Genomic DNA, 230,686 nt, shown 5'->3' with positions numbered 1-230,686 from the left:
GTGCAGCAACACGGCCCGACTCTGCTTTGGCTCAAGATCTATCGTGACCGGATCGGCACCGGCCATGGTCAGCTGCAGCGCCGGCCGCGGCCGGCTGGCATCGTTGTCCAGCCACAGCGGGAAGCCTGCATGCTGGCCGGCGAACACCGGCTCCGGCACGGTTTCGCGAAGCTTCAGCGCGTACAGGTTGCGAAAGGCGTGCAGCAGCGCGACCTGACCCAGGCCAGCCAGCATGAATACCAGTGCGAAGCCCAGGCTCAGCGTGTAGTTGATCGCGGTCAGCAGCATGGCAAGCAGCGCACAGCCGAAGGCCAGACCCGGCCCGGTCGGCAGCACGAAAATGCGGCGACGATCAAGGGTCAGCGGCAGCGCGGGCGAGCCGCCCAATGTGGCCAGCCAGCGGCGGATCGCTTCCCGCATCAGACCGGCAGCGCAACCGCCTGCAGCAGATGGCGGGCGGCATCGTCGTGACTGGCCGGCTGCTCGAGCATCGGCAGCCGGTGCAGCGCGACCGCCGGCATCACCGCCTGCACGTCTTCCGGCAGCACGTGGTTGCGTGCATCGAGCAGCGCGCGGGCGCGCGCCGCGGCCAGCAGCGCCAGCCCGGCACGCGGACTCAGACCGAGCCGGTAGGCGCCGCCGGTACGCGTGTAGGCGATCAGCGCCTGAACGTAATCGATCAGCGCATCGCTGACATGAATGCCTTCGGCCCGCGTGCGCCAGGCGGTCAGCGTCGCGGCGTCGGCCACCGGCGCCAGGTCGGCCAGCAGGCTGCGCCGGTCGCGGCCGGTCAGCAGTGCGCGTTCGGCCGCCGGATCGGGATAGCCCATGGTGATGCGCATCATGAAGCGGTCGAGCTGCGATTCAGGCAGCGGATAGGTGCCGATCTGGCTGGCCGGGTTCTGCGTGGCGATCACAAAGAAGGGTTCGGGCAGCGGGCGCGTTTCGCCTTCGACGCTGACCTGGTGTTCTTCCATCGCCTCGAGCAGCGCACTCTGCGTGCGCGGCGTGGCGCGGTTCACCTCGTCGGCAAGCAGCACCTGGGTGAATACCGGGCCGGGGTGGAAGCGGAAGGCGCCGGTTTCGCGTTCGAACACCGACACGCCGAGAATGTCCGCCGGCAAGAGGTCGCTGGTAAATTGCACGCGGCGGAAATCGAGCCCGAGCAGGCGCGCCATCACGTGGGCGAGGGTGGTCTTGCCGGTGCCGGGCACATCCTCGATCAGCAGGTGACCGCCCGCAATCAGGCAGGTCAGCGCCAGCTCGAGCCGGCTGCGCTTGCCGAGAATGAGGGTGGACGCGGCATCGACAACGGCACGGGGATCGGACATGGCTTGAGGTGGGTTAAGGTGTGGCGGGATAATGCAGGGCACGATTCAATTCACGCGGTGTGACACGGCACGCAGAGGCAGGGTTGCATTGCACACTGCAAAAATGGAGGAGGCGCGGTGACCACCGCATACATTACACATCCCGAGTGCGCGCTGCATGACATGGGCTCGCACCATCCCGAATGCCCGGATCGGCTGTGCGCGATTCAGGACCGTCTTATCGCCAGCGGACTCGACGTGTGCCTGGCGCACCACGATGCGCCGCTGGCCGGCGTCGAAGCCCTCGAGCGCGCGCATTCGGCCGCCCATGTCCGGCAGGTGTTCGATCAGGCACCCGCCAGCGGCATCGTGCACCTCGATCCGGACACCGCCATGTGCCCCGGCACGCTGCGTGCCGCGCTGCGTGCCGCCGGCGCCGGCGTCCACGCCACCGACCTGGTACTGTCGGGGCAGGCCAGCAACGCTTTCTGCGCCGTGCGCCCGCCCGGCCACCATGCCGAATTCGGCCGCGCGATGGGCTTCTGCTTCTTCAACAACATTGCCGTCGCCGCCCGCCATGCGCTTGAAGTGCACGGACTGGAGCGGGTCGCCATCATCGATTTCGACGTGCATCACGGCAACGGCACCGAAAACATCGTCGCCGGCGACGAACGCATGTTGATGGTAAGCATCTTCCAGCACCCGTTCTATCCCTACTCGGGCGACAAACCTCTCGCCGGCAATCTGTGCAACGTGCCGCTGCCCGCCGGCACCCGCGGCGAGGCCTTCCGCGAGGCGGTCAGTACGCGCTGGCTGCCGCGGCTGCAGGAATTCGCCCCGCAGATGTTGTTCATTTCGGCTGGCTTCGACGCGCACTACGAAGACGACATGGCTTCGCTTGGCCTGGTCGAGGCGGATTACGCGTGGGTGACCACGCAACTGCTGAAGTTCGCGCAGGTGCACTGCCAAGGCCGTGTCGTATCGATGCTCGAGGGGGGCTACGCGCTGTCGGCACTGGGCCGCAGCGTGACCGAGCACGTGAGGGCACTGGCCGAACTGTAGTCACGACCCAGATGTTGGGCATCGCCTGCGGCTCACCCCAGCCTACGGGCGGGCAAACCCGGGACTTGCACAATCCCGGCAGCGGATCGCGATCGCCTGCGGCTCACCCCAACCTACGGGCTGGCAACGCAAAAGTAACCCCCATCCGTAGGTTGGGGTGAGCCGCAGGCGATGCCCAACACCCTCGCGCCACGACCAGAGACGCCGCAGCGGGTCCCCCACCCCCGGCATCGCAAAAGAAATCGCCCTCCGTAGGTTGGGGTGAGCCGCAGGCGATGCCCAACAAGCCCGCGCCCTGAAGTCGCTCCCCGCCCCTGACCCGTCAGGCGGTGATGCGGAAGCGTTTCACCGCGCCAAGTACGTCTTCGGCGAGTTTTTCGATGCCCACGGCCGATTCGGCGACGCGTGAGGCGGCGGCGCTGTTGTGCTCCACCATGTCGGCCACGGTTTCGACGGCGCGCGATATTTCGGTGCTGGCGCGGCCCTGTTCGCCGAGCGAGGCCGAAATGTCGGCGATGCGCCGCACCACCTGGCCGGCATCGGTGGTGATCATCGTGATCGCCTGCTGCGCGTCGCCGGCCAGCCGGACGCCGGCTTCGACCTTGGCCGCCGCTTCGCGCATGGTGCCGACCGAAGCCGCGGTGCCCTGCTGGATACGCGCCACCACTGCGCCGATGCGGCCGGTCGCTTCGCGCGTGCATACCGACAGCTTGCGCACCGCGTCGGCCACCACGGCGAAGCCGCGGCCATGTTCGCCAGCGCGCGCCGCCTCGATTGCCGCGTTCAGCGACAGCAGGTTGGTCTGGTCGGCCAGCGCGTTGATCACCTTGGCGATGTCGGCCACGCTGGCCGAATGCGCCGCCAGCGCCTCGACCACGGACGAAGATTGCGTGACATGGCCGGCGATCGCCCGCATTTCCGCCGACGCTTCGTGGATCACCCCGGCACCGTGCTGCGCACTGGCGCCCGCCTGCCCGGAGAAGGCATTGGCGGCGCCGACGTTGTGACGGATTTCTTCCAGCCCGGTGTGCATCCGCTGCACCGAGGCGGCGATCGACGTCGATGCCTCGGCCTGCCGCCGCGCGCCTTCGCGACTCTGCGCCGCGGCGTCCGACAGCTGGTGTGCGCGCTGGCGCAGGGTTTGCGCATCGCGCGTGAGCGCGCCGACCAGATCGCCCAGGCCGCCGCGCATGTGCTCGACGGCGCCGAGCAGGCGGCCGATCTCGTCGCGCCGCGGCGAGTGCAGTGCCCGCGTCAGGTCGCCGCAGGCCACGGCGTCGATCGCCAACACCGCCTCGCCCAGTGGCCGCGACACTTCGCGACGGAACATCCACGCCATCATCGCCACCAGCAGCAGGCCGCTCACCGTCAGGCCGCACAGTACCTGCCAGATGAGGCGCGTCGTGCCGGCGTTCAGTTCGTCGGTGTGGCCGGCGGCGATCAGCACCTGCGACGAGTCGTCGAGGCGCCGATAGCGTGCGATCACCGCGCGGCCGTCGGCGCCGCGATAGTGAAGTTCGCCGTCGGCCGATTGCAGCGCCTGGCGCAAGCTGCCGCGCAGCGCTTCGTCGCCCACCTCGTCCAGCGTGTGGCCCTGCCATGCCGGGTGCAGCGCGACGCGCACCGGCCCGCCGCCGCCGGTATCGAGCAGCGCCAGGTAGCCGCTGTCGCCGATGCGGTGCCGGCCCAGCTGTGCGCGCGTCTGCGCGGTGGCTTGCGCGCTGCCCGCCGCTGACAACGCGGTGGCCGCGAGTGAGAGCCGGGCATCGAGCAGCTGCGGGATGTCGTGCCCGCCGGCGCGCTGCACGCTCCACAGCAGCCATGAGGTGTTGCTGACCGAAATTGCGCCCAGCGAAACGAACAGTACAGCCAGCAGGCGCGCCGACAGACTGGTGGAAAGCGGGTTGCGCATCGTTGTCTCCTCTTTTGTTGTGCGTGCAGCCGGACGCCATGGCGGTGCCGGTAGCTTCATATCGGAGTCGATGTGCGGCGCTTGATAATCAATTCTTATTAAATGTTTTTACTGCGCGAAGCGCTTGACTTATGAGTGCGTCGGCCAGCGCTGTTACAGACTGACGCACCGCGCGTGTTGGGCTTGCCGCTGCGCTCCGGTAGAATGCTGCGTTTCCTGCTGAAGCTGCTTCACTCATGATTACCGGATCGCTCGTCGCCATCGTCACGCCCATGCATGAAGATGGCAGTCTGGATTACCCGCGACTGCGCGGCCTGATCGACTTCCACATTGCAGAGGGCACCGACGGCATCGTGATTGTCGGCACCAGCGGCGAGTCGCCGACGGTGGATGTCGACGAACACTGCGAACTGATCCACGCCACCGTCGAGCAGGCTGCCGGCCGTATTCCGGTGATCGCCGGTACCGGTGCCAATTCGACCGCCGAGGCAATCGAACTTGCGCAGCGCGCGAAGGCAATGGGTGTGGATGCCTGCCTGACAGTCGTGCCCTACTACAACAAGCCGACGCAGGAAGGGTTGTACCGCCACTTCCGCGCCCAGGCCGAAGCGGTCGATGTGCCGTTCATCCTGTACAACGTGCCCGGTCGCACCGTGGCCGATCTGGCGAACGACACGACGCTGCGGTTGGCCGAAATCCCGAATATCGTCGGCATCAAGGACGCCACCGGCAACCTTGACCGCGGGGTCGAATTGATCAATCGCGCGCCGAAGGATTTTGCGCTGTACAGCGGTGATGACGCCTCGACCTGCGCCTTCATCCTGATGGGCGGTCACGGCTGCATTTCGGTCACCGCCAACGTGGCGCCGCGCCTGATGCACGAAATGAACGCCGCAGCCCTTGCGGCCGACGCCGTGAAGGCGCGCGCACTCAACGCGAAGCTCACCGGTCTGCATCGCCAGCTGTTCTGCGAAGCCAATCCGATCCCGGTGAAGTGGGCCGTACAACAACTCGGGCTGATCGGCCCGTCGCTTCGCCTTCCGCTGACCGAACTGGCACCGCAATTCCACCAGCAGGTTCGCGCCGCGATGCAGCAGGCCGGCGTGCTGAACTGAGGCTTTACCGATGATTCCCATGAAGTCTGGTGCCTTGCGCACCGTGCTGGTCCTCGTGCTGGCCGCCTTTGCGGCTTCGTGCTCGATGATCAGCGAATACACCGAATCGACCAAGGTCGATTACAAGGCGGCCGCGAAGAAACGCGGCCCGCGGCTTGACCTGCCGCCCGACCTCACGCTACCGGCCACCAGTGATCGCTACGCAGTGCCGGATTCCGCCGGCCGCGACGTGGCTACGCTGTCCGCCTACAACGCTGACCGTGCGGGGCCCGCGGCGCAGGCGCAGCAGCAGGGTGGTGCCGTGCTGCCGCAGGTCGACAAGATGCGTATCGAGCGCTCGGGCAATCAGCGCTGGCTGGTCGTGGCCGGGAGTCCGGAACAGATGTGGCCGCAGGTAAAGGAGTTCTGGCAGGAAACCGGTTTCCTGATCGACATCGAACAGCCCGAAGCGGGCGTCATGGAAACCGACTGGAACGAAAACCGCGCCAAGCTTCCGAATGACATCATCCGCAACACCATCGGCCGGGTGTTCGACAACCTGTACTCGACGCCGGAGCGCGACAAGTACCGCACCCGTCTCGAACCGGGCGCGGAACCGGGTACCACCGAAATCTACGTCAGCCATCGCGGCGTGATGGAGGTGTACATCAACGAACGTGGCGACAGCACCGTGTGGCAACCGCGTCCGGCCGACCCGGAACTGGAAGCCGAAATGCTGCGCCGGTTGATGGTGCGTCTGGGTGCCGACAACGAACGGGCCAAGACGCTGGTGGCGGCGCCCCCGGTGGCCGAGCGCGCGCAGCTGGTGACGGCCGACAAGGGCGGCACGCTGCAGATCTACGAAGGTTTTGACCGCGCCTGGCGCCGCGTTGGCCTCGCGCTCGACCGCGTCGGCTTTACCGTCGAGGACCGCGACCGTTCGCAGGGCGTGTATTTCGTGCGCTACGTCGATCCGGAAGTCGATGCCACCGCCGGCGAGGGCAAGAAGGGCGTGCTGTCCAAACTGCTCTTCTTCATGCCGGACGACAAACCGAACCCGAAAGCCGGTCAGAACCAGTACCGCATCCACGTCAAGGGTGAGGGCAAGCAGAGCAACGTACAGGTCCTGACGCCGGAAGGCGGCGTGGACGACAGCAAGACCGCCAAACGCATCCTGTCGCTGCTGCACGAACAGCTCAAGTAGGCAGCGGGCTTCGGCGCGTCAGCCAGCAAACCGGCGCTGCGCCAGGGATATCCGGGTGCGGGACTGGCCTCCAGGGGCAGCCCTGTGGGAGCAGCTCCCACAACCGCTCCCCACGGTTCACCTGCCGCCGGGCATTGTCGCGGGATGTGGATCGTCGATGGGTGGGATTCAGCCCGACATCCGCGCGCTTTCATGCAGCAGATCAAGTCCTGATGCGGCGTCGGCCAGGCTGACCACCTCGCCGATCACCACGATGGCGGGACTGCCCAGACCTGCGGCGGAAACTGCTGTCGCCAGCGTGGAGAGGGTCGCCACTACGCTGCGCTGATTCCCGCGCGTGCCGTTCTGGATGGCGCAGGCCGGCGTGTCAGCCGGCAGCCCACCATCGATCAGCGCCCGCGTGATGACGTCCAGCGTGCGCATACCCATGTAGATGACCAGTGTCGTTCCGCAGCGCGCCAGCGCCGGCCAATCCGCTTCGCGTCCGGGTTGGCCGTCGGCCCGTGCGTGGCCGGTCACGAAGGTGACGCCGCAGGCGAGGTCGCGATGCGTCACCGGTACGCCGAGCGAAGCCGGTACCGCGATACCGGCAGACAGGCCGTTGACCACCTCGCAGGAGACGCCGGCGCGCGCCATGGCCTGCATCTCCTCGCCGCCGCGGCCGAACACGAAGGGGTCACCGCCCTTGACCCGGCCGACCGTCAACCCGGCCCGCGCACAGCGCCGCATCAAGCGTTCGATGAAGGCCTGCGGCGTGCTGCGGCAGCCACCACGCTTGCCGACACGCACGATGCGCGCGACCGGCCGCGCATGCGCGAGCACTGCCCGATCGACCAGATCATCGACCAGCAGCACGTCGCACAGCCCAAGCACGCGCACTGCCTTGAGCGTGAGCAACTCCGGGTCGCCCGGCCCGGCGCCAATCAGATAGATCTTGCCGGCCGCGCGCGGGAAAATATCAGGGTGTTTGTTCATGTGCTGATACAAGCAAACGCGGGGCCATGTTGGTCGGGGCGGGCGCTGCGGCGCACAGCGTGCGCGCCGCCACGTCCAGGGTTGGCGGATGCACCACGGCTGTGCGTGCAGTGCTACATTCCGGGGCGGAAAAAAGAGGCGTAGGCATGCAATTCGACGACGACATCGAGCAAGGTGGGCGACCTGCAGGCAGACCGCGCGGAGACGCGAAGGAACGGATTTTCGAAGCGGCGGAAAAGCTGTTCACGGAGCAGGGATATGCCGCGACGTCCATGCGCATGATTGCGCATGCTGCCAGCGTGCCGCTTGCGTCCATCAATTACCACTTCAACTCCAAGCGCGACCTGATGGAAGCCATCTATCGGCGCGTGCTCGGTGCCGACGGCCGGCGCTCGGACTATCTCGACAAGCTCGAGCGCGAAGCGGGCGGCGCGCCGCTGACAGTGCCGCAGATCGTGCAGACCTTCATCGAATCCATCCTGCGCCTGTCGCGCAAGGACACGGTTTCGGGTGCGGTATTCAAGCAGCTGATCGGTCGCGCCTATTTCGAGCCCGGTGACGACTGCATTCCGCCCGAATACGTGCAGATCATGGACCGCTACCGCGTTGCGCTGCTGCGCGCGCTGCCCGATGTACCTGAAGACGAGGTGGCCAGGCGCATGTACTTCTTCGTCGGCATCGTGGCCTACGTGATGGCCGGCCGTGACGTGATGCAGCTGCTCGGTCACTGCGCACCTGCCACGCCGAATGACCCCGAATCACTGTTGCGCTCGCTGCTGCCCTTCATCGTCGGCGGCATGCAGGCACCCGCACCGGGCGTCTGAGTCCAGCGGGTCACGACATACGATCACGCTGCCGCCTCGCCATGACTCATCAGAACGAAGCGGGCCGGCCGTCGGTAGTCAGGCATGCGTGGATCGATGCCCAGGCGTTCGCCTCGACCGTTGCACCACCCTTCATTCCATCTCTGGCGTCAGCGTCTGGGGTGGTCTCCCCCCGGTGACCGGGACAGGGTCCCATTCTCCCTGTCTGATCGCGAGCTTCCCGTTCGTCGTGACCGGAATGAATATTTTTTTCATCCGGTGATTTAAACATACAAGGATGTATGTTTATAATTCGGGCCATAACAGGGCTGTCGCTTGCATGGCCCGACACTTTTACGCGGCACCGTCGCGTCAGCTTCCGGGATGGATCATGAATAAAGCGATGGATGTCGTTCAGCGCGTGGGCGTGCTGTCCGTGACGGTGCTTGCGCTCGCGCTGGGGGCGTGCGGTAGGGAAGAGGGCAAGCCGGCCAGTGGCGGCATGCCGCCGCCGGCAGTCAAGGTTGTCGAGGTGGCGCCGCGTGAAGTGCCGGTCCGTTTCGAGTACGTCGGCCAGGTGGCCGGCTCACGCGAAATCGAGGTGCGGGCGCGCGTGACCGGCATCGTCGAGAAGCGACTGTACGAAGAAGGCCAGCGCATCAAGGAAGGGCAGGTGATGTACCGGCTCGACGCTGCGCCCTACCGCGCCCGGGTCGCCGCCGCCGAAGCCCAGCTCGATCAGGCGAAGGCGCAACTGGCCCAGGCTGACCGTGAATTCGCACGGATCAAGCCGCTGGCCGATGCGGAAGCGGCCAGCCGCAGGGAATCGGACGACGCGCTGTCGCAGCGCGACCTGGCGCGTGCCGCCGTCAAGTCGGCCGAAGCGCAGGTACAAACCGCGCGCATCGATCTGGGCTACACCGACGTGCGTGCGCCGCTGGGCGGTCTGGCCGGCCGTGCGCTGAAGGTCGAAGGCAGTCTGGCCGTCGCCGGCTCCGACAGCCTGATGACCACGCTGGCCCAGATCGATCCGGCCTATGTCAATTTCGGCGTCGGCGAGGCGGAATACCTGCGCACCCGCGACGAAATCGCGCGCGGTCTGCTGCGTCTCGACAACGCGGGCTTCGTCGTGAAGATCCGCACCTCCGACGGCGTGGAATTCCCGCGCACCGGCCGGCTCGGTTTCGAGGACTACAAGGCCGACACCAGCACCGGCGCCTTTGCGCTGCGCGCCACGTTCGAAAACCGCGACGGCAAACTGTCTCCCGGCCAGTTCGTGCGCGTTGCGCTGTCCGGCGCCACGCGCCCCGATGCGCTGGCGGTGCCGCAGCGTGCGGTGCTCGACAGCCCGAACGGCAAGTTCGTCTATGTCATCGCGGAAGCCGACGGCAAGCTGCTCGCGCAGCCGCGTCCGGTCAAGCTGGGTGAATGGGCGCAACTCGACGGTGAGCTGGAAAATGCGTGGGTGATCCGCGAAGGTCTGCAGCCGGGCGAACGCATCATCGTCGACGGCATGGCGCGCATTTTCGTACCCGGTTCGCCGGTGCAGATCGACAACGGTCAGGCGCCGGCAGCAGCAGCCCCCGCCGCGCCGCAATAAGGAGCGCGCACATGTTTTCGCGCTTCTTCATCGACCGGCCGATCTTCGCCTTCGTCATTTCCATCCTGCTGGTGCTGGCCGGTCTGGCCGCGATGCGGGCTCTTCCGATTGCACAGTACCCGGAGATCGCGCCGCCGGTGGTCACCGTGCGGGCCATCTACCCGGGTGCGTCGGCCGAAACCATTGCGCAGACGGTTGCCGCACCGCTGGAAAACGTCATCACCGGCGTCGAAGGCATGATGTACATGCAGTCCACCTCGACCTCGAACGGCGTGGTGGAAATCCAGGTCACCTTCGAAATCGGTGCCGATCCGGACAAGGCGGCGGTGAACGTGAACAACCGGGTCAAGCAGGCCGATGCCCGGCTGCCGGAAGAGGTGCGCCGGCAGGGCGTGACGGTGGAGAAGGGCTCGTCTGCCTTCCTGCTGGTGCTGGCGTTCTATTCGCCGGACGACAAGTATGACGACCTGTACACGTCGAACTACGTAACGCTGAATGTGCTGGACAACATCAAGAAGATCCCCGGCACGACCAATGTGCAGATCTTCGGCGCCAAGGACTATGCGATGCGTATCTGGGTGCGCCCGGACCGCATGACCCAGCTCGGCGTCACGGTGACCGAAATCGCCGCCGCGCTGCGCGAGCAGAACGCCCAGTTCGCCGCCGGCAAGATCGGCCAGTCGCCGACCGGCGGCGGCCAGGACATGGTGTACACAATCACCACCAAGGGCCGGCTGTCCACGGTTGAGGAGTTCGAGGACATCATCCTGCGTTCGAACGCTGACGGCTCGAAGCTACGCCTGCGCGATGTCGCACGGATCGAACTCGGTTCGAAGGACAACGATTTCAACGGTACCTACAACGGCAAGGCTGCGGTTCTGATGGGTGTATTCCTGCAGCCGGGCGCCAATGCGCTCGACGTTGCCAAGGTGACCAAGGCGGCCATCACCGAAATGGCCGAGCGCTTCCCGCAGGGCATGACCTACGCCATTCCTTACGACACGACGCGCTTCGTCGAGGTGTCGATCACCGAAGTCGTGAAGACGCTGGGCGAGGCGATGATCCTGGTGTTCGTCGTCGTGTTCGTGTTCCTGCAGAACTGGCGCGCCACGCTGATTCCACTGCTGGCAGTGCCGGTGTCGCTGCTCGGCACCTTCGCCGGCCTGCACCTGCTCGGCTATTCCATCAACACGCTGACTCTGTTCGGCATGGTGCTGGCCATTGGCATCGTGGTGGACGACGCCATCGTGGTGCTGGAGAACGTCGAACGCATCATGCACGAGCAGCAGATGGTGGCGCGCGACGCGGCCATCCAGGCGATGCAGGAAGTGACCGGGCCGGTGGTGGCCATCGTGCTGGTGCTGACCGCGGTATTCGTGCCGATCGCCTTCCTGGGCGGCCTGACCGGCGAGTTGTACCGGCAGTTCGCGGTGACCATTTCGATCGCCGTCGTGCTGTCCGGCATCGTCGCGCTAACGATGACCCCGGCGCTGTGCGTGGCGCTGCTGAAGAACGAACACAAGAACCAGGCGCGCATCTTCCTGTGGTTCAACGACTGGTTCACCCGCGTGACGCACCGCTACACCGGCGCCGTCACGTGGATGATCAAGCGCTCGGCGGTCGGCGTGCTGCTGTTCGCCGGCATGGTCGCCATCACCATCGGGCTGTGGACCAAGACGCCCGGCTCGCTGGTGCCGGACGAAGACCAGGGCTACTTCATTGTCGCCGTGTTCCTGCCCGATGGCGCGACGCTGGAGCGCACCGACAAGGTGGTGGCCGAGGTGATGAAGGCCGTCCAGTCGAATGACGCGAACGAGCATGTGATGGCGTTCTCGGGCATGGACTTCATCGGCGGCGGCTTCAAGAACAGTGCGGCGACCATTTTCGTCAGCCAGAAGCACTGGAACGAACGCAAGATGAGTACCCAGCAGCTGGTCGGCGAGGTGTTCGCCAAGACGGGCGGCATCAAGGAGGCGCTGGTGCTGGCCTTCAATCCGCCCGCCATCTTCGGTCTGGGCAATACCGGCGGTTTCGAGTTCTATCTGCAGAACCGCGGCGACGGCGGCACGAAAAGACTGGTCGAGAACATGAACGCACTGATCGGCTCGTCACACCAGACGCCGGTGCTGGCCGGCGGGCTGCAGACGCTGTGGCGGCCCAATGCGCCGCAGCTCTTTGTCGACGTCGACCGCGAACGCGCCAAGGCGCTGGGCATTCCGCTGACCGAAGCGTTCAACACGCTGGCCGGCACATTGGGCACCTTCTACGTAAATGACTTCAACAAGTTCGGCCGCGTGTGGCAGGTGTTGATGTCGGCCGAAAGCCAGTACCGTCGTTCGCCGGAAGATATCGGCCGGCTGTACGTGAAGAACACCGCCGGCGACATGGTGCCGGTATCTGCCTTCGCCAAGGTCGAATACAGTTCGGGCCCGGATACGGTGAATCGCTACAACAACCTGCCTGCGGTGCGGCTGATGGGTCAGGCGGCACCCGGCTATTCGTCCGGTCAGGCGATCGCCGAGGTCGAACGGCTGGCGCGTTCGCTGCCGGGCGACACCAGCTTCGAATGGACCGGCGCCGCCTTCCAGGAAAAGCGCGTGTCGAGCGCGGCATCAATCGCGCTCATCATGGCCGCGGTGATGGTGTTCCTCATCCTGGCCGCGCTGTACGAGAAGTGGTCGCTGCCGTTTTCCGTGCTGCTGGCCATGCCGTTCGGAATATTCGGCGCGCTGACCGCGGTGTGGCTGCGCGACATGACCAATGACGTGTATTTCCAGATCGGTCTGGTGACGCTGCTCGGCCTGTCGGCCAAGAACGCCATCCTGATCGTCGAATACGCGGTGCTCAAGCATCAGGAAGGCTACGCGGTGGCCGCGGCGGCGATCGAGGCGGCGCGCCTGCGCCTGCGCCCCATCATCATGACCTCGCTCGCCTTCATCCTCGGCGTGCTGCCGCTGGCCATTTCGACCGGCGCCGGCGCGGGTGCGCGGGTGTCCGTCGGCACCGGCGTCATCGGCGGCATGATTGCGGCCACCTTTCTCGCGATCTTCTTCGTGCCGCTGTTCTACAAGATCATCGTCGACCGCCGGCTGGCCACCCCGCCGGAAGAAGTCGAACCCCCGAAGCCGGAGAATCCCTATGCGCCTCATTGATCCCGCACGTCGCGGCGCGCTGGGCGCGCTGCTCGCGGCGAGCCTGCTGTCCGCCTGCTCGCTGATGCCGAAACCGGCGCCCGAACTGGACCTGCCGTCGGTCAGCGCCACGACGCCGGTCGAGCTCGACCGCTGGTGGGAAAGCTTCCGCGATCCGGTGCTCGACGGCCTGATCGCCGAAGCGCTGGCGCGCAATGACGACATGGTGATTGCCGCCCAGCGCGTGCAGGCCTCCCAGGCCACGCTCGATCTGGTGCGCATCAACCGCCTGCCCGATGCGAACCTGTCGCTGTCCGGCTCGCGCCAGCAGTTCAGCACCGAGCGGCCGATTCCGAACCGGCCGCGCCAGTACAACACGGTCATCGGCGGCTTCAATGCCTCGTACGAACTCGATCTGTTCGGTCGCCTGTCTGGTCAGCGCGACGTCGCGCGTCAGCAGCTCGCTTCCAGTCGCTATGCACTGGAAGCGCTGCGTGCGTCGATCAGCGCCCAGGTGGCGCGTGCCTACTTCAATCTGCGCGCACTTGATGCCGACGAAGCGCTGCTGACGCAGACGCTGACCACGCGCGAATCGGCGCTGGGGCTGCGCGACAAGCAGTTTGCCGGTGGTGCGATCAGCCGCTATGACCTGGAATTGGCGCGCTCCGAACGGGCCGGTGTCGCCGCGTCGCTGGCGACCACGCGCAGTGCGCGCGAACAGGCTGAAACCGCGCTGTCGGTGCTGCTCGGCCGCTCGCCGCGCGAACTGGTCGAACGGATGCCGGATCGCGGTCTCGCGCTGTCCACGCTCGCCGTGCAGCCGGAGATCCCGTCCGGACTGACGTCCGATCTGTTGGCCCGCCGCGCCGACGTGCGCGCAGCTGAAGCCAATCTCGCAGCCGCCAGCCTGAGCGTCGAAGTGGCACGCACGCAGTGGATGCCGACCATTTCGCTGACCGCCGCACTGGGCGGCGAAAGCGCCACGCTGGGCAATCTGCTGTCGGCGTCAGCCCGCACCTGGAGTGTCGGCGCTGCGATCGCGCAGCCGCTGGTCGGCCTGCTCAGCACGCGTGCGCTGGTCGCGCAGTCGGAAGCCGAGCGCGCGCAGATCGCGCAGACCTACCAGCAGGCAGCGCGTCAGGCCTACGCCGATGCGCTCGGCGCGCTGTCCGCTGCACGCGGCGCCCGCGAAGCGATGGAGGAAACGGTGAAGCTGTCCGACGCCACGCGCGGTGCGCGCGATCTGGCCGAGTTGTCATTCAACGCCGGCAACGCCAGCCGCATCGTGCTGCTTGATGCCGAACGCGAGCGGCTGTCGGCCGAACGCCAGCTGATCGCCAGCCGCCTCGACCGGGTCACCGCGCTGGTCAATACCTATCAGGCACTCGGTGGCGGCTGGAGCGGCCGCATCGAAACCGGTGGCCCGGCCGAGACACTGGAAAACACACCGACCGCCGCGCGCTGAAAACGGCCCCTGTTGGAACAGCTCCCACGGGAACAGCGCCCGCGGCGGCGCTTCCAGCCGATCGGGCGGATTCGCGGCTCACGCCCTCTGCATTACCCGCGCAGGTGTGCCCACCGTTGCATCCACGGCCGCCAGAAATTCCTGCCCCCAGCGATGCACGTCGTTGTACTGCACGATGGCCAGCAGTTCGCGCAGCCGCGATTCGGCTTCGGCGCGGTGCATGTTCAGCGCGTAGTAGCACTTTTCGCGCAGGTCGTTGATGTCGTGCGGATTGGTCAGTACGGCGCCGTGCAGTTCGGCTGCGGCGCCGGCGAATTCGGACAGCACCAGCACGCCGCCGCCCTGCATCAGGCCCTGCACCGCGACAAATTCCTTGGCGACCAGATTGAGGCCGTCGCGCAGCGGTGTGATCCACATGACATCGGCCACCGCGTAATAGGCGATCAGTTCCTCGAACGGAATTGCGCGGAAGAAGAACTGCACCGGCGTCCAGCCCACTCGCGAATAGCGGCCGTTGATGCGCCCGACCGCCTGCTCGATCTGCGTCTGCAGCGAGCGGTAGATGGTCATTTCGCTCGCCGCCGGCACGCATACGGCGATCAGCGTGACCTTCTGGCGCATTTCCGGATAGCGCTCGAGCAACTGTTCGAAGGCGAGCAGCTTTTCCAGCGTGCCCTTCGTGTAGTCCAGCCGCTCGACCGACAAGATGGCCCGGCGGCCATCCAGTTCATGGCGCAGGCTGTCCATGCGCCGGGCGGTCGCCGGGTCGGCCATGAGGGCGCCGACACGCTGCACGTCCAGTCCGACCGGATGGGCGCCGATGCCGATGCGCCGGCCATGCACCTCGATCGCCGTCGTCATTTCGTCAAGTCCGACCGCACAGCCATAGGTCAGGAAGCGCGGTGCGCAGTTGCGCGATTCGAGCACTTTCAGCGGAGCCACGCCGCGTGCCACGTCGACGAAGTTCTCGGCCTGGCGCGGAATGTGGAAACCGATGTAATCGCATTGCAGCAGGCTGCCGATGATGTCGCGCCGCCACGGCATCACGTTGAACACGTCGGCCGACGGAAAGTAGGTGTGGTGGAAGAAGGCAATCTTCAGGTCGGGCCGCATTTCGCGCAGCGCCGCCGGCACCATCCACAGGTTGTAGTCGTGCAGCCACACCGTGGCACCCGGCGCCGCCTCGGCCGCGCTGCGTTCGGCGAACAGCCGGTTCACCTTGAGGAACACCTGCCAGTGGTCCTCGCGGAACTGCGCGCGCTCCCAGAAGGTGTGCAGCGTCGGCCAGAACGCTTCCTTCGAAAAGCGCTTGTAGAAGATGTCGACGTCGTTCTTGTCCAGCGCGACGCGGGCACAGGTCAGATTCGGATAGCGCTGGCGATCGACCGTCGTGTGCACCTCGAAATCGGTCGATCCGGCATTGGTTGTCGACCAGGCCACCCATGAGCCCCGCTGACCTTCAGCGAAGAAGCTCAGTAGCGTCGGAATGATGCCGTTGGGCGAAGTCGGGCGGCGCTGCTTGACGATGCCGTCTTCGATGAACTCCTCGTACGGCAGCCGGTGATAGACGATGACGAGCTCGGCGTCGCCGCCGTCGGTAACCGGGCTGACCGGATCGAAGCGCATCATGCGGAAGCTGCGCAGCGCGTCGATGATGCCGCCGCAGCCGATGCGCGAAGCATGCAGGATGCGCGAGCGGTCCATGGTCGCCGCCAGCAGTGCCGGTTCCGACTCCCCGACGCACACGCCGCGGAAACCTTGTTCGAACATCGACAGATCATTCAGCGTGTCGCCGGCGACCAGTACATGCTCGGGGTCGATGCCAAGATGGCGCACCAGCTTGCGCAGCGTGCTGCCCTTGTTCACGCCGGGCGGCAGGATGTCGAGGTAGCGGTCGGCCGAATACAGCACGTCGCAGCCCAGCGCCGCCGCCGCGGCGTGGATGTCGCCGGTCACCGCGTCGCCCTCGCAGAAGTAGGAACAGCGTCGTTGCTGCGGGACTTCCTGCCGCTGCAGCCGATCGAAGCCGGCCAGCGCCTCGGTCACTGCAAGTTCGCCCGGCCATACGACGTCGATCGCCGACTGCAGCGGCTGCACCGCCTGCCGTGTGGCGCCGTCGACGACGGTCGCGCCGACGTCGGCGATGATGTAATGCGGCACCGGGATCGTCGGGTCGGACAGGATCGGCAGTACGGCTTCGAGGCCGCGTCCGGTCACGAACACGAGTGTCACTTCGGGGTCGGCTGCAATGCGCTGGTACAGGCGCAGGCGCGCTTCGGGGTCGCCGGCGAGGAAGGTGCCGTCCAGATCGGTGGCGAGGAGCATGGTGAAGTCCTTTCGGGGCAGGTTGCGGGTTCGGGTCAGCGGGTCTCCGGGCTGGGTCGCGTGGATGGAAGGTCGTTCGGGTGCGCGCCGTCGACCATGTCAAAGGCGGTCGATGCGGTGCGCACCATGGGCTGGAAGCGGGTCTGATGAGCGACGTCGGGCGTCAGCCGGCGCAGCAGCGATGAGGCGGCGATCGCCAGGGCACCCTGGGTCGCCGCAAACCACAGCGGCAGCGCCGCGCCGCCGGCCAGCGCCATGGCGAAACCGGCGAGCAGCGGGCCGGCGGCGGCACCGGCGCCGTGTATCAGCAACAGGCTGCTGCTGCCCGACAGCACTTCGTGCGGCTGCAGGCGGTCGATCATGCGGGCCACGGCCATCGGATACAGCGCGAAAGCGAATCCGCCGTAGATGAAGCCGGCCAGGCTGATCGCCAGCGTGCCGCGGCTGGCGACTGCCATCAGTACGATGGCGCACATGGTGGCGCCGAACGACACGAAGGCGATCGCGCGCCCGCGGTCGATGCGGTCGGACAGCAGACCGATAGGCCACTGGAACAGCGCACCCCCGAGGATGGTGGCGGTCATGAAGGCCGCAATGCCCTGATGCCCGATGCCGTGGCCGTCGGCCCACACCGCGCCCAGGCCCCAGAAGGCGCCCATCGCGAGGCCTGACGCAAACGCCGCAGAGAGCGCGATCGGCGCCTTGGCATACAGGCTTTTCAGGTCGACCGAAGCATTCCGGTCGAGTACGGGCTGAACCAGCCGGGTCGCCGCCACCGGCATCACGGCTGCCGACACCAGCAGCGCCGCCAGGCCGAACAAAACGTGGCCGCTGGCTGGCCCCAGATGCAGCAATTGCTGCGACAGCGCCAGTGCGCCCAGATTCACGCCCATGTAAACCGAGAACACACGGGCGCGCTGTGCCGGTGCCGCCTGGCTGTTCAGCCAGCTTTCGACGATGGTGTACAGCCCGACCATGGAAATACCGGTCAGCAGGCGGACCAGCGCCCACACCCACGGCACGACCAGCAACTCATGCAGCAGCACGGCGCAGGCCACCGCTGACGTGAAGAAGGCGAACGCACGTACATGCCCGACACGGCGGATCATGCGCGGCGCGACATGGGTACCGATCAGGAAGCCGGCGAAAAACATCGACCCGAGCAGACCCATGAAGGGACTGCCGAAGCCTTCGATGCCGCCGCGCACGGCGAGCAGGGTGGTCAGCAGGCCGCTGCCCAACAGCAGCAGGGCAACGCCGGACAGCAGTGCCGCAAGGGGCAGCAGATGGACAAGCAAGGCTTCGCTCTCCCGAAAGACGGAGTGGAAGCGACCTGACGCAGGGTGTGAAACCGGACAGCGGGACAGGGTGTCCCGCGGAAAAACGCAGGGCCGCGCGGTGGAACTGCTGGCTGAGCCTGTAAACGACCCGAACAGTTTACCAGACGCAATGTTGATGCCTGCGGAACCCCGCGTACCGGGTGCCGCTCAACACCGCGTCGCGTCGCGTCGCGTCATCCGGCCCGGTCGTGCGACGCGGTGACGACCGCACATCGTCGTTCACAGTCCATTCACAAGTCCGCCCGGCGCGCCGCGACGTGATTAACATGCGCAGCCGACAATGGCACTGGCAATGAACGCAGGTTGCACCGCTGCGTGCGCTGACCGCCATGCCACTGATTTCACTTTGACCGATATTCCATGACGACGACGCCCCCCGTTATTCGCAAGCCACGCTGGCCCTGGATAGTGATGCTGCTGGTACTGGCCGGTCTGACGGCTGGCTGGTTTCTCGCGCGGGAGCGCACCGGCGCATCGGCCGAAGGTGGCGCACCGCCAGGCGCCCGCCCCGCCGGTGCGACATCCGGCGCACCCGGCGCACCAGGGCGCCGCTTCGGTGGCGAAGCACGGGTCGGTACCGCACTGGCCACCTTGGCGGATCTGCCGGTCACGGTCAGCGCGCTGGGAACGGTAACGCCGATCGAAAGTGTCGTGGTGCGCAGCCGGGTTGAAGGCGAACTGCGCTCACTGCATTTCACCGAAGGCCAGCGGGTGAAGAAGGGTGATCTTCTGGCACTGATCGATCCACGTGCCTTCGAGGTCGAACTGGCGCAGACGCAGGCGGCGAAGCTGCGCAATCAGGCGCTGCTGACCAACGCGCGCGAAGACCTGCACCGTTATGAAACGCTGCTCAAGCAGGATTCGATCGCGACCCAGCAGGTGACCAATCAGCAGGCGCTGGTGCGCGAGTACGAAGCGGCGATCAAGGCAGACGACGCGAGCGTCGCGGCCGCGCAGCTGTCGCTGAGCTATGCCCGCATCACGGCGCCGATCAGCGGCCGGGTCGGTTTGCGCCAGGCGACACCGGGCAACATGGTGCGCGCGTCGGATACCGAAGGTCTGCTGACCATCACGCAGGAGGCGCCGATTTCGGTCGTCTTCTCGCTGCCGGCGCCGGAACTGCCTGCCGTGCGCGCGGCCATCGCTCAGCGCGGCAGTCTGGCGGTGGAAGCGTGGGACCGGGAAAACCGCATCGTGCTGACTACCGGCACGCTGCGCATCCTGGACAATCAGATCGACGTCGCCACCGGCACCGTCAAGGCCAAGGCGATGTTCGAAAACCGGAATGACGTGCTGTTTCCGAACCAGTTCGTCAATGTGCGGGTGCGCGTCGATACAGTGGCCAGTGCCGTCGTGGTGCCGGTGACTGCGATACAGCGCAACGCCAGCGGCACCTTCGTGTATGTCGTCGGTGACGATCTGGCGGTGGCGATGCGGCCGGTGAAGACCGGCACGCTGGCCGGCGAAATGCAGCAGGTGACCGAAGGCGTGCAGCCCGGTGAGCGCGTCGTGACCGATGGCGTAGACCGCCTGCGCGAAGGCGACAAGGTGAAGATCGACGATGCGCCGGCGGCAGGTGCCCGCAACGGCAAGCCGGACGGAGCGCAGCCGGGGCGTCGCGACGCTGCGCCGGCGCGCTGACCGGCCACACCCATGAATCCGTCCAGACTGTTCATCCTGCGTCCGGTGGCGACTTCGCTGCTGATGATCGCGCTGCTGGTGACCGGTTTCATCGCCTACCGGCTGCTGCCGGTGTCGGCGCTGCCGCAGGTCGACTACCCGACGATGCAGGTGGTCACTTTCTACCCGGGTGCCAGCCCGGAGCTCACCACTTCGTTGATCACTTCGCCGCTGGAACGCCAGTTCGGCCAGATGCCGGGGCTGGTGCAGATGAATTCGGTCAGTTCGGCCGGCGCGTCGGTGGTCACGCTGCGCTTCGGTCTGAACATTTCGCTCGATACGGCACAGCAGGAGGTGCAGGCGGCGATCAATGCTGCGGCAACGCTGCTGCCGCAGGAGTTGCCGGCGCCGCCGGTCTACAGCAAGGTCAATCCGGCCGATGCGCCGGTCATGACGCTGGCCATCAGTTCCAATGCGCTGCCGCTGCATCTGCTGGAAGAGGCGGTCAGCACGCGGCTGGCGCAGAAGATTTCGCAGCAGTCGGGCGTCGGTCTGGTAAGCATTTCCGGCGGCCAGCGGCGCGCCGTTCGCGTACGGGTCAATCCGTCGGCGGTGGCGTCCTACGGGCTCAGCCTCGAACAGCTGCGCGCGGCCGTCGTCAGCACCAGTTCCAGCCAGGCCAAGGGCAGTTTCGACGGGCCGACCCGCGCCACGACGCTGGACGCCAACGACCAGCTGCGTTCCGCCGCCGAATACCGGAAAAGCGTCATCGCGTGGAAGAACGGCGCACCGATCCGGCTCGAGGACGTGGCCGAAGTGGTCGATGGTCCGGAAAACCGGCTGCTGGCCGCGTGGGCGAACCAGACGCCGTCGCTCATCCTGAACATCCAGCGCCAGCCGGGCGCCAACGTGATCGACGTGGTGTCGCGCATCCAGGCGCTGCTGCCCGAACTGCAGGCCTCGCTGCCCGACGCGGTCGATGTGGCCGTGCTGACCGACCGCACTGAATCGATCCGCACCTCGGTACGCGACGTGCAGATCGAACTGGTGATGGCCGTCGCGCTGGTCGTGCTGGTCATCTTCCTGTTCCTGCGCAATGTCCGCGCAACAGTCATTCCGGCGGTGGCCGTGCCGCTGTCGCTGATCGGCACCTTCGCCGTCATGTACATGGCCGGCTTTTCGGTGAACAACCTGACGCTGATGGCACTCACCATCGCGGCCGGCTTCGTGGTCGATGACGCCATCGTGATGACCGAAAACATCGCGCGCCACCTTGAACAGGGCAAGACGCCGATGCAGGCGGCGCTCGACGGCGCGAAGCAGATCGGCTTCACGATCATTTCGCTGACCGTGTCGCTGGTGGCGGTGCTGATTCCGCTGCTGTTCATGCAGGACGTGGTCGGCCGGCTGTTCCGCGAATTCGCGCTCACGCTGACCATCGCCATCCTGCTGTCGGCAGTGGTGTCGCTGACGCTGACGCCGATGATGGCAGCGCGCCTGCTGAAGGCGGAACCGGCGCATGAAGCCGATGAGGGCTGGTACGCCCGCCTGCTCGCCGGCTATGCGCGCACGCTGCGCTGGGTGCTCGAGCACCAGACGCTGACGCTGGTCGTCACCGTCGCCACCTTCGTGCTGACCGCGCTGCTCTACCTCGCCGTGCCCAAGGGCTTCTTTCCGGTGCAGGACACCGGGCTGATCCAGGGTATTTCGGAAGCCGAACCGACGGTGTCGTTCGCCGCGATGAGCGAGCGCCAGCAGGCGCTGGCCGAGGTGTTGCTGCGCGACCCGGACGTGGAGAACATCAGTTCCTTCATTGGCGTCGACGGCCAGAATCCGACGCTGAACACCGGCCGCATGCAGATCCGGCTGAAAGCCCTGGCTGACCGCGATGCCCGTGCGCCCGAAATCGCCCGCCGTCTCGAAGAGATGGCGCGCGAAGTGCCCGGCATCACGCTGCATCTGCAACCGGTGCAGGACCTGACGATCGAAGATCGGGTCAGTCGCGCTCAGTACCCCTTCGTCGTGCAGGCCACGAATCAGGACGACCTGCTCGAGTGGGTGCCCAGGCTCGTCGCAGCGCTGCAGCAGTCGGACAAGCTGTCCGCCGTCTCCACCGATCTGACGACCGGCGGTCTGCAGGCCTATGTGAATATCGACCGCGACGCCGCCGCCCGGGTCGGCGTGACCGTGGCCGACATCGATGCCGCGCTGTACAACGCCTTCGGCCAGCGCCTCATTTCGACCATCTTCACGCAGTCCAGCCAGTACCGCGTGGTGCTGGAAGTCCAGCCGCAGTTCCAGCAGGGGCCGGAAGCGATTTCGCAGATCCACGTGATGTCGTCCGCCGGCGAGCAGATTCCGCTGGGCAGTCTGGTGCGCATCGAAGAGCGGCCAGCCCGCCTGTCGATCGGCCGGCAGGGCCAGTTTCCGGCTGCCACGGTGTCGTTCAACCTGCCCGATGGGGTGTCGCTGGGCGAAGCGGTCGATGCCATCGACGACACGCGCCACGCGCTCGCCATGCCTGCCACATTGACCGTGACCTACGAAGGTTCGGCCGAAGCCTTCCGCGCCTCGCTGAGCGACACGCTGTGGCTCATTCTCGCCGCGGTGGCGGCCATGTACATCGTGCTGGGCGTGCTGTACGAAAGTTTCATCCATCCGCTGACCATCCTGAGCACGCTGCCGTCGGCGGCGATCGGCGCACTGCTGGCGCTGCTCGGCACCGGCCACGCGCTCGACATGATTGCGGTGATCGGCATCATCCTGCTGATCGGCATCGTCAAGAAGAACGCGATCATGATGATCGACTTCGCGCTCGACGCCGAACGCACGCAGGGCATGGCGCCGCGCGACGCGATCTACCAGGCCTGCCTGCTGCGCCTGCGCCCCATCCTGATGACCACGATGGCGGCACTGCTCGGCGCATTGCCGCTGATGCTGGGCGGTGGCATGGGGTCGGAACTGCGCCACCCGCTGGGACTGACGATGGTCGGCGGGCTGCTGGTGAGCCAGGTGCTGACGCTGTACACCACACCGGTCATCTATCTTGCATTCGGCCGGCTGTTCGCGGCGCGCGCGCCCGCGGCCCGGGAGCATCGGACGTGAGCGGCTGGGCCTGGTCGGTCTACCGGCCGGTTGCCACCACGCTGCTGACCGCAGCCATCGCGTTGTCCGGCGCACTGGCGTTCGTGCTGTTGCCGGTGGCCGCACTCCCGCAGGTCGACTTCCCGACCATATCGGTCAGTGCGTCGCTGCCCGGCGCCAGCCCGGAAGTGATGGCGGCGACCGTGGCCACACCGCTGGAACGCACCATGGGGCGCATCGCCGGCGTCACCGAAATGACGTCGAGCAGTTCGCAGGGCAATACCCGGGTGACGCTGCAGTTCGAGCTGGAGCGCGACGTCGAGGGCGCGGCGCGCGACGTGCAGGCGGCGATCAATGCCGCGCGCGCCAGCCTGCCGACCAGCCTCCCGTCCAACCCGAGCTATCGCAAGGTGAATCCGGCCGACGCGCCGATCATGATTCTCGCGCTGACCTCGGACACGGTGCCGATTCCGCGCCTGTACGACATCGCCTCGACCGTGCTGGCGCAGAAGATGGCGCAGATTCCGGGTATCGGCGAAGTCACCGTAGGGGGCGGGTCGCCGCCGGCGGTGCGTGTGCAGGTGAATCCGGACGCGCTGCACCAGCACGGCCTGACGCTGGAAGACGTGCGCACGCGGATCAGCGAAAGCAATGTCTATCGCCCCAAGGGTTTCGTCGAATCGGGCGACCGCTACTGGCAGATCGACGCCAATGACCAGGTGCGCCGCGCGGCCGACTACGTGCCGCTGATCCTGCGTCACACCTCGGGCGCCACGTTGCGCCTGGGCGATGTCGCGATGGTGACCGAATCGGTGCAGGACGTGCGCAACCTCGGTCTGACCAATGGCAAGCCGACGGTGCTGCTGGTGGTGACCAAGCGCCCGGGCAGCAACGTGATCGAAACCGTCGAACGGGTGCACGCGCTGCTGCCGGAACTGGCGGCCAGCCTCCCGGCCTCGGCGAAGCTCGAAGTGGTGTCGGACAGCTCGGTCACCATACGCAGCGCGCTGCACGAGGTGGAGATCGCGCTGGCCATCGCGGTCGGCATGGTCATCCTGGTGGTGTTCCTGTTCCTGCGCAATGCCCGCGCGACGCTGATCCCGGCCATCGTCGTGCCGGTGTCGCTGGCCGGCAGCCTGGCGGTGATGTACCTGCTGGGCTTCAGCCTGAACAACCTGTCGCTGATGGCGTTGACGATTGCCACCGGCTTCGTGGTCGACGATGCGGTGGTGGTGATCGAGAACATCGCGCGCCACATCGAGCGTGGCATGAAGCCCTTCGAAGCGGCGGTCAAGGGCGTGCGCGAGGTCGGCTTCACGGTGGTGGCGATCAGCCTGTCGCTGGTGGCGGTATTCATCCCCATCCTGCTGATGGGCGGCATCGTCGGCCGGCTGTTCCGCGAATTCGCGCTGACGCTGTCGGTCGCCGTACTGGTGTCCATGGTGGTGTCGTTGACGGCGGCGCCAATGCTGGCCGCGCGCCTGCTGCGCCATCAGCCGGTCGAGCAGGAAGCACGCTGGCAGCGCGCATTGGCGCGCGTGTTCGACGACATCCAGCTTGCCTACTCGCATAGTCTCGACTGGGCGTTGCGCCACACGCGCATCGTCATGCTCATCTTTGCAGGCGCCGTCGCGCTCAACCTCTGGCTGTTTGTCATCGTGCCCAAGGGTTTTTTTCCGAACCAGGACACCGGCCGCCTGTTCGGCAGCCTGCGCGGAGACCAGACCACGTCCTTCCAGGTGATGACGAAGAAGATGGAACAGGCAGTCGAGGTGGTGCGCGCCGATCCGGCGGTGGCCAATGTCAGCGCCTTCACAGGTGGCGGACGCGGTGGCGGGGCGAACAACGCCAGTTTCTTCGTCAATCTGAAGCCGCTGTCGGAGCGCAATGCAACGGCGGATCAGGTGATCGGCCGGCTGCGCGGCAAGCTGGGGCGCATCGAAGGCGTGTCGCTGTTTCTGGTGGCGGCGCAGGACCTGCGCATCGGCGGCCTGCGCTCGTCGTCGCAATACCAGTTCACGCTGACCGCCGACAGCCTCAGCGTGCTGCGCGAATGGGAGCCGAAGGTGCGCTTTGCGATGCGCGACCTGCCGCAACTGGTTGATGTATCGACCGACCAGGAAGACCGCGCCTCGCAAACCATGCTGATGTATGACCGCGATACGCTGGCGCGGCTGGGCATCACGCCGGGTGGCGTGAATCAGGTGCTCAACGACGCGTTCGCGCAGCGCCAGATCAGTACGCTGTATGAGCCTCTGAATCAGTACAAGGTGGTGCTGGAGGTCGATCCGGCGCGCGCGCAGGACATTTCGGCGCTCGACGCGGTGCGCGTCGCGGGCGCCGACGGCCAGCTGGTGCCGCTGGACAGTTTTGCCCGCGTGACCCAGGGCACCATGCCGCTGTCGATCTCGCATCTGGGCGGCAAGGTGTCGACCACCATTTCATTCGGCACCGCCGAGGGCGTGACGCTGGCGCAGGGCATGGAAAGCATCCGTATCGCCATGCGGGAGATCGGCGTGCCGGCCAGCGTCAATGCCGGCTTCCAGGGCTCGGCGCGCGCCTTCCAGGATTCGCTGTCGAACCAGCCACTGCTGGTACTGGGCGCCATCATTGCGGTTTATCTGGTGCTCGGCATCCTGTACGAAAGCCTGATTCATCCGCTGACCATCCTGAGCACGCTGCCATCGGCCGGCATCGGCGCCATCCTCGCACTGATGGCGTTCAACATCGAGTTCGGTCTGATTGCCATCATCGGCCTGCTGCTGCTTATCGGCGTCGTCATGAAGAACGCCATCATGATGATCGACTTCGCGCTCGACGCCGAACGCAACCGTGGCTGCGCGCCGCACGAGGCGATCCGCGAAGCCTGCCTGATGCGGCTGCGGCCCATCCTGATGACCACGCTGGCCGCCATGGTTGGCGCACTGCCGCTGGCCATCGGCTTCGGCGAAGGCTCGGAACTGCGCCAGCCGCTGGGCATTGCGGTGGTCGGCGGGCTGGTGGTGAGCCAGTTGCTGACGCTCTACACGACGCCGGTCACTTATCTCTATCTCGAACGTTTCAGCCGCTACAGCCGCCGGTGGTTTGCCGGCCGCGGCCGCACGGTGACGCCATGAACACGCTGCTCCTCCGTCCATCTCCCTTCCTGTGCGCACTTCTGCTGGCATTGTCTGCCGCAGGCTGCACCTCGATCGGTCCCGATCACCAGCGACCGGCGTTCGACATGCCCGCCGATTTCCGCGCTGCCGAAGGCTGGAAGCCGGCCGAGCCGGCCGACCATCTGCCGCGCGGTGAATGGTGGCGTGCCTACGGCGATCCGGTGCTCGATGACCTCATCGTCCGGCTCGACGCGGCCAACCCCGACCTGCAGTCCGCGCTCGGCAGTTTCCGTCAGGCGCGCGCCGCCGCACAGCTTGCGCGTGCCGGCTACACGCCCGAAATCGGCCTGACAGCGGCGGCCCGGCGCAGCCGTGGTGCGGCGATCGAAGGCCGCTCGGCGAACCAGTCCAACACCACCCAGCTCGGCCTGGATGCCAGTTGGGAGGCGGATCTGTGGGGGCGCATCGGGCGCGAGGTCGAGGCAGCCGGTGCCGAACTCGACGGCAGCGCCGGCGACCTGGCGTCGGTGCGGCTGAGCCTGCACGCCGAACTGGTGCAGAACTACTTCCAGTTGCGCGCAACCGACCATCAGCGCGACCTGTACCGGCGCACCGTCGCGTCCTTCGAGCGCGCGCTCGAACTGGCGCGCAACCGCGTCGCCGCGGGTGTTTCGACGCGCGGTGACGAGGTGCAGGCGCTGGCGCAGCTGCGCGCGGCCCAGGCGCAGGCAGTCGATCTCGATCTGACGCGGACCCAGTTGCAGAACGCCATCGCGGTGCTGATCGGCGCGCCGCCATCCGCGTTCGCACTGGAATTGGCCGATTGGCCCGCCGCACCACCGGCCACGCCGGTCGGTCTGCCGTCGACCCTGCTTGAGCGGCGCCCCGACGTTGCGGCGGCTGAACGTCGCGTGGCCGCCGCCAACGCGCGTATCGGCGTGGCGCAGGCGGCCTGGTTTCCGTCGCTGACGCTGAATGCCTCGACCGGCTATGCCGGCAACCAGTTCGCGCAGTGGTTCTCGGCGTCCAACCTCGTGTGGTCGTTCGGCCTCAGCGTGGCGCAGGCGGTGTACGACGGCGGTCGGCGTGATGCGCAGATCGAATCGGCGCGAGCGGCGCACGACATCACGGTCGCCCAGTACCGTCTGACCGTGCTGGGCGCGCTGCAGGAGGTGGAAGACAACCTGAGTGCGCTGCGCCTGCTGGAAGATGAAGCGGCGTTGCGCGCGCAGGCGCTCGAAGCGTCGCGCGAGGCGGAAACGCTGGCACTCAACCGCTACCGCGCGGGCATCGCCAACTACACCGAAGTGATCACTGCGCAGACCACCGCGCTCGACAACGAACGCAGCCTGGCCCAGCTGCGCGGCCGCCAGTTCTCGGCCAGCGCGCTGCTGAACAAGGCAGTCGGCGGCGGCTGGTAGGGGTTGGCGGCTTCACCCTGAGCGCCCGAGCAACCCCGTGACGGCTAGGCCGGACGACGGATGGCGGAGCGTCTGCGATGCGACTACGATCAAGGCATATGTTCGCCGCCGCCGCCCGCCCGAGGTTCCGATGCCCGTACGACCGTCGTCCGCCGGTTTACTGTTCCGCCTGCTTGCACTGTCGGTGTTGCCGGTGCTGGCCAGCCTGGCATCGTCCGCACAGGCGGCCGATTTCGCCTACATCGTCCGCGAGGGCGATAACCCGTGGAACCTCACCCAGCGCTATCTGAAGGATCTGTCTTACTGGCCGCGCATCCAGCGCTACAACCGGATCACCGAGCCGCGCCGCATGCAGCCCGGCACCCGGCTGCTGATTCCAGAAGGCTGGCTGAAACTGCGCACGCGCGAGGTGAGGCTCGACGCGGTTCAGGGCGACGTGGTAGTGATCGCCGCGGACGGGCGGCGCAGCGCAGCGGTGGCCGGCCAGTTGCTGGCCGTTGGCACGCGCGTGCTGACCGGCGAAGCAGGCAGTGCGGCACTCGGGTTCAGCGACGGCAGCCGCGTACAGCTGCGTCCGGGCAGCGAACTGGGCGTGCGCCAGTCCGCCGATTTCGCAGCCGGCGCGGGTACCTGGGTGCGGCTCGACCTGCTGCGCGGCTCGCTGGAAAGTCTGGTGGTACCGCGCAGCGGCACGGCGAGCCGGTTCGAGATCGATACGCCGGCCGCGATCGCCGCCGTGCGCGGCACGCGTTTTCGTGTGCATGCCGGTGATGCCGATACGCGCAACGAAGTCATCGAAGGTCGCGTCGCCTTCGGCAATGCGACCGGCGAACAGCAGGTGGCTGCCGGGCAGGGCGCTTCGGCCGTGCGCGGCGCGCCGATTGCGCCACCGCGCGCGCTGCTGCCCGCGCCCGCCGCGCAGATACTGTTCGCCGACCGTCTGCCGCTCAATCTGCCCTTTCCGGCGCTCGCCGACGCCACGGCCTACCGCGTGCAGGTCGCGCAGGATGCCCGCTTCGATACCGTACTGTCTGACCATACTTCGGCGCAGGCCGCCGTCGCAGTCGCCACGCTGCCCGACGGCGAGTACCGGGTTCGGGTTCGCGGCGTCGATGCGACCGGCCTTGAAGGCCGCGACGCGGAATGGCCGCTGACGCTGGACGCGCGGCCGGAACCGCCGGTACTTGTCAGCCCGGCGCCGAATGCCCGCATCAGCGACGACCGGCCGGCAATGAGCTGGAGCCGGGCGCGCGCAGACGAGCGCTGGCGCCTCCAGCTTTCCGCGAGTGAACGTTTCGACAGTCTGATCGTCGATCAGAAAGCGCTCACCGAGCCGGCGTATGTGTCCGATGCCACATTGCCACCCGGCAACTACTTCTGGCGCGTGGCCAGCAGCAACCCCGACGAGGGGGCTGGGCCGTTCAGTGATCCGCAGCCGTTCCGGCGCCCCGAACCCGGTCCGGCCATGGAAGCGCCGGACCCGTCGCCCGATGGGCTGGCATTGCGCTGGCGCAACTCGGGAGAGGGCGTGAGCTACCAACTGCAGATCGCGACGAGCGAAGACTTCGCGCAGCCGCTGGTCGATACCCGGCTAGACAGCGCCGGCTACCTGTTGCGCGATGCCGCGCCCGGACGCTACCTGCTGCGCGTGCGCAGCTTCGCCGCCGACGGTGTCGAAGGTGACTGGGCGCCAGTGCAGGCCATCACCGTGCCGGAGCCGCCGTTGTCCTTCCAACCCTGGTGGCTGTTGCCGCTGCTTTTGTTGTTCTGACAGGAGCCTCCATGAATGTCGTCGAGTCGATTGACTGCTGTGGCGGGTTGGCCGGAAGGTTTGCCGAAAGTGCTGCCAACGGGTCTGCCCGATGAAAGCAGCGCGGCGCTTCGCTGTCGCGTTGCTCGACCACCGTCGCTTGCCGTGGGTTGCCGCGATCGCCGTCCTGCTGGTACTGCATGCCCTGTCACCGCGCGCGCTTGAGCGGGCTGACCTGCTGGTACATGACCAGCTGGTGATGCAGGGCGTGACGGCCGACGCGCCGGCCAGCGCAGTCAGTGCGCCGCTGGTGATCGCCATCGACGAGGCCAGCCTGAAGGCACTGGGCGCATGGCCCTGGCCGCGCTCGCGTCATGCCGAACTGATCGACGCGCTGAGCCGGGCCGGTGTCGCAGGTATCGGCTATCCGGTCATGTTTGCCGAACCGTCGTCGGACCCGCGCGAAGACGGCCGTCTGGCCGAATCGATTGCACGCGCCGGCAATGTAGTGCTGCCTGTTGCACCGGTGGCGCGGCCGGGCGGCGGCATCGCCACGCTGCTGCCGCTGCCGGCACTGGCCTCGGCCGCGGCGCGGCTTGGCCATGTCGATGTCGAACTCGACGCCGATGCGCTCGCGCGTCGCCTGTTTCTGGAAGCCGGCGAACACCGTCCGCAATGGCCGGCATTTGCGTGGGCGTTGATGGATGTGTCGCAGCCGCCGCGCCCGCTGGCCGGTCTGGGCCGGCAGCATGATGGCGGGGCGACGGCCGCAGGGAGGTGGGTGCGCGACCACGAAGTCATCGTGCTGCCGTCATCGCATGACTGGCCGCTGCGTCACATTCCGGCCATTGATCTGCTGGCGGGGCGCGTGCCGCCGGAGACGCTGCGCGGGCGGACCGTGCTGGTCGGCGTCACGGCAGCGGGGCTGGGCGTGCCGCTGGCGACGCCGACGTCCGGCCACGGCGCACCCATGACATCGGTGGAGTTCCACGCGCGTGCCTACATGGCACTGAGCGATGGCGCGATCGTGACACCCCTTTCGCCGCGATGGAACCTGTGCGCCGGCCTGCTCCTGCTCGGTGCCGTCGCGTGGGTCGGGCCGAAACGCCGCTTGCGCGATGTTGCGTTGGTGGTCATGGGCGTGCTGCTGCCCTGGCTGGGTACGCTTGTGCTGCTCGACGGCCTGTCCCGCTGGCTCGGGATGATCAGCGTGTCGATCGCCGTCACACTGGGTGCGCTCGGCTGGCTGGCTACCCAGTCCCTGCGCCTCGGATTGCGCCTCAATCGCGTCAATGCGCGCGCGGATGCCACGCTACAGGCCATTTCAGATGCGGTATTCCGGCTCGACATGCAGTTGAACGTCCGCTATCTGAACCGGCAGGCGCTGCTGCTGGTCGGTTCGACGATCGATCACGTGCAAGGGCGTGCGCTCGGTGAACTGGTGGTACTCGGCCGCGATCTGCTGATCGAAACGACGGCGCTCGCCGAGCGCTGCCGCGATACGGCGCAGCCGGTGACGCGGCCGGGCCACGTGAGCATGCCGGCAGGTCGTGACGGCCCGGCGCGTGCGCTGCGTCTGTCGGTCAGCCCGTTGTTCGATGCATCCGGTCGGATAGAAGGCGTCGTTCTGGTGCTCAACGATGTCAGTGACACTGTCGACGCGGCCGAACGTCTGGCACATCAGGCGACGCACGACGCACTGACCGGCCTGCCCAACCGCCTGCTGCTGCGTGACCGGTTGCGTCAGGTGCTGGCGCAGCGTGACGCCGGCGTGGTGGCCGTGATGTTCGTCGACCTTGATCGTTTCAAGCGCATCAACGACAGCCTGGGCCATCAGCAGGGCGACGCCGTGCTCACCACGCTGGCCAGCCGGCTGCGCGCGGTTTGCCGCGCCAGCGACACCGTGGCGCGCTGGGGCGGCGACGAATTCATGATCATCCTGCAGGGGTTGGGCGATCGCGAAGCCGTGTCGCGTGTGGCGGCCAAGGTGATGCAGGCGGTCGGCCAGACGATCACGCTCGACGGTGTCGATTTCCGCTTTTCGTGCAGCATCGGTGTGGCCATCGCGCATGAAGACAGCAGCGACCCGGACGTGCTGTTCGCCATGGCCGATACAGCGATGTACCGCAGCAAGTCGCAGGCGGGTGCGGCCATCCACTTCTACGCGCACGACATGAGTGCCGGCGCGCGCGACTGGATCGAACTCGAATCGGATCTGCGCCGCGGGCTCGAACAGAATCGTTTCGAGGTGCATTACCAGCCTCAGTACGAACTGGCGAGCGGTCGTCTGTCGGCGCTAGAGGCGCTGCTGCGCTTCCGGCGTGAAGGCGGCACAGCGAGCGCAGGAAGCGAATTGCTGCAGCCGGTCGATTTCATCGCGGTCGCCGAAGAATCAGGCCTGATCGAGGAGATCGGCGACTGGGTACTGCAGGCCGTCACCCGGCAGATCGCCGAGTGGTCGCGTCAGGGGCTGAACGTCGTACCGGTCGCCGTGAATGTGTCGGCGCGCCAGTGCCTCGGACGTTCGCTGGTGCGTCGCGTTTCGGACGCGCTGACACGTTCCGGCATCGAACCGTCGCTGCTTCGACTGGAGCTGACTGAAACCACCGCGATGAGCGACGTCGATCACGTTGCGGCGCTGCTGGCCGATATTCACGCACTTGGTGTGTCGCTGTCGGTCGACGACTTCGGCACCGGCTACTCATCGTTGTCCTATCTGAAGCGCTTTCCGATCGATGAACTGAAGGTGGATCGGTCTTTCGTGCGCGACCTGGTGCACGATGTCGACGACGAAGCCATCGTGCGCGCGACAATCGCGCTGGCACACGGTCTGGGCATGCGGGTCGTGGCGGAAGGCGTCGAAAGCGAAGAACAGCTTTCGCGGCTGTCGGCGCAGGGCTGCGATGTCGTGCAGGGCTATCTGTTCTCGCGTCCGCTCAGTGCGGCCGACCTGCTGGCCAACAACATCCTGGGAAGCATGCAGCGCAGCGAACCGCGCGCCCTCAGACTGATCAAGTCTTGAACCGGGGGGGAAAGGGGCGGTAAAGTAACAGCATCAAAAAGAGATTGACATCCCGAACGGAAGGGGTAATCTACGTTCATTGTTGCACTGCAACATAACCAAAGGAGACACATCATGACGACAAAACCCGATTTTCAGAAGCCGATGGAAGCAGTTCAGACATTGATGGCAATCCAGGCGCAGACCATTGCCAAGTCGATCGAGCTGCAGAAGAAATCCGGCGAAGAACTGATGGCTTTCTTCCAGTCCGAAGCGCAGAAGGCCGCCAGCCTGAAGACCCCGGAAGAGCTGATCCGCTTCAACGTGGAAGCCAACACCGCGCTGTTCAAGCTGCTGCAGGCGCAAGGCCAGACTTTCACCGCGTTCGCGACCGAAGCCGGTCAGGCCGCAATGGCATCGTTCAAGGGCTTGGGCAAGTAATTCTGCCGGACCGGGTTTCCGGTCAATAGCCCTGGAAAGCAAAACGACCCGGGTGGCCTGAGCCACCCGGGTCGTTTTGCTTTCTGCTGACGCTGCGGCAGTGCCGATCAGTCGGCCTTCTTGCTGCGTGTCGCGGGTGCCGCTTTGGTCGCTTCTACTTTTGTCGATGCAGCCTTGGTCGGCGCTGTCTTGACCGGAGCAGTCGGCTTGGTCGCAGGTTTCACCGCAGGCCTGGTAGCTTTGGCGGCGGGTTTGACGACCGGGCTGGCGGCGGTTTTTCCAGCTGCCGGTTTTGCGGCGGCCCGTTTGCCCACCGGTTTCACGGCCGGCCGAGATGCCTGCTTTGCGGCAGGTGCAACCGGTACAGCGGCAACCCTCGGCGCCGTGGTCGGCGTCGCAACCTTTTCCGGCGCAGCGGGTTCCGGGGCCATTTTCGGCCGCGCCTGTGCGGCCGTCGCCCCGCCGGCAAACTGCTCGAACGCGCTGCGAGTGAGCGCGCTGATCTGTTCGAACGCTCCGCGCGCCTTGTCGATGGCTTCCTGCATCGAACCCATCGACTGCGTGCTCGTTATCGGCATGCCGACCAGCAGCTTGCGCAGGCTGTCCATCAGGTCGGAGCCGCCGCTGTTCAGCTGCTCGCCGACCAGCCGGCCGAATTCCGCCTGGGTTTCAGAGGTGATCTCGGCAATCTGGCGCGCGCAACCAAGCATCTTTTCGGTGGTGGATCGAGCCAGTTGCGAACGCAGTTCGACCTGATTCACCGGTTCTCGCACGTCGGCCAACGCTCGGGCGTTTGCCACACTTTCTTCGAACAGTGCGCGGGCGGTCGACACTTGCAGCTGCATGATGCGCTGCGAATTTTCCATCGACAGCTGCGCCAGACGCATCGCCGCCTCGATGTTCTTCTTCTGCAGTTCCGACATCTGCTCGGGATTGCTCATGGCACGACTCCTTGTGAGGTGAACGTCAGGGATTCTGCCGCCACTGCGCGTCAAGCGCCATGACGGTGTCGGCAAAGATGCCCGGATCCATCGTCCGCAACGACGATGATATGACGGGCACAAAGGCCATGCGGGCCAGCACATCGCGCTCGAGGTCGATGCCCGGTGCAATTTCGATCAGTTCGAGTCCGCCGTCGATCAGACGGAATACGCAGCGCTCGGTGACGTAGAGCACTTGCTGGCCACGGCGCAGCGCCTCGCGTCCGCTGAATGTACGGTGTTCGACTGCCTGCACGAACTTCATCCGGTCGCCATCGCGCCGGATGCGCAGCGCGCCTCGTTCGATCGCGATATTGTTGTCACCGGTCGTGAAGCTGCCGGCAAACACAAGTCTGCGCGCATTCTGCGAAATGTTGATGAAGCCACCGGCACCCGCGAGGCGCGAACCGAATCGGGATACGTTCAGATTGCCTTCGGCGTCCGCCTGCGCCAAGCCGAGTACTGCGATGTCCAGTCCGCCGCCGTCGTAGAAATCGAACTGATAAGGCTGATCGATCACCGCCTGGGTGTTCACCGCCGCCCCGAAGTCCAGACCGCCTGCAGGAATGCCGCCGATGACACCCGGTTCGGCGGTCAGCGTGACGGCATCGCTCAGGCCTTCTTCGGCCACCACCGACGCCACGCCTTCAGGCATGCCGATGCCCAGATTCGCCACGTCGCCGGGTCTCAGTTCCAGCGCGGCGCGGCGAGCGATCACCTTGCGTATATCCAGGGGCATCGCCGGGTGCGAGCCCGGCGGCAGCCGCACTTCGCCCGAATACGCCGGGTTGTAGTGCGACGCAAAGGTCTGCATGTGATGCTCGGGTGGCGCAACGACGACGCAATCGACCAGCACGCCGGGGATCTTCACCTGGCGCGGATGCAGCGAGCCGCGCGCGGCAACGCGTTCCACCTGCACGATGACCAGACCGCCCGCGTTGTGCGCCGCCATCGCGACCGCAAGCGCTTCCTGCGTCAGCGCCTCACGCTCCATCGTCACATTGCCGTCGGTGTCTGCAGTGGTGCCGCGCACGATGGCGACGGTCACGGGAAAAGCCTTGTAGAAGAGGAAGTCTTCATCGCCGATGCGCATGCGGGTGACCAGGTCTTCGGTCGTGATTGCATTGATCCGGCCGCCGCCGTGGATCGGGTCGACGAAGGTGTCGAGTCCGACGCGCGTAAGCTGGCCCGGCCGATGCGCCGCGATGTCGCGGAACAGCTGCGATATCACACCCTGCGGCAGATTCCAGGCTTCGATGCGGTTGGCCACGGCCAGCGCCTGCAGCCGCGGCACGAGCCCCCAGTGGCCGCCGATCACCCGCTTCACCAGGCCTTCGTGGCCGAAGTGATTCAGCCCGCGCGAGTGGCCGTCGCCCTGGCCCGCCGCATAGACAAGGGTGAGGTCGCGCGGATGCCGCGTGTCGATGAAGCGCTGTTCGACTGCGATCGCCACATGTTCGGCGAAGCCGATGCCGACGAAACCGGTGGTGGCCACGCTGGCGCCATCGGGAATGCGGGCAACCGCGTCGGCGGCACTCATGATCTTGCTGGCGGTCTTGGGCGTTGCGGTCATCGTGAATGGCACGTGTCGGACCGGCTTACTGTACCGGAGCCCGCGCGGCCTGTGCATCGCGAATTGATCCGCATCAAGCGCAGCCCGATTGAAAAGCGCAGTGTCTGCCCCAGATACCGTGCAGACCTTGATTCGGGAGACCCCCCAATGCGCTTCGACAAGCTGACCACCAAATTCCAGCAGGCCATCGCCGACGCCCAGAGCGTTGCGGTCGGCCGCGATCACCAGTACATCGAGCCGGCCCACCTGCTGCTCGCGTTGCTCAACCAGGACGACGGTGCCACCACGTCGCTGCTGCAGCGCGCAGGCGCCAATGTCGCACCGCTGAAGAAGTCGGTCGAGGAGGCGCTGTCGCGCATTGCGACCGTCGAGGGCCATGGCGGTGAAGTGCAGATCGGCCGCGACCTCACCAATCTGCTGAACCTCGCCGATCGCGAGGCGCAGAAGCGTGGTGACCAGTTCATCGCGTCCGAAATGTTCCTGCTCGCTGCCGCCAGCGACAAGGGCGATATCGGCCGTCTGCTGAAGCAGTCGGGACTGGACCGCACGACGCTGGAAAAGGCGATCGAACAGGTGCGCGGGGGGTCCTCGGTCGGCAGCGCGGAAGCAGAAGGCTCGCGCGAAGCCCTGAAGAAGTACTGCGTCGACCTGACCGAGCGCGCCGCCGCCGGCAAGCTCGACCCGGTGATCGGGCGCGACGACGAAATCCGCCGCGCGATACAGATCCTGCAGCGGCGCACCAAGAACAATCCGGTGCTGATCGGCGAGCCGGGCGTCGGCAAGACCGCCATCGTCGAAGGTCTGGCGCAGCGCATCGTCAATGAGGAGGTGCCGGAATCGCTGAAGGGCAAGCGCGTGCTGGTGCTCGACATGGCCGGTCTGCTGGCCGGTGCCAAATACCGCGGCGAATTCGAGGAGCGGCTGAAGAACGTGCTCAATGAGGTGGCCAAGGATGAGGGCCGCATCATCAAGTTCATCGACGAACTGCACACCATGGTCGGCGCCGGCAAGGGCGAAGGCGCGATGGACGCCGGCAACATGCTCAAGCCCGCGCTGGCGCGCGGCGAGCTGCACTGCATCGGCGCCACCACGCTGGACGAATACCGCAAATACATCGAGAAGGACGCCGCGCTCGAGCGCCGCTTCCAGAAGGTGCTGGTCGACGAGCCGAGCGTGGAAGCGACCATCGCCATCCTGCGAGGCCTGCAGGAGAAGTACGAACTGCACCACGGCGTGGAAATCACCGACCCGGCGATCGTCGCCGCGGCCGAACTGAGCCATCGCTACATCACCGACCGCTTCCTGCCGGACAAGGCCATCGATCTGATCGACGAAGCGGCCGCGCGCATCAAGATGGAAATCGATTCCAAGCCCGAGGTGATGGACAAACTCGATCGCCGGCTGATCCAGCTGAAGATCGAACGCGAAGCCATGCGACGCGAAACCGATGAGGCGTCGCAGCGCCGCTTCGGCTTGATCGAGGAAGAGATCACGCGGCTGGCGCGCGAATACAACGACCTCGAGGAAATCTGGAAGAGCGAAAAGGCGCAGGTCGCCGGCAGCAGCCACATCCGCGAAGAGATCGAAAGAGTGCGCGCACAGATGGCCGATCTGCAGCGCAAGGGCCAGTTCGACAAGCTGGCCGAACTGCAGTACGGCACGCTGCCGCAGCTCGAAGCGCAACTGAATCAGGCGGAAAAGACCGGGTCGGCGAAGCCCGCCAACAAGCTGCTGAGGACCGAAGTCGGTGCCGAGGAAATTGCCGAGGTGGTATCGCGCGCAACCGGCATCCCGGTCAGCAAGATGATGCAGGGCGAGCGCGAAAAGCTGCTGAAGATGGAAGACAAGCTGCACCGGCGCGTGATCGGTCAGGACGAGGCGGTGCGCCTGGTGTCCGACGCGATCCATCGTTCGCGCGCCGGGCTGTCGGACGAGAACCGTCCCTACGGCAGCTTCCTGTTCCTCGGCCCGACGGGTGTCGGCAAGACCGAACTGTGCAAGACGCTGGCCGAATTCCTGTTCGATTCGGAAGACCACCTCATCCGCATCGACATGAGCGAATTCATGGAAAAGCACTCGGTGAGCCGCCTGATCGGCGCGCCGCCGGGCTATGTCGGCTACGACGAAGGCGGCTACCTGACCGAGGCGGTGCGGCGCAAGCCCTACAGCGTCATCCTGTTCGACGAGGTCGAAAAGGCGCATCCGGACGTGTTCAACGTGCTGCTGCAGGTACTGGACGACGGTCGCATGACAGACGGTCAGGGACGCACGGTCGATTTCAAGAACACGGTCATCGTCATGACATCGAATCTGGGCAGCCAGATGATCCAGCAGATGTCGGGTTCGGATTACGGTGTGGTGAAGCTGGCGGTGATGGGCGAAGTGAAAACCTTCTTCCGTCCCGAGTTCATCAACCGCATCGATGAGGTGGTGGTGTTCCACGCACTGGACGAACGCAACATCCAGAGCATCGCAAAGATCCAGTTGGGTTACCTGGAAAAGCGGCTGGCCAAGCTCGACATGGGGTTGCAGGTGTCGGACGCCGCTCTGGCCGAACTGGGCAAGGCCGGCTTCGACCCGGTGTTCGGTGCCCGACCGCTGAAGCGCGCGATCCAGGAGCACATCGAGAACCCGCTTTCCAGGCGCATCCTGGAAGGCAGCTTCGGCCCGAAGGACGTGATCGTCGTCGATCTGGACGCCGGCGGACACTTCAGCTTCCGCAAGCCGAACTGACGCAGAGCCCGTCCGCGCGGAAGCGTCCCGCGGGAGGTTTTTGTGGGAGCGGCGTCCCCGCCGCGATGAGTGTGGCGATGGACACTTTGCAGCGACCGGATCGCGGCGGGGACGCCGCTCCCACAGCCCCCGGGCCAGTGGGTTCCGTGTTCGGCGAATCGGCGGTGCGATTGCCGGCGGCGCCATCGGCAACGAAATGGGCAAGAAGAAGCGCTGATCGCCGCCTCGCCGCCGGACATACGGTGGCACATCGGGGCACGGGATGGCGCAGACCGCTATGCTTGTGCCCCATGCTGATCGACACGCACTGCCATCTCGATGCATTCGAATTCGACGCTGACCGCGCTGGCGTCATCGAACGCGCTCGTGCGGCCGGCGTCGGCACCATCGTGCTGCCGGCGGTCGATCGCGCGGGCTTCGGTCGCGTCCGGGCGGTGTGCGCCGGCCAGCCCGATCTGCCCAGGCTTCGTTTCGCGCTCGGCATCCATCCGCTTTGTGTCCCCGCCGCACGACATTCAGATATCGACGCTTTGGCGCTCGAACTCGACGACCCGGAGGTGATCGCCGTCGGAGAAATCGGCCTCGACTTCTTCGTCGCCGATATCGACCCGGCGCTGCAGGAAAACTATTTCGTGCGCCAGCTCGAACTGGCGCGTGATTTCGGCCTGCCGGTGCTGCTGCATGTGCGGCGCAGTCAGGACCGCATCCTGAAGCATCTGCGCGCGGTGTTCGGCCGCACCGGCCCGGGCGGTATCGCGCATGCCTTCAATGGCAGTCGCCAGCAGGCGGACGAATTCATCAAGCTGGGTTTCGCGCTGGGCTTCGGCGGCGCCGTGACCTGGGCGCGTGCGCTCAACCTGCGTCGGCTGGTGACCGAACTCCCGCTCGACGCGCTGGTGCTCGAAACCGACTCACCCGACATCGCGCCCGAATTTGCCGCCGGACAACGCAACGAGCCGGCCAACCTCCCGCGCATCGCGCAGGTGATTGCCGGCATCCGTGGTGTCAGCGAGGAGGAACTGACTGAAGCCACCGGGGCGAACGCGCTGCGCGTCCTGCCCCGGTTGGCTGCACCGGTTTACAGCGCGTAGCTGGCGGAGACGCCGATCAGCCAGGTGCGCTCCGACGCCGGTGCGTAATAGCGGCCGGTCAGCGCATTGCCCGCGTTGATGTACACCGAACCGACGTATTCCTTGTCGAACAGGTTGTCGATGCGCGCGAATTCGTTCAGCTTCCAGCCGCCGACTTTTTGTGTGAAGCCGCCGCGGATCGATGCCACACCGTAACCGCCGACCCGCACGTCATTGGTGTCGTTGCCGAACATGCGGCCGCTGGCGCGGTACTCGACGCCACCGCTGAATCCCCAGGGATCGTGCTTGTAGGTCACTTCGCCGAAGAACGACTTGTTGGCAACCCCGGCAATCTTGTTGCCCGAATCGACCGTGGTTGCCTGATTGACCGCGCAGGGCGTGGTCAGGCAGGTCGCGAAGGCATCTTCAAATTCGGCCTTGATCAGCGTCAGCGACGCGTAGGCGCCAATGTCGCGAGTCAGCCTGGAATCAATCGCGAGTTCGAGGCCGCGACGCGAAGTGTCGCCGGCGTTCTGATAAACCGCGCGTCCGTTCTCGTTGCTGCGGATGACCACCTCATCGGACGAATCGATGTAGAAGGCTGCAACGTCGAGGCGGGTCGAATTGTTCAGGAAGGTTTTGAAACCCACTTCATAGTGGTCGCTGACCGACGGCTTCAGGTCGAAATTCAGGCCTGCGCCGCCATCCGGACGGTAGGCCAGTTCGATCAGCGTCGGGGCTTCGAAGCTGCGCCCTGCGTTCGCATAGAAGTTGCTGGTCTGGGTGACCTTCCATAGGGCACCGAGCGCATAGGTCCAGTCGCTGAACGAAGCCGAACCGCTGTCGTCCGGATTCACGCCTGCGGCATTCGTCGTACCGGAGCAACCGCCATTGCAGATGAAGTTGTCTTTCGATTTGAAGTCCATCTTCGTGTAGCGCAGGCCACCCGACAGCGACACGTCCTTCGTGACCGCCCATTCACCCTGGACGAAGGTGCCCGTCTGTTCGGCCACGTTGCGTTCGTCGCGCTTGAGGTCGCCGCGGAAGCCGAACACCGCGGCCAGCGCTTGCGCACCGCTGGACGTCGTACCGTTGCGGTAGCCCTTGCGCGCTTCGTCGGCGCGCTCGTACTCTGCGCCGACGCTGAACGTGAAAGTTTCGAGCTTGCGCGTCCAGCGCAGGCTGGTGCCCCAGTAGTCACGGTCGAACACTGAAACGCCACCGGATGCGGTGACGTTGTCCTGCGTACCTGCATTCAGCGCCAGGTACTGTTCGTTGTTGCGGTTGCCCAGGTAGAACATGGCGCGCAGGCTGTCGCGGTCGGACAGGGCGGTGTCGAACACTACGCCGCCCTGCGAGTTTTCGAGCGTGCGCCGCGTGCCGAAGAATTCGCCGGTACCGGGATTGCCGGCAAGGTTGCGGTTGGACGTGCCCTGCTGCCGGCGATCGCTGTTCAACTGGGTGAACGTGAGGCCGAGCGGATCCTGCCCCTGCTGATGCATGTAGTTGCCGACGAAGGTCAGCGACGACTTGTCGCCGAGCATCCAGCGCGCCTTGAAGTTGGCCTGCTGCTTGTCCGAGCGGCTGTAGTCGCGATAGCCGTCGGTGCGGAAGTCCGACACGCTGGCGGTGTAGTTGAAATTGCCGACGGTGTCGCCGAACTTCACGCCTGAGCGCTGCGTGCCATTGCTGCCGAACTGGAAGCTGGGCGTCACCGTGAAGCGGTCCGGGCCGTCTTCGGTGAAGATCTGGACGACGCCGCCGGAGTGGTTGCCGTACAGCGCAGAGAACGGGCCGCGCAGCACTTCGATGCGGCTGGCCGATGCCAGATCGAACAGACCGGTGCCGCCCTGACCATCCGGCGTGCTGGCCGGAATGCCGTCGGCGATCAGCTTCACGCCGCGTACGCCGAATGCCGAACGCGCGCCGAAGCCGCGGATGGTCAGCGATTGTTCCTGCGTGTAGTTTTCCTTGCCGGCCGAGGCCACGCCCGGCACGCGGTTGATCACTTCCGACAGATTCACCGTGCCGCGCTGTTCCTGGATGGTCGTCTTGTCGATCGAGTCGATCGCCATCGGCAGATCGAAGGAGTTCTGCTCGATCCGGGTACCGGTGATGACCACGGTCGGTGCAATCTTCAGTTCTTCGGCGCTGGCGTACTGGCCCATCAGGGCAAGTGCGAGCGCAAGCGGGGTATGACGGAGCGCGGGAATCATGCAAGGACCTCTCTCAGGGAATCTGCCGGCGAGGCGCGCGGGGTTGCGCGCTGCGCGTGGGTGGGTCGACGTGTCTGCGCACGTCTGTCGAAGCGGCCGGAGTATAGGCAGGGGCCACTTACAAAACCTCACGAAAAGCTTGAATCTGCGACCCGCGACGGAAGCCGGGAATTACTCACCGCCGGCGGCGGCGAACAGCGTCTGGATGGCGGGTGGTGCGAGGATGCGCAAGGTCGGCGGGCACAGACGGTGGCGCCCGAGCCGCAGCAGTGCGCGGTCGCGCGTCACCAGCAGGTCGGCGCCGGCGCGCACCCCGAGATCGAAAAACTTCTGGTCTTCGCGGTCGCGACAGCGCGGCTGGCTGGCGTCGGGGCTTTCGGGCACCGGCGACAATTCAAGCTTCGCGCAATAGGCTTCGTACAGCGCCGCCGCCTGCGTCTCGTCCAGCCCGAATTTCGGGTAACGCAGCACGGTGCGCAGTTCGCGCAGGCAGGCTTCGTCGCACACCAGTTGCGCACGGCCGGCCGCCTGCGCCTGTGCGACGCAGCCGAGTTCGGCGTTGTGCCACAGCAGCAGGTCGAGCACGGCGTTGGTGTCGAGGACGATGCGCATCGGGCAGGGCAGGGCGATGGAAGCCAAAAGAAGCGAAGCAGGCGAGGGGCGGCAAGTGTAGCCGGCGAACGAACCTGCGCGCGCGGCTGTCTTTCGCTGCGCGGGCGCGTGAAGACCCGACCAACGACCGACCGGAGCGCACATTCATGGTGAGCCAGGAACTGCTGTCCTTTCTGCTGACGCTGGCCGCCAAGTTGTCGGGCTATCCGGAAATTCCGCTTGCCGAACTGCCGCCGATCGAAATCATGAGCGAACAGGCCCTCGCGGACGCCGTGTGCCCCGAGACCGGCAACGGCTGCACGAATATCGTCGCCACCTTCGAAACCGAGCGTTACGTCATCTACGTGCGCGACACGCTCGATCTGGAAAGTGCCGCTGACAACTCCTTCCTGCTGCACGAACTGGTGCACGTGCTGCAGCACAAGGCACGCGGCGACGCCATCTTCGCCGACTGTCCGACCACGCTGAAGACCGAAACCGAGGCCTACCAGGCGCAAAACGCCTATCTGAAACGCGAAGGCCAGTTCCTGCGCTTCGGCGAAGCGCTCGGTTTCATGAGCTGCGCCGGCGAGCAAAACACATTTTTCACGCGCGACATCATGATCGACCCGCTCATCATGAAGTGAGCCGGTCCGGCCCGGTCAATCCAGCCACTCAGTCCAGCCACTCAGTCCAGCCACTGAGGTCGCGGTTCGAAGCTGAAAGGTAGCGTGGCGGCCGGATTTACATTCACCAGAGTCCAGCCCAGCCATGGGGAACCGTGCGTTTCCAGGCGCATCACGTTGTCGAGCACGGCGCCGCTGCGCGGGTCGTGCAGCGGCTGGTCCACCCGGTAACGGTGCGTGTCGCCATGGATCAGCAGCACCGGGCGCGCGTAGCGGGCCGCGCCGATGGCCAGGCGGTCGAGCAGCGAGCGGTAACGCGGGCGCGGCGATCCCTTCGCGTGATCGGCGAACGCCGGATTGCCATGGAAGGCGATCACCAGCGCCTGGGCGCCGCCCGTCTGCGCCTGCGTGAAGATGTCGTCCAGCCACTGCAGCGTTGCGGCTTCGAGCTGAGCGCTGCGTGGGCCAGGTGGCAGCGCGCTGCCGGACACATTGAGCGTGGCGAACAGCACGCCCTGATGCGACCAGCGCACGTTTTCCGCACAGCAGTCCTGCCGCGTCAGCGCGAGTCGGCGCTGGCCCAAGGATTCGCCGGTGGCGAAGAAGCGCGCGCGCAGCGCATCCAGCCGCTCGTGCGGCGCAAAGCCGCCGGCCGATGCGCGCGCGCAGTCGGTCCACTCGTTGTCGCCGGCCAGCAGGATGAGCGGGTGGGTCGAGCCGTCGAGCAAGGCCTGCCGGTCGGCGAACGTGGCGTCGTCGCACAGGCTGCTGCCGCTCTTGATGTCGCCGATGTGGATCGAAAAGGCCAGGGGCAGCGCGGCCTGTTCAGCCAGCATGTCGCGCGCCTTGTCGCGCTCGACCCGGCTGTACGGCACGTCGCCCCAGGCGGCGAAACTGAACGGCGCGGGGCCTGCCGGCTGCCCGCTCACCGGGCCGGTCAGCGTCAGCGCGAGCAGCAGGGCGATGACGCCGTCGCGCATCGTCATGCCTGCGTCAGCCGGCCAAGCGTCGGGCGGCGGCAATACCGCTGCGCACCGCCGATTCCAGCGTCGCCGGATAAAGCGGCAGCAGGTAGTCGCCGGCCAGCGCCAGCCGCGGGTCGGCCGGCTGCACGATGGCTGTGCGGCCCGGCGTGCAGCGGAAGGTGGCGCGGCGGTCGGTCAGCGTGCGCACGCGGCGCGGTTCGGGCAGCGACGCAAAGGCGCGACGCACCGCGTCGATGACGGCGCGCTCGGTGTCGTCGCGCGCCGCGTCGGCGGCCGATACCACGCAGGCCATCAGGCCGGGCGGCCCGCCCAGCGCGCCGCGGTCGAAAATCCAGTGTGGCACGCCGTCGGCAAAACCCATCATGGCCTGCGGCAGGCGAGCGCCTTCGCCGAAGTCGGCAAACACGGTGGTGACCTGTTCGTAGGCGAGGGAGGTGATTTCGGCCGCGATGCGCTCGGTGCCCGGCAGGGCGCCGATCAGCGCCGGCACATGGTGCGGGCTGGTGGCGACGACGACCTGTGCAAACACCTGCGTGGCGCCGGCGACATCGAGCGCGAAGCCCTCCGCATGCGGCGTGATCGCCCGCACCCGCTCGCCCACGCGCACCTGACCGCCTTGCCGTGTCAGCCAGGCAGCGGCCGGTGCGGGAAAAAGCTGTCCCAGATCGGTGCGCGGCAGCAGCACGTCGGACGCGCCCGCGCGCCCGAGCAGCGTGTCGCGCAGCACCTGGGCGAACACGCGCGCACTCGCGTCGTCGAGCCCGGTGTTCAGCGCGGCGATGCACAGCGGAGCCCACAGGTAGCGCACATTGGTGGCGGTCTGGCGTGTGCGCGCAAGCATCTGCGTCACGGTTTCGTCGGCGGGTGGCGCACGGCGGATCGCCGCCATCAGCCGCATCGCGGCCAGCCGGTCGCCCCAGGTCAGACCGGGGCAGGTCATGAAGGCGACCGCCTGCGCCCAGGGCGAGCCGGAGCGGGCACGCAGTTCGAAACCGTCGGTGAAGCGCAGCGACAGCGGCAGACGGTCGAACAGCACGTCCGGGTTGGCGCCGACGGTGCGCATCATCGCCAGCGTGTCGACATAGCCGCCGATCAGGATGTGCTGACCGTTGTCCAGCGCCAGACCGTCGAGCTCGACCGCGCGCGCGCGCCCACCGACCTGCGGCGCCGCCTCGAACACCACCGGGCGCACACCGCGCGCCACGCATTCGACCGCGCAGGCCAGCCCGGCCCAGCCGGCGCCGACGATGGCGACCGCTGGCCGGTCCGCGTTCAACTGCGCAGCCACGTTTTCCAGGCCAGCCACAGCTTGCGCACCGGCGTCAGGGCGATGCGCCGGTCGAGCACGCGGCAGCCGTCACGCTCGATCTCGTCAAGCAATGTGCGGTAGATCGCCGCCATCACCAGACCGGGCCGCTGCGATGCGCGGTCGACCGCCGGCAGGGCGGACATGGCCTGTTCGTAGTAGTGCCGGGCACGGCCGATCTGGAATTCCATCAGTTGCCGGAATTCGTCGCTGTAGCGTGCGTTCAGGATGTCGGCGGCGCGCACGTTGAAGCGCTGCAGTTCATCGACCGGCAGGTAGATGCGGCCGCGCCGCGCGTCTTCGCCGACGTCGCGGATGATGTTGGTGAGCTGGAAGGCGATACCCAGATCGTGCGCGTACTTCTGTGTTTCGCGCTGCGTGCTGCCGAAGATCTGCGCCGCCAGCAGCCCCACGACCGACGCGACGCGGTAGCAGTACAGCTGCAGGCCCTTGAAGTCGAGATAGCGCGACTGGTCGAGATCCATCTCCATGCCGTCGATGATTTCCAGCAGCTGCTCGCGCGGCAGGCTGAATTCGCGGATGGCCGGGATCAGCGCCAGGCAGACCGGATGTTCCGGCGTGCCGTCGAAGCAGGCGGCGACCTGGGTGCGCCACCAGGCGAGCTGGGTGCGCGCGAGGCTGATGTCACTGGTTTCGTCGACCACGTCGTCGATTTCGCGGCAGAAGGCGTACAGCGCGGTGATGGCGCGGCGGCGCGGCGGCGGCAGGAAGAGGAAGCTGTAGTAGAAGGACGAGCCGCTCTTTGCGGCGCGGTCCTGACAGTATTCGTCGGGTGTCATGGGTAATTCAGGGCTTTCCACCCGATCACGGGCCAGTCGGCACGGCCCAGTTTCGGGCGGTGCCGGAATACATCGTAATCGACCTGCTCGATGCGCTGCAAAATGCGCAGCCCGCCCTGCACGACCAGGCGCAGTTCCCAGCCGGTGCGCCCGGGCAGCGTGCGGGCCAGCGGCATACCGGAGCGCATCAGCGCGCGCGCGTCATCGACCAGGTGTTTCATCAATGCACGGAAGGCGGTGTCGCAGGTCGACTGCGCCAGATGCGCTTCGGTCACGCCGAAACGCGCCAGCGCGTCCTGCGGAATGTAGATGCGGCCGGGCGGGATGCCATCCGGATTCTTGCGCCAGTCGATCGCCACGTCCTGCCAGTGGTTGATCAGTTGCAGGGCACTGCAGATGGCGTCCGACTGCGCCAGGCTTGCGGCGTCGTCCACCTTGTACAGGCACAGCAGCAGACGGCCGATCGGGTTGGCCGAGCGGCGGCAGTAGTCGAGCAGTTCCGCATGGCTGGCGTAGCGCGTCTGCACCACGTCCTGTGCGAAGGCGTCGAGCAGGTCATGGAACAGCGGCAGTGGCAGCGACCACTGGCGCACCGTACGCGCGAGTCGGCGATGGATGACGTCGTCCGGCTCGCCACCGTGCTCGATGATGCGCAATTGTTCGCGGCACAGTTCGAGCGCGGCCAGCCTCGCTTCGGGCGCGGCGTCGCCTTCGTCCGCCAGATCGTCCGCATGGCGGGCGAACCAGTAGATCGCGGCGACCGGTTCGCGCAGCGCGGGCGGCATCAGCTTCGACGCGACCGGAAAGTTTTCGTAGTGTTCGACCGACATGGGTGGCGGAGTATACCGGGCGCGTGTCACCGGCCCCGCCTGATAGAATCCGTGCCGCCTGCCCAGGTGGCGAAATTGGTAGACGCACCAGATTTAGGTTCTGGCGCCGCGAGGCGTGGGGGTTCGAGTCCCTTCCTGGGCACCAGCCGGCCGGCCAGGCCGGCTGAGTTGTCATGGCTGGGTTGCCAGCCTTTTCTTCGCCACCATCCCGATCAGTGCCGAATGCCCGCGATGCGCGAGGCCTTCGTCCAGCTCCGATTCATACTCCTGCAGGCACTCCAGTTCGAAGTCGCCGAAGGCCTCGCGCAGCAGTGCGACGGTGTAGAGGTTTTCTACCGCCGAAGGTCCGCCGGTGCCGTAGTCGAGCTGCCTGGGCGTGTAGCCCTGCAGCACGATGTGCCCGCCCGGCCGGAGCGTCTTCTTCATGTTGTCGAACAGGGTGCGTCGCTCGTCCGGCGCGGCGAACTGGATGAAGACGCCGACCACCAGATCGAAAGCTTCGTCCGGATAGGTCCAGCAGAGCGCGTCGGCCAGCGCGAAATCGACGCTGACGCCGCGCGCCGCGGCGAGTGTTTGCGCCTTGTCGAGTGCGACCGGCGACAGTTCGGTCGCCGTCACGTCCAGCCCCCGTTCGGCCAGCCAGACGGCATTGCGGCCTTCGCCGTCGGCGATGCTCAGCGCGCGCTGACCGGGTACCAGCAGTGAGGACTGCGACTGCAGGAAGCGGTTCGGCGCGGTGCCGAAAAGATAGGCCTCGCCGGCGGCGCGGTACTTGTCTGACCAGAAGTCCTGCGCATCTATGTGGCTCATGAGGGCGGGTAGGTTGTCATCAATCCTGCAGGTGACCCATGCGTTGGGCCTTGGTGGACAGATAGCGGTGATTCATCGGATTGGCGCCGGCGTGCAGCGGAATGCGTTCGATCACTTCGACCTGCTGCGCTTCGAGCGCGCGCACTTTGAGCGGGTTGTTGGTCAGCAGGCGGGCCTGGCGGATGCCCAGGCTCTGCACGATGTGCGCGGCGAAACGGTAGTCGCGTGCGTCGTCGGCGAAGCCCAGCATGCGGTTGGCGTCTACGGTGTCGGCGCCAGTGTCCTGCAGCGCGTAGGCGCGGATCTTGTTGATCAGGCCGATGCCGCGGCCTTCCTGCCGCAGATACACGAGTGCGCCGCGCCCTTCGCTGGCGATGGCGCGCAGCGATGCTTCGAGTTGCGGGCCGCAGTCGCAGCGCAGGCTGAAAAGCGTGTCGCCGGTCAGGCACTCCGAGTGCAGGCGCAGCAGCACCGGAGCGCCGTCGGAAAAGTCGCCCAGCGTCAGCGCAACATGTTCCAGCCCGGTCGCCGGGTCGGCGTAGCCATGCAGGGCGAACTCGCCGTAGCGGGTCGGCAGGCGGCAGGTGATGCCCGAAACGGTGGTCGGACTGCTGCCTGCGGAGGCCTCGGCCGCACTCTGGCCGGCCGCGTCGGCCTGCGGCAACTGGCCGATGGCGCGGTACTTCTTTTCACTGGAATGCGAGTTCATCTGCTGCTTTGCTGAAAGTGGCCGGCTCAACGCCGGGGGCGGACGGGGGCGCCAGTCCGCGGGGCAACAAGTATGGCGCAAGTCGAGCGTGCTCAGGCAGACCCACGTCAAGCCAGGCCATGCACGAGAAGCGGCACCACGATGGATGTGACGACGCCGTTCAACCCCATTGCAAGCGCCGAAAAGGCGCCTGCCGTTTCACTGATCTGGAAGGCGCGCGCGGTGCCGATGCCGTGCGCACTGATGCCGATCGCGAAGCCGCGCATCGCATCGTCCTGCGTGCCGGTCGCCTTCAGCAGCGCCGGGCCGATGACCGCCCCGACGATGCCGGTCAGCATGATCAGCACCGCAGTCAGCGATGGCAGCCCGCCGATCTTTTCCGAAATGCCCATGCCGATCGGCGAGGTGACCGACTTCGGCGCCAGCGAACGCAGCACCTGATCGCTGGCGCCGAAGGCTTCGGCGATCAGCCACACCGACACGACCGACACCACCGACCCGGTGACGAGCGCCAGCATCGATGCGCCGAACAGCTTCTTCAGCCGCGGCCACTGCGCGTACAGCGGCACCGCCAGCGCTACGGTGGCCGGGCCGAGCAGGAAGTGCACGAACTGCGCGCCCTCGAAATAGATCGCATAGGGTGTGCCGGTGAAAGACAGGATGGCCACGATGAGCGCCACCGCAATGGCGACCGGATTGGCCAGCGGATGCGACCCCAGTTTCACGTAGATCGCGTACGCCAGCTGGTAGGCGAGCAGCGTCAGCGTCAGCCCGAGCAGCGGCGAGGTCGATAGATAGACCCACAGTTCGCGCAGTTCCGGGTTCATCGTTGACGGGCGGCGGCGCGCATGACGAAGGCGGTGACCAGAAGCGTGACGGCAGTGCTGAGCAGGATGGCGACGCTGATCGGCAGCCAGGCGGTCGCCAGCAGAGCCAGATGGGTCATGACGCCGACGCCAGCCGGCACGAACAGCAGCGACAGGTGCTGCAGCAGGCCATTGGCCGTGTCGCGCAGTGCCACGGGCACCTCGCCACGAAGCACCAGCGCGGCAAACAGCAGCAGCATGCCCAGCACCGGTCCGGGCACCGGCAGGCGCAGCCACTGCACGACGGTTTCGCCGATCAGCTGGAACACGAGCAACAGCGTGAGCGAGGCAAGCATGGGAAGGGCGCAGAGGGGTGACGTGGGGATTCTATCGGTGCGTGTCACACAAATGAAAAAGCCCCGCCGCTGGCGGGGCCTCGTACTGCGCGGACGTGTTCAGCGGTAGCCGGCGCGGTCGAACACTTTCTGTGCCTGGGCGGTCGTCTTCGCCAGTTCGCCGACGTTCAGCGTGTCGGCCTTGAAGCTGCCGAGCGACTTCAGTTCGGCATTCGAAACCTGCACCGACGGCACCACAGGCCATTCGTTGTTGCCGTCTGCGAAATAGGCCTGAGCTTCGTCCGAGGCAAGATACTCGAGGAATTTTACCGCGGCATCCTTGTTCGGTGCGGTCTTGAGCATGCCGCCACCGGACACGTTGATGTGCGTGCCGAACGACGACTGGTTCGGCCACACCACGCCAACCTTCTCCATCAACGCCTGGTCTTCGCGCTTGGTCGAGCGCAGCAGCCGCACGAGGTAGTAGGTGTTGGACACCGCCACATCGCATTCGCCGGCCGCCACCGCCTTGATCTGGTCAGTGTCGCCGCCCTTGGGCGAGCGGGCAAAATTGGCCACGACGCCGCGCGCCCATTCTTCGGTCTTTGCCTCGCCGATGTGCTGGATCAGCGCTGCGCCGAGCGAAATGTTGTACGGGTGCGCGCCGGAACGCGAGCACACCTTGCCCTTGAGCGCAGGCTTGGCCAGATCTTCGTAGTTGGCCACGTCGGCCGCCTTCAGCTTCAGCTTGTTGTAGACGATGACGCGCGCCCGGGTGGAGAAGGCGAACCAGTGCGACTCCGGGTCGCGCAGATGCGCAGGGATGCGGCTTTCGAGCACGGCCGACTTGACCGGCGCGAACAGGCCGAAGCCGTCGGCCTGGGCGAGACGTGATGCATCGACCGTGATGAACACGTCGGCCGGGCTGTTCGCGCCCTCGTTGCGGATGCGCTCCAGCAGTTCTTCTTCCTTGCCTTCGATGCGGTTGATCTTGATGCCGGTCTGGCGCGTGAAGTTTGCGTACAGCGCCTCGTCGGTCTGGTAATGACGAGCCGAGTAGAGGTTGAGCACCTTGTCCTGCGCGCCGGCGGGCGCAATCAGCAGGCTGGCACCCAGGGCAGTGGCCAGCCGGATCAGACGGGAAATCATCGAAAGCTCCAGTAAGTACGGGTCATGCACACGCGGAGGGTGGCGGGGAATCCGTCCCGTCCGATGGCGACGAAAACTTAACAGAAGTGATTCGCAATTGCAAAGAGTTCGCAATTGAACTATCTTGAATGAGAATTGTTCTCATAAAGGATATGCACATGGATGCCGTACTCGTGGGCGCCGACCGGCTCGGAAACATTCCGGACGTGCTGGCTGAATTCGGATTGAAGATCGGCCATCACATCACAGGGCGCGAACCCAAGCACCAGCGCTCCGCACCGCGCCTGCCGGGCGGAACACAGTTGGTCATCCTGTTTACGGATTTTCTCGGCCACAACGTGATGAAAGCGTTCCGCGAAGCGGCACGTGAGCAGGGTGTGCCTGTCGTGGCGTGCCGGCGGTCGGTGTGTGCGCTGAAGCAGGCACTCGAAGGGTGTGGGGCGGTGCGCTGCGCGCAGTGCCCGAAGGCTCAGCGCAGTGCCGTCGCGCCCTGACTGTCGACGTCGATGCGGCGCGCACCATTGAAGCGGCGCGCCCAATAGCGGCCGGTCATGTCGTCGATGCGCACGCCGCCACCGCGCGAATTGGCATGCAGGAACTTGTCGTCGCCCATGTAGATACCCACGTGGGAGAAAGTACGGCTGAGCGTGTTGAAGAACACCAGATCGCCCGGCTGCAGATCCTCGCGCCCGACGCGGGCACCGACGCGCGCCATTTCGACGGCGGTGCGCGGCAGCAGCACGCCCAGTGCATCGGAAAACACATGGCGCACGAAACCGCTGCAGTCGAAACCGGTTTGCGGGTTGTTGCCGCCGAAGCGATAGCGGATGCCGAGCAGGGCAAATCCGCTGTCGAGCAGATCGGTGACCGCGCCTGCGGCGGCCGCGGCATGTTCCGCCACCCGATCACCGGACAGATTGTCCAGCGAAAAGCCTGTCGGCTCCTGTTCGACCGGTTCGGCACGTGCGGCGAGGGGAAGAGCGATAGCCAGAGCGAGTAAGGCGCAAAGGCATATCCGGGTCAGGGGTATTCGACGCATGGGTCGCGAATATACGCATGCACGCCCGACCTGCCAAGTTTCACGGTCTGCAGGTGGCCGGTCGCGCACTGCGACGGGCTGCCGACAGGTCGGCGCGGCGGCGCAAAACCTCGCCGCCGCGCCGCCCGCTTCCCCTACAATCATGCGTTCGATCCCATTGCAAGCCGGTTACAGGGCCCATGAGTGACCGCAACACGAACGCTGACGTGACGCTGCCGGTAAAGGTGCTGATCGTGGATGACTCGCGCATGGTGCGGGCGTCCATCATCAAGCGCATTCGTGATCGCTTCGATTTTCGCGAAGAAGCCGACGGCGAAGCCGGCTGGCAGACGCTGCTGGTGGACGATTCGATCCAGGTCGTGCTGTCCGACCTGACGATGCCGAAGCTTGATGGCTACGGCCTGCTCGAACGGGTGCGCTCGTCGCGCGTGCAGCGCATTGCCGACATTCCGGTGATCATGATTTCGGGCGACGAAGACGACGCCGCCCGCGAACGCGCGCGGGAACTGGGCGCGACCGACTTCATCACCAAGGGCATCGGCACGGTCGAGCTGATTGCGCGGATCGAATCCGCCAGTCGCCTCAACACCACCCGTCGCCAGCTCGCCGACAGCCGCGAAGCACTGGCCGCCGCCTCACCGATCGACCCTGATTCCGGCATGGCGAGCCCGCAGTACATGGAAATACACGGCGCCCAGCTGATGTCAGCGGCGGTGCGTCAGCGCGGCGAAGTCAGCGTGCTGATCGTCGGCATCGACAATTTCGGCGACATCGTCAGCAGCTTCGGCCGCCACGTGACCGACCTCATCATGCGCAAGCTGGCCAAGGTGCTGGCGACCAAGGTGCGTCGCGAAGACACTTTTTCGCAGATCGGCGAGGGTCAGTTCGCCATCATCACGCCGGACATCAGCCTGGCCAGCGCCGAACAGTTCGCCAATCGCATGCGCACCGTGATCGCCGCAACTGCCATGCAGTACCGCGGCCAGACGCTGCGCATCAGCCTGAACATCGGTGTGGCGAACAGCCTGTCCGACAACGCCGATTCGGTGTCGCAGATGCTCGGGCTGGCGGTGGCGCGCGCCGACATCGCGCAGCGCGAGGGCGGCAATACGGTGCGAAGCAGTGGCGGCGAGCCGCAGAAATTCGCCTGGACAGCCGGCATCGTGAGCATCGAGCGCGCGCTGCTGCTGATCAAGTCCGGCGCGTCCGACGAAATCGATGCCCAGCTGCCGGCGCTGATCTACCGGCTGTTGCCGTTGCTCGAATTGATTAGCGTCAAATACGATTGCGACATCCCGCTCGACTGCTTGCGCCAGCACGCAAGCGAAGCTGATACTTCGATCGTTGATAAAAAATAATATCTGCAGGACGGCGCAGGTCAGAGGAGGAAGCATGTCAGCAAGCACGGATTTTCACGCGCGTTCGATTTCCCAGCGCGACACGTTCTGGGCCGAACAGGCCCGACTGATCGATTGGCAGGAGACCCCGCAGCAAACCTGCGATTTTTCCCGTCCACCGTTCGCCAGGTGGTTCGTCGGCGGTACCACCAATCTGTGTCACAACGCGGTCGACCGGCACGCGGCCACGCGGCCTGACGCCGCTGCGCTGATTTTCGTATCGACCGAAACCGGTATCGAAAAGACCTATTCGTTCGCCGAGCTGCAGCGCGAAGTCGAGCGCATGGCCGCGATGCTGCTGTCGCTCGGCGTCGAGCGCGGCGACCGCGTGCTGATCTACATGCCGATGATTGCCGAAGCGGCCTTCGCCATGCTCGCCTGCACGCGCATCGGCGCCATCCACTCGGTGGTGTTCGGCGGCTTTGCATCCGGTTCGCTGGCCACCCGCATCGATGACGCCAAGCCCAAGGTCATCGTGTCGGCCGAAGCCGGCATGCGCGGCGGCAAGGTCGTGCCTTACAAGCATCTGCTCGACGAAGCCTGTTCGCTGGCCGAATTCCCGCCCGCGCGCGTGCTGATGGTGAACCGCGGCCTGGACAAGGAATGTCCCGTGGTGGTGGGGCGCGACGTCGATTACGCGACGCTGCGCACCCATCACATGAATGCGGAAGTGCCTTGCGTGTGGCTCGAATCGAGCGAGCCGTCGTACATCCTGTACACCTCCGGCACCACCGGCAAGCCCAAGGGCGTGCAGCGCGATACGGGTGGCTATGCGGTCGCGCTGGCGGCGTCGATGCAGCACATCTACTGCGGCCACCCCGGCGAAACGATGTTCACCACGTCGGACATCGGCTGGGTGGTCGGTCACTCGTACATCATCTACGGCCCGCTGATCGCCGGCATGGCGACGCTGATGTACGAAGGCACGCCGCTGCGCCCCGATCCGGGCATCTGGTGGAGTCTGGTCGAGAAGTACAAGGTGTCGGTCATGTTCTCGGCGCCGACCGCCGCGCGCGTGCTGAAAAAGCAGGACCCGGCCTACCTGAAGAAGCACGATATTTCATCGCTGCGCCAGATTTTCCTGGCCGGCGAGCCGCTTGATGAGCCGACCCACGAATGGCTGATGAGCGCGCTCGACAAACCGGTCATCGACAACTACTGGCAGACCGAAACCGGCTGGCCCATCCTGTGCGAACTGCCGGGTGTCGAAAAAACGGAGATCCAGCTCGGTTCGCCCGGCCATCCGGTGTATGGCTACGACCTGCGCATCTTCCGCGAAGACGGTACCGAGTGCGGCCCGAATGAGAAGGGCATCGTCGGCATCGTGCCGCCGCTGCCGCCGGGCTGCCTGTCGACGATCTGGGGCGATGACGATCGCTTCGTTCGCACCTACTTTTCGCTCTTCAAATCGCCGCTGGTGTATTCGTCCTTCGACTGGGGCATCCGCGACGACGCCGGTTATCACAAGATCCTCGGCCGCACCGACGACGTGATCAACGTCGCCGGCCACCGGCTGGGCACGCGCGAAATCGAGGAAGCGATCCAGGCGCATGCCGGTGTGGCCGAAGTGGCCGTGGTCGGTGTGGCGGACAACCTGAAAGGCCAGCTGCCGATGGCGTTCGTCGTGGTCAAGGACGCCAACCGGGTCGCGACGCCGGAAGGTCGCGCCTCGATGGAAAAGGAAGTGATGCAGACGGTGGACAACCTGCTCGGCGCCATCGCGCGGCCGGGTCGGGTGCTGTTCGTCAATGGCCTGCCCAAGACGCGCTCCGGCAAGATGCTGCGCCGCTCGATCCAGGCCATCGCCGAAGGGCGCGATCCGGGTGACCTCACCACGCTGGACGACCCGACCACGCTCGACCAGATCCGCCAGTCGCTCGGCTGAGCGGCATGCCGGGCTGGCGCGCGCGCGTCAGCCCGGCATGCCGCTGATGCGGCTCATCAGCGCGGCGGCGTTATGCACGTCGTAGCGCTGCATGAGCTGGGCGCGGATCTTCTCCACGGTGCGCGGACTGATGCCCAGTTCGCGCGCGCACTCCTTCGACGTCAGACCGCGTGTCATCGCCGACAGCACCTCGCGCTGGCGCAGGCTCAGCGTATCCACCGTGCCGCTGACGCGCAGCGGTTCGAACAGCCAGCTGGCGCGCCGGTACGGGTCGCTGCGATCGAGCGCATGGCCCAGCACACGGAACCAGCGCAACCCGCCGTCGCGCAGCCGCATCAGCCGCTCGTCTTCATACGTTCCCGATTTGAACAGCGCCTGCCAACCGCGCTCGCCAACCCGTTCGAATTCGCTGGTCGTCGGGTACAGCAGAGCCATGCTCTGGCCGATCAGCGCGGTGCGCGGGTAGCCGAAACTGGCGGCGAAGCGGTCGTTGCACCACTCGATGCGGCGCTGAGAGGTCAGCACCATACCCAGCGGGCAGAGGTCGGCCGCCTGGTCGGCGTCGGTGGAATCGGGCATCAGGGAAGACATGTCTGGCTCGGCAGGGCGTAGTTCTGCGACTGGCGGAGGGGTTTGGGCGCGCCTAATGTATACCCGATCCGCCGGCCGCCCAATGGGGCCGGTTTTCGCCACCGAATTTCGCCACAGAAGGCCGCCGAGCGCGGCCGCGGGAGAAAGTTCATGATCGACCTGACCGGTTTCGCCCACACGCCCTTCGCCCGGCGCCCTGACGCAGATGTCGAAACCCTGATGGCGGAAGTCGCCGCCGAGGCGATTGCCGATGCCGGTCTCGAACCGGCCGACATCGATGCCGTGGTGGTCGGCCACTTCGGCGTCGGCATGGTGAAGCAGGGCTTCGTGGCCGGTCTGTCCGCCAATCTGCTGCCTGGCCTGCGCATGACGCCTGCGGTGCGGGTCGAGAACGCCTGCGCCAGCGGCAGCGCCGCGGTGCATCAGGGTGCGCTCGCCATCCGCGCCGGCACGGCCCGGCGCGTGCTGGTGATCGGTGTCGAGGTGATGTCGCAGCTGTCCACCCGCGACGTCGGCAACGCGCTGCTGCGTGCGTCCTATTTCAAGGACGAAGCCGAAACGCCGGCCGGCTTTGCCGGTATGTTCGGCGTGATCGCCGACCGCTATGCCGAACGCTTCGGCGACCCGCGCGATGCGATGGCGCGCATCGCATCGAAAAATCACGACAACGCGGCGCACAACCCGCTGGCGCAGTACCGCAACCCGCTCAGCATCGAATTCTGCGCGACCGAATCCGAGAAGAATCCGCGCGTCGTCGGCCGTTTGTTGCGCACCGATTGCTCGCCGATCTCCGATGGCGCAGCGGCCATCGTGCTGTGCGACAGCGACGCGCACGACGGCAGCCGGCCCTTCGTGCGCCTGCGCGCCACCGCGCAGGCCAACGACATCATGCCGACGTCGCAGCGCGACATGAGCGAGCTGGCCGGCGCGCGCGTCGCCTGGCAGCGCCTGCTCGATTCGGCAAAACTCACGCTGGATGATCTCGACAGCGTGGAAGTGCACGACTGCTTCACCATCGCCGAACTGATGATGTACGAAGCCATCGGCCTGACGCCGGCCGGCGGCGGCCACCGCGCGCTGGAAGAGGGCTGGGTGCATGCCGGCGGCAAGCTGCCGGTCAACCTGTCCGGCGGCCTGAAAACCAAGGGTCACCCGATCGGTGCCACCGGCGTATCGATGCATGTCATCAGCGCGTGGATGCTGCTCGGTCGCTTCCGCGCCGACGTGTTGCCCGACGCGCGCTTCGCCGGCATCCTGAACATGGGCGGCGCCAGCGTGGCCAACTACGGTTCCATCCTCGAACGCGTGCAGTAAGCGGTCCGGTCGTAGCCGCCCAAAAAAATCAAGATCAACGGAGAGAGAGCACCCATGAACATCGCCCTGTGGCTTCAGCGTACCGCGCAGCAATACCCCGATCGTCCCGCCATCGCCCTCGGTCGCGAGGTGCTGTGGAACTACCGCGGTTTTGCCGAAAGCGCGGCGCGCTTCGCGACCTGGCTGCGCACGCAGGGCCTCGCGCCGGGCGACCGGGTGGCGCTGTTCATGTACAACACGCCCGACTACCTGCCGCTGATGTGGGGCGCCTGGTGGGCCGGCGTCGCCGTGGTGCCGATCAATGCCAAGCTGCATGCCAAGGAAGCCGCCTTCATCTGCAGCCACAGCGGTTCGAAGATCGTGTTCTGTGGCGCCGACGCGCGCGACGAGCTCGAAGCCGTGCTGCGCGACGGCGGCAATGCGGTGCCGGTGCTGTCGTCGTTCGGATTCCTGCGCGATGCGTCGATCGCGCCGTCGGCCATCGAGCCGCGCAGCGACACCGATCCGGTGTGGATGTTCTACACCAGCGGCACCACCGGCCGGCCCAAGGGCGTGAACCTTTCGCTGCGCCAGCTGCGCTGGACCTGCATGGGCTATCTGTCCAGCGTGCAGGCGCTGGCACCGGGCGACGTGGCGCTGCATCCGGCGCCGATGTCGCATGGCGGCGGCCTGTTCCACCTGCCGTATGTCATGCAGGCCGGCCTCAACGTGGTGCCCGAATCGGGCGGTTTCGACGCGCAGGAATGCTTCGATCTCGCCGCCCACTGGACGGAAGCCTCTTTCTTCGCGGCGCCGACCATGGTGCGTCGCCTGATCGACGTGGTGAAGAAGACCGGCCAGCGTCCGACCGGGCTGGCCACCATCTGCTACGGCGGCGGCCCGATGTATCTGGCCGACCTCGAAGAGGCGCTGGAACTGATCGGCCCGCATTTCGCGCAGATCTACGGTCAGGGCGAGTGCCCGATGATGATTACGGTGATGCCGCGTGCCCTGATCAACGACCCGACGCAGCCGCGCTATCGCGAACGTCTGGCGTCGGTCGGGTTTGCGCAGTCCATGGTCGAAGTGGCGGTGGTCGACGCGCAGGGCCGCGATGTGCCGACCGGAGAAACCGGTGAAATCCGCGTGCGCGGCGAAGCGGTCATGAATGGCTACTGGGACAATCCGGACGCGACAGCGGCGTCCATCGTCGATGGCTGGCTGTATACCGGCGACGTCGGCCGGCTCGACGAAGACGGCTTCCTGACGCTGCTCGATCGCAGCAAGGACCTCATCATCAGCGGCGGCAGCAACATCTATCCGCGCGAAGTCGAAGAAGCGCTGCTGACCCACGATTCGGTCGCCGAAGTCGCCGTGATCGGCCGTCCCGACCCGGAATGGGGCGAGGTGGTGATTGCCTTCGTCGTCACCCGCCAGCCGATGACCTCGGCGGAGCTGGACGCGCACTGCCTGACCGAAATCGCGCGCTTCAAGCGGCCCAAGCACTACCGCTTCGTCGATGAGCTGCCGAAGAACAACTACGGCAAGGTGTTGAAGACTGCGTTGCGCGAGATGGATGCACAGCCGGATGCACAGTCGTAGGTAGTCAAGCCGGCCGTCTGAAGTCCTGAGGCGCTGCTCGCGTGGCGGCTTTTGTCAGCGCAACGACCGGTAGTGGTCGAGCACCTTCGGCACGTAGCGCAGGGTTTCCGCGAAAGGCGGCACCCGGCGGCCGTGCCGCTCGACCGCGCCTTCGCCGGCGTTGTAGGCGGCCAGTGCCAGTTCGAGCTGATTGTCGAAGCGCGCCATCAGGTCACGCAGGTAGAGCGCGCCGCCGAGCAGGTTCTGGTCCGGATCGAAGCGGTCGGTCACGCCGTACCGGCGTGCCGTGGCCGGCATCAGCTGCATCAGACCGGCTGCACCCTTGGGCGACAGCGCCTTCGGATTGTAGGCGGATTCGACCGCAATCACCGCATTGAGCAGTCCGGCTTCGACGCCGGTACGGTCCGCCACGCGCGCAATGCGCTGTTGATGCGCTGCAGCAGCAGCCGGCCGCGCGATGGCCCGGCCAGCACTTGCCTGGGCACCCGCCGAACGCGATTCCAGCAGCAGTTCATAGCCGTCGCCGACCGGCGCGTCGGTCAGATGCAGTGTGCCCTCACCGTCTTCGCGTGCGTAAATGTCCGCCTGTGCCGGCGCGGCACACAGCAGGCAGCAAAGCGACAGGATCAGTTTGGTGCGTCGATTCATCTGCAGGAAACACATGCCCGGTAAGGTGTCGAGTATTGCAATCTTGCTGCCGCAAGGTTTCGCCCATGTTGCAGTGCCCGCAACCGCTTGCTGCCGCAGGTCCGGCACAGCTAGACTGATTCAATGATGACACGTAACGAAACTCCGGATAGCCACCTTGCCGGCCCCACGCCAGGCCCCCTCGCGCAACGCGGCTTCACCTTGCTCGAGCTGCTGGTCGTGATGGTCATCATCGGTCTTCTGGCCGGTTATGTCGGTCCGCGCTACTTCAGCCAGATCGGCAAATCCGAAGTGAAGGCGGCGCGCGCCCAGATGGACGCGCTGGAAAAGTCGCTCGACCAGTACAGACTGGATAACGGCCGCTACCCGACGACGGAAGAGGGCCTGAAGGCGCTGGTCGAACGCCCGGCCACGGCGCCCAAGTGGGGCGGCCCCTATTTGAAGAAGGCGGTGCCGCCGGATCCGTGGGACCGCCCGTACATCTATCGCGCGCCGGGCGAACACGGCGAATACGATCTCAGTTCGCTGGGCAAGGACGGTCAACCGGGCGGCAGCGACGAAGCCGCCGACATCACGAACTGGTGACATGCTTTTCCGCATCCGTGCCCTCGACGTCACCAACCGCATCACTCAGCTTCAGATCGAGGCGTCGGACGAACTTTCCGCCCGCGCCCAGGTTCAGGCCGATGGCCTGACCGTTCTGTCGGCTGCGCGTGCGCGCACGCTCAGCTTCACGCGCCAGCGTTTTCCCGTGCTGCTGTTCTGTCAGGAACTGCTGGCACTGCTGCGCGCCGGCCTGTCGCTGGTCGAAGGGCTGGAAGTGATGGCCGACAAGGAAGGGCGCACGCTGTCGCGCACCGTTCTCACGGCGCTGATCGATGCGCTGCGCCAGGGCAAGACGCTGTCGATGGCGATGGCGGCGCAGACCTCGGTGTTTCCCGATCTGCTGGTGGCGATGATCCGCGCCTCGGAGCGCACCAGCGACCTCGATCAGGCGCTCGAGCGCTACGTCGCCTACAGCGAACAGCTTGAAAGCGTGCGCGGCAAGCTGGTCGCTGCGGCCACCTATCCGGTCATCCTGCTGGTGGTCGGCCTGCTGGTCGTCATGTTCCTGCTGGCCTTCGTCGTGCCGCAGTTTTCCAAGGTGTATGAAGACATTTCGACCGAACTGCCGCTGGCGTCGCAGTGGCTGCTCGCCTGGGGTCACTTCGTCAAGGCGCATTCCGGCGCACTGGGCATCGCGGTGATCGCCATTGTCGTCGGGCTTGGCTGGACGCTGCGCCAGCCGGCGTTCCGGCAGGGCTTCATGGCGCAACTCGAACGCCTGCCCGGCATCGGCGACCGCATGCGCATCTTCCGGCTGGCGCGCTTTTTCCGCACGGTCGGCATGCTGCTGCGCGGCGGCATTCCGGTCGTGCAGTCGCTCGAACTGGTGCGCGAACTGCTGCCGCTGCCGATGCAGCAGAGCCTGTCGCGCGCGCTGCTGTCGATCCGCGAAGGCCGCTCGGCGTCCGACGCCTTCACCGAAGTCGGCCTGAGCACCGCGGTGGCGTCGCGCATGCTGCGCGTCGGCGAGCGGGCCGGCAATCTGGGCGACATGATGGAACGCATCGCCGCCTTCCACGATGAGGAAATGACGCGCTGGCTCGACCGCGCCACCCGCCTGTTCGGTCCGCTGCTGATGCTGGGCATCGGCCTGGCGATCGGCGGCGTCGTCGTGCTGATGTACATGCCGATCTTCCAGCTCGCGGAAAGCCTGCAATGAACGCACCCCTGCCAGCCGGCGCGCCGCAGGGTGTGCCTGTCGACCTGATCGCCCGTGCCCGGTTGCGTGCCGGACGCGGCTCGATCATGCAGGCGCTGATCGATCTGTCGGGCGACACGCCCGATGCGATGTGCGTCCGCGTCGCCGCCCAGCTCGGCCTGCCGGCGATGAACAGCGCCGCGCTCAACGCGCTCACGCCTTCGCTCGAACGCATCCGCTTTTCCGAGGCGCTGGCGCGTGCTGTGCTGGTGGCTGTCGACGAATCCGGCCATCTGATCGCCGTCGTCGCCGACCCCTACGACGGCGCGCTGCAGGACTGGCTGGCCGCCACACTGCCCGCCAGTTTCGAACTGCGCGTGGCGACACGTGACGACATCACCGCCGCGCTGGCGCGCTACGAAGACAGCCAGCGCGCCTCGACCGGCCTGCTCGACGACAGCGACCGGGTCAGCGCCAGTTCGGCCGAAGTGCTGTCGCTGGCGCGCATCGCCGACGACGCCAGCCCGGTCGTGCGGGTGGTCAATTCCACGCTGTACGACGCGCTCAAGCAGGCGGCGTCCGACATCCACCTCGAATCGGTGCCTGCTGGCATGCAGGTCAAATATCGCATCGACGGCGTGATGGTACGGATCGGCCAGATCGCCGGCGCCGACACCGCCGAACAGGTGGTATCGCGCATCAAGGTGCTGGCCGAACTCGACATTGCCGAGCGGCGCGTGCCGCAGGACGGTCGCTTCAAGGTGGCCTACGCCGGTCGCGACATCGACCTGCGCGTGTCCATCATGCCCAGCGTGCACGGCGAAGACGCGGTGCTGCGCGTGCTCGACAAGGACCACCTGACGCAGGAACTGCAGGCGCTGTCGCTGGAAAGCCTGGGCTTCGACGACATCGCGCGCGCCGCCATGCGCAAGCTGGCGGCCGAACCCTACGGCATGCTGCTGGTGACCGGCCCGACCGGCTCCGGCAAGACAACCTCGCTGTACGCGACCATCGGCGAAATCAACCACGGTCTCGACAAGATCATCACCATCGAAGACCCGGTCGAATACCAGTTGCCCGGGGTGCTGCAGATTCCGGTCAACGAGAAGAAGGGCCTCACCTTCGCGCGCGGCTTGCGTTCGGTGCTGCGGCACGACCCGGACAAGATCATGGTGGGCGAAATCCGCGACGGAGAAACCGCCGAAATCGCGGTGCAGGCCGCGCTGACCGGTCACCTCGTGCTGACCACGGTGCACGCCAACAATGTGTTCGACGTGATCGGCCGCTTCCTGCACATGGGTGTCGACCCGTACAACCTGGTGTCGGCGCTCAATGGCATCGTCGCGCAGCGTCTGCTGCGCCTGAATTGCCGCCACTGTTCGGTCGCGCAGCAGCCTGACGCCGCGCTGCTGGCCGAGTCGGGTCTGGCCGACGCCGTCGGCTACGACTATCGCGCCGGGTCCGGCTGCGGTCATTGCCGCGGCACCGGCTACAAGGGGCGTCGCGCCATTGCCGAGTTGCTGGTGCTCGACGACGAACTGCGCGAACTGATCGTGACGCGTGCGCCGATGCGGCAATTGAAAGAGGCCGCGCGGGCGCGCGGCACGCGCACGCTGCGCGAAGCGGGTCTGGTGCTGGTGGCCAGTGGTGAAACCAGTCTGACGGAATTGAACCGTGTCACTTTTGTCGTCTAGGTCATTGCTGCTTGAGGTCGGTCCGCACGGCCTGTCGCTGGCGCGCGCGGGCGAACGTCTGCATGCCGATACGCAGCCGCTGGCGCACGACTCGCTGGCGGCCGCGCTGGCCCGCATTCCGGCCGCTGCCACGCCGCGCCGCGCGTCGGTCGAGGTGTCGATCGACAACGCCTGGACGCGCTGGCAGGTCGTCGACCTGCCGCCCGGCGTGGCCGGGCGCGACGAGGTGCAGGCGCTGGTGCGCGCCCGCATGATGGAAGTGTTCGGCACCGCCGCTCAGGGCTGGACCTTCGCCTGGGACGCCCAGCCCGCCGAGCGCGTGCTGGCCTGCGGTATGGACACGGCGCTGGTTCAGGCGCTTGTCGCCTGGGCGGCGGCAACCGGCGTGCGGCTGGCCAGCGTGCAGCCGGCCTGGTTGCGCGCCTATGCAGGCTTTGGCGGCAGCGCCGCACTGGGCGGTTTCGCGCAGCTTCAGCGCGGCTGGCTGTGCATGGGCCTGTGGTCGGGCGGGCGCTGGCTGCACATGCGCGGCGAGGCGTTGGGTGATTCGGCCGCGTTGCCGGCGCTGCTGGAACGCCGACTCAGCCTGTTCGACGGTGCGCTCGATGGCGGCCAGCTGTTCGTCCAGGGCGCGCCTTCGATGAACCTGCCGCGCGGCTGGCGCTGTGTCACCGGCGGGGTGGCCGCATGAAGCCGCTGTCGATCGCGCGGCCGGGCACCCGGCCACCGACCCCCGAACTTGATTTCGTACAACGGCGTCACGCGCCGGGCTGGCTGGGCTGGCTGCTGCTGGCTGTCGGCGCCGTCACCGCTTTCGCGTCGTTCGATCGCTGGCAGACCACCGAAGACGAAGTCGCTGCGTTGCGTGACGACAACCGGCGTGCGGCGCGCAAGGCCGAACAGGCGCGCGTGCTGGCGCGCCGCGAGCAGGATGATCCGGCGTTGCGCGCGCGCATCGACGTGGCGCGCAAGCTTTCGCTGCAGCGCGCACGCGAATGGCAGCCGCTGTTCGCCGAACTTGAAGCGCGCGGCAAGGATGACGTGGCGCTGCTGTCGGTCGAACCCGATGCCGCACGCGGCGTGCTGCGCGTGACCGGTGAGGCGCGCGACCTGAATGCGCTGTTCGCCTATGCCGAATCCTTCGCCGATGCACAGGCGGTCAGTGCGCCGCGCATCGAGGTGTTCGAACTGAAGGAGCGCGACGGCCTGCAGGTGGTCGCGTTTTCGCTGCGCCTGCAGTGGAGGGGCGCATGAACATGCTGCGCGCCCGTCTGATATACGCCGCGTCGCGTGCCGGCTGGGCGGGCGCGCTCGGCGCGGCGCTGCTCGCGTTTGCGCTGGCCATCCATCTTGGCGCCACGGCGCCGCTCGAAGCCGAACTGGGCCTGCTCGAAGGCGAGCGCAGCGCGCTGGCCGAGCGCCTGTCGCTGGGCCGCACGGTGGAATCGCCGCGCGAACAGCTCGACCGCTTCGACGCTTCTCTCGTGCCGCGCGCGCGCATGCCGTCGATACTCGAAGCGCTGTCGCTGGCGGCCGGGCGCAACAAGCTCGTGCTGGCGCGCGTCGAAAGCCGCGAGTCGCAGCCGGTAGGTGCCGGCTATGCGCGGCAGGAATATCTGTTTCCGCTGCGCGGCAGCTACCCGGCGCTGCGCACCTGGCTCGCGGAAATCGAGCAGGTGTCGCCGGCCGTGCTGGTGGAAGAGGTCGTGTTGCGCCGCGAAGACATCGCGCGCGGCAATGTCGATGCCAGCGTGCGCGTGTCCATCCTCATGAGGGACACCCTATGAACCGCGGTCTGATCGCGGCACTGGCCGCCACGCTGGCGGCCGTGTGGTATGTCGCCGGTCTGGGCGACGAAACCGGTGACGAAACCGGTGCCGAGCCGTCTGCGGCCGACACCCGTCGCCCGTCCAGTGCCGCGCGCGCCGTGGCGGCGGCAGGTGAGGCGCCCGGTGTGCTGATCGCCGACGCACCGCTGCGTGCCGCAGCCGAAGTCGGGCGCGACCTGTTCGCCACGCACAGCTTCCTGCCGCCCGCACCGTCGCCGGCAGCGCTTGCGGCGATCGCTGCGCGCAAGGGGCCGCCGCCGGCACCGGTCGCGCCGCCGCTGCCGTTCCGCTATCAGGGCAAGCTGATGGAGGAGGGCGGCATCACCGTGTTCCTCGCCCAGGGCGACCGCATTTTGCCGGCGCGCGCTGGCGACCTGCTGAACAACCAGTACCGTGTTGAATCGGTGACGGCTACGGCCGTCACCTTCATGTTCGAACCGCTCAAGCAGCGACAGACCCTGACCATCGGAAGCGCCCCATGATTGCATTCCAGCCGGCCCGCCTGCGCGCGCTCATTTTTGCGTTTCTCGCCGTCACCCTTGCCGGGTGTGCCGCCAATCAGGCATTCGAGGACGGCAAGAAGGCGCTGATCAGTGGCGAACAGGAACGTGCGCTCAGCCTGTTCGAACAGGCGACCAGGGAAGTGCCGGACAACCCCGAATTCCGCGCCACCTTTTTTCGCCAGCGCGAAGTCGCCGTATCCAAGTTGCTGGCGCAGGCGGAAAACGCCCGTCTGGCCGGCCGGCGCGACGAAGTCACCGCGGCGCTCGACAAGGCGCAGACGCTCGACCCGCGCAACCAGCGCGCCCAGTTCATCCGCGACCAGATGACGCGTGGCGTGCGACACGACGCGATGGTGCGCGAAGCGCGCACGCTGCTCGAACGCAAGGACATGGGTGGCGCCGAGGCGCGCCTGCGCAATGTGCTCGAACAGGACAACACGCACAGCGCCGCGCGCGAAATGCTGCGAGAAGTCGAACAGGCCCGCCCGAAGCAGACCGCGCCGGCCGAACTGGGCGGTCTGTTCCAGAAGCCGGTCACGCTGGAATTCCGCGACACCTCGCTGCGCAATGTATTCGAGGCAATCGCCCGCTCGACCGGCATCAACTTCGTGTTCGACAAGGACGTGCGGTCCGACCTGAAAGTGACGCTGTTCGTGCGCAACACGACGGTGGCCGAGGTGATGCGGCTCATCCTGATCACCAACCAGCTCGAACGCAGCGTGCTGTCGGACAACACCGTGCTGATCTACCCGAACACCGCAGCCAAGCAGCGCGAGTACAAGGAAATGGTCACGCGCACCTTCTTCCTCGTCAATGCAGAAGCCAAGCAGGTGCAGAACCTGATCAAGACGGTGGTCAAAACCAAGGACATCTATATAGATGAGCGCATCAATCTCATCGTGATGAAGGACACCGCCGACGCGGTGCGTCTGGCCGAACAACTGGTGGAATCGGTCGATGTGGCCGAACCCGAAGTGATGCTGGAGGTCGAGGTACTCGAAGTCAGCAGCAACAAGCTGAAGGAACTGGGGCTGGATTTCCCGGACCAGATCGGCTTCGGCGCGCTGCGTTCGCAGCAGCAGGTGATCCAGCAGTCGACCGCCGCCGGCGTGACCAGCAATGTGGTGCAGCTGCCCGGCCAGGAAATCGCGCCCGGCGTCGTGCCGCTCAGCGACATCAGCGACCTCACCGGCTACATTTCCAACCCGGGTCTCATCCTGAACCTGCGCAAGCAGGACGGCTCGGCCAATCTGCTGGCCAATCCGCGCATCCGCGTGAAGAACAAGGAAAAGGCCAAGGTGCACATCGGCGAAAAGCTGCCGGTGTTCACGACCACCTCGACCGCCAATGTCGGCGTGTCGGCATCGGTCACCTATCTTGATGTCGGTCTGAAGCTCGACGTCGAGCCGCTGATCCACCTTGAAGACGACGTCGACATCAAGATGACGCTCGAAGTGTCGAGCGTGGTGCGCGAAGTGCAGGGCCCGCAAAGTTCGCTTGCGTACCAGATCGGCACCCGGTCGACCGCGACCGCGCTGCGTCTGAAGGACGGCGAAACGCAGATCCTCGCCGGCCTGATTTCCGACGAAGAGCGTTCCAGCGCGTCGCGCCTGCCCGGGCTGGGCGATCTGCCCATCATCGGCAAGCTGTTTTCGAGCGAACGCAACAGCACCAACAAGACTGAAATCGTGCTGCTGATCACCCCGCGCATCGTGCGCAACCTGAATCGTCCGGCGCACATCATGCCGGCGCTCGCTGCCGGTACCGAAGCAGCGGTCGGTGCGCCGTCGCTGTCGGTGCGCAAGACCGGCAAGGATCAGGGCATGCGCCTGTCGAGTTCGAGTGGCGGAGGAGCGGCCGCCGCGGCTGCGCCGATCGCTCGTCCGGTGGTGCCCGAACCGCCGGATCCGGGTCCGGGCGACGAACCGGCGGACGCCTCTGCGCAGGTCGAGTTGCGCATGCAATCGACCGGTGATGCGGCGATTGGCGGCGAAGCCAGCGTGTCCGTGTCGATGACGGTACCGGTCGGCGCCCAGCCGGCGACGGTCGAGCTGGTGTATGACCCGAACGTGCTGACGGCGCAGGGCAACGTCACTGCGCCGGGCCGGACAACGGTCAGCATTGCCGGAAGCGACGGTCAGGAGGCGCGCAGCGAGGTGCGCTTCCGGGTCAGCCCGACGGCACCGATCGGCAGCACCAGCGTGCAGGTCGGCAGCGTCACCTTGCTCGGCGCCGACGGCAACCCGCTGCCGGTGTCGCCCCCGTCCGCAGCCGAGATCTCGATCAAGCCCTGACGGCACGCGTCGTGTCCCGGGGGCACCGCCATTGTGAGAGCGGCGATTCACGGTCGGCCCTGCATGGCCGACCGGTTCCGAACAAGAGATGTCGCTTGATCAATGCGCCTATCGCGGACGGGGTCCGCTCCTACGAAAAACGGCGTCAGTCATGAAGCCTTCGAGGTTTTCGTAGGAGCCTGCCCCGCAGGCGATCCCCGTCTTTGAAATGGCGACGTCGCTTGATCAACGCGCCTATCGCGGACGGGGTCCGCTCCTACGCAAGGCAACACCGTCGCGGTTTTCGTAGGAGCCTCCCACGGTCGGCCCTGCATGGCCGACCGGCTTCGCGGGCGGCGAGCAGTGCTCGCTGAGACCCCCGCGCTGCTCCCACAGTCCCTGCGCTTGAAGCCTCGCCGTGAACGAAAAAAAAGGAAGGCAGAGCCTTCCTCTTTTCTGTGCGGCTGATTGTGTATCAGCCAGCCTTGCGGTGCGCCCGGGCTTCCTTCTTCAGACGCTTGAAGTTTTCCGGATCGGTCGCGCGCAGATATTCGATGACATCCATGTCTTCGCGACGGATCTTGCTGATGTCGATCTGTTCGACGTGAACCAGACGCAGCAGAGCCTGAACAGGTTTGGGCATGTTGCGGCCGCTTTCGTAGCGGGAGCCGCCGCTTTGTGTTACGCCGAGGCGCGACCAGAATTGCGACTGGTTCATGCCAAGCTTCTTGCGAATCTCTCGTGCGTCGATGTTGTCAGTGGATTTCATGCTCGTTGTCCTTGAAAGAAGTGGATGACGACCCAGCCGCGCCTGCCTTGAAAGTCCGGTCCGGGCGACTTGCTGATTCGCATAAACAGGCCGCTAATCTCCTATCACTTAAGTCATAGGAGAAATTCAGTATAAATGATCACGTCGTCCTGCATCAAACAGATTTGCATAATTTTGCAACACGATTCGAGTCACGATAACGCTTTGCAGTGATCTGTGCAGTCGTGTCTGCGGTCATCCGTTGGCGGCGCAGCGCGGCATGCTGCCGGGGCGGATCGGTTACAATCGCCGGTTTTCGTATAACGCTGCGGAAGTACAGATGGCCCTCATAGTCCAGAAATACGGCGGTACGTCGGTCGGCAAGCCCGACCGCATCAAGAGCGTGGCGCGCCGCGTCGCGCGCTACGTTGCCCGCGGCGATCAGGTGATCGTCGTGGTGTCGGCAATGAGCGGCGAAACCAACCGCCTGCTCGGTCTCGCGAAAGAGGTGTCGCCGGCCCCCGATCCGCGCGAGCTCGACGTGCTCGCCTCGACCGGCGAACAGGTCACCATCGGTCTGCTGTCGATGGCGCTGAAGGATCTCGGTCTGAAGGCGCGCAGCTACACCGGCGGCCAGGTGCGCATCCTGACCGACAGCGCATTCACCAAGGCGCGCATCCTGTCCATCGACGAACGCAACATCAAGCGCGATCTCGATGAAGGCAACGTCGTCGTGGTGGCCGGTTTCCAGGGTGTGGATGCCGACGGCAACATCACCACGCTCGGCCGCGGCGGCTCCGACACCACCGGTGTCGCACTGGCGGCGGCACTGAAAGCCGACGAGTGCCAGATCTTCACCGACGTCGACGGGGTGTACACCACCGACCCGCGCATCGTTCCCGAAGCGCGCCGTCTCGACCGCATCACCTTCGAGGAAATGCTCTAAATGGCGAGTCTCGGCTCCAAGGTGCTGCAGATCCGCTCGGTCGAGTTCGCAGGCAAGTACAAGGTCAAGCTGCGCGTGCTGTCCAGTTTCGAGGACGAGGGCCACGAAGGTCCGGGCACGCTGATTACTGTCGAGGAAGAAGCCAATATGGAACAACCCATCATTTCCGGCATCGCGTTCAACCGCGACGAAGCCAAGATCACCGTACTGGGCGTGCCTGACCGCCCGGGCATCGCCTACCAGATACTCGGCCCGATCGCCGACGCCAACATCGACGTCGACATGATCATCCAGAACGTCGGTCACGACGGCTCGACCGACTTCTCGTTCACGGTCAACCGCGGCGAATTCGCCAAGGCAATGGAAATCGTCGAAGGCGTGCGCCAGCACATCGGCGCGCGCGAAATCAAGGGCGACAACAAGATCTGCAAGGTGTCGGCAGTCGGCGTCGGCATGCGTTCGCACCCGGGTGTCGCCAGCAAGATGTTCCGTACGCTGGCCGAAGAGGGCATCAACATCCAGATGATTTCGACCTCCGAAATCAAGGTGTCGGTGGTGCTCGACGAGAAGTATCTCGAACTCGCCGTGCGCGTGCTGCACCGCGCGTTCGAACTCGACCAGCCAGCGGCTTGATCCGCTCGGAAAGTGCGATGCGCGTTTGACCCGGGCAGGGTCAGGCGGTATGATTCGCGCGCTTTTGGAAGGACCGGAGGGGTGGCCGAGTGGTCGAAGGCACTCCCCTGCTAAGGGAGCATACGGGCCAAAACCTGTATCGAGGGTTCGAATCCCTCCTCCTCCGCCAGTTTCAGAGCTTGAACGGCAGTATGTTTGTGCTAATATATTGCCTCTTTGCAGCGCGCCCGTAGCTCAGCTGGATAGAGTACTTGGCTACGAACCAAGGGGTCGGGCGTTCGAATCGCTCCGGGCGCGCCAACAACGCAAAGACAGTCGCAAAGATGGGCCAGTCGTCAGACTGGCCTTTTTCTTTTGTGCGTCGTCTTTTGTGCGGTCGGGGACGAATGGCCCGGGGCTGCGATGTGCCCGAGGTGTGTCATGCGGCGATGCGCGCAACCGGCGCGCGGCCCTTCGCCCGTTGCGCCGCTGCCCACAGATCGCGCTGTGCCTGCAGGCGCAACCAGTAACCGGGCGTGGTTCCAAGGGCTTCCGACAGCCGCAGATCCATGTCTGCGCTCACTGCAGCGTGCCCATGCAGGATGCGCGACAACATCACGCGACTGATTTCCAGGTGCGCAGCGAACGCCGTCACACTCATGTTCAGGTCTTCAAGCCATCCAGCCAGAAGTTCGCCGGGCGGCGCGGGGTCATGCATGTCCATCGTTCAAGCCTCAGTGATAATCGACGTAATCCACCAGCTCGACGTTCGGGCCATCAAAGCGAAAAACCAGCCGCCAGTTCGCTTGAACTGTCACTGCGTGAAATCCAGCCCGATTTCCCGTCAGCGAGTGCAGTCGCCACGATGGTCGCGCCAGATCGTCCGCGCCGGCCGCTGCGTTCAGCGCTGTCAGCAATTCGCGTAGTCGCCTGGCGTGTATCGGTTGAATACCGGCCTGCTTTCCACTGCGGAAGAACGCCTCAAGCCCCTTGTGGCGAAACGAATTGATCATAAATCGTAAATCTACGCTTTACAACGAGGCGTTCGCCATCGATCCGGTGTTCATGGAAGAAAACGCTTGAAGCCGTACATCGAGCCCGCTCCGAAAAACCGAAGCGAGAATCGCGCAACGCCTGAACGACGTCAGCTTCATGTCTGACATCGCTGCAAGCGCTGCCAATTGAGCATGCCCCGCGATTCTACCTATGCAAATGTCGTTGATGGCGTGGTCCGGTCGATGAACGCAGCGGCATTGATCAAACGCAAGGCAGATTCGCACCCGGCATCCATGCTTGAAGTGTCGAAGGCACCCGCTTTCGTCTCACATGGAGATATGTCATGCCGAAGATCACCGATCTCATCACGCCGGGACTTCATCGCCCCACCCAACCGCAGGTGCGCCCGCCGCTGGAGTTCGCCAAGGCGACCGTGATCCTGTTCGACGATGTGCCCGAGGGCACCGTGGTCGATACCCAGTACACCGCGAAAGGGGTGACTTTCGCGTCCATCACCACCAGCCCGGCGAAGCGCTGGCACGCCTACGCGCGCTCGGCCTGGGGCATGGAATCGGCACCGAACGGCATTTCAGTGGTGGCGCCGCCCCAACTCTGCATGTTCGACGCGCGTCAGGGCGGCATCGAGGCCGTGTTTGCCAAGCCGCAGCGCTGGGTATCGATCGACGCCAAGCCGATGGAAGCGCCCGAAGGCATGACCCCGCCGACCGCCAAACCCTTCATCGAGGCCTATGACGCTGCAGGAAAGCTGCTCGGACGTGCCGAGTACCCGTTGCTTCACGGCGTGACGGGGTGGGGCTCGTGGCAGACTGTGCTGTATTCGTCGACCACCGCCAACATCGCAAAGGTCATCTTTTCGTGTTCGCGCGACGGCAACACGCCGGTCTATGCGCTGTTCGACCGCTTCGCGTTTGCGCCCGACCGTTCGCTGCTCGCCCGCCCGCTGGGCGGCTGAAGCGGCTTGTCACCCGAACCAACACAAAGGGCCGCCACCGGCCCGCGGAGGAAATCGTCATGACCCCGTCCCTGACCGCAGCACAGCGGCAGCGCCTCGAACACACCCTGCGTCAGGAACACGACGAGCTGAGCGCGCGTCGCAGCGCATATCTCGGCGGCCTCACGCGCGCCGAGCATGCCCGCGAAGTGCTGCTGCAGGATGGTGACGACGCGCCGCAACGCGCGTCGGATCGCGAGATCGATATGCAGCGGGTCGAAGAAGACATCGTGCGCCTCGCCGACATCGACGCCGCACTGCAGAGAATCGCCGAAGGCCGTTACGGCATCTGCGGCGAGTGTGGCGAAGACATCCCGGCCAAACGGCTCGAAGTCGCGCCGCATGCCCGGTACTGCGTCGCCTGCGAAGCGCAACGCGAACGGGGCCACAAACCCGCTGCCAGCCTCTGAAGTTCCCCGGCGCTCGAGAGAAGGGTCTTCGTCGGGGCGGCAATCCAGCGCTGGCCCTGCATGGCCGACCGGCTCCACGGGTGGCGAGCAATGCTCGCCGAAACCCCCGCTCCGCCCCTGCAGGCGATGCGGTCTCCGATCAAGCGATGTCGTGTGATTCACGCACGTATCGCGGACAGGGTCCGCTCCTACGAACGGCAACACCGTCGCAGTTTTTCGTAGGAGCCTGCCCTGCAGGCGATGCGGTCTTCGAACACGTGACGGTGCATGAGCAACGTGCGCATCGCGCACGGGGTCCGCTCCTGCGAAGGGCAAGCCTTGTGGCGGACGGGCGGGCTGTCGTGTCGCAACCCTGCGGCTGGTGCACTGCATGTTCGCTGATCGGCCTGGGTGAGGTAGGGTGCGCGGTGCCGTGAATGCACGGAACCAACCGAACTGAGGCGGAGCGTGTTGCATGAGGAAGACGTACTCACCCCGGGGCTTCATCGAGGCACTGTCGGCCTTTCTCATTCGCGGCTCGCTGAAGCTGGTGCTCAAGCCTGCGTTTTCACCGCGCTGGTCGATCGAGGCGCAGCGGCGCTGGCTGGCGCGGCTCGCCCGAACCACGCTGGTGCCGGCCGGGGTGTCGATCGAGCCGGCCACGGTCGGCGGGGTGGCGGGCGAGTGGCTGCGCCGGCACGAAACGCCGCCGGTGCGCCCGGGCGTCATCCTTTATCTGCACGGCGGTGCCTACTGCGTGGGCTCGGCGCATGGGCATCGGGCGCTGACGTCGCGCATCGCGCTGGCCAGCGGCCTGCCGGTGTTTTCGCTCGAATACCGGCTCGCGCCCGAGCACCGCTTTCCGGCCGCCATCGATGACGCCGTGGCGGCTTTCTGCGCGCTGAACGAGCAGGGTCCGGTTGTCATCGCGGGCGATTCGGCCGGCGGCGGTCTGGCACTGGCGGCTGCGCTCGCGTTGCGCGACGCCGACGCGCCGCGCCCGGCCGCACTCGTGCTGCTGTCGCCCTGGGTGGACATGACACCCGCCGGCATGCCCGACACGATTCCCGCCGGCGAAGCCATGCTCAGCACCGACTGGGCTTCAGCCTGCGCCGCGCACTACCTCGGAGATGCGCCGCCCGAATCGCCCCTTGCCTCGCCACTGCACACCGATCTGCGCAGCCTGCCGCCGACACTGATCCAGGCCGGCACCGACGAGCTGCTGCACGACCAGGCAGTGGCGCTGCACGACGCACTCGACGCTGCCGGTGTCGAGGTCGAGTGCGACATCACCGAGCGGCGCTGGCATGTGTTCCAGATGCATGGCGGCGCGCTGGCCAGCGCCGACGCAGCCATCGCCCGTATCGCGCGCTTCGCGCACGCGTCGCTCGCGCACGCCACGCCGCCTGTCACCACGCGGCACGAGGTGGTCATCCTCGGCGCCGGAATGTCAGGCCTGTGCATGGCCGTGCAGCTCAAGCGCGCCGGCATCCACGATTTCATCATCCTCGAAAAGCAGGCGGGGCTCGGCGGCACCTGGTGGGACAACACCTATCCCGGTGCGCATGTCGATGTGCCCGCGCCGGCCTATTCGTTCTCGTTCGCGCCCAACCCCGGCTGGTCGCGCCGCTTCGCCTCGGCGCCCGAAATTCAGGCCTACATGCAGAGGGTGGCCGAAAAGCACGGCCTGATCGGCCACATGCGGCTCGGCACCCGGCTCACCGAAGCCCGCTTCGACGAATCGAGCGGCCGCTGGCAGTTCGCCACCGAGCGTGGCGACGCGCTGAGCGCGCGCTTTTTCGTGTGCAGTACCGGCCCGCTGAGCCAGCTGCGCTGGCCCGACATCCCCGGGCTGGCCGATTTCCGCGGCAAGACGCTGCATTCCGCCCGCTGGGACCACGGCTACGCCATGGCCGGCAAGCGCGTCGCCGTCATCGGTACCGGCTCGACCGCGTCGCAACTGGTGCCGCCGGTCGCCGCCGAAGCCGGGCAACTGCACGTGTTCCAGCGCACCGCCAACTGGGTCATGCCGCGGCTCGACCGCCGCTACACCGTGCTCGACCGGGCACTCGCCCACCTCCCGCCCTATGCCGCCTTCGTGCGCGCCGCCTGGGTACAGGCGCTCGAACTGGGCCGGCGCGGCTTCGACGAAGGCACGCTCGCGCGCAAATCGATGCTGATGACCGCCGCGCGCCACCGCAAAAAGCAGGTGCCCGACGCCGCACTGCGCGAGCGGCTCACGCCGCCGTATCCGCTGGGCTGCAAGCGCATCATCTATTCCAATGATTTCTACCCCGCGCTGTGCCGGCCCAATGTCGAACTGGTGACCGACGCCATCACCCGCATCACCCCCACCGGCGTGGTCACGGCCGACGGTCGCGAGCGCGAGATCGACACCCTGGTGTGCGCCACCGGCTTCGACGCCGTGCAACTGCTGTCGTCGCTGCGCGTCACCGGTCGCGCCGGCCGCACGCTGGCCGAGGCCTGGTCCGACGGCCCGGCCGCCTACCAGGGCATCACCGTGGCCGGCTTTCCCAATATGTTCCTGATGCTCGGCCCCAACACCGCCACCGGTCACACCTCGACGCTGCTCTATATAGAACCCGAAGTGCAGCACGCCATCACCTGCATGCAGGCCGTGCGCACCGGCGGCCGGCGCTGGATCGACGTGCGCCCCGAAGTCGCCGACGCCTGGAACCGCGACCTGCAGCAGCGCCTCGGCACCTCGGTCTGGAGCCAGTGCCGCAGCTGGTACCGCATGGAAAACGGCCGCGTCATCGCCATCTTCCCCGGCTTCACCCGCGAATACGTGAAGGCCGTGAAGAAACCGGATCTGGCGGATTACACGCTGGCGTGAGTGGATGCGGGTTCCGTTCAGCGAAACACCTCCTCGGAGCGGTGTCTCACAGCTCGGCAGGGTTTTCGTAGGAGCCGTCCCACGGTCGGCCCTGCATGGCCGACCGGCTCCGCGGGCGGCGAGCAGTGCTCGCCGAAACCCCCGCTCCGTTCCACGGCTGGCCCTGCATGGCCAGCCGGCTTCGCGGGCGGCGAGCAGTGCTCGCCGAAACCCCCGCTCCGCCCCTGCAGGCGATGCGGTCTTCGGACACGCGACATCGCTTGCTCAACGCGCGCATCGCGGACAGGGTCCGCTCCTACGAACGGCAACACCGTCGCTGTTTCTCGTAGGAGCCTGCCCCCGCAGGCGATGCGGTCTTCGGACACGCGACATCGCTTGCTCGACGTACGCATCGCGGACAGGGTCCGCTCCTACGAAGGGCAACACCGTCGCTGTTTCTCGTAGGAGCCTGCCCCGCAGGCGATTCCAGTCTTTGAAAACGTGATGGTGCATGAGCAACGTACGTATCGCGGACAGGGTCCGCTCCTACGAACGGCAACACCGTCGCTGTTTTTCGTAGGAGCCTGCCCCCGCAGGCGATGCGGTCTTCGGACACGCGACATCGCTTGCTCAACGCGCGCATCGCGGACAGGGTCCGCTCCTGTGAACGGCGGCACCCTCACGGTTTTCGCAGGGGTCTGGCCACGTATGGTCATGTAAGGACAACTGTGGAACGACCCTGAGAAAACATCACTCCTGCGCTTCAGCGCGATATGTGTAAGGTACGCAGGCGAGGTACGACGCGTCGGCGCCGAGAACTGCGTCTGCTCCATGAGAATTGAAATGGCACTGTTGGAAGACGCCGGTGAACACTGCACCAACGCTTCGTGACGGCCGAACACCGCCTGCATACGCAAGGCGCTGGCGCAGCCGAGGCAGGATTCTCGTCAGGGACCCAAACAAAAATGAGCGATCAACCGGCAGCGATGTCACGCTATTCAGAATGAAGTCCTCGTCAAGCGTCCCTACATCCGTGTCGAATGGTGCCTGAGTGCGATACGGAGCCCTTTGTCGAAAGAGACTCAGCCCGATGGCCGGATTCGTCATTGGCTCTATATTGAAGAACTCGGCAAGTACCTTCGGGTTGTAACATTGCCCGACGGCGTCACCCTGCATAACGCCTTTCCAGGCAGGAGATTCAAGCGATGAGACTGTCCTACGATCCGCAGACCGATTCGCTCTATATTCATCTGGTGGATCGACCGAGCGCCGATAGCAACGAGGTCGCTCAAGACGTGGTACTCGACTTTGACGCGGCGGGTGGCATCGTCGGAATCGATGTACAACATGCCAGCCAGCATGCAGACATCACTCGACTGTTGGTAAGTCGCCTTCCATTCAATCAGCTTGAAGCAGCCTGAATTTCGATGCGCTTTTCCTTTGGGAGCGACGGCCCCACCACAGACTACGGCAAGGCCGAAAGCCCAGGGATTTTGGGAGCGGCGTCCCCGTCGCGATCGGTGCTGCGACCATCGAAGTGCAAAGTCCGTATCGCGGCGAGGGCGGAGCGGGGGGTTCGGCGAGCGCTGCTCGCCGCCCACGGAGCCGGTTGGCCATGCAGGGCCGGCCAAACTGGCTGGGTTCAAGGCCTGCGATCACTTCGAATAATCCTTGCATCACTTGCAGAGAACAGGAGCCCCCTCATGGAAGCAGTGCGCAAACTTGCAGAAGTCGTCGGTCACACGGTCACTGTTCGGCTTCCTGACACCTTTTCGGCCACCCGTGTAGAAGTCATCGTGCTACCCCTCGAAGACGTGGCCGACTCGTCGGTCAGTCCCAAAGGCCCCGCAAAGCGCCGCACTCCGCCGCCAGAGCTGGCTGGCACGATACTGCTCGATGACCTGATCGCGCCTGCTGTGCCGGCAGGCGAGTGGGATGCAACGCGTTGATCCTGCTCGATACACATATCTGGGTGCGGTGGCTGACGGCTGGAGACCCTCTGCCGGCGCTGATCGTTACGCAGATCGAAGAAGCCGACGCAGTTGCCGTTTCAGCCATCAGTTGCTGGGAGGTCGCTTACCTCGTCAAACGCGGACGCCTGAAACTGGCGCTTCCGATCCGGGACTGGATGGACAGCGGCTTGCGCCGTGCCGACGTTCAGTGCCTGGAGATCGACGAGCAGATTGCACTGCAAGCGGCGCAACTACCAGACCATCATCGTGATCCGGCCGATCGCATCATCATCGCGACCGCGCTGAAACGACGTCTGCCCCTCATTTCACTTGACCACGCATTTGCCAGCTATGCGGAACTCAACGGTTTGTTGATCGCACCTTCGCCATAAACCCCGATTCACGCATCCACATGGCAGGCCATCGCGAACACCGCAACCCAAACCGATTGATCAACAACCGGGGATCAATTCCTGATGTCGCCAGGGGGGGCAGTTTCTGATGTCGTTTGACACCCAAAGACCGCGGCAAGGCCTCAAGCGCAGGGCTGTGGGAGCTCCGCCCCCGCAGGCGATGCGGTCTTCGGACACGCGACATCGCTTGCTCGACGCGCGCATCGCGGACGGGGTCCGCTCCTACGAACGGCAAGATTGTCGCTGTTTCTCGTAGGAGCCGTCCCACGGTCGGCCCTGCATGGCCGACCGGCTCTGCGGGCGGCGAGCAATGCTCGCCGAAACCCCCGCTCCGCCCCCGCAGGCGATCCCGGTCTACAGGTAAAAAATCAACGATCCGCCGGTGCGCGGATGACCGGCAGATACGGCAACCTGAACTCGGCCGTGGTACCGATGTCAGGCGCGCTGCGCACGGCGATGTGGCCGCGCATCAGCTCGGCCATGCGTTTGCAGATCGCGAGCCCCAGCCCACTGCCGCCGAAACGTCGGGTGGTCGAGCCGTCACCCTGCTGGAATGGATTGAACAGCTGATCGAGTTGCGACGCGCTCATGCCGATGCCGGTATCGGTCACGACGAATGACAGTTGTCCATCGTGCAACGACGCCGACAGCTGGACGCTGCCGTGCTCGGTGTACTTGACCGCATTCGACAGCAGATTGAACAGCACCTGTCCGATGCGCATCGGGTCACCGAGGCAGGTGTCGGGCAGGTCGGCCGCGCGTTCGATCCGCAGCTCAAGCCCCTTTGCCTGCGCCAGCACCTGCACCAGATCGACCGCGTGTTCGATGACTTCCGGCAGTTCGACCGACGCCTGTTCCATCACCAGCTTGCCGGCTTCGATCTTCGAAAAGTCGAGCACATCTTCGATGACACCGAGCAGCCGGATGCCCGATGTCTGGATCTTTTCGAATGCCTCGCGCGCCTTGTCGCTGTTGCGATGGTTGCGCAGGCCGATTTCGGCAAAGCCGAGCACACCATTGAGTGGCGTGCGGATTTCATGGCTCATGTTGGCGAGGAATTCGCTGCGCATGCGCGCCAGTTGCTCGGCCGCTGCCAATGCGCGCTCGCCGGCCCGCGCCGCGGCGTATTGCGCGCTCATGTCCACGAAGCTGATGACGGCGCCGGTGATGTCACCGCGCTGCGCGATGGGGTGCACCTCGTACATGACCGGAATGGCGTGGCCATCGGCGTGCCAGTACACCTCGTCGTCTACGCGCAGTTTGCGGCCCGACGCCAGCGCGCTGTGACTCGGGCATTCTTCCAGCGGGTACGGCGAGCCGTCGGGTCGGCTGTGGTGGAACAGCTCATGGCCCGAGGTACCGATCAACTTCCCGGCCGGGTAGCCCAGCATGCTGCAGGCAGCCGGGTTGACGAAGGTGATGGTGCCGTGTGTATCCACGCCGAACAGGCCGGCCGCGCTCGACTGCACGATGTGCGTGGCGCGTGCCTCGGTGTCGATCAACTCGGCGGTGCGTTGCGCGACCAGATCTTCCAGGTTGCGGCGATGCTGCTGCAGCTCGATTTCGCTGCGCTTGCGTTCGCTGATGTCGCGCCCCACCTCGACCATGGCGCGCCGTTGCCGTGCGTCGTCAAACAGAGGTACGCGGATCACCTCGTGCCAGGTCGGCTGGCCGTCAGCGTCGGCGCCGTGTTCTTCGGTGCGGGACGGTCCACCGGCAGCCCACGCCGCGTCCTCGTAAGCACGGAGCTCTGCCAGCCGGTTGGCCAGCGCCGGGTGCCGGACAAGCAGTTCCGCATCGGTGTGCCCCTGCCAGTCATCGCCCTCAAGACCGAAACTTTTCAGGCAGACGCTGTTGGCCATCAGCCAGCGGCCGCTGGCATCCTTGAAGCGGATCGAATCGGGCACCACTTCGATCAGGGTCTGCAGTTGCGCCTTCCGCTCGGCGAGCGCCCGGCTGCTGCGTTCCGCAGCGCCGATCTGGCGCAGCAGGCTGCCGCCGAGCAGCGCCGACAGCAGCGCAAAACCGCCCGCAAACCCGAAAGCCACCCATTTTTCGCTTTCCCAGGACGCCAGATAATCGTCGCTCGCGGTGGCGGCCACCACCACCATCGGCACGCTTTCCATGCGCCGCAAGGACGCAATGCGTTCGTAACCGTCGGCGCCGACCGGCGTGTAGTACGTCTCGACGCGCGTCCCCTCGCTGTAGAGCTTCATCATTTCCGGCGAGACACCACGGTTTCCGATCCGGCCGGCCGGCGTGTCCGGAATGGGCGGATGGCGGGCGATCAGGCCAAGCTCGGCGTCACGCAGGATCAGCGAGCCGTGAGGGCCGAGGTCATAGCGGCTCATCACCTGAGCGAAATGATCGACTGTAATGGGGGCTGCAATCACACCCGCGAAGCGACCGTCCGGGTAGTTGTAGCGCAGCGTGAAAGCCACAATGTATTTTTGTGCAACGCGGCCGACGATCGGTTTCGTCACCCGTATCGCGTCATCGGCCTGTTCGCGGTGGTGCGCGAAATAGTCGCGGTCAGCCCAGCTCGCGCGCACGCCATCGCTGACACCCCTGCCCAGAATGACCACGCCGTCAGCGTCAGCCACGCGGAACGCATCCAGCTCTGGCAGGCGACCGGAATGGCGCTCGAGCATTTCGTTCATCCGCCGAGCGTCGATGATGCCGTGGCTCAGTTCGCGCTCGAGCTCGTCAGCCACAACGCGCAGCGCGAACTCAATCTTGCCGATGCTGTTCGTCAGCGTCTGGTCGAGCGCAATCGCGACGTTCTGGGTCAGCGTTTCCGCTTCAAGTTCGTGCTGCCTGCGACTTTGCAGTACCGAGTGCGCGGACAATACAAGCACCAGTACATTGAACACGACCAGTGCGCCGATCAGCCAGAGGCGCAGCGCCCGGGACGACGCTCCGGGACTGAGCGCGATGCCGGTCACCCTTCAACCTTTCGATGGCAAACGGCGGGGATCGGCCAGCCGATGAAAACACTGCGCTGAAAGCCGGGCACAAAAAAAACGATACGCCGCACCACACCAGAACCGGGAAGTTGTCACCGGCGCGAAGAATACGCCCTTGTGCATAGATTGGCACATCGGCCGCAGGGCCCATCCGCAGCAGCGTACCGCCCGCGGTTGCTCCGCAGACGTCCCGACAGATTCAGCGCCGCCACACGGCCCATGCAAGCGCCAGCCAGCCGCCGATGAATGCGAGCCCGCCCAGCGGCGTTACCGCGCCGAGGCCGCGCAGGCCGGTGAGTGCGAGCGCGTACAGGCTGCCGCTGAACAACAGCAGCCCCAGCAGCATCAACCAGCCGGCGGTGCGCAGCGCGCGGCTGTCCGGCCGATGCAGCGCCAGCACGCCGATCAGGCCGAGCGCCAGCGCATGCCAGAAGTGGTACTGCACGGCGGTCTGCCAGACGGCCAGCAGATCGGGCGTCAGCCTGGCCTTCAGCGCATGTGCGCCGAAGGCGCCGGTCATGACGGCGAGTGCGCCGGCCAGCGAGGCCAGCGTCAGCAGGCGCCGCGCGACGGGATTCATGTCGGATTGCGTATACATATATGCAGGGCAGGTGAAAAAAAGCGCTTTTCTGGGAGGGCGCAGGTGAAACCGCTCATCGCGTCTTGCGGAACACCACCACATGCTGCCACGGCAGACCGGTTTCAGTGCGCACCCATTCCAGCGCGTGGACCGACGCCTCGCGCCGGATCTGCGCCTCGCTCATCTTGTGCAGTGGCTTGATCGGCACCGCCGGGTCTTCCGCCTTGTACTCGACGAACACCACCTCGCCGCCCGGCCTGAGCGCCCGCAGCACGCTGGCCAGCACCTCGTACGGGTAGCTCAGCTCGTGATAGACATCGACCATCACCGCCAGATCGACCGACTGCGGTGGCAGATTCACGTCGGTTTCGCTGCCCAGCCACGGTTCGATGTTCTTCAGCCCGTCGCGTCTGACCAGCCGATCGAGCACCTCGATCATCTGCGGCTGCACGTCCACCGCCAGCACCTTGCCGCCGGGCGCCACCAGCCCGGCCAAGCGACGCGACAGGTAGCCGGTACCGGCGCCGATGTCCGCCACGATCATGCCCGGCTTCAGCGCCAGCGCCGTCAGCAGAAGATCAGTGCGCTCTTCCTGCGCCCGCTCGCTGCGCTCCAGCCAGCCCGCGCCCTGCCAGCCCATCACCGCCGAAATCTCGCGCCCCATGTAGACCTTGCCGATGCCGTCACGGCTTGGCGCACGTTCGACATAGCGATCGGATTGCGCCGCGACGGGCGACACCGTGGCGCCGATCAGCAGCGTGCAGATGAACACAAGGGCAGGCAGACGGATCATGGCAATCGCACCGATGGATGAACGCGTTCTGCGGAGTGAAAACCGCGGCAGAAGTTCGATGCGAGGGCGTATGCGCGCTGTCCGAGCTACGACTGTGGGAGCGGCGGCCTCGCCGCGATTGATTCTGTGATGGTCGTTCGCGCATGGCTGCCTATTCGGAGACCGGAATCGCCCGCAGAGCCGGCCGGCCATGCAGGGCCGACCGAGGAACGGCTCCTACGAAAACCATCACTTCGCACACCCCGCTCCGGCCCTCGATGTGCACAAGGCATAATCCGCCCTGAACCAAGCGCTGCATCTGCGAGCAGCGCCCCATGCTCGCCGCCATCACCTCAACCATGACGATGACCTCCGAGTTTTTTCCCGAGTCCGACATCACCCCTGCCTCGGTTGACGCGTTCATCGCCCGCTGGCGCGATGCAGACGGCACCGAACTCGCCAACGCGCAGACTTTCACGCGCGAACTGTGCGAGCTGCTGGCGCTGCCGCTGCCCGAACCGTCGCGCGCGGACACGCTGGACAACGCCTATGTGTTCGAGCGCCGCGTCGTGTTCAGCCATGGAGACGGCAGTACCTCGGAGGGCCGCATCGACTGCTACCGGCGCGGTGCCTTCGTGCTGGAAGCCAAGCGCCTGCAGGCCGGCGCCCACACCCGCGGCTTCGACGACGCACTGCTGCGCGCCCGCACCCAGGCCGAACGCTACGCCCGAGCACTGCCGGTGGCCGAGGGCCGGCCGCCCTTCGTCGTGGTGGTCGACGTCGGTCGCGTGATCGAGTTGTATGCCGAGTTCTCACGCAGCGGCGCCACCTACACGCCCTACCCCGACCCGCGCAGCCACCGCATCCGGCTCGACGACCTCGCGAAGCCCGATATCCGCGCCCGCCTGCGTGCCGTGTGGCTCGATCCGGCAGCGCTCGACCCGGCGCGCATTTCCGGCAAGGTAACGCGCGATGTCGCGGTGCGGCTGGCCAGCGTCGCCAAATCGCTTGAAGCCGATGGCCACGACGCCGAAGCGGTCGCCGGCTTTCTCACCCGCTGCCTGTTTTCGATGTTCGCCGAAGACGTGGGCCTGTTGCCGGCGCGCAGCTTCAGTACCCTGCTCGACGACCTGTCTCGGAACACGCAGCAGTTCGTGCCGCTGCTCGCCGCGCTGTGGCGAGAAATGGATGTCGGCGGTTTTTCCGCCGTGCTGCGCGACACGCTGCCGCGTTTCAACGGCAAGCTGTTCAAGCAACCCGAGGTGCTGCCGCTCAAGCGCGAACAGATCGTGCTGCTGCGCGAAGCCGCGCGCGCCGATTGGCGGCAGGTCGAGCCGGCCATCTTCGGCACCCTGCTCGAACGCGCGCTCGACCCGGACGAACGCCATGCGCTCGGCGCCCACTACACGCCGCGCAGCTATGTCGAACGCCTCGTGCTGCCCACCGTCATCGAACCGCTGCGCACGCAGTGGGCCAATGTGCAGGCGGCCGCGCTCACGCTGGCGCGCGAAGGCAAGGTCGACGCCGCACGCGGCGAGATCAGCCGCTTCCACCACCAGCTGTGCAACATCCGCGTACTTGACCCGGCCTGCGGCAGCGGCAATTTTCTGTACGTCACGCTGGAACACCTGAAGCGGCTCGAAGGCGAAGTGCTGAACCAGGCGGGCGAACTGGGCGCTTCGATGGCGCTGGAAACCGAAGGTCTGAGCGTCGACCCGCACCAGTTTCTCGGACTGGAAATCAACCCGCGCGCGGCCGCCATTGCCGAACTGGTGTTGTGGATCGGCTATCTGCAGTGGCACTTCCGCACCCGCGGCGCCGGTCTGCCGCCGCAGCCGGTGCTGCGCGACTTCCGCAACATCGAATGCCGCGACGCCGTGCTCGCCTGCGACCGCATCGAATTCGCGACCGACCCGGCCGGCATTCCACTCACTCGCTGGGACGGCCACACCTTCAAGCCGCACCCCGCCACCGGCGAGCCGGTGCCCGACGACAGCGCCCGCGTGCCGCTCGAGCGCTACGTCAACCCGCGCCGTGCCGACTGGCCGACCGCCGACTACGTGGTCGGCAACCCGCCCTTCATCGGCGCCGGGCCGATGCGCGCTGCACTCGGCGACGGCTACGTCGACGCGCTGCGCCGCGTGTGGCACGACGTGCCCGACTCGGCCGATTTCGTCATGTTCTGGTGGCACCACGCCGCCGACCTCACGCGCGCCGGGGCGCTCCAGCGTTTCGGCTTCATCACCACCAACAGCCTGAAGCAGACCTTCAACCGCCGCGTCGTCGACGCCCAGTTGAAAGCCGCGCCGCCACTGTCGCTCGCGTTCGCCATTCCCGACCACCCGTGGGTGGACAACGCCAATGGCGCAGCCGTGCGGATTGCCATGACGGTGGGCAGCGCGGGCGCGGGCAGCGGACGACTGCTGACCGTCGTGGCCGAAGCGCCGACCGGGGACGATGAGGTGGCGGTGTCGCTGGCCGACAAAACCGGAGTGCTCCATGCCGACCTGACCATTGGTGCCGATCTCGGCGCTGCCCGCGCGATGAGGGCCAACGGTGGTCTGTCATCGCCGGGTTTCAAGTTGCATGGTGCCGGCTTCATCGTCACTCAAGATCAGGCGGCCTCACTCGTCCTCAACAGCGCCACCGAACTGAATGCCCTCATCAAGCCCTATCGCAACGGCCGCGACCTGACCGACCGGCCGCGCGGCGTGCTCATCATCGACGCCTTCGGCCTATCCGCAGATGAGCTGCGCGCGCACTTTCCGGCCGTCTATCAGTGGCTGCTCGAACGGGTGAAGCCGGAGCGCGACCAAAACAATCGCGCCACCTACCGCGACAACTGGTGGATCTTCGGCGAACCGCGGCGCGACCTGCGCCCGATGCTTGCCGGCTTGCCCCGCTACATCGCCACCGTCGAAACCGCGAAGCATCGCGCCTTCCAGTTCCTGGACGCCAGCGTGGCGCCCGACAACATGCTGGTGTGCATCGCGCTCGACGACGCCACGGCGCTCGGCGTGCTGTCCAGCCGCGCGCATACCGCGTGGGCGCTCGCTGCCGGCAGCCGGCTCGGCGTCGGCAATGATCCGCGCTACAACAAGACCCGCTGCTTCGAACCCTTCCCCTTCCCGGACATGTCATCCGGCCTGCGCCTGCGCATCGGTGCGCTGGCCGAGCAGATCGACGCGCACCGCAAGCGCCAGCAGGCGGCGCACGCCGACGTGACGCTGACCGGCATGTACAACGTGCTGGAAAAGCTGCGTCGCGACGAGCCGTTGAACGCAAAGGAAAAAGCGCTGCACCAGCACGGTCTGGTCGCCGTGCTTGACCAGTTGCACCGCGAGCTCGACGCCGCCGTGTTCGACGCCTACGGCTGGAGCGATCTCGCCCCCGCTCTGGTCGGCGCGCCCGGCGCGCTCACCCCGCTGATCGACAAGCCTGAAGCGCTGGCGCAGGCCGAGGCCGAACTGCTGGAACGCCTGGTGGCGCTGAACGCCGCGCGCGCCGCCGAAGAGGCGCAGGGGCAGGTGCGCTGGCTGCGCCCCGACTTCCAGGCGGCCGGCAGCGCAAGCCCTGTGCAGACCGAAATCGAAGGTGCCGACACCGATGCGCCCGCCGCCCCGCCTGTACCGGTCGCCCGCCAGCCCTGGCCGGCCGAACTGCCGCAGCAGATCGCCGCCGTGGCCGGCGTGCTCGCTGCCAGCGCCGCGCCGCTCGACCTCGACGCGCTGGCCGGTCGCTTCACCGGCAAGGGTCCGTGGAAGAAGCGCCTGCCACAGTTGCTCGACACCCTCGCCGCGCTTGGCCGCGCCCGCTGCGACGACCGGCGCTGGCGTAGCATCTGAGCCCGCGCCGGTTGTCATGGCGGGTGTCCACAAGGCAACCCGGTGAGCGGGACGCTGTGTTTCGAGATTCGATGCCTGTGCGAGGTTCATGAGCGAGGTTCATGAGCGGGGTTCATGAGTCGGCGCCTGAGTCGGAATGCGCCCTTCCCATCTCGACCCGGTCTGCATATATATATAGGGGCACCGGGCGCGATGCCCGCCCGACTGGACGCAGCCCGAGCCAGATATTCGCAACCGAGCGACACGGCAAGCCCGTTTACCTTGCCACCGCCGCTCCATGCACGGATGTGCCGCGCGGCCGTGTGGACCGCGTAGGTCAACAGCTGCGGCGAATACACCCGGTTTTCACGCGCAGCACGATTGAATGGCGAACGACGCCAAGGCTCCCTCAACGGATGGCGGAGCGCATCCGCAACCGGGCCGATCGGGTAGTCGATGACGTTGCGCAGCTGTTCTGATGAACACTTCCGTCGCCCTGTCGGGCTTCAGACCTGCGATCCCTGTTTCGACCAAAAAAAGGCCCGCACCGAAGTGCGGGCCTGGTCCAGTGAGTCAGAGAGCTACCGGTTCTGTCCCCAGCCCCTGCGACGACGGGCCGCGACGGTGAGCACACCCAGGCCGGCCAGAAACATCGCGTATTCCGCGGGCTCGGGCACTACCGCCACCTGCCAGCCAATATCGCTGAGTACCGCCCAATCCAGATCGGTCACCTGGCGACGCTCACCGGCTGACAAGGTCGTGGTCATTAACGCGGTCTGCGACAGACCACCGACCGTGCTGGAGACCGACTCACCGAGGAAGCGATAGCTGTCGGCATCGAGTGCAACGGCCACCCCGCCATTCGCCGCAATGGCGTTCACACCGTTGAAAAGCATGTTCGTGGTGTCGGCCTGCGCGGTGTAGCTCGCCGCCGTGTTGCTCACCAGACCGCCGCCGAAGCCCAGGACGCCGATCAGACCCCGCAGCGCAGCGGTATAGAAGTCATACCCCTCGAACGATTCGGTGGTGGACAGATCGCTGTCGAAGTAATAGGAAATCGCGCTGTTGAAGGCCAGCGCGCCACCCCAGGGACCGAAATCGGTCTGCGGGCTTGTCAGTACACCGGCCTGCCCCCGGCTCATCATCGCGGCACGATAGGCGTTGTATGCATCGCCCGATCCACCCGTCGGCGATGCAACAGTACCTGCCGAAGTGTGTGTGACGCCCTCACCCAGGCCACGGTTTCCGATATAGACGCGCAACTGGTTGGCGCCGATCACCGCACTCTGGTCGTTGGCCGACTGACCGGTGGCCGGCGACGAGAAGAAGATGCGCGACCGGAAGGTGCCATCGGGGCCGATCGCGCCCAGTTCATCGGTAATGCGCGTTTCGAGAACGCTGGCCGCCTGTTCGAGTATGGCTCTTCGTTCCAGTGTCATGAAACCATCGTCGTAGCTGTAGTCGAACACGAATTCAATGGCTTGCGCACTGCCTGCCATCGAGATCGAAGCGACTGCCGCCGCCAGTACCTTTGCTTTCATGCCCATTTCAACCTCCTCGTCATCGTTGTCTGGCTCGCACGTGTTCCTCCGGGGTCGGGACACGATGACATCCGTCTTGCAGTTTCCGTGCCCGCCCCGGGAACGACCTGGCCGATCGTGATGATCCGGTCGTGACAGAAGCGGGGGCGGTGTCCCGCGCTGGAATCCATGACAGGGGAACGGAAGGCACCGAGGCAACTTCCGGAACGTGGTGCCCCTCTCGGCGGCTCATTTGCACCACAGCGGTCGATAACAACCACCATTGCCAGCCCCGGACCGTGACCATTGCCGCCTCAAGCCAGGGGACGAATTCCGCTCGAAAGGACGACATCCCCTGTCAGGCCCCCGTTCTGCCCTTCGCTGACCGGGGCTGCCGACACGCTGGCCTTCCAATTGCTTCCATGAGGCTCGGAAGTCAGGCACGCCCCGGGCGTTGACATCCGCACATGGACAAGCAGATCGAGGAAGCAGCGCCTGCGCTTGCATTCCCGACAGTGCGCCGGCGCGCCATCACGGAGGGGGGGGTCAGTCTTGTCACGTGTCATATCCCGAACAGGCATGGCGGTCGTCATGTCCGCCGTTGCGATCGTCTCTGCGTTCGCACAGGACACTGACGCTGGCGCAGCCAGCCAGCCCGCAGCCCCAGCGACGCCCGCTGCAGCGAAGGAGCCAGAAATCGACACCGTCAATGTGCGCGGCCGGCGCCCCACCGAGGTCGGCCCCATGCCGGGGCTGGGTCTGACGGAAGACGAAATACCGGCGAACATCCAGAGCATCACCGCGAAGGAACTGCGCGAATCAGGCGCCCTGTCGCTCACTGACCTGATGAACAGCCAGATGCAGTCGGTCACCGTGAATGACTACCAGGGCAACCCGTTCCAGATGGATCTGCAGTATCGCGGCTTCACTGCGGGCCCGCAGATCGGCACGCCGCAAGGCCTGTCGGTGTTCCTGGATGGCATACGGGTGAACGAAGCCTTCGGCGACACGGTAAACTGGGATCTCATTCCGATGAATGCGATTTCGCGCCTCGACGTGTTTCCGGGCTCGAACCCGGTATTCGGCCTGAACACGCTCGGCGGCGCGCTGTCCCTGCGCACCAAGACCGGCTTCAGCGATCCCGGCATCGAGGCGCGCGCGCTGGGCGGCGCCTGGGGCCGCAAGCAACTGCAACTGTCCGCCGGCGGGAACAACGGCACCATCGGCGGCTTCATCGCCATCCATGGTTTCGAAGAGGATGGCTGGCGCGACAACTCGCCGTCGAACGTACGCCAGACCTTCGGCCGCTTCGATCTGATGGCCGGCATCGCGTCCTTTGGTCTGTCGGTGCTCAAGGTGGACAACGATCTCGTGGGTAACGGAACCGTGCCGATCGAGGACTTTCGCGCCCGGCCCGAAACCATCTTCACCTCACCCGATGAAACCAAAAACGAACTGCTGCAGTACCAGCTGAGTGCGGCCTTCGACTTCACGAACGAGTTCAACGTGACGGCCATGACCTACCGGCGCCGCAGCGAACGCGGCGGCACCGGCGGGGATGCGTACGAAGACTTCGACGACATGGATCAGTCTCGCGACAGGGTCACGAATAACTTCAATGTGCTGTGCAAATACGCCGACACCGATAATGACTTTGCACCCGATGACTGGAATGCACCGCTCAACGCCCCTTGCGGCGAAGCCAGCGGCCGGACGCCAAACTATGGACAACCGAGAAATGGTGCGTCGGTAATCGGCGCATCCGAGCCCGGTGTCGTCGACGGCACCCCGATAGGACTGAGGAACCGGACGGAACTGAACCAGATCACCCGCGGCGGCGCCTTACAGTTCAACTGGAATCTGGAACGTCACAAATTCATGTTCGGCGCGGCCGTTGATACCACGCACACGAGCTATCTGAATGCGCAGCAACTGGGCCTGCTCGACAGCAGCCGAAACTTCTATCGTGCGTCCGAGGGTTGGGGCGCTGGCCAGATCGATCCGATCTATTACGCGGCGCAGAACGAAATCATCATGAATGATTTCGACGGCAGTTCGCGCAACCGCAGTCTCTATTTCAGCGAAACCTGGTCACCGCGCGAAAACCTGCATCTGTCGATGTCCGGACGGTTCAATCTGTATGACGTGTCGAACGCCCTTAACGGACGCGCGTCCTCAGCCGGCCTGCATGAATTCCGGAATGCAGTCGCCGGTAGCAACGTCTTCCATTCCGATCCGGTAAACGGCTCATTCACACTGCGTGACGCCATCGAGGTCTGCTCAAGCGGCATGGATGACGAGACCTGTGAGCGCAAGCGTTTTGACTACGATGCCAATCAGCTTTATCGAGTTGCAACCAAGGAAAAGCACAAATACCGCTCGTTCAATCCGTCCTTCGGAGTGAACTGGCTTCCGGACGAGAACACGAACATTTTCGCTAACTGGAGCCGCGGTGCCCGGGCGCCCTCGTCGATCGAGCTTGGATGTGCTGTTGACCGAACGCCGATCGGAAACACCTTCCGGTCGGCACTGACCAGTTACCCGGTGTGCAACCTGCCAAACACACTGTCGGCCGATCCGTATCTGCCCCAGATCAGGTCGAAATCCGGCGAGATCGGCGCACGCGGTCTGCTTCCCAACGGATTCAAATGGAATGCAGCGGTGTTCAGGACCGATCTGAGCGACGATGTCTATCTTGTTGGCGTCACGCCTTCCCGGAGCTATTTCGACACGATAGGCGACACGCGTCGCCAAGGCATGGAGATGGGCCTGTCCGGTTCGGTCGGAAAACTGGATTTCCGTGTCAACTATGCCTACACCGACGCCACCTTCCAGTCCGACTTCTATCTGTTGAGTCCGCACAACAGCAGCGCCAATTTCGATCAATCGGCTCAAGGAACCGCAAACATCAAATCGCCCGAGGCAGCGCTGAATTCCGGACAAGGCATCTACCAGATGATCCGTGTCCAGCCTGGGGACAAGATGCCCGGTGTATCGCCGCACAACCTGAACGTCACTCTTGGCTACAAGGTCACTGACGCCTTGAGCTTCAGGCTGACAGCCATCGCGCATTCGAGCGCTTTCCTGCGGGGAAACGAGAACAACGAACACGACGCTGAAGGAAGCGACCAGGAAATCCGCCTGTCGAACAGTGCAGCGGCCTGTGGAGCGCAACCCAGACCGTGTTACGTCGAGGCCACCGTCGGCCGCCCCTTCCGCTACAGCGGCAAGTCGCCCGGCTATGCGGTGCTCAACCTGCTGATCAATTACAAGTTCGACAAGCACCTGACCGGCTTCGTGCAGATCAACAACCTGCTCGACAAGACCTACTACTCGGCCGGCCGCCTGGGCATCACGCCATTCGCCCCCAGCACTTTCGGCGCCATCGGCGACAGCGGCTGGAACTACAACTCCAGCGAGTGGCTGAACTCCACTTTCGTTGCACCCGGCGCACCCCGCGCGATCTGGTTCGGCCTGAGTCTCGCGCTGGACATCTGACGCATGTGCCGCTCCTGCCGCACCGAGCGTGCGGGTGCACCGGCATCGACGATGCGCCATCCCGGTGGTCCGGCGCGACTGCCGGACAGGTTTGCATCCGGCGTGCCCGCTCGTGAAACAAAGTGCATGACCGGCCGTGCAGGCTCGCCGACGGTCGCCCGCCACGACCGTCATCGAACCGAAACAAAAAGCGGTGCCCCGGGAAGTCTCCCCGGCCTTATTGGGCGTTTTCCCGCTGGGTAAGGCTCGCCCGCCCTCTACGTTTCAGATGTCGGGCGCGTATGTCAGGCGCGTAGACAGTACTTAATGCACTACCCGATTTCCGGCGTGCGTTCGCGCCGGATCGGGGCTGTTCGTTCTTCCGATGGCTCGTCCAATAACGCAACAAAAGGAGGAAAACATGCACCACGCCTCATTGAAGGTGGCGCTTGCGCTGTCCACCGCGCTCGTCGCCGGATCGGCCTACGCCGGTTGGGTTACACCCAAGACATCCGGTCTCGGCCTGATGTACAACTGCAGCCCTGAAGCGACCTGCCAGGTCCAGACCACCAACGGCGCGAACCCTGGCGGCTACCGGCTGCTGAACGCCCGTAGCACGCCCGTCGTGCTCGGCGGCGTCATGATCGGCCGCGTACTCGACCGCGTCTGGCGATCCCGCTCCGACAACACGCAGTACGTGTTCGGCACCCGCGTCGTGCTGAACCGGCGCGACTGGTCTGGCAGCGGTCTGCCCTATGCCATCGACGACATTTTCCGCTATGGCTTCTCGGCCAGTTACCCGATCGAGACCGGCTGGCGCCGTGCCCGCTCCTCCGACTTGCGCATCGAGCAGGTCGGCCGCACCGCCATCGGCACCAACCAGGGCATCAAGACCTACGACCTCACGGTGGTCGATTTCGCCGTGCCGCTCATCTTCCCGGACAACACCCCGCCGGAAGACGACGACGAGGAAGACCTGACCATCGCCGAAGATCCGGACGAGGGCGTGGAACCGGAAGAAGAAGAAACCGAAGAGGAACCGCGCCGCCTTCGCTCCGCCTGGCTCTACATCCGCACCACCGCGACCGGTTACGAGCTGGGCACCGATTCCATACGCCTCTGGAACGCCGGATCAGCCGAAGGGCAACCGCAGGAATCGCTCTGGTTCAACGGATTCCGGCCCACTTTCTGAGCAAGCGCTGTCTGTGACGGGGCCGCTTCCGACCCCGTGTCCGTTGAACAAACCTGAGGAGAACCAGGCATGAAGCAATTGATCGCACAAGCAATACTCGGAACCGGTATCGCCATTCTGGCGGCACCGTCATCGGCCGGATGGGTCACGCTGAACAACCCGCCGACGACACCGGTCATGACGACATGCAGCAATGGCACGTCGACCAGCGATGCCTGCAATGTGGGCACCCTATCTGCTGCAACATCGGGGTTCAGCCTTGTTGCCAGCACGAGTAGTTCCATCGTGGCCAACACGGTGACGGTCGGTACGCTCTACGATCGCGTCTATTACAACGGCTCGACCGGAGAAAGTCTGTTCGCGCTGCGTCTCGACATGAACGGCAACCAGTGGGACCCGCCGTCCGACGAAACCTTTGAAGTCAACGACGTGTTCCGCAGCGGCTTCGCGAGCGTGGGCAGCATCCAGGCCGGATACGCCCGGGTCAACAGCGTCGATGAATACTCGTGGGCCATCGGCCGCACCGACGAAGGTCTGAACGAAGGCACCGGCTCCGGCGGTGCGCCGGTCTATGACACCGACTGGGTGCGCTGGTGGACCGATGTGAATGTCGATGACCCCGATGGCAGCAGCCCCGGCACTTCGGCCTGGTTCGTGATGAAATTCATCGATGAGGACGTCGTGGACTTCGCCCAAGGGTCCGGCGCCATCCGCATCTGGCAGGGCGGCGAAGAAGGTCAGGAGGAGTACGAAATCTTCATGACCGGCTATGTCCCCGTCTTCGCCTCCGCCCGCTCGGCCATGGCACTCGCCCCCGTTCCCGAACCGTCCGAATACGCCATGCTGCTTGCCGGCCTGGGTCTGGTCGGTGCGATGGCCCGCCGTCGCATGAAATAGTCACCCCTCTGCAACGCAGCATCGACCGGACGCGCCACATCGAGAATGCGGTGCGTCCGGTCTCGTCACGTCGGCACCGGAGATACCAGAACCATGTCCAGCACGTCCTTCATCCGCGCCATCGGCACCCTTGCGCTGGCCTGCCTGCCAGCATTTTTCAGCGCGCCGGCGCACGCCTTGCGCGGTGGTGAAACAAGCAGCGACCACGACTGGGTGGGCACGCTCAGCACCGGCGGCGACGGCGTACTGATCGCGCCAAACTGGGTGCTCACCGCAGCCCATGTCGCCAGAGCGGGCGGCAGCTTCCAGACCGCTGCCGGCAGCGCGCCGGTCGCCGCGGTATTCAAGGCCGGCACGCTGGGCTTTCCGGACGACGATCTTGCGCTGCTGTACCTGGGTAGCGCACTGGACGTCGGCGCCCTCCCGAGGGTGTACGGCAACGTGCTGTATGCCAATGACGCCATCGCATACGGTGCCGTCACGCTGGTGGCCGCGCAGGATTCGAACACGCAGCAGTACGTCCATTCGGCGCTGGTCACCGCCTACCCGCATTTCACGACCGAGGACGGCGTGGTGCATGCGACCTGGTACGTGGTGGCGGGCTCGCGCAGCGATACCTCGCCGCTGCTGCAAGGCGGCGACAGCGGCAGCGGACTGTTTGCCGGCCACCTCGACGGTCACGACGAAGTGCTGTTGATGGGCATTGCATCGGCAACCTGCAACACCCGCTACTCATGCTTCGTACAGCCGGCCGCCTACCGGGAATGGATCGACAGCACGATGAATGCATCCGGTCAGGGCGCGCAGTGGTCGCTGGCTCCCGTACCGGAACCGTCGACCTGGGCACTGCTTGGCGCCGGGCTGGTCATGATCACCACATGGCGCGGGCGCATCCGGGCCCGCTTTGCCTGGCGGACTGGCAATCCGGCGCTGACTGGAGGCCCGGACGCGCGGATGCCGCACGGTGGCTTATTTCAACCATTTGGCTGAAATAAGCCACCAGAACATACGCATCACCTGCTGTTCTGCCTCGCCGGGAAATGCGATCCATAGAGGCGAAGCGCCCGACACTGGAATGAGAATTTCCCGACCTGGTTGGCGCGCAACTTGCGGTGAGTTAACGGGGATAGTCCGAACCACAAAAATCAGGAGGGAAGTCATGCATCCATTCAAGCAGGCCGCGCTCGCCGGCATCGCGTCACTCGCACTGGCCTCACCGGCATACGCCTACATCGACATCGTGTTCGACTACCGCTTCGACACCAGCGGCTATTTCACTGCAGACAAGCAGGAAGTACTCAATCAGGCCGCGTACGCCTTCGAATCACGCTTCACCGACGAGCTGACCGGATTCACCTCCAACCCGACCGGAGACAGGTTCAGCGCCGGTACCAAATGGGGCAGCGTGCCCAATCTGAGTGTCGGGCAGAATCAGGTCGTCATTTTTGTGGGTATCGATTCGCCCAACTTCTCAAACGGCTGGGAGGACTCGGTCAGAGCCATTGGATCGAATGGGGGCGGACAGTTTGGAGGTCTGGGTACCTCTCAGGCTTTTCGCACCGCGGTACTCGATCGCGGGCAGGCTGGCGGAGATCTCGATGCGTCCAGCTGGGGCGGCTCGCTGGTATTCGACCCCAACGCCAATTGGTATGTGGATGCGGACACGACCACGATCGAGTCGTTCGCCGGCCAGTACGATCTTTACTCGACGGCACTCAAGGGCATGCTCGATATCTTTTCCGGGCGCGGCTCCGATCCGTCCTCCGCAGCATGGTCCGCGCTCCTGGACAATCGACAACGCTTCATGGGCGCCAACGCGGTCGCCGAGAACGGCAATGTGCGGCTCAATACCCAGTTGAATGGCGGCAATCGCATTCAGCCGACTTACGAGAGCATTGGCGAAGGCTCCGGCCTCGAACAACTTGCGGTGTTTTCCCATGGCCTGTCGACCGGCGAGCGCCGCTATCTCACCGAACTTGACTACGCCATGCTCGAAGACCTCGGTTGGCAGGTTGGCAGCCTGGCCGACGCCCCGCCCTACCTGCCGGCCGTCCCCGAACCCGGCACCTGGGCCATGATGCTTGCCGGCTTTGGTCTGATCGGCTTCGTGGCTCGCAAGCGGCGCATGCAGTAAGGCCTAAGGCGTCATCGCAAGAGGCCCGCGCCGAGAAATCCGGCGCGGGCCTTGTTTATTGTGCGACGTGCGTCGATGGCGGCAGGAAGGTACCCGCTCGCCGGTGACGCCCCGCGTCCGGGCCTGAAGCGGCCTACTCGTCGACCGCGCCCTTGAGTCCGTGCTTGTCGATGCGGTAGCGCAGCGTCATCCGGCTCACGCCAAGACGACGCGCGGCCTGGGACACATTGCCCCTCGCCTTTTCGAGCGCGTGCTCGATCATCCAGCGCTCTGCTTCGTCCAGCGTCATCGATGCGATGGGCGAAGACGATTCGTTCGCGGCGGATGGGCGTTCTGTCGAAGTGCCCAGCCCCAGATCGGCCGGCCCGATGTCACGCCCCTGACAGAGAAGCAGCGCGCGTTCGATCAGATGCTTCAGTTCGCGTACATTGCCCGGCCAGTGATAACGCAGCAGCGCCGTCCGGGCGTCCTTCTGGATCACCGGTTCGACCAGCGCATAACGCCGCGCCGTCTGCGTCACGAAGCGCTGCGCCAGCAGCAGTACGTCGTCACCCCGTTCGCGCAACGGTGGCATGTTGAGCGTCACGACGTTGAGGCGGTAATACAGGTCGGCGCGGAACTGGCCCGCGGCGATCATGGCCGGCAGATCGCGATTGGTGCCCGCCACAAAACGTGCGCCGATCGGGCGCTCGCGGGTCGAGCCCACCCGGCGCACGACACGCCGCTCGATCACGTTCAGCAGCTTGGCCTGCATGTCCAGTGGCAGCTCGCCGATTTCGTCGAGGAAGGCCGTTCCGCCTTCGGCCGCTTCGAGCAGACCGGCACGCGCGCCCTGGGCGCCGGTATAAGCGCCCTTCTCGTGACCGAACAGTTCCGCCTCGATCAGCTCGCGCGGCAATGACGCGCAATCGACCTGCACGAAGGGACGTTCGGCCAGCGGGCCGGCGCGGTGCAGGCAGCGCGCGGCAACGTCCTTGCCGGTACCGGTTTCGCCGATGATGAGCACGGTGGGCGGCGGCGCGAGGCGGTTGCCGGTCAGGCTTCCGAGCGCAGCGATCTGTTCGCGAACCGCATGCATGGCGGGACTTTCGCCAAGCAGCTGCGCGGTATCGCCACTGTGGCTTTCGCGGCTGCGCGAGTAATCGACCTTCTGTCGCAGGCCGGCGGTGCGCAGCGCCTTTTCGATCACCAGCTGCAACTCGTCCAGATCGATCGGTTTCTTCAGATAGTCGGCCGCCCCCAGCTTCATCGCACGTACCGCGTCCTCGACCTCGCCATAGGCGGTGAGCACGATGACGGGCGCCGCGCGCGTGTCGCGCGCCAGTTCGGCCAGCAGGTCGACGCCCTGCCCGTCCGGCAGACGCAGGTCGAGCAGGATCACGTCCGGCCCGAAGCTGTTGAGCGATTCGCGGCCGGCCGCCAGCGTCGCTGCATGCTCACAGGCGTATCCGGCGCCAGCGAGGCGTTTCACCACCGCCCGCGCAAACAGCGCCTCGTCTTCGATCAGCAACACCCTGGCCGCGTGGACCGGAGTGGAAGACCTGAACCCGGACAGATCATCCGTCAGCAGATTGGCCAACATTTTTCTCCTCCATCGGCATGATCATCACGACCTCGGTACCCGGGTCGTGATGTATGAATTCGAGGCGCCCGCCGTGCACGTCGCACACCTTGGCGGCAAAGGGAATGCCCAATCCGCTGCCCTGCACCTTGGTGGATACCAACGGACTGAGTCCGCGCGGCACCGGGCTGCCCACCATGCCCGCACCAAAGTCGCGCACCGACAAGGCCGCGCACCCATTGGCATGAACCAGCCTGAACTCGATCACGCCATCGGCAGGCGAGGCGTCGATCGCATTGTTGAGCAGCCCCAGCAACGCCTGCTCGACGAGATGGAGGTCGATATCGAGCGTACAGGTCTGCCCGAGGCCGATACGGCGCAACGACAGGCGCCGCGCGTCCAGCCGGTCACGCGCGAGCGCCGTGACCGTGTCGAACAGGGAGGCGACGTCGACCTCGGTGCGTTTGGGTTGCAGCGGGTTCAGATAGGACAGCAGCGAGTAGGTCCAGCGATCGAGCCGGTCGGTGGTGGCAATGATCCCGGCCAACCCTTCCCTGACGTCGGCCGGCAGGAACGGGGCGTCCATTACCTGAGCGGTCGCCCGTATGCTGGCCAGCGGATTGCGTATGTTGTGCGCCACCACCGGCACCAGCGCGCTCAACGTCGCCTGCTTCTCGGCCACGCGCAACGCCTCCTGGCTGGCCTGCAGGGCGCCGGCCATCGAATTGATGGCACATGCCAGCCGGATCAGCTCCGCCGCACCGGTTTCCGGCACACGGTGCTGCAGTCGCCCGAAGCTGATATTGCGCGTCGCGTCCATGATGGCTGCCAGCGGTTCGGCCACCGCGACACGCAGATAGCGCCTGAACACGATGAAGATCAGGGTCGCCAGCAGCAGCGGCAATGCCAGCAATATCGGCACCACCTTCTGCAGGATGCCGAGCCGATGATCGACGTCGCGCCGCCTCTGCAGCAGCACGCGCTCGAACTCGCTGAGCCTCTGCTCGAAGTCGCTGAACGCGCCACGTTCGAGTTGTGCATCGAGCGATCGACCGCCGGCCAGCGCCTCTTCCGAACTCACGCGCAGCATCGCTTCGCCTTGCTGGCGTACGCCGCGATAGGCTGCGTGCAGCGCATCGACCACATCGCGCTCGCGTTCGCTCTCGGCCCGCGCATACACCAGATTGAACTGGCGATCGATCGCGCTCGCATACTCCAAGAATTCGGCCCCCGCCTGGACGTCGCCCAGAAAGGCATGATCGAACACCTCCTTGATCTGCCGGTACAGACTGCCGCGCATTTCCAGCGCGCCAGCGCTCATGAACGCCAGGCGGTCACGTTCGGCCGACGCCAGGTTCCACATGTGCAGCCCCGCCACCCCCATGGCGCCGGAAAAGACCAGCAGCGCCAGATACAGCACCGCGTAGCGCAGCTGAAGCCGCTTCAGCGAATGCGCCTCGCCGATGAAATCCATGACCGATTGCCGAACCCTGACCATTGCGGAATGCCTCCACGGCTGCAAGAAGCGGGCCTCGCGGCCACGGAAGATCGGAAATCGACCTTGTTGTGCGGAAACAATCCTTTACGATCATGGTGGCCCAGCCTTCGAGTCGGTTCAAATGGAACGAAATGCATCATATGAACCACCATGGCATGCGCCTTCATGATGCAGGCGTAGTAGCCAAAGCGCATCGGGACAATCGCAGCGCATGTCCGGGACATCGACCAGCATGTGTTCCATACCGAACGGGTAGACCGTTACAGGGCAGTACAGTCATGCGCCCGGCGCCCGGCGCGCGGCTACCGCGACAGACGCAGGCAGCAGGAATCCCTGCGCATGGCTGACATGCCAGCGGACCGCCAAGAAAGCCGGGGATTGACGGTGCCGACCCTGAACGGGCGTGAATGCAGCCGACCGTCGATGGCGCCGGGGTCGAATGCGATGCCGTTTTACACCTCGATCCGGCAGATTTCACGGAACGCTGCAACGGCGGTGCCGATGTCATCAGGGCCAAGTTCCAGCAAGTCCACATCGCGCGTCGTTCGATGTGCCGGGTCGAACCACAGTGAAAACAGCAGCGCACCCTTGAGCAGGTTGTTGCCTGAATGGGGTGAGATCGACAAGCTGTACAGCAAACGCTCCAGCCCATAGTGGGTGAGCGTCAGGTTGAAGTCCTGTTTCGTGGCCTCGGCGCGCAGCTCTCCAGGCAGGGCCGCATCGCATTCGCCACGCGATTGACTGCGCCATAGCATCCATCGTCGGCTTGCGCTGCGTCCAGCCATCGCGCAGCGCCTCCAGCGGCACGTCCAGACCTATCTTGTTGCGGTACTTGAAGCAGTCGGCTACCGGTCAGTGCCGGACCCGACATGCGACCACTCGCAGCGCCGACAGCCAGCACACGACACCACGCGGCACACGCCATTGCTGCGTTTGCGCGCGCCGCTGCGACTGCACGGTGCGACAGGCCCGCTTGACATCGCCGCTGCCGGTGATTTCATCGGCCTGAGCGTGCGCACGCTGATGGCAGCACACATCGAAGGTCGCCCTGACTGCTGGCGGCTGGTCGAGAACCTCAGCAGTGTCGAACGTGTGGCGCGCCGCGCTTGTGCTGGCGAAGCCGTCTTGTGGTTGCCAGGCTATCCGCCGTCGTGGTGGCTGGCCGCGGTACGCACCCTGCTTGCCGCCGCGCCCGCCCCCGCCTTCATTGCCTGCGACCCCGATCCGGACGGCATTGCCATCGCCTTGCAGGCAGCCGCGCCCTGGCGCGAAGCGGGGCTGGACTGGCAGTCGTGGAGGATGTCGGCCGACGATCTCGCAGCGCTGCCGGTGCGCCGCCCGCTCGGCGCTCGTGACACCGACAAGGCGCGTAGTCTGCTCGACAGCGGCCTGCCGCCGGTGCTGGACAGCCTGGCGCGCTGGATGCTGGAACACGGCGAAAAGGGCGAGCAGGAGGCCGTGCTTTGATGAGGGCGCCGCACGGCCACCTTGGAGCGACATTGCATCGGGGACTGTCGACGCCTTTTACACCGATCCGGCGCGTCGAACGACCTGCGCCACGCATCGCCTTGTACAGCAAGGCGTCTCTGGGCGTGCCTTTCGTTGGCATGTTGAGTGCTTGTGCTTCGCCAGTCGCCACAGCCCGGAGCCCACCCATGCCTATCCGCCACCTGCTTGCCGCCAGCGCCACTGCATTCGCATTGGCCACCTCCCCTGTTCAAGCCGAACTGCTGTCCGGCGATACCGGGCCGGTCGATGAACCGATGCTGATCTACATCGGCATGGACAGCTTCAACTTCGAATTCGGGTGGAGCGTGAACACCTTCGATCGCGCCTACCTGTATGGCCGCTGGAACGAGATTGCCGTGGCGCCCGGCGTCAGCACGGTCGAGCAGATCGGTGATGCATCGCTGCTCAGCTTCACGACACTGTTTGTCGGCCCGTTGTGCGACGCCGCGTGCGCGGCCAATGGCGTCGGAGACTTCATCGTGCTGCGGCGCGATGGCGCCTATGGCGCATTTCGCATCGACGACGTCGTGTACGATGGCTTCGATCCCACCCTCGGCACGCTGAGCGGTACCTGGTGGATACAGCTCGACGGCACGTCGCAGTTCGCCCCGCCCGTGCCCGAGCCGGCGAGCTGGGCGATGCTGCTGGGCGGCGTCGCCCTGATCGGTGCCACCGCACGCCGCCGGATGTCCTGAAGCAATACATCCCGACCGACAAACCGGCGAAAATCCGTAGGAGCGGACCCCGTCCGCGATGCGAGCGTCGTTCATGCACCGCCAAGTGCTCGAAGACGGAAATCGCCTGCGGGGGCGGAGCGGGGGTTTCGGCGAGCACTGCTCGCCGCCCGTGGAGCCGGTCGGCCATGCAGGGCCGACCGTGGGACGGCTCCTGTGAAAACCATCAAACGTTCAAAGCCCCGGCGATGTTTTTCGTAGGGGCGGACCCCGTCCGCGATGCGAGCGTCGTTCATGCACCGCCACGTGCTCGAAGACGGAAATCGCCTGCAGGGCTGGCAGTGGATCGCTGCTCCGCCAAAAACTTCGCAGCTCGCAGCGCGGCGACGCTCACACCATGCGTTCGGGCCTGACCCAGTCGTCGAACTGTTCGGCGCTGACGTCGCCGATCGCCAGTGCCGCGTCGCGCAGGCTCAGTCCGTTTGCGTGAGCGTGGTGCGCGACCGCGGCGGCGCGGTCGTAGCCTATGTGCGGACTGAGCGCGGTCACCAGCATGAGCGAGCGTGACAACAGGTCGGCGATGCGCGCGCGGTCCGGCTCGATGCCGCGGGCGCAGTGCGCGTCGAAGCCGGCCATCGCATCGGCCAGCAGGCGCACGCTCTGCATGAAGTTGTAAGCAATCAGCGGCTTGAACACATTCAGTTCGAAATTGCCCGACGCCGCGCCAATGCCCAGTGCGACGTCATTGCCCATGACCTGGCAGCACACCATGGTGAGTGCCTCGCACTGCGTGGGATTGACCTTGCCCGGCATGATGGAACTGCCCGGTTCGTTCTCCGGCAGCACCAGTTCGCCCAGTCCGCAGCGCGGCCCGGAGGCGAGCCAGCGCACGTCGTTGGCGATCTTCATCAGCGCGCCAGCCAGGGTTTTCAGCGCACCGTGCGCGGCCATCAGCGCTTCGTGTCCGGCCAGCGCCGCATACGGGTTGGCGGCGCGACGAAACGGCAGGCCGGTGTCGTGCGCGAGCCGGGCGACGACCCGCTGGCCGAATTCGGGGTGGGTGTTGAGGCCGGTGCCGACCGCGGTGGCGCCGACCGCAAGCGCAAGCACGCCGTCCACGCAGGCCCGCACGCCCTGCTCCGCCAGCACGAGCTGCGCCACCCAGCCCGACATTTCCTGCCCGAGCGTCAGCGGCGTCGCGTCCTGCAGATGGGTGCGACCGATCTTCACGATGTCGGCGAACGCCAACGACTTGCCGTCCAGCGTGGCGCGCAGCGCGGTCAGCGCAGGCAAGAGCGTGTGCGTCACGGCCAGCGCCGCTGCGACATGCATCGCAGTGGGAAAGATGTCGTTCGACGACTGGCCCAGATTGACGTGGTCGTTGGGGTGCACGCAGCGCGCTTCACCCCGGCCGCCACCCATGCGCTCCGACGCAAGATTGGCCAGCACCTCGTTCATGTTCATGTGGGTCTGCGTGCCGGAGCCGGTCTGCCACACCGACAGCGGAAAGGCATCGGCATGCGCGCCGGCCAGGATTTCATCGGCCGCGCCGGCGATGGCCTGCGCGCGTTCGGCGTCGAGCAGGCCCAGTTCGCCATTGACCTGGGCGGCGCTGCGCTTCACCCGGGCCAGTGCGTGCAGCAGTGCGTCGGGCATGCGTTCGGTGGAAATGTGGAAGTGGGCCAGCGAACGCTGGGTCTGCGCGCCCCACAGCGCACCGGCCGGTACCTCGATGTCGCCGAACGCATCGCGTTCGGTCCGTGTGGCGCGTGTCATGGCAGGCCCTCCCGAGCGATGGCCGGTCGCAAAGCGATCGGTCTGGCTGCTCAGCCTAGCCCTTCCTGGTGCGATGCGCCGGAACACGCGGGGCCGACACAGGTCATCTATGCTGAAAGTGCGTGGTATGCGGCGGTGATCCGGGACACTTCGCCCGCCGTGTCCGACGCTGACAACGATGATCAGAAGAGGAGAAGAACCATGCTTATCGTTCATCACCTGAACAACTCGCGCTCACACCGCATCGTGTGGCTGTGCGAAGAACTGGGTATCGACTGTGAACTGGTCAAGCACCTGCGCGACCCGGACAGCCAGCGTTCGCCCGACTCGCTGAAGACCGTGCACCCGCTGGGCAAGGCGCCGGTGATCGAGCACAACGGGCAGAAGATCGTGGAATCCGAAGCAATCATCGAATACATCTGCAATGTGTGCGCCGACGGCCGGCTCAGCATGAAGCCGACATCGCCCGAGTACGGGCAGTACCAGCAGTGGCTGGCGTTCGCCGAAGGCACGTTGTTCCCGGGGCTGCTGGTCGATCTGGTGGACGCGTGGACGGGTCGCGGCAACCCGGACCTGATGGGTTTTTTCGACGTGGAAACCGCAAAGAACCACCGGTTCGCCGAAGACGCGCTGGCCGGACAGGATTACCTGCTCGAATCCGGATTTTCGGCCGCCGACATCAATCTCGGCTGGGCGCTCGAATTCAGCGAGTGCCGCGGCTGGCTGCGCGACTACCCGGCACTGCAGGCCTATGTCGAGCGCCTGCGTGCCCGCCCGGCCTGCCGCAAGGCGATCTCGTACGGCGGTCCGCAGGACCTGTCGGTGTTTTCCGCCGGCGCGCGCTGACCCGAAGCACGCCCGTCCGTGGCGTTACTTCGCCGCGGCGGGCGACTGGAGGAAGGCGTCGAAGGCTTCGCCGAACGCCTCCGGCACTTCGAAATACGGCATGGCGCCGGTCTGGAAAACGGTGACCGTCCAGTTGCCGCCGCCGGTCACCCTGTCCATCCCGGTGTAGTTGGTAAAGTCGCCGCGCACCCCGTGGCTGACCCACACCGGGTGCGGGATGGCTTCATACACGGTGTGGATGTCGGCGCTGAACAGGCCGCCGGAGAGGAAGTACAACGGCGCAAAGCGCGCGCCGGGCTGGCGCGTGGTCAGCACGTCGTACGCCCACATCGTTTCATCGATGTTCTTGCCGCCCCAGGTGCGCTCCAGGAAGTAGCGGATCACGCCCGGTCGCGTCAGTTGCCGGAACAGCCAGCGCGTCCACAGCGGTGCACTCAGGACGGCGTACAACCCGGGCACCGCCCGTGTGCCGCAGGGCTCGCCGCGCCGCGGCGTGCGGCCATTCAGCCCGGTCGGACTGACCAGCGCCACCGTGCGCCAGTCGTCCGGCCGCTCGGCTGCCGCACGAGCGAGATATTCGCAGCCGAGCGAAACGGCGAGCCCATCCACCTTCGCCCCGCCGCTCAACGCACGGATGTGCTGCGCCGCCGTGTGCAGCGCGTCGGTCATCAGCCGGGGCGAATACACCCGGTCTTCGCGCGAACTGAAGCCATAGCCCGGCAGATCGATGGCATAGACGGTATGCGTGGCGGCGTAACGCTCGTAAAGCGGCCGCATTTCTGCCGCCGAGGCGGCCGCATTGATGCTGTGAACGAGCAGCATCGGCGGGCCATCACCGGCGCGGTAGCAGTTCAGTCCGTCGAAAGACAGTCGCTCACCCGGCAGTGCAGGCGGCAGGACAGGCAGGGCGTCCAATGGAATCCTTGTCGGGTCGGTAGGTGGTCGAACAGTAGCAGGATGACGAGTCACCCGATCATGGTATCGACCGCGGACATGGGAGAATCATTTCCCGCTGACCCGATCAGATCAGCCCAAAGTCATGTCGCGCGCAGCTTCAAGCGGGCGCGGATGGAGGCGGCCAGGTTGAGTCGCCGGGTAATCAGCCAGCGGCAACCCCGGCAAATCGTCGCGCGCCGGCCCGTTTGATCCCGCACAAGAACGGTTCTTGCATCGATGGTCATGCAGGCGACGGACGTGACATTTCAACCCCTGTCAGTTGAGCGAGCTTGCCCGTTCGATGCCCTGTCAAGGCCGATCTCAGCCGAGCCGCTTGCCAAATGGATAGAAGATGTTCTGCACTGCATCACGCAGCTCTTCCAGGTCTTGAGGCTTGGAGATCAGATCGCGCACCCCGGCTGCCGCGGCTTGCGCGCGCAATTCCTCGTTGACGTACCCTGAGATGAGGATCACGGGCAAGCCCGGCAGTGCATCGCGAATCGCCCTCGCGATCTCCAGGCCCGATATGCCTGGCATGTTGAAATCGGTCACCACCAGGTCGACGCGAATCTTGCCGGAAAGCACCGCGTCAAGCGCCTCCCGCTGTTCGAAGTAGGCGCTGACGCGATAGCCCCAGCGTTCAATCATCCGCTTGCTTGCGAACAGCTGCGCCTGGTCGTCGTCGATGTAGAGGATGTGCCGGCCACGGCCTTCGGCGGCCTGCCCCGCTCTTTCGATCGGGTCTGGCGCGGCAGCCAGATCGTTCGTGCTCGGAAGATACACCTCGAACGTGCTGCCTTTGTCCGGCTCGCTATGCACGACGATCACGCCTGCGTGAGCCTGCACGATGCCATGCACTACACACAGGCCCAATCCGGTGCCTTTGCCTGATGGCCTTGTCGTGAAAAACGGTTCGAAGATGCGACGTCGCGTCGCCGCGTCCATGCCGTGTCCAGTGTCGCTGACGACGATCCGGGTGTAATGGCCCGGCCGCAGCGCAGGATCGGGTCGCGCAGAGGTTTCGTCGAACGTCACGCCATCAACGCGAATCTCGATCGTCCCGGGCCGGCCTTCCATCGCTTGCGCAGCGTTGACGCCCAGGTTCAGCAGCACCTGTGTCAGCTGGGTCAAGTCGCCAAGTACGGATGGCGTGTCGGCGGCGCAGTAGCACTCGATCCGCATTCCTCCGAGCAGCCCTGCCCGCAGCAAGCGAACGCTTTCCGTGACGATCGAAGGAATCGAGACCACTTGGTGCGACGTCACCTGTCGCCGGCTGAAAGTCAGTATCTGTTGCACCAGATCCCTGGCGCGATGACTGGCCTTCTCGATCTCGGTCAGGCTCACGAGCGCCTGAGAGTTGTACGAGGCATCCTGCCGCGCCAGTTCGGCATTGATCAGTATGGTGCCCAGGATGTTGTTGAAGTCGTGGGCGACACCGCCCGCCAGGGTCCCGATCGCCTCCAGTTTCTGCGATTCGCGCAATTGCGCCTCGAGACGCGCATGCTCCTGTTCCGCCTTCTTGCGCCCGGTGATGTCGCGGATCACGGCTAGCAGGCCGGAAAAGGTTTCATCTTCCGCGCGCAGCCGGCTCACTGACGACTCGACGTCGATTTCTTCGCCACTGCGCTTCACGTGAACGTTCTCGCCGCACCAGAAGCCTGTCTCCCGCAGAGCAGTCATCGCGGCAGCTTCGTCTTCCGGACGCAGCCAGCGATACTGATAGATTTCGGAAAGTCGGCGCCCAAGCACGCTGGGGGCAGCGACACCATACTGTCGCTCGGCCGCGGCGTTGAGAAATGTCACGCGCTGGTCGTTGTCGATGGTGATCACCGCATCGCTGACTTGCGCGAGGATTTCTCCGCGAAAGCGGCTTGAATCGGCGTCCAGGCCTTCAAGGCGGAAGATCTGGGGGCCTGCAGAGGTTTCCACGACGAGCGCATCCACTGCGCCGCTGCGGATGGCCTGCAGCGTTTCCTCCGCCGCCTCCAGTCGGGCGTGCAATTCGGCATTCTGCGCGAGGAGCGTGGCGGCGCTGGCAGCTTTGGCGCGCACGGCGGGTCAGTGGCCTTCGTCGGTAGTGAGCCGATCGCCTGCCTTGCGCAGATCGAGCCCCAGCAGGATGCGTTCCGTTTGCGACATGTCGCCGATGAAACGCCGCAGCGGCAGCGGCAGCTTCTTGATCAAGGTGGGTGCGGCGATGATCTGCTCGCCTTCGGCCAGCGCAGGGTGCTGAGAGATATCCACGACTTGCAGGTCGTAGCGTCCTTGCAGATGCGCCTCGCAAATCCTGCGGATGTTCACGATGGCGCGTTCGGAGTTGCGTGTCGTGCCGGTGACGTAAAGCCGCAGGACGTAACGCGCGCTGTCGAGCTTTGCAGCGGCAGCTTCAAAGCCGAGCGGCATGCGCAGGGTCGAGGGTTGCTTTCTCATGAGCAGTCAGCGCTATATCGGCCGCACATCGAGACCGACGAGCACACGCTCTTCGTCGGACAAATCGCCGATGATCTTCGTGATCGGCTTGGGCAGGCGGCGCACAAGCGTGGGCACGGCGAGGATCTGGTCGCCGGCTGCGAGCTTCGGGTTCTTGATGAGGTCGATGATTTCGATCCGGTACTGCCCGGCAAGGTGTGTTTCGCAGATGCGCTGCAGATTGGCACAGGCCGCAATCGACTTTGCGGTCTGACCGGCGACATACAGCCGCAGCTCGAAGGCGACGGTTTTGCTCATCGCTTTCCTTTCTTCCCGCCGCTGCCGGTCTTGTCGGCGCCGCGCAGGTATGCCATGACGTCGGTGCTTTGCTGCGCCGTCCTTTGATGCAGCGTCTCGCGCGAAAGGCTGAAGGCCACCTCGGCGGATTCAACTTCCGCCTCGCAGCGCAGCGCGGCGATCTGTGCTTCGATCGCCTTTTGCCTGCTCGCAAGCTGACTCAGCTTGCGTTGATGATCCTCTTCGCGCCGTGCGGCGGCGGTGCGCTCCAGCTCTTCCTGCGCAACGCGCGCCGTCCCTGTCAGCACACGATCGGCACCGAGGTAGACATCCACCAGTTCAATCCCCTTGTCACTGAGCACGAACTCGCGGACCTGATTCGAATGTGCCATGCCGCGCGACTTCAGCACGTAGATCGTGCGGTTGCGTTCGCCATTGAATTCGACGTTGCGCAGCAGCAACCACGTGTCCATGAGCGAAGAGACCCCGAGCTGCGAATTCTCCGTTGTCTCCCCACCACCTGCCGTGAGGCTCGTGAATAACGTGGTGATCTGCTGCTGCTTGAGGAAGTCAATGAGGCGCATCAGCGTCGGCTTCACTGCCGACGCGTCGCGGTCGAGCGTGAGATTGCTGATCGGGTCGACCACCACAACGCTCGGGTGAAAACTCCTCACGGCGTCGTGCATCATCAGCAGATGCTGCTCCAGACCCTGCAGCGTCGGGCGTGACGAGTGAATCTGAAGCAGGCCCTTTTTCACCCACAGTCCGAGGTCGATGCCGATGGAACCCATGTTGCGGACGATCTGGGCGCTTGATTCCTCGTAGGCGAACAGCAACACCCGCTCGCCGCGGCGGCACGCGGCTTCGGCGAACCGGGCGCCGACACTGCTTTTGCCGGTGCCCGAAGAACCCGAAACCAATACGCTGCTGCCGCGAAAGACGCCGTGCCCGCCAAGCATCTCGTCAAGCCGGGCAATGCCCGTGGGGATGCGCTTCGCCGAGACCTCATGGTCGAGCCGCAACGAAGTGATCGGCAGCACCGAAAGGCCGCGTTCGCCGATGAGGAAGGGATACTCGTTCGTGCCGTGAGCCGAGCCGCGATACTTCAGTACGCGCAGCCGCCGGGTGGAAATCTGCTCGTGAATGCGCTGATCGAGGATGATCACGCAATCGGCGACGTATTCCTCCAGCCCGTAGCGTGTCAGCGATTGTTCGCCGCGCTCGCCGGTAATGACGGCCGTCAGACCGTGATCCTTCAGCCAGCGGAAGAGACGGCGCAACTCCGCGCGGAGAATGGCGTGATTGGGCAGGCCGGAAAACAGGGCTTCGACGGTATCGAGGACCACGCGTTTCGCGCCAATGGACTTGACGGCGTGGTCCAGCCGGATGAACAGTCCTTCCAGATCGTACTCGCCGGTCTCTTCGATCTCGCTGCGCTCGATGTGGACGTGATCGAGGACAAGCTTCTTCTGCGCGACGAGTTTCTCCAGATCGAAACCGAGCGATCGGACATTGGCCGTCAGCTCGGCCACGTTCTCCTCGAACATCATGAACACGCCGGGCTCGCCATACTGCGTCGCGCCGCGCACGAGGAATTCCATCGCGAGCATGGTTTTTCCGGAGCCTGCGCTGCCACAGATGAGGGTCGGCCGTCCCGCAGGCAGTCCGCCGTCTGTGATTTCGTCAAGGCCAACGATGCCGGTGGGGCACTTGGGCAAGTTCCCGCCCCTGGACAGCGTATTGGTCTTCAATGTCGTTGGTTCCGTGGTCAAACCGGTTTGAACTTCTGAGGTCTGCAGAGCGCTGTGACAACGTCTGTACCCTCTGCGTGCAGAGGTTGTGAACATCAGCCGCGGCATCAACCCACCAGACCGGAAGCCCGTTTGATGGCGCGGGAACTGAGGCGCAAACTGCGCCCGGCGCCCGGAACCACACTTTGGCCGACACAATCTCACATATTCTCGGTAGCGTGGCGTTGGTCGCTCTGTGCGTTACCGTACATAGCGGTGGCCCGGAGCCCTTGGGGTAGTGTTCGGGTTCGCCCCTGCCGCTACACGCTTCAGCCCCGAGGGGCGGTACATGGCAAACAGGACCGGAGTGCCCACAGACCCGGCAGCTCTCCTCTAACCAGTCGCCATGCACAGGGCGCTGCATGGCCCCGGCGAATGGCTGCTCAAGCGACTGCTTTGTGGCGACCAGGTCGGGACAGTGAATGTCTCTTCAAGGTCGGCAGTGCCTTCTGGAGAAATCAGTCAGCGGACGCTCGACCGGCCTCGGTACCCCAGAAGTGGTGGGGTACGGCCCGCCAGAGACACCCCCAGAAACCCAGGGATGGCATGAAGCGTACGGGACGTCCGGACACAAAAAAGCCCCGGAAAACTTGGTCGACCGGGGCTTTCAGGGTGTCTTGCGAGGCGTTCTGGACGCTCTGCGACTCATTTTTGGCGGAGGGGGCGGGATTCACATCAGCGCCCAGTAGCCCCATGAAATCTCAGTTTTCCTCGATCTGAATTTCGGGATACCACCAGGCCTTTCAGCCTTGCTTTTGCAGTTTCTGAAACTCATCGCGCAGCAGGGTGACCACCTCGACCAGGTCCAGTACGACCAGCCGATTCTTTTTCAGGAACGCGGCCCACTGTGCCCGTTTCACGGCATCCAGCGCGAAGGTATCGCTCAAGCCGGAGGGGACAGCGTTTGGCACCGGCAATTGCCGCCGTGCGAACGTCGCCTCGACTGCGCTGCACAGTTCTGACGATTGCAGAACCCCCTCGGTGAGCAGCACCCACAGGTCGAAGTAGTCCTTCATCCGGGTATTGGCCATGCCGAGCAGGCACACCGCATGGAATTTCTCTGCCACCACCGTGTATTTCGGGTACGAGCGCAATTGCGGTGCGGGCAGGTCATCAAGCAGCACCGGGTAGCTCACCGATTCTGGCGCGGGTGTGACTGCATCGCCAAAACCGATATCCACCTGCAGCGTGATGCGAGCACCGTCCAGCTTCGCCAGCAGATCGATCCGCACACCGCCATAGCCCGCTTCCTTGCGGATCTCCGATCCCTTGACCGACGCGGGATCGAACGCGATGCCGTCTTCCACCTCAATCGCGCAGATTTCACGGAATGCCGCAACAGCGGAGTCGATGTCATCCGGGCCAAACCCCAGCAGATCCGCATCGCGTGTCGGCCGATACGGCTGGTCGTACCACAGTGAAAACAGCAGCGCACCCTTGAGCAGGTAGTTTCCGGCATGGGGTGAGATCGACAAGCGATACAGCAAGCGCTCCAGCCCGTAGTGGGTCAGCGTCAGATTGAAGTCCTGCCTCTTGGCATCGGCGCGTTGCTTCAAGCGGGTGCGGATGGAGGCGGCCAGGTTGCGGCTCATGCCGTGACGCTTTCCAGGTAGGGCCGCATCACATTGGCCACGCGGTTGACAGCGGCGTAGTGCCAGAGCGCATCCATGGTCAGCCTGCGCTGTGCCCAGCCGTCGCGCAGCGCCTCCAGTGCCACGTCCAGGCCGATCTTGTTGCGGTACTTGAAGCAGTCGGCCACGGTCTTGGCCGCGTTGAACACCGGAACTTGCACGCCATCGATTTCGATCGGCTCGATACCATCGGTCAGTGCCGGGCCCGACATGCGGACGACACGCAGCGCCGGCTGGTCCAGTCGGGGTGTGGGCGTATGCGGAGGGATCGCCAGCCAGACCTCGAACGGCGCCTGGGTGCCGATGCCATGCACGCGCAGTGCCGACAGCAGGCACACGACACCGCGCGGCACACGCAGTGCAACTTCGGCCAGGGACCGGTGTTCACTGAGCGCACGCCCCGGCAGGCTGTAGATGCCGCGGGCAACGCGTTCAAGCTTGCCCGCAGCGACCAGCCGGCTGAGCACAACGGTCGGCAGCGCCTGCGCGCTCAGATCGCGTGCGCGCAGAAGAGGCTGGCGCTCTGCGAGTGCGAGCACGGCTTGTTCCTGCGTTGAGTCTTGGGCACGGACCATTCATGCAGTTTGTTGCAAAATCTAGTTACTTGTCAATAATTGACTAGGTAAAGAAACAAACTCTGAAAATGACTTGCACGCCTTTTTTTTGCTTGTGCAGTAGCGGCCGGCTCGCTGGTGGGTATGTGAACCGGCCAGCGCAGCTAGAGATCGATCCAAATCACAGACGTCCGGACACAAAAAAGCCCCGGAACACGTGGTCAACCGGGGCTTTCGGGGTGTCTTGCGAGGCGTTCTGGAGCGCTCTGCGATTTATTGTGGCGGAGAGGGCGGGATTCGAACCCGCGTTAGGTTTTCACCTAAACACGCTTTCCAGGCGTGCGACTTAACCCACACATCCACCTCACCGCGAAGCGCGCGACTATAGCAGAAAGCGCCCGGGCGCGGCCGTCACGGGGCCGGATTGCGCGCAGGGGGTGGGTCGACGCGGTCATTCGGCAGGCGCGGGTAGCGCAGGTGTTCGATCAGCTCCTGCGTGGCGGTGTCTGGCGGCGGGGTCAGCAGGCTGACGATGACCAGCACGATGAAGCCGAACGGGATGCCGAAGAAGCCGCAGGAGATCGGTTCGATACCCAGCCAGGCGTTGGCGATGCTGCCGCCGAAGAACGGATGGGTCAGCGATGCATAGTAGAGACACATGCCGAGTCCGGCCACCATGCCGCTGACCGCGCCGGCCTTGTTGGCACGCTTCCAGAACACGCCGCACACCAGCGCAGGGAAGAAGGCGGACGAGGCGATCGAAAACGCCAGGCCGACCATGAACAGGATGTTGTCCGGCTTCAGCGACGCGGTGTAGGCGGCGACCAGCGCGACCACCAGCAGCAGCGCCTTGGAAATGACCAGACGGCGCTGGGTCGAGGCGTTCGGGTCGATCACCTTGTAATAGACGTCGTGCGACATGGCGTTGGCGATGGTCAGCAGCAGGCCGTCGGCGGTGGACAGCGCAGCGGCCAGACCGCCGGCGGCGACCAGACCGGATATCACGTAGGGCAGACCCGCGATTTCCGGCGTGGCGAGCACGATCACGTCGGTGTTCAATGTCAGTTCGGCCAATTGCAGGATGCCGTCACCGTTGATGTCCTCGATCTTCACCAACCCGACCTTGCCCCACGAGGCGACCCAGCCGGGCAAGGTCGAAATGGTCGAACCCACCAGATTGGTATAGATCTCGAACTTGGCGAACACCGCGTAGGCCGGTGCGGTGACGTACAGCAGGAAGATGAAGAACAGCGACCAGAACACCGATTCGCGCGCTTCCTTGACGCTGGGCGTCGTGTAGTAGCGCATCAGGATGTGCGGCAACGAGGCGGTGCCTATCATCAGGCAGATCACCAGCGCGATGAAATTGAGGCGCTTGCGGCTCGATTCGGCCTCATCGCGACCGGCGTGGGCGGCGGTATGCGGCAGCGGCGGCGCCGACTTGGCGGCGGCGGCGGCGCGCGCCTCCGTCCAGCGTTTGAGTGCGTCGGCCTCGTCCCTGGGCATGTACTTGAGTGCCTTTTCGGCCGACGAAATGTCCTTTGCCGAGGCATTTTCGTGCTTCAGTTCGTCAAGCCGGATGGTCAGTGCGGCGCGCTCGCCTTCGAGCGAAGCCGGCAAACCTCTGATCTTTTCGTCGAAGGCTTCGGCGCGCGCCTTGTACATCGCGTTCACCTCGATTTCGCGCGGCGACGCGAACAGCGTCTGCTCGGTCATCGTGAGCTTCTGCAGCACGCTGCCATACACCGCCTGCGGCACCGGCACGCCGGTCACCTTGGTGGACAGGATGACCACCGGCAGCAGATAGGCCACGATGAGGATGATGTACTGGGCGACCTGGGTCCAGGTGACGGCGCGCATGCCGCCGAGGAAGGAGCACACCAGGATGCCGGCCAGGCCGACGAATACGCCAACTTCGAATTCCAGCCCGACGAAACGGCTGGTGATCAGGCCGACGCCGTAGATCTGCGCCACCACATAGGTGAACGACGCCAGGATGGTGGCGAACACACCGATCATGCGCGCCGCGTTGCCGCCGTAGCGCGCGCCGAGGAAGTCCGGAATCGTGAATTCGCCGAACTTGCGCAGATAGGGGGCGAGCAGCAGTGCGACCAGGCAGTAGCCGCCGGTCCAGCCCATGACGAAGGCCAGCCCCTGATAGCCGCCGAAGTACAGCGTGCCGGCCAGGCCGATGAAGGACGCTGCCGACATCCAGTCGGCCCCGGTCGCCATGCCGTTGAACATGGCTGGCACACGCCGGCCGGCGACGTAGTACTCGGACACGTCGGCGGTGCGGCTCATGACGCCGATGCCGGCATAGAGCGCGATCGTGGCAAACATGAACACGTAGCCGATCCAGCGCGACGACATGCCCATGCCTTCGGCCAGCGACAGCAGCACGACGAATATCGCGAAGCCGCCGGCGTACCAGGCGTACATCTTCTTGAGCTGCCGGTAAAACGCCGACTGCCGCTGCGGCATGGTCAGACGTCCTCGTTCACGCCGTACTCGCGGTCAAAGCGGTTCATCACCCGCGCGTAGTAACCGATGATCAGTACGTAGACGATGAGCGAGCCCTGGGCGCCCATGTAGAAGGCGAGCGGCCAGCCGAGAAACGACCATTCGTTGAGCTCGCGGGCGAAAAATATCGGTACGAAGGTGACCGTGAACCAGATGACGAGCAGCACCAGCGTGACGCGAAGGTTCCTGCGCCAGTATTCGCGGTGGCGTTCGGACAACTGCATCAGCATGTGCTCGGCAGCATGTTCGGTGAAATCAGGCCGCGGTAGTCGGGACGACGGGCTTCTGGGTGTTGCTGCAGGCGCAGTCGCTCGTCGCCTGCCCGTGTTGTTATCGGGGTGATGCACGCCCGGCCACTCGTCGCTCGCCGGGCGCCCGGCAACCGGGAGCCGGCGCGCATGCGCCGACCCCCGGCTTTCGATCAGAGGGCTTGCGCCAGCTGTTCGAGGATGGCCGGGTTTTCCAGCGTCGAGGTGTCCTGCGTGATCTGCTCGCCCTTGGCGATCGAGCGCAGCAGGCGGCGCATGATCTTGCCCGAGCGGGTCTTCGGCAGGTTGTCACCGAAACGCAGGTCCTTCGGCTTGGCGATCGGGCCGATCTCCTTGCCCACCCAGTTGCGCAGTTCGGTGGCGATCTGCTTGGCCTCGTCGCCGGTCGGACGCGAACGCTTCAGCACGACGAAAGCGCAGATGGCCTCGCCGGTCAGATCGTCCGGCCGCCCCACCACGGCGGCTTCCGCCACCATCGGATGCGACACCAGAGCGGACTCGATTTCCATCGTGCCCATGCGATGGCCCGACACGTTCAGCACATCGTCGATGCGGCCGGTAATCGTGAAGTAGCCGGTCTTGGCGTCACGGATCGCACCGTCGCCGGCCAGGTAGTAGCGCCCCTGGAAGTCGGCCGGGTAGTAGCTCTTCACGAAGCGATCCGGGTCGCCGAAGATCGTGCGGATCATCGACGGCCACGGTTTCTTGACCACCAGGATGCCACCCTGCCCCCAGGGTACGTCGTTGCCGGTTTCATCGACGACGGCCGCCTGGATGCCCGGGAAAGGCAACGTGCACGAGCCCGGCACCATCGGCGTGGCGCCCGGCATCGGCGTAATCATGTGGCCGCCGGTTTCGGTCTGCCAGAAGGTATCGACGATGGGGCAGCGGCTGCCGCCGACGTTTTCGTAGTACCACTCCCAGGCGGCCGGATTGATCGGCTCGCCGACTGAACCCAGGATGCGCAGGCTGGAAAGGTCGTAGCTCTTCGGATGCACGGCCACGTTCGCGTCGGCAGACTTGATCAGCGAACGGATGGCGGTCGGCGCGGTGTAGAACACGCTCACCTTGTGGTCCTGGATCATCTTCCAGAAGCGGCCGGCGTCCGGGTAGGTGGGCACGCCTTCGAACACGACTTCGGTCGCACCGCAGGCCAGCGGGCCGTAGGTGATGTAGGTGTGGCCGGTAACCCAACCGATGTCAGCGGTACACCAGAAGACATCGGAAGGCTTGATGTCGAAGGTCCAGCGCATCGTCAGGATGGCGTGCAGCAGATAGCCGCCTGACGAGTGCTGCACGCCCTTGGGCTTGCCGGTGGAACCGGAGGTGTAGAGCAGGAACAGCGGGTGTTCGGCATCGACCCATTCCGGATCGCAGGTCGCGGCCTGGCCTTCGGTGATTTCGTGCAGCCACTCGTCGCGGCCCGCGACCATGTTGCAGGTGCCACCGGTGCGCTTGTAGACGATGACGGTCGAGCAGGCTTCGCAGCCGCCCATGCCGAAAGCTTCGTCGACGATGGGCTTGAGCGGAATGTTCTTGCCGCCGCGGCACTGTTCGTCGGCGGTGATCAGCATGACCGCACCGGCGTCGCTGATGCGGTCGCGCAGCGACTGCGCCGAAAAGCCGCCGAACACCACGGAGTGCGTGGCGCCGATGCGGGCGCAGGCCTGCATGGCAACGATGCCTTCGATCGACATCGGCATGTAGATGACGACCCGGTCACCCTTCTTCACGCCCTTGGCGCGCAGCGCATTGGCCAGCCTGCACACGCGCTCCAGCAGGTCGCTGTAGGTGACACGGGTGACGGCGCCGCCGTCAGCTTCGAAAATGATGGCTGTCTTGTCACCCAGACCGGCTTCGACGTTGCGGTCGAGACAGTTGTAGGACACGTTCAGCTTGCCGTCTTCGAACCACTTGAAGAACGGGCGGTTGTCTTCATTCAGCGTGCGGGTAAACGGCGTCTGCCAGCTCACGTGCTCGCGCGCAAGGCGTGCCCAGTAACCTTCATAGTCGCGCTCGGCTTCGGCACACAGCGCGCGGTAGGCGTCCATGCCGGACACAGCGGCGCCGTCGACCAGCGCCTGCGGGGGTTGATACACGTGAACTTCGGATACTTCGGACATACGACCTCCTCCATCGAATCAAAATCTGCACGCTTGCGGGCTCACGCAGCAATGCAAGTACAGCCTTGTGGGCCGACGTCAGGCGCATGGGTGCGCTCGAATTCCATTTATTACAGCCCGGAGGGCTTACAACGCCCTTACTGCAGGGCTGCCCGCCGGGACCGTCAGGTGCGGATGGTAATATCGCGCTCGATCTTTTGCCTGACTTGCCTCAAATATGCTCAATCTCGGACGCGTTCTTCAAAGCATGATCTTCGCCAGCCGCTGGTTGCAGGCGCCACTCTACTTCGGCCTCATCGTCGCACAGGGTGTGTATGTCTACCTGTTCATGGTCGAGTTGTGGCACCTGGTCCACAAGATCGGTGCGCTGAGCGAAAACGACATCATGCTCATCGTGCTGGGCCTGATCGACGTGGTGATGATCGCCAACCTGCTGATCATGGTCATTGTCGGCGGCTACGAAACCTTCGTGTCGCGGCTCAACCTCGACGACCACCCGGACCAGCCGGAATGGCTGTCGCACGTGAACGCCGGCGTGCTCAAGGTGAAGCTGGCCACCGCCCTGATCGGCATTTCGGCCATCCACCTGCTGAAAACCTTCATCAACGCTGATCAGCTGACCGACCGCGTCGTGCTGTGGCAGGTGGTGATTCACATGGTGTTCGTCTTGTCGGCACTCGCCATGGCCTATACCGACAAGCTGATGACGCAGACGCTGCTGCTGAACAAGCAGCATCACTGAGCGTCGTGACTGGCCGCCGTTGGCGGCCGCTTCAACAGGACCTTTCCCATGAGCCAGCCCATCCGTCAGGACGATTTCATCCAGTCGATCGCCGACGCTTTCCAGTTCATTTCCTGTTACCACCCGCTGGACTACATCCAGGCGCTGGGTGCGGCGTACGAGCGGGAACAGTCGCCGGCGGCGAAGGACGCGATCGCGCAGATCCTGACCAATTCGCGCATGTGCGCCGAAGGCCGTCGCCCGATCTGCCAGGACACGGGTATCGCCGTGGTCTTCCTGAAGGTGGGCATGAATGTGCGCTGGGACGCCACGATGAGCGTGACCGACATGGTCAACGAAGGGGTGCGACGCGCCTACCTGCACCCGGACAACACGCTGCGCGCCTCGGTGCTGCTCGACCCGGCGGGCGCACGGAAGAATTCGAAAGACAACACGCCGGCGGTCATCCATTACGAAATCGTGCCGGGTGACCACGTCGAGGTGATCTGTGCCGCCAAGGGCGGTGGCTCGGAAAACAAGTCGAAGATGGTCATGCTGAACCCGTCCGATTCCATCGTGGATTGGGTACTCAAGACCGTGCCGACCATGGGCGCCGGCTGGTGCCCGCCCGGCATGCTGGGCATCGGCATCGGCGGCACGCCGGAAAAGGCCATGCTGCTGGCCAAGGAATCGCTGATGGAGCCGATCAATATCCAGTTCCTGGTCGAAAAGGCGGCGCGCGGCGAGAAGCTCACGCGAGTCGAAGAGCTGCGACTCGAACTGATGGAGAAAGTGAACGCGCTGGGCATCGGCGCCCAGGGGCTGGGCGGTCTGGCCACCGTGCTCGACGTGAAGATTCTCGACTACCCGACACATGCCGCGTCGCTGCCGGTGGCGATGATTCCGAATTGTGCCGCCACCCGGCATGTGCATTTCCATCTCGATGGCTCCGGCCCGGCCGTGCTCGAAGCGCCGCGCCTCGAAGACTGGCCGGACGTGACCTGGCAGCCGGACACCAAGAATTCGAAGCGGGTCGACCTGAACACGCTGACGCCGGCTGAAGTCGCGTCGTGGAAGCCGGGCCAGACACTGTTGCTGAACGGCAAGATGTTGACCGGCCGCGATGCGGCGCACAAGCGCATTGCCGACATGCTGGCGAAGGGCGAAAAGCTGCCGGTCGATTTCGCCAACCGCGTCATCTACTACGTCGGCCCGGTCGATCCGGTGCGCGACGAAGTGGTCGGACCGGCCGGCCCGACCACGGCAACCCGCATGGACAAGTTCACCGAAATGATGCTGGCGCAGACCGGTCTGATCGCGATGGTGGGCAAGGCCGAACGCGGCCCGGTCGCGATCGAGGCCATCCGCAAGCACAAGAGCGCTTACCTGATGGCGGTCGGCGGCGCGGCCTATCTGGTGTCGAAGGCGATCAAGGGCGCGCGCGTGCTCGGTTTCGAAGACATGGGCATGGAAGCGATCTACGAATTCGATGTGGTCGACATGCCGGTGACCGTGGCCGTGGATGCAGGCGGTACGTCGGTGCACGACACCGGGCCGAAAGAATGGCAGGCGCGGATCGGCAAGATCCCGGTCGCCACGAAGTGATACGGTGGCCCATCCGGTGATTCCTCCAGTGCATGACTGACCGGCGCCTGCCGGTCAGATGTTGAGCCGAATCGTACGAAAGGCCGCGACTGACGCGGCCCGCACTTCCTCCCCGGGGTCTGTTCAGGCCTGGTCGTGATCCGCGATCAGGCCTGAACGGGCGCTGCAAGCCCGCCGCCGTGCCCTGCGAGGTGCGGATCCTTTCACTTGTATGCCCTTGCGGCAGGCAGGAGGAAAGCCTTGATATTCGAAGCCGGACGCATTTTCGAACTGGTCGGCTGGCCGGCGGTGCTGCTGATCGCGTGGCTGGCGGGCGAACTGGCGCATCGCGGTCTGGCCGTGCCACGGGTGTGCGCCTACTCGCTGGCCGGCATCGTCAGCAGCGCGCTCAATACCGTTCAGGCTGATGCGCAAACCACTGCCGCCCTGTCCTTCCTGGCGAATTTCGCGCTCGGCCTGTTCCTGTTCGAGCTCGGTCACCGCATCAATCTGCGCTGGCTGGTCAATAACCCGTGGCTGCTGATCAGCGGCATCGCGGAATCGCTGCTGACCTTCTTTGTGGTGCGCGGCATCGCACTCGCCATGGGTCAGCCGGACGATATCGCCATGGTTCTGGGCGCGCTGTCGGTCGCGACGTCGCCGGCCGCGCTGGTGCGGGTGGTGAATGACCTGCGCTGCTCCGGTCAGGTGACCGAGCGCGCACTGCATCTTTGCGCGATCAACTGCCTGCTTTCGGTGCTGCTGATGAAGGGCGCCATCGGCTACTGGCAACTGCTGGCGTCGGGCAGCCTGGTCAATGCCCTGTGGAACAGTGCGGCCATCCTCGCGGTGTCGGTCGGCTGCGGCATCCTGATCGGCATTCCGCTGCCCTGGCTGCTGCGCCGGCTGCGCGCCGACGAACGCGGTGTGACGACGGTGTTCGCGCTGGCCGTCATGCTGGTGACCTTGCTGACCCAGGGCGTCAATGTATCGCCGCTGCTCGCCGCACTGACGCTGGGCGTGCTGATGCGCCGCCGCAAGCTCCTGCTGACGCCGGCGCAGCGCAATTTCGGTGTGCTGGGCGACCTGCTGACGGTGTTCCTCTTTGTGTTCGTTGCCGGCATGGCGACCTGGCCCACCACCGCAGCCGCGCTGGCGCTGGCGGTGCTGATGTCCGCCGGGCGCATTGCCGCCAAGGTGGCGGCGACCGCTGCGTTCGCCCATATCAGCGGCACCAGCACGCGCAAGGGGGCGCTGACCGGATTCGCGCTGGCGCCGCTGTCGACCTTCGCGCTGCTGCTGCTCGAATACAGTCGCAGCGCCGGCTTCGGTCTTGCCGATGGTGCGTTGTCGGCGATTGCCGGCATGGTGATCGTGATGGAATTCGTCGGCCCGCTGTTCGCCCAGTGGGCGTTGATGCTGGCCGGCGAAACGCAGCATGAGGAGCGCGCCTGATGCCACTCGAAACCTTCCACGCCTCGTCGGCGCTCAGCATGGGCGTCGAACTGGAGCTGCAGCTGGTCGGCGAACACGATCGCGACCTTGCCTCGGCAGCCACCGATCTGCTCGAACTGGCGCAGCGCACCCGCTTCCCGGGCGACATCAAGCCGGAAATGACCGACTGCATGATCGAAGTGGCAACCGACATCCATGATCATCACGCCGGCCTGCTGAAGCAGCTCGAAGCGATGCGCGACGTGCTGCTTGCCGCGTCGTCGCGACTGAATGTGTCGCTGTGCGGTGGCGGCACACACCCGTTCCAGCACTGGACCGAGCGGCGCATCTTTTCGACGCCGCGCTTCCAGCACCTGTCGGGGCTGTATGGCTATCTGGCGAAACAATTCACCGTGTTCGGCCAGCATGTCCATATCGGCATGCCCGACGCCGACAGCGCGCTGCGTGTGCTGCACGCGTTGAACCGATATGTGCCGCACTTCATCGCGCTGTCGGCGTCGTCGCCGTTTTCGCAGGGCAGCGACACGCTGTTCGATTCGGCCCGCCTCAATTCGGTGTTTGCCTTCCCGCTCAGCGGCCGCGCGCCCTTCGTGCTCGACTGGGCACGCTTCGAGCGCGACTATTTCTCGAAGATGGAAGACACCGGAATCGTGCGCAGCATGAAGGACTTCTACTGGGATATCCGGCCCAAGCCGGAATACGGCACGATCGAGCTGCGCGTGTGCGACACGCCGCTGACCGTGGAGCGCGCCGCCGCGATCGCGGTCTATCTGCAGGCGCTGTGCTGCAGCATCCTGGCCGGCGACGAACCCGATCCAATGGAGGACGACTACCTCGTGTATACCTACAACCGCTTCCAGGCCTGCCGCTTCGGGCTGGATGGATTGATCGTGCATCCGCGCAGCCACGCTGCACTGCCGCTGCGGGAGGACATTGCGCTCACGCTGGAACGCCTTGCCCCGGAGGCCGACGCACTCGGCAGTGGCGCAGCGCTTGAATCGCTGCGCCGCATGGTCAAGGGTTGCGGCAACGACGCCACCCGCCTGCGCGCGGTCCATGCCCGATCGCGCAACCTGCTGGCCGTGGTCGACGACGCCGTCTCGGCCTTCGCGCAATGAGCGCGGCCGACCTTCTGCTGTGGCTGATCGCCGGCCTGCTCGTGCTGGTCGGGCTGGCCGGCGTCATATTGCCCGCCCTGCCCGGCATTCCGCTGGTGTTCGGCGGCCTGCTGATGGTGGCCTGGCTGGACGATTTCCAGCGCATCGGCGGTGTGACGCTGGCGGTGCTCGGCGCACTCGCCGTGCTGGCCTGGCTGATCGACTTCGCGGCAAGCGTGATCGGCGCCCAGCGGGTCGGCGCCAGTCCGCTTGCACTGGTCGGCGCAGCCATCGGCACCGTGGTCGGGCTGTTCGGCGGATTGATCGGTCTGCTGTTCGCGCCGCTGGCGGGCGCAGCGATCGGCGAATTCATCGCCCGCCGCGATGCGCTTCAGGCGGCGCGCGTCGGGCTGGCGACCTGGCTGGGCATGCTGCTGGCCGCAGTCGCCAAGGTTGCCATCGCCTTCATGATGCTGGGCATTGCGCTGGCCGCCTGGCTGTTCTGACGGCCCGGCGTCGGCGGATGCGGACGGATCACTGCAGCCCGTCGCCAGCAGGAGCACTGCTTCCGTTGGTATAGATTTCCTGCAGCGATCGGCCGGGCGTCGCCGAAGGACGGGCCGGGTCGGTCGGCGATCCTGCGTCAGACGATCCGCCGGCGGGCCCACCCGCTCCGGATCCGCCTGCCGCCACATTCGCTGCCGCGCCGCTGCTGGGCATCGGCACGAACAACCAGTCGGCATGGCGGCGCTCACCGGGCTTGCCGCGCGCCACCGGCGTAGCACTCAGCGCGGTCGGCGGCGCGGCGGCACCCGCTGCCGGTGCGGCATTTTTCAGCGAGCTGGCGACCTTGTCGCCCGTGGCATCGACCCAGGCCGGCAACACGGTGATGCGGGCCGGCTGTTCCGACTTGCTGTACACAGCGCGGATCTGCCCGCCGCTGAGGACCAGGCCCCAGTCCTGACTGCGCGTCATCGGATCGAAATAGAGCTTGCGCAGATGGCGCAGCGGCGTTGGCTGGCGCTTGTCTTCCAGCAGATCCTGCAGGGTGGCCGGATAGCGCTTGGGCTCCGCAGGCGAGGCGTCGAAGTAGCGCTGCAGCGCACGCGAAAACTCGCCACCGATGAACAGCAGTTCGCGCTCGCGTTCGGTCTGCGCCAGCGTGCTCCACATCAGCGCACTGCCGGCGCTGGCGATACCGAGGGCGGCAACGGCAAACAGCAGCAGCAGGTAGGAAAACCCCCGCTGCGGCGTCGACCGGCGCACGCAGGAACTCATCGGCTCACAGCTCGGAAAAGGCCGTGCCGTCGCGCGACGTGCCTTCGGCACCGCTCTTCAGATCGGCCACACCGCTGTCGGTCGCCGTGTCACGCGGCGGCACGACGATCCAGGTGTCGGCGCTGTCGGTCACCGGATCGAACGGCAGCTTGCGCAGGTACTGGCGTTCGACCAGTTCCTGCAGGCTTTGCGGATACGCACCGCGATCGCCGCGGAACTTGTCGATCGCGTCGCGCGTGACCGCCAGCGTCTGCTTCAGCGTCGCTTCGCGCGAGCGGTCGAGATGTTCGAAGTAGCGCGGCGCGGCCAGCGTCAGCAGCACCGCGATGATGGCCATGACGACCAGCAGTTCGATCAGCGTGAAGCCGCGTATAAACAAGGACTTGCGCATTACCAGTTCCGGTAGGCGATGCCGTTCAGGCCAGTGCGGCCGGACAGCGAATGGACATCGAACACGTCGGCACCCGGCGTCGGCTCGTCCGGCGGGCTGGCATAGCTGCGCAGCCCCCAGGTCTGTTCCGCCGGCGTGCTCTTGTCGGCGTGGAAAGGGTCGCGCGGCAGGCGGCGCAGGAAGTAGATCTTGACGTCGTTCGGCTGCTTGACGTCCTTCACGCCGTTGACCAGCACATCGAGGCTGGGCGGGTAGCCGCTGGCGCCGACCTTCTTCTCGATCCGGCCTTCATCCCAGGCCTTGCGGTAGTCGTCGAGCGCCGTGCGGATCTGCCGCAGCGCGGTCCGCAGTTCGGATTCATCGGCACGCACGCGTGCCAGTTCCACCATCGGCATGGCCATGGTGGCGAGCACGCCGACGATGGCGATCACCACCATCAGCTCGATCAATGTAAAACCGCGGGAAAGACGTGAACTGCGAAGCATGGGCCGAGGTTAACACAGCCCCATCACGATGCCGTGACAGGCCCCGCACAGGCAGGGTTCAGCTCAGGTGGCTGCGCCAGGGCTGGACGCCCTCATGTTCGAGCAGCCATACATAGCGCTGGGAACGCCACTCGCGCAGCGCATTGAGGGCGATGTCGAAGTCGCCGTACGAAAGCCGGTACAGCTGCTGCAGGTCGAAAGGCGCGTCGTGTTCGAGTGCGTCGAGCAACTGGCGGAAGATTTCTGCGCTGGATTCGTTGGCTGTGGCGTGGGCTTTTTCAAACACGGCTTGCAGGTGCATGAACGCTCTCCCGGGTCGATTGAGTGAAGATGTCAAGATGGTTACAGCGCGATCTAACACGAAATTTCTGCCGCCATCTATCGCGCCGGAACCCCGTTTTTGACCCGGTTCCGGCAAAGCCTTGTCAGGCGTAGCCCTCGGGGTTGTTGTGCTGCCAGTTCCAGGCGTCGGCGCACATCTGCGCCAGGTCCCGCGCTGCAACCCAGCCCAGAAGCCGGTTTGCGAGGCCGGGTTCGGCGTAGCACTGGGCGATGTCGCCCGGTCTGCGCTCGACGATGTCGTACGGCACCGGCCGACCGCTGGCTGTTTCGAAGGCGCGCACGACATCCAGTACGCTGTAGCCGCGCCCGGTACCCAGATTCACCGTCAGCAGGCCGGGCTGCTTCTGAAGATAGTCAATGGCCCGCACATGACCTTGCGCCAGATCAAGCACGTGGATGTAGTCGCGCACACCGGTGCCGTCGGGTGTCGGCCAGTCGCCGCCGAACACGCGCAGCCGCGCCAGCTTGCCTACAGCGACCTGACTCACGTACGGCATCAGGTTGTTGGGCAGGCCGTTCGGGTCTTCGCCGATCAGGCCGGATTCATGTGCGCCAACCGGATTGAAGTAGCGCAGCAGCGCAATGCGCCACGACGGATCGGCCACGACGAGGTCGCGCAGCACGTGTTCGACCATCCACTTGGAACATCCGTAGGGGTTGGTCGGGCCGGTCGGAAAGTCCTCGCGGATCGGCACCGACGCCGGATCGCCATAAACGGTGGCCGAGGACGAAAAGGCCAGCGTCTTCACGCCCGCTTCGGTCATCACCTCGCACAGCGCGACGGTGCCGCTGACATTGTTGTCGTAGTACTCGAGCGGTTTGACGACCGACTCACCGACCGCCTTCAAGCCTGCGAAATGGATGACCGCGTCGATGGCGTGTGCCGAGAACACCGCCCGCAGCGCAGCGCGATCGCGTACATCGGCCTGCACGAACGCCTCGACCGGGCGACCGGCGATCTGTCCGACGCGCCGCAGCGACTCGTACTTGCTGTTGCACAGGTTGTCGACCACGACCACATCGTGGCCGGCCGACATGAGTTCGATACAGGTGTGCGAGCCGATGTAGCCCGCACCCCCGGTAACCAGCACGCGCGACATGGATGCTCCCGGAAAGGAAAAACTGGAACTCTGCAATGGAGTCGGAGACGACGGGCCGCGCAACGGCCGCCCGTCGGGGAAGGATCAGTGCTGGTGACCGTGCTCGCCGTGCACGTGACCGTGCGTCAGCTCTTCCGCCGAAGCCTTCCGGATCTCGGCCACAGTGCAGGAAAACACCAGCGCGGTGCCGGCCAGCGGGTGATTGCCATCGATCACGATGCGGTCATCGGTGATGTCGGTGACGGTATACAGACCTTCTTCCTCGCCATCCGGACTGACGCGCTCGAACTGCATGCCGACTTCGATGTTTTCCGGGAAGTTCGAGCGCGACTCGATCTCCACCAGTTCTTCGTCGTATTCGCCGAACGCATCTTCCGGCTGCAGCTTGACGACCACTTCGTAGCCGACAGCCTGGCCTTCGAGCGCTTCCTCGATCGGCTGGAAGATGCCGCCATAACCGCCATGCAGATAGGCGAGCGGCGCAGCACCCGAGTCGACCAGATTTCCGTCCGGATCGGTCACGCTGTATTTAAGAGTGACGACCGAGTCCTTGGTGATGAGCATTCCTGATTCCTTTCGTATGGAGTGCGCGCACGCATTCGAGGATTTCCCGTGCGTGCCCGCGCGGATTCACGCCGTATTGCGCGTAACGTATGACACCTTTCCGGTCGATGATGAAGGTCGAGCGGGTCATGCAGAAACGTGACCGGCCGTCGACCTCGCGTTCGCGCCACGCACCATAGCGCCGGCTGACCTCGGCGTCGACATCGGACAGCAGCCTGAAAGCCAGTCCGTGCTTGTCGCGGAATTCTGCGTGAGTGAACAACTCATCGCGACTGATCCCCACGATGGTGCAGTCGCAGTTGCGGAAATGTTCTTCGAGATCGCTGAATTCGATCGCCTCGGCCGTGCATCCCGGCGTATCGTCCTTGATATAGAAGTAGAGCACTGTCAGATGCCGCGCCATCTGTTCGCGCAGATCGAACAGTTCGAAATCGGCGTCCGGCAGCTCGAACAGCGGAGCGGGTTGTCCTGCATTCAGCATGCACACCTCCCAGCCGCGCACGGCGCGCATAACGGCTCCCGGATGATGCGGCGGATTCTACCAGCGCTGCCTGCCGACAAGACATGAAGGCGCTGTAAGAAATGCTGACGCTGCTCTGCACAAAAAAGGGCTTGAAGCACGGATCAAGTACGTGGCGACACGAGGGCCGATTCAGACGAAACAAACGAGAACCGTTTTATTTCATGATCTTGGGAAATAATCCTGAGTCCTGGCTCTGAATGGAACTTGGCGGCACGCTGCTTGCTTATCAACCATCGGGATCGACCGCCTGTCACCCGAGGCAATCACAGAAGTCCGGTTTCATGCAGTTGCAATTGAAAACGGCTTCAATGGTTGTGTCAGACAGTCGTTCTTGCAAAAATTTGTTTTGCGATCTGTCACTTTCTCGAAAGGCACGGAAATGAAGAAATCTTTATTGGTAGTAGCACTGGGTAGCGTGTTCGCCCTGAGTAGCGCTCAGGCGGCCAGTGTCACGTTGAGTGGTTCGTTTTTCGATGTCACCTACGATGACGCACTGACCGGTTTGTTCGGTACGCCAACGCTGGTGGACAACACGCTTTCCTGGACGCCGTCCGGCAGCCCCGGTTTTTCTGCCGCCAGCTATGGTGAAGGCATCAAGGTCACCAATTCGACGTTTGCCGTAACCGTTACCGCAAAAGACAATTACCTTATCAACGGCGCTTCCCTGTGGGAAAGCGGCGATTACTTCTACTTCGGAGATGGGTCAGGCGTCAGCGCGACGGGTCAATTGCGTGGCCGCGGCATGGACATGGCCGGATCACCGATCGCGACAACATCAATCGTGGCTGGCAGCTTCACGCCCAATGCGTTGTTTGATTTTTCCACCACCGACTGGACCGCGACAGCGCTCGTGACATTGGACGAGTCGTCGAAGTCGGCCACGTTCATTATTCAGAACATCCTGGCTGCTTACAACCCGCCCAACTCTTTCCCGACAGCTGCATTCATCGAAAAGAAAAATATTGATTTGGCAATCAGCGTAGTGCCGGAAGCGGACACCTACCTGATGATGCTGGCCGGTCTGGGCATGATCGGTCTGATGGCAAAGCGTCGCATGAGCTGATCGGCGTCAGCCGTTCAACAAGAAAGCACCTTCGGGTGCTTTTTTGTTGTCCAGGTGATCCCGGAAAGTTCGCTGCAATGCAGCACTGTCAGAAACTTCGACGCCTGGATGCATGACCTAAGTCGTAGGGCACAGACAGTCACAAAGTGCTGAAACCATCCGAATTTAAAATAAAGTCTATTTTATTCATGGCCTTGAAATAAAATTCGCTTCAAAACAAATCCTTTCCGGGTACCTTCGCCTCGATTTTGACGTGTAACAAATCTCGACATTTCGTTTTCCGCAGTGCAAAGCGCTTGCAGGGCGATCGGTAACTGTATAAAAATACAGTCAACGAACATCCCCGTACCCCATCATGGTCTCAAGCGTCCTGACAGCCCGCCAGCAACAGATCCTGCAACTGATACGCGATGCCGTCAGCGAACGTGGCAGCCCGCCCACCCGGGCGGAAATCGCGCAGGCATTCGGCTTCCGTTCCCCCAATGCCGCAGAAAGCCATCTGCGGGCACTGGCGCGCAAGGGTGTCATCAGTCTGGACGAAGGTCGTGCACGCGGCATCCGGCTGACCGAATCTCCCGGCATCCCGCTGATCGGCCGGGTGGCGGCAGGCAGCCCGATACTGGCCGATGCCCATGTGCAGGGTCGTTACCAGCTTGATCCGGCGATGTTTTCACCGCGCGCCGACTACCTGTTGCGCGTGCGCGGCCAGAGCATGCGCGACGCCGGCATCCTCGATGGAGACCTGCTCGCCATCCACGCCACGAATGAAGCGGTGAATGGCCAGATCATCGTCGCCCGCCTGAGCGAAGAAGTGACCGTGAAGCGTTTGAAACGGCTCGGCTCACGCGTCGAACTGCTGCCCGAAAATCCGGAGTTCCAGCCCATCGTGATCGATACGCAGCGCGATCCGCTGGTGATCGAGGGCGTAGTGGTCGGCCTGATCCGCAACGGCAGTCCGGTCTGACGCATGACCCCGCAAGCGCAGAGCCTTTTCCGGCATCCGTCACTCTGGCGGGCCGGCGACGTGTCACCGGTCGTGCCGAACGGTATCCCGACCGGTCACGCCACGCTGGATGCCGCCCTGCCCGGCCAGGGCTGGCCGATCGGCGAAATGACCGAATTGCTGACCGATTGCAGCGGCCAGGGCGAACTGTCGCTGTTGATGCCTTTACTGGCCGGAGCCGAAGCGGGTGGCGACTGGCGTATCTGGGTAGCGCCGCCCCATCGGCCCGGCGTGTCTGCGCTGACGGCGGCCGGCGTACGGACCCGGCAACTGATCGTGGTCCGGGCAGACACGGTGGGCGAGCGGGTGTGGGCAATCCGCCAGGCACTGCGTTCAGGCGTCTGTTCGGTTGTCGTCGGCTGGCTCGACCGCGTCGACAATGCATTGCTGCGACGGCTGCAACTGGCGGTACGCGAAGCGGCGATCCCGCTGATCCTGTTCCGTCCGTTGCAGCAGGCACAGCAGGCCTCGCCCGCAGCGCTGCGGCTGCAGCTTTCGGCCCGTGCAGCCGGCGTGCTGCGCATCGACATCCTGAAGCGGCGGGGCGCCCCGGCGAACCAGCCGCTCTACCTGCAGGGCACACGTTTCAATGCGCCATCGGCCACGGTAGCGACGCGCTGCGCCGCCCCGCCCGCGCTGGCGCTGATCGCATGAAGCCCTTGCCGCAAATGAACGTCGACAAATCATGCGCTGGTTGGCACTCGTCTTTCCCGACTGGCCCATGCAGGCCCTGTTCCGCAACCCTTCACATACCCGTCCGCTGGCTGTGGCGTACCGGCAGCGCGTGTGCGCGCTGGACGCGACGGCACTGGCACAGGGCGTGCGCACCGGACAGGGTGTGGCCGACGCACTGGCAATAGCCCCGGACCTGCTCGTACGGCCGAAATCTCCCGAGGCCGAACACTCTGCACTGCGTGAAGCCGCCGGCTGCGCGCTGCGCTACACGCCGCGGGTGGTACTGGAAAGCGATGGCCTGCTGCTCGACATCGCCGGCAGCACGCGACTGTTCGGCGGGCTGGATGCCCTGCTCCGCCATCTGCGCAGCGATCTGGCTGCGGCCGGTTTCCAGGCGCTGAGCGCCTGCGCACCCACCCCACGCGCGGCACGCTGGCTGGCGCGCGCCACGCCCGGTCAATGCGTGGCAGACGACGATCACGCTCTGGCCGAAGCACTGGCCGCCTTGCCGCTGCGTGCGATGGAAGCCGATACATCCCTGCTCGCCCTGCTTGCCGACAGCGGCCTGCGTACCGTGGGGGAGGTGATGAAACTGCCGCGCGACGCCCTGGCGCGACGCGACGCTGCCGGACTGCGTCGCCTGCTCGACCAGGCACTCGGCCAGCGACCTGACCCGCGGCCGTATTTCGATGCGCCCCCGCAGATCGACAGCCGGCTCGAACTGCCGGTACCGCGACACGACAGCGATGTGCTGCTGTTCGCAGCCAACCGGCTGTTCAACGCCTGCTGCACGCAACTGGCCGCCGTGCATGCCGGCATCGAAAGCTGCCGGCTCGAGCTGGAACACGAACACCATCCGCCCACCGTACTGACGCTGACGCTGGGCACGCCATCGCGCGACGCCCGTCGCATGGCGCTGCTGACGCGCGAACATCTGGCGCGGCTCGCCTTGCCCGAAGCCGTTGGCGCGCTGCGCCTGAAGGCTGCGCACTGGATCGAACTGGCCGGACGCAGCGAAGACCTGTTCGGCCCGCAGGCACCCTCGCCCGCCCGGCGGCAGGAAGCCGGCAGGCTGCTGATCGAGCATCTGCGCGCCCGGCTCGGGCCGGACAGGGTGTACGCGCTGTCCGCCTGCGCCGACCACCGGCCAGAAAGATCGCAGCAGCAGGTCGAACCCGGTCCGGGCACGACCGCCGCTGTGCAGGGCGGCAGGCGCCCGCTCTGGCTGCTGCCCGAACCCCGATTGCTGCAGACCATCCGCAACCAACCCTGGCGCGCCGGCCCGCTCAAGCTGGTCAGCGGCCCCGAACGCATCGAATCCGGCTGGTGGGACAGCGACGGGGAAGCCAGTCCGGGCGACGCTCTGCGCGACTATTTCGTCGCGTTGAGCGTCGATCACGCTCAATTGTGGATCTACCGCGAACACCTGCCGCCGCACCGCTGGTATCTGCACGGGCTGTTCGCGTGAAGTAGCATCCGCCCGTTCTGACCGATATCTGCGAGTGCCCATGGACAGCCTGAAAACATTGACATCCACCTTCGCCCAGCCGGGCTGCGTGACCTGGATCGGCGTGCGGCCGGCACGATTGAAGCCGCTGCAGCCGGTCGAATCAGTACAGGTGATCGAAGCACTCGGGCTGGAAGGTGACCACTACGCCAGCCCCGGCGGCAAACGGCAGGTCACGCTGATACAGGCCGAACACCTGCCGACGGTTGCCGGCCTGCTTGGCACGGACGCGATCAGCCCGGAACACGTTCGGCGCAACATCGTGGTCAGTGGCATCAATCTTCTGGCGCTCAAGGGCCAACGTTTCCAACTGGGCGAAGCGCTGCTGGAATACACCGGCATCTGCGCCCCCTGCTCACGCATGGAAAGCAATCTGGGCCGTGGCGGCTACAACGCGATGCGCGGGCATGGCGGCATCACCGCGCGGGTGCTGCGCAGCGGTCGCGTCGGTCTGGGCGACGCAGTACTTGCCGGCGACGAACGATCCTGAAAACCCAAGCCGTCGGCGCCGCGGACATGGTTGGCGGGATGGTCGACAAGGCGCGACGACACGGCAGGATGGCTCCTGCAAGAACGAGCAACGCAGTCGGCGCCTGCACACGGACCTCGATGTTTGATCCGCAGGATGAAGCTCCGGAGAACGACAACCGTAGCGACGGCCAAGGCTCTCAAGAATATGGCAAGCGGTCAGCCAAGGTTTTCAGGATGAATGCGTCCGGCAGTCTGCCGCACAGGCCATAATTCGCTCAACACAACAGGGAGAAGCCGGATGGACAGACGACGCATGCTCACGCGCTTGCTGGTGGCAGGCAGCGCCGCACCGCTGGCACTGGACGCGCTGGTGCGAGAGGCACTGGCCCGCGACGACCGCCCCGGACTGCGCGGTTTCCGCGGCAACGTGACGATCAACGGCGTGCCGGCGAAATTCGGCATGCCGGTGCATCCGGGCGACACGGTGCGCACCGGTGCAGGGTCGGAAGCGATCTATGTGATAGGCCGCGACGCATTCATGCAACGCGGCGACTCGCATGTCGCATTCGGCAGCGGCGTTGCGGCAGACCTGATGCGCGTCATCACCGGCCGCCTTCTGTCTGTGTTCGACCGTGGCCAGCGGCGCATCGCCACACCGGCTGCCACGATAGGCATCCGGGGTACCGGCTGCTACATCGAAGCTGCCGAGGAACAGACCTATTTCTGTCTGTGCTACGGCGAAGCCGTCATCGCGCGCAACGGTGATCCAGGCCAGACCGAAACCCTCCAGACCCGCCATCACGACAAGCCGATGTGGCTGCGCGACAAACCGGGCGGCGGCATGATGTCGGCCGCTGGACTGATCAACCACACGGACGCGGAGCTGACGCTGCTCGAAGGATTGGTCGGCCGCAAGCCGCCCTTCGTCGGTGTCGGCTGGCCACCGGGCGGAGGGTACTGAGCACCGGAGCACGGCACCGGCCTCAGGCCGGTGGCGCCACCTTCATCACTTCGCCCAGTGTGGTCACACCCTGGGCAATCTTCAGCGCACCGGACACCCGCAGCGGGTACATGCCTTCGCGATAAGCCTGTTCGCGCAGCGCGGCCATGTCGGCGCTGGCCGAAATCAGATTCTTGATTTCCGGCGACATCAGCAGGATTTCGTAGATGCCGATGCGGCCCGAGTAGCCGGTCATGCGGCATTCCAGGCAACCGACCGACTGCATGAAACGATCCGGGCGGCTCGCCTTCCACGGCGACACCAGTTCGTTCCAGGCTTGCGGATCGGTTTCCTGCGGCGTGGCCGGCTTGCGGCAGTGCGGACACAGCGTGCGTACCAGCCGCTGCGCCATCACGCCGAGCACGGTGGCGTTCAGCAGATAGCTGGGTACGCCCAGATCCATCAGGCGGGTAATCGCCGACGGCGCATCGTTGGTGTGCAGCGTCGACAGCACGAGGTGACCGGTCAGCGCTGCCTGGATGGCCATTTCGGCGGTTTCCAGGTCGCGTATCTCGCCCACCATGATGATGTCCGGGTCCTGCCGCATCAGCGACCGGATGCCGGCCGAGAAGGTCACGCCGATGTCGGCCGATACCTGCACCTGATTGAACGAAGGCTCGATCATTTCGATCGGATCCTCGAGCGTGCACACATTGACTTCGGGCGTGGCGAGGTTCTTCAGTGTCGAGTACAGCGTGGTGGTCTTGCCCGAGCCGGTCGGGCCGGTCACCAGCACGATGCCGTTCGGCTGCGTCGTCATGTTCTTCCAGCGCCGCGCGTCCTCGTCGGAAAAGCCCAGGTCGCGGAAATCGCGCACCAGTACTTCCGGGTCGAACACCCGCATCACCAGCTTTTCGCCGAAGGCGGTCGGCAGCGTGGACAGGCGCAGCTCGATTTCCTGGCCGTCGGGTGCGCGCGTCTTGATGCGGCCGTCCTGCGGCCGGCGTTTCTCGACCACGTCCATGCGTCCCAATATCTTTATGCGCGAGGTCATCGCGCCCAGTACCGGCATCGGAATCTGGTAAACCTGATGCAGCACGCCGTCGATGCGAAAGCGCACGACGCCGAAGTCGCGCCGCGGCTCGATGTGGATGTCGCTGGCGCGCTGCTCGAAAGCGTATTGCCACAGCCAGTCGACGATGGTGACGATGTGCTGGTCATTGGCATCGAGCGGCCGGTTGCTGCGGCCCAGTTCGACCAGCTGTTCGAAGTTTGACGCGCCGACACCGCTGACGTCACCCCGCTTGGCCGCGCCCTTGACCGACTTGGCCAGACTGTAGAACTCGACCACGTAACGGGCAATGTCGTCCGGGTTGGCAATGACGCGGCGGATCGGCCGGCGCAGTATCGGCGCCAGTTCCTTTTCCCACTCGTTCATGAAGGGCTCGGCGGTCGCGATCACCACCTCGCGCGCCGATGCCTGGACCGGCAGGATGCGAAAACGATTGGCGTAGGCGCTTGACACCACCTCGGTCACGGCTGCGAAATCAACCTTCAGCGGGTCGATGTGGTAGTACTCGTGACCACTCCAACCAGCCATCCATTCAGTCAGTGCATCCAGATTGAGCGGGCGGTGCGGCGGATGCAGCGAGCGCCATTTCTGCTGTGCCAGCACGACGAGCGGATGCTCTCCGCCGCGCCAGTAGCGGCGGTCGTGCATAAAGGTACGCGCCACCGCATCGCCCAGCAGGCCATCGCCCACCATGGCGTCGACGAGCTCCTGCAGGGTCAGTTTGTGTTCGCGCTGCTCGGTGCCGGATGCGGCTGCTGTCATCGATTCCTCCTGTTGCGTCCGACTATAGCCGAGCAGCAGATCGATCCCCGGCAGGTGCAATCAAAATTTCAAGCAAAAAATTCTCGTGTTGTCGTAACATGTGCTTACAGGGTCAGACTCTGTCTGGAATCGTGCACCAGACAGCAGGAATAAAAGGCAAATAAATGCCTCTCCAGTTCGCCTGATTGGCGACGTTTTTCAGCATGCTTTTTTGTCGGCTATACCGACGGAGGCTGAAATGGATCTGTTGACCCCGTGCAATACGGTGCGCTCGTCGTGCGCGCCGTCTGATGCTTCGATTCCGAACACCGCAGACTCTACCGTCACGCATTCTCTGCCTGTCTGCATCACCAAGGCAGAAGCACCATTGCAATCGCAGGAAAAGCGTGTGCACGTCGATAACGTCGTGCCATTCGGTGCGACCCCACGCGGCCCTCGCCTGCTGTCGACACCGCTTGTCACCTCACGCTATGACGCCGACACCCGCGCGCTGTGGATGTACGCACATCCGGTCGGCCGCCCCTGCTTCACGCCTGAACTGCTGGCCGACGTCGTTGCCCAGCAGCAGGAAGTGGAACTGGCACCCGGCACGGTGGATTTCTTCCTGAATTGCTCATCCGTGCCCGGCGTCTATAACCTGGGGGGCGACCTCGACCTGTTCCGCAGGCTGGTCGAAGCAGGTGACCAGCAGGCGTTGATGCGCTACGCCCAGGCCTGCATCCGTGCCATCAACAACAATGTATCCGGTCTGCATGCCGATGCGGTGTCGATGGCGGTGATCCAGGGTGACGCGCTCGGTGGAGGTTTCGAGGCGGCGCTGTCCTGCCATGTGGTGATTGCGGAGCGCGGCAGCAAGCTGGGTTTTCCGGAAATGATGTTCAACCTGTTCCCGGGAATGGGCGCCTACAGCCTCGTGGCGCGCAAGGCCGGACCGCGGATCGCCGAAGATCTGATCCTCAACGCCCGCATCATGAGTGCCGAAGAGATGCACGCGCTCGGCCTGGTCGATCATCTGGCCGAGCCCGGCTCGGGAGAGCAGGTGGCACGCAACGTGATGCGCTCCATGAGCTCGCAGCTCAAGGGTTTCCGTGCCTTCCAGCGCGCCAAGATGCACGCCTTCATCCGCCTGACTTACCAGGAACTGGAGGATGTGGTGCGCGAATGGGTGCGTGGTGCGATGAAGCTCGACCGGCGTGACCTGCGCACGATGGAACGCTTGGTCAAGGCGCAGAACCGACTGCACGCCGGTCCGGAAATCGTCAGCGCCTGACGCTTGATCACCGGGGCACACGGGTGCCCCGGCTGTCGTCATTGACGCTGTACCGCACCGAACCGGCGAGTCGGTGACAGCGGCGTCGTCAAACTCAGTTCGCGTATTTCACCGAGCATCCATAGGCGCGGGTCACCGGCTTGGTGACCGGCTTGCCTTCCAGCACCTGATTGATGGCCAGTCGAGCCAGCGGCTCGGCGTTCGGAATGTCGGCCGGGTCGGTCGATGCAATGCTGTCGATGCCACCCATGTAGGCCAGCCTGCCGTCCGGTGCAATCACGTACATGTGCGGCGTGACCTGCGCGCCATAGGCTCGCCCGATAACGCCCTTGGGATCAAGCACGAAATGGCTCGGTGAAGCATTTCGTTCCACGGTCTGCCTGAGCGCCGTTTCGCCATTCACATGGCCCTGCTCGCCTGGCGCCGAACTCGCCACGGTCAGCCATATGGCACCCTTCGTGGTCGCATCACGCTGCAGCTTCTGCATTTCGCCGCTCTTGTACCACTTGACGACATACGGGCAGCCGTCGTTCATCCATTCCAGCACCACCGTCTTGCCGGTCAGTCCGGACAGCGTGACGGTCTTTCCGTGAGCATCCACTCCGGTGAAGGCCGGCGCCGGTTCACCGATCTTCGGCGCGGCGAGCGCCGCCGCCGCCGGCATCAATGCGACCGCCGCGGACAGTAAGAGGCGGGATGTGCGGGGACGGAAAAGCATGGTCATTCCTCCTTGAAGGGATCAGGAACCGATCCGGTCGAGCACGATCTGCTCGGTCAGGATCTGTGGAAGTACCGTCGGCGGTGCGCCATCCGGCGGGAAGTAAACATAGAGCGGCACGCCATCGCGGCCGTGCTGGCGCAGAAAATCGGTGATCAGCGGGTCGCTTCTCGTCCAGTCACCTTTCATGTAGGTGATGCCGCGCGTCGCGAAAGCCTGCTGTACGCCGGTCGTCGACAACGCCACCTTTTCATTCACCAGGCAGGTGACGCACCAGGCCGCAGTCATGTTGATGAATACCGGCCTGCCGGCTGCGCGCAGTTCGCTCAGGCGCGCTGGCGCGTAAGCTTCGACCCCGGCCGATGCGGCGCCGGACGACGGCTCGCTGCCGGCGGGCTCGGGCGCGCGGGCGATGCCGACGGCGGCAACCAGTGCCACCACCAATGCGCCGGTACGCCACGCGCCAGCGCTTGACGCCCCTCCCTGCGCAACCCCCAGCAACCATCCCGCAAGCGCCAGCAACAACAGCACGACCAGTGCCATCAGCACACCGTCCGCGCCGGACTGCTGGCTCAGCACCCATACCAGCCAAGCGGCCGCGGCATACATCGGGAAGGCCAGCGCCTGCTTCAGGCGGTCCATCCACGGACCGGGTCGAGGCATGCGGCGCGCCAGACCCGGCACGAATGCGAGCAGTGCATACGGCAGTGCCAGCCCGACGCCCATGGCAACGAATACCGCGACCGTCTGTACCGCGGGCGCCGCGAGCGCAAACGCCAGCGCACCGCCCATGAAGGGCGCGGTGCACGGTGTGGCGACGACGACCGCCAGTGCGCCGGTGAAAAAACTGCCGGCCAGACCCGGTCGCGATGTCAGCGCGTCCCCGGCGGACGCGAACCCGCTGCCGAAACCGAACACGCCGGACAGATTCAGCCCGATGACGAACAACAGTGCCGCCATGGCGGTCACGAACACCGGTGACTGGAACTGGAAGCCCCAACCCGCCTGCAGCCCCGCTGCGCGCAGCGCGAGCAATCCGCCGGCCAGCAGCACGAAAGTCAGCACGACGCCAGCGCAGTAGGCAAGCGACTGCGCACGCACCGTGCGCTGCGCATGGCCGCCCAGGCGGGCGAACGACAGCGCCTTGATCGCCAGCACCGGGAACACGCAGGGCATCAGGTTGAGCAGAAGGCCGCCTGCCAGCGCGAACAGCACGGCCCACGCGAGGCCGAAGCCATCGGACGCTGTGCCAGGCGCAAGCGCAGCCTGCGCAGGCAATGGCGCGTCGCCGGCCGCCAGCAACACGGCAGAAGCGCGCTCGGTGGCCGTTCCAGGTGTAGCCACCCAGAGCGCCTGCGCAACGCCGTCGCGGTCGCGCACGTGCAGCACGCCGGACAGCGAACGCGCCGGGTCGAATGCCGCGCCCGGCTTGAACGCGATCGATGCGCGGCCGTCGGCAAGCGTCAGCGTCTGCGCTGCGCCATGTTCGACCTGGCCCCAGTCTGCAGGCAGGAAGTCAGCCTCGACGATCGCATCGGCGCCCGGTCCGCTCAGCGAGAGCACGCCATCCGCGCCGACCGCCGCCTGCAAGCCGCCCTGCACGGGTAATGCGTCGCGTGCCGTATCGAACAGCAGGGCCTCGGCGCTGCGGGTCGACTCACCCGCTGGCAGCGTCAACCTGAACACGCCCTCTTCCGGAATGCAGATGTCCTTGCACACCAGCCAGCCGGCTTTCGCAGTCAGCGTCTGCGGACCTTCGAGGCCGGCCGGCAGTGTCACGCTGAAGGGCAGCAGCACTTCACCTTCGTGAATGAAAGTGGTCACCGGACCGTCAACATGGCGCTTCGGCACCGGCCAGCGAAGATCGGTCACAGTGCTGCCGGCTGGCGCAAACAGCTCGATGCGCGGCGGCTGTCCGGCGTCGCCCGGGTTCATCCAGTAGATGTGCCAGCCTTCGGCCAGACGCAGATACAGGCCAAGATCGACCGTATCGCCGGCGCGCGCGGCATCCTGAACCGACACCATCGTAACGCTGGCGCGCGGGCTGACGACGGTCCCGCCTTCCAGCGCCGATGCAGGCGAGTGGACGAGCACGGCGAAGAAAAGGACCAGACGGATGAAGGTTGTACTCATGACCAGACAAGGGATCGTTTTCCGACGCTTCGGTTCCTGAACCAGTGCCCGGCCAAGGGTAAAAGCGCTCACCGCCGGAAAAAGGCATGCATCCCGTAGCGGTGAGGTTTGCGTGAGGACTCGGTGACACGGGCTACTTAGCATCCGGGCACCGGACAGCATCTCGTCGTCCGGCTCACCTTACATACTCCGGAGAGTCTTCATGTTTCCTTCACTGTTGCGCACGTCCCGTCTGGCTGCGGCCATGACCCTGTTCGCTCTCGGTTCGTCGGCCCAGGCGGCCCTCGTCGACATCACGGTCACCGTGGAAAACCTCGTACCTGCCAATGGCATCAGCTTCGCCCCGCTGCACTTCGGATTCAACAACGGCAGCTTCGACGCCTTCAATCTGGGCAGCGTCGCGACCGACGCCATCATCTCCGTGGCCGAGGGTGGTGCGGGTGGCGCATGGCAGGCGGCCTTCGCCGCAGCCGATCCGATGGCGACCCGCGGCACGCTGGGCGGGTTGTTGCAGCCGGGTGGCATGAGCAGCGCCACCTTCACCGTTGACACCTCGCTGAATCGTTTTTTCACCTTCGCAGCAATGGTCGTGCCGAGCAACGATTTCTTCATCGGCAACGATTCGCCGATGCGCTACGAGCTGTTCGACGCAGCGGGCAATCTGGTGATCAACTCGATCAACCAGTCTGCACGGCAGATCTGGGATGCCGGCTCGGAAGTGTTCGATCCGGCGGCGTCAGCCTTTGTTGGCAACAACGACCTGCGCGCACCGCAAAACTCGGTCGTGGCGTTCAATTTTGCCGAACTCTTTGCCTACAACGGCCTCACGACAGCGACCGGCTACACACTCGACAGCACGCTTGCTGCCGACACCAGCGTGTATCGCATCTCGTTTGCCGTCGCGCCGATTCCCGAGCCGGAAACCTACGCGATGATGCTGGCCGGCTTGCTCATGGTGGGAAGCATTGCGCGCCGTCGTCTCGGCTGAACACCGTCTGCAAGCTTCACGGCGACGTGAAGTCAGGCGTCGGCAGACCTGCTAATCTCGATTTTTCGGCCTGACGCGCGGCAAACCGATGAATGAGCATGTGTTGCTTGTCGAGGACGACAACGCCATCGCAGGTGCCCTGCGTCTCCATCTGGAAGATGCAGGGTACCGTCTGCACCGGGAATCCGACGGTCTGCAGGCGATCGCCGCCATCGACCGCAAGCGCTGGGATCTGGTGTTGCTCGACCTGATGTTGCCGGGTGCGGATGGCTGGGATGTGTGTCGCCACCTCAAGGCGCGACACGCAGACATTCCCGTCATCATGTTGAGTGCCCGCTCAACGGAGGCACACCGGGTGCTCGGGCTGGAACTCGGTGCCGACGACTACCTCGCCAAACCTTTCTCCATGCTCGAACTGGTCGCCCGGATACGCGCGCTGCTGCGCCGGGTCGAACAACTGCGCAACTCGCCTTCTGTCGCCATCGACTTGCGCTTCGGATCGTTTCGACTTGATACGCTGCGACGCGAACTGACGCGCGATAGCCAGCCGATTCCGCTGACCTTGCGCGAATTCGATCTGCTGCACTTTCTGGTGCGCCATCCGCGACAGGCCTTCAGCCGCGGCAGTCTGTTGCAGCGCGTCTGGGGCGCCGGGTTCGACGGGTATGAACACACCGTCAATTCGCACATCAACCGACTGCGCAACAAGATCGAGGACGACCCGAGAAATCCGCAGCGCATCGTCACGGTCTGGGGCGTGGGCTATCGATTCGAGGACAACTTGCCGTGATGCGCTCGCCCTCTTTCGCGACGCGTCTCATCGTCACCATGGCCGTGCTCATGCTCGCTTATGGCGCATTTGTCGGCCTGCTCGGTCGGTACGTTGCGGCACAACATGAAAAAGAGTCGTTGCAACGCCTGTCGCACGGGCTGGCCCGTCACATCATCGAACATTGGCCACAGATCGCCCAGGCGGACATAGACGCCGCCGACCGGTCAGCTCGCGAGACGCTGCTGTCGATGCTGATGGTGGTCAATCCGGGCGTTCAGGTCTATCTGCTCGACGCTGACGGGCGCGTCGACAGCTACATAGGCGAGCCCGGCATGGTGCGGCAGCCGCAGGTCGACCTGGTTCCGGTAAGGCAGTTTCTCGACGGCGCGACCCTGCCGCTGTTCGGCAGCGATCCGATGAACGTCAATGCTTCCCGCATCTTCAGCGTTGCGATGTTTGCGCCGCGAGACGGGGACACGAAGCCGCCCGGCTACCTGTACATCGTGCTGGACGGGCAGGCGCGGACACTGGTCGCGGGGCAATCAAGCCTGCAGCGTGTCTGGCAGGGTGCAGCAGTCGCGGCCATGCTGGGTCTGCTGCTCGCGGTGGCGAGCGGAGTCATTGCATTCCATCGCCTTACGCGACCGTTGCACCGTATCGCGCACCGAATGCGCAGCTTCAGCAAGGACGAAAGCGATGCCGCTGTCTTCGGCGAGATCGTGGCGACGCAGGAGGGTGACGAAGTGCAGGCGATCAGGCGCGCTTTCGAGGACATGACGGAAAGACTGAAAGCACAGGCCGCGCGGGAACAACAACAAAGCGACGCACATCGGGAAATGATGGCCGGCGTGGCGCATGATCTGCGCTCGCCCCTCACCGCACTTCACGGTCAGCTTGAGGCACTTGCCGGAAGGCGATCGGCGCCGCACGCATCGTTTGATCGCATCCTGTCGGCTGCGCTGGCGCAAAGCGACAAGGTAAGGCGGCTTTCGCAGCAATTGTTCGAGCTGTGTGCGCTGCAGTCGAGCGGTCAGGCGCTTCACCGCGAGCGGTTCCGCCTTGACGAGCTGGTGGCGGATGCCGTGCAGAAATTCGAGCTGAACGACAGCACCCGACCGCCCGTCATGCTTCAGGGTCCGCCACCTGGCAAACTTGAACTTGACGGCGACTTGCAGTTGATCGAACGCGCGCTGTCCAATCTGATCGACAACGCCATGCGCCACGCGCCGGGCGCAGAACCGGTGCGCGTAAGCCTGAGTCGCAACGGTGTGCTGGCGCAGATCGTCGTCGAAGATGCCGGTCCCGGGCTGCCTCGGGATCTGATTGAACGACTTGAACACGGACGGTCTCTGCGCGATCCGCCACTGCAACGAAAAAGTGGCGGCATCGGCGGACTGGGCCTGGCGATCGCGCAGCGCGTGGCCGATCTGCATGGCGGCAGCCTGCGGCCGTTGCCGACCCTAAACGGGGGCACCCGCCTGTGTCTGGCGCTACCGCTGGACAGCTGATGCGATTTCAGGAACGCGACGATCACGTTGCCTTTCCGACAAAAGCGGCCACGTCGTCGATGACCGGCGCCAGTCCGCGCAGCGGGCGACCGAAGGCACCGACCAGGGTCAGGTGATTCACCCTTTCGTAATAGCGTTCATCGACCGCGACACCTGAATCGCGCAGGGCCTGCGCCAGACCGCCGGTGTTGCGCCGTGGATTGACCAGATCGTCATCCCGCGCGGCAATCAGCAGGCTGCGCGGCGCGGCGGCCGTCACATGTCGGAGCGGTTGTGAGTCCGCGGGCGCCGGATCTTCGATACCCGGGCGATTGAAAACCGGTTTCACATCCGGATTGACGATGGGCAGGAAATCGTAGGGCCCGGCGAGACCGACCAGCCCGGCGAGCCGGTCGGTGCGGCGACCGACCTTGCCCAGCCAGCGTCCGTCCAGCGCCAGCATGGCGGCGTTGTAGGCGCCGGCGCTGTGTCCGGCGACATGCAGCCGACCGGGATCGGCGCCATGCGCCGCCGCGTTGTCCATCACCCAGGCAACGGCTGCGGCACAGTCATCGAGAAAGGTCGGATACACCACCTCGGGGTACAGCCGGTAATCCGGAATCACCGTGACGATGCCGCGCTCAGCCAGTGCGGCGCCGACGAACAGGTAGTCCTCGCGCCGACCTGCGTTCCAGCTGCCACCGTAGAAAAATACGACAACCGGCGCCAGGCCCGGTGTATCGAGCGGACGATAGACATCCAGTTTCATGCGCGCATGCGGGCCGTAGGCGATACCGGCTTCGCGCCGATGCGCCGACGGCGCCAGCATATTCAGCAGGCCGGTGGCAGAACAGCCGGCGAGCAGCGGCAGGCCGGCCAGCAGGCCAAGCAGGGAACGTCTTTTCATGTGGTGGGCGCAGTCGGTCCGATATGCCCGCCACACGCGCCGACGACCATCGGATGCGTCTGCATCACGCTCCGAAGGCGCCGCTGCGCAGCTTGAACAGCCGGTCGCGCGCCGCGGCGGCCTTCTCGAATTCGAGATTCTTGGCGTGTTCGATCATTTCCTTCTCCAGCTTCTTGATCTCGCGCGACAGATCCTTTTCGCTCATCGACTCGAAGCGGGCGTGCTCCTCGGCCACCTTCAGTTCGCGCGCGACCTCGTCCTGGTCGTACACGCCATCGATGATGTCCTTGATGCGCTTGACCACCGAGCGCGGCGTGATGCCCTGCGCGAGGTTGTGTGCGATCTGACGGGTGCGGCGGCGCTCGGTTTCGCCAATGGCGCGCTTCATCGACTCGGTCATCTGGTCGGCGTACAGGATGGCGGTGCCGTGGAGGTGGCGGGCCGCGCGGCCTATGGTCTGGATCAGGCTGCGCTCCGAGCGCAGGAAGCCTTCCTTGTCCGCATCGAGGATGGCCACCAGCGACACCTCGGGAATGTCGAGCCCTTCGCGCAGCAGATTGATACCCACCAGCACATCAAACGCGCCCAGGCGCAGGTCACGAATGATCTCCACGCGCTCGACCGTGTCCACATCGCTGTGCAGGTAGCGCACCTTCACGCCGTTGTCGGTGAGGTAGTCGGTCAGATCCTCGGCCAGCCGCTTGGTGAGCACGGTGACCAGGATGCGTTCCTGCACCGCCACCCGCTTGCGGATTTCGCCCAGCAGGTCATCGACCTGCGTCGTGGCCGGGCGGATTTCTATCATCGGGTCGATCAGCCCGGTCGGCCTCACCAGCTGTTCCACCACCTGCCCCTGATTGGCCGCCTCGTAGGCGGATGGTGTGGCCGACACGAACACGGTCTGCGGCATCAGCTTTTCGAATTCGTCGAACTTCAGCGGCCGGTTGTCGAGCGCCGACGGCAGGCGGAAGCCGAAATCGACCAGGTTGGTCTTGCGCGCGAGGTCACCCTTGAACATGCCGCCGATCTGCGGGATGGTCACGTGCGACTCGTCGATGAACATCAGCGCGTCCGGCGGCAGATAGTCGATCAGCGTCGGCGGCGCATCGCCCGGCTGGCGGCCGGACATGTGGCGCGAGTAGTTTTCGATGCCCTTGCAGAAACCCAGTTCGTTGAGCATTTCGAGATCGAAGCGGGTGCGCTGCTCTATCCGCTGCGCCTCGACCAGCTTGCCCTGGCTGACGAATTCCTTCGACCGCAGTTCCAGCTCGATCTTGATCGCGTCAATCGCACGCAGCACGGTGGCGCGCGGCGTCACATAGTGGCTCGACGGGTAGACGGTGAAGCGGCCGATCTTCTGCTTCACCTGACCGGTCAGCGGATCGAACAGCGACAGTTCCTCGATCTGGTCGTCAAACAGCGACACGCGCAATGCGTTTTCCGCCTGTTCGGCCGGGAAGATGTCGATCACGTCGCCGCGCACCCGGAACACGCCGCGCCGGAAATCCATGTCATTGCGCTGGTACTGCATCTGCACCAGGCGCGCGATGATGTCCCGCTGGTGCAGCGTGCCACCTTCGCGCAGGTGGAGGATCATCGCGTGATAGTCGACCGGGTCGCCGATGCCGTAGATGGCCGACACGGTCGCCACGATCACCACATCGCGCCGCTCAAGCAGGCTTTTGGTCGCCGACAGCCGCATCTGTTCGATGTGCTCGTTGATCGCACTGTCCTTTTCGATGAACAGGTCTTTCGACGGCACGTAGGCTTCCGGCTGGTAGTAGTCGTAGTAGCTGACGAAGTATTCGACTGCGTTTTCCGGGAAGAACTCGCGGAATTCCGAGTACAGCTGGGCGGCCAGCGTCTTGTTCGGCGCCATGACCAGCGCCGGGCGGCCGAGCTGCGCGATGACGTTGGCCATCGTGTAGGTCTTGCCCGAGCCGGTCACGCCAAGCAGGGTCTGGAACATCAAGCCGTCTTCGATGCCCTCGACCAGCTTGACGATGGCGGTCGGCTGATCACCGGCAGGCGGAAACGGCTGATGAAGCCTGTAGGGGCTGTTGTCAAACGTTAACAGGGCGGGTGCGACGGCGATTTCTGACATGTTAGAATTTTGCGTTGCACAAGACGTACTGACAAGGACTGCAGAAGCGCCGCTCGAGTTCGCACGTTTGCAGACAGCACGCCGTTCTACACCTATCTTTCAAGCACATGACGCACCCGCCTCAGTCCGAGGCATTCACCTCACGCACTCCGGAGCACCACGCATGAACCCGTCTGTCTTCTCGTCCGTCGACATGGCACCGCGCGACCCCATTCTGGGTCTGACCGAAGCTTTCAACACCGACACCCGTACGACCAAGGTCAATCTGGGCGTCGGCGTGTACTACGACGACGCAGGCAAGCTGCCACTGCTGCGCGCAGTGCGTACAGCCGAAGAGGCGCGCATGAAGAATGCGCCGCCGCGCGGCTACCAGCCGATCGAAGGTTCGCCCGCCTACAACAAGGCGGTACAGGATCTGCTGTTCGGCGTCGGCGCTGCACTGACGGGCGATGGTCGCGTGGTCACGGCCCAGGCGCTGGGCGGTACCGGTGCGCTGAAGATCGGCGCCGACTTCCTCAAGCGTCTGCTGCCGCAGGCCAGGGTGTACATCAGCGATCCGAGCTGGGAAAACCATCGCGCGCTGTTCGAAGCCGCCGGTTTCGAGGTCGACACCTACCCGTACTTCGACGCCGACACGCGCGGCGTGCGGTTCGACGCAATGATCGCCCACCTGAAGGCGCTGCCGGCACACGCCATCGTGCTGCTGCACGCCTGCTGCCACAATCCGACCGGTGCCGACCTGACCGATGCACAGTGGGGCGAAGTGGTTGAAGTGTGCAAGTCACGCAATCTGGTGCCCTTCCTCGACATGGCCTATCAAGGCTTTGCCGACGACATCGAACAGGACGCCGTGGCGGTGCGCCTGTTCGTGCAGTCGGGTCTGAGCTTCGTCATTTCCAGCTCGTTCTCGAAGTCGTTCTCGCTCTATGGCGAGCGCGTCGGCGCGCTGTCCATCGTGACCGCGAGCAAGGACGAAGCCGCCCGCGTACTGAGCCAGTTGAAGCGGACCATCCGCACCAACTACTCCAACCCGCCGACGCACGGTGGCGCGGTGGTCGCTGCCGTATTGTCGACGCCGGAACTGCGTGCCATGTGGGAACAGGAGCTGGGCGAAATGCGCGACCGCATCCGTGCGATGCGCACCGGCCTGGTCGACAAGCTCGCCGCGCGCGGCGTGGCACGCGACTTCTCCTTCGTCGTGCGCCAGCGCGGCATGTTCAGCTACACCGGCCTGACCTCAGCTCAGGTTGATCGCCTGCGCGACGAATTCGGCATCTACGCCGTCGGCACCGGCCGCATCTGCCTGGCCGCGCTGAATTCGAAGAACATCGATTACGTCGCCGATTCGCTGGCAACCATCCTGAAGTAAGCGCCGCCGCCCGTTCGAAAGAGCGGACCGGCGCCCGTTGCGACGCGACCCCGGCCGGGGTCCGTCTCCCTTTTCAGTCTCGAGCGGCGCGTTCGCCCGCAATGCGCAGGCTTTCGCGGCACTCCGCGACCATGCGTGCGATCAGCACGTCGCAGGTCGGAATGTCGTGGATCAGCCCCACCACCTGTCCGGCCGTGATGATGCCGCCGTCGACGTCACCGTCGGCCAGCGCTGCGGCGCCGCGGGCGCCGCTGACCAGCGGGCGGATGTCTTCGAACTGACAACCGCCGGGCCGGCTTTCCGCCGCTGCAACCTCTTCCGACACGGCATTGCGGAACACCCGCGCGGTGTTGTGCAGGCTGCGCAGGATGAGCCGGGTGTCGCGTTCATTGGCATTCACCAGCGCCTGCTTGATGTTGTCGTGGATCGGCGCTTCCTGCGTGGCGCAAAAGCGCGTCCCCATATTGACCCCTTCGGCGCCGAGTGCGAGGGCTGCCGCCATGCCGCGCCCGTCACCGATGCCCCCCGACGCGATGACCGGCACGTCGAGCGCCTGCACTGCGAGCGGGATCAGCACCAGACCGGGGACGTCGTCCTCCCCCGGGTGGCCGGCGCACTCGAAGCCGTCGATGCTGATGATGTCCACGCCGTTGCGCTGCGCCGACAGCGCGTGGCGCACCGCGACGCACTTGTGGATCAGCGTCACACCACGCGCCTTGGCCTTGTCGATGAAGGCTTTCGGATTGTTGCCGGCGGTTTCGAGAATGCGGATACCCGCATCCAGAATCACGTCGAGGTAGGCCTCGTAGGGCGGCGGCTTGATCGCCGGCAGGATCGTCAGATTGACGCCGAACGGCGCGTCGGTCATGCCGCGGCAGCGCTCGATCTCCTTCGCCAGCGCCTCGGGCGTCGGCTGGGTCAGCGCGGTCAGGATGCCGAGGCCGCCGGCATTCGACACCGCCGACGACAGTTCCGCCGTACCTACCCACATCATGCCGCCCTGAACGATGGGGTAGCGGATGCCCAGCATGTCGGTGACGCGTGTCTTCATGGTTCAAGCTCCCGGGGTCGTGGCCCACGAGCCCGAATGATGCCTGCGAGGGGTGTGTTCAGGGAGTCTGAAGCGAGGTGGATGCCTGGGGTGTTGGGCATCGCTGCGCTCACCCCAACCTACGTTCTTCTCGTGGTTGATGTTCCGGTGTTGGGCATCGCTGCGCTCACCCCAACCTGCGCTCCATGGCGCGATGGCCGAAGTAGGTTGGGGTGAGCGCAGCGATGCCCAACGACAGGCTCAATCAACTCACAGGCCGTTGTAGATCGGGCCCTCGCCGCCCTGGGGCGTCACCCAGTGAATGTTCTGCGTCGGATCCTTGATGTCGCAGCTCTTGCAGTGCACGCAGTTCTGCGCATTGATCTGCAGCCGCGGCCCGCTGGCTTCGCGCACGATTTCATAGACGCCGGCCGGGCAATAGCGCTGCTCTGGTGACTCGTAGGCCGCCAGATTGACCGTGATGGCCACGCCGGCATCCTTCAGCAGCAGATGACAGGGCTGATCTTCTTCGTGGTTGGTGCTCGACAGGAAGACCGACGAAAGGCGGTCGAAGGTCAGCACACCATCGGGTTTCGGGTAGTCGATCGGCGTGCGGGTCGCCGCTGGCGCCAGCGTGGTGTGATCGGCCTCATTACGCAGCGTCCACGGCACATTGCCCTTGAACAGCAGTTGCTCGGCGCCGAAAAGGAAGGACCCGAACCACAGCCCCTTCTTCATGTACGGCTTGAAGTTTCGCGTCTGGTGCAGCTCATCCCTCAACCAGCTGATGCGGAAGGCAGCCGGGTAGGCATCGAGTGCGTCCTGCGCGCGGCCGGCTGCCAGCGCCTCGACCGCGGCATCTGCCGCCAGCATGCCGCTCTTGATTGCTGCGTGGCTGCCCTTGATGCGTGCTGCGTTCAGGAACCCGGCGTCATCGCCGATCAGCGCGCCGCCCGGGAACACCAGCTTCGGCAGGCTCTGCAGGCCGCCCGCCGTGATGGCACGCGCACCGTACGCCAGCCGCGTGCCACCTTCGATGTGACTGCGGATCGTCGGGTGGGTCTTGTAGCGCTGGAACTCCTCGTACGGCGACAGCCACGGGTTGCTGTAATTGAGCCCGACCACGTAGCCGATGGCGACCAGATTGTCTTTCAGGTGATAGATGAAGCCGCCGCCGTAGGTGTTGTTGTCAAGCGGCCAGCCGGCGGTGTGGACGACCAGCCCGGGCTGGCTCTGCCCCGCCGGCACTTCCCACAGTTCCTTGATGCCCAGGCCGTAGGTCTGCGGATCGACACTGTCACGCAGGTTGTAGCGTGCCTCCAGTTGCTTGCCCAGATGGCCGCGGCAGCCTTCGGCGAACAGCGTGTATTTCGCGCGCAGCGCCATGCCGGGCTGGTAGGCGCCGCCCGGCGTGCCGTCCCGCCCCACACCCATGTCGCCGGTGACGACGCCGGCCACGCGGTTGTCGTCATCGAACAGCAGCGCACTGCCGGCAAAGCCGGGGAAGATGTCGACACCCAACGCCCCGGCCTGTTCGCCCAGCCACTTCACGACATGACCCAGCCGCACGATGTAATTGCCGTCGTTGTGAAAGCTTTGCGGCAGCAGCGCGCCGGGCACGGCGCGCGCGCCGGTTTCGGACAGGAAGTACATCCGGTCCTGCGTGACGCGAGTGTGGAGCGGTGCGCCCCGCGCCTGCCAGTCGGGCAGCAGTTCGGTCAGCGCACGCGGGTCCATGACGGCGCCGGACAGGATGTGCGCGCCCACCTCGGCGCCCTTTTCGATGACGCAGACCGACAGCTCGTGGCCCGCCTCGGTCGCCTTCTGCTTCGCGCGGATCGCCGCTGCCAGCCCGGCCGGACCGGCACCGACGACCAGCAGGTCGAAGTCCATGGACTCGCGTTCGATGTCGGACATATGTGCTTGCTTCCAGAAAGCCGCGCTGCAGACCGATGCGGAACATGCCGGTCAGTGCGAAGCAATGAATCGCCCCTGGCCGTGCGTCTCCGCGCTTGCGGCGTCCACGCGCGTCAGATGATCATTTACCCTGCGACCGCGCGAAGATGCCGGCCACCGCGTCCTGCAGGTCGGCCGGCAGCACGACGATCTTCGCATTCGGCGACTCGCCCAGCTTGCCCAGCGCGGCCACGTATTTTTCGCCCAGCAGATACATCATGGGCAACTGCTGTTCGCCAAGCGACGCCGTGACGCGACGGATCGATTCGGCACTGGCCTCGGCCAGCGTCACCTGCGCCGCTGCATCCCGCTTGGCCGATTCCAGCCGCGCTTCGGCTTCAAGAATCATCGACTGTTTCTGTCCTTCCGAGCGGGTCACCATGGCCTTGCGTTCGCGCTCCGCACTGGCTTGCTGTTCCATCGCGCGCTGCATCGACTCCGACGGGCTGATGTCCTGTATTTCCACCGACTTGACCGTCAGGCCCCAGTCGATCGCTTCGTCGGCAATGCTTTCGCGCAGCCGGATCTTGATCTTGTCGCGGCTCGACAGCGCCTGGTCGAGATCCATTTCGCCGACGATGGAGCGCAGCGTGGTCATGATGAGATTGCGGATGGCTTCGGAAAAGTCGGTCACGCCATAGACCGCCTTGACCGGGTCGGTCACCTTGATGAACGCGACGGCATTGGTGCGGATCACTGCGTTGTCGCGCGTGATCACCTCCTGCTCCTGCACGTCCAGAATGATGTCCTTGGTGATCACCTTGTAGGCCACGTCATCGAGGTAGGGAATGATGATGTTCAGGCCCGGCAAAAGCGTGCTCTGGTACTTGCCGAGCCGCTGCACGATCCACTCCTCGCCCTGCGGCACGATGCGCAGGCCCTTTGCCAGCGTGACGAAAGCGAAAACCAGTATTGCGATGGCGACGACGATGCCCGAAGTCATGCGGAAACTCCCTTGTTGATCAGCCCGACCTTGAGCAGCGACCCTTCCACCGACAGCACTTTCACCCGTTCGCCGGCCGCGATGGTGTCGTCGGCAATGCACTCCCACACGTCGCTGCCGAGCAGCGGCTTCTGGAAGCGCACCTTGCCGCGACCGAAGGGCGTTACCTCACCGACCAGCAGACCGACCTCGCCGATCTGTTCGCCATCCGACATGCCGGCGTGCGTCTTGTGCTGATCGGTGCGGAACACCTTGAACCAGACGAACACCAGCACGCATGAGAGCGCCGTCCACAAGCCGAGCAGCAGTGTCAGGGACAGCGCAGGCGAGGCCGCCACGAGCAGACCGATCGCCACCGCCGCCACGCCGAACCACACCAGCACCATGCCCGGCACCGCAAGTTCGAGCAGGATCAGCGCCAGACCTGCGACCAGCCAGTGCCACCATTCGATATTCATGCCGTCAGTCCGTCTCCATTGCTGCGGCCAGTGTAGCGGCTCAGCGACTGCAATCACCCAGCGCCATGAGATGTGCGGCCACGGCTGCACCGATATTGCCCAGACCGTAGCCGCCTTCCAGCGTCGAAATGATGCGCCCCTTGCCCGACGCTTCCGCAACATCGCGCAACGCGTGCGTGAGCCAGCGGTAATCGGCGGCTTCGAGCTGGATGTTGGCCAGCGGATCGTCGCGGTGAGCGTCGAACCCTGCGGAAATGAACACGATCTGCGGCTTGAAGGCGCGCAGCGCGGGCAACGCGGTCTGTGTCCAGTGTCGGCGAAAAACATCGCTGCCGTCACCTGCCGCCAGACGCATGGGCAAATAACCGGCGCGTTCCGGAAAATTGCCCTGCGGGAAATACGGATGCTGGAAGCTGTCGGCCATCAGCACGCGCGGCTCGCGCCGGAACATGCTTTCGGTGCCATTGCCGCGGTGGACGTCGAAATCGGCCACCGCGACGCGCTCGATGCCGTGTGCAGCGAGCGCGTGCGCCATGCCGACCGCCACATTGCCGTAGAGGCAGAAACCCATCGCATCGCCGGCACGCGCGTGGTGGCCGGGCGGGCGCGTGGCGCAGAATACGCTGCGCGTGCGGCCCCCCATCACGAGATCGACCGCATGCACCACGGCGCCGGCCGCGCGTGACGCCGCCGCGAGCGAACCGGACGACATGACCGTATCGGCATCGAGTCTGTGCAGGCCGGACGCGGGCGCGACCTTCTCCACCTCATCCAGATAGACCGGGTGATGCACCCGTTCAAGCTGTTCGCGGGTGACCCGGGGCGCATCGATGCGCTGCCACGTGCGCAGCAAGCCGGCAGCGGCGATGCCATCGAGCACCGCGGTCAGCCGCGCCGGCGCTTCCGGGTGACGCTCGCCGGGTTGATGGCCGAGACAATCGGCGTGGGTCAGCAGTACGCAGTCCATGCAGCAGGGAGCGGCGTGCGGCCCGTTTCAAGGCCACGACCGGCAGGAATATGGAAACAGCCCGGATGATAGCGGCAAGTATCGTCCTCATGACCTACGACACGCTGCGCATCCGGTTTGCGGGTGTTCAAGGCGTTTGCAAGCGCCTAGACTGCCGACGTCGCCCGAAAGCCTTTCCTGCACGGACGTTCGTGATGCCGCGCAGGCCCCGTGGAGCACACCATGAGCAACGTCGCCTCGTGCATCGGCATCAATGACGGTCCGGTCACCGGCGTGGCCCCTCGCGCCTGCAGGTGTGCCGGCGCCGTGAATGTGCGCTGCATCGTCTTCATATCCCGCGCTGCGAATTGAGCCCATCCCATGGCACGTCTTTTCATTTCGTATCGACGCAAGGACAGCAGCGGCTACGCGCAGACGCTGCACGAAGACGTGCTGCAGGCCTTTCCCGGAATGGAGGTTTTTCGCGACCTCGAAAGCATCGCCGCCGGTGAGGACTTCGTCGACGCCATCGAGCGCGAACTCGACCGCTGCAACGTCGTGCTCGTGCTGGTCGGACCGCACTGGCTGTCGATGACCGACGCCCAGGGCAAGCGCCGGCTCGACAATCCGAATGACCCGGTACGCATGGAAATTGCCCGCGCACTGACGCGGCGCGGCGTGCGCGTCATACCCGTGCTGGTTGGCGGCGCGACCATGCCCGACGCGGCTGAACTGCCGGACGAGCTGTCGGCGCTGGGCCGGCGCAACGCGCACGAAATGACCGACAAGCGCTGGCAGTACGACTTCGGCGAACTGTGCGGCGTGCTCGAAAAGCTGCCCGGCATGCCGATGCGCAGCACGGCGACGGACAGCGCGACCCACTCCACCTCGGACCGGAGCGCCACCGGAGACGACGACCTGCCGCTGCCGGAAAGCTTCAGGAAGCCGGTCGGCCGTGTCATCGGTGCCGCGCGCAAGTTCGTCTGGGGGGTCGGGATTTTTTTCACCTTCATCCTCGTCGTCGCGGTATTCGTCGGCGAGGAGGAAACGACTCCCCAACCCGCACCGGCGCCTGCCCCGTTCGTCGCCGATGACCCGGCTCCAGCGCCTGTGGCACCGGTTGCAGTCGCCACCCTGCCCGCACCCGCCGCTCCAGTGCCGGAGCCGGAGCCCGAGCGCGACCTGACCGGCAACTGGACCATGGTCGACGCGCAGGGCGAGCGCATTCCGTTGACGCTGACCCGCCAGGGCAACGACCTGACTTTGCGCAGCCCGCGCATCAATGTCACGCAGCATCCGGTGTGGCAGGTGTACAACGCCGTGCTGATCCAGACCTACGGCCAGGGCGTGACCGATGTTCATTTCGAAGGTGCGGGCGACGTGTACGAGCGCGACGTGAATTTTGCGCTGAACATCTTTGCCAACGGCAACGTGATGATCAACACCGGCAGCCTCAGCCTGCGCGTCGCCAACAGCAGCACGATGACCGGCACGCTGCGCTACAACAGTGGCGAAACGTCGGTCGTCACCGTATCGCGGTCATCCGGGGCGGCCGCGAACTGAGCGCCTGGCAACGGCTGGGGCGCGACACAAGAACAACAGCAGGAGGTCAGGACAATGAAACAGTCGAAATACGAGCGTTTCAGCATCCGCGCGCGCAAGGGTGTGGCGGTCAGCCCGCCATCCGGATCGGAGGTGACGTTCACACCGCTGGGCGCAGTGCAACCCGGCGGCAGTCGCGCCGCGGCGACGGCCGAACCGACCGTCATACCGGCTGATGCGATCGCCCGTGTCACGCTCGACAATGGCTTCGAGCTGTGGATACGCGCCGACGACCTGATGCAGGAGGCGGGATCGAAGGCCGAAACGCGCAGCGATGGCGAAGTGCTGTGGGATATCGGCGACCTGAACGCAGACACCCCGGGCAGCCGCGGGCTGGGCAGTGCGCTCGGTCTGGCGACCCGGGTGATCGAATTCTTCGGCATCGACATCAAGGACAAGGCGCAGGAATTCGTCGCCCGCCGGCTTGGCGCGCGCTTCGAGCGGAAAATCCTCGGGCGTGAGCCGGGGCTGTATCGCTGCGACATCGAGAACGCTGCGCTCGGCGCGAAGATCGACCGGGTCGAGGCGACGGACGACAAGCCGCTGCTGGTGTTCCTGCATGGCACGGCATCGAGCTTCGATGGCAGTTTCGGCAAGCTGGCGGCTGACGACAATCCGCGCGGCACCATCGCCTGTGCGCGGCTGGCAAGTGTCTATGGCGAAGGCATCCATGCCTTCGAACACCGTACATTGACTGTGAGCCCGATCCAGAACGCGCTCGAACTTGCCGAATCGCTGCCGCAGGGCGCCACGCTGCATCTGGTCAGCCACTCTCGCGGTGGCTTGGTCGGCGAGCTGCTGTGTCTGGGGCAACGTGTGCGCAGCAGCGACCCGCTGCGCGCCGAAGTATTGAAGCGGCTGTTCGTCGGAGACGTGTCGATCGCCCAGCAGCTGAACATCGAACCGCTCGACGAAGCCGGCGAAAAACGGCTGAAGGAAGACTACGCCGCCGACCGCGACGCGCTGCTGAAGCTGGCCGAAGTGCTGGATGCGAAGCAGCTCCGGATCACGCGCTTCGTGCGCGTCGCCTGCCCGGCCATGGGCACCACGCTCGCCTCCGGCCGGCTGGACCGCTGGTTTTCGCTGCTGCTCAACGCCAGCCGCATCGCCGGTCTGCAGCAGGTGCCGCTGGTACCCGAAGCGCTTGACTTCATGGCCGCCGTGCTGCGCGAACGCACCGACCCGCGCGTGCTCCCCGGGCTGGAAGCGATGATGCCCGGATCGGCCGTCGTGCGCCTGCTGAACCACCCGGAAACCCGCACCGAGTCGGATCTGACGGTGATCGCCGGCGACATCGAGCGTGGTCACTCCATCCTGTCGGCCCTGAAGGTGTTCGTGACCGACTGGTTCTACAAGGGCGAACACGATCTCGTGGTGAACACCGGATCGATGTTCGGCGGCATCAAGCGCCCGGAACACGGCGCCCGGCAGCAGATGGACAAGGGCGATGCGGTCGATCACTTCAGCTATTTCCACAACGCCCGCTCGACAGACTGGCTGCTGCAGGGTCTGACCCGCGCCGACGGCTCGGACGCGGGCTTTCGGCCGATCAGCGAGCGGCCGCCGACACCGCCGGCCTGGCGCAGCGCGATTGCCCGCAGCCGTGCCGGCGGGCTGCCGAAACCGCTGGCGGTCGTGCTGCCCGGCACCATGGGCAGCTCGCTGAAGGCAGATGGCGATCGCGTCTGGCTGAACTACAGATCGCTGGCGTTCGGCGGGCTGGAAAAGATCGGCATCGACGCGGCACAGATCGAGGTCGATGGCCTGATCGACAGTTTCTACGCACCACTGCTGATGCATCTCGCGCAGACCCACCGGGTCGAGTTCTTCGCCTACGACTGGCGCAATTCGGTGCAGGCGGCGGCCGCGCAGCTGGCCGAACAGCTCACGCTGTGGCTGCCAGACCTGCAGGCGCAGCAGCAGCCGCTGCATATCGTGGCGCATTCGATGGGCGGTCTCGTGGTGCGCGCGATGATGGCCGACCGCAAGGGTGGCGAAGTTTGGCGGCGCATCTGCGAGTTGCCGAACAGTCGCCTGCTGATGCTGGGTACGCCCAATCATGGCTCGCACGAGGCGGTGCGCTGGCTGACCGGTCGCAACCCGACGCAGTTCAAGCTGATGCTGCTCGATCTGCTGAACAGCCGCGACGGCATCATCGACATCGTCCGGCGCTACCCCGGTCTGGTCGAATTGCTGCCCTTCCCTGCCGACGGAACAGCGCTGCGCTATGACGACCCTGCCGTGTGGGCCGGCCTGCGTGAAGGTCTCGGCGAGCGCTGGAAGCTGGCCGATGAAGGTGTGCTGCGTGGCGCACGCCGCACCTGGGACGCGCTGGCCGGCGCGGTCGATGCGCAGCACATGATCTATGTCGCCGGCGTGCAGCCGGAAACCGTGTGCGGCCACGAACTGATCGACGACGACGGCGCCTTCCGGTTCAACCGCCGCAAGCTGGTGTTTCCGCACACGCCGGAGGGCGACGGCACGGTCACCTGGGCGTCCGGCCGCCTGCCCGGCGTGCCGATGTATTTCGCCGAGGACACCGCGCACGACGCACTGTGTTCATACGACTTCGGCCGCAAGACCTTCGCCGGCTACACCGATCTGCTGCTGAAGGGCTCGACCACGCGACTGCCGCGCAGCATGGGCACGGCGCGCGGTGCACGTGCGGCGGGCGCAGGCGGCTCGCACAGCGCGTCGGCCCCCGTCCTCGATTCGATCCCGACGGCAGCCGAAGTCGAGCGTCTGGGATTCGGCCCCGGCAGTCCGCTGCCTTCCGGGGAACCAGCCCTGCCAGGCCTCGAGGTACAGCTCACCCATGGCGACCTTAGCTACGTCAGGCATCCGCTGATGGTGGGCCACTATCTGGGCGACAGCATCGTCAGCGCCGAACGGGCACTCGACAAGCAGCTCACGCGTCCCGGCGAGCAGGCCGGACCGCTGACACAGCGCATGGATCTGGGCCTGTATCCAGGGCAGATCGGCAGCAGTGCGCTGTTCTACAACGACACGCCCGAAGCGCGTCCGGTCGCGGCCATCATCGTGGGTCTGGGCGAACTGGGCTCGCTGTCGCCCGGGCGGCTCGAATCCACGGTATCGGACGCACTGCTGACCTACTGCTTCGAACTGGTGCAGATGCCGGAGGCGAAACGTCCGATGCGCGCTGCCGACATGCGTTCGATGGGGCTCAGTACCGTATTGATCGGCAGCGGCGCCGGCGGCATGACCTTGCGCGATTCGATCGAGGCGCTGCTGCGCGCGGTCGTGAGTACCAACCGCCGGCTGATCGATGCGGGGCTGGGTGACCGCGTCTACCTGTCGAAACTGCAGCTGATCGAATTGTTCCAGGACGTGACCATCAATGCCGCCGATGCACTGGATGACGTGCTGGCGTCGGTCGACTTCGGCGCCGACGTGCGCTGGCCGGAACAGACCGTGCATGCCGGCGACGGCGGTCGCCGGCGGGTCAGCTTCGACAGCGACGGCGACTGGTGGCACCGGCTGGAAATCAGCACCGACCCGGAAGACACGCGGCTGCGCTTCGTATCGTCGACCAACCGCGCGCGCGCCGAGGAAACCATCGGTCTGGGCCAGCTTTCGCTGGCCGGCAAGTTCATCGAGCGTGCCTGCACGCAACCGGGCCGCAATCGCGAAGCGGCACGCACGCTGTTCGACATGCTGCTGCCCAACCGGCTCAAGGAGCTGGCGCCGGACAACAACAACCTGCTGCTGGTGCTCGATGAAAAATCGGCTGCCTATCCATGGGAGTTGCTGGAAGATCGCTGGGCGACCAATCCGCTGCCGCCGGCCGCCCGCAGCGGCCTGCTGCGCACCCTCAAGACATCCGAGTTCCGGGCGCAACCGGTGCACGGTACCGAGCTGTCGGCGCTGGTCATTGGTCATCCCGATCTGGAAGGCTGGGACAAGTTCATCGACCTGCCGGGCGCACGCGACGAAGCGCAGCACGTTGCCGGATGCCTGACCGAACTGGGCTACCAGACCGACGCCTGCATCGACGCCACCCATACCGACATTCTCGAAAGCCTGCACCGGCGTCGCTGGCGCATCCTGCATCTGGCGGGTCATGGCGAACATGACTATCGGGTCGCAGACGACCGGAGCCGGTCAGGGTCAGCCGGAGGCAAGCTGCTGTCGGGCATGGTGATCGGCCGCGGCGTGCTGCTGACGCCGGGCGACATAGAACAGATGCGTTACGTGCCGGAGCTGGTGTTCATCAACTGCTGTCACCTTGGCAAGACACGCTCGCTGGACAAGCAGGCCTTCCCGGCGCTGGCTGCCAATCTGGGCGTGCAGTTCATCCGCATGGGCGTGAAGGCGGTGGTGGCGGCCGGCTGGGCGGTCGATGACGATGCCGCCAAGACCTTCGCCGCCACGTTCTACCAGCGCATGCTGGCCGGCGACAGCTTCGGCGAGTCCGTGCGGGCGGCGCGCCGCGCCTGCGTTCAGCAGCATCCGCAGTCGAACACCTTTGGCGCCTACCAGTGCTACGGCGACCCGGGCTTTCGCCTGCTGCGCGCGCAGGGCGGCGGTTCGCGTTCGACCGCCCGACCGGCCGGTCCGCTGCATTCGCATGCCGAACTGGTGAGCAATCTCGACAACCTGCGCGAATCGGTGCGCATGCAGTCGTCCGCGACCGACGTCGGGTGGCTGCAGGGCACCGTCGACGCCCTGTTCGACCGCGTGCCCGACGCCGCACGCGAAAAGTGGCTGGCCCGCGCCGACGTGCGTGCAGCGCTCGGTTTTCTGTGGGGCGAGGTCGGTGACTACGCGCGGGCGATCGAACATCTCGACGCGGCGCTGTCTGCCAGCAAGGGCGATTGCCCGATCCGCGTGGTCGAGCAATGCGCCAATTTCCGCGTCCGGCTGGCTGGACGACGCTGGTCGGAATCGCTCGCCGGTGGCGTGCCGGACGAAGCCCTGCGCACGTCGCTGCGCACCTCGATCATCGCAGCAATCATGGAGCTGGACCTGCTGATCCAGCGTGCCCGAACGCCGGAGCGCCTGAACATGATGGGTGCCGCGTGCAAGCGGCTTGCGCTGGTGACCACGGCGCAGGAGCGCCAGGAATCGCTGGTCAATATGGCGACCTACTACCGCGACGCCCTCGAAATGGATGGCCGCAGCAGCGCCTACCCGTTCGTGAACAGTGCGCTGGCCGACCTGCTTGCCACGGCTGGCGACCCGGATTACACACCACTGTGGCCACGCGACGCGCTGCTCAGCGAGGCGGAACGCATCCGCGTCGCCTGCGAGGCCGAGTATTGCGACGAACCGGGCCTGTGGTTGGCGACCGGCATCGCAGATTGCCGCCTGCTGTCGATGATTGCCGAAGCACTGCCGGCGCCCCCCGACAAGCCCGCCGGAAAGCGGTCACGGGCGCCGGCCCGCAAACCGGCGAAGCGCACGCCAGCCCGTGATGACGCCGTCGAAGCAAGATTCGACCGCGTGCTGAGCGAGTATCTGAACGCCTTCCGTCGCGGCGCCAGCCCGCGCGAACGCGCGTCGATCGCCGAGAACTTCGATTTCCTGGTCGCGCTGCTCGATGGTCCGGATGCTGCGCCGTCGGTGCGCAGTGACGAAAGCGGACTCAGGCCGGTGATTGCGGCACTGATCACCATGCGCAACCGCTTCCGGGAGCTGTCATGAGTGACCGCGATCAGGCAAAGGTGGCGCTCGGCGCGCTGCACATCGCTGGCTGCCAGCCGCGTGACAAGGTGTCGCCGCATTTCCGGCTGTACGAACTGACCCGCTCCGACATCGCATCGCGCCAGTGCATTCCGAACACCTTTCCATCCGACACCGAATTCCGCGCCGCGGTACATCTGGCGCGCGAGGTGCTCGAGCCGGTGCGGGCGAAGTTCGGCAGCTTTTCGCCGAACAGCGTGTTCCGCAGCCAGGCCCTCGAACGCGCCCTGAAACGCAAGCCGTCGAGCTGGGTCAGCAGCAGCCAGCATGCGCGCGGTGAAGCGTGCGACATCGAAATCGTCGGTGTTGCCACGATCGCGCTGGCCGAATGGGTGGCGGAGCACGTCAAGGTATTCGACCAGATCATCTGCGAGTGCTACGACCCGGCCAAGGGCCCGAATTCGGGCTGGGTGCACGTGTCGCTCCGCGCCCCGGGCGGCGCGCCGAACCGTCGGCAACTGTTGAGCTATGTGCGTGATCCGCGCTCCGGCGCCTACTGTTACGTACCGGGACTGACCAGCGATACGGCATGATGCGGCGGATCGAACCTGCTTTCCTGCCGCACCGCTCGCCATGACCACTTTCCTGTTCAGCGGTCACGTGATGGACCGTCCCGACCGCGAAGCGCCGCGCTTTCCACCGGCGATGGAGCCCGGCGCGGCGGCGGCGATCGCTGCCGCGCTGGACCGCCATGGCGCCGCTGCCGGCGACATCGCCTTCAGTCAGGCGGCGTCCGGTGGCGACCTGCTGTTCCTTGAAGCGTGCGTCGAACGCAGCGTGAGACGCCACATCCTGCTGCCGTTCGATACCGCCACCTTCGAACAGACCTCGGTCAGGCCGTCGCTGCATGGCGAACGCTGGGTCGAACGCTATCGCCGCGCACTTGCCGCACCCGGCGCAACAGTGCAGGAAATGTCGGCGGCGCTGGGCCCGCTGGCCGATGGCCGCGACCCGTATGAAGCATGCAATGTGTGGCTGATCGATCAAGCGCTCGCGCACGCGGACGGCGCGCTGTGTTTCATCTGTCTGTGGAATGGCGACGGTCCCGAGGGCCCGGGCGGTACGGCGCACATGGTGGCCGAGGTCAGCAGGCACGGCGGGCTGATCGAGCACGTCGACACGCGCCTGCTCGTCTGACGTGGAGCCGCGAATCCGGGCTGACGCAAGGGAAACAAGCGGGAACATTTCCCGGTGGCCTTCGCATTAGCATGCAAGCCCTGCCCTGACCGGATTACCCGCATGAGTCTGCGCATCAGACTCACCCTCATCATCGCGTCACTGATGACCTTGCTGGTCGTTGCCGACAGCGTACGCAGGTTGTACGACGCCCACGATGACGCAGTCGCCGAGATGGAGTCGGTGGCCCGGCTTGCGCACGCGCTACTGCCCAGCGCACTGTCGCCGCCGCCGGTCGGCGTCACCGCCGAAGCCCTCCTTGCCAGCATCCAGCTCACCCGCGAACTGAGCAGTCTGCGCCACCTGACAGTGGAAGTGCGGGCGGCGAGCGGACAGCTCATCCTCAGCTCGCGCAGCGGCCCGCAACAATCGGCGCCCTTTGCGCTGGGCTGGATGGGCGAGCGCCTGCGCAGCCGCTCGCCGCTGCGCAAGGACATTCGGGTGGGCCAGCAGGTCATCGGCTACTACTGGCTGGTGCCTTATGCGGACGATGAATTGCGCGAAATCTGGGACGACTACATCAAGCAGACATCGATGGTTGCGGCGATCGGCCTGATCGCCTGCCTGATGGTGTTCTGGGCGGTCGGCCGTGCGCTGCATCCGCTGGGCAGCGTGATGCGCGCGCTGTCGGCGATCGGCGAAGGGCGACTCGATGCACGGCTGGAAAATGTCGGCCCGGGTGATCTGGCCCCGCTTTCCGAATCGTTCAACAGCATGGCGTCCACGCTGGAAGCGGCGGTCGATGAACGCGCGCGCCTGTTGCGCAAGCTGATCACGCACGAAGAAGAGATCCGGCATGCGCTGGCGCGTGACCTGCACGATGAGCTGAGCCCGTATCTGGTGGCGATCCACCCGCATGCGCGACTGCTGGCGGACGCCTGCGATGGCCGGCCGGAACTGGCAGAACATCGCGAGTCGGCGCACTGGATGTCGGAACAGGTCGGCCACATGCTGCGCCTCGTGCGCAATCTGCTCGAACACCTGCGCCCGCCCGACATCGAAGAGCTCGGCCTGGGGCACGCGCTGCGCGAACTGGGCAAGCAGCGCAGCCGCTGTGCCGATGCGGCTCAGGTGAGTTTCGATCTGCACGAGGACCTGGGTCAGCTGTCGGCGATGCACGACATCACGCTTTACCGCATCGTGCAGGAGTGCATGACCAATACCGTCAAGCATGCGCGCTGTACCCGCATCGACATCCGGCTCGACATCGATCCCGGTGCCGGCCGGGTATCGCTTCGCGTACGCGATGACGGTGAGCCGCGACCGCACGCCACACCCGATAGCGGTTTCGGTCTGGTCGGCATGCGCGAACGCGCACTGGCGCTGGGCGGCGATTGTCGCGCCGGCCCGCGCCCCGAGGGTGGCTGGCAGGTCGACGCCTGGCTGCCGCTGAAAACTTCGCTACAGGAAAAAACATGAGCCTTCACAGCCCAATCCGCGTTCTGCTCGTCGACGACCATGCCGTCGTGCGCGCCGGCTACCGTCGCTTTCTTGAACACAACCGGGCAATGGAGGTGGTCGGCGAAGCGGGTACCTCGGACGAGGCCTATCAGCTGTTCCGCATGCTCAAGCCTGATGTGGTGGTCATGGACATTTCACTACCCGGTGCCAGCGGCATCGAAGCGACGCGCCGCATGCTGGCGCTGGACAACCGCGCCCGCGTGCTCATGTTCTCGATGCATGCGCAACCTGCGTTTGCGCGCCAGGCGCTGGAAGCCGGCGCGATCGGCTTCCTGACCAAGGACACCGAACCCGAGGCGCTGGTGCAGGCCGTGCTTGCCGCGGCGCAGGGGCGGCGCACGCTCAGCCCCCGTGTGGCGGAGCAGCTCGCGCTGGACAATGTGATGCCGGACGAAAAGCGGCTCGACGTGCTGACACCGCGTGAATTCGAAATCTGCCGTCTGCTGCTGGCCGGCATGTCGGTCGATGAAATCGCCGACGCGCTCAAGCTCAGCCCGAAAACGATATCGAACCGCATGAGCGAAATCCGCCAGAAGCTCGACGTGCGCAGCGATGTCGAACTGGTGCGCCTGGCCACTGCCGCCGGACTGGTGCCGTGGGCGGCGCGGCCGGACGCCGCGGGCGATTTCGGTCAGTGATGGGTCAACAAGTCTGGCGCTGACGCACCTGTTCGAACAGACAGACGGTCGCCGCCATGGCCACGTTCAGCGATTCGGCTGCACCCGGCATCGGAATCCGTATCGCGTCGGTGGCCAGTGCGCTGAGCGCTGGCGACAGACCGGCGCCTTCATTGCCGAACAGCCATGCGACCGGTCCGCGCAGGTCCAGTGCATAGGGTGAAGTCTGCGCATCAAGTCGCGTGGCGACGACCTTGCCGGTGAAATGTCGGAGCGACTCGGCCACATCGCAGTGTTCCCGGATGCGCAGGCTGAAATGGGCGCCCTGCCCGGCGCGCAGCACCTTCGGGCTCCAGGCCTGCGCGCAGCCGGTGGTCAGCAACACGTCCGCGACACCGGTCGCCCACGCGGCGCGCAGCAGCGTGCCGAGGTTGCCGCTGTCCTGCACCGCATCGAGTACCAGACAGTCACCGGTCAAGCGGCCGGCCGCGTCGGCAGGAATGTCGATGAGGCCGAGCAATCCTGTCGGCGTGTCGGTGGGGCTCAGTTCGTCGAACAGGCCATCCGCCAGCAACAGCACCGCGTCGCCGTGCTCGGCCAGCAGCGCCGACACGTCGGCATGATGCAGGGCGCGTTCGGCGACGATGGCGAGCGACGGGCGGTGCCCGGCGTCCAGCGCACTGCGGAACAGGTGCAGGCCGTCAATCAGCGTGCTTGCGGTGTCGCGACGCTCGCGCGACGACGTGGCGAGTTTGCGCAGTTGCTTGAAGTGCGGGTTGTCGCGCGACTGGATGTGCTTCATCAGGCGACCAGCCAGCGTCCCAGCGTCGCAGTCGCTATGGTCACGAAGCCCAGCACGGTATTGAAGCCGACCAGCTTGCGGATCTGCGCCAGCGCGGCGCCGCCGGCCGGCCAGTCGGCTGCATCCACCGCACGCAAAAGTCGCCTGTACGGCGCAAAAAAGACGTGCGTGAAAACCGCCATCATGATCAGGCCTGCAGCCAGCATCAGATGCCAGTGCAGCGGTGCGTCCTTCATTCCGACCGCCAGCATCATGATCAGTCCACTGGCCAGAATGACTGCAACGGCCGCCCACACCCACGGGAAGAAGCGTCCGAACACCGCGCGCCACAAGCGCAGCCTGGCCGGCGGTTCAAGCTGTATCGCCGCGACCGGGCGCAGGCAGACATAGGCGAAGAACATGCCGCCGACCCAGACGGTGACGGCGGCAATATGGAGGAACAGCAACAGCGGTGTGGGCGTCATGGCAGCGGATTCCGGTAACCGTCCGCCGCGGCATGGCGCCGCGGTCGGCCGGTCGACATCTTACCGCCGTCGGTCCGTGGCGCCGGGGGGTCAGGCTGCGGCGGCCGCTTCCGGCGCCGAATGGCGGATCAGATGATCGAACGCGCTGATCGCTGCCTTCGAGCCTTCACCCATGGCGATGATGATCTGCTTGTATGGCACGGTGGTTACGTCACCGGCCGCGAACACGCCCGGAATCGACGTTTCACAACGCGCATCGATGTCGATCTCGCCATACTTGGTCAGCGTCATCGACGAACCCTTCAACCATTCGGTGTTCGGCACCAGACCGATCTGGATGAATACACCTTCCAGATCGACATGATTCGGTTCGCCGCTCGTGCGATCGACGTAATTCAGGCCATTGACCTTCTTGCCGTCGCCGACGATGTCCTTCGTCTGCGCATGCGTGATGACCTTTACGTTCGGCAGGCTGTGCAGCTTGCGCTGCAGCACGGCGTCGGCGCGCAGTTGCTTGTCGAATTCGATCAACGTCACATGACCGACCACGCCGGCGAGATCGATGGCAGCCTCGACGCCCGAATTGCCGCCGCCGATCACTGCCACGTTCTTGCCCTTGAACAGCGGGCCGTCGCAGTGCGGGCAGTAAGCCACGCCGTGATTGCGGTATTCGCGTTCGCCCGGCACATTGATTTCGCGCCAGCGCGCGCCGGTCGACAGGATGACCGAGCGGCTCTTCAGCGTGGCGCCGCTGGCCAGCGTCAAATGGATGTAACCATCGCCCGAGTCGGCTGCCGGCACGAGTTTTTCGACCCGCTGCAGATTCATCACGTCAATGTCGTAGGCCTTCACGTGCTCTTCCAGCGCGGCGACCAGCTTCGGACCTTCGGTTTCTTTGACCGAAATGAAGTTCTCGATGCCCAGCGTGTCCATCACCTGACCGCCGAATCGCTCGGCGACCAGCCCGGTGCGGATGCCCTTGCGCGCTGCGTAGATCGCCGCCGCCGCACCGGCCGGTCCGCCGCCGACGACCAGCACGTCAAACGGTGCGCGGGCCGATACCTTTTCGGCTTCGCGCTCGGCGACCCGGGTGTCCAGTTTCGGCAGGATTTCCTCGATCGTCATCCGCCCCTGCCCGAAGTGCTGGCCGTTCAGGAAAATCATCGGCACCGCCATGATCTGGCGCTCTTCGACTTCCTTCTGGAACAGCGCACCGTCGATCGTGACCGCGCTGACGCGCGGGTTCAGCACCGCCATCAGGTTGAGCGCCTGCACCACATCCGGGCAGTTGTGGCAGGACAGGCTCATGAAAACTTCAAAGTGGAAGTCGGCGTCGAGCGCCTTGATCTGATCGATCACTTCTTGTTCCACCCTGGGCGGATGGCCGCCGGCCTGCAGCAGTGCCAGCACCAGCGACGTGAATTCATGGCCGAGCGGAATGGCCGCGAAGCGCAGGTGCATGTCGCCGCCCTTGCGATTGATCGAAAACGAGGGCTTGCGCTCGGCGCTGTCACGATCTTCGATCACCGCAATCTTGTCTGAAAGTGCCGCGATGTCGGCAAGCAGGCCGTGCAATTCGCGCGAGGCGGCGCTGTCATCAAGCGACGCCGTCAGCTCTATCGGGTATTGCAGCTTCTCGAGGTAGGCCTTCAACTGAGCCTTGAGGGTGTCGTCAAGCATGGTGTTCTCGGCTTTCGAAACGGATGATGCAAAAACGGAACGCCCGGGTCGGGCGCAGCAGGCACCTGACCCGGGCGTTCATGCGGCGTGGTGTGCGCTCAGATCTTGCCGACCAGGTCCAGCGACGGCGTCAGCGCTTCGGCGCCTTCCTTCCACTTGGCCGGGCAGACCTGACCCGGATGGCTGGCGACGAACTGGGCAGCCTTGAGCTTGCGCAGGGTTTCGTTCATGTCGCGAGCGATCGCGTTGTCATGGATTTCAGCGGTCTTGATCACACCGTCCGGATTGATGACGAACGTGCCGCGCAGTGCGAGGCCTTCCGAATCGATATGCACGCCGAACGCACGGGTCAGCTGGTGCGTCGGATCGCCAACCAGCGGGAACTGGGCCTTGCCGACAGCCGGCGAGGTTTCATGCCACACCTGGTGCGAAAAATGGGTATCCGTGGTGACGATGTAGATTTCGGCGCCGGCCTTCTGGAACTCGGCGTAGTTGTTGGCTGCGTCCTCGACTTCGGTCGGGCAGTTGAAGGTGAATGCAGCAGGCATGAACACGAGGACCGACCACTTGCCCTTGAGGCTTTCGTCGGTGACGGTAACAAACTTGCCGTTGTGGAATGCGTTCGCGCTGAAGGGCTGGACGGTGGTGTTAACTATGCTCATCTCGGAGTCCTCTTTGGTGGTGGGGTGGGAATCGCAATCATATTGCGAAATCGACGCTTTGTTTAGACTTGTTCTAAGAAAGTTCCCTGGAATCGGGAAACAGGTGTGCCGAACGTCGCGTGAACGCGACCAGCGACAGCATGACCGGTACTTCAACCAGCACGCCCACAACGGTCGCAAGTGCGGCGCCCGAATGCAGGCCGAACAGCGAAATGGCCACTGCAACCGCCAATTCGAAAAAGTTCGAGGTGCCGATCAGACAGGCGGGCGCGGCGATCGGATAGGGCAGCCGGATCATGCGTGCGACGATGAAGGTGATGGCAAAAATGCCGTAGGTCTGCAGAATGAGCGGCACGGCAATGAGCGCGATCACGAAAGGCTGGGCAATGATGGTTTCCGCCTGAAAGCCGAACAGCAACACGACCGTTGCCAGAAGGCCGACGATGGACCACGGCTTGAGCAGCGCCACGAAATGAGCAACCTTCTCGCCGCCACCGAGCATGCGCCGCGTCAGCACGCCGGCCACCAGCGGCAGCACGACATAGAGCACTGTGGCCAGGAGCAGCGTTTCCCAGGGCACGGCCACATCGGTCACACCGAGCAGGAAGGCCGCAATGGGCGCGAACGCGAACACCATGACCAGATCATTCACCGACACCTGCACCAGTGTGTAGGCCGGATCGCCCTTCGTCAGCTGGCTCCACACGAACACCATCGCCGTGCACGGCGCGACGCCGAGCAGGATCATGCCGGCGATGTACTCGGTCGCCGATTGCGGATCGACCCAGGGCGCAAAAAGATAGCGGAAAAACAGCACGCCGAGCGCCGCCATCGTGAAGGGCTTGACCAGCCAGTTGATCACCAGTGTCAGTATCAAGCCCTGCGGCCGGCGACCGACGTCGCGCACCGCCGCAAAGTCGATCTGGATCATCATCGGGTAGATCATCACCCAGATGAGCACCGCGACCACCAGATTGACGTGTGCGAATTCCAGCGCCGCAATTGCCTCGAAGGCGCCCGGCGCCAGCAGGCCGAGGCCCACGCCCGCCGCTATGCATGACGCCACCCAGACGCTCAGCCAACGTTCGAACAATCCCATGGCGTGGCCTCAGCGATCGGCCAGACTGCGCGCGGTCTGTTCGAGGCGAAGCGCGTCCAGACGTTCGGCCGGCAATGCGACCAGTATCTCGAGTCGGCGGCGGATCAATGTCATCGTGTCGCGGAAGGCCATCAGCCTTGCCGCGTCCGGACCGGTGGTGGCGGACGGATCGGCATAGCCCCAGTGGGCGGTCGCCGGATGCCCCGGCCACACAGGGCAGATTTCGCCGGCTGCGCTGTCGCACACCGTGATGATCAGATCCATCTCCGGCGCACCGGGTACGGCGAATGTGTCCCAGTTCTTGCTGCACACGCCGGTCGTATCCACGCCCGCTTCGGCCAGCGCCTGCAGCGCAAATGGATTCACCCGACCGGACGGCTGGCTGCCGGCCGAAAACGCGCGGAAACGCCCGGCGCCCAGATGGTTCAGCAGGCATTCGGCGAGCACACTGCGCGCCGAATTGTGGGTGCACAGGAACAGCACGTTCAGTGGCGAACCCATTTCAGCAGCACCCGGAAGCGGACGATTTGACGCCGATGGCCAACGGTTTGCCGCGCGTGACGGGCGCCTTGGGCGCACAGCAGGCTGACGCCGCTTCAGTGCCCACCGCAGCCGGTGCTTCGTTGAACACCGGAATGTCACCCAGCGTATGAAAGTGTTCCCACGCAATGCCCTGCGGGTCGGTGATCCAGTGCTTTTCGCTGCGCGCGTAACAGCAGCTGGTAGCGCCTTCGTCCAGCAGCGCCATGTCGGCCGCTTCGGCGCTCGCCTTCATCGCTGCCAGTTCGGCCGGATCGTCGGTCTGGATGCCCAGATGATCGATGCCTGGCTGGCTGCCACGGGTGGAAATCGCGAAATTGACCGGCGGATCTTCAAGCATCCATTTGGCGTAGTCCGCCTCGTGGCGCGCCGGTTGCGTGGAAAAAAGCCGGTTGTAGAAGGCGATGCTCCGATCGAGATCGTCGACGTGCAGGTGGACGTGAAAGCGCTTCATGGCGGACTCCGTTCAGCAGGTTTTGCAGACAGGCGCTACCGGTTCGGCACAGGATGCGCCGCGGCAGCAGTTTTCGGTCAGATAGCCGAGCAGCGCGTTCATCTGCGCATAATCGGCGCGATAGATCAGGTGACGGCCCTCGCGCGTCGGCTCGATCAGCCCGGCTTGACTCAGTTCCTTGAGGTGGAAGGACAGTGTGGTCGGTGCGATATCCAGCGCATCGCCCAGCGCACCGGGCGTCATGCCGTCAGGTCCGGCGACGACGAGGGCGCGAAACACGCGCAGGCGAATTTCCTGCGCCAGCGCCGACAGGGAGCGGATGACCTTCTGTTCTTCCATAATTCAATAATACTTGAATTATTAAACTGAACAAGACGCCGGTGCCAGGCAGACGCTGCGTCCGGTTGAATCCGGTCGTACCATCACGTTCAGCCTGAACGCACAATCCACGTTGACGCGCGACCACAGCCGACGCCGATGAAAATCCGATGAAAACCATCCGCACCGATATTTCACCCTACATCACGAAGGACGGCTCGCAGATCCGCGAACTAATGCATCCGTCGCTGCACGGCGGGCGCGCACAAAGTCTGGCGGAAGCGACCATACCCGCCGGCACGCGCACCCTGCTGCATCGGCACAGCATGACCGAAGAGCTTTATCACGTGACCGCTGGCCAAGGCAGCATGACCTTGGGCGACGCCCGTTTCGACGTGGCGGCGGGCGACACCGTACTGATTGCGCCGGGCACGCCGCACTGCATCGAAGCCACCGGCGGCCAGGCGCTGGTCATCCTGTGCTGCTGCAGTCCGGCGTATGCGCATGCGGACACCGAATTGCTGGAGGGCGGCACGCCATGAGCGGCAACCTGTTCGACGGTCTGCCTGAAGGCGCGCTTGAAGCGGAGCGCATCAACACCTTGTGCGCCCGGCCCGGCGTGCGCATTGAGCGCATCGTGTCGACCGGCCAGAGCAGCCCGCCCGGATTCTGGTACGACCAGCCGGACGATGAATGGGTGACCTTGCTGAGTGGTTCGGCGGCACTGCGCTTTGCCGACGAGGACTCGCCACGCGTACTCAAGCCGGGCGACTGGATCCTCATCGCGGCGCATCGCCGCCACCGCGTGGACGGCACCGATACCGACGTCGCATCGGTCTGGCTGGCGGTGCATCTGAACCCGCCGGACTGAGAGCTTCAGTCGGCCTTGCCCAGCAGGCCGGCGATGTCCTGCTCGCTCAGCACCTTGCCGGACGACACCAGCTTCCCGTCGATCACCAGCGCCGGTGTCGACATGACGCCATGGGCGGCGATCTCCGCGAAGTCGGTCACCTTGACGATATCCGCCTGCTGGCCCCGAGCATCTAGCGCCTTGCGCGTGTTGCCGGCCAGTTCAATGCACTTTCGGCAACCACCGCCCAGCATCTTGGCAAGCGGCACCGACCACCGCTTGTCCTGACCGAGCAATCCGTTGATCAGGCTGCCCGGTATCCAGTTGTGGATCGCAGCACCGATGCCGTCACCGATCAGGATGTGCAGCCAGACCCGACGGACGATGTCGATGACCTGATCGCGCGCGAAGAGCTGGCGCTCGCGCATGCCCGTCTCGCTGTCCATGAGCTGGATTGAAAATGCTGACCCGCAGGATGACCGACGCCAGCTCCACCGGTGGCGACGAAATCAGGAAGGAGAAAGCACGGTAGAAGCATGACCCGCATGCTCGTTTGCTGAGACGCGCGCGCCTGGTGCGCGATCAGCAACGCGCCTGGACAGACCGGAAGGAGAGTCAATCAGGCATGCCGAAGTCAAGTATGCACTGCGCCACCGGCGCAAAGCTGCGGCGATGGATGGGCGACGGACCATGCTCGCGCAGCGCCGCCAGGTGTTCCGGTGTGGGATAGCCCTTGTGGCGCACGATGCCGTATTGCGGGTAGAGCAGCGCGAGCGCCTTCATTTCTTGATCGCGTCCGGTCTTGGCGAGGATGGATGCGGCGGAAATCGCCGGCTCGCTGGCGTCACCGCCGACGATGGCGCGCGCGGGGATGGCCAGCCCGGGCGGCACGCGGTTGCCGTCGATCAGCACCTCGCACGGCTGCACCACCAGCCCTTCGACGGCTCGCCGCATGGCCAGCATCGAGGCGTGCAAGATGTTCATGCGATCGATTTCCTCGACCGTCGCAAAGCCCACTGCCCAAGCCAGCGCGTGCTCGCGGATCAGCAGCGCCAGCGCCTCGCGCTTCTTTTCGGACAATTTCTTGGAGTCGTTCAGGCCGTCGATCGGCCGCGCCGGATCCAGGATGACCGCCGCCGCATAGACCGGCCCGCACAGCGGTCCCCGGCCGGCTTCATCCACGCCGGCAGCCGTCCATTCGAAGCCGGTCACGGCACCGCCGCCGGCAGATGAGGCAGGATGGCTGCCGCTGCGCGCGCCGCCGTGTCCTGCCTCAGCACGCTGTGGATGCGTTCGAATTCGGCAATCTGCGCGTCGCGCGCCGCGTCATCATCCAGCAGGGTATCGAGCGCGTCCGCCAGTTCGCGTGGCGTGGCGGCGTCCTGCAACCGTTCCGGCACGACGAAGCGCCCCGCCATGATGTTGGGCAGACTGCCCCACGGCTGATAGGCCATGCGCTTCATGATCTGCCAGCTGAGCGCATGCATGCGGTAGGCCATTACGTGCGGCGCGCGACACAGGGCGGCTTCGAGCGTCGCGGTGCCACTGGCCACCAGCGCCACGTCGCAGGCCATCAGCGCGTCGCGTGCGTGACCGAACAGGATGGTGATCGGCAGCTCCCTTGCATTGCAGGTCCACAGCGCCTGTTCGAACAGGGCACGCGTCTCGCGCGTTGCCAGCGGCACAAGGAAGCGCAGCTCCGGATGGCGCTCGTGCAGCAGGCGCGCGGTCTCGATCCAGATGGCTGCGTGATACCGCAGTTCCGACTGCCTGCTGCCCGGCAGCAGCGCGACGATGCGGGCGTCCTGTGGCAGCGCGAGGCGCTCGCGGGCATCGATGCGTTGTGGCAGCGGAGAAATTTCGTCGGCGAACGGGTGACCGACATAGCTGACCGGCACGCCGGCTTTTTCATACAGCGCCGGCTCGAACGGGAACAGGCACAACATGCGCGACACGCTGCGCGCGATGCCCTTGATGCGTCCGCCACGCCAGGCCCAGATCGACGGGCTGACGTAATGGATCGCCGGCACACCGGCATCGCGCATGCGGCGTTCGAGCCATAGATTGAAATCCGGTGCATCGACGCCAATGAAGGCGGCGGGCCGCGTCTGCAGCAGGCGGGCGAGCAGCGCGCGGCGGATGCCAGACAGTTCTCGGTAGTGCCGCAGCACTTCGAAATAGCCGCGCACCGACAGCTTTTCGGCAGGCCACCAGGCGTCAAAGCCAGCGGAACCCATGCGGGGGCCGCCGATGCCGACGAAATCGATATCCGGCCGGACGTCGCGCAGCGCCTTGATCAGGTGCGCGGCCAACTGATCACCGGAAGCCTCGCCGGCGACCATGGCCACCGTGATGCGGGCAGACATTATCGGATGATGCCGCGACCGCCCGAAGCGAGGAAGTCGGACAGCACGGCGACTTCGGGAGTCGCTTTCGCCGCCTCGGCGATGGCCGCCCGGGCGTCGTCCAGGCTCAGTCCTTCGCGGTACAGAGTCTTGTAGGCACGCTTGATCGCCGTGATGGCTTCGCTGCTGTAGCCGCGTCGTCGCAGGCCTTCGCTGTTGATGCCATGCGGCGTCGCCGGCACGCCGTTGGCCAGCACGAAGGGCGGCACATCCTGCAGCACGCTGGAGTGCACGCCGCAGAAGCTGTGTGCGCCCACGCGAACGAACTGGTGCACGCCGGTGAAGCCACCGAGAATGACCCAGTCACCCACATGCACGTGGCCGGCGAGCGCCGTGTTGTTGGCCATGATGGTGTGGCTGCCGACCTGGCAGTCGTGCGCCACATGCACGTAGGCCATGATCCAGTTGTCGTTGCCGACCCGCGTGACGCCGACATCCTGAGTGGTGCCGCAATTCATCGTCACGTATTCGCGCAGCGTGTTGCGGTCGCCGATTTCAAGGCGTGTCGGCTCGCCAGCGTATTTCTTGTCCTGCGGATCGCCGCCAATCGAACAGAACGGGTGTATCAGGTTGTCGCGACCGATCCGCGTGTGGCCGGCGATCACCACGTGCGGGTGCACGCGCGTGCCTGCGCCGATCTCGACATTCGGGCCGACCACGCTGTAGGCACCAATGTCGACGCCGTCAGCCAGCAGCGCCGCGGGATCGACGATGGCAGTCGGATGAACGGTGACTGCCATCAGCTCGGCCGAACCGCACAGAGCAGATCGCACTCGGTCACGACCTGACCATCCACCTTTGCGCGAGCATTGTATTTCCAGATGCCGCGCGAGTGCCGGATCAGGTCGACCTCAAGGATGAGCTGGTCGCCCGCCATGACCGGCTTCTTGAAACGCGTGTTGTCGACGCCGCACAGGTAATAGACCGAATCCGCGTCGGGGGTCGTGCCCAGCGTTTCGAACGACAGGATGGCAGCAGCCTGGGCCAGCGCTTCGATGATCAGCACGCCTGGCATGACCGGATGGTTCGGAAAGTGCCCCGGGAAGAACGGCTCATTGATGGTGACGTTCTTCAGCGCATGGATGTACTTGTTCGCTTCGACGGCGAGCACCCGGTCCACCAGCAGGAACGGGAAACGGTGCGGCAGCGACTTCAGCACCGCGTGGATGTCCATGGATTTCAAGTCAGTCTTCCTTGCTGCTTTGCAGTGATTCGATCTGTCGCTCAAGCGCACGAAGTCGCTCGGCCATGGCGTCGAGCTGGCGGATGCGGACGAAGTTGCGCGACCACTCGGCGTGTTCCATCGACGGCAGCGAGCCGGTGTAGATGCCGGCCTTGCCGATGGACTTGCTGGCGAAACTGACGGCCGACACGACCACGTCGTCGACGATGTCGATGTGACCCATGATGTTCGACGAGCCGCCTATCATGCATCGCTTGCCGATGTGGGTGCTGCCCGCCACGCCGGAACAGGCCGCCATCGCCGTGTGGTCGCCGATGTGTACGTTGTGTGCAATCTGGATCAGGTTGTCGAGCTTCACGCCGTCGCCGATCACCGTGTCGTCCAGCGCACCGCGATCGATGGTGGTATTGGCACCGACTTCCACATCGTTGCCGATGATCACGCGGCCGATCTGCGGAATCTTCACCCAGCTCGCGTCGGCTTCGCGCGCGAAGCCGAAACCATCTGCTCCGATGACCGCACCCGAATGCAGGACGCAGCGCTCGCCGATGACCGAGCGCGGATACAGCGTGACGCGTGCATGCAGCCGCGTGCCGGCGCCGATCGAACACGCCTCGCCGATCACCGATCCGGCACCGATGGATACGCCGGGGCCGATGAACGCACCGGCGCCGATGACCGCACCGGCGGCCACTTCGGCGCTGTCATCGACGTGCGCTGTAGCATCGACCGATGCATCGGCGTGGATGCCGGCGCGCACGGCAGGTTCGGGATTCAGCAGTTGCGCGACGCGCGCGAAATAGAGCGAGGGATTGCGAACCCGGATGTGAGGTCGGTCGAGATTTTCGCCGTCTGCCGGCGATACGATGAAAGCACCGCCGCGGCTTTCATCCAGCGCGCTGCGATACTTTGCCCCTGCCATGAAGGCAATCTGCTGCGGCCCTGCCATGTCGAGAGAAGCAACCTGTTCGATCAACAACCCGGGGTCACCGTGCAGCGTGCCGCCAAGTTGCTCGACCAGAGCGCCAAGTCTGGCTGGCATGCGCCCTTACTTTCCCGAAGGCGGATCTGCGAGCGCCTTCAGCACCTTTTCGGTGATGTCGATACGCTGACTGCGATACACCACTTCCTGAAAGATGATGTCGTACTTTTCGGCCTCCGCAATGACCTTGATCGCCTTGTTGGCGCGATCCAGAACACTGGCCAGTTCTTCGTTGCGCCGCTGATTCAGGTCTTCCCGATATTCGCGCTCGCGGCGCTGCATATCACGAGTGAGCTCGTTGAATTCACGCTCCTTCGCCCGCTTGTCACTTTCGGACAAGGTGACCGCGTTCTTTTCCATGGTCTGCTGCATCGACTGCAGCTGCTTGGCCAGCTTTTCAAGCTCCTGGCTGCGCTTTTCGAATTCCTTCTCCAGCTTCTTCTGCGAACGGACAGCCGGCGCTGCTTCGCGCAGGATGCGTTCCGTATCCACGAAGCCGATCTTCACATCCGTTTCGGCATGCGAGTTCGTCGCCAAACCTATCATCATCATTGAAATCAATGAGATAAAGGCGAAACGTGAGAAAATACTTGACCTGTTCATTCGTGATATTTGAGGTTCAGAAAGTACTGCCGAGCTGGAACTGGAAGCGCTGGAGACGATCCGTGGGTTCCTTGTTGAGCGGTTGCGCGACGCTGAACTTCAACGGCCCCATGGGCGAGCTCCACGCCACGGAAAGGCCCGCACTATAGCGCAAATCGCCCAGGCTCAGCGTATCGCCGGACGCCCACACCTGCCCTGCATCGATGAAAGTACCCAGCCTCAGCGTCTTGTCCTGCGATCCCGGCAACGGGAAAAGAAGTTCGGCGTTGCCGACGATACGTCGATTGCCGCCCACCGTATTGAACAGGATGTTACCGGCGGCGTCGCGATCACGCTCGCCGAGCGACGAGGTCTGGAACCCGCGCACCGAGCCAATGCCACCCGCGAAGTAGTTCTTGTAGAAAGGCAGCGGCTTGTCGTTGTAACCGTCGCCATAGCCGACATCACCGTTGAGCATCAGAACGAAATCCCCGAACAGCGGAAAGTAGCGCTGATGCTGGTAGGACGCCTTGTAGTAACGAAGCGAGCCCGGCGGCAGTGACACTTCGACGTTCACCCGCTGCGTCGACCCCTTGGTCGGGTAGATCACACTGTCACGCGTATCACGTGCCCAGCCTATCGTACCCACCAGCGAGTTGTTCGTGTCACCGAACTCATTGACGAAATTCAGGTAGCGCTGCGGGCTGTTGCTGAAGGTGTCGATCGACGTCTGGTCGACCGCCAGACCGAAGTTGATGCGATCGTCTTCGCGGATCGGGAAGCCCCAGCGCATCCCGGCACCGACCGATGATGTACGGTAGTTGCCGATGCGCAGACGCGACGGATCAACGTTGCGCAAATACACGTCGAAACCGCGCGATATACCGTCCGGCGTGTAATACGGATCCGTGAAGGACAGCGAATAGGTCTTGTTGATGCTGCCGCTGTTCAGGCCGAGCGACAGCGACTTGCCGCTGCCGAACAGGTTCTGCTGCGACACCGAAGTAGACAGGATGAGGTTTTCCGAACTGGAGAAACCCGCGCCGAACGCCAGATTGCCGGTCGGCTTTTCCTTGACGGTGAGATTGACATCGACCTGGTCGGTCGTCCCCGGGACGGCGGGTGTTTCGACGGTGACACCGTCGAAGTAGCCCAGACGGTCAGCCCGCGACTTGGATCGGTTGATCCGTTCGCCGTCATACCAGCTGCCTTCCATCTGCCGGAACTCGCGCCGCACGGCCTCGTCGCGCGTCTTGGTGTTGCCGGCGACGTTGATCCGGCGCACATAGACCCGGCGGCCGGGATCGACGAACACGTTGAACGACACGGTACGCTTTTCGCGGTCCGGTTCCGGCACTGCATTGACGTTGGCGAAGGCATAGCCGTCGTTACCCAGACGGTCACTGATCGCCTTCGTCGTTTCAGTGAGCTTCTTGCGCGAAAAATCGTCTCCGGCATTCAGCTTGACCAGCCCCCGCAATTCCGCTTCGGGAATCAGCAATTCACCTGAAAGCTTGACACCACCGACGGTGTACTTTTCGCCTTCGGTGATCGAAATCGTGATGTAGATGTCCTGCTTGTCCGGCGTGATCGACACCTGGGTCGAATCGACGTTGAATTCGAGATAGCCGCGATCGAGGTAGTGGCTGCGCAGGGTTTCGACGTCGGCGCTCAGCTTCTGGCGCGAGTACTGATTATTCTTGTTGTACCAGCTCAGCCAGTCGCCGGTGCTCTGACTCAGCAGCTTGAGCAGATCTTTTTCCTTGAAGGACTTCGCACCGACGATGTTGATCTGTTTGATCTTGGCGGCAGCACCCTCGTTGATTTCGAAGGTGACGGCCACGCGGTTGCGCTCCAGCGGAGTGGTCGTCGTCTTGACGTCAACCGAGTACAGCCCGCGGGTCAGGTACTGACGCTTCATTTCCTGCTCCGACCGCTCGAGCACGCTGCGGTCGAGGATGCGCGATTCGGCCAGGCCGAAATCCCGCATCGCCTTCTTGATCGTGTCCTTGTCGAATTCCTTCATGCCGATGAATTCGAGCGATGCAATGGCCGGCCGCTCGTCGACGACGACCACCAGCACGTCGCCCTCGACTTCGACCCGCACATCCTTGAAGAAGCCGGTCGCGAACAGTGCCTTGATGGCTTCTGCCGCCTTGTCTTCGGTGAATGTCTCGCCGACCTTGACCGGCAGGTAGCTGAAAACCGTACCCGCTTCGGTGCGCTGGATGCCTTCGACCCGGATGTCCCGCACCACGAAGGGTTCGAAGGCGAACGCATGAGCGGACAACAATCCCGCTAGCAGAGCGGGAAGCAAAAACTTGCGCATGGGGGATTTCAGCGGGCAGTCAACCGAAAAGCCGATTGATATCGTTGTAGAAGGCAAACGCCATGAGCATCAGCAGCAAGGCCAGACCGATCTGCTGGCCGATTTCCATGACTCTTTCAGACACCGGGCCGCCCTTGATAAATTCGACCGTATAGTACATCAAGTGTCCACCGTCCAGCAGCGGCACCGGCAGCAGGTTAAGCACGCCCAGACTGATGCTGATGAGGGCGATGAACTTGATGTAATGCAGCACGCCCATGGCGGCGGACTGTCCTGCATAGTCGGCAATCGTGACCGGCCCGCTCAGGTTTTTCCACGACAGATCGCCGGTGATCATGCGGCCGAATGCCTTGAGGCTGAACAGCGCCGTATCCCAGGTCTGCGTGACCGCAAGACCGAAGGATTCGATCACGCCATGTTGCGCCGTGACGAACAGCCGCTCGCGCAGTCCCTCGGGTGTTTCGGGCGTCACGCCGAGACGGCCGAAACGCTGGCCGCCTTCTTCCACCGCGACGACATCGGCGTTCAGATCAAGCGCGACGCCACCGCGCAGCACCTGGACCACCACCTCGCGGCCGCCCAGTTCGCGGACGACCCCGACCATCGAAGCCCAGTCATCAACCGGCTTGCCATCGATCGCAACGATGCGGTCACCCGGGCGCATGCCGGCCTTGCCGGCGGCACTGTCGGCGGCCACTGTTGCAACGACCGGATCGATGCGCGGCCGGAACAGTGTCAGGCCGGCGCGCTCCATCAGGCTGGCGTCGACTTCGGATCCGATGCCCGACAGGTCAATGCGACGGCTGTTGATTTCGTTGTGCACGCTGATCGTTTCCATCATCAGCGTGCCGCCGTGCAGCGCCGCCTGCGCGACGCTCCAGCGCAGATCCTGGGCGGACACGATGTCCTTGCCATTGATCGAGCGCACCAGTTCGCCTTCGGTCACACCGGCCACCGCCGCTGGCGTGCCGACTGCCGGCGCAGCAAGCAGCGGGCGCAGTTCTTCCATGCCGTTGATGAACAGGCCCCAGTAGATCAGGATGGCCAGCAGGAAATTGGCGATCGGCCCGGCCGCCACGATGGCGAAGCGGCGTCCCACGCTCTGCCGGTTGAAGGCACGCGGAAGTTCCGATGCCGCGACTTCGCCCTCGCGCTCGTCCAGCATCTTGACGTAACCACCGAGCGGAAACAGCGCGATCACCCACTCGGTGCGGTCCGGCCCGACGCGACGCGACAGCAGCGGCCGGCCGAATCCAACGGAAAAGCGCAGCACCTTGACGCCACACAGCCGGGCGATGCTGTAGTGGCCCAGTTCGTGAACCGTGATGAGGATGCCCAGCGCCAGAACAAAGGCGCCGGCGTAAAAGAAGGGGCTCAAGTGCGCGCCCTGATGGCGCGCTGCGCGGTCTGGCGGGCAGCGGCGTCGGCGGCAAAGACGTCGTCGAGTGTGGTGGCAGGCATGTCGGGCAGCGTATCCAGGGTTTCGGCAATCACGTCTGCTATGGCACGGAAACCGAGCCGACGTTCCAGAAAAGCCGCGACCGCCACTTCATTGGCGGCATTGAGAACGGCCGGCGTACCCTGACCTGCGGCCAGCGCCGCAAAAGCCAGTCGCAGACAGGGGAAGCGATCCAGATCCGGGCGTTCGAACACGAGATTGGCCGACATGGCCAGATCGAGCGCGCCGACCCCGGACTCGATGCGTTCCGGCCAGGCCAGTGCATGCGCTATCGGGGTGCGCATATCCGGGTTACCCATCTGCGCCAGTACCGAGCCGTCGACGTATTCGACCATCGAATGCACGATGCTCTGCGGATGGATCACCACATCGATGCGCTCGGCCGCCGTATCGAACAGCCAGTGCGCCTCGATCACCTCGAGGCCCTTGTTCATCATGGTGGCCGAATCGACCGAAATCTTGCGTCCCATTTCCCAGTTCGGGTGCGCACACGCCTGATCAGGCGTCACGTGGTCGAGCTGATCGAGCGGCGTGCAGCGGAACGGACCGCCCGACGCGGTCAGCAGGATACGTCGCACACCTGCCCTGCCCTGCGTCGGCAGGCACTGGAAAACCGCGTTGTGCTCGCTGTCGATCGGCAGCAACGTGGCGCCGTTCGATGCCACCTCGTGCATGAACACCGCGCCGCACATGACCAGGCTTTCCTTGTTGGCCAGCAGGATGCGCTTGCCCGAACGCGCAGCGGCCAGCGTCGGACGCAGGCCGGCGGCACCGACGATGGCTGCCATGACGGTGTCGACCTCGGGCAGCGCAGCGATCGTTTCGAGTGCCTCGCTGCCGTGCATGACTTCGGTCGGCACCCGCCCCGCCAATTTGCCGCGCAAGGCGCTGGCGGCATCGGCGTCCGCCACAACGGCGAGTTTCGGTGCAAAGGCGAGGCATTGTTCGGCCAGCTTGTCGATCTGGCGGTGACCCGACAGCGCAACGACCTCGAAACGATCGGGGTGCCGCGCCACGACATCCAGCGTGCTGACGCCGATTGATCCGGTGGCACCCAGTATGGTCAGTCTGCGCATCACGTCTGCGCTCCGGGAAGTAGGTTGAGCAGGGCAAATCCGATCAGCGGCAAGGTCGCGGTCAGGCTGTCGACGCGGTCGAGTACGCCGCCGTGACCGGGCAGCAGCTGGCTGCTGTCCTTGATGCCGGCCTGGCGCTTCATCATCGACTCGAACAGGTCGCCGACGATGCTGACCGCGGTGAGCAGCAGCAGTATCACCGACCAGACCAGCCAGGCGGGCGTGTCGGCCTCGCCGAACAGCACCGGCTTGATCGCCAGACCGTAGCATTGCACAGCAATCACCGCGCCGAAGGCGCCTTCCCAGGTCTTGCCCGGGCTGATCGCCGGCGCGAGCTTGTGGCGCCCGAATGCGCGACCGGTGAAATACGCGGCGATGTCGGCGATCCACACCACGGCCATCAGCAGCAGCAGCGGCACGAGGCCCTGCGCACGCAGCTGTATGAGCGCCAGCGCAGGGGGCAGCAGCACCACCAGACCGGTCAGTGCCATCCAGAAGCCGGACGGACGCCCGCCCCGCCACATCCAGACCGGAACGATCAGCAGCCAGAACACGATGGCGAGCGCGTGCAGTGCCGAAAGTGGCGCCATGGCTGGCGGCAGCACGCCGACCGGCCCGAAGGCAACCGATGCGGCAGCGGCGACAAGCAGGAAGGTGATGAGGCCGGAGCCGATGGCGCCGCCGGGAGCAAGGCCGCTCAGACGCCCCCACTCCCAACCGGCTAGACCGAGGATGACCGCCACCAGCCAGCCCCAAGCGGTGAGATCGAGCAGGGTCAGTGCAGCGTACAGACCTGCCAGCAATGCGATGGCGGTCAGTACCCGCTGTTTAAGCATGCCGGCCGACCGCGCCGAGCGCGGCTGCGGTGGCAGCCTGCACCTGTTCGCTGGTGCGTCCGAAACGGCGTTCACGCTGCTGGAAGGACGCGATGGCTTCATCGACCGCCGAACCGTTGAATTCCGGCCACAGCTTGTCGGTGAAATACAGCTCGGTATAGGCCAGTTGCCAGAGCAGGAAATTGCTGATTCGCTGCTCGCCGCCGGTGCGGATGAACAGGTCGGGTTCCGGCGCATACGCCATCGCCAGATGAGGGGACAGATCGCTCTCGACGAACCCTTCCCTCCGCAAGGGATTGGCCTTCAGCATGCACTCCGTCGCCTGCAGGATGTCCCAGCGGCCGCCGTAATTTGCAGCAACCGTGAGATTGAGCCCGGTATTGCCGGCAGTCAGCGTTTCCGCGCTGCGGATCATGTCGATCAATCTGGGTTCGAAACGCGAAAGATCACCGATGACGCGCAGCCGTATCGAATTCTCGTGCAGGCGCACAACTTCCTCTTCCAGCGCACGCATGAACAACTGCATCAGGAAGCTCACCTCTTCCGGCGGACGACGCCAGTTTTCGGAGCTGAAGGCGAACAGCGTCAGGTAACCGACGCCGCGCTCGGCGCAGCGCGACACTACAGCGCGCACCGCTTCGACTCCCTTGCGGTGGCCCGCCACCCGCGGCATGAACCGGCGGCGCGCCCAGCGGCCATTGCCATCCATGATGATGGCGATATGTTGGGGAACCGGCAGGTTGCCGCCATCGACCGGCTTGCTGGAGCGCGAGGACACGATGCGGGTTCGGCCTCAGACCGCCATCAGGTCTTGTTCTTTCTGCGCGAGCAGCTTGTCGACCTCCGAAATGTATCGGTCGGTCAGCTTCTGGATGTCGTCCTGCGTACGCCGCTCGTCGTCTTCCGAAATCGTTTTGGCCTTGACGGCGTCCTTGAGCACGCTGTTCGCGTCACGGCGCAGGTTGCGCACCGCGATACGGCCGTTTTCGGCCTCGCCGCGCACCACCTTGATCAGTTCCTTGCGCCGCTCTTCGGTCAGCGCAGGCATCGGCACGCGCACCACGTCGCCCATTGCCGACGGGTTCAGACCGAGATCGGAATCGCGAATGGCTTTCTCGACCACCGGCAACAGCTTCTTTTCCCACGGCTGCACGCCGATGGCGCGTGCATCGATCAGCGTGACGTTCGCCACCTGACTCAGCGGCACCATGGAGCCGTAGTAATCAATCTGGATGTGGTCAAGAATGCCGGTGTGGGCACGTCCGGTGCGCACCTTGCCGAAGTCGGCCTTGAGCGACTCCAGCGTTTTCTGCATCTTCTGTTCTGTGGTTTTCTTCAACTCGGGGATCATGAAGTCGCCTCTTGTTGGAAGTTGCGGCCGCTCGTCGGCAGCCTGTTGAGCCATGGCGAGCGCAAAACACGCACCACTATATATGGACCAGCGTGCCCTCGTCTTCGCCCATCACCACGCGCTTGAGTGCGCCCGGCTTGAAAATGCTGAATACCTTGATCGGCAGTTGCTGGTCACGGCATAACGCGAGCGCTGTGGCGTCCATTACCTTGAGGTCGCGGCTGATTGCCTCGTCGAAGCTGATGCGTTCGTAGCGGGTCGCATCGGGCACCTTCATCGGGTCGGCGCTGTACACGCCGTCAACCTTGGTTGCCTTCAGCACGATTTCCGCCTCGATCTCGCGTCCGCGCAGCGCAGCCGCCGTGTCGGTCGTGAAGAAGGGGTTGCCCGTACCGGCAGCAAAAATGACGACCTTGCCTTCTTCCAGGTAGCGGATCGCCTTGCCGCGGATATAGAACTCGACGACCGGCTCGATGCTCAGCGCCGACTGCACCCGTGCCGCGACACCGGCCTGACGCATCGCATCACCCAGCGCCAGCGCGTTCATCACCGTCGCCAGCATGCCCATGTAGTCGGCAGTGGCGCGATCCATGCCGGCCGCGCCACCCGCCACCCCGCGGAAAATGTTGCCACCGCCAATCACCACGCCCACTTCCACACCCAGGGCACGGATTTCGGCAATTTCCCCGACGATGCGGGCAAGCATGTCGCGGCTGATGCCGTAGTCGTCGTCGCCCATGAGGGCTTCACCCGACAGTTTCAGCAGTATCCGGCGGTAAGCAACAGTCATGCAGGTTCCTTCAGCGTGCTGCAGCGGCTGCAGCGGCCTGCGCGGCCACTTCGGCAGCAAAATCGGTCGTCTTCTTCTCGATGCCTTCGCCGACCAGATACAGCGTAAAGCCGGCGATCTTCGCCGACTTCGCCTTCAGCAGCTGTTCGATGGTCTGCTTGCCGTCATCGGCCTTGACGAAAACCTGACCAAGCAGCGTCACTTCCTTCAGGAATTTCTGCACCGAGCCTTCGGCAATCTTGGTGATCATGTCTTCCGCCTTGCCGGCCTCGCGCGCCTTTTCGATCGCGACGCGACGTTCGGCATCGATCAGGTCGGCCGACACACCGCTTGAGTCGAGTGACTTCGGCTTCGATGCGGCAATGTGCATCGCCAGATCCTTGGCGAGCGCTTCGTCGCCACCGACGACATCGACCAGCACGCCGATCTTCGAGCCGCCATGCACGTAGCTGGCGACCTTGCCTTCGGCGGCAATGCGCACGAAACGGCGGATCGACATGTTTTCACCGATCTTGCCGACCAGTGCGGCGCGCGTTGATTCGACCGTGCCTTCGCCCATCGGCAGCGCCGACAGGGCTGCAACGTCGGCCGGATTGTGCTCGGCGATCAGTTTTGCGCTGCCATTGACCAAGGCGAGGAAATCGTCGTTCTTCGCCACGAAGTCAGTTTCGCAATTGACTTCGACCATCGCGGCAAGCTTGCCGTCGGCCGACAGGTAAAGACCGACGATGCCTTCGGCTGTCACGCGGGCAGCGGCCTTGCTGGCCTTGTTGCCCAGTTTCACGCGGAGGATTTCTTCCGCCTTCTGCAGGTCGCCACCGGCTTCGGTCAGCGCCTTCTTGCATTCCATCATCGGAGCGTCGGTCTTCTCACGCAGCTCCTTGACCATTCCTGCGGTGATTTCCGCCATGCTGAGTCCCGCCTTCCATCTGCTGTTCGTGCAATTCGTCAAACACCCGACGACCGCATGGGCGGCCGTCGGGACGGTTCATCAGGCCTGCGGTTCCGCTTCGGCTTCGACTTCGACGAATTCGTCGTCGCCCTTGAGCTGCGCAACCAGATCCTGGGCGGCGGTGTTGCGGCCTTCCAGGATGGCGTCTGCCACGCCCGATGCGTACAGGCGGATGGCACGGCTCGAGTCGTCGTTGCCCGGAATCACGTAATCCACGCCGAGCGGCGAGTGATTGGTATCGACCACAGCGATCACCGGAATACCCAGCTTGTTGGCTTCGGTGATGGCGATCTTGTGGAAACCGACGTCGATGACGAACAGCGCGTCCGGCAGGCCATTCATGTTCTTGATACCGCCGATGCTCTTCTGCAGCTTGATCAGCTCGCGCTGCAGCACCAGGGCTTCCTTCTTCGGCATGCGTTCCATGCTGCCGTCCTCGACCAGTTGCTCGAGGTCCTTCAAGCGCTTGACCGACAACTTCAGCGTCTTGAAGTTGGTCAGCATGCCGCCGAGCCAGCGCTCGTCGACATACGGCACGCCCGCGCGCTGCGCTTCTTCGGCCACGATCTCGCGCGCCTGACGCTTCGTGCCGACCAGCAGCACAGTGCCCTTGTTGGACGACATCCGGCGGATGAAGGTCATTGCCTCGTTGTAGCGGGCAACCGTCTTTTCCAGGTTGATGATGTGGATCTTGTTGCGATGGCCGAAAATGTACGGGGCCATCTTGGGGTTCCAGAAGCGGGTCTGATGTCCGAAATGGACACCCGCCTCCAGCATTTCGCGCATGGATACGGACATTGAAGTCTCCGATCAGGGTTTAACCTCCGCCCGGCCGTGTTCGCAGCCGCAATTTCCGGCTACGCACCCTATCGGTCGAGCTACCGTATCAACGGCAGCACCGGGCGTGTGGATTTGTCTGACGTACCTGATAGGTACTGGAATCAAACAGCCCACGATTCTAGCAGCCGCAGTGCAACAAACTCAAGCGGTCCGGCACGCCAGCGTTTGCCGCCGTCGTACGCTTCGGCTAACCTGAGCGGTCCCCAAGCGTATTCGAAGAGCTGTTATTCCTATGAGCGTCACCATCAAGACTGCGGAAGAAATCGAGAGCATGCGCGTCGCGTGCAGACTGGCGTCCGAGGTACTCGACTTCATCGAACCGCATGTCCAGCCCGGCGTCACGACCGAAGAACTTGACCGGTTGTGCCATGACTACATGGTGAAAGAGCAGAAAACCATCCCGGCGCCGCTCAACTATGCACCGCCGGGCTACAGCCCGTTCCCGAAGTCAATCTGCACGTCGGTCAATCATGTCGTGTGCCACGGCGTACCGGCCCCGCGTGCGCTGAAGAAGGGTGACATCGTCAACCTGGACATCACGGTGATCAAGGACGGCTTCCACGGCGACACCAGCCGCATGTTCATGGTCGGCAACGAGGTCAGCAAGCAGGCCAGCCGGCTGTGCCAGATCACCTTCGAATGTCTCTGGCTCGGCATTTCCCGCGTCAGGCCGGGCGCGCGCCTGGGCGATATCGGTCACGTGATCCAGCGCCACGCGGAGACAAACGGCTTTTCAGTGGTGCGCGAATTCTGCGGTCACGGCATCGGCCGCAAGTTTCACGAAGACCCCCAGGTGCTGCATTACGGCAAACCCGGAACGGGCATGGAACTGCAGCCCGGCATGATATTCACCATCGAGCCGATGGTGAATGCCGGCCGCGCCGCCGTGTCCGAACTGGCGGATGGCTGGACCATCGTCACGCGCGACCGCACGCTGTCGGCGCAATGGGAACATACAGTCGTCGTGACCGACGAAGGGTACGAGGTGCTCACCTTGTCCGACGGTTGCCCCCTGCCGCCTGCGCTGATCGGCGACGCCCGCGGAGTGGCCTGACCGGTGGACGCACCGGTCGGCACCGACGCGCTGCGCCTGCTTGCGGCCACGCTGCGTGCCGAACTGTCGGCGGCTCAGCAACGCCTGCGTGAAACGTTCGAACGCGACGGCAACAGCCAGCGCCTGCTGCGCGACCGCGCCCGCGCCGTCGATGCCGCCCTGCGCCAGCTCTGGGCGGCAGCCGGCATGCCGCGAACAGCGGCGCTGGTCGCCGTCGGTGGCTACGGTCGCGGCGAGCTGTATCCGGCATCGGACGTCGACCTGCTGTTCCTGACCCCGCCGCAGCTGTCGCCGGACACTGAATCGCGGCTTGAGATGCTGGTCGGCCTGCTGTGGGACATCGGGCTGGATATCGGGCACAGCGTCCGTTCGGTCGGCCAGTGCGTAGACGAGGCGTCGCGCGACATCACGGTCGAAACCACGCTGCTCGAAGCGCGTCTGCTGGCCGGTTCCCGACGCATGTTCCGCGAGCTCAGCCACGCGCTGGCGACCCAGCGTGATCCGGGCAGCTTTTTCAAGGCCAAGCGCCTGGAACAGGACGAACGCCATCAGCGCTACCAGGAGACGCCCTACAGTCTGGAGCCGAACTGCAAGGAAAGTCCGGGCGGGCTGCGCGATCTGCAGGTCATCCAGTGGATCGCGCGCGCCAGCCAGTTCGGCTCGACCTGGGCCGAACTGGCTGCGCGCGGCCTGATCACACCGACTGAATCGCGCCAGTTGCACCGCATCGAACGCTTCATGCGCGACACTCGGGTGCGACTGCACCTGATCGCTCGCCGGCGCGAAGACCGGCTGATCTTCGACCACCAGGAAGCACTCGCTGCAGCGTTCGGCATGCAGGCCACGCCGACCCGGCGCGCCTCCGAAGTGTTCATGCAGCGCTATTACCGCAGCGCAAAGATGATCACGCAGCTGAACACCATCCTGCTGCAGAACATTTCCGCTGCGCTGTTTCCGTCCGACGACACCGTGGTGCAGCCGATCAACGCACGTTTCCAGTCCAGCCGCGAACTGCTCGACGTGGTGTCGGAGGACGTGTTCGAGAACACGCCGAGTGCGCTGCTCGAATGTTTCACGCTGCTGCAGACGCACCGCGAGCTCAAGGGCATGACGGCGCGCACCCTGCGCGGGTTGTGGCGCGCGCGCCGCCTCATCGATGCAAAGTTCCGGCGCGACCCGCAGAACCGCATGCTGTTCCTGTCGCTATTCCAGCAGACGCGCGGCCTGGTGCATGAAATCCGCCGCATGAACCAGTACGGCATTCTCGGCCGCTACCTGCCGGCCTTCGGCCGCATCGTCGGCCAGATGCAGCACGACCTGTTTCATGTATACACCGTCGACCAACACATCCTGCAGGTGATGCGCAACGTGCGCCGCTTCACGATGGCCGAGCACGCGCACGAATATCCGCTGCTGTCGCGTCTGATCACTGCATTCGAACGTCGCTGGCTGCTCTACCTGTCGGCCCTGTTCCACGACATTGCAAAAGGGCGCGGCGGCGATCATTCGAAGCTGGGCATGCACGATGCACGCCTGTTCTGCCTGCAGCACGGCATCGATGCCGAAGACGCCGACCTGGTGGTATTCCTGGTCGAGCACCACCTGTCGATGTCGTCGGTGGCGCAGAAGCAGGATCTGTCCGATCCGGAAACCATCCGTGCCTTCGCCGCGCTGGTGCGCACCGAACGCCGCCTGACGGCGCTGTACGTGCTGACCCACGCAGACATCCGCGGCACCAGCCCCAAGGTGTGGAACGCATGGCGCGGCAAGCTGCTGGAAGATCTGTACTTTTCGACCCTGCGCGTGCTGCAGGGCGAAAGTCCGGGTGCATCCGGCACGCCGGACCGGCAGGAGGAAGCACGCCACCTGCTGCGCTACTTCGGCCTTCGCGAAGGCATCGAGAACGAGTTCTGGGCCAGACTCGACACTGTCTATTTCATGCGGCACGAGGCCGACGAAATCGCGTGGCACACGCGCATGCTCTATTTCCAGGCCAACGCCAGCACGCCGGTCGTCAAGGCACGGCCCAATCAGGTCGGCGACGGCCTGCAGGTGATGGTCTATGCGCCCGACCAACCCGATCTGTTCATGCGGCTGTGCGGCTTCTTCGGCCGGCTCGGCTACAGCATTGCCGATGCCAAGATCCACACCACGACCGACCGGCACGCGCTGGACAGCTTCATTCTGCTCGACCCGAACCGGCATCTGAATTCACGCGACATGATTGCGCTGATCGAGACCGGGCTGGCCGAACGGCTGCAGAACCAGACACTGGCCGAGCAACCGGTCACTGGCCGGCTGTCGCGCGAGGTCAGGCACTTCCCGATCACACCCGAAGTGCTGATCAAGCCGGACGAACGCAAGCAGCACCACATCATGCATGTCACGGCCGCCGACCGTCCCGGCCTGCTCTACTCGGTCGCCCGCGTGCTGGCTGCGCACCACATCAATCTGCACACGGCCAAGATCACCACGCTCGGCGACCGGGTGGAAGACGTGTTTCTCGTTTCCGGTGCAGAGCTCGAAAAAAGCACGACCCTGATCCGGCTCGAGCAGGAACTGCTCGGAGAACTGGCTATCCTCTAGGTGTTGCCGATCAGCGTGGCGCGAGCGAACACCAGGCTCCAGACACGCGATCCAGCCATCGCCCCGTATTCCGCGCAGAGACATTCACAGGCGCCCCCACCCACACCTGCGACACACCCCGCACGAACCGGACCTGACCGTTGAGTTTCTCCACGTACACCCCGCGTCGCCTGTCGCTGCTTGACCGGAGCAAGCCGCTGGCGGTCGCCCTTATCGCGCTGCTGTCCGGACTGGCACTGACCGCCTACATCGCCGATGTCGAGGCTGATCAGATGCTGCAGCGCCAGCGCGATGAAGTGGCGGCACAAATCGGTGTCGTGCGGGCGCGGCTGGAAAGTGAAATCAACAGCGCCGCCCACCTGTCACTCGGTCTGGTCAGCTATGTCGCGGCCAACCCCACCATCACCAGCAATGCTTTCAACCGGGCGAGCGAACGCATGCTGGCCTATGGGCGCCACGTGCGCAGCATTGCGCTGGCGCCCGACAATGTGCTGAGCTTCGTCAATCCGCTTGCCGGCAATGAAGCAGCGCTGGGCCTGCGCTATCTGGACCATCCGGCGCAACGCGATGCGGTGCTCAAGATGATGGAAAGCCGACGCTTCGTGCTCGCCGGCCCACTCGAGCTGGTGCAGGGCGGCGTCGGACTGATCAACCGCTTTCCGATCTACCTGCCCGCGGGAGAGGGCCGCCCTGAAAAGTACTGGGGACTGGCGTCCATCGTGCTGCGCTTTGACACCCTGCTCAAGGCGAGCGGTCTGCTCGACGCCAACCAGAACGTCCGCTATGCCCTGCGCGGTCGCGATGGTCTGGGCGCGGCCGGCGAGGTCATCCATGGCGACGCGGATGTGTTCAGCCTCGATCCGGTCAAGGTCGACGTCGTGCTGCCGGACAACGCGCGCTGGCAGCTGGCTGCCGTACCGGTCGGCGGCTGGCGCGGCGCGTTGCAGGAAACCCGCGTCATCAGCATCTGGATGGCCGGCAGCCTGATTTCTCTTGCGATCGCAGGCTTGCTCGGTCTCGGGCAGCTGCAGATCCGGCGCATCCGGCTGAGAGACGCCGATCTGTCGCTGGCCGCCAGCGTGATCCAGAGTTCGAACGAAGCGATCGTGGTGACCGACGAAGGGGATCGCATCGTGTCGGTCAATCCTGCGTTTTCGAAACTCACCGGACAGGCGCGTGAAGCGGTGCTCGGCAAGCTGGCGTCAGCCGTGGTGTCGACGCCCTACGAAGCGTCGAGTCACGCGTCTTTCGTCGAGCGCATCGACGCCGGTGGCGACTGGTCGGGCGAACTCGACGATCGGCGCGCCGATGGCGAAATCTATCCGAAGCGGCTCAGCATCTATCCGGTCAGCAATCTGAAGAGCGGCATCGTCCACTACGTACACTCGTTCAGTGACATCAGCGAACGCAAGGCCGCCGAACGCAAGATCCATCATCTGGCTCACCACGACGTGCTCACCGGACTTCCGAACCGCCTCAGCCTGCAGGGCCGCATGGAACAGGCCATGTCCGAAGCGCGCCGGCACGGCACGCTGATCGCCGTGATGATGATAGACATGGATCACTTCAAGGACATCAACGACACGCTGGGTCATCACGTGGGCGACGCGCTGCTGGTCGATGTGGCGCAGCGGCTGCTGTGCTGTGTGCGCCTCAGCGATGTGGTGGCGCGGCTGGGCGGCGACGAATTTGTCGTGCTGGTGACCGACATGGCGTCCACGCTCACGGCTGCCGCCGTTGCCGAGAAGATCGTGTCGGCGCTTTCGGCACCCTACCAGGTCGAGGCCTACCGGCTGCACTCGACGCCCAGCGTCGGCATCGGCGTATTCCCGAACGACGGCACCTCGGTCGATACCCTGCTGCGCAACGTCGACACCGCGATGTACCACGCCAAGGCAGCCGGGCGGAACAACTACCAGTTCTTCGACCAGAGCATGTCCGCCAATGCGAGCGAGCGACTGGCCCTGCAGGGCAGCCTGCACCACGCAATCGAAACGCGCCAGTTCGTGCTGCATTACCAGCCACAGATCGAAATCGCCAGTGGCCGGCTGGTCGGCGTCGAGGCGCTCGTGCGCTGGCAGCATCCCGAGCGCGGCCTGGTGCCGCCGAACAGCTTCATTCCGATCGCCGAAGAAAGCGACCTCATCATCAAGCTCGGCGAATGGATTCTGCAGGAGGCCTGCTGGCAGCTGAGCCGCTGGAAGGACCAGGGCCTGATGCTGCGGGTATCGGTCAATCTGTCGGCGCGCCAGTTGCGCTCGAAGAACCTGCTGCATCAGGTCGAAGACACCCTGATCCGCCATGACCTGCGCCCGGGCGAGCTCGAACTGGAAATCACCGAAAGTGTGGCCATGGACAACCCGGACGCCACGCTTCGCATGCTTGGCCAGTTGCGCGAGCTGGGCGTCGAGCTGGCAATCGACGATTTCGGAACCGGCTACTCATCGCTGAGCCATCTGAAACTGATGCCGCTGCAACGCCTGAAGATCGACCGCTCGTTCGTGAAAGACATCGAAAGCGATCCGGACGATGCGGCCATCTGCGCCGCAACGATCAGCCTGGCGCAGCACCTCGGGCTCAGTGTGGTGGCGGAAGGCGTGGAAACGGAGGCCCAGTTCGCCTTCCTTGGTAATCTGGGCTGCGAATGCGTGCAGGGCTATCTGTTCAGCAAGCCACTGCCGGCCGCCGAATTCGAGGCGTGGGCCGCGCAGCGCGCCGCCGCTCAATCGTCGCTGGCTTCCTGATCGGGAAACAGCACGTCGGTAAAGCCGAATCGAGTGAAGTCATGCACCCGCATCGGGTACAGCACGCCATCGAGATGGTCGCACTCGTGCTGCACCACCCGGGCGTGAAAGCCATCGACCTCGCGCTCGATCAACATACCCTGCGGATCGAAGCCGCTGTAGTGCAGCCGGGCATGACGCACCACGACGCCACGCAGGCCGGGCACCGAGAGGCAGCCTTCCCAGCCCTCCTCCATATCCTTGCCAAGCGGTGTCAGTACCGGATTGACCAGCACCGTGAATGGCACGACCGGCGCCTCCGGGTAGCGCACCGACGGTGAGCCGCCGAACACCACGACGCGCAGGTCGGCGCCAATCTGCGGCGCCGCAAGTCCGGCGCCGTCGGCCGCCTGCATGGTGTCGATCAGGTCCTGCACCAGCGCATCGAGTTCCGGGCAGCTGAAGCGCCTGACCGGCTGCGCCACGCGCAGCAGTCGCGGGTCACCCATGCGCAGGATGTCGCGGATCATGCGCACTCCCCGTTCGCGCACAGGGCTTCGAGCAGGCGGCGAACGCGCGTCATCGCCTCCTGCAGCATGTCCTCGATGGCCGACATTTCGATGCCGTGCAGCGAATCGCCGCGACCGGCTGCGTGATTCACCACCACATTGATCGCCGCGTAGGCGAGGCCGGCCTCGCGCGCCAGCGCCGCTTCGGGCATGCCGGTCATGCCGACGAGGTGCGCGCCGTCGCCCTCCAGCCGGTTGATTTCCGCCGCTGTCTCCAGGCGCGGGCCCTGGGTCGCCGCGTAGACTGCGCCGTCGACGACCTGCTCGCCGGCCCGCGCGGCCGCATCGAGCAGCGCCCTGCGCAGGGCGGCGTCATACGGCTGCGTGAAATCGATGTGCTTCACCTGTCCATCGTGGCCATCGAAGAACGTGCTGTGACGGCCCCAGGTGTAGTCGATGATCTGGTCCGGTACGACCAGCGTGCCCGGCCCGAGGTCGGCGCGGATGCCGCCGACCGAGGCGACCGACACGATGCGCACCACGCCGACGCTGCGGAGCGCCGAAATGTTGGCGCGGTAATTCACCCGGTGCGGTGCAATGGTGTGGCCGTACCCGTGGCGTGCGATGAACACCAGATCGCGCCCGGCCAGGCGGCCGAAGGTCAGCGGACCGGACGGCTCGCCATAAGGCGTACGCACGACTTCGCGACGGGTGACGTCAAGATTGGCCAGCTGCGTCAGACCGCTGCCGCCGATGATCGCCAGCATATGTGCACTCCTTTATTCCGGGTCATCCAGTCTATCAGGCAAGAAAAGCCCGGCTTTCGGGTTTGTCCTGGCGGCATCACGGAACGGCGATCGCGGCGGCGACGCCGCTCCCACAATGGGGGCGCTCCCGCACGGATGCGGCACGGTGCGGGGAGGCCGATTCAGCTTGCGTGCTGTGCTATACTTGCGTGTTTTTCTTATTGCGCTGCACCATTCCTATGTCCCGCTCCATACGCAACATCGCCATCATCGCGCACGTCGATCATGGCAAAACCACGCTGGTCGACCAGCTGCTGCGCCAGTCCGGCACCGTCGCATCGCCCCAGCAGGTTTCGGAGCGGGTGATGGATTCAAACGATCTCGAAAAGGAACGTGGCATCACGATCCTTTCGAAGAATTGCGCGATCGAGTTCGAAGGCACCCACATCAATATCGTTGACACCCCGGGCCACGCCGACTTCGGCGGCGAGGTCGAGCGCGTGTTGTCGATGGTCGATGGCGTGCTGCTGCTGGTCGATGCGGTCGAAGGTCCGATGCCGCAGACCCGTTTCGTCACGCGCAAGGCGCTGGCGCTCGGCCTCAAGCCCATTGTCGTGGTGAACAAGATCGACCGTCCGGGCGCACGTCCGGACTGGGTGGTCAATCACACCTTCGACCTGTTCGACAAGCTGGGCGCCACGGAGGAACAGCTCGACTTTCCGGTGGTGTACGCCTCGGCGCTGAATGGCTTCGCGATGCTCGATTCGAGCACCCCGGGCACCAATATGCGTCCGCTGTTCCAGGCCATCCTCGACAACGTGCCGCAGCCGGAAGTCAATGAAGACGGCCCGCTGCAGCTGCAGGTGTGTTCGCTCGATTACTCGACCTACATCGGCCAGCTCGGCATCGGTCGCATCACGCGCGGCCGCATCAAGCCGAACCAGGAAGTCGCCGTGTATTACGGTGATGAACTGCGCGGCAAGGCCAAGGTCGGCCAGGTGCTGACCTTCAAGGGTCTGGAGCGCACGCAGGCCGAATCGGCCAGCGCCGGCGACATCGTGCTGGTGTCCGGCATCGATCAGGTAAATATCGGCGTCACCATCTGCGATCCGGAATCGCCGGCGCCGATGAAGCCGATCGCGGTTGACGAGCCGACTTTGACGATGAATTTCATGGTGAATGCCTCGCCGCAGGCCGGCCGTGAAGGCAAGTACGTCACCAGCCGCCAGATTCGCGAGCGGCTGGAAAAGGAACTGCTGAAGAATGTCGCGCTGCGTGTTGAATACACCGACGATTCGGACGTATTCATGGTGTCGGGTCGGGGTGAGTTGCACCTGACCATCCTGCTCGAAACGATGCGCCGCGAAGGCTACGAACTGGCCGTGGGTCGCCCGCGCGTGGTGTTCAAGGAAATCGACGGCGTCAGGAGCGAGCCGTATGAATTGTTGACCGTCGACGTCGAGGAAACCCATCAGGGCGGCGTGATGGAAGAACTGGGTCGTCGCCGTGGCGAGTTGCAGGACATGCAGTCGGACGGCAAGGGCCGGGTGCGCATCGAATATCGCATTCCGGCGCGTGGCCTGATCGGCTTCCAGGGCGAGTTCCTGAATCTGACGCGCGGCACCGGACTGGCCAGTCACGTGTTCGACGATTACGGTCCGGTCGCCGGCGCCATGTCCGAGCGGCGCAACGGCGTGCTGATTTCGCAGAACGACGGCGAAGCCGTGGCCTACGCGCTGTGGAACCTGCAGGACCGCGGCCGCATGTTTGTCAGCCCCGGCGACGTGTTGTATGAAGGCATGATCATCGGCATCCACTCCCGCGACAACGATCTGGTGGTGAACCCGATCAAGGGCAAGCAGCTGACCAACGTGCGTGCGTCCGGCACCGACGAAGCCGTCCGCCTGGTGCCGCCGATCTCGCTGACGCTGGAATCGGCGATCGAATTCATCGCTGACGACGAACTGGTCGAAATCACACCGAAGACGATCCGCCTGCGCAAGCGTCACCTGAAGGAACACGAGCGCAAGCGCGCCTCGCGCGACGAAGCCTGATTTTCCGGATGGGCAATGAAAAAAGGAGCGCTCTGGCGCTCCTTTTTTTGTCCGTCGGGGGCGCACGGCGAGCGCAGTCACTGCGGATCGCTGCACACCGGTTTCTGTTCGGCGCACAGTCGCGCATAGGCCGCCTGCAGTACCCGGGCATCATTGCTGGCACGGTGCCGGGTGGTATGCAGTTCTTCGCTGACTTCCTTCTTCACCTCGTGCCAGCGCGCCGCCTGCGCTTCGCTCAGCAGTTCGCGCAGGCTGCGCAGGTGAAAGCGCGGCACGCGATCGACCTCGTCGTAAAGACGGGACAGCCAGGCGTAGTCGTTGCCCCAGGCGTCGCTGTAAACGTCCTGGCCACGCAGCGCCTCGTCGAGACGGCACACGACATCTTCGATCGGCAGGCCGTGCTGCATGAGCACTTCGCGCGTGATGTGGTGCACCGCTTCGGCGCTCTGGTCCCAGTGCCGCCAGCCTTCCGGCGGGCGAACCAGGCAGCAAATCGTGCGGCCATCGGGCAGGATGCAGCCGACCTCGATCGGATAGCTGCCGGCGCCGAAGCCCGAGGCTTCGACGTCAAGAAACACCGGCAGCGCTTCGGCCATCGCCTACTCCCTGAGTGCGTAGATGGCCGGGAGGTTGCGCCAGGCACCGCGCACGTCCATGCCGTATCCGAAAACGTAGCGGTCCGGCAATTCGAGTCCGGTGAAGTCGGCCTTGATCGGCTTGGAACGCCCGATCATCTTGTCGGAAAACACGGCAGTCAGACAGCGCTGCGCCCCCGCGTCGAGCAGGTGGCGGCGAATCGCCGCCAGCGTGATGCCCTCGTCGAGAATGTCGTCCAGTACCAGCACGGTACGCCCGGCGACCGGGATGCGCGGTTCGCTGATCCAGCGCAGCGCACCGCCCTGCGTGTCGTCGCCATAGCGCGTGACGTGCAGGTAATCGAAATCGAGCGGGAAGGCGAGTTGCGGCAGCAGATTGCCGGTGAACACCACCGCGCCGCCCATGACCGACAGCAACAGCGGATAGCTGTCGCCCAGCGCGGCGGTGATTTCACCCGCCAGCCGCGCGACCGCAGCGTCGACCTCCGCCGCATCGCAGATCAGTTCGGCGCCGTCGAGCAGCGCCTGCGCATCGGCGAGACGGCTCACGCAGCGTCGGCAGCAGCGGCATGCTGCGCATCCAGCCAGGCCGAGAACGCAGCGCCGACTTCCGGATGCTTGCGCGCCAGCTCGACTGTGGCCTGCAGATAGCCCAGCTTGGAGCCGCAGTCGTAGCGCGTCCCCTTGAACGGGTAAGCCAGCACGGCTTCCTCGCCCAGCAGTGCGGCGATCGCGTCGGTCAGCTGCAGTTCGCCGCCGGCACCCGGCGTCAGCGCGCGCAGGTGATCGAAAATGCTCGGTGTCAGGATGTAGCGGCCAACCACCGCAAGCGTCGACGGCGCCACTTCGGGCTGCGGCTTTTCGACGATGCCGGTCACGCCATACAGCCCGCCGACATCGGCATCCGTGCTGACGATGCCATAGCTCGCGGTCTGGCTGCGCGGCACGTGCTGCACGCCGAGAATGGAGCGACCGAAGCGGTCGAAAATGTCGGTCATCTGCTTCAGGATCGGCGGCTCGCCATCGATCAGGTCATCGGCGAGCAGCACGGCGAACGGCTCGTCGTTCACCACCGGCGCCGCGCACAGCACCGCATGGCCCAGACCGAGCGGTTCCGACTGGCGGATATAGATGCAATTGACGTGCTTGGGCACCGTGTTGCACAGCGCCAGCAGTGCGGTCTTCTGCTTCATTTCGAGCTCGTGTTCCAGCTCGTAGGCCTTGTCGAAGTGGTCGGCGATCGAACGCTTGGTGCGGCCGGTGATGAAGATGAGGTCGGTGCACCCTGCGGCCACGGCCTCTTCCACCGCGTACTGGATCAGCGGCTTGTCGACCACCGGTAGCATTTCCTTCGGGTTGGCCTTGGTGGCGGGCAGGAAACGGCTGCCGAGGCCAGCCACCGGAAACACGGCTTTACGCACTGATTTCATCTACTTATGACTCCCTGTTGCCGAGCAGCGACAGCAGCCCGGATTCATCGAGGATGGTAATCCCCAGTTCTTGCGCTTTTATGAGTTTGGAGCCGGCATCCGTGCCAGCCACCACAAAATCCGTCTTTTTCGATACCGAACCCGCCACTTTCGCGCCCGCCGCTTCGAGCAGATCCTTTGCTTCGTCGCGCGACAGCGTAGGCAGCGCGCCGGTCAGCACCACGGTCTTGCCGACCAGCGGGCCGCTGGCCACCTGCATTTCGCCCTCTTCCCACACAATGCCGCAGGCACGCAGCTGTTCGACCACTTCGCGGTTGTGCGACTGCGCGAAAAAGCGGTGGATGCTCGCCGCCACCACCGGCCCGACGTCCGGCACCTGCGCCAGTTCGGCTTCGCTGGCGTCCATGATGCGGTCCATGCTGCCCAGGTGACGTGCCAGATCCTTGGCCGTCGCCTCGCCGACATGCCGGATGCCGAGCGCGAACAGGAAACGGCCGAGCGTCGTCGTCTTCGACTTCTCCAGCGCGGCGACCAGATTTTCGGCCGACTTGTCCGCCATGCGTTCAAGTTCTGACAGCTTGAGCACACCCAACTTGTAAATGTCCGGCAACATCAAAATGAGCTTGCCATCCACAAGCTGATCAACCAACTTTTCCCCAAGGCCTTCGATATCCATCGCCCGACGACCGGCGAAGTGCAGCAGCGCCTGCTTGCGCTGCGCCGGGCAATACAGCCCGCCGGAGCAGCGGTGATCGACCTCGCCCTTCTCGCGCACCACAGCTGAATCGCAGACAGGACAACGTTTAGGTCGAAAGTATGGCCGCGCGCCGACCTCCCGTCTGTCCGTCAACACCGACACGACCTCCGGTATGACGTCACCAGCGCGACGAACAATCACGGTGTCACCTTTGCGCACCTTCTTACGCCGCAGCTCGAAAAAGTTATGCAGCGTGGCATTGGTGACCGTCACGCCGCCGACGAACACCGGCGCCAGCCGCGCCACCGGAGTCAGCTTGCCGGTGCGGCCGACCTGCACTTCGATGTCCTGAACCGTGGTCAGCGCTTCCTGCGCCGGGTACTTGTGCGCCACCGCCCAGCGCGGCTCGCGCGTCACGAACCCGAGCTTCTGCTGCAGCGCCAGGCTGTTCACCTTGTACACCACACCGTCGATGTCGAACGGCAGGCCCGCGCGCGCCTCGGCGATGCGCGCATGAAAGGCGGCCAGCGCGTCGGCGCCGCTGCAGACCGCGCGGTGGTCGCACACCGGCATGCCGAAGGCAGCGAGCGCGTCGAGCACGCCGGCGTGGGTGGCCGGCACATTCCAGCCCTGCACTTCACCGAGGCCATAGGCGAAGAACGACAGCGGGCGCCGCGCCGCGATGGCCGGATCGAGCTGACGGATGCTGCCTGCCGCGGCATTGCGCGGGTTGACCAGCGTTCTTTCCCCGGCCGCGTCGGCACGCAGGTTGAAGGCATCGAAACGGTCACGTCGCATGTACACCTCGCCGCGCACCTCGAGCACCTCAGGTATCTCCGGCACCGACGGCGCATCGAACAGCGACGGCCGCCCGCTCAGCTCGCCGGCGGGCGGCTGGGGTACCAGGGTCAGCGGCACCTCGTGAATGGTCCGTACGTTCTGCGTCACATCCTCACCGGTTTCGCCGTCACCGCGCGTGGCGGCCAGCGCCAGCACGCCGCGCTCGTAGCGAAGATTGATCGCAAGCCCGTCGAACTTCAGTTCGGCTGCGTACTCAACCGGCGGCTGCGTGTCGTCCAGCTTCAGTTCGCGCCGCACGCGCGCGTCGAAATTCAGCGCGCCGGTCGATTCGGTGTCGGTTTCGGTACGGATGGACAGCATCGGCACGACATGGCGCACCGGTGCGAAGGCAGGCAGCGGCTTGCCGCCGACCCGCTGTGTCGGCGAGTCAGGCGTGCGCAGCGCCGGGTGCTCGGCTTCGAGCGCCTGCAGTTCCCGGAACAGCCGGTCGTACTCGGCGTCGGGGATCTCCGGCGCATCCAGCTCGTAATACAGGCGGTCGTGCCGGGCGATCTGCGCGCGCAGCGCCGCTGCGCGCTCGGTGACCGATTCTGCAGACGGCATCAGCTGAACAGCCGGTTCGCCGATTCGCTGCCCGGCTTGATGCCGAACTGGGTCATGCGGCCCTGGAATTCGGCCACTTTGCCGCGGATCAGCGCAAGCGAAGCCGGCGACAGCGGCTGCCGGTTGTCGTCCACCACCCTGGCACCCAGCGTGTGCGCGAACTGTTCGGCCACCATGACCATGCGGTCGAACTGACGCGCGCCATCGGCGACCGTCGGCACATCGAGCAGCAACGTGACGCCCTGGGTCTGCAGCGCCTTCATCGTGTCGGCAGAAAACTGTTCGGCATCGAGGCTGCACAGCGTGTAGAGCGTGCTGCCGACATCATCGCGCGCATGAAACTGGCCGCCGCTCAGCGTGAAGCCCTGCGCTTCGGCCAGACCACGCAGCTTGGTGCCGGATATGAGCGACTCGCCGGCGACCAGATTGAGGCCGATCTGCACGTCGACCGACGCGGCGAAACTGTCCAGCTCGCGCGCCCGGCCGAGCAGTTCGCGCACATCCGGAAAATGCACCACGGCGAGAAAGCGGTCGGCCACGCCCTGCAGCGCGTGGGCCAGCGCCGACACCGATGCTTCCGATAGCGCGCCGCGCCGGTCGGCCAGTTGCACCGCCAGTTCGACCTTCGACAGCGCACCCGCGGTCTGCGCGGTCAGCGGCAACCAGCGGCCGGCATGCTCGTCGCGCCCGCGCATGCGCATGGTCACGGCAAGGGTCTGCGTGAGGTCATTCCACGTGCGCTGGAACTCGGTCGCAGCCACTGGCGCCTCGAATTCGATCGAAATCAGCTCTTCCACCTGCCGGTCGGCCCAGCCGTCGGCCATCGGCTCCGGGGCATCGGTCGGAACATCCGTTGCCCACTGCGCCACGGTGCGGTCGGCTTCGGCCGGCGAGGCAACGACCGGCGCCAGCGGTTCCGTGATGTCGGTCACCGGCTCGTCCCCGAGTATCGGGTCCTGCGTTTCGCGACGCACCGGCTGCGTGGCCGACGGGTCGTGCGCCGGCGCGGCATCTTCGCTCAGATCGAAATCGAGCGTGGGTTCGAGGCGCCGCGGTGGCGCGTCCGGCGGGTCGATCAGCACGTCGGCGTGCGCTTCGCCGAGCGCGCGTTCGGCGGTCTGGCGGTGGCGCTTTTCCTGCCACATGTTGTAGCCGACCACTGCGCCGATGCCCGCCACGCCCAGTGCGATCAATCCGATCTGCAGTTCAGTCAGTTGCATTGATGACCTTCCTCTTTATGTTTTTTCAGACGCTGACCGCTTCGTCGCGCAGTTTCAGCGCCTGTTCCATGTCGACCTCGACCACGCGCGAACATCCGCGCTCCTGCATCGTGACGCCCACCAATTGTTGCGCCATTTCCATCGTGATCTTGTTGTGACTGATGAACACGAACTGCGTGGCCGCCGACATGCGCTTGACCATTTCACAGAAGCGTTCGGTGTTGGTGTCGTCCAGCGGCGCATCGACTTCGTCCAGCATGCAGAACGGCGCCGGATTGAGCTGGAACAGCGCGAACACCAGCGCCGTCGCGGTCAGCGCCTTTTCACCGCCTGACAGCAACTGGATCGACGCATTGCGCTTGCCCGGCGGTTGCGCGAACACCTGCAGCCCGGCGTCCAGTATCTCGTCGCCGGTCATCACCAGCCGCGCCTCGCCGCCGCCGAACAGCTCCGGGAAGATGCGGCCGAATTCGATATTCACGCGATCATACGTGTCCTTGAGCAGGGCACGGGTTTCGCGGTCCATGCTGCGGATGGCGTCTTCCAGCGTGCCGATGGCCTCGCGCAAGTCGGCCGACTGCATGTCCAGATAGCCCTTTCGCTCCGCCGCCTGGGTCAGTTCTTCCAGTGCCGCCAGATTCACCGCGCCGAGCGCCGCGATGTCACGGTTCAGGCGGGCGATTTCACTATTCAGACTGCCTTCGCGAACGTTTTCCTGCTCGCCTTCGGCGACCAGCGCATCGAGCCGGCCTTCCGGCAGCGTGATTTCGGCCAGCCGCTGAACGAATTGTTCGGCATTCAGCGCCGCCGCCTGCTGCTTCAGTCGGCACTCGGCCAGACGCTCGCGCGCTGGCGCCAGCCGCTGCTCGCTCTGCGCGCGCTGCGCATCGAGGTCGCGCAGTTGCGCCGCGAGCCCTTCCTGCGTGTCGCGACAGGTGGCCAGCACCTGCTCGCGTGTGCGGCGGGCGTCCAGCGTCTGCTGCAGTGTGGCGTCGATGCTGCGCTCGTCGATCTGCGCAAATTCGTCGCGCCGCAGCGCGCATTCGAGTTCGGCGTTCTCGAGCTGGGTGCGCGCGACCGACAGGTTGTTCGCCAGATCGGTCAGCCGGCTGGCGCATTCGCGCTGAGAAAAGCCGGCTTCCTGCACCTCGCGCGCCGCCGCCTGATCGGCAAAGCGCGCCTCGCGCAGCGTGCCGTCGGCGCTCTTGTGCGCCTCCAGCGCGGCGTCGAGCCGGTTGCGCTGCACATCGATCAGTTCGCGTGCGCGCTCGATCTCGATTTCGGCGCGCGCCATGTGCGCCTGTTCGGTCTGTTCCGCCTGATCCACTTCGGCGCGGTCGCGCTCAAGTCCAGCCCGCTGTTCGTCAAAGCGCGACACCGCCTGGCCGAGCTTGATCTGGTCGACCTGCGCGGTATGCGCCGCCTGCGTCAGCGCTTGTTGTTCGCGCCGCGCCGCCGCCTGTTCTTCGTGTGCCGCAGCCAGCGCCGCCTCGGCTTCGCGCAGCGCCTCGCGCGCCTCGGCCAGCGCGGCGTCGGCCATATCGATGTCGCGGCCCAGTTGTTCGATGTCGCGCGCGCGCTCCAGCACGCCATGCGTGCGCGCGTCCGGCGCATACAGCGTGAGCGACGCACCCTGGGCGACGCGGCCCTGGCGGTCGACCTGTGCTGCACCGCCCTGTGCCGCACCCCCCTCTGCCGAACTGACCTGCGCCGGCAGCGCCAGCACCTCGACCGCCGCCACCGGCCCGAGCCACAGATCGAGCAGCGCGTCCCAGCGCGGGTCGAGGGTGCGCACGCGGTGGCGCAGGCTGTCGGTCGCCAGCGGCGTGCGCGGGTCGGCGCCCGGCAGCGCGAGGGTCAGCGTCTGCGGTGCGGCGCCGGCCGCACCGGCCGCGGCCAGCGTGTCGGGCGAGACGGCGTCGAGCGCGCCCAGGCGCTCGCGCAACACGGCTTCGACCGCCAGCTCCCAGCCGGCCTCGACCTTGATGGCCTGCCAAAGCGGTTGTGCGTGCTGCAGGCCGAGCGCCGCCAGCCAGGGCGCGAGCTTGCCGTCGCTCTGCGTCTTGCGCTGCAACTCGACCAGCGCGTCGCGCCGGGCACGGGTTTCGGTCAGCGTTCGGGTGGTGGCGCGCTCGCCGTCCTGCGCGTTGCGCACCGCGCCCTGCAGCTGCGGCACGGCGATCTGCGCCGCCTGCATGCGTTGCTGCGCGGCATCGACCGCCGCCTGCAATTCCTCAAGCCGCGCCTGCGCCAGCGACAGCGCTGCGCGGTCTGGCTCGATCAACTGCGCCGCGTCATGCGCGATGCGCTCGCGCCGGCCGGCCAGCGAATGCAGCATGCGGCCGGCGTTGGCACGATGGGTTTCTTCCACCTTGAGCTGCTGTTCGACCGCCGCCAGATCGCGCCGCGCCTCGGTCGCCCGCTGCTCCGCCTCCTGGAACGCGGCTTCGGCTTCCGGCAGCAGCGCGCGTGTCGTGTCGTGCCGCGCCTCGGCCTGTTCGATGCGATGGGCGGCGTGCTCGGCCAGCGTGGTCCAGCGCGCGGTGTCGCTTTCGATGCTTTCGATGCGCGCGCGCCAGGTCGCCACCTCGCCATCGAGCTGGGCGATGCGCGCCGCGAGCTTCTGGCGGTTTTCCGCCGCGCGCCGCAGATCGTCTTCCAGCCGGCTGGCTTCGGCGTTGGCGGTCAGCAGTTCGGCCTGCGCCGCATGCACCGCTTCGGAACTGGCGAAATGTTCGGTGCGGATGCGCTCCAGCGCCGCCTCATGGTGGCGCAGCGCCGCGGTTTCGCGTTCGATGTCGTTTTCGATGCGGCCGCCCTCGCCGGCCAGCGTGTCGGCCTCGGCCGCCGCGGCGCGCTGCTTCATCGCCCACAGCAGCGCCTGTCGCTCGACCAGCCGGGTATTCAGTTCGGTGTGGCGGGCGGCGACTTCGGCCTGCTTCTGCAAGCGCTCGATGCGGCTGCCCAATTCGCCGACGATGTCGTCCAGCCGCACCAGATTGTCGCGCGCGTCGTCGAGCCGGCCCTGCGTTTCGCGGCGCCGCTCGCGGTACTTGGTGATGCCGGCCGCCTCTTCGAGAAAGGCGCGCAGCTCTTCCGGCCGCGCCTCGATGATGCGGGTGATCATGCCCTGCTCGATGATGGCGTAGGCGCGCGGGCCCAGGCCGGTACCGAGGAACACGTCGATCACGTCGCGCCGGCGCACCCGCGTGTTGTTGATGAAGTAGTCCGACTGGCCGTCGCGCTCCAGCACCCGCTTGACCGCGATTTCGGCGTACTGCGACCACTGCCCGGCCGCCCTGCCCTGGTCATTGTCGAACACCAGTTCGACCGACGCCCGGCCGACCGGCTTGCGCGTGCCCGAGCCATTGAAGATCACGTCGGTCATCGAATCGCCGCGCAGCGCCGACGCCCGCGACTCGCCGAGCACCCAGCGCACCGCGTCGATGATGTTGGACTTGCCGCAGCCATTCGGCCCCACCACGCCGACCAGCTGGCCGGGCATCAGGATGGTGGTCGGATCGACGAAAGTCTTGAAGCCGGCGAGTTTGAGTTTGGACAGTCGCACGGGACGGCGGCGGGGGGCGGATGTAAGTCTAAAAACCGGCTGAATGATATCACTCGGGGCTTCATGACCCGGCCGGCCTGCAGCGCGATGCGCTGTATCGAGCGTGAAAGTGCGCGCTGACAGGCGGTCACTGCGGGACTTTGACCTCAGGTGCCGAACCGCTGCAACGGCGGGCCCCGTGGCGACGTCAGTCAGCGAGGCGCGGGCTTACGAACCCGAGATGGGCAGAAGAAGCCGCGTGGCCCTTGTTTGCTGCATGCAAAAGTATAAACTGCATGCATTCAATCCAGCGGTGCGATGAACATGGCCATGCTTACCGTACGCAACCTTCCCGACGCCGTGCACCGGGCACTGCGCATGCGCGCTGTCACCCACGGCCGCAGCATGGAGGCCGAGATACGGCACATTCTGGAAGCTGCCGTGGCCCCGGAGGGCCGCGTGAAGCTGGGGTCGCTGCTGGCGGACATCGGTCGTGAAGCCGGTCTGACCGATGACGAGTTGGGCATCCTCGATCAGGTGCGCGACCCCACGCCGTCCCGTCCGGTCAGCTTCGAATGATCCTGCTCGACACCAACGTGGTGTCGGAGCCGCTGCGTCGCACGCCCGATCTCGGGGTGATCGCGTGGATCGACGCCCAGGCGCTGGAAACACTTTTCCTGTCCGCCATCACCGTGGCCGAACTGCGCACCGGCGTTGCGCTGCTGCCGACAGGCAAACGGCGCTCTGTGTTGCAGGACAATCTTGAACAGCGCGTTCTGCCACTGTTCGCCGGCCGCATCCTGCCCTTCGACCTGGGCAGCACAGGCGCCTATGCGGAACGGATCGCGCTGGCGCGGGCTGCCGGATATGCCATCGCCACGGCAGACGCCTGCATCGCCGCAATCGCGGTCGCGAACGGCCTTTCGGTCGCCACCCGCGATACCCGACCCTTCGAAGCCGCCGGCGTCGCGGTCATCAACCCGTGGCAATCGTGATCTGCGGTCTGCCGGCACTGCTTCGCCTGCGCATCTGAGTTCGCTGCTCGCAGAAGCCCCGAGAGCGCTTGACCACTCAAGGCAGCACTTGAAGCCTCGTACGCAAATACATACGCTCTTGGTCTCATCGGGAATCAACCATGACCACACTCACTGCCAGCGAAGCACGGGCAAACCTGTATCGCCTGATCGACCAGACCGCCGCGTCACACCAGCCCATCCACATCGCCGGCAAACGCACGAGCGCAGTCCTGATCTCGGCGGAGGACTGGCAGTCCATCCAGGAAACGCTGTACCTCTTGTCCGTCCCCGGCATGCGCGAGTCCATCAAGGAAGGCATGGCTGAACCGCTTGGCGAGAGCGCCAGGGAGCTCAGCTGGTGAGCTGGCAGGTTGTCTTCTCCAGGCACGCCGAGAAAGACGCGAAGAAGCTGGCCGCAGCCGGCCTGAAGTCGAAAGCCCAGGAACTGCTCGCTGTTCTTGCCAACGATCCATTCCAGAATCCGCCGCCCGATGAAAAACTCGTAGGCGATCTTGCGGGCGCGTATTCGCGACGCATCAATATCCAGCACCGCTTGGTCTACGAAGTCTTTGTCGAGGAGCGCGCTGTCGGCCGCCGATGTAATCGCGCGCAACCGGGGCTGAAGACGTGGCCGGGGTCCGTATCCAGGAGGCCGCGTCCTGGTGGCTCGATGATATCTACCGCTACACGCGCGATCGCTGGGGCACGGAACTGGCGGATCACTACATCACCGGAATGTTCGAGGCTTTCGATGGCATCGAAACCCATCGGACATCGTCCAGGCCCATCCCCGCTGAGTTCGGCATCGAAGGCTGCTTCTTCCGCTACGAACGGCATGTCGTCTACTGGTGCCGACTGTTTATCGGCGACATCGGCATCGTGACCACCCTGCACGAACGGATGCACCATATCGACCGTTTCCGGGACCACTTCGGTTCATGACCGAACAGGCCGAAAAAATAGGCGACCGACCACGGTTTCCGCCGACCTCCGAAGCAGGAAACGCGATCTGTCCCGATTGACGCTGTATTGACGCTCACGACGATGCCAAACAACGACCCACCAGACGCCGAGCAGGACGAAGACATTTCGGATGATCCCCGCCTGAGCGCCATCGACCGGGATCTGGCGTCGGTCAGCAAGCGGAATGACAACCAGCTTCTGGTCATCCTGCTGGTGTTGGTTCCGCTGGCCTTCCTTTACGAGCGGTCCGGATTCAAGGGCGTTTGGCTTGACGCGGCTTTTCTGGGGCTGCTTTTCGGGGTCATCGGCTACATGATTTTCCGGGTGGCGCGCCAGAAGCAAAGGGTTGCCGCAAGGTTCGGCCTGGTATGCCGGGTATGCGGGGAAAAACCCAAGGCACACATGGTTCTTTCTGCCGCCATGACGCAGCATTGCGCACGATGCGGCGCGAAGTTGAGTGGCTGACTTGGCAGACGATACGGACTTGTTTGCAGCGCGCTCAACACGCTTCCCGCCAGCCCTTGACCCGGAGCGTCGGACATGACGAAGCAACGATCATTGCTTGAACATGCTGCGGGAAATCTGAAAGCCACCGTCCAGCGCGAGTGGCACGCCGAGCGTGGGGAGCCAGGGCGCAGCAGCGAGCGAACATGTGATGCACGCGGGTACAAGGCCGTTATGAACCACCGCCGGACAAGCATCCCCCGCCTTTCTCCCGAAGCGCCGGGTATCGGCAATGACCTGGGCAAGGCTCGGTTTGCGGGTGGGTAACCAGAATCTGAGCCCAAACGTGCCGCGTCCCGACCAGGGCCGGTTCATGGCGTCTGCGCGCTTCAGCCGTTTCGTAAAGGGCGTCAGGTATCTGTTCAAGATCAGCCTGGGCGGTGTTGAAAAACCCGTGAAGCACAACTGGCCGAGCGGGTCATGCGCAAGCGCGTGCTGGCGCCATTATGCGGTGGGTGCCCTCGCTCCGTGCGTCACGCCCTTCAAGATTCAGCGGCGTACGCTCATGTCTCGCCCGACCTCGGTTACCATCCAGCGATGACTGTAGCCGTTGGCACTGTGAAAGACGGAAAGGTGATCCTGGAGGGCGTGGCACTCCCGGATGGCACCGTCGTGACTGTTCTTGCCGATGACGATCGACCGGCCGTGAAGTTGCCAGGACCTCTCGAGGCCGAACTTCTCGCGGCGATTGACGAAGCGGATGCGGAGGACGGTGGCGCAGGACCGGAGTTTCTTGAGCAGCTCAAACGCTTCGGGTAACTGTGGCGCTCCGCTACATCATCAAGCCACGCGCGCAGCGCGAGGTCACACGCGCGGCTGAATGGTGGGCTGAAAACAGGCCGGCCGCGCCAGGAGCGATACGGGTTGACCTCACCCAAGCGCTGGCTTTCCTCGTCCTGCACCCAGGCCTCGGCGAGAAGGTTGAAACAGGCAGGCCGGTGCAGGTTCGTCGCTACCTGATGAGCAGGACCCAACGCTGGGTCTACTACCGTATAAGGGTTGGTGTTCTCGAGGTCTTGTCCGTTTGGGCTGCAGAGCGTGAATCCGGGCCACATCTCTGAACTCAACAGTGCAGCGCGGTGCACGCCGTGCTTGCAAGCTGTTCGCCTTATGCACATCTCGCGGGTCAACAAAGCAACCGGATGGGTTGGCTCAATCCATACCAGCCCCTTGCCGACGCAGCACTGCAGGCTCGCCCAGACGCCTTTTGCCGGTGCTCCGTCCCACGAATCATCTGGACGAAATCGCCTCCCGGTCGCTACCTGACGCATCACGCGCGACCTGCGCCGGCTCCAGATGCCCGGAAAACAGACTGGCCGCGATGATCATCGCGCCGCCGACCCATTCCTTCAAGCCCATCGCTTCGCCCGCCAGCCACCACGACGACAGGGCGGCGGCGACCAGTTCGAACAGGAACAGCGCGATGGCGGCATTGGCGGCTACGAAGGTGATGCCGTACTGCACGACCAGATTCACCACCACCAGCACGCCGCCGAGGATGATGAGCACGGCCCAGGTTTCCGGGCCGATGGCGGCGATTTCGCTCAGCGGCGACTCGCCGCGCAGCCAGGCGGCGAACGGGGCGACGGCGATGACGCCGAAAACACGGCAGGCATCTGGCGCATTTGCGCCATGACAGTGCTGGACTGAGTCGGCGGGAGTGGCTGGGAGGTAGCTCAAAAGCGCGTTGCGTCGCGCGAAAAATATCGAGGCGCATCTCGTACCGCGCCTTCCCCGTCGGGAAGTACGGGAATTTCACCCGTCACGAATATTTAACAACCTCTCTTTGCGGCCTCCAACCACGTGCCGGAGCGCGCCAGAAGCTCATCACTACAAAGTCAAGCGAGTAGTCATCATCCTTCCGGATGAATGCCGCCGACTGCGATCCCGTTTAAATAAGCAGCGGTGTCATACGCATATCCAGGCAAACAGGGTCGCCTCCCGGATTCTGCGCAATGACAACGGCAGCTGTGTACGCAGCGCGTCAAAAAAAAAAATGGAATAACGTGATGAATCAACCACACGCTGCGAGTCATCCGGCCTCACCCACCACCAGCTCGCAACCAGGCTTCAGTGGCCTGAAATGCCTTGCATTGGTCGCCCGATTTCTCGGATGCGCTGCCGATGCCGAGCAGATTCATCATCAGCGCGGCCTCAGCGGCACACCGGTCACGGCCGATGATCTGGTCCGTGCAGCACGCGGTCTGGCCTTGAAGTCGAAAACGGCCCGCCTCGAAACAACACCGGAGGGGATCAGGCGCCTTGGCAAAGGCTCGCTTCCCTGCATCCTCGAAACGCACCACGACGACGGCGCTGCCGCCGAGTTTCTGGTACTGGCGCGGGTCGAGGGCGAGAAGGCGCTGATTCACGACCCGCAGGCGGAACGGCCGGTACTGCTCTCGCTGGATGAACTGGCGGCCCGTCTTTCCGGCCGAGCGGTCCTGATCACCTCCCGCGCCCAACTGGCTGGCGCCCTCGCCCGCTTCGATTTCACCTGGTTCGTTCCCGCCGTCGTGAAATACCGGCGCCTGCTGGCGGAGGCGCTCGTCGCGTCGTTCGCATTGCAGATCTTTGCGCTGGTCACCCCGTTGTTCTTCCAGGTGGTCATGGACAAGGTGCTGGTGCATCAAGGCCTGGCCACGCTGCAGGTGATCGGTGTCGGCCTGCTGGCAACCGTGCTGTTCGAATCCGTGCTGTCGGCGCTGCGCACCTATGTGTTTGCCCACACCACGAGCCGAATCGACGTTGAACTGGGCGCCCGCCTGTTTCGTCATCTTCTCGGCCTGCCGCTGGCCTATTTCGAGGCGCGCCGTATCGGCGATTCGGTCGCGCGGGTGCGCGAACTGGAGAACATCCGCAATTTCCTGACCGGTCCGGCCCTGACCTCGGTAATGGACCTGCTGTTCACCTTCGTCTTTCTCGCCGTCATGCTCTGGTACAGCGTGCCTCTGACAGTGCTGGTACTCGTTTCGCTGCCGCTGTACGCGCTGCTGATGGGTTCGACGATGCCCGCGTTCCGCCGTCGGCTGGACGAGAAATTCGCCCGCGGCGCCGAAAACCAGGCCTTTCTGGTCGAGGCCGTTTCCGGCATCCAGACCTTGAAAGCCGGCGCGACCGAACCGCAGGCAATTCGCCGCTGGGACGAACAGCTCGCCGCCTACGTCGCCTCCAGCTTCCGCGTCACGAAGCTGGCCGCCTTCGCCGGTGAAGGCATACAGCTCATCCAGAAGCTGGTCACCGTCGGCATTCTGTGGCTGGGTGCCTACCAGGTCATGGACGGCGCAATGACGGTCGGCAGCCTCATCGCCTTCAACATGCTGGCGGGTCGCGTCGCCCAACCCGTACTGCGTCTCGCCCAGTTGTGGCAGGAACTTCAGCAGGCAGGCATTGCGGTCGCGCGGTTGGGCGACATCCTGAACACGCCGACCGAAACGCGGGCCGCGAGTCGCACCCAGTTGCCGGCGCTGCGCGGCGACATCGAATTCGATCAGGTGCGTTTCCGCTACCGGCCCGACGGTTCGGAAGTGTTGCGCGGCATCAGCTTTCATCTGCGCGCGGGTGAGGTGCTCGGCATCGTCGGCCGCAGCGGCTCCGGCAAGAGCACCGTGGCCAAGCTGGTGCAGCGCCTGTATGTGCCCGAGCGCGGGCGGGTGAAGGTCGATGGCGTCGATCTGGCTTTGGCCGACCCCGCCTGGCTGCGTCGGCAGATCGGCGTCGTGCTGCAGGAAAACCGCCTGTTCGCCCGCAGCGTGCGCGACAACATCGCGCTGGCCGACCCCGGCGCATCGATGGACGCCGTCGTCCAGGCCGCCAAGCTGGCCGGCGCACACGAATTCATCCTCGAACTGCCGGAAGGTTACGACACCCTGGTCGGCGAACAAGGCTCGACGCTGTCGGGCGGGCAGCGCCAGCGCATCGCCATCGCGCGCGCCCTGATGACCAATCCGCGCGTGCTCATCTTCGACGAAGCGACCTCGGCGCTCGACTACGAATCCGAACGCATCGTGCACGACAACATGCGCTTCATCTGCAAGGGGCGCACCGTCATCATCATCGCGCACCGGCTGTCGGCGGTACGCGATGCCCACCGCATCATGGTCATGGAAGCCGGCGAAATCGTCGAACAAGGCAGCCATGCCGAACTGCTCGCCGCACCGGGCGGGCGCTATGCGCATCTGCATGCGCTGCAGGCGGGATGATGAGACCCCCACGCTCACTTCGTTCGCTGCCCCCCGAGGGGGCTGCGCTTGCCCTTGGGGCGGCCCGGCGGGCAGCGCGGAACCTCTGACATGTCGACAATACTGATTCGCCACCTTCCCGCACTGTTCGCCCGTTACTGGCAGGTCTTCCGTGCCGCCTGGACACAACGCAAGGATCTGCAGTCGCCCTCGCGCGGCACGCTGGAACGCCAGTTCCTGCCCGCCGCACTCGAACTGATCGAAACCCCTGCGCCGGCTGCCCCCCGCGCCATCATGTGGGCGCTCGTGGCCGCGCTGGTGGTCGGCTTGCTGTGGTCCTGGCTGGGGCGGGTGGACATGGTGGCCGTGGCCTCCGGCAAGGTCATATCCGCCGACAAGACCAAGCTGGTGCAGCCGGCCGAAACCGCCGTGGTCCGGCGCATCCATGTCAGCGATGGCCAACATGTCGAAGCAGGACAACTGCTGGTCGAACTCGAAGCGGCCGCTACGGCCCCCGAAGCCGAAACAGAGCGTGCGCAGCAGGCCCTCAACGCAGCCCGGCTTGAGGCCGCCCGCTACGCGGCACTGACCAGTGCCGGCCAGGCCAGACAAGCCGAGGTAAGACTGCCCGCCCTGACCGGCATCCACCCCGACGACCTGCGAGCCGAACAACGCGCCGCACAAAGCCAGTACCTGGAACATCGGGCTCGCCTCACCAGTTTCGACGCCGAAATCAGCCGCCGCAGCGCCGAGCTGGCCGCCTCGCGCGAACTGGTGCAGAAGCTCACGGAAACGCTGCCCATCGCACGATCCCGCGCCGAAGACTACAAAAGCCTCGTTGAGCGCAACTTCGTGTCGCGCCACGGCTATCTGGAGCGCGAACAAGTGCGTATCGAACAGGAGCGCGACCTTGGCTACCAGGAAGCGCACGCCCTCGAACTGATGGCAGGCATCGAAGAAGCCCGCAGCCGGCGCGCCGCACTCATCGCCGAATTCGAACGCAATGCCATCGCCGCACAACTCGAAGCACAGAAGCGCGCCAACCAGCTCGAACAGGAACTGATCAAGGCCCGCACGCGCGAAGTGCAGCAGAAACTCATCGCCCCCGTCGCCGGCACCGTCCAGCAACTCGCCATCCACACCGAAGGCGGCGTGGTAACCGAAGCGCAGCCACTGATGGCCATCGTGCCGGATGAACAGCAGGCCGAAGTCGAAGCCGTGCTGGAGAACCGCGACGTCGGTTTCGTGCAGCCCGGTCAGCGCGCGGTGATCAAGGTCGAAACCTTCCCCTTCACGCGCTACGGAACGATAGAGGGCGAAGTCGCCTTCGTTTCGCAGGATGCCGTGGCGGATGAGAAGAAGGGGCTGGTGTTCCAGGCACGGGTCCGGCTCAAGCACGCCGAACTGAAAGTGGATGAACGCATCGTGCCGCTGTCGCCGGGCATGGCGGTGACCGCCGAAATCCATACCGGCAACCGCAGGGTGATTGAGTACTTCCTGGATCCGATCCGGAAAACGGTCCACGAAAGCCTGGCGGAGCGCTGAACATGAGATTGCTCGTCATCCACCAGAACTTTCCCGGCCAGTTTCGACATCTATTGCCGCACTGGGCCAAAGAACCGGGCTGGCAGGTAATGGGCATCGGCCGAGACACTGCACCCGGCTCGCCCGCCGTGCCCTGGCGGCGCTATCGCCTGCACCGCGCGCCGCATGCCCACCAGCACCCCTACCTGCGCAACATGGAATCGGCGGTGCTGCACGGCCAGGCCGTTGCCCGCGTGCTGCTCGACCTCAAGCGCAAAGGCTACGAACCCGACGTCGTCCTCGCCCACCCCGGCTGGGGCGAAACGCTGTACGTGAAGGATGTCTTTCCCGACACCCGGCTCATCCACTACTGCGAGTGGTACTACGGCACACCGGGCAGCGACGCCGGCTTCGACCCGGAATTCCCGGCGAGCTTTGACGACCGCACCCGCATGCGCACGTGGAATGCGCTGCACACGCTCAACCTCACCCACTGCGACATCGGCATCACCCCGACGCACTGGCAGAAGAGCCGCCACCCCGAAATTTTCCAGCCGAAGATCGAAGTCATCCACGAAGGCATCAATACCGAAGGGCTGCACCCCGACCCGCACGCCGCCGTCACCACGCCGGGCGGCCTGACCTTGCGCGCCGGCGACCCGGTCATCACCTACGTCGCCCGCAACCTGGAGCCCTACCGCGGCTTTCACATCTTCATGCGAGCACTCGAACGCATCCAGAAGCAGCACAAGACCTGCCACGCCCTCATCGTCGGCGGTGACGAAGTGAGCTACGGCCGCCGCCCGGGCGACGCGCCGAACTGGCGCGAAAAGATGCTGCGCGAAGTCAGTCTCGACCCGGCACGCACCCACTTCGTCGGCAAGCTGCCCTACGACCAGTACATCAAGGTGCTGCAGGTCTCCGCCGCGCACGTCTATCTGACCTATCCCTTCGTGCTGTCGTGGTCATTGCTCGAAGCGATCACGACAGGGTGCCCGGTGGTGGCATCGAATACCGCGCCGGTCAAAGAGTTTCTATCTGAAGGGCCGCGCAGCAGGCTGGTGGATTTCTTCGATGTCGAACAATTGAAGACGGCGGCCGTCGAGATGCTGGGGGAAAGCAAGAAGAACGTAGGTGTTCGCCCCGTGGAACGTCAAAGTGAAAAACCGATTGACAACGTACACAGCGCACTGCGTGCATATCGAAAACTTATTGACACCCAGCGATACACGCAGGAAAAGAACAGCATTTATCAGCCACTGAATTCAGTATTTAATTCCGATGCGACTCGGCCCCGCGCACAAGATGCCATTCAAAAAGTGTGTCGACCAATCCGAGGAGATCGCACACCGGATCTGTATTCTGGGCAAGAAAAGGAGAAAAGGATTGTTGAAGAATAGAAACAACATGCAGCCAATCTACTGGGGCTCAGAAGAGAACCATACATTCCGACTGAACGGAATCAACACATCCGGAACTCTGTTGAACGTGATCACCGACGCCGAAGCCAAACTCAAACACGGGGTAGCCGCGTGAAGTTACTGCACTTGACTGCATTATTTCTACCTCTCCTCAGCGCTTGCACAAGCGGTCCGATCGCCAAGGCGATATTGGATGAAGAAGTTAGTCGCCTGTGCAAAATAGACGGCGGAATAAAGATATATGAAACGGTTAAACTGCCGCCCGAAAAGTTCAATATACGGGGGTCGATAAATTTTAACATTCCAAAAAAAGAAAAAGCACAAGACAAGGACGAGTATTTCTTCGAGTGGAGAATTGAGATTCTAAAAAAAGACACCCCATCATTATCGAGGAGCCATTACAAGATCATTCGCAGAAACGATGGTAAAACACTAGGCGAATCAATTCGGTATTCAAGGGGAGGTGGTGATTTTCCAGGTCCTTGGCAAGGGTCAAGCTTTAGCTGTCCGGACCCCACTGATCCACCCAGTTTGGAAGAGTCCATATTTTTTCGAGGGGCAAACAAATGAGCAACGTTTCAGCATACTGGGATCAAGGTGAACTTTCTCTTGCCGCATATGCAAATCTTACCAAAGGGATGACCGGCGAAGCATTCAAGGTTGCATTGACCGGTGGTGGCCAAATTTTGGCTACAGACCAAGCCAATCTTTTCGCTCAGACTTACGATGTCGTAGCGGTTCACACCGACTCGAATGGTCTCTCCGTCACTGTTTTCGGAAGAAAGGATGGAACCGGAGAAAAATGCCTCGCGATCCGCGGCACAAACGATCTCGACGATCTGCTGACCGACCTCGTGGATATCGCCCTGCTCGGCACAACCGCCCTGCAGTCGCAATACACCAGCCTCAAAGCGCAAGTCACCGCCTGGATCAACGACGGCACGCTCGCATCCGGTTTCACTGTCACGGGGCACAGCCTCGGCGGTTTTCTCGCAACAGGCATCGCTGCCGATTTTTCGAGCATGGTCAGTCACGCCTATCTTTTCAATGCGCCCGGCGTTGATGGTTTCCTTGCACCTGTATTGAGTGCATTGGGCGTGGGCTCCACGAATACGCTCGATCCCGCCAAAGTAAGCAACATCAAGGCCTTGGCTGGACTCAGCCCGATTGCCGGTCTGGGCACTCAGGTGTCGCTACCCATCCAGGTGGAAATCGAAGACCAGACCGCTGCGGGCGTGACCGATCCGCCGGTTTCTCTGAACCACAGCCAGCAGGTACTGACCGATGCGCTGGCACTTCACACGCTTTACGCCACGCTCGACCCAACCCTGTCGCAAGACAAGTTGAACGCGCTCGTTGATGCCAGCGGAACAAGCGTCGACAACACGCTAGAAAGCGCGCTCGATGCGCTTCGTACGCTGATTCTTGGGCCAAACATCGCAGCGACAAGTGTCGAAAGAAACACTTTCTACACCAATCTGTACGCACTTAAAGACAGTGCCCCCTACCTCACGCTCGCCAGTGCTTCAACGGCGCGCCTGACAGTACTCACGGATTTTTCCTCCAACGATATTGTCGCACTTGCAAACAAGAATACACCCGAGGGGTTAGCCGCTCGCTACGCTCTAAAAATACTTAATCCGTTCGCCATGACGGGTGCCACCTATGCCTCGGACGGCCAACTGGATCTGCTGAATGAATTGACTGGAGTGGGTGAACTCAGCATTCAATATCTTCGTGACAGATCTGAATTTCTGGTCCGAAAGATATGGTTCAGCACGACCGAGACAAACTCCTTCAACTCGACATTAAATACAAATGATCCGCCGCCATATGGACAGGCATGGGGCGCATATCAATTAGCTGAAGACTATTTTCATGACGAAAGAAGCGGGTATACGATCCAACAGGGACCGCTGTTCCCAAATACGCATCAATACTATTTTGGAGCGGACGCGAACGACGTTCGCATTGGAGGCATACGGGAAGACCATCTATATGGCGCGAACGGAAACGACTCCCTGGACGGCGGTGGCGGTAACGACTACATCGAAGGCGGCAGTGGCAGCGACATCCTGATCGGCGGCACCGGCAACGACCTGATCCACGGCGGCACTGGCCTCGACACCTACCAATTCAGCGGCAGCTTCGGCAAAGACACCCTCGTCGACATCGACGGCCTGGGGCGCATCCAGATTGACGGCATCAACATCGGCACCGCCACCGCTGCCGGACGCGCCAATCAATGGTCTTTCGATCTGGGCGGTGGCGTGTATGCCGGTCTTGCCGTGTATGACGACGCACGCAGCAGCACCGGCAAGCGTTTGGTCATAGTCAAGGGCACCGATACCGCGAACACCATTACTGTTGACAACTTCGACCTCACCAGAGGCTTGGGCGAAGACGGCTACCTCGGCATCAAGCTGGATCCGACCCCCCGGCTGGCCCTAAAGGAAAGCGGCGGCACCAACGTCTGGAACGATCCTGCTTTCACGCTCGCCAGCCTCGCGGGCCAAGTCTCCAGTCTGGCCGAAGGTACCGGCAAGACCTTCACCCTCTACCTGAACCAGGCCGCACGCGCCGGTGAAACCATCACCCTCGCCCTGTCCGATCTGGCAGACAAGTTCAACGCCATCCTGGGTGACACCACTGTTGCCGCCAATGGTGCTGTCCTTACGCTCGTGGAGGGGCAAACTCAGGTCGCCTTCGCTCTGGTGCAGACAGGAGATGTCAGCTCCAGTGCGAATATTCAAATCAGTGCGACTTATACGGGCGAGAACCAGAGCGCAGTCAGCAACGGCTGGGGCCTTAACTTACTAGATTCCGGCACGGTTTCCCATATTTTTAATGGTGATCAGCGGGCAAAATTAAACGGCATCGAAATCGCCACTGGCATCACGCCCAGCGAGCCTAGCTACGGCACCTACAATTGGGGAGCAACGAGTTGGGCTGAAGATGGCACGCTTACTGGCGGAATTGCTGCACCCGATTTCAATGACGTTATCTACGGCACTTTCGACAACGACAGGATTAGCGGATTGGGTGGCAACGACGCACTCGAAGGCGGGGATGGGAATGATGAAATATATGGCGGCGCCGGCGACGATTTTATAGGCGGTGGTTTAGGTCGAGACACTATTCACGGTGGAGCTGGAAATGATCATATTGAAAGTGGCTACAGCATCAACGTTCCAGCACGCTTAAAAGAAACCGATAGCGAACCACCCCCACCGGGAACCCAAAAAATAATCGGCGGAGCAACTTGGGTAATCTATAAGGACTCCAATGGAATAATCTACACCGGGCCTGTGGACATATATGAATCCACTGATGCCGACTTCGTCGACGCAGGCGCCGGGGATGACAATATTAATGCTAGCCAGGGCGACGATTATGTAAAAGGCGGAATCGGCAACGACACCATCAATGGAATGGGCGGAAGAAATGTCCTTGAAGGAAATGATGGGAACGATGTCATGAGAGGAGATGGCAGAGTAACGCCAGGATTTCTAGGTTTTGGAAAAGCCGAACTCCACGGATCCGATTTTATAGACGGCGGCGGCGGAATGGATATCATCGCTGGTGATGGGGGCCACGACGTATTGTATGGCGGGACGGAAGATGATCAGATATGGGGGGATACCCGGGGGCCAACAAACCATCCATACTATTTGGATCTCTTCTATCACGGAAATGATTATATAGATGGCGAAGATGGCAATGACTATCTGGAGGGTGGAGGCAAGAACGACGTTATATACGGCGGAACTGGCGCTGATACATTGTGGGGTGATACACGTGCAAGTAATGTAAGTCTCGCCAGCCACAATGCGATGATCTGGGGAGATGATTTCTTGGTTGGCGAGGAAGGGCATGATCTCATCTATGGTGGCGGGAAAGATGACACGCTTTATGGCGGCGCTGGCCACGACGTATTGGCCGGAGACGATACCAGTGCACAGATCGTCGGCGAGTTCAACGGCAACGACTACCTCGACGGCGGCGCGGGCAACGATTCGCTGACCGGGGGCGGGCGCAACGATACGCTTTACGGCGGCGCGGGGAACGACACTTTGTTGGGAGACGACATACTCAGTCGCGTCTCGATCGAATTCCACGGCGATGATTACCTTGATGGCGGGGAAGGCGACGACGTACTGATCGGCGACGGCGGCAACGATGTTCTGATCGCCAGTGCGGGGCGAGACTGGCTGGATGGTGGAGAGGGCAACGATCAATACGTGATCGATCTCGATCCATTGCGAGCGCCTTCCGTAACCATTGGCGACAGCGGGATTTCCGACAACGATGTGGTGGAGATTACGTCGCACCGTCTTCAAGACATATCCACTGTGCAAACGGCCACAAACGGAATACAGATTTCTTTTTCTGACGGCACGTTCATTGGCGTTATTGACGGAGCACGTGGCAGCATATCCACATACCAATTTGCCGACGCCTCTCTGAATTGGCAAAAGTTTGTCTCTACATACCTGCAAACACCCATAACACTTGCTGGAAATGACATAGCAGGTGGAATGGGTGATGACACACTTACCGCGCAGAATAGTGTTCAAGGCGGAAAAGGCAACGACGAAATTTACATTTTCAACACGACCGAAATTCTGCTTTCACGGGGCGACGGTGCAGATTTGGTCATCACGAGCACATCAGGGAACGAAAACACCGTTAAATTCCTCGACGGCATCAACCCTCAAGATCTGCTGGTGAGCGAATATGTGAACGGCGCTGGCGAGTCGGTATTGAAAATTGCATACACCGCAGTGGATTATCTTGAGGTGATAAATGGATGGGCAGGTTTCATCGAGAGCTACAGATTCAGCAACGGAGAAACGCTGAACCATTCTGATCTGATTTCGAGAATCGGCGCGAGAACCATCTTCGGCACTGCATCTGCGGACGTAATCAATGGTGGCCTCCATGATGACCTTCTGGTGGGCCGCGCAGGAAATGACAACATTGCTGCAGGAGCCGGCAACGACACCCTGGAAGGGGGAATGGGATCAGACACCTTGGCCGGTGGCACAGGAAGCGACGTATATCACTTCGAGTATGGCGGCGGACACGACGTAATTGTGGACGGAGGTACCGACGTAAATAGCATCAAGTTACTCGGAACACTTAAAGCAGACGAACTCATCACCGAAAGAATTGAAAATCACCTCGTCGTAACGATCGATAGCACCGGTGATTCAATGACGATTTCCGGATATTTTGACGCCCCATCCAGTTGGATGATAGTAGATTCGTCAGGGCAGCAAACGGCCATTGAAGACGTTCGCAGAGTAGGTGTACCGGTTCAAAACGAAACAATTGAACAAAAGGCAACCCGAGAGTACGTGCGTTATACGGAACGAGAACATGCTCGTGGGCTCATGGCCTACGGATATAATCCGGTAGGAAAAAACAAGTTCCAGCGCGTTGAAAATTACCGATTCACAGCCCCCAGCGGCCTCGTAACCGAATCGCTCACGTACAGTACGATTTCGATAAGCCATATTACGGAGGCAACCGAATCGGGCGGTTCGCAGTACATAGAGATGTACGATTATGTATCGACAAGTCAATCGACCGTCAAGAATTCCGCATTCTTCGATTCGACGATCCGCAAGAATGCAAGCACCAATCTCTCTCAAAGATTTGTACCGGCAGAGGACTTTCTTCCCTCTCCGGGGACGGGAAGGTCGGTTTCCTTCGATTCGGCAATTCCTGTTTGGGGGAATCAAACAAGAATCGAGAACAACTTTCCCGTCTCACAGCCTGGCGTCATCGGGTTTGTCACCAACACACCGCCAGACCCTCAGGGTATGAAGGCAATACCCGGAGTCAGTTTTCGAGAGAGCTACCACAACGAAACATACCAGACCAAGACAATTGAAGTCTCTCCGTCCGGAAACATCCAAAACCGTGTTACCTATTCCGGCCCGGGTTCAATTCTCGGCTCCGCCGAAGATGATCACATCGCTCCGGAAGATCGGCGGACATCGATAATTGAAGAAACTGCCGTCGGGGTATTTCTGTCCGGTCGCGCCGGAGATGACACACTTGTCGGCTCAGCATACTCCGATCATTTATTCGGCGGTGAAGGCAAAAACGTCCTTGTCGGCAATACGGGAGGCGATACCTATTACATCAGCAGAAGCTCAGATGGCGACATCATCCTGGACAGTCACCAAGGTTATTTATACCTGACAGAACGCGATGATTATGCGGAAATTCTTGTCGACGAAGACGATACGATTTCGTTTGAGGACGGAATCACCTTCGATGAACTGGATCTTTCATGGCAGCGCTATTCCCCCCTGGACGCCTCGGCCTGGGGAGAAGACTGGGGAGACACAATATCCTTCTTCGTGAATTTCATGGATTTCAAGCTCGACGGGAGATCGCTGGTTTCCAGCGCAACACCGTTGAACGTCGGGCTTCAGTTCCCGCGAATTTCGAACCCTGCCGACTTTTTCAACTCAGGCGACTATCTTGCTGCCGAAACAGCATGGGGCGGCGAATCAAGCTTCACGTATCTCGGAAATTTTCAGCAACTCATGCAGAACAACCACGCAATTTTCCAGGAAGGAATCGAGAACCTGCGATTTTCGGATGGCATTGAGTTTGACCTTTCAGATGTGCTCCGATACATGCCTGATCAATCAGCGCTCGTCGCTGACTCGTTTTTGCAGCATGACGACGAACTCTACATCGGCGGCCTTTCCTCTTCTGCAACCGTGAGCATCAACAATCAGGGTCCCCTGCCAACGTGGTTGACGCTGGAAGACGGTGTGCTATCGGGGGATATACCCATCGACTACGCCGGGACTATAGTACTTGACCTGGCTGCGTACGAGGACGTGGGCATCGGTTTGCTCAATCGATCGTACACCATTCGTATCCTGAATCCCGGTCTTGTGCACGAGGGCACCGAAACAGCAGAACGTGTTCAGGGAACCGGACGAGAGGACTCCTTGTCCGGCGGATTGGGCAATGACACATTGATCGGAATGTCGGGAATTGACGAGATCAAAGGTGGCATCGGCGACGATCTTTTGATTGGCGATCTGCTTACGAATGAGGTTTTTTCAGCACTTGGTACATTGCATAGCAGCCTTGCCGGTCACGTTCAGCAAAGTACTGCTGCACCATCGAGTTACAACACCTTGTATGGGGGCGCCGGAAATGACACTTTGGTGGGCGCCGCTACGGGAGACTATCTGGATGGCGGCAGTGGCGCTGATTATTTGATTGGCGGCGCAGGTTCGGATCGCTTGCTGGGTGACTCCGGCGACGACGTGTACTTTTTCCGGTCGGGCGACGGACACGACTTGATCCTGGAGTATGCAACATCCGGCTCTTTTGACACCATCCGGTTTGGTGAAGGAATCACCTCGGATACAATTGTGTTTTCCTCTCCAACCGGTTCTTCAAACGATCTTGTCATTACTTATGGCACAGGCGATTCGATTACGCTTGTGAATGCATTGAAAGATGAGAGGTTCAACGTTGAAAGAATTGAATTCGACGCCAGCCCGCAATGGGTGATTGACCTGACCAATCCGACCAGTCCTGTCTGGATAGCACAGCCAGGAGGTTTAAATGGCACATCCGGCGACGACACGATCGTTGGCGGAACCGGTGGCGATTTGATATCGGGCGGCCTTGGTAACGATTGGCTAGATGGTGGTTTAGGCGATGACACGCTGATCGGAGGTGCGGGTGACGACGTCTATGGTGTTGATAGCGCACTGGATGTGGTTACCGAGAACGCAGGCGAGGGAACCGACACGGTTCAGTCCAGCGTTTCTTACGCGCTGGGCGCAAACATCGAGAATCTGACGTTGACCGGTACTGCCGCCATCAACGCGACCGGCAACTCGCTGAACAACGTCCTCACCGGCAACAGCGCCGCCAACGTGCTCAACGGCGGTGCCGGTGCAGACACGATGTCCGGCGGACTGGGCGACGACACCTACGTCGTCGATTCGAGTTCCGACGTGGTCATCGAGAACGCCAGCGCCGGTGCGGATACCGTGCAGTCAAGCGTCACATTCACTCTCGGTGCCAACCTTGAAAACCTCACCCTGACCGGCAGCGCCAACGTCAACGGTACCGGTAACAACGACCACAACTCGCTCACAGGCAACGGTGGCAACAATATCTTGTCGGGTGGTACGGGCTACGATTACCTGTTTGGAGGCGCTGGAGACGACACGCTGGACGGTGGGTCGGAAGACGATTATCTGCGGGGTGAGAGCGGCAATGACGTGCTCATTGGCGGAGCCGGCTTCGACGTTCTGAATGGTGGCGAAGGAGCCGACACGATGAGCGGCGGCGCCGACGACGACCGGTACATCGTCGACAATGTCGGAGATGTCATCATCGAGAGTGCCGATGACGGCACTCTCGATTGGGTCGAGTCCTATGTGAGCTATACCCTGAGTGAAAACGTCGAGGAGCTGATTCTTCTTCATCCTGGTGGCGCCATCAACGGTACCGGCAACTCGCTTGACAACTATTTGCAAGGTAACTCGAGCGCAAATGTGCTCGACGGCGGTGCAGGTGCAGACACCATGTACGGCGCCGCAGGCGATGACACCTATGTCGTGGATTCAGCCGCCGACATGGTCATCGAAGTCGGCGCAACAGCGAGCAGCAGCGGCACGGACACCGTCAATGCATCGATCAGCTACACCCTGGGCAGCAGGCTCGAAAACCTGACCCTGACCGGCTCGGCAAGTATCAACGCGACGGGCAACTCCCTGAACAACGTGCTCACCGGCAACAGCGCAGCCAATGTGCTCGACGGCGGTGCCGGTGCAGACACCATGGCCGGCGGGCTGGGCGACGACATTTACATCGTGGATTCAGCCTCGGACGTTGTCACCGAGAACGCCAGCGCCGGCATCGACACCGTGCAATCCAGCGTCACATTTACCCTTGGCAGCGACGTGGAGAAACTTGTCTTGACAGGCACGGCCGCCACCGAAGGTCGTGGAAATGCGCTTGAGAATGTGCTGTCCGGCAACTCGGCCGCAAACACCCTCTACGGGGATGCGGCGGGTACAAGTGGAAATACCGCGCCGCTCACGTCACTGAGCGTGTTTGCCAGGGGCAGCATTGCACTCGGTGCCGCGCCCATCATGGAGGTGTGGATCGATGGCGTGAAAGCGCAGACCTTCGAGGTCAGTTCGACCACGACCCAGGAATACGTTATCTCCGCAGCAAATCTGCCGGTAACGGCGGCGCATCGGGTCGACGTCGTGTTCACCAACGATGCGTACGACGGCGCAACGGGCCAGGACCGGAACCTGTATGTCGAGCGGCTCCGTTTCAACGGCAGGGATTACCTGACGAACACTGAGCAGTTGTTGCTCGACTACGGTACCGGCGCAGGCGCGCGAGACGGCATGAACATCACGCTCGCCACCTCGGGCGTCATCGCAACGAATGCAGCCCTGCGTTTTTCTCTGGACGGCAGCGACCGGCTCGACGGTGGCGCGGGTGCGGACACGCTGATCGGAGGCACCGGCGACGATATGTACTACGTCGACAATGCCTCGGACTCCGTCGTGGAACTGTCCGGCCAGGGCCTGGACACGGTCAAGAGCAGCGTCAGCCATACGCTCGCCGGGAACGTGGAGAACCTCGTGCTCACCGGTTCGGCGATCGCCGGAACCGGCAACGATCTGGCCAACCTGATCATTGGCAACGCTGGCAACAACATTCTGAACGGGGGCGGCAGCACGGATTCGCTGCGAGGTGGTGCCGGGGCAGACACCTTGATCGGAGGCCTGGGCAATGACCTTCTGGATGGTGGCGCAGGCAACGACACGTATCTGTTCTCGCGAGGTCATGGCCAGGATTCTGTCTGGGAGTCAGATACTACAGTCGGCAACCAGGATGTCATGAGCTTCGACTCCACCGTTGCGTACGATCAACTCTGGTTGAAGAGAGTTGGCAACAACCTTGAAGTCAGCGTCATCGGCACGACAGACAAGATCACCGTTTCCAACTGGTATGTAGGCAACCAGTGGCACGTCGAACAGGTGGCCGCCAGCGACAAGATCCTCGTCGATACGCAGGTGCAGGCGCTGGTCGATGCCATGGCAGCAATGACGCCGCCTCCGCTGGGGCAGACTGCCCTGTCGGCTGCTCAAGTCAGTGCGCTCCAGCCCGTATTGGCAAGCAGCTGGCAATAACTCCCTGCACAGATTGAGGCGGCGGGATGAGCGCCTCGCTGCCTCAATCTGTGCAAGCGTCCGGACGGGCGCAGCCGTCGGGTGGCACTTCTTGGGAGCAGCGCGCGCAAGGTCAGTGCGATGAGTTTCAGGGTGCTTGCAGAAGTCGATTTCCCGTGTTCAGTGGCGAAGACAGCACCCTGTGTTGTTCGCCAGCCCTTGCGGGTAAAATTCTTACTTCCAATTCCTACTCGTGAGAATGCGATGCTCGTCACCGAAAAAGGACAGGTCACCATCCCCAAGCACATACGCGACGCTGCAGGCGTTGCGCCGGGCAGCGAGGTGACGTTCAGCCTTGAAGGCAGCAAGATCGTCATTTCCCTTGTCGGTACGCGCGTCAAGGAAGACCGCCGCGATCAGCTCAAGGCCGCCGCTGCACGGGTACGCGGCAGTATGGGTGCTGAATTCAGACCGATGGGCGCCGACGAAATCATGCGTTTCATCCGGGGCGACGATCCCACCGACGGCGCCGCATAGTGGTACTCCCCAGCCTTTCCAGCTATGACGGTTCGGCCGGCGTGCTCGTCGATACGAATGTCTGGGTGGACTGCATAGACGATGCCAGCCCCTGGCATGAGTGGGCGGTGGAGCAATTGCAGCGCTGCAGCGAGCGATTCCCCCTGCACGTGAACATCGTCATCTACACCGAACTGCTGATTCCCGATCCGGACATTGGCGCGCTGGATGCAATGCTGGATATCTATGACACCTCGCGGACACCCTTGCCGTGGGCCGCATCCTCCCTCGCAGCCGCTGCCTATGCACTGTATCGGCGCCGTGGCGGCGCCAGAGACACACCGCTGCCCGACTTCTTCATTGGCGCCCATGCCGCAGTATCCAATCTGCGCGTGCTGACCCGCGACCCGAAGCCCTACCGGAATCACTTCGCACGGCTCGAAGTCGTTGCGCCCTGACCAGCGACTCACCGACCCAACCCGAATGCATCGAAGAGTGCATCGAACTACGTCGGGGACGCAGCCTTGCTCTCCGGCTCGCGGTCTGTCTGCGCCGGCTCCAGATGCCCTGAAAACAGACTGGCCGCGATGATCATCGCGCCACCGACCCACTCCTTCACGCCCATCGCCTCGCCCGCCAGCCACCACGACGACAGGGCGGCGACGACCAGTTCGAACAGGAACAGCGCGATGGCGGCGTTGGCGGCTACGAAGGTGATGCCGTACTGCACGACCAGATTCACCACCACCAGCACGCCGCCGAGGATGATGAGCACGGCCCAGGTTTCCGGGCTGATGGCGGCGATCTCGCTCAGCGGCGACTCGCCGCGCAGCCAGGCGGCGAACGGGGCGACGGCGATGACGCCGAGGAACACGGCCATCACCTTCTGTTCGATGGCGATGTGGGCGGTGCGCCGCACCATCACGTTCACGCCGGCAAAGCAGATGCCGGCGCCCAGCCCCATCCATTCGGCCGAGCCCTGCGGCCAGGGCAGGCCCAGTTCGGGTCGCCACAGCATGACGACGGCGCCAGCCAGCGACAGCGCGATCACGCCGGCGCCGACGCGGCTCAGGCGTTCGCCGAGCAGCAGGCGCGACAGCAGCACCGTCCATAGCGGCGACAGGTAGAACAGCAGCAGCACGCGCATCACCTCGCCGTCGAGCGCGCCGAGCACGTAACCGAGGTTGGTGCCGGCTGCGGCCAGCGCGAGCGCGACCAGCCACAGGCTGGGGCGCGTCCTGCGCAGCACCGGCCACAGCGGAATCAGCCCGAGAAGGAAGGCGATGGCGTACGTGATGAAGGTCGCCGTGACGCCACCCATGCCGGCCGCCTCGATGACGCGGTAGGGATACCAGATGAGCCCCCAGACGACGCCGCCGCACAGCAGGGCAGCGGAAGGAAGGCGCCGCGAACGCGGCACGCGGGAAGCGAGCATGTCTACGTATACTTATATGGTGTGGGCCAAAACCCACGGTGTGGACAAAGCCGGATTCGATGACTGACCCCGCTGCGTCCGAAAGACCCGCAACTGTGATTCATCACCCTGACTGACATGCCGAACGACACCCTGCCCGTCACGCCGCACCTGGCGCTGCTCCAGCCCTATCCCTTTGAAAGACTGAAGGAATTGACTGCCGGCATCAGCGGCCCGGCGCATCTGCCGCTGGTGCGCCTGTCGATCGGCGAGCCGCAGCATGCCACGCCGCAGCTGATCAAGGATGCACTGACCGGCGCGCTGGACGGCCTGTCGGTCTATCCGACGACCGCCGGGCTGGATGGGCTGCGCGAGTGTATCGCGGGCTGGATCAAGCGCCGCTATGGTTTGCCGGCGGTGAGCGCGGCGACCCAGGTGCTGCCGGTGAATGGCTCGCGCGAGGCGCTGTTTTCGTTCGCGCAGAGCGTGATCGACGCCAGCCGGCCGGACGCGGCGGTGCTGTCGCCCAACCCCTTCTATCAGATCTACGAAGGCGCGGCCTTGCTGGCCGGCGCGCAGATCCGCTTCTACAACCAGTTGCCGGAGGATGACTTCGCCTGCAATTTCGACCGCATCCCGGACGCCGGGTGGAAAGGCGTGCAGCTGATCTACGTGTGCTCGCCGGCCAACCCGTGCGGCAAGGTGATGACGCTGGACGAATGGCGCACGCTGTTCGAGCTGGCCGACCGCCACGGTTTCGTCATCGCGTCGGACGAGTGCTATTCGGAAATCTATTTCGACGAAGACGCCCCGCCGCTCGGCGGCCTGCAGGCGGCGCACGCACTCGGGCGCACCGGTTTCGAGCGGCTGGTGGTGTTCTCCAGCCTGTCGAAGCGCTCCAACGTGCCCGGACTGCGCAGCGGTTTCGTAGCCGGCGATGCGCGGCTGATCAAGCGCTTCCTGCTGTATCGCACCTATCACGGCAGCGCGATGGGGCTGGCGGTGCAGGCGGCCAGCGTCGCCGCATGGTCAGACGAGGCGCACGTGCGCGACAACCGCGATCAGTACCGCGCTAAATTCCACGCGGTGCAGCCACGCATCGCGTCGGTCATGCATGCGCCGCTGCCGGATGCGAGTTTCTACCTGTGGGCGCGCACGCCGGCCGCCCTGGACGACACCGTGTTCGCCCGCCGGCTGCTCGCCGAATATAATGTGGCTGTTTTGCCCGGCAGCTATCTGGCGCGCAGCGCCGGCGGCGTCAATCCGGGCGCCGGCTTCGTCCGCATCGCCCTGGTTGCACCGGGCAGCCAGTGCATCGAAGCGGCCGAGCGCATCGTGCAGTTCTGCCACGCGCTCTGAGCGCCGGCCCGACTGTTCCGGCCACTCATTCGGTATAATTTTTCTTCCATTTCAACGATTTATTACGGGACACCCGATATGCAGGCAGCTCAACAGATCATCGAAACCGCCTTTGAAAACCGCACCCAGTACTCGCCCGGCAATGCACCGGCCGAGCTGTGCGAAGCGGTTGAATTCGTTCTTTCGCAGCTCGACAGCGGTGCGCTGCGCGTCGCCGAGCGCATCGACGGCGACTGGGTGACCCACCAGTGGATCAAGAAGGCGGTGCTGCTGTCCTTCCGCCTGCAGGACAACACGGTCAGCGAAGGCGGCGAAACCCGCTATTACGACAAGGTGCCGATGAAGTTCGCCGGCTTCGACGAAGCGGCCTTCCGCGCCGGTGGCTTTCGCGTGGTGCCGCCGGCCAGCGTGCGCCGCGGCGCCTTCATTTCGAAGAATGTCGTGCTGATGCCTTCGTACGTGAACATCGGCGCGTATGTCGGCGAAGGCACCATGGTCGACACCTGGGCCACGGTCGGTTCGTGCGCGCAGATCGGCAAGAACGTGCACCTGTCGGGCGGCGTGGGCATCGGTGGCGTGCTGGAGCCGGTGCAGGCCAACCCGACCATCATCGGCGACAACTGCTTCATCGGCGCCCGCTCGGAAGTGGTCGAAGGCGTCATCGTCGAAGACAACAGCGTCATTTCGATGGGCGTCTACATCGGCCAGAGCACCAAGATCTACGACCGCGCGACCGGCGAGGTGACGTACGGCCGCGTGCCCGAAGGCTCGGTGGTGGTCAGCGGCAACCTGCCGTCGAGCGACGGCAAGTACAGCCTGTATTGCGCCGTCATCGTCAAGCGCGTCGATGCGCAGACGCGCGCCAAGACCAGCATCAACGAATTGTTGCGCGCCTGACTGGCGGTGCCGCTCGTCTTGACCGCGTGACCCTCACCCGGCGCTGCGCGCCACCCTCTCCCGCTGATGCGGGAGAGGGAAACAACCCCCGCGCCTCCACCCCCCTCTCCCGCATCAGCGGGAGAGGGGTTGGGGGTGAGGGCAGCATCAGCGGGAGAGGGGTTGGGGGTGAGGGTCGCACCTCGGGAAAGAGTCGGGGTGCAGGTACATCGGCTGTGGAGTGTGCATGACAACGTGAAGCGCGCCAGAATATGGCTGGGCTTTGACACCGCGGCCGATCGGCCGCACGCGGAGACGACATGATCCTGGACAAGCTGTTTCAAGTGATGGCGGACAAGAATGCCTCCGACATCTTCGTGTCGGCCGGCGCGCCGATCGCGATCAAGATCCAGGGCACGACGGTGCCGATCAACCAGCGCGTGATGGATCCGGAAACCATCCAGCGCATGGCGTACGAAATGCTCACCGAAGAGCAGCAGACGCGTTTCGAGAAAACACGCGAACTCAACCTGTCTTTCGGCCGGCGCGACCTCGGCAACTTCCGGGTCAACATGTTCTGGCAGCGCGGCAGCATCGCGATGGTGGTGCGCTACATCCTGGGCGACATTCCGCCACTCGACACACTCGGCCTGCCGCCGGTGCTGTCCGAAGTCATCATGGAAAAGCGCGGCCTGGTGCTGGTGGTCGGTTCGACCGGCTCCGGCAAGTCGACCACCATGGCGGCGATGATCGATCATCGCAACCAGCACAAGTCAGGCCATATCCTGACGGTCGAAGACCCGATCGAATACCTGTTCAAGCACAAGAAGTCGATCGTCAACCAGCGCGAGATCGGCATGGACACCGAAGGCTGGGCACCGGCGCTGAAGAACGCCATGCGCCAGGCGCCAGACTGCATCCTGATCGGCGAAATCCGCGATCTGGAAACGATGCAGGCCGCCCTCGCCTACGCCCAGACCGGCCACCTGTGCCTGGCCACGCTGCACGCCAACAACGCGCATCACGCGCTCAACCGCATCGTCAATTTCTTTCCGCTGGAAAGTCGGCAGTTGCTGTTCCTGGATCTGGCGGTCACATTGAAGGCCATCGTGTCGCAGCGGCTGGTGCGCAAGCCGGACGGCCGGCGCATGCCGGCGGTGGAAATCCTGCTCAACACGCGCCACATTTCGGAGCTGATCGACCGCGGTGAGGTCAACAGCGTGAAGGAGGCGATGGAACGCAGCATGGCGCCCGGTTCGCAAACATTCGAGCAGGACCTGTTCCGGCTGTACCGCGAAGGCGAGATCACGCTCGACGAAGCGCTGTCGAATTCAGACTCGCCCACCAACCTGTCGTGGCTGATCAACAATTCGCAGTTCGGCGTGAGCGAGACCCCCAGGAGCGACGCACCGAAAGCGGACGAACCCGATCTGGAAACCACGGTGCCGGGCGGGGCCTCGTTCGCCGAGTTCTCGCTCAATCTGGAAGATGGCGGCCGATAAGCGGCCACGGCGGCCGGCCACCCCGGGCGTCGCCGATGACTGAAGTTGCCGCACTCGTCGCTGCGCTCGCCGCCGATACGCTCGCGCTCGCGAAGCAGCTGATCGCCCGGCCGTCCATCACGCCGGATGACGCAGGCTGCCTTGACCTGATCGGTGCGCGGCTTGCCGCCATGGGGTTCCGGCTCGAACGCATGGACGTGGGCGGCGTTTCCAATCTGTGGGCGCGCCGCGGCACGGAGGCGCCGGTGTTTTGCTTCGCGGGCCACACCGATGTCGTGCCGACCGGCCCGCTCGATGAGTGGCACAGCGATCCGTTCGAGCCGGTTGTGCGCGACGGTCTGCTGATCGGGCGCGGCGCCGCCGACATGAAAGCCTCTCTGGCAGCGTTCGTGACCGCGACGGAAAGCTTCGTCGCCCGACACCCGCAGCATGCCGGCTCGATCGCCTTCCTGCTCACATCGGACGAAGAAGGCGAAGCGCTGCACGGGTCGGCGCATGTCGTGCGCACACTGGCAGCCCGCGGTGAGCGACTCGACTGGTGCGTGGTCGGCGAGCCGACCTCGGTCGACCGGCTGGGCGACATGGTGAAGAACGGCCGCCGCGGCTCGCTGTCGGGCGTGCTGACGGTGCGCGGCGTGCAGGGCCACATCGCCTACCCGCAGCTGGCGCGCAATCCGATCCACGAATTCGGACCGGCACTGGCTGAACTGGCGGCCATGCGCTGGGACGACGGCAACGCGTACTTTCCGCCAACCAGTTGGCAGATATCGAACATCGGCGCCGGTACCGGCGCGGGCAACATGATTCCCGGCACGCTGGAAGCGCGCTTCAACTTCCGTTTCTCGACCGCCAGCACGCCGGCGTCGCTGCAGGCGCGGCTCACCGAAGTGCTCGACCGCCACCTGAAGGATTACACCCTGGTCTGGACGCTGGCCGGCCTGCCTTATCTGACGCCAGCCGGCACCCTGGTCGAGACCGCGCTGGCCGCCATCCGCGATGTCACCGGTGTCGAGGCGACACTGTCGACCACCGGCGGCACATCGGACGGACGATTCATCGCCGATATCTGCTCGCAGGTGCTTGAAATCGGCCCCTGCAATGCGACCATCCACAAACTGAATGAAGCCGTTGCGGTGGCTGACCTCGAACCGCTGTCACGCATCCATCTCACCCTGCTCGACCGACTGATCGGTCAACGAAACCTGCCATGACTGTCACCGCCCCCCCCGAATTGAACACCGTGCGCGACTGGCTGCGCTACGCGGTCAGCCGCATGCGCGCGGCCGACGTCGCCTTCGGCCAGGGCTTTGTCGATGCTTATGACGAAGCCGCCTACCTCGTGCTGCACACGCTTCATCTGCCGCTCGACCGGCTGGAACCCTTTCTCGACGCGCATCTGAGCGGGGCCGAATGCCGGGCGATCGCGCAGGTGCTCGACCGCCGCGTCACCGACCGCGAGCCGGCCGCCTACATCACCGGCGAAGCGTGGCTCGGCCCGTTGCGCTTCAAGGTCGACCCGCGGGTCATCATTCCGCGTTCGCACATCTTCGAACTGATGCAGGACGGCTTCGAGCCCTGGCTGGACGACATGGCCGAAGGCCCCGCCCATGTACTCGACCTGTGCACCGGCTCAGGCTGCCTGGCCATCGCCGCGGCGCATTACTTCCCGGAGGCGCAGGTCGATGCCGTTGATCTGTCGGCGGACGCGCTCGAAATCGCGGCGCAGAATGTCGCAGACCACGGACTGACCGACCGGCTCGAACTGCTGCACGGCGACCTTTTCGCGCCGCTCAAGGGGCGGAGATACGACCTCATCCTTTCGAACCCACCTTACGTGACCGACGACGCGATGGCCGCGCTGCCCGAAGAATTCCGGCGGGAACCCGCGATGGCGCTCGGCGCCGGGGCAGACGGCATGGACATCGTGCGCCGCATCGTCGCCGACGCGCGTGCGCACCTGAATCCGGGCGGCCTGCTGCTGGTCGAGGTCGGTCACAACCAGGCTGAAACCGAACGGGCGCTGCCAGACCTGCCGCTGGTCTGGCTCGACACGCCATCGGCCAGCGCACCGGTGTTCCTGCTGCGGGCTGAAGATCTCGGCTGATGACCGATCTGCCGACGCCTACCGTCAAGCCGCCAGGCCGCACGCCCGGCGCGCTGTGGCGTCTGGTCGCGCTGGCAGGTTTTGTCCTGCTGCTGGCGCTCGGGCTGGCCGCACTGTCGTCTCGCGGCGATGTCGGCGCGCTGCACGATGAACTCGCACCGGAAATCGCCCGACTGCTGGCGGTGCAGCGCCTCGGCGAGATCGAGCAGCTGCTGCGCGATCCAGTCGAACGCGATGTCATCACCGACGCGACCATCAGCGATGATCAAGGCGGCATCCTCCTGCGCATCGGCAATCCGGGTTCCGCCGACGAGGGTGCGCTGATCCGGGCCGACGGGCCGCTGCGGCACAAAACAGTACAGCTCGGCTGGCTGTCGATCGGCGCGCAGCGCACCGGCGCCCACTCGCCGCTGCTCGCCCTCCTGCTGGCCGCGCTTGCACTGGGGGCGCTGTGTCTTCTTGTCACGCAGGGGGCGCGCCTGCTGATGGAGCGCAGGCTGGCGCGCTCGGTGAATGCCTTGACCGGGGCGACGCGGGCGCTGGCCGCCGGCACGCCGCGGGGCGCCGCAACGCTATCGCCCGACGACGCACTGGCGCCGCTTGATGCGGCGCTGGTGGCAGCAGGCCAGGTGCTGGAACGGGAGCACGACCGCCTGGCCGCGCAACTGGCTCGGCTTGAGCGACTCGCGCTGTCGCACGACGAAGCGGAATGGGAGTGGCAGCTCGACACCGGCGACATCTGGTACAGCGATCGCTTTCCATCGCTCCTCGGCTACGACGCGGACGATGGCTTCGGCCGGCAATTCAACTGGACCGCCGCAACGCATCCCGACGATGCGACCACCGTTCGCCGGGCGCGAGAGCGTCTCGTTGCGCGCGAGATCGAACGCAGCGATGACCAGATCCGCGTGCGCGCCCGCGACGGCACCTACCGCTGGTTCCGACTGCGCGCGGTAGCCAGCCACGACACGACAGGCAAGGCGGTATGCCTGTCCGGCACACTCGAAGACGTGACGCGCGAGCGGATGACCCTCGATTCGCTGCGCGAAAGCGAGGCACGACTGTTCCACGCGGTGCGCGGTTCATTCGACGGCGCATGGGACTGGGACATCGGAGCCGGCCGCTATTTCCTGTCGCCGCGGTTGAGCGAGCTGCTCGGCATGCAGCAGTCGCTGCAGCCACAGACCCACGAACAGCTGCTGGAGCGGGTGCATCCGGATGATCTGTCGCGGCTCGAACATGCGATCGACGAGCACTTCCTGCGGCGCGAGGCGTTCGACATCGAATACCGCATGCGGCACGAAGCAGGTCATTACCTTTGGGTGCGTGACCGCGGCCTGGCGACGCGCAGCGACAAGGGAAGGGTGCTGCGCTTCTCCGGGTCGATCACCGACATCACCGAACGCAAGCGTGCGGAACAGGCCACGCGCGCACTGGCGGCCGAAAAGCAGGCGCTGCTCGACGACGTACCGGTCGCCATCGTCTACGCGCGCAACGGCCGCATCGCAGACTGCAACCGCCGCTGCGAAGAGATTTTCGGCTTCCGGCGCGATGAACTGATCGGCGAAACAGTCGGCCGCTTCTTCCACGAAGAAGATGATCTCGACGCCCTGTTGCACGGCGCCGCGTCCAGTGCGCCGGCACCGCACGCCCAGGAATCCGTCCTGTGCCGCAACGACGGCAGCGCGTTGCATGCCTATATTTCAGTGCGGCAGCTCGACCACGATGTCCAGGCCGGTGGCGAAACGATCTGGATCTTTTCCGACGACACGGCCCGTCGGCGTGCCCTTGATACGGCGCGGCGTGAAGAGAACTTCTCGGCTGCGCTGGTGCGCAGCATGCCCGGCGCCTTCTTCCTGCTCGACGCAACGGGCACGCTGCGCCGATGGAACGAAAACCTGCAGGCCATCACCGGCCTTTCGGCGGCCAATCTGCTCGGCAAGGCAACGCTTGATCTGTTTCCGCCGGAAAGCCACCGCCTGTTGAAACGCCAGGCGCGCCGGGCATTGATCCAGCGCGACGCCAGTTTCGAAGCCGACCTGCTGGCGGCCGACGGCGAAGCGCGCGCCCACGCCTTCAGCCTGTACCGCATCGACCTCGACGGTTCGCCGCACCTGCTCGGCACCGGACTCGACATCCGCGCGCAGAAAGAAGCCGAACGCAGCGTCGTCGCGCTGAACCAGCGCCTGGAAACCCGGGTGCGCGAACGCACGGCAGAACTGCTGACCGCCATGCGAGAGCTCGAAAGCTTCAGCTATTCGATCTCGCACGATCTGGCCGCACCTTTGCGGGGCATCGACGGCTTTTCGCGCATGATCGAGGAAGACTACGCGGAGAAACTCGACGACCGCGGCCGCGACTATCTGCAGCGCATCCGCGCCGCCACCCAGCGCATGCATCGGCTGATCGACGACCTGCTCGGTCTGGCACGCATCACCCGCAATGAAATGAACCGGCAGAGCGTCGACGTCAGTGCACTGGTGCGCGACATTGCAGCAGAGCTGATGCGCGGCGAACCTCAGCGGCGGGCAGAATTCCTCATCCAGCCGTCGATGCGCGTGTATGCTGATGCGAATCTGCTGCGTATCGCATTGGATAATTTATTGCGTAACGCATGGAAATTCACCGGTCGTCACGAGGCTGCACGCATCGAAGTCGGTTGCTTGCAACGCGATCGGGAGCTCGTGTATTTTGTGAAAGACGACGGCGCAGGATTCGACATGCGATACGCATCGAAGCTGTTCGGACCGTTCCAGCGTCTGCATTCGGTCGGCGACTTCACCGGCAGCGGGATCGGGCTTGCGATCGTGCATCGTGTCGTCCATCGGCACGGCGGACGGATATGGGCTGAAGCCGAAGTCGAACGCGGGGCATGCTTTTATTTCACGCTCGAGTCCGTTCCGACCGGAAACGGATGACCTTGGACAGGTTCTTATGGCAAGCGAACGCCCGATACTGCTGGTTGAAGACAATCCCGACGATGAAGCGCTGACGCTGCGAGCGTTCAACAAGAACCGCATCGCCAACGAAGTCATCGTGGCGCGCGACGGAGTCGAGGCGCTCGACTATCTGTTCGGGACCGGCGGTCACGCCGGCCGCGACCTTTCCGTGGCACCGGCAGTCGTGTTGCTCGACCTGAAGCTGCCCCGCGTCGACGGTCTCGAAGTGCTGCGCCGCGTGCGCGCCGACGCCCGCACCAACCTGCTCCCGGTCGTCATCCTGACCACCTCGCGCGAGCAGCAGGACATCTACGAGGCCTACCAGCTCGGCGCCAACAGCTACATCCGCAAACCGGTCGATTTCGAAAAGTTCATCTACGCCGTCGGCCAGCTCGGCCTGTACTGGCTGGTGCTGAACGAACCGGTCGATCCGCCCGGAAACTGACGCGCATTCCAGAGACGGAATTCGCGTCAGCGTTCGTCAGCGACCGCATCGCGGACAGCGTCCGCTCTGCGAAAGACAAACACCGTCGCGGTTTTCGTAGGAGCCTGCCCCGCAGGCGATCCAGGTCTTCGAACACGTGACGGCGCGGGAATAACGCGCGTCTCGCGGACAGGGTCCGCTCCTACGAACGGCAACACCGTCGCGGTTTTCGTAGGAGCCTGCCCCGCAGGCGATGCGGTCTTCGATCATGCGATGTCGCGTGATTCACGTCCGTATCGCGGACAGGGTCCGCTCCTACGAAGGGCAAGCCGTCGCGGTTTTCGTAGGAGCCTGCCCCGCAGGCGATCCAGGTCTTCGAACACGTGACGGCGCGGGAATAACGCGCGTCTCGCGGACAGGGTCCGCTCCTTGTATGTTTAATCCTGTAGCCGAATGGCTGCACAGAGATTGATCACCGGGGAGGCCGTCCGCTCCTTGAGGCAGCCTTTGGCTGACCTCGTTCGTAGATTGGCCCCCCGCCCCATTGCTG

The 230,686-nt window shown here is 64.6% G+C and carries 187 protein-coding genes, 4 tRNA genes and 2 pseudogenes (1 of these 193 cut by a window edge); 98 read left to right on the top strand and 95 right to left on the bottom strand.

The window, feature by feature from the left end; all coding sequences use genetic code 11:
• Together Q8R75_RS06245 and Q8R75_RS06240 are read right to left on the bottom strand one after the other, a co-directional pair.
• Positions 1–420: the start of a DUF58 domain-containing protein gene (locus tag Q8R75_RS06245; RefSeq protein WP_305614978.1), read on the bottom strand. It extends 534 nt beyond the left edge of the window; only the first 420 of its 954 coding nucleotides appear in the window; it begins with the start codon at positions 418–420; the stop codon falls past the left edge of the window.
• Complete coding sequence (locus Q8R75_RS06240) at positions 420–1,331, bottom strand: AAA family ATPase (RefSeq protein WP_305614976.1); 912 nt, start codon at positions 1,329–1,331, stop codon at positions 420–422. The genes Q8R75_RS06245 and Q8R75_RS06240 overlap by 1 nt, the downstream gene beginning before the upstream one ends.
• 162 nt (positions 1,332–1,493) lie before the next feature.
• On the opposite strand from Q8R75_RS06240, the gene Q8R75_RS06235 reads away from it, so the two are divergent.
• Complete coding sequence (locus Q8R75_RS06235; protein WP_305614982.1) at positions 1,494–2,372, top strand: histone deacetylase family protein; 879 nt, start codon at positions 1,494–1,496, stop codon at positions 2,370–2,372.
• A 322-nt stretch (positions 2,373–2,694) separates the two neighbouring features.
• Here the strand turns inward: Q8R75_RS06235 and Q8R75_RS06230 are convergent, their stop codons facing one another.
• Complete coding sequence (locus Q8R75_RS06230) at positions 2,695–4,284, bottom strand: methyl-accepting chemotaxis protein (RefSeq protein ID WP_305626047.1); 1,590 nt, start codon at positions 4,282–4,284, stop codon at positions 2,695–2,697.
• Positions 4,285–4,520: 236 nt separating this feature from the next.
• On the opposite strand from Q8R75_RS06230, the gene dapA reads away from it, so the two are divergent.
• Positions 4,521–5,399, top strand: a complete 879-nt coding sequence (gene dapA, locus Q8R75_RS06225; RefSeq protein ID WP_305613197.1) for a 4-hydroxy-tetrahydrodipicolinate synthase — start codon at positions 4,521–4,523, stop codon at positions 5,397–5,399.
• Positions 5,400–5,418: 19 nt separating this feature from the next.
• The gene (gene bamC, locus Q8R75_RS06220; protein WP_305613198.1) at positions 5,419–6,582 is read left to right on the top strand and encodes an outer membrane protein assembly factor BamC; all 1,164 of its coding nucleotides are present in this window, start codon (positions 5,419–5,421) and stop codon (positions 6,580–6,582) included.
• Between the two features lie 168 nt (positions 6,583–6,750).
• Here the strand turns inward: bamC and cobA are convergent, their stop codons facing one another.
• Entirely contained in the window at positions 6,751–7,557 is an 807-nt protein-coding gene (cobA, locus tag Q8R75_RS06215) for a uroporphyrinogen-III C-methyltransferase (protein ID WP_305613199.1), read from the bottom strand.
• A gap of 146 nt (positions 7,558–7,703) precedes the next feature.
• Here cobA and Q8R75_RS06210 point away from each other — a divergent pair, with 146 nt between their 5' ends.
• The 4 genes from Q8R75_RS06210 to Q8R75_RS06195 all read left to right on the top strand — a co-directional run bounded on the left by Q8R75_RS06210 (position 7,704) and on the right by Q8R75_RS06195 (position 14,556).
• Positions 7,704–8,381: a TetR/AcrR family transcriptional regulator gene (locus Q8R75_RS06210; RefSeq protein WP_305613200.1), complete on the top strand. Its 678-nt coding sequence runs from the start codon at positions 7,704–7,706 to the stop codon at positions 8,379–8,381.
• 370 nt (positions 8,382–8,751) lie between these two features.
• Positions 8,752–9,960 (top strand): efflux RND transporter periplasmic adaptor subunit, encoded by a 1,209-nt coding sequence (locus tag Q8R75_RS06205; protein ID WP_305613201.1) that lies wholly within the window; start codon positions 8,752–8,754, stop codon positions 9,958–9,960.
• Between the two features lie 11 nt (positions 9,961–9,971).
• On the top strand, positions 9,972–13,112 hold the full coding sequence (locus Q8R75_RS06200) for a multidrug efflux RND transporter permease subunit (protein ID WP_305613202.1): 3,141 nt from the start codon (positions 9,972–9,974) through the stop codon (positions 13,110–13,112).
• On the top strand, positions 13,099–14,556 hold the full coding sequence (locus Q8R75_RS06195; protein WP_305613203.1) for an efflux transporter outer membrane subunit: 1,458 nt from the start codon (positions 13,099–13,101) through the stop codon (positions 14,554–14,556). Before Q8R75_RS06200 ends, Q8R75_RS06195 begins: the two co-directional genes overlap by 14 nt.
• Positions 14,557–14,634: 78 nt before the next feature.
• On the opposite strand, the gene ggpS is transcribed toward Q8R75_RS06195, so the two are convergent.
• Both ggpS and Q8R75_RS06185 read right to left on the bottom strand, forming a co-directional pair.
• Complete coding sequence (gene ggpS / locus Q8R75_RS06190) at positions 14,635–16,881, bottom strand: glucosylglycerol-phosphate synthase (RefSeq protein ID WP_305663546.1); 2,247 nt, start codon at positions 16,879–16,881, stop codon at positions 14,635–14,637.
• Between the two features lie 35 nt (positions 16,882–16,916).
• Positions 16,917–18,179: an MFS transporter gene (locus Q8R75_RS06185; protein ID WP_305613205.1), complete on the bottom strand. Its 1,263-nt coding sequence runs from the start codon at positions 18,177–18,179 to the stop codon at positions 16,917–16,919.
• A 402-nt stretch (positions 18,180–18,581) separates the two neighbouring features.
• Between Q8R75_RS06185 and Q8R75_RS06180 the strand changes: the two genes are divergently transcribed.
• The 7 genes from Q8R75_RS06180 (at position 18,582) to Q8R75_RS06150 (ending at position 32,636) form a co-directional block, all read left to right on the top strand.
• Complete coding sequence (locus Q8R75_RS06180) at positions 18,582–19,862, top strand: MdtA/MuxA family multidrug efflux RND transporter periplasmic adaptor subunit (protein ID WP_305613206.1); 1,281 nt, start codon at positions 18,582–18,584, stop codon at positions 19,860–19,862.
• Between the two features lie 12 nt (positions 19,863–19,874).
• A complete protein-coding gene (locus Q8R75_RS06175) occupies positions 19,875–22,946 on the top strand; it encodes an MdtB/MuxB family multidrug efflux RND transporter permease subunit (protein ID WP_305613207.1) in 3,072 nt (1,023 codons plus the stop codon).
• Positions 22,943–26,041 carry a multidrug efflux RND transporter permease subunit gene (locus tag Q8R75_RS06170; protein ID WP_305613208.1) on the top strand — a complete coding sequence of 1,033 codons (3,099 nt, stop codon included), beginning with the start codon at positions 22,943–22,945 and terminating at the stop codon, positions 26,039–26,041. Before Q8R75_RS06175 ends, Q8R75_RS06170 begins: the two co-directional genes overlap by 4 nt.
• Positions 26,038–27,444, top strand: a complete 1,407-nt coding sequence (locus tag Q8R75_RS06165) for an efflux transporter outer membrane subunit (protein WP_305613209.1) — start codon at positions 26,038–26,040, stop codon at positions 27,442–27,444. The genes Q8R75_RS06170 and Q8R75_RS06165 overlap by 4 nt, the downstream gene beginning before the upstream one ends.
• Before the next feature lie 130 nt (positions 27,445–27,574).
• Positions 27,575–29,215, top strand: a complete 1,641-nt coding sequence (locus Q8R75_RS06160) for a FecR domain-containing protein (RefSeq protein WP_305613210.1) — start codon at positions 27,575–27,577, stop codon at positions 29,213–29,215.
• 91 nt (positions 29,216–29,306) lie between these two features.
• Positions 29,307–32,216 (top strand): EAL domain-containing protein, encoded by a 2,910-nt coding sequence (locus Q8R75_RS06155; RefSeq protein ID WP_305613211.1) that lies wholly within the window; start codon positions 29,307–29,309, stop codon positions 32,214–32,216.
• 114 nt (positions 32,217–32,330) lie between these two features.
• On the top strand, positions 32,331–32,636 hold the full coding sequence (locus Q8R75_RS06150) for a hypothetical protein (RefSeq protein ID WP_069037728.1): 306 nt from the start codon (positions 32,331–32,333) through the stop codon (positions 32,634–32,636).
• Positions 32,637–32,743: 107 nt separating this feature from the next.
• Here the strand turns inward: Q8R75_RS06150 and phaP are convergent, their stop codons facing one another.
• Together phaP and Q8R75_RS06140 are read right to left on the bottom strand one after the other, a co-directional pair.
• Positions 32,744–33,577 carry a TIGR01841 family phasin gene (gene phaP / locus Q8R75_RS06145; protein ID WP_305613212.1) on the bottom strand — a complete coding sequence of 278 codons (834 nt, stop codon included), beginning with the start codon at positions 33,575–33,577 and terminating at the stop codon, positions 32,744–32,746.
• Positions 33,578–33,602: 25 nt separating this feature from the next.
• Positions 33,603–35,189, bottom strand: a complete 1,587-nt coding sequence (locus tag Q8R75_RS06140) for an acyl CoA:acetate/3-ketoacid CoA transferase (protein ID WP_305613213.1) — start codon at positions 35,187–35,189, stop codon at positions 33,603–33,605.
• A gap of 147 nt (positions 35,190–35,336) precedes the next feature.
• Between Q8R75_RS06140 and clpB the strand changes: the two genes are divergently transcribed.
• Both clpB and Q8R75_RS06130 read left to right on the top strand, forming a co-directional pair.
• Positions 35,337–37,922 (top strand): ATP-dependent chaperone ClpB, encoded by a 2,586-nt coding sequence (clpB, locus tag Q8R75_RS06135; RefSeq protein WP_305663545.1) that lies wholly within the window; start codon positions 35,337–35,339, stop codon positions 37,920–37,922.
• A gap of 290 nt (positions 37,923–38,212) precedes the next feature.
• Positions 38,213–39,013: a TatD family hydrolase gene (locus Q8R75_RS06130; RefSeq protein ID WP_305612055.1), complete on the top strand. Its 801-nt coding sequence runs from the start codon at positions 38,213–38,215 to the stop codon at positions 39,011–39,013.
• Here the strand turns inward: Q8R75_RS06130 and Q8R75_RS06125 are convergent.
• Positions 39,001–41,208, bottom strand: coding sequence for a TonB-dependent receptor (locus Q8R75_RS06125; RefSeq protein ID WP_305612056.1), 2,208 nt, complete (start codon positions 41,206–41,208; stop codon positions 39,001–39,003). The genes Q8R75_RS06130 and Q8R75_RS06125 overlap by 13 nt on opposite strands.
• Positions 41,209–41,379: 171 nt before the next feature.
• Positions 41,380–41,847: a putative toxin-antitoxin system toxin component, PIN family gene (locus Q8R75_RS06120; RefSeq protein ID WP_305626045.1), complete on the bottom strand. Its 468-nt coding sequence runs from the start codon at positions 41,845–41,847 to the stop codon at positions 41,380–41,382.
• Between the two features lie 119 nt (positions 41,848–41,966).
• Here Q8R75_RS06120 and Q8R75_RS06115 point away from each other — a divergent pair, with 119 nt between their 5' ends.
• Positions 41,967–42,446, top strand: coding sequence for a hypothetical protein (locus Q8R75_RS06115; protein ID WP_305612060.1), 480 nt, complete (start codon positions 41,967–41,969; stop codon positions 42,444–42,446).
• A gap of 41 nt (positions 42,447–42,487) precedes the next feature.
• Here the strand turns inward: Q8R75_RS06115 and Q8R75_RS06110 are convergent, their stop codons facing one another.
• From Q8R75_RS06110 to hpnC, 4 genes are read right to left on the bottom strand one after another with little or no spacing between them, the layout of a single operon-like run.
• Positions 42,488–43,411 (bottom strand): hypothetical protein, encoded by a 924-nt coding sequence (locus Q8R75_RS06110; protein ID WP_305612062.1) that lies wholly within the window; start codon positions 43,409–43,411, stop codon positions 42,488–42,490.
• 7 nt (positions 43,412–43,418) lie between these two features.
• Entirely contained in the window at positions 43,419–44,699 is a 1,281-nt protein-coding gene (gene hpnE, locus Q8R75_RS06105; RefSeq protein WP_305663544.1) for a hydroxysqualene dehydroxylase HpnE, read from the bottom strand.
• Positions 44,684–45,517 (bottom strand): presqualene diphosphate synthase HpnD, encoded by an 834-nt coding sequence (gene hpnD / locus Q8R75_RS06100; RefSeq protein WP_305611394.1) that lies wholly within the window; start codon positions 45,515–45,517, stop codon positions 44,684–44,686. The genes hpnE and hpnD overlap by 16 nt, the downstream gene beginning before the upstream one ends.
• Complete coding sequence (gene hpnC / locus Q8R75_RS06095; RefSeq protein ID WP_305611393.1) at positions 45,514–46,347, bottom strand: squalene synthase HpnC; 834 nt, start codon at positions 46,345–46,347, stop codon at positions 45,514–45,516. The genes hpnD and hpnC overlap by 4 nt, the downstream gene beginning before the upstream one ends.
• 60 nt (positions 46,348–46,407) lie before the next feature.
• Between hpnC and Q8R75_RS06090 the strand changes: the two genes are divergently transcribed.
• A tRNA-Leu gene (locus Q8R75_RS06090) sits at positions 46,408–46,492 on the top strand.
• Between the two features lie 26 nt (positions 46,493–46,518).
• Here Q8R75_RS06090 and Q8R75_RS06085 read toward each other — a convergent pair.
• The 5 genes from Q8R75_RS06085 to Q8R75_RS06065 form a co-directional block, all read right to left on the bottom strand.
• Complete coding sequence (locus Q8R75_RS06085; protein ID WP_305611392.1) at positions 46,519–47,157, bottom strand: class I SAM-dependent methyltransferase; 639 nt, start codon at positions 47,155–47,157, stop codon at positions 46,519–46,521.
• A gap of 19 nt (positions 47,158–47,176) precedes the next feature.
• Entirely contained in the window at positions 47,177–47,866 is a 690-nt protein-coding gene (gene ribA, locus Q8R75_RS06080) for a GTP cyclohydrolase II (protein ID WP_305611391.1), read from the bottom strand.
• Positions 47,867–47,973: 107 nt separating this feature from the next.
• Positions 47,974–48,693, bottom strand: coding sequence for an LrgB family protein (locus Q8R75_RS06075; protein WP_305611390.1), 720 nt, complete (start codon positions 48,691–48,693; stop codon positions 47,974–47,976).
• Positions 48,690–49,028, bottom strand: coding sequence for a CidA/LrgA family protein (locus Q8R75_RS06070; RefSeq protein WP_305611389.1), 339 nt, complete (start codon positions 49,026–49,028; stop codon positions 48,690–48,692). The genes Q8R75_RS06075 and Q8R75_RS06070 overlap by 4 nt, the downstream gene beginning before the upstream one ends.
• 99 nt (positions 49,029–49,127) lie before the next feature.
• Complete coding sequence (locus Q8R75_RS06065; RefSeq protein ID WP_305611388.1) at positions 49,128–50,156, bottom strand: Fe(3+) ABC transporter substrate-binding protein; 1,029 nt, start codon at positions 50,154–50,156, stop codon at positions 49,128–49,130.
• Between the two features lie 158 nt (positions 50,157–50,314).
• Here Q8R75_RS06065 and Q8R75_RS06060 point away from each other — a divergent pair, with 158 nt between their 5' ends.
• Positions 50,315–50,650 carry a DUF2325 domain-containing protein gene (locus Q8R75_RS06060; RefSeq protein WP_257096064.1) on the top strand — a complete coding sequence of 112 codons (336 nt, stop codon included), beginning with the start codon at positions 50,315–50,317 and terminating at the stop codon, positions 50,648–50,650.
• Here the strand turns inward: Q8R75_RS06060 and Q8R75_RS06055 are convergent.
• Entirely contained in the window at positions 50,626–51,195 is a 570-nt protein-coding gene (locus Q8R75_RS06055; RefSeq protein ID WP_305611387.1) for a C40 family peptidase, read from the bottom strand. The genes Q8R75_RS06060 and Q8R75_RS06055 overlap by 25 nt on opposite strands.
• A 179-nt stretch (positions 51,196–51,374) precedes the next feature.
• Between Q8R75_RS06055 and Q8R75_RS06050 the strand changes: the two genes are divergently transcribed.
• The gene (locus tag Q8R75_RS06050; RefSeq protein ID WP_305611386.1) at positions 51,375–52,553 is read left to right on the top strand and encodes a diguanylate cyclase; all 1,179 of its coding nucleotides are present in this window, start codon (positions 51,375–51,377) and stop codon (positions 52,551–52,553) included.
• On the top strand, positions 52,540–54,477 hold the full coding sequence (locus Q8R75_RS06045; protein ID WP_305626043.1) for a propionate--CoA ligase: 1,938 nt from the start codon (positions 52,540–52,542) through the stop codon (positions 54,475–54,477). Before Q8R75_RS06050 ends, Q8R75_RS06045 begins: the two co-directional genes overlap by 14 nt.
• Before the next feature lie 27 nt (positions 54,478–54,504).
• On the opposite strand, the gene Q8R75_RS06040 is transcribed toward Q8R75_RS06045, so the two are convergent.
• Positions 54,505–55,068, bottom strand: coding sequence for a LuxR C-terminal-related transcriptional regulator (locus Q8R75_RS06040; RefSeq protein WP_305613676.1), 564 nt, complete (start codon positions 55,066–55,068; stop codon positions 54,505–54,507).
• A 150-nt stretch (positions 55,069–55,218) separates the two neighbouring features.
• On the opposite strand from Q8R75_RS06040, the gene Q8R75_RS06035 reads away from it, so the two are divergent.
• The gene (locus tag Q8R75_RS06035; protein WP_305613677.1) at positions 55,219–56,382 is read left to right on the top strand and encodes a thiolase domain-containing protein; all 1,164 of its coding nucleotides are present in this window, start codon (positions 55,219–55,221) and stop codon (positions 56,380–56,382) included.
• A gap of 54 nt (positions 56,383–56,436) precedes the next feature.
• On the top strand, positions 56,437–57,963 hold the full coding sequence (locus Q8R75_RS06030; protein WP_305663543.1) for an AMP-binding protein: 1,527 nt from the start codon (positions 56,437–56,439) through the stop codon (positions 57,961–57,963).
• A 54-nt stretch (positions 57,964–58,017) separates the two neighbouring features.
• On the opposite strand, the gene Q8R75_RS06025 is transcribed toward Q8R75_RS06030, so the two are convergent.
• Complete coding sequence (locus Q8R75_RS06025) at positions 58,018–58,611, bottom strand: lytic transglycosylase domain-containing protein (RefSeq protein WP_305613679.1); 594 nt, start codon at positions 58,609–58,611, stop codon at positions 58,018–58,020.
• Positions 58,612–58,737: 126 nt separating this feature from the next.
• On the opposite strand from Q8R75_RS06025, the gene gspG reads away from it, so the two are divergent.
• From gspG to Q8R75_RS05985, 8 genes are read left to right on the top strand one after another with little or no spacing between them, the layout of a single operon-like run.
• Positions 58,738–59,196 (top strand): type II secretion system major pseudopilin GspG, encoded by a 459-nt coding sequence (gene gspG / locus Q8R75_RS06020; RefSeq protein WP_305613680.1) that lies wholly within the window; start codon positions 58,738–58,740, stop codon positions 59,194–59,196.
• A gap of 1 nt (position 59,197) precedes the next feature.
• Positions 59,198–60,376, top strand: a complete 1,179-nt coding sequence (locus Q8R75_RS06015; RefSeq protein ID WP_305613681.1) for a type II secretion system F family protein — start codon at positions 59,198–59,200, stop codon at positions 60,374–60,376.
• Entirely contained in the window at positions 60,373–62,049 is a 1,677-nt protein-coding gene (locus tag Q8R75_RS06010) for a GspE/PulE family protein (protein ID WP_305613682.1), read from the top strand. Before Q8R75_RS06015 ends, Q8R75_RS06010 begins: the two co-directional genes overlap by 4 nt.
• Complete coding sequence (locus tag Q8R75_RS06005) at positions 62,030–62,740, top strand: hypothetical protein (RefSeq protein WP_305613683.1); 711 nt, start codon at positions 62,030–62,032, stop codon at positions 62,738–62,740. Before Q8R75_RS06010 ends, Q8R75_RS06005 begins: the two co-directional genes overlap by 20 nt.
• Positions 62,737–63,303 carry a hypothetical protein gene (locus Q8R75_RS06000; protein WP_305613684.1) on the top strand — a complete coding sequence of 189 codons (567 nt, stop codon included), beginning with the start codon at positions 62,737–62,739 and terminating at the stop codon, positions 63,301–63,303. The genes Q8R75_RS06005 and Q8R75_RS06000 overlap by 4 nt, the downstream gene beginning before the upstream one ends.
• Complete coding sequence (locus Q8R75_RS05995) at positions 63,300–63,836, top strand: GspMb/PilO family protein (protein WP_305613685.1); 537 nt, start codon at positions 63,300–63,302, stop codon at positions 63,834–63,836. The genes Q8R75_RS06000 and Q8R75_RS05995 overlap by 4 nt, the downstream gene beginning before the upstream one ends.
• Positions 63,833–64,360 (top strand): hypothetical protein, encoded by a 528-nt coding sequence (locus Q8R75_RS05990; RefSeq protein WP_305613686.1) that lies wholly within the window; start codon positions 63,833–63,835, stop codon positions 64,358–64,360. The genes Q8R75_RS05995 and Q8R75_RS05990 overlap by 4 nt, the downstream gene beginning before the upstream one ends.
• Positions 64,357–66,675, top strand: coding sequence for a secretin N-terminal domain-containing protein (locus tag Q8R75_RS05985; protein ID WP_305613687.1), 2,319 nt, complete (start codon positions 64,357–64,359; stop codon positions 66,673–66,675). Before Q8R75_RS05990 ends, Q8R75_RS05985 begins: the two co-directional genes overlap by 4 nt.
• Positions 66,676–67,129: 454 nt before the next feature.
• Here the strand turns inward: Q8R75_RS05985 and Q8R75_RS05980 are convergent, their stop codons facing one another.
• Positions 67,130–67,423: a helix-turn-helix domain-containing protein gene (locus Q8R75_RS05980; protein WP_305613688.1), complete on the bottom strand. Its 294-nt coding sequence runs from the start codon at positions 67,421–67,423 to the stop codon at positions 67,130–67,132.
• Between the two features lie 319 nt (positions 67,424–67,742).
• On the opposite strand from Q8R75_RS05980, the pseudogene Q8R75_RS05975 reads away from it, so the two are divergent.
• From Q8R75_RS05975 to Q8R75_RS05965, 3 genes and pseudogenes are all read left to right on the top strand, one after another.
• Positions 67,743–68,981: pseudogene (locus Q8R75_RS05975) on the top strand (aspartate kinase).
• Between the two features lie 75 nt (positions 68,982–69,056).
• Positions 69,057–69,150, top strand: a tRNA-Ser gene (locus tag Q8R75_RS05970).
• A gap of 54 nt (positions 69,151–69,204) precedes the next feature.
• A tRNA-Arg gene (locus Q8R75_RS05965) sits at positions 69,205–69,281 on the top strand.
• Positions 69,282–69,399: 118 nt separating this feature from the next.
• Here Q8R75_RS05965 and Q8R75_RS05960 read toward each other — a convergent pair.
• Together Q8R75_RS05960 and Q8R75_RS05955 are read right to left on the bottom strand one after the other, a co-directional pair.
• Entirely contained in the window at positions 69,400–69,684 is a 285-nt protein-coding gene (locus Q8R75_RS05960) for a HigA family addiction module antitoxin (RefSeq protein WP_305614411.1), read from the bottom strand.
• Between the two features lie 10 nt (positions 69,685–69,694).
• Positions 69,695–69,973, bottom strand: coding sequence for a type II toxin-antitoxin system RelE/ParE family toxin (locus Q8R75_RS05955; protein ID WP_305614412.1), 279 nt, complete (start codon positions 69,971–69,973; stop codon positions 69,695–69,697).
• A gap of 326 nt (positions 69,974–70,299) precedes the next feature.
• Here Q8R75_RS05955 and Q8R75_RS05950 point away from each other — a divergent pair, with 326 nt between their 5' ends.
• From Q8R75_RS05950 to Q8R75_RS05925, 6 genes are all read left to right on the top strand, one after another.
• The gene (locus tag Q8R75_RS05950; RefSeq protein ID WP_305614413.1) at positions 70,300–70,929 is read left to right on the top strand and encodes a hypothetical protein; all 630 of its coding nucleotides are present in this window, start codon (positions 70,300–70,302) and stop codon (positions 70,927–70,929) included.
• Between the two features lie 59 nt (positions 70,930–70,988).
• Positions 70,989–71,378 (top strand): TraR/DksA family transcriptional regulator, encoded by a 390-nt coding sequence (locus Q8R75_RS05945; protein ID WP_305614414.1) that lies wholly within the window; start codon positions 70,989–70,991, stop codon positions 71,376–71,378.
• Positions 71,379–71,832: 454 nt separating this feature from the next.
• Positions 71,833–74,214 carry an alpha/beta hydrolase fold domain-containing protein gene (locus Q8R75_RS05940; RefSeq protein WP_305626446.1) on the top strand — a complete coding sequence of 794 codons (2,382 nt, stop codon included), beginning with the start codon at positions 71,833–71,835 and terminating at the stop codon, positions 74,212–74,214.
• A gap of 1,184 nt (positions 74,215–75,398) precedes the next feature.
• On the top strand, positions 75,399–75,614 hold the full coding sequence (locus tag Q8R75_RS05935; RefSeq protein WP_305663542.1) for a DUF2283 domain-containing protein: 216 nt from the start codon (positions 75,399–75,401) through the stop codon (positions 75,612–75,614).
• A gap of 282 nt (positions 75,615–75,896) precedes the next feature.
• Positions 75,897–76,142 (top strand): hypothetical protein, encoded by a 246-nt coding sequence (locus Q8R75_RS05930; RefSeq protein WP_305612672.1) that lies wholly within the window; start codon positions 75,897–75,899, stop codon positions 76,140–76,142.
• Positions 76,139–76,537: a type II toxin-antitoxin system VapC family toxin gene (locus tag Q8R75_RS05925; protein ID WP_305612670.1), complete on the top strand. Its 399-nt coding sequence runs from the start codon at positions 76,139–76,141 to the stop codon at positions 76,535–76,537. The genes Q8R75_RS05930 and Q8R75_RS05925 overlap by 4 nt, the downstream gene beginning before the upstream one ends.
• A gap of 389 nt (positions 76,538–76,926) precedes the next feature.
• Here the strand turns inward: Q8R75_RS05925 and Q8R75_RS05920 are convergent, their stop codons facing one another.
• The 3 genes from Q8R75_RS05920 to Q8R75_RS05910 form a co-directional block, all read right to left on the bottom strand.
• Positions 76,927–79,503, bottom strand: a complete 2,577-nt coding sequence (locus Q8R75_RS05920; protein ID WP_305614415.1) for an ATP-binding protein — start codon at positions 79,501–79,503, stop codon at positions 76,927–76,929.
• A 220-nt stretch (positions 79,504–79,723) separates the two neighbouring features.
• Entirely contained in the window at positions 79,724–80,104 is a 381-nt protein-coding gene (locus Q8R75_RS05915) for a DUF423 domain-containing protein (RefSeq protein ID WP_305614416.1), read from the bottom strand.
• A 73-nt stretch (positions 80,105–80,177) separates the two neighbouring features.
• Entirely contained in the window at positions 80,178–80,897 is a 720-nt protein-coding gene (locus tag Q8R75_RS05910; protein WP_305614417.1) for a class I SAM-dependent methyltransferase, read from the bottom strand.
• Between the two features lie 314 nt (positions 80,898–81,211).
• Here Q8R75_RS05910 and Q8R75_RS05905 point away from each other — a divergent pair, with 314 nt between their 5' ends.
• The gene (locus Q8R75_RS05905) at positions 81,212–84,721 is read left to right on the top strand and encodes a DNA methyltransferase (protein WP_305626384.1); all 3,510 of its coding nucleotides are present in this window, start codon (positions 81,212–81,214) and stop codon (positions 84,719–84,721) included.
• Between the two features lie 560 nt (positions 84,722–85,281).
• On the opposite strand, the gene Q8R75_RS05900 is transcribed toward Q8R75_RS05905, so the two are convergent.
• Positions 85,282–86,241, bottom strand: a complete 960-nt coding sequence (locus tag Q8R75_RS05900) for a PEP-CTERM sorting domain-containing protein (protein ID WP_305626383.1) — start codon at positions 86,239–86,241, stop codon at positions 85,282–85,284.
• 570 nt (positions 86,242–86,811) lie between these two features.
• On the opposite strand from Q8R75_RS05900, the gene Q8R75_RS05895 reads away from it, so the two are divergent.
• The 5 genes from Q8R75_RS05895 to Q8R75_RS05875 all read left to right on the top strand — a co-directional run bounded on the left by Q8R75_RS05895 (position 86,812) and on the right by Q8R75_RS05875 (position 93,920).
• Positions 86,812–89,718 carry a TonB-dependent receptor gene (locus Q8R75_RS05895; protein ID WP_305626381.1) on the top strand — a complete coding sequence of 969 codons (2,907 nt, stop codon included), beginning with the start codon at positions 86,812–86,814 and terminating at the stop codon, positions 89,716–89,718.
• 400 nt (positions 89,719–90,118) lie between these two features.
• Positions 90,119–90,889, top strand: a complete 771-nt coding sequence (locus Q8R75_RS05890; protein WP_305626379.1) for a hypothetical protein — start codon at positions 90,119–90,121, stop codon at positions 90,887–90,889.
• 69 nt (positions 90,890–90,958) lie between these two features.
• Positions 90,959–91,786 carry a PEP-CTERM sorting domain-containing protein gene (locus Q8R75_RS05885; RefSeq protein WP_305626377.1) on the top strand — a complete coding sequence of 276 codons (828 nt, stop codon included), beginning with the start codon at positions 90,959–90,961 and terminating at the stop codon, positions 91,784–91,786.
• 93 nt (positions 91,787–91,879) lie between these two features.
• On the top strand, positions 91,880–92,776 hold the full coding sequence (locus Q8R75_RS05880) for a trypsin-like serine protease (protein ID WP_305615817.1): 897 nt from the start codon (positions 91,880–91,882) through the stop codon (positions 92,774–92,776).
• Positions 92,777–92,945: 169 nt separating this feature from the next.
• Positions 92,946–93,920: a PEPxxWA-CTERM sorting domain-containing protein gene (locus Q8R75_RS05875; protein WP_305615815.1), complete on the top strand. Its 975-nt coding sequence runs from the start codon at positions 92,946–92,948 to the stop codon at positions 93,918–93,920.
• Positions 93,921–94,053: 133 nt separating this feature from the next.
• On the opposite strand, the gene Q8R75_RS05870 is transcribed toward Q8R75_RS05875, so the two are convergent.
• From Q8R75_RS05870 to Q8R75_RS05860, 3 genes are all read right to left on the bottom strand, one after another.
• The gene (locus Q8R75_RS05870) at positions 94,054–95,502 is read right to left on the bottom strand and encodes a sigma-54 dependent transcriptional regulator (RefSeq protein WP_305615813.1); all 1,449 of its coding nucleotides are present in this window, start codon (positions 95,500–95,502) and stop codon (positions 94,054–94,056) included.
• Positions 95,477–96,955, bottom strand: coding sequence for an ATP-binding protein (locus tag Q8R75_RS05865; RefSeq protein WP_305615811.1), 1,479 nt, complete (start codon positions 96,953–96,955; stop codon positions 95,477–95,479). Before Q8R75_RS05865 ends, Q8R75_RS05870 begins: the two co-directional genes overlap by 26 nt.
• A gap of 476 nt (positions 96,956–97,431) precedes the next feature.
• Positions 97,432–97,764, bottom strand: a complete 333-nt coding sequence (locus tag Q8R75_RS05860) for a nucleotidyl transferase AbiEii/AbiGii toxin family protein (RefSeq protein WP_305615809.1) — start codon at positions 97,762–97,764, stop codon at positions 97,432–97,434.
• A gap of 139 nt (positions 97,765–97,903) precedes the next feature.
• Here Q8R75_RS05860 and Q8R75_RS05855 point away from each other — a divergent pair, with 139 nt between their 5' ends.
• Together Q8R75_RS05855 and Q8R75_RS05850 are read left to right on the top strand one after the other, a co-directional pair.
• A complete protein-coding gene (locus tag Q8R75_RS05855) occupies positions 97,904–98,446 on the top strand; it encodes a DUF2399 domain-containing protein (RefSeq protein WP_305615807.1) in 543 nt (180 codons plus the stop codon).
• A gap of 188 nt (positions 98,447–98,634) precedes the next feature.
• Positions 98,635–99,183 (top strand): PEPxxWA-CTERM sorting domain-containing protein, encoded by a 549-nt coding sequence (locus tag Q8R75_RS05850; RefSeq protein WP_305615805.1) that lies wholly within the window; start codon positions 98,635–98,637, stop codon positions 99,181–99,183.
• 369 nt (positions 99,184–99,552) lie between these two features.
• Here the strand turns inward: Q8R75_RS05850 and fumC are convergent, their stop codons facing one another.
• Entirely contained in the window at positions 99,553–100,938 is a 1,386-nt protein-coding gene (gene fumC, locus Q8R75_RS05845; protein ID WP_305614368.1) for a class II fumarate hydratase, read from the bottom strand.
• Positions 100,939–101,139: 201 nt separating this feature from the next.
• Between fumC and Q8R75_RS05840 the strand changes: the two genes are divergently transcribed.
• Positions 101,140–101,784 carry a glutathione S-transferase gene (locus Q8R75_RS05840; RefSeq protein WP_305614369.1) on the top strand — a complete coding sequence of 215 codons (645 nt, stop codon included), beginning with the start codon at positions 101,140–101,142 and terminating at the stop codon, positions 101,782–101,784.
• Between the two features lie 24 nt (positions 101,785–101,808).
• On the opposite strand, the gene Q8R75_RS05835 is transcribed toward Q8R75_RS05840, so the two are convergent.
• The 11 genes from Q8R75_RS05835 to acs form a co-directional block, all read right to left on the bottom strand.
• Positions 101,809–102,699, bottom strand: coding sequence for an alpha/beta hydrolase (locus Q8R75_RS05835; RefSeq protein WP_305614370.1), 891 nt, complete (start codon positions 102,697–102,699; stop codon positions 101,809–101,811).
• 342 nt (positions 102,700–103,041) lie between these two features.
• Complete coding sequence (locus tag Q8R75_RS05830; protein WP_305614371.1) at positions 103,042–104,772, bottom strand: response regulator; 1,731 nt, start codon at positions 104,770–104,772, stop codon at positions 103,042–103,044.
• A gap of 6 nt (positions 104,773–104,778) precedes the next feature.
• On the bottom strand, positions 104,779–105,150 hold the full coding sequence (locus Q8R75_RS05825; protein WP_305614372.1) for a circadian clock KaiB family protein: 372 nt from the start codon (positions 105,148–105,150) through the stop codon (positions 104,779–104,781).
• Positions 105,151–105,162: 12 nt separating this feature from the next.
• Positions 105,163–105,447, bottom strand: a complete 285-nt coding sequence (locus Q8R75_RS05820) for a circadian clock KaiB family protein (RefSeq protein WP_305626373.1) — start codon at positions 105,445–105,447, stop codon at positions 105,163–105,165.
• Positions 105,444–107,177, bottom strand: coding sequence for a circadian clock protein KaiC (gene kaiC / locus Q8R75_RS05815; RefSeq protein WP_305613946.1), 1,734 nt, complete (start codon positions 107,175–107,177; stop codon positions 105,444–105,446). The genes Q8R75_RS05820 and kaiC overlap by 4 nt, the downstream gene beginning before the upstream one ends.
• 782 nt (positions 107,178–107,959) lie before the next feature.
• Positions 107,960–108,808, bottom strand: a complete 849-nt coding sequence (locus tag Q8R75_RS05810; RefSeq protein ID WP_305613945.1) for a nucleotidyl transferase AbiEii/AbiGii toxin family protein — start codon at positions 108,806–108,808, stop codon at positions 107,960–107,962.
• Positions 108,805–109,386: a type IV toxin-antitoxin system AbiEi family antitoxin domain-containing protein gene (locus Q8R75_RS05805; RefSeq protein WP_305626371.1), complete on the bottom strand. Its 582-nt coding sequence runs from the start codon at positions 109,384–109,386 to the stop codon at positions 108,805–108,807. Before Q8R75_RS05805 ends, Q8R75_RS05810 begins: the two co-directional genes overlap by 4 nt.
• 294 nt (positions 109,387–109,680) lie before the next feature.
• Positions 109,681–109,770: transfer RNA gene (locus Q8R75_RS05800), tRNA-Ser, on the bottom strand.
• Between the two features lie 42 nt (positions 109,771–109,812).
• Positions 109,813–111,882: a sodium:solute symporter family protein gene (locus Q8R75_RS05795; protein WP_305626369.1), complete on the bottom strand. Its 2,070-nt coding sequence runs from the start codon at positions 111,880–111,882 to the stop codon at positions 109,813–109,815.
• A gap of 2 nt (positions 111,883–111,884) precedes the next feature.
• Entirely contained in the window at positions 111,885–112,145 is a 261-nt protein-coding gene (locus Q8R75_RS05790; RefSeq protein WP_305613815.1) for a DUF4212 domain-containing protein, read from the bottom strand.
• A 197-nt stretch (positions 112,146–112,342) separates the two neighbouring features.
• Complete coding sequence (gene acs / locus Q8R75_RS05785) at positions 112,343–114,313, bottom strand: acetate--CoA ligase (RefSeq protein WP_305663541.1); 1,971 nt, start codon at positions 114,311–114,313, stop codon at positions 112,343–112,345.
• A 217-nt stretch (positions 114,314–114,530) separates the two neighbouring features.
• On the opposite strand from acs, the gene Q8R75_RS05780 reads away from it, so the two are divergent.
• From Q8R75_RS05780 to Q8R75_RS05760, 5 genes are all read left to right on the top strand, one after another.
• On the top strand, positions 114,531–115,055 hold the full coding sequence (locus tag Q8R75_RS05780) for a TIGR00645 family protein (RefSeq protein ID WP_305615472.1): 525 nt from the start codon (positions 114,531–114,533) through the stop codon (positions 115,053–115,055).
• Positions 115,056–115,103: 48 nt separating this feature from the next.
• Complete coding sequence (locus Q8R75_RS05775; RefSeq protein ID WP_305615470.1) at positions 115,104–116,639, top strand: fumarate hydratase; 1,536 nt, start codon at positions 115,104–115,106, stop codon at positions 116,637–116,639.
• Positions 116,640–116,879: 240 nt separating this feature from the next.
• Complete coding sequence (locus tag Q8R75_RS05770; protein WP_305615468.1) at positions 116,880–118,073, top strand: cation:proton antiporter; 1,194 nt, start codon at positions 116,880–116,882, stop codon at positions 118,071–118,073.
• Positions 118,073–119,191: a YbdK family carboxylate-amine ligase gene (locus Q8R75_RS05765; RefSeq protein ID WP_305615466.1), complete on the top strand. Its 1,119-nt coding sequence runs from the start codon at positions 118,073–118,075 to the stop codon at positions 119,189–119,191. Before Q8R75_RS05770 ends, Q8R75_RS05765 begins: the two co-directional genes overlap by 1 nt.
• The gene (locus Q8R75_RS05760; RefSeq protein WP_305615465.1) at positions 119,188–119,676 is read left to right on the top strand and encodes a DUF456 domain-containing protein; all 489 of its coding nucleotides are present in this window, start codon (positions 119,188–119,190) and stop codon (positions 119,674–119,676) included. Before Q8R75_RS05765 ends, Q8R75_RS05760 begins: the two co-directional genes overlap by 4 nt.
• A 28-nt stretch (positions 119,677–119,704) precedes the next feature.
• Here the strand turns inward: Q8R75_RS05760 and Q8R75_RS05755 are convergent, their stop codons facing one another.
• The 7 genes from Q8R75_RS05755 to Q8R75_RS05725 all read right to left on the bottom strand — a co-directional run bounded on the left by Q8R75_RS05755 (position 119,705) and on the right by Q8R75_RS05725 (position 123,811).
• A complete protein-coding gene (locus Q8R75_RS05755) occupies positions 119,705–120,448 on the bottom strand; it encodes a hypothetical protein (protein ID WP_305615463.1) in 744 nt (247 codons plus the stop codon).
• A gap of 4 nt (positions 120,449–120,452) precedes the next feature.
• Positions 120,453–120,839: a prepilin-type N-terminal cleavage/methylation domain-containing protein gene (locus tag Q8R75_RS05750; protein WP_305615461.1), complete on the bottom strand. Its 387-nt coding sequence runs from the start codon at positions 120,837–120,839 to the stop codon at positions 120,453–120,455.
• Positions 120,839–121,324, bottom strand: a complete 486-nt coding sequence (locus Q8R75_RS05745; protein WP_305615455.1) for a type II secretion system protein — start codon at positions 121,322–121,324, stop codon at positions 120,839–120,841. Before Q8R75_RS05745 ends, Q8R75_RS05750 begins: the two co-directional genes overlap by 1 nt.
• Before the next feature lie 58 nt (positions 121,325–121,382).
• Positions 121,383–121,625, bottom strand: coding sequence for a hypothetical protein (locus Q8R75_RS05740; protein WP_305615453.1), 243 nt, complete (start codon positions 121,623–121,625; stop codon positions 121,383–121,385).
• 124 nt (positions 121,626–121,749) lie between these two features.
• Entirely contained in the window at positions 121,750–122,766 is a 1,017-nt protein-coding gene (galE, locus tag Q8R75_RS05735) for a UDP-glucose 4-epimerase GalE (RefSeq protein WP_305615451.1), read from the bottom strand.
• A gap of 84 nt (positions 122,767–122,850) precedes the next feature.
• Entirely contained in the window at positions 122,851–123,330 is a 480-nt protein-coding gene (locus Q8R75_RS05730) for a peptidylprolyl isomerase (protein ID WP_069037435.1), read from the bottom strand.
• Positions 123,296–123,811, bottom strand: a complete 516-nt coding sequence (locus Q8R75_RS05725; RefSeq protein WP_305615476.1) for a peroxiredoxin — start codon at positions 123,809–123,811, stop codon at positions 123,296–123,298. Before Q8R75_RS05725 ends, Q8R75_RS05730 begins: the two co-directional genes overlap by 35 nt.
• Positions 123,812–124,232: 421 nt before the next feature.
• Here Q8R75_RS05725 and Q8R75_RS05720 point away from each other — a divergent pair, with 421 nt between their 5' ends.
• The 6 genes from Q8R75_RS05720 (at position 124,233) to Q8R75_RS05695 (ending at position 129,533) form a co-directional block, all read left to right on the top strand.
• Positions 124,233–124,916: a PEP-CTERM sorting domain-containing protein gene (locus Q8R75_RS05720; protein WP_305615449.1), complete on the top strand. Its 684-nt coding sequence runs from the start codon at positions 124,233–124,235 to the stop codon at positions 124,914–124,916.
• A 355-nt stretch (positions 124,917–125,271) separates the two neighbouring features.
• Positions 125,272–125,880: a transcriptional repressor LexA gene (gene lexA, locus Q8R75_RS05715; protein ID WP_257081702.1), complete on the top strand. Its 609-nt coding sequence runs from the start codon at positions 125,272–125,274 to the stop codon at positions 125,878–125,880.
• 3 nt (positions 125,881–125,883) lie between these two features.
• Complete coding sequence (imuA, locus tag Q8R75_RS05710; RefSeq protein WP_305615446.1) at positions 125,884–126,573, top strand: translesion DNA synthesis-associated protein ImuA; 690 nt, start codon at positions 125,884–125,886, stop codon at positions 126,571–126,573.
• A gap of 31 nt (positions 126,574–126,604) precedes the next feature.
• Positions 126,605–128,062, top strand: a complete 1,458-nt coding sequence (locus tag Q8R75_RS05705) for a DNA polymerase Y family protein (RefSeq protein ID WP_305663540.1) — start codon at positions 126,605–126,607, stop codon at positions 128,060–128,062.
• Between the two features lie 40 nt (positions 128,063–128,102).
• Positions 128,103–128,591: an MOSC domain-containing protein gene (locus tag Q8R75_RS05700; RefSeq protein ID WP_305615442.1), complete on the top strand. Its 489-nt coding sequence runs from the start codon at positions 128,103–128,105 to the stop codon at positions 128,589–128,591.
• 279 nt (positions 128,592–128,870) lie between these two features.
• On the top strand, positions 128,871–129,533 hold the full coding sequence (locus Q8R75_RS05695; RefSeq protein WP_305615440.1) for a hypothetical protein: 663 nt from the start codon (positions 128,871–128,873) through the stop codon (positions 129,531–129,533).
• A 22-nt stretch (positions 129,534–129,555) separates the two neighbouring features.
• On the opposite strand, the gene Q8R75_RS05690 is transcribed toward Q8R75_RS05695, so the two are convergent.
• On the bottom strand, positions 129,556–131,346 hold the full coding sequence (locus tag Q8R75_RS05690) for a GspE/PulE family protein (protein ID WP_305626361.1): 1,791 nt from the start codon (positions 131,344–131,346) through the stop codon (positions 129,556–129,558).
• Positions 131,347–131,734: 388 nt separating this feature from the next.
• Between Q8R75_RS05690 and Q8R75_RS05685 the strand changes: the two genes are divergently transcribed.
• A complete protein-coding gene (locus tag Q8R75_RS05685; RefSeq protein WP_305611502.1) occupies positions 131,735–132,616 on the top strand; it encodes a crotonase/enoyl-CoA hydratase family protein in 882 nt (293 codons plus the stop codon).
• A gap of 94 nt (positions 132,617–132,710) precedes the next feature.
• Here the strand turns inward: Q8R75_RS05685 and Q8R75_RS05680 are convergent, their stop codons facing one another.
• A complete protein-coding gene (locus tag Q8R75_RS05680) occupies positions 132,711–133,334 on the bottom strand; it encodes a redoxin domain-containing protein (protein ID WP_305611504.1) in 624 nt (207 codons plus the stop codon).
• A 21-nt stretch (positions 133,335–133,355) separates the two neighbouring features.
• Positions 133,356–135,467 (bottom strand): protein-disulfide reductase DsbD domain-containing protein, encoded by a 2,112-nt coding sequence (locus tag Q8R75_RS05675; RefSeq protein ID WP_305663539.1) that lies wholly within the window; start codon positions 135,465–135,467, stop codon positions 133,356–133,358.
• A gap of 202 nt (positions 135,468–135,669) precedes the next feature.
• Between Q8R75_RS05675 and Q8R75_RS05670 the strand changes: the two genes are divergently transcribed.
• From Q8R75_RS05670 to Q8R75_RS05660, 3 genes are all read left to right on the top strand, one after another.
• Complete coding sequence (locus Q8R75_RS05670) at positions 135,670–136,455, top strand: spondin domain-containing protein (protein ID WP_305611507.1); 786 nt, start codon at positions 135,670–135,672, stop codon at positions 136,453–136,455.
• An 88-nt stretch (positions 136,456–136,543) separates the two neighbouring features.
• A complete protein-coding gene (locus Q8R75_RS05665; protein WP_305611508.1) occupies positions 136,544–137,245 on the top strand; it encodes a response regulator transcription factor in 702 nt (233 codons plus the stop codon).
• The gene (locus tag Q8R75_RS05660; protein ID WP_305611525.1) at positions 137,245–138,735 is read left to right on the top strand and encodes a HAMP domain-containing sensor histidine kinase; all 1,491 of its coding nucleotides are present in this window, start codon (positions 137,245–137,247) and stop codon (positions 138,733–138,735) included. The genes Q8R75_RS05665 and Q8R75_RS05660 overlap by 1 nt, the downstream gene beginning before the upstream one ends.
• A gap of 22 nt (positions 138,736–138,757) precedes the next feature.
• On the opposite strand, the gene Q8R75_RS05655 is transcribed toward Q8R75_RS05660, so the two are convergent.
• Entirely contained in the window at positions 138,758–139,621 is an 864-nt protein-coding gene (locus tag Q8R75_RS05655; protein WP_305611509.1) for an alpha/beta hydrolase, read from the bottom strand.
• A gap of 64 nt (positions 139,622–139,685) precedes the next feature.
• Positions 139,686–141,725, bottom strand: a complete 2,040-nt coding sequence (gene uvrB, locus Q8R75_RS05650) for an excinuclease ABC subunit UvrB (protein WP_305663538.1) — start codon at positions 141,723–141,725, stop codon at positions 139,686–139,688.
• A gap of 163 nt (positions 141,726–141,888) precedes the next feature.
• Here uvrB and Q8R75_RS05645 point away from each other — a divergent pair, with 163 nt between their 5' ends.
• Positions 141,889–143,094 (top strand): amino acid aminotransferase, encoded by a 1,206-nt coding sequence (locus tag Q8R75_RS05645; RefSeq protein WP_305611511.1) that lies wholly within the window; start codon positions 141,889–141,891, stop codon positions 143,092–143,094.
• 73 nt (positions 143,095–143,167) lie between these two features.
• Here Q8R75_RS05645 and Q8R75_RS05640 read toward each other — a convergent pair whose 3' ends face one another.
• From Q8R75_RS05640 to Q8R75_RS05620, 5 genes are all read right to left on the bottom strand, one after another.
• Positions 143,168–144,145 carry a nitronate monooxygenase family protein gene (locus tag Q8R75_RS05640; RefSeq protein WP_305611512.1) on the bottom strand — a complete coding sequence of 326 codons (978 nt, stop codon included), beginning with the start codon at positions 144,143–144,145 and terminating at the stop codon, positions 143,168–143,170.
• A gap of 249 nt (positions 144,146–144,394) precedes the next feature.
• Positions 144,395–146,041, bottom strand: a complete 1,647-nt coding sequence (locus Q8R75_RS05635; protein WP_305611513.1) for an electron transfer flavoprotein-ubiquinone oxidoreductase — start codon at positions 146,039–146,041, stop codon at positions 144,395–144,397.
• A 121-nt stretch (positions 146,042–146,162) separates the two neighbouring features.
• Positions 146,163–147,023 (bottom strand): SPFH domain-containing protein, encoded by an 861-nt coding sequence (locus Q8R75_RS05630; RefSeq protein WP_305611514.1) that lies wholly within the window; start codon positions 147,021–147,023, stop codon positions 146,163–146,165.
• Complete coding sequence (locus Q8R75_RS05625) at positions 147,020–147,481, bottom strand: NfeD family protein (protein ID WP_305611515.1); 462 nt, start codon at positions 147,479–147,481, stop codon at positions 147,020–147,022. Before Q8R75_RS05625 ends, Q8R75_RS05630 begins: the two co-directional genes overlap by 4 nt.
• 40 nt (positions 147,482–147,521) lie before the next feature.
• Positions 147,522–148,448 carry a histone deacetylase family protein gene (locus Q8R75_RS05620; RefSeq protein ID WP_305611516.1) on the bottom strand — a complete coding sequence of 309 codons (927 nt, stop codon included), beginning with the start codon at positions 148,446–148,448 and terminating at the stop codon, positions 147,522–147,524.
• A 360-nt stretch (positions 148,449–148,808) separates the two neighbouring features.
• Between Q8R75_RS05620 and Q8R75_RS05615 the strand changes: the two genes are divergently transcribed.
• From Q8R75_RS05615 to Q8R75_RS05590, 6 genes are all read left to right on the top strand, one after another.
• On the top strand, positions 148,809–149,990 hold the full coding sequence (locus Q8R75_RS05615) for a toll/interleukin-1 receptor domain-containing protein (protein WP_305611517.1): 1,182 nt from the start codon (positions 148,809–148,811) through the stop codon (positions 149,988–149,990).
• A 54-nt stretch (positions 149,991–150,044) separates the two neighbouring features.
• The gene (locus tag Q8R75_RS05610) at positions 150,045–155,693 is read left to right on the top strand and encodes a CHAT domain-containing protein (protein WP_305611518.1); all 5,649 of its coding nucleotides are present in this window, start codon (positions 150,045–150,047) and stop codon (positions 155,691–155,693) included.
• Positions 155,690–156,265, top strand: coding sequence for a D-Ala-D-Ala carboxypeptidase family metallohydrolase (locus Q8R75_RS05605; RefSeq protein WP_305611519.1), 576 nt, complete (start codon positions 155,690–155,692; stop codon positions 156,263–156,265). Before Q8R75_RS05610 ends, Q8R75_RS05605 begins: the two co-directional genes overlap by 4 nt.
• Positions 156,266–156,305: 40 nt before the next feature.
• Positions 156,306–156,869, top strand: a complete 564-nt coding sequence (locus Q8R75_RS05600) for a hypothetical protein (RefSeq protein ID WP_305611520.1) — start codon at positions 156,306–156,308, stop codon at positions 156,867–156,869.
• Between the two features lie 102 nt (positions 156,870–156,971).
• Positions 156,972–158,327, top strand: a complete 1,356-nt coding sequence (locus Q8R75_RS05595) for an ATP-binding protein (protein ID WP_305611521.1) — start codon at positions 156,972–156,974, stop codon at positions 158,325–158,327.
• Positions 158,324–159,007 carry a response regulator transcription factor gene (locus Q8R75_RS05590; RefSeq protein ID WP_257093392.1) on the top strand — a complete coding sequence of 228 codons (684 nt, stop codon included), beginning with the start codon at positions 158,324–158,326 and terminating at the stop codon, positions 159,005–159,007. Before Q8R75_RS05595 ends, Q8R75_RS05590 begins: the two co-directional genes overlap by 4 nt.
• A gap of 4 nt (positions 159,008–159,011) precedes the next feature.
• Here the strand turns inward: Q8R75_RS05590 and Q8R75_RS05585 are convergent, their stop codons facing one another.
• The 8 genes from Q8R75_RS05585 to Q8R75_RS05550 form a co-directional block, all read right to left on the bottom strand.
• Entirely contained in the window at positions 159,012–159,788 is a 777-nt protein-coding gene (locus tag Q8R75_RS05585; protein WP_305611522.1) for an RNA methyltransferase, read from the bottom strand.
• Positions 159,788–160,252: a CopD family protein gene (locus Q8R75_RS05580; RefSeq protein ID WP_305611523.1), complete on the bottom strand. Its 465-nt coding sequence runs from the start codon at positions 160,250–160,252 to the stop codon at positions 159,788–159,790. The genes Q8R75_RS05585 and Q8R75_RS05580 overlap by 1 nt, the downstream gene beginning before the upstream one ends.
• 90 nt (positions 160,253–160,342) lie before the next feature.
• On the bottom strand, positions 160,343–161,932 hold the full coding sequence (ahpF, locus tag Q8R75_RS05575) for an alkyl hydroperoxide reductase subunit F (protein WP_305626353.1): 1,590 nt from the start codon (positions 161,930–161,932) through the stop codon (positions 160,343–160,345).
• A gap of 98 nt (positions 161,933–162,030) precedes the next feature.
• Positions 162,031–162,594, bottom strand: coding sequence for an alkyl hydroperoxide reductase subunit C (ahpC, locus tag Q8R75_RS05570; RefSeq protein WP_305663537.1), 564 nt, complete (start codon positions 162,592–162,594; stop codon positions 162,031–162,033).
• Positions 162,595–162,667: 73 nt separating this feature from the next.
• The gene (gene arsB, locus Q8R75_RS05565) at positions 162,668–163,693 is read right to left on the bottom strand and encodes an ACR3 family arsenite efflux transporter (RefSeq protein ID WP_305612236.1); all 1,026 of its coding nucleotides are present in this window, start codon (positions 163,691–163,693) and stop codon (positions 162,668–162,670) included.
• 9 nt (positions 163,694–163,702) lie between these two features.
• Positions 163,703–164,194: an arsenate reductase ArsC gene (locus tag Q8R75_RS05560; RefSeq protein ID WP_305612234.1), complete on the bottom strand. Its 492-nt coding sequence runs from the start codon at positions 164,192–164,194 to the stop codon at positions 163,703–163,705.
• Between the two features lies 1 nt (position 164,195).
• A complete protein-coding gene (locus tag Q8R75_RS05555) occupies positions 164,196–164,687 on the bottom strand; it encodes an ArsI/CadI family heavy metal resistance metalloenzyme (protein WP_305612232.1) in 492 nt (163 codons plus the stop codon).
• A 12-nt stretch (positions 164,688–164,699) separates the two neighbouring features.
• Positions 164,700–165,026: a helix-turn-helix domain-containing protein gene (locus tag Q8R75_RS05550; protein WP_305612231.1), complete on the bottom strand. Its 327-nt coding sequence runs from the start codon at positions 165,024–165,026 to the stop codon at positions 164,700–164,702.
• A 149-nt stretch (positions 165,027–165,175) separates the two neighbouring features.
• Between Q8R75_RS05550 and Q8R75_RS05545 the strand changes: the two genes are divergently transcribed.
• Both Q8R75_RS05545 and Q8R75_RS05540 read left to right on the top strand, forming a co-directional pair.
• Entirely contained in the window at positions 165,176–165,547 is a 372-nt protein-coding gene (locus Q8R75_RS05545; RefSeq protein ID WP_305612229.1) for a cupin domain-containing protein, read from the top strand.
• Positions 165,544–165,876 (top strand): cupin domain-containing protein, encoded by a 333-nt coding sequence (locus Q8R75_RS05540; RefSeq protein ID WP_305612224.1) that lies wholly within the window; start codon positions 165,544–165,546, stop codon positions 165,874–165,876. Before Q8R75_RS05545 ends, Q8R75_RS05540 begins: the two co-directional genes overlap by 4 nt.
• A gap of 5 nt (positions 165,877–165,881) precedes the next feature.
• Here the strand turns inward: Q8R75_RS05540 and Q8R75_RS05535 are convergent, their stop codons facing one another.
• From Q8R75_RS05535 to rpsB, 16 genes are all read right to left on the bottom strand, one after another.
• A complete protein-coding gene (locus Q8R75_RS05535; RefSeq protein ID WP_305612222.1) occupies positions 165,882–166,301 on the bottom strand; it encodes an MTH895/ArsE family thioredoxin-like protein in 420 nt (139 codons plus the stop codon).
• A gap of 169 nt (positions 166,302–166,470) precedes the next feature.
• The gene (rnhB, locus tag Q8R75_RS05530) at positions 166,471–167,067 is read right to left on the bottom strand and encodes a ribonuclease HII (RefSeq protein WP_305612221.1); all 597 of its coding nucleotides are present in this window, start codon (positions 167,065–167,067) and stop codon (positions 166,471–166,473) included.
• Positions 167,064–168,221: a lipid-A-disaccharide synthase gene (gene lpxB / locus Q8R75_RS05525; RefSeq protein WP_305626349.1), complete on the bottom strand. Its 1,158-nt coding sequence runs from the start codon at positions 168,219–168,221 to the stop codon at positions 167,064–167,066. The genes rnhB and lpxB overlap by 4 nt, the downstream gene beginning before the upstream one ends.
• Positions 168,221–169,000, bottom strand: coding sequence for an acyl-ACP--UDP-N-acetylglucosamine O-acyltransferase (gene lpxA, locus Q8R75_RS05520; RefSeq protein ID WP_305611281.1), 780 nt, complete (start codon positions 168,998–169,000; stop codon positions 168,221–168,223). Before lpxA ends, lpxB begins: the two co-directional genes overlap by 1 nt.
• Positions 169,000–169,434 carry a 3-hydroxyacyl-ACP dehydratase FabZ gene (gene fabZ / locus Q8R75_RS05515; protein ID WP_069037473.1) on the bottom strand — a complete coding sequence of 145 codons (435 nt, stop codon included), beginning with the start codon at positions 169,432–169,434 and terminating at the stop codon, positions 169,000–169,002. Before fabZ ends, lpxA begins: the two co-directional genes overlap by 1 nt.
• Positions 169,435–169,444: 10 nt before the next feature.
• Positions 169,445–170,485 (bottom strand): UDP-3-O-(3-hydroxymyristoyl)glucosamine N-acyltransferase, encoded by a 1,041-nt coding sequence (lpxD, locus tag Q8R75_RS05510; RefSeq protein ID WP_305663536.1) that lies wholly within the window; start codon positions 170,483–170,485, stop codon positions 169,445–169,447.
• A gap of 6 nt (positions 170,486–170,491) precedes the next feature.
• A complete protein-coding gene (locus tag Q8R75_RS05505) occupies positions 170,492–171,013 on the bottom strand; it encodes an OmpH family outer membrane protein (protein ID WP_305626398.1) in 522 nt (173 codons plus the stop codon).
• 31 nt (positions 171,014–171,044) lie between these two features.
• A complete protein-coding gene (gene bamA / locus Q8R75_RS05500; RefSeq protein ID WP_305613238.1) occupies positions 171,045–173,336 on the bottom strand; it encodes an outer membrane protein assembly factor BamA in 2,292 nt (763 codons plus the stop codon).
• A gap of 19 nt (positions 173,337–173,355) precedes the next feature.
• Positions 173,356–174,714, bottom strand: a complete 1,359-nt coding sequence (gene rseP / locus Q8R75_RS05495) for an RIP metalloprotease RseP (protein ID WP_305613237.1) — start codon at positions 174,712–174,714, stop codon at positions 173,356–173,358.
• On the bottom strand, positions 174,711–175,871 hold the full coding sequence (gene ispC, locus Q8R75_RS05490) for a 1-deoxy-D-xylulose-5-phosphate reductoisomerase (protein ID WP_305613236.1): 1,161 nt from the start codon (positions 175,869–175,871) through the stop codon (positions 174,711–174,713). The genes rseP and ispC overlap by 4 nt, the downstream gene beginning before the upstream one ends.
• Positions 175,871–176,707, bottom strand: coding sequence for a phosphatidate cytidylyltransferase (locus Q8R75_RS05485; protein ID WP_305613235.1), 837 nt, complete (start codon positions 176,705–176,707; stop codon positions 175,871–175,873). Before Q8R75_RS05485 ends, ispC begins: the two co-directional genes overlap by 1 nt.
• A complete protein-coding gene (gene uppS, locus Q8R75_RS05480; protein ID WP_305613234.1) occupies positions 176,700–177,485 on the bottom strand; it encodes a polyprenyl diphosphate synthase in 786 nt (261 codons plus the stop codon). The genes Q8R75_RS05485 and uppS overlap by 8 nt, the downstream gene beginning before the upstream one ends.
• A gap of 15 nt (positions 177,486–177,500) precedes the next feature.
• On the bottom strand, positions 177,501–178,058 hold the full coding sequence (frr, locus tag Q8R75_RS05475) for a ribosome recycling factor (RefSeq protein WP_257093359.1): 558 nt from the start codon (positions 178,056–178,058) through the stop codon (positions 177,501–177,503).
• A gap of 76 nt (positions 178,059–178,134) precedes the next feature.
• Positions 178,135–178,848, bottom strand: coding sequence for a UMP kinase (gene pyrH / locus Q8R75_RS05470; protein ID WP_305613233.1), 714 nt, complete (start codon positions 178,846–178,848; stop codon positions 178,135–178,137).
• Positions 178,849–178,858: 10 nt separating this feature from the next.
• Positions 178,859–179,758, bottom strand: a complete 900-nt coding sequence (tsf, locus tag Q8R75_RS05465; RefSeq protein ID WP_305613232.1) for a translation elongation factor Ts — start codon at positions 179,756–179,758, stop codon at positions 178,859–178,861.
• An 81-nt stretch (positions 179,759–179,839) separates the two neighbouring features.
• On the bottom strand, positions 179,840–180,598 hold the full coding sequence (gene rpsB, locus Q8R75_RS05460; protein ID WP_305613231.1) for a 30S ribosomal protein S2: 759 nt from the start codon (positions 180,596–180,598) through the stop codon (positions 179,840–179,842).
• A gap of 274 nt (positions 180,599–180,872) precedes the next feature.
• On the opposite strand from rpsB, the gene map reads away from it, so the two are divergent.
• From map to Q8R75_RS05445, 3 genes are all read left to right on the top strand, one after another.
• A complete protein-coding gene (map, locus tag Q8R75_RS05455; RefSeq protein ID WP_305613230.1) occupies positions 180,873–181,694 on the top strand; it encodes a type I methionyl aminopeptidase in 822 nt (273 codons plus the stop codon).
• A gap of 3 nt (positions 181,695–181,697) precedes the next feature.
• Positions 181,698–184,280: a [protein-PII] uridylyltransferase gene (locus tag Q8R75_RS05450; protein WP_305626341.1), complete on the top strand. Its 2,583-nt coding sequence runs from the start codon at positions 181,698–181,700 to the stop codon at positions 184,278–184,280.
• A gap of 140 nt (positions 184,281–184,420) precedes the next feature.
• Positions 184,421–187,024: an EAL domain-containing protein gene (locus tag Q8R75_RS05445; RefSeq protein WP_305615056.1), complete on the top strand. Its 2,604-nt coding sequence runs from the start codon at positions 184,421–184,423 to the stop codon at positions 187,022–187,024.
• On the opposite strand, the gene Q8R75_RS05440 is transcribed toward Q8R75_RS05445, so the two are convergent.
• Entirely contained in the window at positions 187,003–187,533 is a 531-nt protein-coding gene (locus Q8R75_RS05440; protein ID WP_305663535.1) for a peptide deformylase, read from the bottom strand. The two genes, Q8R75_RS05445 and Q8R75_RS05440, sit on opposite strands and share 22 nt — an antisense overlap.
• Positions 187,530–188,279: an S-methyl-5'-thioinosine phosphorylase gene (locus tag Q8R75_RS05435; protein ID WP_305615060.1), complete on the bottom strand. Its 750-nt coding sequence runs from the start codon at positions 188,277–188,279 to the stop codon at positions 187,530–187,532. Before Q8R75_RS05435 ends, Q8R75_RS05440 begins: the two co-directional genes overlap by 4 nt.
• Before the next feature lie 218 nt (positions 188,280–188,497).
• On the opposite strand from Q8R75_RS05435, the gene typA reads away from it, so the two are divergent.
• Positions 188,498–190,312: a translational GTPase TypA gene (gene typA, locus Q8R75_RS05430; protein ID WP_305663534.1), complete on the top strand. Its 1,815-nt coding sequence runs from the start codon at positions 188,498–188,500 to the stop codon at positions 190,310–190,312.
• A gap of 77 nt (positions 190,313–190,389) precedes the next feature.
• Here typA and Q8R75_RS05425 read toward each other — a convergent pair whose 3' ends face one another.
• From Q8R75_RS05425 to smc, 6 genes are read right to left on the bottom strand one after another with little or no spacing between them, the layout of a single operon-like run.
• The gene (locus tag Q8R75_RS05425; protein WP_305615064.1) at positions 190,390–190,908 is read right to left on the bottom strand and encodes a hypothetical protein; all 519 of its coding nucleotides are present in this window, start codon (positions 190,906–190,908) and stop codon (positions 190,390–190,392) included.
• Between the two features lie 3 nt (positions 190,909–190,911).
• Positions 190,912–191,457 (bottom strand): hypoxanthine-guanine phosphoribosyltransferase, encoded by a 546-nt coding sequence (locus tag Q8R75_RS05420; protein ID WP_305615066.1) that lies wholly within the window; start codon positions 191,455–191,457, stop codon positions 190,912–190,914.
• Positions 191,454–192,338: a UTP--glucose-1-phosphate uridylyltransferase GalU gene (galU, locus tag Q8R75_RS05415; RefSeq protein WP_305615068.1), complete on the bottom strand. Its 885-nt coding sequence runs from the start codon at positions 192,336–192,338 to the stop codon at positions 191,454–191,456. The genes Q8R75_RS05420 and galU overlap by 4 nt, the downstream gene beginning before the upstream one ends.
• 4 nt (positions 192,339–192,342) lie before the next feature.
• Positions 192,343–194,439: an NAD-dependent DNA ligase LigA gene (ligA, locus tag Q8R75_RS05410; protein WP_305626336.1), complete on the bottom strand. Its 2,097-nt coding sequence runs from the start codon at positions 194,437–194,439 to the stop codon at positions 192,343–192,345.
• Positions 194,439–195,659 (bottom strand): cell division protein ZipA C-terminal FtsZ-binding domain-containing protein, encoded by a 1,221-nt coding sequence (locus Q8R75_RS05405; protein WP_305612218.1) that lies wholly within the window; start codon positions 195,657–195,659, stop codon positions 194,439–194,441. Before Q8R75_RS05405 ends, ligA begins: the two co-directional genes overlap by 1 nt.
• A gap of 25 nt (positions 195,660–195,684) precedes the next feature.
• Positions 195,685–199,227, bottom strand: coding sequence for a chromosome segregation protein SMC (gene smc / locus Q8R75_RS05400; RefSeq protein WP_305626334.1), 3,543 nt, complete (start codon positions 199,225–199,227; stop codon positions 195,685–195,687).
• 303 nt (positions 199,228–199,530) lie between these two features.
• On the opposite strand from smc, the gene Q8R75_RS05395 reads away from it, so the two are divergent.
• The 7 genes and pseudogenes from Q8R75_RS05395 to Q8R75_RS05365 all read left to right on the top strand — a co-directional run bounded on the left by Q8R75_RS05395 (position 199,531) and on the right by Q8R75_RS05365 (position 202,448).
• Positions 199,531–199,785, top strand: a complete 255-nt coding sequence (locus Q8R75_RS05395) for an Arc family DNA-binding protein (RefSeq protein WP_305613350.1) — start codon at positions 199,531–199,533, stop codon at positions 199,783–199,785.
• On the top strand, positions 199,782–200,201 hold the full coding sequence (locus Q8R75_RS05390; protein ID WP_305613351.1) for a type II toxin-antitoxin system VapC family toxin: 420 nt from the start codon (positions 199,782–199,784) through the stop codon (positions 200,199–200,201). Before Q8R75_RS05395 ends, Q8R75_RS05390 begins: the two co-directional genes overlap by 4 nt.
• A gap of 140 nt (positions 200,202–200,341) precedes the next feature.
• Positions 200,342–200,584, top strand: coding sequence for a type II toxin-antitoxin system Phd/YefM family antitoxin (locus Q8R75_RS05385; protein WP_305613352.1), 243 nt, complete (start codon positions 200,342–200,344; stop codon positions 200,582–200,584).
• Positions 200,581–200,781 (top strand): annotated as a pseudogene (locus Q8R75_RS05380) (Txe/YoeB family addiction module toxin); the annotation flags it as partial. The gene Q8R75_RS05385 and the pseudogene Q8R75_RS05380, both read left to right, overlap by 4 nt.
• A gap of 68 nt (positions 200,782–200,849) precedes the next feature.
• Positions 200,850–201,164 (top strand): type II toxin-antitoxin system RelE/ParE family toxin, encoded by a 315-nt coding sequence (locus tag Q8R75_RS05375; RefSeq protein ID WP_305613353.1) that lies wholly within the window; start codon positions 200,850–200,852, stop codon positions 201,162–201,164.
• 102 nt (positions 201,165–201,266) lie between these two features.
• On the top strand, positions 201,267–201,650 hold the full coding sequence (locus tag Q8R75_RS05370) for a hypothetical protein (RefSeq protein WP_305613354.1): 384 nt from the start codon (positions 201,267–201,269) through the stop codon (positions 201,648–201,650).
• A 576-nt stretch (positions 201,651–202,226) separates the two neighbouring features.
• Positions 202,227–202,448 (top strand): hypothetical protein, encoded by a 222-nt coding sequence (locus Q8R75_RS05365; RefSeq protein ID WP_305613355.1) that lies wholly within the window; start codon positions 202,227–202,229, stop codon positions 202,446–202,448.
• Positions 202,449–202,919: 471 nt separating this feature from the next.
• Here Q8R75_RS05365 and Q8R75_RS05360 read toward each other — a convergent pair whose 3' ends face one another.
• Positions 202,920–203,369: an EamA family transporter gene (locus Q8R75_RS05360; protein ID WP_305613356.1), complete on the bottom strand. Its 450-nt coding sequence runs from the start codon at positions 203,367–203,369 to the stop codon at positions 202,920–202,922.
• 329 nt (positions 203,370–203,698) lie between these two features.
• Here Q8R75_RS05360 and Q8R75_RS05355 point away from each other — a divergent pair, with 329 nt between their 5' ends.
• The 7 genes from Q8R75_RS05355 to Q8R75_RS05325 all read left to right on the top strand — a co-directional run bounded on the left by Q8R75_RS05355 (position 203,699) and on the right by Q8R75_RS05325 (position 219,976).
• Positions 203,699–205,888, top strand: a complete 2,190-nt coding sequence (locus Q8R75_RS05355; RefSeq protein WP_305613357.1) for a type I secretion system permease/ATPase — start codon at positions 203,699–203,701, stop codon at positions 205,886–205,888.
• Between the two features lie 90 nt (positions 205,889–205,978).
• Positions 205,979–207,412, top strand: coding sequence for an HlyD family type I secretion periplasmic adaptor subunit (locus tag Q8R75_RS05350; RefSeq protein ID WP_305613358.1), 1,434 nt, complete (start codon positions 205,979–205,981; stop codon positions 207,410–207,412).
• A 2-nt stretch (positions 207,413–207,414) separates the two neighbouring features.
• Positions 207,415–208,791, top strand: a complete 1,377-nt coding sequence (locus Q8R75_RS05345; protein ID WP_305626329.1) for a glycosyltransferase family 4 protein — start codon at positions 207,415–207,417, stop codon at positions 208,789–208,791.
• A 132-nt stretch (positions 208,792–208,923) separates the two neighbouring features.
• Positions 208,924–209,382, top strand: a complete 459-nt coding sequence (locus Q8R75_RS05340; RefSeq protein ID WP_305614379.1) for a hypothetical protein — start codon at positions 208,924–208,926, stop codon at positions 209,380–209,382.
• Positions 209,379–219,023, top strand: coding sequence for a carbohydrate-binding domain-containing protein (locus tag Q8R75_RS05335; RefSeq protein ID WP_305614378.1), 9,645 nt, complete (start codon positions 209,379–209,381; stop codon positions 219,021–219,023). Before Q8R75_RS05340 ends, Q8R75_RS05335 begins: the two co-directional genes overlap by 4 nt.
• Before the next feature lie 120 nt (positions 219,024–219,143).
• Positions 219,144–219,539: an AbrB/MazE/SpoVT family DNA-binding domain-containing protein gene (locus Q8R75_RS05330; RefSeq protein WP_305614377.1), complete on the top strand. Its 396-nt coding sequence runs from the start codon at positions 219,144–219,146 to the stop codon at positions 219,537–219,539.
• The gene (locus tag Q8R75_RS05325) at positions 219,539–219,976 is read left to right on the top strand and encodes a type II toxin-antitoxin system VapC family toxin (RefSeq protein ID WP_305614376.1); all 438 of its coding nucleotides are present in this window, start codon (positions 219,539–219,541) and stop codon (positions 219,974–219,976) included. Before Q8R75_RS05330 ends, Q8R75_RS05325 begins: the two co-directional genes overlap by 1 nt.
• A 47-nt stretch (positions 219,977–220,023) precedes the next feature.
• On the opposite strand, the gene Q8R75_RS05320 is transcribed toward Q8R75_RS05325, so the two are convergent.
• A complete protein-coding gene (locus tag Q8R75_RS05320; RefSeq protein WP_305614375.1) occupies positions 220,024–220,953 on the bottom strand; it encodes a DMT family transporter in 930 nt (309 codons plus the stop codon).
• A gap of 117 nt (positions 220,954–221,070) precedes the next feature.
• Here Q8R75_RS05320 and dapC point away from each other — a divergent pair, with 117 nt between their 5' ends.
• The 7 genes from dapC to Q8R75_RS05285 all read left to right on the top strand — a co-directional run bounded on the left by dapC (position 221,071) and on the right by Q8R75_RS05285 (position 230,157).
• Positions 221,071–222,291, top strand: a complete 1,221-nt coding sequence (gene dapC / locus Q8R75_RS05315; protein ID WP_305614374.1) for a succinyldiaminopimelate transaminase — start codon at positions 221,071–221,073, stop codon at positions 222,289–222,291.
• Between the two features lie 78 nt (positions 222,292–222,369).
• Complete coding sequence (gene dapD, locus Q8R75_RS05310; RefSeq protein ID WP_305614373.1) at positions 222,370–223,188, top strand: 2,3,4,5-tetrahydropyridine-2,6-dicarboxylate N-succinyltransferase; 819 nt, start codon at positions 222,370–222,372, stop codon at positions 223,186–223,188.
• Between the two features lie 299 nt (positions 223,189–223,487).
• Positions 223,488–224,669, top strand: coding sequence for a PilT/PilU family type 4a pilus ATPase (locus Q8R75_RS05305; RefSeq protein ID WP_305613267.1), 1,182 nt, complete (start codon positions 223,488–223,490; stop codon positions 224,667–224,669).
• Positions 224,670–224,704: 35 nt separating this feature from the next.
• A complete protein-coding gene (gene dapE, locus Q8R75_RS05300) occupies positions 224,705–225,880 on the top strand; it encodes a succinyl-diaminopimelate desuccinylase (protein ID WP_305613268.1) in 1,176 nt (391 codons plus the stop codon).
• Positions 225,877–226,773, top strand: coding sequence for a 50S ribosomal protein L3 N(5)-glutamine methyltransferase (prmB, locus tag Q8R75_RS05295; protein ID WP_305613269.1), 897 nt, complete (start codon positions 225,877–225,879; stop codon positions 226,771–226,773). Before dapE ends, prmB begins: the two co-directional genes overlap by 4 nt.
• On the top strand, positions 226,773–229,691 hold the full coding sequence (locus Q8R75_RS05290) for a PAS domain S-box protein (protein WP_305613270.1): 2,919 nt from the start codon (positions 226,773–226,775) through the stop codon (positions 229,689–229,691). Before prmB ends, Q8R75_RS05290 begins: the two co-directional genes overlap by 1 nt.
• Positions 229,692–229,707: 16 nt before the next feature.
• A complete protein-coding gene (locus Q8R75_RS05285) occupies positions 229,708–230,157 on the top strand; it encodes a response regulator (RefSeq protein ID WP_305613271.1) in 450 nt (149 codons plus the stop codon).
• Positions 230,158–230,686: the final 529 nt, after the last annotated feature.

The organism is Methyloversatilis sp., assembly GCF_030696805.1.
In the GTDB taxonomy this organism is placed as follows: Bacteria; Pseudomonadota; Gammaproteobacteria; order Burkholderiales; family Rhodocyclaceae; genus Methyloversatilis.
Note: the sequence above shows the minus strand (reverse complement) of the source record. Positions and strands in the feature narration are given on the sequence as shown.

Coding starts and splice junctions, on each gene's coding strand:
- Q8R75_RS06240 (WP_305614976.1), bottom strand. CDS start 1,331: ATGTCCGATCCCCGTGCCGTTGTCGATGCCGCGTCCACCCTCATTCTC.
- Q8R75_RS06235 (WP_305614982.1), top strand. CDS start 1,494: ATGGGCTCGCACCATCCCGAATGCCCGGATCGGCTGTGCGCGATTCAG.
- Q8R75_RS06230 (WP_305626047.1), bottom strand. CDS start 4,284: ATGCGCAACCCGCTTTCCACCAGTCTGTCGGCGCGCCTGCTGGCTGTA.
- dapA (WP_305613197.1), top strand. CDS start 4,521: ATGATTACCGGATCGCTCGTCGCCATCGTCACGCCCATGCATGAAGAT.
- bamC (WP_305613198.1), top strand. CDS start 5,419: ATGAAGTCTGGTGCCTTGCGCACCGTGCTGGTCCTCGTGCTGGCCGCC.
- cobA (WP_305613199.1), bottom strand. CDS start 7,557: ATGAACAAACACCCTGATATTTTCCCGCGCGCGGCCGGCAAGATCTAT.
- Q8R75_RS06210 (WP_305613200.1), top strand. CDS start 7,704: ATGCAATTCGACGACGACATCGAGCAAGGTGGGCGACCTGCAGGCAGA.
- Q8R75_RS06205 (WP_305613201.1), top strand. CDS start 8,752: ATGAATAAAGCGATGGATGTCGTTCAGCGCGTGGGCGTGCTGTCCGTG.
- Q8R75_RS06200 (WP_305613202.1), top strand. CDS start 9,972: ATGTTTTCGCGCTTCTTCATCGACCGGCCGATCTTCGCCTTCGTCATT.
- Q8R75_RS06195 (WP_305613203.1), top strand. CDS start 13,099: ATGCGCCTCATTGATCCCGCACGTCGCGGCGCGCTGGGCGCGCTGCTC.
- ggpS (WP_305663546.1), bottom strand. CDS start 16,881: ATGCTCCTCGCCACCGATCTGGACGGCACCTTCCTCGCCGGCGACCCC.
- Q8R75_RS06180 (WP_305613206.1), top strand. CDS start 18,582: ATGACGACGACGCCCCCCGTTATTCGCAAGCCACGCTGGCCCTGGATA.
- Q8R75_RS06175 (WP_305613207.1), top strand. CDS start 19,875: ATGAATCCGTCCAGACTGTTCATCCTGCGTCCGGTGGCGACTTCGCTG.
- Q8R75_RS06165 (WP_305613209.1), top strand. CDS start 26,038: ATGAACACGCTGCTCCTCCGTCCATCTCCCTTCCTGTGCGCACTTCTG.
- Q8R75_RS06160 (WP_305613210.1), top strand. CDS start 27,575: ATGCCCGTACGACCGTCGTCCGCCGGTTTACTGTTCCGCCTGCTTGCA.
- Q8R75_RS06155 (WP_305613211.1), top strand. CDS start 29,307: ATGAAAGCAGCGCGGCGCTTCGCTGTCGCGTTGCTCGACCACCGTCGC.
- Q8R75_RS06150 (WP_069037728.1), top strand. CDS start 32,331: ATGACGACAAAACCCGATTTTCAGAAGCCGATGGAAGCAGTTCAGACA.
- phaP (WP_305613212.1), bottom strand. CDS start 33,577: ATGAGCAATCCCGAGCAGATGTCGGAACTGCAGAAGAAGAACATCGAG.
- Q8R75_RS06140 (WP_305613213.1), bottom strand. CDS start 35,189: ATGACCGCAACGCCCAAGACCGCCAGCAAGATCATGAGTGCCGCCGAC.
- clpB (WP_305663545.1), top strand. CDS start 35,337: ATGCGCTTCGACAAGCTGACCACCAAATTCCAGCAGGCCATCGCCGAC.
- Q8R75_RS06130 (WP_305612055.1), top strand. CDS start 38,213: ATGCTGATCGACACGCACTGCCATCTCGATGCATTCGAATTCGACGCT.
- Q8R75_RS06125 (WP_305612056.1), bottom strand. CDS start 41,208: ATGATTCCCGCGCTCCGTCATACCCCGCTTGCGCTCGCACTTGCCCTG.
- Q8R75_RS06115 (WP_305612060.1), top strand. CDS start 41,967: ATGGTGAGCCAGGAACTGCTGTCCTTTCTGCTGACGCTGGCCGCCAAG.
- Q8R75_RS06110 (WP_305612062.1), bottom strand. CDS start 43,411: ATGACGATGCGCGACGGCGTCATCGCCCTGCTGCTCGCGCTGACGCTG.
- hpnD (WP_305611394.1), bottom strand. CDS start 45,517: ATGACACCCGACGAATACTGTCAGGACCGCGCCGCAAAGAGCGGCTCG.
- hpnC (WP_305611393.1), bottom strand. CDS start 46,347: ATGTCGGTCGAACACTACGAAAACTTTCCGGTCGCGTCGAAGCTGATG.
- Q8R75_RS06085 (WP_305611392.1), bottom strand. CDS start 47,157: ATGAGCCACATAGATGCGCAGGACTTCTGGTCAGACAAGTACCGCGCC.
- ribA (WP_305611391.1), bottom strand. CDS start 47,866: ATGAACTCGCATTCCAGTGAAAAGAAGTACCGCGCCATCGGCCAGTTG.
- Q8R75_RS06075 (WP_305611390.1), bottom strand. CDS start 48,693: ATGAACCCGGAACTGCGCGAACTGTGGGTCTATCTATCGACCTCGCCG.
- Q8R75_RS06070 (WP_305611389.1), bottom strand. CDS start 49,028: ATGCTTGCCTCGCTCACGCTGTTGCTCGTGTTCCAGCTGATCGGCGAA.
- Q8R75_RS06065 (WP_305611388.1), bottom strand. CDS start 50,156: ATGATTTCCCGTCTGATCCGGCTGGCCACTGCCCTGGGTGCCAGCCTG.
- Q8R75_RS06060 (WP_257096064.1), top strand. CDS start 50,315: ATGGATGCCGTACTCGTGGGCGCCGACCGGCTCGGAAACATTCCGGAC.
- Q8R75_RS06055 (WP_305611387.1), bottom strand. CDS start 51,195: ATGCGTCGAATACCCCTGACCCGGATATGCCTTTGCGCCTTACTCGCT.
- Q8R75_RS06050 (WP_305611386.1), top strand. CDS start 51,375: ATGAGTGACCGCAACACGAACGCTGACGTGACGCTGCCGGTAAAGGTG.
- Q8R75_RS06040 (WP_305613676.1), bottom strand. CDS start 55,068: ATGTCTTCCCTGATGCCCGATTCCACCGACGCCGACCAGGCGGCCGAC.
- Q8R75_RS06035 (WP_305613677.1), top strand. CDS start 55,219: ATGATCGACCTGACCGGTTTCGCCCACACGCCCTTCGCCCGGCGCCCT.
- Q8R75_RS06030 (WP_305663543.1), top strand. CDS start 56,437: ATGAACATCGCCCTGTGGCTTCAGCGTACCGCGCAGCAATACCCCGAT.
- Q8R75_RS06025 (WP_305613679.1), bottom strand. CDS start 58,611: ATGAATCGACGCACCAAACTGATCCTGTCGCTTTGCTGCCTGCTGTGT.
- gspG (WP_305613680.1), top strand. CDS start 58,738: ATGACACGTAACGAAACTCCGGATAGCCACCTTGCCGGCCCCACGCCA.
- Q8R75_RS06015 (WP_305613681.1), top strand. CDS start 59,198: ATGCTTTTCCGCATCCGTGCCCTCGACGTCACCAACCGCATCACTCAG.
- Q8R75_RS06010 (WP_305613682.1), top strand. CDS start 60,373: ATGAACGCACCCCTGCCAGCCGGCGCGCCGCAGGGTGTGCCTGTCGAC.
- Q8R75_RS06000 (WP_305613684.1), top strand. CDS start 62,737: ATGAAGCCGCTGTCGATCGCGCGGCCGGGCACCCGGCCACCGACCCCC.
- Q8R75_RS05995 (WP_305613685.1), top strand. CDS start 63,300: ATGAACATGCTGCGCGCCCGTCTGATATACGCCGCGTCGCGTGCCGGC.
- Q8R75_RS05990 (WP_305613686.1), top strand. CDS start 63,833: ATGAACCGCGGTCTGATCGCGGCACTGGCCGCCACGCTGGCGGCCGTG.
- Q8R75_RS05985 (WP_305613687.1), top strand. CDS start 64,357: ATGATTGCATTCCAGCCGGCCCGCCTGCGCGCGCTCATTTTTGCGTTT.
- Q8R75_RS05980 (WP_305613688.1), bottom strand. CDS start 67,423: ATGAAATCCACTGACAACATCGACGCACGAGAGATTCGCAAGAAGCTT.
- Q8R75_RS05960 (WP_305614411.1), bottom strand. CDS start 69,684: ATGGACATGCATGACCCCGCGCCGCCCGGCGAACTTCTGGCTGGATGG.
- Q8R75_RS05955 (WP_305614412.1), bottom strand. CDS start 69,973: ATGATCAATTCGTTTCGCCACAAGGGGCTTGAGGCGTTCTTCCGCAGT.
- Q8R75_RS05950 (WP_305614413.1), top strand. CDS start 70,300: ATGCCGAAGATCACCGATCTCATCACGCCGGGACTTCATCGCCCCACC.
- Q8R75_RS05945 (WP_305614414.1), top strand. CDS start 70,989: ATGACCCCGTCCCTGACCGCAGCACAGCGGCAGCGCCTCGAACACACC.
- Q8R75_RS05940 (WP_305626446.1), top strand. CDS start 71,833: ATGAGGAAGACGTACTCACCCCGGGGCTTCATCGAGGCACTGTCGGCC.
- Q8R75_RS05935 (WP_305663542.1), top strand. CDS start 75,399: ATGAGACTGTCCTACGATCCGCAGACCGATTCGCTCTATATTCATCTG.
- Q8R75_RS05930 (WP_305612672.1), top strand. CDS start 75,897: ATGGAAGCAGTGCGCAAACTTGCAGAAGTCGTCGGTCACACGGTCACT.
- Q8R75_RS05915 (WP_305614416.1), bottom strand. CDS start 80,104: ATGAATCCCGTCGCGCGGCGCCTGCTGACGCTGGCCTCGCTGGCCGGC.
- Q8R75_RS05910 (WP_305614417.1), bottom strand. CDS start 80,897: ATGATCCGTCTGCCTGCCCTTGTGTTCATCTGCACGCTGCTGATCGGC.
- Q8R75_RS05905 (WP_305626384.1), top strand. CDS start 81,212: ATGCTCGCCGCCATCACCTCAACCATGACGATGACCTCCGAGTTTTTT.
- Q8R75_RS05900 (WP_305626383.1), bottom strand. CDS start 86,241: ATGAAAGCAAAGGTACTGGCGGCGGCAGTCGCTTCGATCTCGATGGCA.
- Q8R75_RS05895 (WP_305626381.1), top strand. CDS start 86,812: ATGTCCGCCGTTGCGATCGTCTCTGCGTTCGCACAGGACACTGACGCT.
- Q8R75_RS05890 (WP_305626379.1), top strand. CDS start 90,119: ATGCACCACGCCTCATTGAAGGTGGCGCTTGCGCTGTCCACCGCGCTC.
- Q8R75_RS05885 (WP_305626377.1), top strand. CDS start 90,959: ATGAAGCAATTGATCGCACAAGCAATACTCGGAACCGGTATCGCCATT.
- Q8R75_RS05880 (WP_305615817.1), top strand. CDS start 91,880: ATGTCCAGCACGTCCTTCATCCGCGCCATCGGCACCCTTGCGCTGGCC.
- Q8R75_RS05875 (WP_305615815.1), top strand. CDS start 92,946: ATGCATCCATTCAAGCAGGCCGCGCTCGCCGGCATCGCGTCACTCGCA.
- Q8R75_RS05870 (WP_305615813.1), bottom strand. CDS start 95,502: ATGTTGGCCAATCTGCTGACGGATGATCTGTCCGGGTTCAGGTCTTCC.
- Q8R75_RS05865 (WP_305615811.1), bottom strand. CDS start 96,955: ATGGATTTCATCGGCGAGGCGCATTCGCTGAAGCGGCTTCAGCTGCGC.
- Q8R75_RS05860 (WP_305615809.1), bottom strand. CDS start 97,764: ATGGCTGGACGCAGCGCAAGCCGACGATGGATGCTATGGCGCAGTCAA.
- Q8R75_RS05850 (WP_305615805.1), top strand. CDS start 98,635: ATGCCTATCCGCCACCTGCTTGCCGCCAGCGCCACTGCATTCGCATTG.
- fumC (WP_305614368.1), bottom strand. CDS start 100,938: ATGACACGCGCCACACGGACCGAACGCGATGCGTTCGGCGACATCGAG.
- Q8R75_RS05840 (WP_305614369.1), top strand. CDS start 101,140: ATGCTTATCGTTCATCACCTGAACAACTCGCGCTCACACCGCATCGTG.
- Q8R75_RS05825 (WP_305614372.1), bottom strand. CDS start 105,150: ATGAGAAAGCAACCCTCGACCCTGCGCATGCCGCTCGGCTTTGAAGCT.
- Q8R75_RS05820 (WP_305626373.1), bottom strand. CDS start 105,447: ATGAGCAAAACCGTCGCCTTCGAGCTGCGGCTGTATGTCGCCGGTCAG.
- Q8R75_RS05810 (WP_305613945.1), bottom strand. CDS start 108,808: ATGAGCCGCAACCTGGCCGCCTCCATCCGCACCCGCTTGAAGCAACGC.
- Q8R75_RS05795 (WP_305626369.1), bottom strand. CDS start 111,882: ATGCCGCAGCGGCAGTCGGCGTTTTACCGGCAGCTCAAGAAGATGTAC.
- Q8R75_RS05790 (WP_305613815.1), bottom strand. CDS start 112,145: ATGCAGTTGTCCGAACGCCACCGCGAATACTGGCGCAGGAACCTTCGC.
- acs (WP_305663541.1), bottom strand. CDS start 114,313: ATGTCCGAAGTATCCGAAGTTCACGTGTATCAACCCCCGCAGGCGCTG.
- Q8R75_RS05780 (WP_305615472.1), top strand. CDS start 114,531: ATGCTCAATCTCGGACGCGTTCTTCAAAGCATGATCTTCGCCAGCCGC.
- Q8R75_RS05775 (WP_305615470.1), top strand. CDS start 115,104: ATGAGCCAGCCCATCCGTCAGGACGATTTCATCCAGTCGATCGCCGAC.
- Q8R75_RS05765 (WP_305615466.1), top strand. CDS start 118,073: ATGCCACTCGAAACCTTCCACGCCTCGTCGGCGCTCAGCATGGGCGTC.
- Q8R75_RS05760 (WP_305615465.1), top strand. CDS start 119,188: ATGAGCGCGGCCGACCTTCTGCTGTGGCTGATCGCCGGCCTGCTCGTG.
- Q8R75_RS05755 (WP_305615463.1), bottom strand. CDS start 120,448: ATGAGTTCCTGCGTGCGCCGGTCGACGCCGCAGCGGGGGTTTTCCTAC.
- Q8R75_RS05750 (WP_305615461.1), bottom strand. CDS start 120,839: ATGCGCAAGTCCTTGTTTATACGCGGCTTCACGCTGATCGAACTGCTG.
- Q8R75_RS05745 (WP_305615455.1), bottom strand. CDS start 121,324: ATGCTTCGCAGTTCACGTCTTTCCCGCGGTTTTACATTGATCGAGCTG.
- Q8R75_RS05740 (WP_305615453.1), bottom strand. CDS start 121,625: ATGCACCTGCAAGCCGTGTTTGAAAAAGCCCACGCCACAGCCAACGAA.
- galE (WP_305615451.1), bottom strand. CDS start 122,766: ATGTCGCGCGTGCTGGTTACCGGGGGTGCGGGCTACATCGGCTCGCAC.
- Q8R75_RS05730 (WP_069037435.1), bottom strand. CDS start 123,330: ATGCTCATCACCAAGGACTCGGTCGTCACTCTTAAATACAGCGTGACC.
- Q8R75_RS05725 (WP_305615476.1), bottom strand. CDS start 123,811: ATGCTGAATGCAGGACAACCCGCTCCGCTGTTCGAGCTGCCGGACGCC.
- Q8R75_RS05720 (WP_305615449.1), top strand. CDS start 124,233: ATGAAGAAATCTTTATTGGTAGTAGCACTGGGTAGCGTGTTCGCCCTG.
- lexA (WP_257081702.1), top strand. CDS start 125,272: ATGGTCTCAAGCGTCCTGACAGCCCGCCAGCAACAGATCCTGCAACTG.
- imuA (WP_305615446.1), top strand. CDS start 125,884: ATGACCCCGCAAGCGCAGAGCCTTTTCCGGCATCCGTCACTCTGGCGG.
- Q8R75_RS05705 (WP_305663540.1), top strand. CDS start 126,605: ATGCGCTGGTTGGCACTCGTCTTTCCCGACTGGCCCATGCAGGCCCTG.
- Q8R75_RS05700 (WP_305615442.1), top strand. CDS start 128,103: ATGGACAGCCTGAAAACATTGACATCCACCTTCGCCCAGCCGGGCTGC.
- Q8R75_RS05695 (WP_305615440.1), top strand. CDS start 128,871: ATGGACAGACGACGCATGCTCACGCGCTTGCTGGTGGCAGGCAGCGCC.
- Q8R75_RS05690 (WP_305626361.1), bottom strand. CDS start 131,346: ATGACAGCAGCCGCATCCGGCACCGAGCAGCGCGAACACAAACTGACC.
- Q8R75_RS05680 (WP_305611504.1), bottom strand. CDS start 133,334: ATGCTTTTCCGTCCCCGCACATCCCGCCTCTTACTGTCCGCGGCGGTC.
- Q8R75_RS05675 (WP_305663539.1), bottom strand. CDS start 135,467: ATGAGTACAACCTTCATCCGTCTGGTCCTTTTCTTCGCCGTGCTCGTC.
- Q8R75_RS05670 (WP_305611507.1), top strand. CDS start 135,670: ATGTTTCCTTCACTGTTGCGCACGTCCCGTCTGGCTGCGGCCATGACC.
- Q8R75_RS05665 (WP_305611508.1), top strand. CDS start 136,544: ATGAATGAGCATGTGTTGCTTGTCGAGGACGACAACGCCATCGCAGGT.
- Q8R75_RS05660 (WP_305611525.1), top strand. CDS start 137,245: ATGCGCTCGCCCTCTTTCGCGACGCGTCTCATCGTCACCATGGCCGTG.
- Q8R75_RS05655 (WP_305611509.1), bottom strand. CDS start 139,621: ATGAAAAGACGTTCCCTGCTTGGCCTGCTGGCCGGCCTGCCGCTGCTC.
- uvrB (WP_305663538.1), bottom strand. CDS start 141,725: ATGTCAGAAATCGCCGTCGCACCCGCCCTGTTAACGTTTGACAACAGC.
- Q8R75_RS05645 (WP_305611511.1), top strand. CDS start 141,889: ATGAACCCGTCTGTCTTCTCGTCCGTCGACATGGCACCGCGCGACCCC.
- Q8R75_RS05640 (WP_305611512.1), bottom strand. CDS start 144,145: ATGAAGACACGCGTCACCGACATGCTGGGCATCCGCTACCCCATCGTT.
- Q8R75_RS05635 (WP_305611513.1), bottom strand. CDS start 146,041: ATGTCCGACATCGAACGCGAGTCCATGGACTTCGACCTGCTGGTCGTC.
- Q8R75_RS05630 (WP_305611514.1), bottom strand. CDS start 147,023: ATGACTTCGGGCATCGTCGTCGCCATCGCAATACTGGTTTTCGCTTTC.
- Q8R75_RS05625 (WP_305611515.1), bottom strand. CDS start 147,481: ATGAATATCGAATGGTGGCACTGGCTGGTCGCAGGTCTGGCGCTGATC.
- Q8R75_RS05620 (WP_305611516.1), bottom strand. CDS start 148,448: ATGGACTGCGTACTGCTGACCCACGCCGATTGTCTCGGCCATCAACCC.
- Q8R75_RS05615 (WP_305611517.1), top strand. CDS start 148,809: ATGGCACGTCTTTTCATTTCGTATCGACGCAAGGACAGCAGCGGCTAC.
- Q8R75_RS05610 (WP_305611518.1), top strand. CDS start 150,045: ATGAAACAGTCGAAATACGAGCGTTTCAGCATCCGCGCGCGCAAGGGT.
- Q8R75_RS05605 (WP_305611519.1), top strand. CDS start 155,690: ATGAGTGACCGCGATCAGGCAAAGGTGGCGCTCGGCGCGCTGCACATC.
- Q8R75_RS05600 (WP_305611520.1), top strand. CDS start 156,306: ATGACCACTTTCCTGTTCAGCGGTCACGTGATGGACCGTCCCGACCGC.
- Q8R75_RS05595 (WP_305611521.1), top strand. CDS start 156,972: ATGAGTCTGCGCATCAGACTCACCCTCATCATCGCGTCACTGATGACC.
- Q8R75_RS05590 (WP_257093392.1), top strand. CDS start 158,324: ATGAGCCTTCACAGCCCAATCCGCGTTCTGCTCGTCGACGACCATGCC.
- Q8R75_RS05585 (WP_305611522.1), bottom strand. CDS start 159,788: ATGAAGCACATCCAGTCGCGCGACAACCCGCACTTCAAGCAACTGCGC.
- Q8R75_RS05580 (WP_305611523.1), bottom strand. CDS start 160,252: ATGACGCCCACACCGCTGTTGCTGTTCCTCCATATTGCCGCCGTCACC.
- ahpF (WP_305626353.1), bottom strand. CDS start 161,932: ATGCTTGACGACACCCTCAAGGCTCAGTTGAAGGCCTACCTCGAGAAG.
- ahpC (WP_305663537.1), bottom strand. CDS start 162,594: ATGAGCATAGTTAACACCACCGTCCAGCCCTTCAGCGCGAACGCATTC.
- arsB (WP_305612236.1), bottom strand. CDS start 163,693: ATGGGATTGTTCGAACGTTGGCTGAGCGTCTGGGTGGCGTCATGCATA.
- Q8R75_RS05560 (WP_305612234.1), bottom strand. CDS start 164,194: ATGGGTTCGCCACTGAACGTGCTGTTCCTGTGCACCCACAATTCGGCG.
- Q8R75_RS05555 (WP_305612232.1), bottom strand. CDS start 164,687: ATGAAGCGCTTTCACGTCCACCTGCACGTCGACGATCTCGATCGGAGC.
- Q8R75_RS05550 (WP_305612231.1), bottom strand. CDS start 165,026: ATGGAAGAACAGAAGGTCATCCGCTCCCTGTCGGCGCTGGCGCAGGAA.
- Q8R75_RS05545 (WP_305612229.1), top strand. CDS start 165,176: ATGAAAACCATCCGCACCGATATTTCACCCTACATCACGAAGGACGGC.
- Q8R75_RS05540 (WP_305612224.1), top strand. CDS start 165,544: ATGAGCGGCAACCTGTTCGACGGTCTGCCTGAAGGCGCGCTTGAAGCG.
- Q8R75_RS05535 (WP_305612222.1), bottom strand. CDS start 166,301: ATGGACAGCGAGACGGGCATGCGCGAGCGCCAGCTCTTCGCGCGCGAT.
- lpxB (WP_305626349.1), bottom strand. CDS start 168,221: ATGTCTGCCCGCATCACGGTGGCCATGGTCGCCGGCGAGGCTTCCGGT.
- lpxA (WP_305611281.1), bottom strand. CDS start 169,000: ATGGCAGTCACCGTTCATCCGACTGCCATCGTCGATCCCGCGGCGCTG.
- fabZ (WP_069037473.1), bottom strand. CDS start 169,434: ATGGACATCCACGCGGTGCTGAAGTCGCTGCCGCACCGTTTCCCGTTC.
- lpxD (WP_305663536.1), bottom strand. CDS start 170,485: ATGCCAGCCAGACTTGGCGCTCTGGTCGAGCAACTTGGCGGCACGCTG.
- bamA (WP_305613238.1), bottom strand. CDS start 173,336: ATGCGCAAGTTTTTGCTTCCCGCTCTGCTAGCGGGATTGTTGTCCGCT.
- ispC (WP_305613236.1), bottom strand. CDS start 175,871: ATGCGCAGACTGACCATACTGGGTGCCACCGGATCAATCGGCGTCAGC.
- Q8R75_RS05485 (WP_305613235.1), bottom strand. CDS start 176,707: ATGCTTAAACAGCGGGTACTGACCGCCATCGCATTGCTGGCAGGTCTG.
- frr (WP_257093359.1), bottom strand. CDS start 178,058: ATGATCCCCGAGTTGAAGAAAACCACAGAACAGAAGATGCAGAAAACG.
- pyrH (WP_305613233.1), bottom strand. CDS start 178,848: ATGACTGTTGCTTACCGCCGGATACTGCTGAAACTGTCGGGTGAAGCC.
- tsf (WP_305613232.1), bottom strand. CDS start 179,758: ATGGCGGAAATCACCGCAGGAATGGTCAAGGAGCTGCGTGAGAAGACC.
- rpsB (WP_305613231.1), bottom strand. CDS start 180,598: ATGTCCGTATCCATGCGCGAAATGCTGGAGGCGGGTGTCCATTTCGGA.
- map (WP_305613230.1), top strand. CDS start 180,873: ATGAGCGTCACCATCAAGACTGCGGAAGAAATCGAGAGCATGCGCGTC.
- Q8R75_RS05440 (WP_305663535.1), bottom strand. CDS start 187,533: ATGATCCGCGACATCCTGCGCATGGGTGACCCGCGACTGCTGCGCGTG.
- Q8R75_RS05435 (WP_305615060.1), bottom strand. CDS start 188,279: ATGCTGGCGATCATCGGCGGCAGCGGTCTGACGCAGCTGGCCAATCTT.
- typA (WP_305663534.1), top strand. CDS start 188,498: ATGTCCCGCTCCATACGCAACATCGCCATCATCGCGCACGTCGATCAT.
- Q8R75_RS05425 (WP_305615064.1), bottom strand. CDS start 190,908: ATGGCCGAAGCGCTGCCGGTGTTTCTTGACGTCGAAGCCTCGGGCTTC.
- galU (WP_305615068.1), bottom strand. CDS start 192,338: ATGAAATCAGTGCGTAAAGCCGTGTTTCCGGTGGCTGGCCTCGGCAGC.
- ligA (WP_305626336.1), bottom strand. CDS start 194,439: ATGCCGTCTGCAGAATCGGTCACCGAGCGCGCAGCGGCGCTGCGCGCG.
- Q8R75_RS05405 (WP_305612218.1), bottom strand. CDS start 195,659: ATGCAACTGACTGAACTGCAGATCGGATTGATCGCACTGGGCGTGGCG.
- Q8R75_RS05395 (WP_305613350.1), top strand. CDS start 199,531: ATGGCCATGCTTACCGTACGCAACCTTCCCGACGCCGTGCACCGGGCA.
- Q8R75_RS05390 (WP_305613351.1), top strand. CDS start 199,782: ATGATCCTGCTCGACACCAACGTGGTGTCGGAGCCGCTGCGTCGCACG.
- Q8R75_RS05385 (WP_305613352.1), top strand. CDS start 200,342: ATGACCACACTCACTGCCAGCGAAGCACGGGCAAACCTGTATCGCCTG.
- Q8R75_RS05370 (WP_305613354.1), top strand. CDS start 201,267: ATGCCAAACAACGACCCACCAGACGCCGAGCAGGACGAAGACATTTCG.
- Q8R75_RS05365 (WP_305613355.1), top strand. CDS start 202,227: ATGACTGTAGCCGTTGGCACTGTGAAAGACGGAAAGGTGATCCTGGAG.
- Q8R75_RS05355 (WP_305613357.1), top strand. CDS start 203,699: ATGAATCAACCACACGCTGCGAGTCATCCGGCCTCACCCACCACCAGC.
- Q8R75_RS05350 (WP_305613358.1), top strand. CDS start 205,979: ATGTCGACAATACTGATTCGCCACCTTCCCGCACTGTTCGCCCGTTAC.
- Q8R75_RS05345 (WP_305626329.1), top strand. CDS start 207,415: ATGAGATTGCTCGTCATCCACCAGAACTTTCCCGGCCAGTTTCGACAT.
- Q8R75_RS05335 (WP_305614378.1), top strand. CDS start 209,379: ATGAGCAACGTTTCAGCATACTGGGATCAAGGTGAACTTTCTCTTGCC.
- Q8R75_RS05330 (WP_305614377.1), top strand. CDS start 219,144: ATGAGTTTCAGGGTGCTTGCAGAAGTCGATTTCCCGTGTTCAGTGGCG.
- Q8R75_RS05320 (WP_305614375.1), bottom strand. CDS start 220,953: ATGCTCGCTTCCCGCGTGCCGCGTTCGCGGCGCCTTCCTTCCGCTGCC.
- dapC (WP_305614374.1), top strand. CDS start 221,071: ATGCCGAACGACACCCTGCCCGTCACGCCGCACCTGGCGCTGCTCCAG.
- dapD (WP_305614373.1), top strand. CDS start 222,370: ATGCAGGCAGCTCAACAGATCATCGAAACCGCCTTTGAAAACCGCACC.
- Q8R75_RS05305 (WP_305613267.1), top strand. CDS start 223,488: ATGATCCTGGACAAGCTGTTTCAAGTGATGGCGGACAAGAATGCCTCC.
- dapE (WP_305613268.1), top strand. CDS start 224,705: ATGACTGAAGTTGCCGCACTCGTCGCTGCGCTCGCCGCCGATACGCTC.
- prmB (WP_305613269.1), top strand. CDS start 225,877: ATGACTGTCACCGCCCCCCCCGAATTGAACACCGTGCGCGACTGGCTG.
- Q8R75_RS05290 (WP_305613270.1), top strand. CDS start 226,773: ATGACCGATCTGCCGACGCCTACCGTCAAGCCGCCAGGCCGCACGCCC.
- Q8R75_RS05285 (WP_305613271.1), top strand. CDS start 229,708: ATGGCAAGCGAACGCCCGATACTGCTGGTTGAAGACAATCCCGACGAT.